The organism is Thauera butanivorans (assembly GCF_048398245.1).
GTDB lineage: Bacteria > Pseudomonadota > Gammaproteobacteria > Burkholderiales > Rhodocyclaceae > Thauera > Thauera butanivorans.
Window position 1 is genome coordinate 4,529,242 of record NZ_CP183038.1, and the last position, 170,566, is coordinate 4,699,807.

General features: G+C 64.7%; 142 protein-coding genes and 4 pseudogenes (1 of these 146 cut by a window edge). 46 read left to right on the forward strand and 100 right to left on the reverse strand.

Features of this window, described 5'->3' with window-relative positions:
- The 20 genes from ACNQFN_RS21875 to ACNQFN_RS21970 all read right to left on the reverse strand — a co-directional run.
- Positions 1–402 carry the 5' end (the start) of a heme lyase CcmF/NrfE family subunit gene (locus ACNQFN_RS21875; protein WP_418647549.1) on the reverse strand. Its footprint begins 1,572 nt before the window's first position, so the window shows 402 of its 1,974 coding nt (coding positions 1–402); its start codon is at positions 400–402; its stop codon lies beyond the left edge, outside the window.
- Position 403: 1 nt separating this feature from the next.
- Positions 404–850 carry a cytochrome c maturation protein CcmE gene (gene ccmE, locus ACNQFN_RS21880; protein ID WP_068638577.1) on the reverse strand — a complete coding sequence of 149 codons (447 nt, stop codon included), beginning with the start codon at positions 848–850 and terminating at the stop codon, positions 404–406.
- Positions 847–1,083 carry a heme exporter protein CcmD gene (ccmD, locus tag ACNQFN_RS21885; protein ID WP_068638579.1) on the reverse strand — a complete coding sequence of 79 codons (237 nt, stop codon included), beginning with the start codon at positions 1,081–1,083 and terminating at the stop codon, positions 847–849. The genes ccmE and ccmD overlap by 4 nt, the downstream gene beginning before the upstream one ends.
- Entirely contained in the window at positions 1,083–1,853 is a 771-nt protein-coding gene (ccmC, locus tag ACNQFN_RS21890) for a heme ABC transporter permease CcmC (RefSeq protein ID WP_068638581.1), read from the reverse strand. Before ccmC ends, ccmD begins: the two co-directional genes overlap by 1 nt.
- Positions 1,854–1,914: 61 nt before the next feature.
- On the reverse strand, positions 1,915–2,583 hold the full coding sequence (ccmB, locus tag ACNQFN_RS21895) for a heme exporter protein CcmB (protein WP_068638583.1): 669 nt from the start codon (positions 2,581–2,583) through the stop codon (positions 1,915–1,917).
- Positions 2,577–3,203: a cytochrome c biogenesis heme-transporting ATPase CcmA gene (gene ccmA, locus ACNQFN_RS21900; RefSeq protein ID WP_068638585.1), complete on the reverse strand. Its 627-nt coding sequence runs from the start codon at positions 3,201–3,203 to the stop codon at positions 2,577–2,579. Before ccmA ends, ccmB begins: the two co-directional genes overlap by 7 nt.
- A gap of 84 nt (positions 3,204–3,287) precedes the next feature.
- A complete protein-coding gene (locus tag ACNQFN_RS21905; protein ID WP_245650972.1) occupies positions 3,288–3,971 on the reverse strand; it encodes a c-type cytochrome in 684 nt (227 codons plus the stop codon).
- Positions 3,972–3,988: 17 nt separating this feature from the next.
- Positions 3,989–4,615, reverse strand: a complete 627-nt coding sequence (locus ACNQFN_RS21910; RefSeq protein WP_068638589.1) for a c-type cytochrome — start codon at positions 4,613–4,615, stop codon at positions 3,989–3,991.
- A 64-nt stretch (positions 4,616–4,679) separates the two neighbouring features.
- Positions 4,680–7,388 (reverse strand): MtrB/PioB family outer membrane beta-barrel protein, encoded by a 2,709-nt coding sequence (locus ACNQFN_RS21915; protein ID WP_418647550.1) that lies wholly within the window; start codon positions 7,386–7,388, stop codon positions 4,680–4,682.
- Between the two features lie 15 nt (positions 7,389–7,403).
- A complete protein-coding gene (locus tag ACNQFN_RS21920) occupies positions 7,404–8,411 on the reverse strand; it encodes a DmsE family decaheme c-type cytochrome (RefSeq protein ID WP_068638593.1) in 1,008 nt (335 codons plus the stop codon).
- Positions 8,412–8,621: 210 nt separating this feature from the next.
- Positions 8,622–9,674 (reverse strand): AraC family transcriptional regulator, encoded by a 1,053-nt coding sequence (locus ACNQFN_RS21925; RefSeq protein ID WP_418647551.1) that lies wholly within the window; start codon positions 9,672–9,674, stop codon positions 8,622–8,624.
- Positions 9,675–10,092: 418 nt separating this feature from the next.
- Positions 10,093–10,722 carry a NapC/NirT family cytochrome c gene (locus tag ACNQFN_RS21930; protein ID WP_068638597.1) on the reverse strand — a complete coding sequence of 210 codons (630 nt, stop codon included), beginning with the start codon at positions 10,720–10,722 and terminating at the stop codon, positions 10,093–10,095.
- Positions 10,723–10,745: 23 nt separating this feature from the next.
- Positions 10,746–11,198: a nitrate reductase cytochrome c-type subunit gene (locus ACNQFN_RS21935; RefSeq protein WP_068638599.1), complete on the reverse strand. Its 453-nt coding sequence runs from the start codon at positions 11,196–11,198 to the stop codon at positions 10,746–10,748.
- A complete protein-coding gene (gene napH / locus ACNQFN_RS21940) occupies positions 11,195–12,142 on the reverse strand; it encodes a quinol dehydrogenase ferredoxin subunit NapH (RefSeq protein ID WP_068638601.1) in 948 nt (315 codons plus the stop codon). Before napH ends, ACNQFN_RS21935 begins: the two co-directional genes overlap by 4 nt.
- Positions 12,139–13,026 (reverse strand): ferredoxin-type protein NapG, encoded by an 888-nt coding sequence (gene napG, locus ACNQFN_RS21945; RefSeq protein WP_068638603.1) that lies wholly within the window; start codon positions 13,024–13,026, stop codon positions 12,139–12,141. Before napG ends, napH begins: the two co-directional genes overlap by 4 nt.
- 70 nt (positions 13,027–13,096) lie before the next feature.
- The gene (gene napA / locus ACNQFN_RS21950) at positions 13,097–15,643 is read right to left on the reverse strand and encodes a nitrate reductase catalytic subunit NapA (protein ID WP_068638604.1); all 2,547 of its coding nucleotides are present in this window, start codon (positions 15,641–15,643) and stop codon (positions 13,097–13,099) included.
- A 1-nt stretch (position 15,644) separates the two neighbouring features.
- Positions 15,645–15,899: a chaperone NapD gene (locus ACNQFN_RS21955; RefSeq protein WP_068638605.1), complete on the reverse strand. Its 255-nt coding sequence runs from the start codon at positions 15,897–15,899 to the stop codon at positions 15,645–15,647.
- On the reverse strand, positions 15,896–16,432 hold the full coding sequence (gene napF / locus ACNQFN_RS21960) for a ferredoxin-type protein NapF (protein ID WP_083953699.1): 537 nt from the start codon (positions 16,430–16,432) through the stop codon (positions 15,896–15,898). The genes ACNQFN_RS21955 and napF overlap by 4 nt, the downstream gene beginning before the upstream one ends.
- A gap of 121 nt (positions 16,433–16,553) precedes the next feature.
- Positions 16,554–17,204: a two-component system response regulator NarL gene (gene narL, locus ACNQFN_RS21965; RefSeq protein ID WP_068638607.1), complete on the reverse strand. Its 651-nt coding sequence runs from the start codon at positions 17,202–17,204 to the stop codon at positions 16,554–16,556.
- Complete coding sequence (locus ACNQFN_RS21970; protein ID WP_068638608.1) at positions 17,201–19,159, reverse strand: histidine kinase; 1,959 nt, start codon at positions 19,157–19,159, stop codon at positions 17,201–17,203. The genes narL and ACNQFN_RS21970 overlap by 4 nt, the downstream gene beginning before the upstream one ends.
- A 297-nt stretch (positions 19,160–19,456) precedes the next feature.
- Between ACNQFN_RS21970 and ACNQFN_RS21975 the strand changes: the two genes are divergently transcribed.
- Positions 19,457–20,152, forward strand: coding sequence for a Crp/Fnr family transcriptional regulator (locus ACNQFN_RS21975; protein WP_245650973.1), 696 nt, complete (start codon positions 19,457–19,459; stop codon positions 20,150–20,152).
- Positions 20,153–20,279: 127 nt separating this feature from the next.
- Here the strand turns inward: ACNQFN_RS21975 and ACNQFN_RS21980 are convergent, their stop codons facing one another.
- From ACNQFN_RS21980 to gmk, 5 genes are all read right to left on the reverse strand, one after another.
- Positions 20,280–21,707, reverse strand: coding sequence for a 3'-5' exonuclease family protein (locus ACNQFN_RS21980; RefSeq protein WP_068638610.1), 1,428 nt, complete (start codon positions 21,705–21,707; stop codon positions 20,280–20,282).
- 37 nt (positions 21,708–21,744) lie between these two features.
- A complete protein-coding gene (locus tag ACNQFN_RS21985) occupies positions 21,745–21,933 on the reverse strand; it encodes a DUF3460 family protein (RefSeq protein ID WP_068638611.1) in 189 nt (62 codons plus the stop codon).
- An 89-nt stretch (positions 21,934–22,022) separates the two neighbouring features.
- On the reverse strand, positions 22,023–24,227 hold the full coding sequence (locus tag ACNQFN_RS21990; RefSeq protein ID WP_418647552.1) for a RelA/SpoT family protein: 2,205 nt from the start codon (positions 24,225–24,227) through the stop codon (positions 22,023–22,025).
- 22 nt (positions 24,228–24,249) lie between these two features.
- Complete coding sequence (rpoZ, locus tag ACNQFN_RS21995) at positions 24,250–24,465, reverse strand: DNA-directed RNA polymerase subunit omega (protein ID WP_004337176.1); 216 nt, start codon at positions 24,463–24,465, stop codon at positions 24,250–24,252.
- 2 nt (positions 24,466–24,467) lie between these two features.
- Positions 24,468–25,082 carry a guanylate kinase gene (gene gmk / locus ACNQFN_RS22000; protein ID WP_068638613.1) on the reverse strand — a complete coding sequence of 205 codons (615 nt, stop codon included), beginning with the start codon at positions 25,080–25,082 and terminating at the stop codon, positions 24,468–24,470.
- 237 nt (positions 25,083–25,319) lie between these two features.
- On the opposite strand from gmk, the pseudogene ACNQFN_RS22005 reads away from it, so the two are divergent.
- Positions 25,320–25,985 (forward strand): annotated as a pseudogene (locus tag ACNQFN_RS22005) (aldo/keto reductase); the annotation flags it as partial.
- Here the strand turns inward: ACNQFN_RS22005 and ACNQFN_RS22010 are convergent.
- Both ACNQFN_RS22010 and ACNQFN_RS22015 read right to left on the reverse strand, forming a co-directional pair.
- Positions 25,934–28,285: a TOTE conflict system archaeo-eukaryotic primase domain-containing protein gene (locus ACNQFN_RS22010; protein ID WP_418647553.1), complete on the reverse strand. Its 2,352-nt coding sequence runs from the start codon at positions 28,283–28,285 to the stop codon at positions 25,934–25,936. The pseudogene ACNQFN_RS22005 and the gene ACNQFN_RS22010 sit on opposite strands and share 52 nt — an antisense overlap.
- Positions 28,286–28,314: 29 nt before the next feature.
- A complete protein-coding gene (locus ACNQFN_RS22015) occupies positions 28,315–29,466 on the reverse strand; it encodes a hypothetical protein (RefSeq protein WP_418647554.1) in 1,152 nt (383 codons plus the stop codon).
- Positions 29,467–29,697: 231 nt separating this feature from the next.
- On the opposite strand from ACNQFN_RS22015, the gene ACNQFN_RS22020 reads away from it, so the two are divergent.
- Positions 29,698–29,943, forward strand: a complete 246-nt coding sequence (locus ACNQFN_RS22020) for a type II toxin-antitoxin system Phd/YefM family antitoxin (RefSeq protein WP_418647555.1) — start codon at positions 29,698–29,700, stop codon at positions 29,941–29,943.
- On the forward strand, positions 29,940–30,365 hold the full coding sequence (locus tag ACNQFN_RS22025; RefSeq protein WP_418647556.1) for a type II toxin-antitoxin system VapC family toxin: 426 nt from the start codon (positions 29,940–29,942) through the stop codon (positions 30,363–30,365). The genes ACNQFN_RS22020 and ACNQFN_RS22025 overlap by 4 nt, the downstream gene beginning before the upstream one ends.
- 16 nt (positions 30,366–30,381) lie before the next feature.
- On the opposite strand, the gene ACNQFN_RS22030 is transcribed toward ACNQFN_RS22025, so the two are convergent.
- Positions 30,382–31,350 (reverse strand): Wadjet anti-phage system protein JetD domain-containing protein, encoded by a 969-nt coding sequence (locus ACNQFN_RS22030; RefSeq protein WP_418647557.1) that lies wholly within the window; start codon positions 31,348–31,350, stop codon positions 30,382–30,384.
- Between the two features lie 2 nt (positions 31,351–31,352).
- Here ACNQFN_RS22030 and ACNQFN_RS22035 point away from each other — a divergent pair, with 2 nt between their 5' ends.
- From ACNQFN_RS22035 to ACNQFN_RS22055, 5 genes are all read left to right on the forward strand, one after another.
- Complete coding sequence (locus tag ACNQFN_RS22035) at positions 31,353–33,782, forward strand: TerB N-terminal domain-containing protein (protein WP_418647558.1); 2,430 nt, start codon at positions 31,353–31,355, stop codon at positions 33,780–33,782.
- Complete coding sequence (locus tag ACNQFN_RS22040; RefSeq protein ID WP_418647559.1) at positions 33,779–35,074, forward strand: ATP-binding protein; 1,296 nt, start codon at positions 33,779–33,781, stop codon at positions 35,072–35,074. Before ACNQFN_RS22035 ends, ACNQFN_RS22040 begins: the two co-directional genes overlap by 4 nt.
- Complete coding sequence (locus ACNQFN_RS22045) at positions 35,043–37,295, forward strand: DEAD/DEAH box helicase (protein ID WP_418647560.1); 2,253 nt, start codon at positions 35,043–35,045, stop codon at positions 37,293–37,295. Before ACNQFN_RS22040 ends, ACNQFN_RS22045 begins: the two co-directional genes overlap by 32 nt.
- Before the next feature lie 460 nt (positions 37,296–37,755).
- Positions 37,756–39,525, forward strand: coding sequence for an AAA domain-containing protein (locus ACNQFN_RS22050; RefSeq protein WP_418647561.1), 1,770 nt, complete (start codon positions 37,756–37,758; stop codon positions 39,523–39,525).
- A gap of 2 nt (positions 39,526–39,527) precedes the next feature.
- Positions 39,528–41,564: a hypothetical protein gene (locus ACNQFN_RS22055; protein ID WP_418647562.1), complete on the forward strand. Its 2,037-nt coding sequence runs from the start codon at positions 39,528–39,530 to the stop codon at positions 41,562–41,564.
- Positions 41,565–41,637: 73 nt separating this feature from the next.
- Here the strand turns inward: ACNQFN_RS22055 and ACNQFN_RS22060 are convergent, their stop codons facing one another.
- Positions 41,638–41,793 (reverse strand): hypothetical protein, encoded by a 156-nt coding sequence (locus ACNQFN_RS22060; protein WP_418647563.1) that lies wholly within the window; start codon positions 41,791–41,793, stop codon positions 41,638–41,640.
- Between the two features lie 210 nt (positions 41,794–42,003).
- Here ACNQFN_RS22060 and ACNQFN_RS22065 point away from each other — a divergent pair, with 210 nt between their 5' ends.
- The 5 genes from ACNQFN_RS22065 to ACNQFN_RS22085 all read left to right on the forward strand — a co-directional run bounded on the left by ACNQFN_RS22065 (position 42,004) and on the right by ACNQFN_RS22085 (position 46,543).
- A complete protein-coding gene (locus ACNQFN_RS22065) occupies positions 42,004–42,678 on the forward strand; it encodes a hypothetical protein (RefSeq protein WP_418647564.1) in 675 nt (224 codons plus the stop codon).
- Positions 42,679–42,905: 227 nt separating this feature from the next.
- Positions 42,906–44,132 carry an ISL3 family transposase gene (locus ACNQFN_RS22070; RefSeq protein WP_418647565.1) on the forward strand — a complete coding sequence of 409 codons (1,227 nt, stop codon included), beginning with the start codon at positions 42,906–42,908 and terminating at the stop codon, positions 44,130–44,132.
- A gap of 114 nt (positions 44,133–44,246) precedes the next feature.
- On the forward strand, positions 44,247–44,750 hold the full coding sequence (locus tag ACNQFN_RS22075; protein WP_418647566.1) for a hypothetical protein: 504 nt from the start codon (positions 44,247–44,249) through the stop codon (positions 44,748–44,750).
- Positions 44,747–45,607 carry a DNA adenine methylase gene (locus tag ACNQFN_RS22080; protein WP_418647567.1) on the forward strand — a complete coding sequence of 287 codons (861 nt, stop codon included), beginning with the start codon at positions 44,747–44,749 and terminating at the stop codon, positions 45,605–45,607. Before ACNQFN_RS22075 ends, ACNQFN_RS22080 begins: the two co-directional genes overlap by 4 nt.
- A gap of 102 nt (positions 45,608–45,709) precedes the next feature.
- Positions 45,710–46,543 carry a restriction endonuclease gene (locus tag ACNQFN_RS22085; RefSeq protein ID WP_418647568.1) on the forward strand — a complete coding sequence of 278 codons (834 nt, stop codon included), beginning with the start codon at positions 45,710–45,712 and terminating at the stop codon, positions 46,541–46,543.
- A gap of 622 nt (positions 46,544–47,165) precedes the next feature.
- Here ACNQFN_RS22085 and ACNQFN_RS22090 read toward each other — a convergent pair.
- A complete protein-coding gene (locus tag ACNQFN_RS22090; RefSeq protein ID WP_418647569.1) occupies positions 47,166–48,188 on the reverse strand; it encodes an alpha/beta fold hydrolase in 1,023 nt (340 codons plus the stop codon).
- A gap of 238 nt (positions 48,189–48,426) precedes the next feature.
- On the opposite strand from ACNQFN_RS22090, the gene ACNQFN_RS22095 reads away from it, so the two are divergent.
- The gene (locus tag ACNQFN_RS22095; protein WP_418647570.1) at positions 48,427–49,074 is read left to right on the forward strand and encodes a LysE family translocator; all 648 of its coding nucleotides are present in this window, start codon (positions 48,427–48,429) and stop codon (positions 49,072–49,074) included.
- 40 nt (positions 49,075–49,114) lie between these two features.
- A complete protein-coding gene (locus tag ACNQFN_RS22100) occupies positions 49,115–49,252 on the forward strand; it encodes a hypothetical protein (RefSeq protein WP_418647571.1) in 138 nt (45 codons plus the stop codon).
- 44 nt (positions 49,253–49,296) lie between these two features.
- Here ACNQFN_RS22100 and ACNQFN_RS22105 read toward each other — a convergent pair whose 3' ends face one another.
- The gene (locus tag ACNQFN_RS22105) at positions 49,297–49,812 is read right to left on the reverse strand and encodes a hypothetical protein (protein ID WP_418647572.1); all 516 of its coding nucleotides are present in this window, start codon (positions 49,810–49,812) and stop codon (positions 49,297–49,299) included.
- Between the two features lie 811 nt (positions 49,813–50,623).
- On the opposite strand from ACNQFN_RS22105, the gene ACNQFN_RS22110 reads away from it, so the two are divergent.
- On the forward strand, positions 50,624–51,676 hold the full coding sequence (locus tag ACNQFN_RS22110) for an integrase domain-containing protein (RefSeq protein WP_418647573.1): 1,053 nt from the start codon (positions 50,624–50,626) through the stop codon (positions 51,674–51,676).
- Here the strand turns inward: ACNQFN_RS22110 and ACNQFN_RS22115 are convergent.
- Positions 51,617–52,192 (reverse strand): PIN domain-containing protein, encoded by a 576-nt coding sequence (locus ACNQFN_RS22115; RefSeq protein WP_418647574.1) that lies wholly within the window; start codon positions 52,190–52,192, stop codon positions 51,617–51,619. The two genes, ACNQFN_RS22110 and ACNQFN_RS22115, sit on opposite strands and share 60 nt — an antisense overlap.
- The gene (locus ACNQFN_RS22120) at positions 52,189–52,656 is read right to left on the reverse strand and encodes a helix-turn-helix domain-containing protein (protein ID WP_418647575.1); all 468 of its coding nucleotides are present in this window, start codon (positions 52,654–52,656) and stop codon (positions 52,189–52,191) included. The genes ACNQFN_RS22115 and ACNQFN_RS22120 overlap by 4 nt, the downstream gene beginning before the upstream one ends.
- A 305-nt stretch (positions 52,657–52,961) precedes the next feature.
- On the opposite strand from ACNQFN_RS22120, the gene ACNQFN_RS22125 reads away from it, so the two are divergent.
- The gene (locus tag ACNQFN_RS22125; protein WP_418648948.1) at positions 52,962–53,393 is read left to right on the forward strand and encodes a PhzF family phenazine biosynthesis protein; all 432 of its coding nucleotides are present in this window, start codon (positions 52,962–52,964) and stop codon (positions 53,391–53,393) included.
- Between the two features lie 28 nt (positions 53,394–53,421).
- On the opposite strand, the gene ACNQFN_RS22130 is transcribed toward ACNQFN_RS22125, so the two are convergent.
- Positions 53,422–53,874 (reverse strand): Lrp/AsnC family transcriptional regulator, encoded by a 453-nt coding sequence (locus ACNQFN_RS22130; RefSeq protein WP_418647576.1) that lies wholly within the window; start codon positions 53,872–53,874, stop codon positions 53,422–53,424.
- Positions 53,875–54,022: 148 nt separating this feature from the next.
- Here ACNQFN_RS22130 and ACNQFN_RS22135 point away from each other — a divergent pair, with 148 nt between their 5' ends.
- Together ACNQFN_RS22135 and panB are read left to right on the forward strand one after the other, a co-directional pair.
- Entirely contained in the window at positions 54,023–54,649 is a 627-nt protein-coding gene (locus ACNQFN_RS22135) for a LysE family translocator (protein WP_418647577.1), read from the forward strand.
- A 59-nt stretch (positions 54,650–54,708) separates the two neighbouring features.
- Positions 54,709–55,539: a 3-methyl-2-oxobutanoate hydroxymethyltransferase gene (gene panB / locus ACNQFN_RS22140; RefSeq protein ID WP_418647578.1), complete on the forward strand. Its 831-nt coding sequence runs from the start codon at positions 54,709–54,711 to the stop codon at positions 55,537–55,539.
- Here panB and ACNQFN_RS22145 read toward each other — a convergent pair.
- The 4 genes from ACNQFN_RS22145 to ACNQFN_RS22160 are packed head-to-tail and all read right to left on the reverse strand — an operon-like array spanning position 55,536 to position 57,996.
- Positions 55,536–56,213, reverse strand: a complete 678-nt coding sequence (locus ACNQFN_RS22145; protein WP_418647579.1) for a 2-hydroxychromene-2-carboxylate isomerase — start codon at positions 56,211–56,213, stop codon at positions 55,536–55,538. The two genes, panB and ACNQFN_RS22145, sit on opposite strands and share 4 nt — an antisense overlap.
- 31 nt (positions 56,214–56,244) lie before the next feature.
- Positions 56,245–56,853 carry a DsbA family protein gene (locus ACNQFN_RS22150; protein WP_418647580.1) on the reverse strand — a complete coding sequence of 203 codons (609 nt, stop codon included), beginning with the start codon at positions 56,851–56,853 and terminating at the stop codon, positions 56,245–56,247.
- Positions 56,854–56,859: 6 nt separating this feature from the next.
- The gene (locus ACNQFN_RS22155; RefSeq protein WP_418647581.1) at positions 56,860–57,540 is read right to left on the reverse strand and encodes a glutathione S-transferase N-terminal domain-containing protein; all 681 of its coding nucleotides are present in this window, start codon (positions 57,538–57,540) and stop codon (positions 56,860–56,862) included.
- A gap of 12 nt (positions 57,541–57,552) precedes the next feature.
- A complete protein-coding gene (locus tag ACNQFN_RS22160) occupies positions 57,553–57,996 on the reverse strand; it encodes a PaaI family thioesterase (RefSeq protein ID WP_418647582.1) in 444 nt (147 codons plus the stop codon).
- Between the two features lie 94 nt (positions 57,997–58,090).
- Here ACNQFN_RS22160 and ACNQFN_RS22165 point away from each other — a divergent pair, with 94 nt between their 5' ends.
- Complete coding sequence (locus tag ACNQFN_RS22165) at positions 58,091–59,020, forward strand: LysR substrate-binding domain-containing protein (RefSeq protein WP_418647583.1); 930 nt, start codon at positions 58,091–58,093, stop codon at positions 59,018–59,020.
- A gap of 93 nt (positions 59,021–59,113) precedes the next feature.
- On the opposite strand, the gene ACNQFN_RS22170 is transcribed toward ACNQFN_RS22165, so the two are convergent.
- Both ACNQFN_RS22170 and ACNQFN_RS22175 read right to left on the reverse strand, forming a co-directional pair.
- Positions 59,114–59,530, reverse strand: coding sequence for a type II toxin-antitoxin system VapC family toxin (locus ACNQFN_RS22170; protein WP_418647584.1), 417 nt, complete (start codon positions 59,528–59,530; stop codon positions 59,114–59,116).
- An 88-nt stretch (positions 59,531–59,618) separates the two neighbouring features.
- A complete protein-coding gene (locus tag ACNQFN_RS22175; RefSeq protein ID WP_418647585.1) occupies positions 59,619–59,915 on the reverse strand; it encodes a type II toxin-antitoxin system Phd/YefM family antitoxin in 297 nt (98 codons plus the stop codon).
- A gap of 354 nt (positions 59,916–60,269) precedes the next feature.
- Between ACNQFN_RS22175 and ACNQFN_RS22180 the strand changes: the two genes are divergently transcribed.
- The 3 genes from ACNQFN_RS22180 (at position 60,270) to ACNQFN_RS22190 (ending at position 62,151) form a co-directional block, all read left to right on the forward strand.
- Positions 60,270–60,716 (forward strand): hypothetical protein, encoded by a 447-nt coding sequence (locus ACNQFN_RS22180; protein WP_418647586.1) that lies wholly within the window; start codon positions 60,270–60,272, stop codon positions 60,714–60,716.
- Positions 60,717–60,894: 178 nt separating this feature from the next.
- A complete protein-coding gene (locus tag ACNQFN_RS22185; RefSeq protein ID WP_418647587.1) occupies positions 60,895–61,338 on the forward strand; it encodes a MarR family winged helix-turn-helix transcriptional regulator in 444 nt (147 codons plus the stop codon).
- Between the two features lie 219 nt (positions 61,339–61,557).
- Positions 61,558–62,151, forward strand: coding sequence for an NAD(P)H-dependent oxidoreductase (locus ACNQFN_RS22190; protein WP_418647588.1), 594 nt, complete (start codon positions 61,558–61,560; stop codon positions 62,149–62,151).
- Between the two features lie 251 nt (positions 62,152–62,402).
- On the opposite strand, the gene ACNQFN_RS22195 is transcribed toward ACNQFN_RS22190, so the two are convergent.
- The 3 genes from ACNQFN_RS22195 to ACNQFN_RS22205 all read right to left on the reverse strand — a co-directional run bounded on the left by ACNQFN_RS22195 (position 62,403) and on the right by ACNQFN_RS22205 (position 64,928).
- The gene (locus tag ACNQFN_RS22195; RefSeq protein WP_269769082.1) at positions 62,403–62,525 is read right to left on the reverse strand and encodes a hypothetical protein; all 123 of its coding nucleotides are present in this window, start codon (positions 62,523–62,525) and stop codon (positions 62,403–62,405) included.
- The gene (locus ACNQFN_RS22200; RefSeq protein ID WP_418647589.1) at positions 62,522–63,850 is read right to left on the reverse strand and encodes a tyrosine-type recombinase/integrase; all 1,329 of its coding nucleotides are present in this window, start codon (positions 63,848–63,850) and stop codon (positions 62,522–62,524) included. Before ACNQFN_RS22200 ends, ACNQFN_RS22195 begins: the two co-directional genes overlap by 4 nt.
- A 211-nt stretch (positions 63,851–64,061) precedes the next feature.
- Positions 64,062–64,928 carry a YicC/YloC family endoribonuclease gene (locus ACNQFN_RS22205; RefSeq protein ID WP_068635716.1) on the reverse strand — a complete coding sequence of 289 codons (867 nt, stop codon included), beginning with the start codon at positions 64,926–64,928 and terminating at the stop codon, positions 64,062–64,064.
- A gap of 92 nt (positions 64,929–65,020) precedes the next feature.
- On the opposite strand from ACNQFN_RS22205, the gene ACNQFN_RS22210 reads away from it, so the two are divergent.
- The 5 genes from ACNQFN_RS22210 to hemW all read left to right on the forward strand — a co-directional run bounded on the left by ACNQFN_RS22210 (position 65,021) and on the right by hemW (position 69,554).
- Entirely contained in the window at positions 65,021–65,977 is a 957-nt protein-coding gene (locus ACNQFN_RS22210; RefSeq protein ID WP_068635715.1) for a serine/threonine protein kinase, read from the forward strand.
- 11 nt (positions 65,978–65,988) lie between these two features.
- Complete coding sequence (locus ACNQFN_RS22215; RefSeq protein WP_068635714.1) at positions 65,989–66,903, forward strand: PP2C family protein-serine/threonine phosphatase; 915 nt, start codon at positions 65,989–65,991, stop codon at positions 66,901–66,903.
- Between the two features lie 15 nt (positions 66,904–66,918).
- The gene (rph, locus tag ACNQFN_RS22220) at positions 66,919–67,671 is read left to right on the forward strand and encodes a ribonuclease PH (protein ID WP_418647590.1); all 753 of its coding nucleotides are present in this window, start codon (positions 66,919–66,921) and stop codon (positions 67,669–67,671) included.
- Entirely contained in the window at positions 67,668–68,273 is a 606-nt protein-coding gene (rdgB, locus tag ACNQFN_RS22225; RefSeq protein WP_418647591.1) for an RdgB/HAM1 family non-canonical purine NTP pyrophosphatase, read from the forward strand. The genes rph and rdgB overlap by 4 nt, the downstream gene beginning before the upstream one ends.
- A 63-nt stretch (positions 68,274–68,336) precedes the next feature.
- Positions 68,337–69,554, forward strand: a complete 1,218-nt coding sequence (gene hemW, locus ACNQFN_RS22230) for a radical SAM family heme chaperone HemW (protein WP_418647592.1) — start codon at positions 68,337–68,339, stop codon at positions 69,552–69,554.
- 63 nt (positions 69,555–69,617) lie between these two features.
- Here the strand turns inward: hemW and ACNQFN_RS22235 are convergent, their stop codons facing one another.
- From ACNQFN_RS22235 to thiS, 5 genes are all read right to left on the reverse strand, one after another.
- Positions 69,618–70,244 (reverse strand): YbhB/YbcL family Raf kinase inhibitor-like protein, encoded by a 627-nt coding sequence (locus tag ACNQFN_RS22235; protein WP_068635710.1) that lies wholly within the window; start codon positions 70,242–70,244, stop codon positions 69,618–69,620.
- A 48-nt stretch (positions 70,245–70,292) separates the two neighbouring features.
- Positions 70,293–72,128: a signal peptide peptidase SppA gene (gene sppA, locus ACNQFN_RS22240; protein WP_068635709.1), complete on the reverse strand. Its 1,836-nt coding sequence runs from the start codon at positions 72,126–72,128 to the stop codon at positions 70,293–70,295.
- 13 nt (positions 72,129–72,141) lie between these two features.
- The gene (gene trmB / locus ACNQFN_RS22245; protein WP_418648949.1) at positions 72,142–72,873 is read right to left on the reverse strand and encodes a tRNA (guanosine(46)-N7)-methyltransferase TrmB; all 732 of its coding nucleotides are present in this window, start codon (positions 72,871–72,873) and stop codon (positions 72,142–72,144) included.
- Between the two features lie 26 nt (positions 72,874–72,899).
- Positions 72,900–73,697: a thiazole synthase gene (locus ACNQFN_RS22250; RefSeq protein ID WP_418647593.1), complete on the reverse strand. Its 798-nt coding sequence runs from the start codon at positions 73,695–73,697 to the stop codon at positions 72,900–72,902.
- 86 nt (positions 73,698–73,783) lie between these two features.
- Positions 73,784–73,987, reverse strand: a complete 204-nt coding sequence (gene thiS / locus ACNQFN_RS22255; protein ID WP_418647594.1) for a sulfur carrier protein ThiS — start codon at positions 73,985–73,987, stop codon at positions 73,784–73,786.
- Positions 73,988–74,184: 197 nt separating this feature from the next.
- On the opposite strand from thiS, the gene metX reads away from it, so the two are divergent.
- The gene (gene metX / locus ACNQFN_RS22260; RefSeq protein ID WP_418647595.1) at positions 74,185–75,312 is read left to right on the forward strand and encodes a homoserine O-succinyltransferase MetX; all 1,128 of its coding nucleotides are present in this window, start codon (positions 74,185–74,187) and stop codon (positions 75,310–75,312) included.
- A 1-nt stretch (position 75,313) separates the two neighbouring features.
- On the forward strand, positions 75,314–75,904 hold the full coding sequence (gene metW, locus ACNQFN_RS22265; RefSeq protein ID WP_068635705.1) for a methionine biosynthesis protein MetW: 591 nt from the start codon (positions 75,314–75,316) through the stop codon (positions 75,902–75,904).
- Positions 75,905–76,081: 177 nt separating this feature from the next.
- Here the strand turns inward: metW and ACNQFN_RS22270 are convergent, their stop codons facing one another.
- Positions 76,082–76,399: a hypothetical protein gene (locus ACNQFN_RS22270; RefSeq protein ID WP_068635704.1), complete on the reverse strand. Its 318-nt coding sequence runs from the start codon at positions 76,397–76,399 to the stop codon at positions 76,082–76,084.
- Between the two features lie 193 nt (positions 76,400–76,592).
- Here ACNQFN_RS22270 and ACNQFN_RS22275 point away from each other — a divergent pair, with 193 nt between their 5' ends.
- The 4 genes from ACNQFN_RS22275 (at position 76,593) to ACNQFN_RS22290 (ending at position 80,048) form a co-directional block, all read left to right on the forward strand.
- Positions 76,593–78,122: an AmpG family muropeptide MFS transporter gene (locus tag ACNQFN_RS22275; RefSeq protein WP_068635703.1), complete on the forward strand. Its 1,530-nt coding sequence runs from the start codon at positions 76,593–76,595 to the stop codon at positions 78,120–78,122.
- Complete coding sequence (locus ACNQFN_RS22280) at positions 78,122–78,868, forward strand: AzlC family ABC transporter permease (protein ID WP_418647596.1); 747 nt, start codon at positions 78,122–78,124, stop codon at positions 78,866–78,868. Before ACNQFN_RS22275 ends, ACNQFN_RS22280 begins: the two co-directional genes overlap by 1 nt.
- Complete coding sequence (locus ACNQFN_RS22285; protein WP_068635701.1) at positions 78,865–79,191, forward strand: AzlD domain-containing protein; 327 nt, start codon at positions 78,865–78,867, stop codon at positions 79,189–79,191. Before ACNQFN_RS22280 ends, ACNQFN_RS22285 begins: the two co-directional genes overlap by 4 nt.
- A 92-nt stretch (positions 79,192–79,283) precedes the next feature.
- Positions 79,284–80,048, forward strand: a complete 765-nt coding sequence (locus ACNQFN_RS22290) for a uracil-DNA glycosylase family protein (RefSeq protein ID WP_418647597.1) — start codon at positions 79,284–79,286, stop codon at positions 80,046–80,048.
- Positions 80,049–80,110: 62 nt separating this feature from the next.
- Here ACNQFN_RS22290 and ACNQFN_RS22295 read toward each other — a convergent pair whose 3' ends face one another.
- From ACNQFN_RS22295 to ACNQFN_RS22345, 11 genes are all read right to left on the reverse strand, one after another.
- Positions 80,111–80,635: a GNAT family N-acetyltransferase gene (locus ACNQFN_RS22295; protein WP_418647598.1), complete on the reverse strand. Its 525-nt coding sequence runs from the start codon at positions 80,633–80,635 to the stop codon at positions 80,111–80,113.
- Complete coding sequence (locus ACNQFN_RS22300) at positions 80,623–80,922, reverse strand: DUF1778 domain-containing protein (protein WP_068635698.1); 300 nt, start codon at positions 80,920–80,922, stop codon at positions 80,623–80,625. The genes ACNQFN_RS22295 and ACNQFN_RS22300 overlap by 13 nt, the downstream gene beginning before the upstream one ends.
- Before the next feature lie 257 nt (positions 80,923–81,179).
- Complete coding sequence (locus ACNQFN_RS22305) at positions 81,180–82,382, reverse strand: glycosyltransferase family 4 protein (RefSeq protein WP_418647599.1); 1,203 nt, start codon at positions 82,380–82,382, stop codon at positions 81,180–81,182.
- 60 nt (positions 82,383–82,442) lie between these two features.
- Positions 82,443–83,888 (reverse strand): HlyD family type I secretion periplasmic adaptor subunit, encoded by a 1,446-nt coding sequence (locus tag ACNQFN_RS22310; protein ID WP_418647600.1) that lies wholly within the window; start codon positions 83,886–83,888, stop codon positions 82,443–82,445.
- Positions 83,889–83,892: 4 nt separating this feature from the next.
- Positions 83,893–86,073 (reverse strand): type I secretion system permease/ATPase, encoded by a 2,181-nt coding sequence (locus ACNQFN_RS22315; RefSeq protein ID WP_418647601.1) that lies wholly within the window; start codon positions 86,071–86,073, stop codon positions 83,893–83,895.
- 26 nt (positions 86,074–86,099) lie between these two features.
- On the reverse strand, positions 86,100–94,607 hold the full coding sequence (locus ACNQFN_RS22320; protein WP_418647602.1) for a calcium-binding protein: 8,508 nt from the start codon (positions 94,605–94,607) through the stop codon (positions 86,100–86,102).
- A gap of 2 nt (positions 94,608–94,609) precedes the next feature.
- Positions 94,610–95,149, reverse strand: coding sequence for a hypothetical protein (locus ACNQFN_RS22325; protein WP_418647603.1), 540 nt, complete (start codon positions 95,147–95,149; stop codon positions 94,610–94,612).
- Entirely contained in the window at positions 95,131–95,817 is a 687-nt protein-coding gene (locus ACNQFN_RS22330) for a hypothetical protein (protein ID WP_418647604.1), read from the reverse strand. The genes ACNQFN_RS22325 and ACNQFN_RS22330 overlap by 19 nt, the downstream gene beginning before the upstream one ends.
- A gap of 3 nt (positions 95,818–95,820) precedes the next feature.
- Entirely contained in the window at positions 95,821–96,339 is a 519-nt protein-coding gene (locus ACNQFN_RS22335) for a hypothetical protein (RefSeq protein WP_418647605.1), read from the reverse strand.
- Positions 96,336–96,947, reverse strand: coding sequence for a hypothetical protein (locus ACNQFN_RS22340; protein WP_418647606.1), 612 nt, complete (start codon positions 96,945–96,947; stop codon positions 96,336–96,338). Before ACNQFN_RS22340 ends, ACNQFN_RS22335 begins: the two co-directional genes overlap by 4 nt.
- Positions 96,948–96,971: 24 nt before the next feature.
- Complete coding sequence (locus ACNQFN_RS22345) at positions 96,972–98,042, reverse strand: hypothetical protein (protein WP_418647607.1); 1,071 nt, start codon at positions 98,040–98,042, stop codon at positions 96,972–96,974.
- A 262-nt stretch (positions 98,043–98,304) separates the two neighbouring features.
- On the opposite strand from ACNQFN_RS22345, the gene ACNQFN_RS22350 reads away from it, so the two are divergent.
- The gene (locus ACNQFN_RS22350) at positions 98,305–99,531 is read left to right on the forward strand and encodes an ISL3 family transposase (protein WP_418647565.1); all 1,227 of its coding nucleotides are present in this window, start codon (positions 98,305–98,307) and stop codon (positions 99,529–99,531) included.
- Positions 99,532–99,543: 12 nt separating this feature from the next.
- Here ACNQFN_RS22350 and ACNQFN_RS22355 read toward each other — a convergent pair whose 3' ends face one another.
- The 11 genes and pseudogenes from ACNQFN_RS22355 to ACNQFN_RS22405 form a co-directional block, all read right to left on the reverse strand.
- On the reverse strand, positions 99,544–100,062 hold the full coding sequence (locus ACNQFN_RS22355; protein WP_418647608.1) for a hypothetical protein: 519 nt from the start codon (positions 100,060–100,062) through the stop codon (positions 99,544–99,546).
- Positions 100,063–100,294: 232 nt separating this feature from the next.
- Positions 100,295–101,989 carry a hypothetical protein gene (locus ACNQFN_RS22360; RefSeq protein ID WP_418647609.1) on the reverse strand — a complete coding sequence of 565 codons (1,695 nt, stop codon included), beginning with the start codon at positions 101,987–101,989 and terminating at the stop codon, positions 100,295–100,297.
- Positions 101,986–102,510 (reverse strand): hypothetical protein, encoded by a 525-nt coding sequence (locus ACNQFN_RS22365; protein ID WP_418647610.1) that lies wholly within the window; start codon positions 102,508–102,510, stop codon positions 101,986–101,988. Before ACNQFN_RS22365 ends, ACNQFN_RS22360 begins: the two co-directional genes overlap by 4 nt.
- Positions 102,511–103,073: 563 nt before the next feature.
- A pseudogene (locus ACNQFN_RS22370) lies at positions 103,074–104,921 on the reverse strand (hypothetical protein); the annotation flags it as partial.
- Positions 104,918–105,544: a hypothetical protein gene (locus tag ACNQFN_RS22375; protein WP_418647611.1), complete on the reverse strand. Its 627-nt coding sequence runs from the start codon at positions 105,542–105,544 to the stop codon at positions 104,918–104,920. The gene ACNQFN_RS22375 and the pseudogene ACNQFN_RS22370, both read right to left, overlap by 4 nt.
- Entirely contained in the window at positions 105,545–107,332 is a 1,788-nt protein-coding gene (locus tag ACNQFN_RS22380) for a hypothetical protein (RefSeq protein ID WP_418647612.1), read from the reverse strand.
- The gene (locus tag ACNQFN_RS22385) at positions 107,329–107,847 is read right to left on the reverse strand and encodes a hypothetical protein (RefSeq protein WP_418647613.1); all 519 of its coding nucleotides are present in this window, start codon (positions 107,845–107,847) and stop codon (positions 107,329–107,331) included. The genes ACNQFN_RS22380 and ACNQFN_RS22385 overlap by 4 nt, the downstream gene beginning before the upstream one ends.
- Complete coding sequence (locus tag ACNQFN_RS22390; protein WP_418647614.1) at positions 107,844–108,512, reverse strand: lipase family protein; 669 nt, start codon at positions 108,510–108,512, stop codon at positions 107,844–107,846. The genes ACNQFN_RS22385 and ACNQFN_RS22390 overlap by 4 nt, the downstream gene beginning before the upstream one ends.
- Positions 108,509–109,033 (reverse strand): hypothetical protein, encoded by a 525-nt coding sequence (locus ACNQFN_RS22395; protein ID WP_418647610.1) that lies wholly within the window; start codon positions 109,031–109,033, stop codon positions 108,509–108,511. The genes ACNQFN_RS22390 and ACNQFN_RS22395 overlap by 4 nt, the downstream gene beginning before the upstream one ends.
- On the reverse strand, positions 109,030–109,854 hold the full coding sequence (locus ACNQFN_RS22400) for a hypothetical protein (RefSeq protein ID WP_418647615.1): 825 nt from the start codon (positions 109,852–109,854) through the stop codon (positions 109,030–109,032). The genes ACNQFN_RS22395 and ACNQFN_RS22400 overlap by 4 nt, the downstream gene beginning before the upstream one ends.
- A 74-nt stretch (positions 109,855–109,928) precedes the next feature.
- The gene (locus ACNQFN_RS22405; protein ID WP_418647616.1) at positions 109,929–110,261 is read right to left on the reverse strand and encodes a hypothetical protein; all 333 of its coding nucleotides are present in this window, start codon (positions 110,259–110,261) and stop codon (positions 109,929–109,931) included.
- Positions 110,262–110,670: 409 nt separating this feature from the next.
- On the opposite strand from ACNQFN_RS22405, the gene can reads away from it, so the two are divergent.
- The 6 genes from can to ACNQFN_RS22435 all read left to right on the forward strand — a co-directional run bounded on the left by can (position 110,671) and on the right by ACNQFN_RS22435 (position 121,627).
- On the forward strand, positions 110,671–111,318 hold the full coding sequence (gene can, locus ACNQFN_RS22410; RefSeq protein ID WP_418647617.1) for a carbonate dehydratase: 648 nt from the start codon (positions 110,671–110,673) through the stop codon (positions 111,316–111,318).
- A 12-nt stretch (positions 111,319–111,330) separates the two neighbouring features.
- Positions 111,331–112,224: an ROK family protein gene (locus ACNQFN_RS22415; protein WP_068635696.1), complete on the forward strand. Its 894-nt coding sequence runs from the start codon at positions 111,331–111,333 to the stop codon at positions 112,222–112,224.
- A 379-nt stretch (positions 112,225–112,603) separates the two neighbouring features.
- Positions 112,604–113,881, forward strand: coding sequence for an MdtA/MuxA family multidrug efflux RND transporter periplasmic adaptor subunit (locus tag ACNQFN_RS22420; RefSeq protein WP_418647618.1), 1,278 nt, complete (start codon positions 112,604–112,606; stop codon positions 113,879–113,881).
- A 14-nt stretch (positions 113,882–113,895) separates the two neighbouring features.
- Positions 113,896–117,021, forward strand: a complete 3,126-nt coding sequence (locus ACNQFN_RS22425; protein ID WP_418647619.1) for an efflux RND transporter permease subunit — start codon at positions 113,896–113,898, stop codon at positions 117,019–117,021.
- Positions 117,018–120,107 carry an efflux RND transporter permease subunit gene (locus tag ACNQFN_RS22430; RefSeq protein ID WP_418647620.1) on the forward strand — a complete coding sequence of 1,030 codons (3,090 nt, stop codon included), beginning with the start codon at positions 117,018–117,020 and terminating at the stop codon, positions 120,105–120,107. Before ACNQFN_RS22425 ends, ACNQFN_RS22430 begins: the two co-directional genes overlap by 4 nt.
- A 137-nt stretch (positions 120,108–120,244) precedes the next feature.
- On the forward strand, positions 120,245–121,627 hold the full coding sequence (locus ACNQFN_RS22435) for an efflux transporter outer membrane subunit (RefSeq protein ID WP_068635694.1): 1,383 nt from the start codon (positions 120,245–120,247) through the stop codon (positions 121,625–121,627).
- An 83-nt stretch (positions 121,628–121,710) separates the two neighbouring features.
- Here the strand turns inward: ACNQFN_RS22435 and ACNQFN_RS22440 are convergent, their stop codons facing one another.
- The 10 genes from ACNQFN_RS22440 to ACNQFN_RS22485 form a co-directional block, all read right to left on the reverse strand.
- A complete protein-coding gene (locus ACNQFN_RS22440; RefSeq protein ID WP_418647621.1) occupies positions 121,711–123,888 on the reverse strand; it encodes a primosomal protein N' in 2,178 nt (725 codons plus the stop codon).
- Between the two features lie 483 nt (positions 123,889–124,371).
- Entirely contained in the window at positions 124,372–125,442 is a 1,071-nt protein-coding gene (gene hemE / locus ACNQFN_RS22445; RefSeq protein WP_418647622.1) for a uroporphyrinogen decarboxylase, read from the reverse strand.
- Positions 125,443–125,541: 99 nt separating this feature from the next.
- Positions 125,542–126,999, reverse strand: a complete 1,458-nt coding sequence (locus ACNQFN_RS22450) for a TrkH family potassium uptake protein (RefSeq protein WP_068635691.1) — start codon at positions 126,997–126,999, stop codon at positions 125,542–125,544.
- 15 nt (positions 127,000–127,014) lie between these two features.
- Positions 127,015–128,418, reverse strand: a complete 1,404-nt coding sequence (gene trkA, locus ACNQFN_RS22455; RefSeq protein ID WP_068635690.1) for a Trk system potassium transporter TrkA — start codon at positions 128,416–128,418, stop codon at positions 127,015–127,017.
- A 92-nt stretch (positions 128,419–128,510) separates the two neighbouring features.
- On the reverse strand, positions 128,511–129,758 hold the full coding sequence (locus ACNQFN_RS22460) for a sigma-54-dependent transcriptional regulator (RefSeq protein WP_068635689.1): 1,248 nt from the start codon (positions 129,756–129,758) through the stop codon (positions 128,511–128,513).
- A 5-nt stretch (positions 129,759–129,763) separates the two neighbouring features.
- Complete coding sequence (locus tag ACNQFN_RS22465) at positions 129,764–131,884, reverse strand: sensor histidine kinase (protein ID WP_068635688.1); 2,121 nt, start codon at positions 131,882–131,884, stop codon at positions 129,764–129,766.
- Positions 131,881–132,495: a DUF4390 domain-containing protein gene (locus ACNQFN_RS22470; RefSeq protein WP_068635731.1), complete on the reverse strand. Its 615-nt coding sequence runs from the start codon at positions 132,493–132,495 to the stop codon at positions 131,881–131,883. The genes ACNQFN_RS22465 and ACNQFN_RS22470 overlap by 4 nt, the downstream gene beginning before the upstream one ends.
- Positions 132,446–133,696, reverse strand: coding sequence for a 16S rRNA (cytosine(967)-C(5))-methyltransferase RsmB (rsmB, locus tag ACNQFN_RS22475; protein WP_418648950.1), 1,251 nt, complete (start codon positions 133,694–133,696; stop codon positions 132,446–132,448). The genes ACNQFN_RS22470 and rsmB overlap by 50 nt, the downstream gene beginning before the upstream one ends.
- 186 nt (positions 133,697–133,882) lie before the next feature.
- Entirely contained in the window at positions 133,883–134,767 is an 885-nt protein-coding gene (speE, locus tag ACNQFN_RS22480) for a polyamine aminopropyltransferase (protein WP_068635687.1), read from the reverse strand.
- A gap of 122 nt (positions 134,768–134,889) precedes the next feature.
- Entirely contained in the window at positions 134,890–135,660 is a 771-nt protein-coding gene (locus tag ACNQFN_RS22485) for a TSUP family transporter (RefSeq protein WP_068635686.1), read from the reverse strand.
- Between the two features lie 620 nt (positions 135,661–136,280).
- On the opposite strand from ACNQFN_RS22485, the gene ACNQFN_RS22490 reads away from it, so the two are divergent.
- Positions 136,281–137,378, forward strand: a complete 1,098-nt coding sequence (locus ACNQFN_RS22490) for a carboxynorspermidine decarboxylase (protein WP_418647623.1) — start codon at positions 136,281–136,283, stop codon at positions 137,376–137,378.
- 36 nt (positions 137,379–137,414) lie between these two features.
- A complete protein-coding gene (locus tag ACNQFN_RS22495; RefSeq protein ID WP_068635685.1) occupies positions 137,415–138,674 on the forward strand; it encodes a saccharopine dehydrogenase family protein in 1,260 nt (419 codons plus the stop codon).
- A gap of 24 nt (positions 138,675–138,698) precedes the next feature.
- Here the strand turns inward: ACNQFN_RS22495 and ACNQFN_RS22500 are convergent, their stop codons facing one another.
- From ACNQFN_RS22500 to ACNQFN_RS22515, 4 genes and pseudogenes are all read right to left on the reverse strand, one after another.
- Positions 138,699–141,011 carry a 2OG-Fe(II) oxygenase gene (locus ACNQFN_RS22500; protein WP_418647624.1) on the reverse strand — a complete coding sequence of 771 codons (2,313 nt, stop codon included), beginning with the start codon at positions 141,009–141,011 and terminating at the stop codon, positions 138,699–138,701.
- A 20-nt stretch (positions 141,012–141,031) separates the two neighbouring features.
- A complete protein-coding gene (locus ACNQFN_RS22505; protein WP_418647625.1) occupies positions 141,032–141,691 on the reverse strand; it encodes an ATP-binding protein in 660 nt (219 codons plus the stop codon).
- 87 nt (positions 141,692–141,778) lie between these two features.
- On the reverse strand, positions 141,779–141,964 hold the full coding sequence (locus tag ACNQFN_RS22510; RefSeq protein ID WP_418648958.1) for a hypothetical protein: 186 nt from the start codon (positions 141,962–141,964) through the stop codon (positions 141,779–141,781).
- A 133-nt stretch (positions 141,965–142,097) separates the two neighbouring features.
- Positions 142,098–142,199, reverse strand: a pseudogene (locus tag ACNQFN_RS22515) (hypothetical protein); the annotation flags it as partial.
- Between the two features lie 502 nt (positions 142,200–142,701).
- Between ACNQFN_RS22515 and ACNQFN_RS22520 the strand changes: the two are divergent.
- Both ACNQFN_RS22520 and ACNQFN_RS22525 read left to right on the forward strand, forming a co-directional pair.
- Positions 142,702–143,871 carry an STY4528 family pathogenicity island replication protein gene (locus tag ACNQFN_RS22520; protein WP_418647626.1) on the forward strand — a complete coding sequence of 390 codons (1,170 nt, stop codon included), beginning with the start codon at positions 142,702–142,704 and terminating at the stop codon, positions 143,869–143,871.
- A 583-nt stretch (positions 143,872–144,454) separates the two neighbouring features.
- Positions 144,455–145,318 (forward strand): phage integrase N-terminal domain-containing protein, encoded by an 864-nt coding sequence (locus ACNQFN_RS22525; protein ID WP_074856694.1) that lies wholly within the window; start codon positions 144,455–144,457, stop codon positions 145,316–145,318.
- Between the two features lie 48 nt (positions 145,319–145,366).
- On the opposite strand, the pseudogene ACNQFN_RS22530 reads toward ACNQFN_RS22525, so the two are convergent.
- The 15 genes and pseudogenes from ACNQFN_RS22530 to rpmH all read right to left on the reverse strand — a co-directional run.
- Positions 145,367–146,938, reverse strand: a pseudogene (locus ACNQFN_RS22530) (GmrSD restriction endonuclease domain-containing protein); the annotation flags it as partial.
- Positions 146,939–146,950: 12 nt separating this feature from the next.
- A complete protein-coding gene (locus ACNQFN_RS22535; protein WP_418647627.1) occupies positions 146,951–147,082 on the reverse strand; it encodes a DUF262 domain-containing protein in 132 nt (43 codons plus the stop codon).
- Positions 147,083–147,095: 13 nt separating this feature from the next.
- Positions 147,096–147,875 (reverse strand): HNH endonuclease, encoded by a 780-nt coding sequence (locus ACNQFN_RS22540; RefSeq protein WP_418647628.1) that lies wholly within the window; start codon positions 147,873–147,875, stop codon positions 147,096–147,098.
- Positions 147,872–149,815 (reverse strand): hypothetical protein, encoded by a 1,944-nt coding sequence (locus tag ACNQFN_RS22545; protein ID WP_418647629.1) that lies wholly within the window; start codon positions 149,813–149,815, stop codon positions 147,872–147,874. Before ACNQFN_RS22545 ends, ACNQFN_RS22540 begins: the two co-directional genes overlap by 4 nt.
- Before the next feature lie 6 nt (positions 149,816–149,821).
- Positions 149,822–154,318 carry an Eco57I restriction-modification methylase domain-containing protein gene (locus ACNQFN_RS22550; RefSeq protein WP_418647630.1) on the reverse strand — a complete coding sequence of 1,499 codons (4,497 nt, stop codon included), beginning with the start codon at positions 154,316–154,318 and terminating at the stop codon, positions 149,822–149,824.
- Positions 154,315–155,724, reverse strand: a complete 1,410-nt coding sequence (locus ACNQFN_RS22555; RefSeq protein WP_418647631.1) for an ATP-binding protein — start codon at positions 155,722–155,724, stop codon at positions 154,315–154,317. Before ACNQFN_RS22555 ends, ACNQFN_RS22550 begins: the two co-directional genes overlap by 4 nt.
- 17 nt (positions 155,725–155,741) lie before the next feature.
- Positions 155,742–158,531: a helicase-related protein gene (locus ACNQFN_RS22560; RefSeq protein ID WP_418647632.1), complete on the reverse strand. Its 2,790-nt coding sequence runs from the start codon at positions 158,529–158,531 to the stop codon at positions 155,742–155,744.
- Between the two features lie 6 nt (positions 158,532–158,537).
- The gene (locus ACNQFN_RS22565) at positions 158,538–163,811 is read right to left on the reverse strand and encodes a DEAD/DEAH box helicase (RefSeq protein WP_418647633.1); all 5,274 of its coding nucleotides are present in this window, start codon (positions 163,809–163,811) and stop codon (positions 158,538–158,540) included.
- Between the two features lie 9 nt (positions 163,812–163,820).
- Complete coding sequence (locus tag ACNQFN_RS22570) at positions 163,821–164,921, reverse strand: Fic family protein (protein ID WP_074856712.1); 1,101 nt, start codon at positions 164,919–164,921, stop codon at positions 163,821–163,823.
- 275 nt (positions 164,922–165,196) lie between these two features.
- Positions 165,197–166,402, reverse strand: coding sequence for a tyrosine-type recombinase/integrase (locus ACNQFN_RS22575; RefSeq protein ID WP_418647634.1), 1,206 nt, complete (start codon positions 166,400–166,402; stop codon positions 165,197–165,199).
- Between the two features lie 183 nt (positions 166,403–166,585).
- Positions 166,586–167,965, reverse strand: a complete 1,380-nt coding sequence (gene mnmE / locus ACNQFN_RS22580) for a tRNA uridine-5-carboxymethylaminomethyl(34) synthesis GTPase MnmE (RefSeq protein WP_418647635.1) — start codon at positions 167,963–167,965, stop codon at positions 166,586–166,588.
- Complete coding sequence (yidC, locus tag ACNQFN_RS22585) at positions 167,937–169,589, reverse strand: membrane protein insertase YidC (protein ID WP_418647636.1); 1,653 nt, start codon at positions 169,587–169,589, stop codon at positions 167,937–167,939. The genes mnmE and yidC overlap by 29 nt, the downstream gene beginning before the upstream one ends.
- Positions 169,590–169,609: 20 nt before the next feature.
- Entirely contained in the window at positions 169,610–169,819 is a 210-nt protein-coding gene (yidD, locus tag ACNQFN_RS22590) for a membrane protein insertion efficiency factor YidD (RefSeq protein WP_068635680.1), read from the reverse strand.
- The gene (gene rnpA / locus ACNQFN_RS22595) at positions 169,816–170,241 is read right to left on the reverse strand and encodes a ribonuclease P protein component (RefSeq protein ID WP_418647637.1); all 426 of its coding nucleotides are present in this window, start codon (positions 170,239–170,241) and stop codon (positions 169,816–169,818) included. Before rnpA ends, yidD begins: the two co-directional genes overlap by 4 nt.
- Positions 170,180–170,314, reverse strand: a complete 135-nt coding sequence (gene rpmH / locus ACNQFN_RS22600) for a 50S ribosomal protein L34 (RefSeq protein WP_002926183.1) — start codon at positions 170,312–170,314, stop codon at positions 170,180–170,182. The genes rnpA and rpmH overlap by 62 nt, the downstream gene beginning before the upstream one ends.
- Between the last annotated feature and the right edge of the window lie 252 nt (positions 170,315–170,566).

A 170,566-nucleotide genomic window follows, 5' to 3' on the forward strand; every position in this document is an offset into this window, starting at 1 on the left:
GGTGCTGACCCAGCCCAGCACGCCCAGCACGCGGGCGACGAAGGCATCGGGCAGGTTGCGCGAGAACACCGTGACGGCGACCGTCCACAGCGACAGCGACATCGCCCACAGCAGCAGCGAACCTTCGTGGTTGCCCCACACGCCGGTGATCTTGTACATCAGCGGCGTGGCGCTGTGCGAATTCGCCGCCGCCAGCTGCACCGAGAAATCGCTCTGAATGAAGGCCCAGGTCAAACAGGTGTAGCTGAACAGGATGAAGAAGAACTGCCCCTGCGCCGCCGGCCGGCCGACGGCCATCAATGCCAGGCGGTTGCGGCTGGCGCCGATCATCGGCACGATGGCCTGCACCAGGGCGAGAACGAGCGCGAGAACGAGCGCGAAGTGTCCGAGTTCGGGGATCATGTCACTGGCTCACCGTTTCCGCGGCCTTGGCGGCCTGCTCCACTGCATGCGCCGCTTCCGGCGGCATGTAGTTCTCGTCGTGCTTGGCCAGCACTTCGGTGGCGCGGAAGGTGCCATCGGCTTCCAGCTTGCCCTGCACCACCGCGCCCTTGCCTTCCTTGAAAAGGTCGGGCAGCGTGCCGCGGTAGCTCACCGGAATCACCCTGGCGGTGTCGGTGATGGCGAAACTGACGGTCAGGCCGTCGGCCTCGCGCCGGATCGAGCCTTCCTCGACCATGCCGCCGACGCGGAAGGTCTTGCCGGTCGGCGCCTTGCCCTCGGCCACTTCGCTGGGCGTATGGAAGAACACCAGATTCTGCTGGAAGGCGCTCAGCACCAGGGCGACGGCGGCGACCAGCAGGGCCACCCCACCACCGACCAGCATCAGACGTTTGCTACGGGCTTTCATGTTTCCGACTCCATGGCGGGCACCGGCGTGCCGCCCTCTTTTGCTGAACCTCTTGCTGAATCCTTGCCGACGGCGCGCCGCCAGCGCAGCAACCGTGTGATGGTGTCCTTCCGACGCCGCAGCACCAGCACGAGTTCCAGCGCCATCAATGCGAACGTGACACCGTAGCTGCCCCAGACGAAATACGCCGCGCCACCCATGTTCCAGAACGCGGACCAGCTCTCCCACTGCATCAGGCACGCCCCCCTTGCGCTTCGCGCTCGAGCACCGCGCCCACCCACTCGGTGTGGCGTTCGCGTTCGAGAATCATCGACCGTGCCCGCCACAGCACCACCGCGATGGTGTACATCCAGGCGGCGATCGCCATCACCAGCATGCCGAGCAGCATGGTCGTCGCCATCGACGGCGCCTTGTTCAGGCTGACCGAGGCACCCTGGTGCAGGGTGTTCCACCACTGCACCGAGAAATAGATGATCGGCACATTCACCGCACCGACCAGGGCAATGATGGCGCCGGCACGATCGGCGCGGCGCGGGTCCTCGATCGCCCGCGTCAGCGCGATGAAGCCGAAGTACAGGAACAGCAGCAGCAGCTGCGAAGTCAGGCGCGCATCCCACACCCAGTAGGCGCCCCAGGTCGGCTTGCCCCACAGCGCGCCGGTCCACAGCGCGACGAAACAGAACATCGCCCCGGTCGGCGCCAGCGCCTGGCTCATGATGAAGGACAGGCGGGTGTTCATGACCAGGCCGACGGCGGACCAGAAGGCCATCACCAGATAGACGAACATCGACATCCAGGCGGCCGGCACGTGGATGAAGATCACGCGGTAGACCTCGCCCTGGGTGGCGTCGGTGGGCGCGACGAAGAAGCCGAGCCACAACCCGGCCACGGTCAGCACCAGCGCGGCCGTGGCGAACCAGGGCGCGAGGCGGCCTGCCAGCGGATAGAAGTTGTGCGGCGCCGCGAAACGGAAAAGGCTGCGGCTGCGCTCTGGAGAATTCATGCGTCGCACTCGTTGTTGGTACGTTCCACCGGCCGCGCTGCCGCCGGTGCGGGGTTCATCGTCAATCCGTCGAAATCCTCAGTGCCGCCGCGCAGGCCCACGGCGCCAGCGCCAGCGCACCCGCCAGGCCACCGCCCAGCAGCAGCAGATGGGCCGCGGCGCCGGTGCCCGAGGCCTCCGCCTCGACCGCGCCGGCACCGAAGATCAGCACCGGCACGAACAGCGGCAGCACCAGCAGCGCCAGCAGCATGCCGCCGCCACGCAGGCCCAGCGTCAGCGCGGCACCGACGGCGCCGAGCAGACCCAGGATCGGCGTCCCCAGGGCCAAACTTAAGACCAGCACCGGCAAGGCGCCTTGCTCAAGGTCAAGCAACAGCGCCAGACCGGGCGCCACCGCCACCACCGGCAGGCCGGTGCTGAGCCAGAAGGCCAGCACCTTGGCCGCCACCCACAGTGCGGCAGGCTCACTAGACAGGAGAAGCTGCTCGAGGGTTCCGTCGGCATGGTCCTGCGCGAACAATCGGTGCAGCGACAGCAGGCAGGCGAGCAGCGCGGCGACCCACAGCACGCCGGGCGCGATCGCCCTCAACTGGTTCGGCTCGGCGCCGACGCCGAAGGGAAACAGGCAGACGACGATGACGAAGAAAGCGAGCGTGACCAGCACGTCGGCGCGGCCGCGCCAGGCCAGCAGCAGGTCGCGCCGCAGCACGGCGAGAAAGGTGCTCAGCATGCGTAGGCTCCGACGTCGAGCACGCGCGGCGCCACCGCGAACGGCGCATCCTGGTGCGTGGTCAGCATCACCATGCCACCGCCGGCACAATGGTCCGACAAGGCCTGCGCCAGATCGGCCACCGCCTTGACGTCGAGCGCGGTGAAAGGCTCGTCGAGCACCCACAGCGCGCGACGCGCCGACAGGAACAAGCGCGCCAGGCCCACTCGGCGGCGCTGGCCCTGCGACAGCACGCGGGCCGGCAGGTCGAGCTGGTTCGCCAGGCCGATGCGCACCAAGGCCTGGGTACAAGCTTCCTCGTCGCTGCCGTCGCCCGCGGCGGCACAGGCGAAGCGCAGATTCTCGAGCGGGCTCAGCAAGTCGTTGATCGAAGGCGCGTGGCCGAGATAGAGCAGTTCGCGATGGAAAGCTTCGCGATCGCGGCGGATCGGACAGCCCTGCCAGCGCACCTCGCCAGCCTCGGCCAGCGCCAGTCCGGTGACCAGCCGCAGCAGGCTGGTCTTGCCAACGCCGTTGGGGCCGGCGACGCGCAGCAGTTCGCCCGCCTGCAGGCGAAAAGCGAGGCCGCGGAACAACAGGCGATCGCCTTTCAGGCAGGCGAGATCATCTACTTCGAGCATGGTGCAGGATTGAACCACAACAAGCGGCGCCACGGAACGCGCGGCGCCGCCTGAAGCGCAAATCCTTTCGCGATGGTTCCGGAACTAGCGTCCAGCCGCCGCCGGCAGCGCCAGCCTCGACATGTAGTCGCTGACCGCCTTCAGGTCCTCGTTGCTGTAGTCGCGGATGACGACGACCATCTTCGGGTTGGCGTTGCGCCGCTCGCCGTCGCGGATCATCACCGCCTCCTTGTACAGGTAGGCATAGTGCTGATGCGCCACCAGCGGATAGAACTCCGCCGCCCTGCCCTCGCCGTTGTCGCCGTGGCAGCTTGCGCAGTCGTTGTCGTAGAGTTCGCGGCCGCGCGCCAGGCGGTTGCCGCTGCCCTTGCCGTTGTCGAGCGAGATCGGCAACTGGCTGAGATAGGCGGCGATGTTCGCCACGTCCTCGACCGACACCACCCATTCGCCGACGAAGGGGTGCATCTTCGGGTTGTCGCGGCGGCCCGCGCGCACGTCCATCATCTGCTTGATCAGCACCGAGGCATGCTGGCCGGCCAGGCTGGGATAGATGGCATCGGCGCGCCCGGCGCCATCGGGCTGGTGGCAGCCCTGGCAGACTTCGTAGGCAATCTTGCCCTTTTCGATGTCGGGACGATGCGCGAGCGCGGCGTCCTTGTCGGGATCGGGCTGGTTCCACACGTAGCCGCTGGATTCGATCCCCGGCGCGCGCGGCGCGCTGCCGGTCTGCGCGACGGTCGAGCCACAGGCCACGAGCAGCAGGCTCATGGCGGACAATGCGTATCTCATTTGCTGCCCTCCAGGCTGGCGATGTACTCGGCGACGGCACGGGTCTCGGTCTCGCCGAGGCGGCTGGCGATGGTCTGCATCAAGCGCTTGTCGTTGCTGCGGCGGCCGTCGGCGAACTGCGCCATCTGGTCGAGCACGTAGGCCGGATACTGGCCGGCGAGCCGCGGGTAGCGCGCATTGCCGATGCCGTTCGCGCCGTGGCAGCCGGCACAGGCCGGCACGCCCTGGTCCGGGTTGCCCTCGTTGAAGACGCGGCGCCCGGCATCGAGCATCGACGGATCGTCCACCTGGCCCGGCAAAGGCTGCTGCGCGGCGAAGAACACCGCCACGTCGGCCATGTCGCGGGTGCTCAGACCTTCGACGATCGGCTTCATGATGTCGCTCTGCCGCCGCCCGCTGGCGAACTCCTGCAACTGCTTCAGCGCGTAGTCGGCGTGCTGGCCGGCGAGCTTCGGGAACATCGGCACCGGGCTGTTGCCGTCCGCGCCGTGACAGGCGACGCAGATCTCGCCCGCCAGCGCCTTGCCGCGCTCGATGTCGCCGATCACCTCGGCGGATGCGGTGGCGGCGGTGAGCAGCAGGCCTGCGCAGGCCGCCGCCAGGATCATTCTCGAAGGTTTCATTCTCACTTTGCCTCCTGTACCGCGCTATGGTGGCGATCTCGATCGGCTGGAAAGATGTTCCGGCTCACAGCCTGACCTGCAGCAGCAGGCCGATCAGGCTGGCACGGTAGTTCTGCGGCCCGGCGTCCAGGATGACCGCGGTCGGCGCCCCGGTACCGGGCGCGTTGACCGCCACCGGATCGGACTGCAGGCCACTGTAGTGCCAGTCGCGGTACTTGCCGTATTCGTGGCGCAGCAGCAGGCGGGCGGTGACGGTCTTGTTCACCGGCATCAGCAGGTTGGCCTCGAAGATGTTCTGGCTGGTGCTCAGGTCCGGGAAGCCGCTACCGGCCGCCGCCGCTGCCGCCGGCGCCAGGTTCGCCGGCAGCGAGTACTTCATCTCGGTCCTGCCCTTGGCGTAGGTGTAGCTGAAGTCGACCTTGAATCTGCCGAAGTCGTGGCGCAGGCCCAGGCCCAGCGTGTCGCTGCGGTCCTTGTGGTCCAGTTCCCAGAAATTGGCGGCGACGAACACCGCGCCGGAATTCGGGTTCTGGCAGATGTCCTCCGCGTTCTCCGGCGTGATCACGCCCATGCTGGTGTTCGCGCCGATGATGCAGCCCGAGCCGCCGCCGCTCGGCACGCCGGTCTGGCCCAGCGTGCCGCGCTGGAAGGAATAGAAGGCGTAGAAATTGCTGACCGGGCTGTACTGCCAGTCGACATCGACGTTGAACCAGTTCTGCCGGTGCTTGCCGTCGCGGCCGTAGTCCGAACTCGGGTAGCGGATTTCCTTCAACTGGGCCGACAGGCCGATGTCCAGGTCCTCGCGCGGCATGTAGTTGAGGCGGGCATTGAGCGTGTTCTGGGTACGGTCGGCGAGGTCGTACTTGCGCATGCCATTGTTCATGTGCAGCACCCAGGACTGCACGTTGCCGGTTTCCGGCATCGGCGCGAGCGCTCCGCTGAGGAAGTTCGCATACGGATGGTGCGTGTGGTAGCTGCTGCCGCGGCGGCGGTCGTGGGCGAAGGACAGCCGGATCGTGGTGTCCTCGATGCTGCGATTGACGTAGCCGAGCTTGTACTTGTCTTCCCAGGTCTTGTCGCGTTCGCGGTGGTCGCGCGAGTAGGTTTCACGCTCGTAGGCGGCGTTGATGCTGGCCTTGTCCAGGCGCCAGTCGGCGGACAGGCCGGTGTTCAGCTTGCGGTAGTCGTAGGGCACGCTGCGGATCACGACGTTGCCGCTCGGCGCGGCCGGGTTGTACATGGACGACGCGCTGCCGTCGTTGATCAGCCGCCCCCACACGCCGGTGCAGCCGAAGGCGCTGACGCCGCCCGGCGTGCCGTCGCCCCTGTCGTCGTATTCGGCATTGGGGTTGCACGCCAGATAATCGGTATGGTTGCGGGTTTCGTAATAGCGCGCCTTGGCCTTGAGATTCAGCCGATTGGTCGGGTTCAGCGACAGCCCGAGGTCGATCAGCCGGGTGTCGATGCGGGCGTCCGCCGACTGGCGGCTGAGCGCATCCCGGCTGTCCCAGTTGGCCGACGACGAAATGTTCGGGCTCAGGCCGGAATAGCTCGTGTAGGGCATCAGCTTGTCGTCCTGGCGCGACGAGCCCATCGACACCACCGCGGTGAAGCGGCCGTTCATCAGCTCCGGCAGCTTGCGCGCGTACTCGCCCTTGATGTTGTAGGCCTCGTTGTCCGGATAGAGGTCGAAGCGCCCGCTGGTGAACATGCCGGGCGTCGCACCTGCGACGGTGTTGGCCGCATTCACCCGGAACGGCGTCTCGAAGTTCAGCGTGCCGGCGTTGTTGCGGAACAGCGAAGCCGAAGCCTGCAGGTTGAAGCTGTTCAAGGTGTCGTTGTAGTACAGGCCGCCGACGAAATCGTGCGTCTCGTAGTCGATCGGCTCGATCAGCTCCATCGGCATCTGGCCGCCGCCGCCCGCCCACACCGAGCCGAAAGGCCGCGATCCTTCGCGCTTTTCCAGCGAATAGCCGGCAAACAGCTTCAGCTTGTCGGTGAGGGTCATGTCGAGGCGCAGGCCGCCCTTCTTGCGCACCAGCCCGAGCTCGGTGTTCATGTTGGCCTGGGCAGCCGCGGTGATGGCCTGGTTGTCCGCCGCCTGGTCGCCGCTGCCGCCGGGCGTCAGGCCCGAATCGGGCTTCAGCGTCAGGTTCTTGCCGCCGGCGCCGTCCCACAGCGAGCGGAACGAAGTCGTGAACACGTGCGGGGTTTCGTTGTAGAAGGCCTTGACGCGCCAGTCGTTGTAGCGGCCGAAAGTGGCGCCGTAGAACTGGTCGTCGCGGCCGGCGCCGCCGCCGACCACTTCGAGATAATGGGCCGAACCCGCCTTCTCGGCGGACACGCCGAAAGCACTCAGGTAGCCGCCATTGCCGACGTCCTTGTAGCGCTTGAAGCCCTGCTCGCGGTGATCGCCGGAGACGTGGGTGAGGCCGAACTCGACGAAGCCGAGGTATTGCCAGCCGCCATCGGTGGCATGGATGCGGTCGGTCGGCACCCTGGGCCGGTCGTACAGCTGGCCGGTCGGCGTGCGCGCCGCATGGGGGTCGCCATTCATGCCGTCGAAGTCATGGCCGCCGGTATGCGTCACCGGGTTGATCGGCGCGAGGTTGAGCGCGTTGCCCAGCGTGGTGTCACCACCGACTGCCGAATCCGCCCACACCCGCTCGGCTGCCATCAGCGCCAGCGCGCCACCCACCAGCACACTCAGCATCCGCACCCGCGGCGGCATGGAGGAACGGACGGCCGCGCGATTCGCATTGACGTTGTTCATGTCGTATCCCTCCGATCAGCGCTGGAAGCGGGCACCCGCCGGGTGGTTGCTGCCGTGGACCTGCGTATGGCAGTTCTGGCACGAGCGGCCCATGACGCGGGAATTGAGTCCGGTTTCGTTGCCGGCCAGTTGTCCGGCGTTGTAGAACACGGACGGATGGTTGGTGTTGGCATGGCACTGCTGGCACAGCGCGGGACGGGCGACCTGCAGCAGCTTGTCGTGGTTGCTGCCGTGCGGCGTATGGCAGTTGGTGCAGGCCTCGCGCACCGGCGCATGCTCCCAGATGAAGGGGCCGCGCTTTTCGGCGTGGCAGCTGTAGCAGAGGTCATTGACCGAATCGGCCTTGAGCAGCGGCGCGGTGACCGTGCCGTGCGGGTTGTGGCAGTCGGCGCAGCTCATCTTGCCTTCGGGCACCGGCATGTGCGAACGCTTGCGGAACTCGGCGCGCTGCTGCGAATGGCAGCTTTCGCAGACCTGGGTGATGCTCTGCTTCTTCAGCAGGCTGGTGCCCGAGAAACGCGCCATCGGGTTGTGGCAGTCGCTGCAGGCGAGCTTGTTCAGATCGTGGGCGGAGCCCGGCCAGTGCATGCGCTGGCCGCCTTCATGGCAGCTCAGGCACTGCCCGTTCATCTTGTCGAGCGGCGTGCCCCAGGACTTGGTGAAGCCGACGATCAGCGACTTGTCGACGATCTTGTCCCAGGCCTCCTCGCCCTGCGCCACCGGATCGGCCGATTCGACGGCCATGTTCTCGGCGTGCAGCGAGCCGGGGCCATGACAGGCTTCGCAGACCTGGCGCTCGACATCGTTCCTGGGGTTCTGGCGGAAGATCTTGGCATGCAGGGTATGGCCGAAGTGGGATTCCTCGACCTGGTGACAGGACACGCAGACCTGTTCGCCGACATAGGTGGCGTGGCGAGCGGGCTGTTCGTCCGCGGCGTTGGCCGCGTTCGCCACACTCGCCGCAAGCAGCGAAACTGCCGCCAGCATCGCCCGCAGGGCAGGAAATACACCGGGAACTTTCATGTCTTCGTCTCCTCGCCTGCAATGCCGGCGCATCACGGCAGCCGCCCGCGAAACGGCGGCACCCATCGGGTGAAAACAGAGGGAGAACACCACCCCGAGCGGACGTGGCGCTGCCTTGGCGGCGAGCACGCGCGGGACACCCTCCTTCGGCTTCTGCCTCGGGTCGGGCGCCTGGCTGTCCGCGGCCGACTCCGGGCTGTAACTGGATCGTTACAAATTTGGCACGAGTCTAATTCCCTTACGCGCACGTGCCTTGCCGGAAAGTGAACCGATGTTTGCGCAATCAGTGGCCATACCCTGGGTGCACGGCGCGGCGCCGCTGCAGCAGGGTGCCAGCCCGCTCCTGACGTCGCTCGGGCTGACGCCGAAGCGGGCGCGGAAGGCGCGGCTGAAGTGGGCCTGGTTGGCGAAGCCCCATTCCTGCGCAATCAGGTAGACCGGCCGCTTGAGCTTGCCCGGTGCGGACAGCTCGCGATGGCAGGCATCGAGCCGCTCGGCGGTGATCCACTGCATCAGCGTCATCGTGCAGCGAGCGAAGAGGCGGTGGATGTAGCTCGCCGACAGGCCGACCTCGGCGGCGATCAGCTTGACGTCCAGTTCGGCATCGGCCAGATGGGCGCGCGCGAAAGCCTTGACCCGCTCGAGATGCCAGGCCTCGACCGACGAGGTTTCGTCGCCGACCTGGCGGGCGAAGCTGGCCAGCATGCCGCCCAGCAGGCCGAGCAAGGCGTCCGCGCAGGTCTTGAAGTCGGAGGGCGCCAGGGTTTTGCGCTGGCCGAAGATACCGCGCAGGGTGCCGGCGAACACTGCCGCCGAACCGCAACAGGACGCCATACAGGACACCGTCAGCGGCCGCCAGTCGCGCATCACTCCTTCCAGCGCGGGGCGCGGCACGCGCAGCACCAGATGGCAGAACTCCTCGGGCAGCTGGAGCGTGAACGCAGCGGCGTCGTCGAGCAGGTGCAGCGACCCGGGCTGCAGACGCGCCTCGCGCGGCCCCTGCCTCAACGAGCCGCTGCCGGCCACGTTCAGCAGCACAGCGGCGCCATCATTGACGCCCTGCACCTGCATCACGTGCGCGGAGCCGCACACTTCGAAAATTTCCAGCATGCCGAGCCGGAAATGCTTCAGATGCATGTCGAACGGCACCGACGCATCCGCCTCGATGCGATGACCCGACTGCAGCAAGGCATCCATCTCGGTACGGCAATGGGCGATGCGTTCGTGTTCGAACCTCGCCTCGGCAGCGATTATCTCGGTCATCACGAGCCTCCTCCGGGCCTGTACGTGCAGGCTTATTGTTTTGTAACGGCCTGTGTCGGCCTTTCGTGGCTTTTACTACGAAACCGGGAGCCTTTGGCCGTGATGGCGCCGTCCGAACATGTTCTTGATGCCGGAAATGTCGTTTATAAGCAACATTTTTGCGGAACATAGGGCAAATTATGCAAAACGCAACTTGACGCCATGTCACCCCGATGGCAATGGAATCCATCCCCGCGGCATTCCGGGCCGCACCCCGGCAGTCCCCGCACGCGCCTCCAAGTTGGTGCGCCCTGCCGGGCGCACCAAAGAAAAAACGCAGCGCCATGGCGCTGCGTTCCTTCGAGCCGGAAGCGGCTGTCGGTGCCCTTCCCTGCCGAATCCAGAGCGGCCGGGTACCGGCCGCCCTCGCCGGGTCCCCTTATTCAGGCGTCCCCTGCCGGACCGGCGGGTGCAGCACTTCGGGTGCCACGCCTTCGTGCGGGAGGCCGATGTGCTGATCGACCGGCGGCAGCGAGTGGGCAATGCCCTTGTGGCAATCGATGCAGGTCTGGCCCGCGGCGAAGCCGGTCTGGTGCATCTGGTTGGAGCGGCGGCCTTGCACCGAGTAGTCGAAATACTCGTAGTTGTGGCAGTTGCGGCATTCCTGCGAGTTGTTCGCCTTCATCCGCCCCCATTCGTTCTGCGCCAGGCGCAGGCGTTCGGCGGCGAACTTCTCGGGCGTATCGATGGTGCCCATGATCTTGCCGTAGACTTCGCGCGAGGCCTTGATCTTGCGGATCATCTTCGGCCCCCATTCCTTCGGCACGTGGCAGTCCGGGCAGGTCGCGCGCACGCCGGTGCGGTTCTGGTAATGGATGGTGTTGCGGTACTCCTTGAAGACGTTTTCCTCCATCTCGTGGCAGGAAATGCAGAACTTCTCCGTGTTGGTCATTTCCAGGGCCCAGTTGAAGCCGCCCCAGAAGATCACGCCAGCGGCGAAGAGCAGCGCGATGGCAGCCCAGCCGGCGCCGCGAATGCGCTGCATCAGGCTCTTGTTGTTGTCGGTCATGGCGATCCCCGTTGGTCGATGCGTCAGCGCAGCCCTTCCGCGCGCTGGAAACTGTTGCCGACCAGCGGCTTGGCGTCGGTCTGCGGCACGTGGCACTGCATGCAGAAGTAGCGGCGCGGCGAGATGTTCGACAGTTCGCCGCCGTCACGGTCCTTGAAATGGGTCAGGCTGACCTTGGTCGCGTTCGTTTCCTTGTAGCGGCTCCAGGCGTGGCAATCCATGCACTTGTTGAAATTCATCGTGACTTCGTAGCCTTCGACCTTGTGCGGGATCAGCGGCGGCTGCTGTACGTATTCGCGGTCGATCGGCGCCTGGTCGGGCAATTGGCGGAAGTGGCCGACTTGCGGCTCGGGCTCCGCGACGTCGGCTCCGCGGATGCTCTTGACCGTCTGGGCAGTGGCCACTGACGGCATCACCGTGCCGAAGCCGACGGCCGCGACGAGCGCGAGTACCAGATTGCGTGTGATTTTCTTCATGACTCGCTCCTGTTGAATCGGGTCGTAATACGGAAAACGTCTTTGCCGCACACATCCACGCAGCGTCCGCAGGTGGTGCACTCGGCATCCAGAATCAGGGGATGGTCCTGGCCGACGCCTTTCAGCGCCGGACGGATGACCTGGGGTTCGGGGCAGACCGCGAAGCAGTCCATGCAGTCGTTGCAGTCGCGGCGCTTGTCCGCCGACACCTTGACGAGGGAAACCCTCCCCAGCAGGGCATAGAATGCGCCTTGCGGGCACAGGTGGCCGCACCAGCCGCGCGGCGCGATCAGCAGGTCGTACAGGAAGATGCCGCCGACGATGCCCCAGGCCAGGCCGAAGCCGAAGATCAGCCCGCGATGCAGCATCGACACCGGATTCACCCACTCCCAGGCCAGCGAACCGGTCACCGCGGCGATCACCAGCACGAAGCCGAACAGCCAATGGCGGGTGCTGCCCGCCGGCGCCTTGCCGCCTTTCAGGCCGAGGCGGCGGCGCAGCCAGGCGGCGGCATCGGTGACGAGATTCACCGGGCACACCCAGGAGCAGAACAGCCGGCCGCCGAGCAGCAGATAGAAGGCGAGCACGATGCCGCCCCCCAGCAGCGCCTCGCGGTAGGGCCACTGGCCCGCGGCGAGCTGCTGCGCGATCAGGAAGGGGTCGGTCAGCGGCAGCACGCCGAGCGTCAGGCTCGACGACAGGTTGCCCTTGACGATCCACCAGCCGAACCAGGGTCCGGCCAGGAACAGCGCCAGGATGCCCAGTTGCGAGGCGCGCCGCAGCAGCAGCCACTTGTGCGCACGCAGCCAGCCCTTGGCTTCGATCGCCTCGTGCCCGGGCCGCGCCACCACACCGCGCATCGCCGCGCCGCGCACGCTGGTGGGCGGAACCTTGCGTTCCGGCCGAGCACTGGCCGTCTGGCCGGTCGTCGTCTGCGCGTTCATGGCTTCCACCCCGAATCGAGGCCGCCGCCCGGCGGACGGGCAGGCGCATAGTCGGGCACCGCTGGCGCCTGCGGGCCTTCGCCCGGCCGCACGCGGGTGTCGCCGTAGGCCTTGTCTTCCAGGCCGCGCACCGGCAGTTCGAGCTGCTCGCCGATCAGCGATTCACCGGCGGCGTCCTTCTCTTCCCAGCCGCGCAGGTAGTGCTCGGCCCTTGAGCCCTGCGCGAGCTTGATCGGCAGCACCTTGATCGCCGACTCGCCCGGCAGCACACAGGATTTCTCGCACTTGCCGCAGCCGGTGCAGTGCTCGGAATGCACCGTCGGCAGCAGCATCGCGTGGCGGTCCGAGCGCGGGTTGTGCATGCGCTCGAGCGTGATCGCCTTGTCGATGACCGGGCACACGCGGTAGCACACGTCGCAGCGCAGGCCGAGGAAGTTGAGACAGTTCTCCTGGTCGATCAGCACCGCCAGCCCCATCCTCGCCTCGCCGATGTCGGTGAGTGCGCGGTCGAGCGCACCGCTCGGACAGGCGACGACACAGGGGATGTCCTCGCACATCTCGCACGGGATGTCCCGCGCCAGGAAATACGGTGTGCCGGTCGCCACGCCGTCGCCGAGTTCGGCGAGCTTCAGCGTGTCGTAGGGACAATCGCGCACGCACAGGCCGCAGCGCACGCAAGCGGCGAGGAAATCGGCTTCGGCGAGCGCGCCGGGGGGGCGGATCGCGGTCGCCGGCAAGGCCGACGCCTGCTTCGCGTAGATGCCCGCGCCGAGCGCGAGCAGGCCCGCGCCGCCGGCAACGCCCGCCGCATCCTTGAGGAAGCGGCGGCGTGGCGACGGCGCGCCTGCTGCGGCACGCGTGGTCGATTTTACAGTGTCGTTCATGGTCGTTGCGAGCCCGCGCCCGGCACCACCCCCCGGCCGGCCGGGCTACGGCGCTCGCACCTCCTGTGGATCAGGCCTTCATCACCTTGACTGCGCACTTCTTGAAGTCGGTTTCCTTCGACAGCGGGCAGGTGGCGTCGAGCGTGAGCTTGTTGACCAGCCTGGCCTCGTCGAAGAAGGGCACGAAGATCAGCCCGACCGGCGGCTTGTTGCGGCCGCGGGTTTCGAGGCGGGCCGTCATTTCGCCGCGGCGCGATGCGACCTTGACCACCATGCCGCGCTGCAGGCCGCGCTTGTGGGCGTCGTCCGGGTGCATGAAGACCTGGGCTTCGGGCACCGAGCGGTGCAGCTCGGGCACGCGGCGGGTCATCGAGCCGGTGTGCCAGTGTTCCAGCACGCGGCCGGTGCACAGCCACATGTCGTACTCGGCATCCGGCATCTCGGGCGGATCCTGGTAGGGCAGCGCGAAGACGACGGCCTTGTTGTCCTTGTGGCCGTAGAACTTCACGCCTTCGCCGGCCTTGACGTAGGGGTCGTAGCCTTCACGGAAGCGCCACAGGGTTTCCTTGTTGTCCACCACCGGCCAGCGCAGGCCGCGCGTCTTGTGATAGACGTCGAAGTCGGCGAGGTCGTGGGCATGGCCGCGGCCGAAGGCGGCGTATTCCTCGAACAGCCCCTTCTGCAGGTAGAAGCCGAGCTCCTTCGATTCGTCGTTCATGTAGCCCGGGATCGCGTGGGCGTTGGCCTTCTCGACGTCGGACAGCGGGAACTTGTTGACCTGGCCGTTGGCGTAGAGCACGTCGTACAGGGTCTTGCCCTTGTATTCCGGCTTCTTGTCGATCAGTTCGGCCGGCCACACTTCCTCGATCTTGAAGCGTTTGGCGAACTGGATGTACTGCCACAGGTCGGACTTGGCCTCGCCCGGCGCCGACACCTGCTGGCGCCAGAACTGGGTGCGGCGCTCGGCGTTGCCGAAAGCGCCTTCCTTCTCGGCCCACATCGCGCAGGGCAGGATCAGGTCCGCCGACAGCGCGGAGACGGTCGGATAGACGTCCGACACCACGACGAAGGCTTCCGGATTGCGCCAGCCCGGGTAGATCTCGTCATTGATGTTCGGACCGGCCTGCATGTTGTTGGTGGTCGTGGTCCAGTAGCACTTGATCTTGCCGTCCTTCAGCGCCCGGCTCTGGGCCACGGCGTGATAGCCGACCTTGGACGGAATCGTGCCTTCCGGCAGTTGCCACAGCTCTTCGGTGTGCGCGCGATGCGCCGGATTGGTGACGACCATGTCGGCCGGCAGGCGGTGGGCGAAAGTACCGACTTCGCGCGCGGTGCCGCAGGCCGAGGGCTGGCCGGTGAGCGAGAACGGGCTGTTGCCGGGCTCGGAGATCTTGCCCACCAGCAGGTGGACGTTGTAGATCATGTTGTTCACCCAGGTGCCGCGGGTGTGCTGGTTGAAACCCATGGTCCAGAACGAGACCACCTTGCGGTTCGGGTCGGCGTACTGCTCGGCGAGCTTGAGCAGGCGGTCTTCCGGCACGCCGGACAGCTTCGACACCTTTTCCAGCGTGTATTCGGCGACGAAGGCGGCGAAGTCCTCGAAGCTGCAGTCGCGCGCCGCGCCGGTGTCGCCCTTGGGCTTGCCGTCGGCGCCCGGATAGCCGTTGCTGGTGGCCTTGGCCTCGAGCGGATGGTTGGGGCGCAGGCCGTAGCCGATGTCGCCTTCGCCGATCTTGAACTTGACGTTGCGATTGACGAACTCGGTGTTGACCCGATTGGTCTGGATGATGTGGTTGCAGATGTAGTTCAGGATCGCCAGGTCGGTCTGCGGCACGAAGATCATCGGGTTGTCGGCCAGCTCGTAGGAGCGGTGCTCGAAGGTCGACAGCACATGGACTTCGCAGCCTTCCCTGGACAGGCGGCGGTCAGTGATGCGGCTCCACAGGATGGGATGCATCTCGGCCATGTTCGAGCCCCACAGCACGAAGCTGTCGGTGTTCTCGATGTCGTCGTAGCAGCCCATCGGCTCGTCGATGCCGAAGGTGCGCATGAAGCCGACCACCGCCGAGGCCATGCAGTGGCGCGCATTGGGGTCGAGGTTGTTGCTGCGGAAGCCCGCCTTCATCAGCTTGGAGGCGGCGTAGCCCTCCCAGATCGTCCATTGGCCCGAGCCGAACATCGCGATCGACTCCGGGCCGTGCTCCTTCAGCGCGGCCTTCCACTTCTGTTCCATGACGTCGAAGGCCTGGTCCCACGACACCGGCGTGAACTCGCCGTTCTTGTCGTACTTGCCGTTCTTCATCCGCAGCAGCGGCTGGGTCAGGCGGTCCTCGCCGTACATGATCTTGGACAGGAAGTAGCCCTTGATGCAGTTCAGGCCACGGTTGACCGGCGAGTCCGGGTCGCCCTGGGTGGCGACGATGCGGCCGTTCTGCACGCCGACCAGCACCGAACAGCCGGTGCCGCAGAAGCGGCAGGCGGCCTTGTCCCAACGCACCTTGGTGCCGGCGCTGGCCGCACCCTGTGCCTGGGTGACCACCGGAATGCCGATGCCGGCGGTCGCTGCGGCCGCGGCGACCGCATTGCTCTTGATGAAATCACGCCGATTCATGCTCATTTCATTCCTCCGTCAATTCCAGACCGTCATCGGTATATTCGTAAGCCAGCGTCACCGCCTGCACCTTGGGCGCGAGGTTCACCGCGAGGATCGAATCGGTGACCGACCAGCCCTCACCATCCTCGACCGTGACCACGATGCGGCCGACCTCCTCGGAAGAGCCGTGGATCTCGACCCCCGGGATCCGTGCCAGCGCCGCCTTGATTTCCGGAAAATCCGCGGGCAGCGCCCGCAGCACCAGACTTGCAATCTTCATCGTTCGCTCTCTGTCGGAAATTCGTTCGCCACCCTGTCCACCGTCATCGCGATCGCCCGCGTCGGACAGGGCGCGAAGCAGGCACCGCAGCCGGTACAGGCATCGGCGTCCAGTTGCGGCAAGGCCACGCCGCCGAGGCGCGGACGGAAGCGGATGGCCCCCACCGGGCAGCTTTCGCCGCAGACGCGGCATTCGACACCCGACTCGGCGAGGCAGCCGCGGCCGACGCCCGCCTTCAGCGCCCAGGGCGCGCCGCCTTCCGCGCTGCGTACCAGCGCCTGCGGCTCGCAGTGCGCCACGCATTCGCCGCAGAACGTGCATTCGCCGGCACCGGCGGAAAAGTCGACACCGGGAAAGCCGCCATCCGCCCGCAGCAGGATGGCTGTCGGGCAAGCGTCGATACAGGCGTCGCAACGGGTGCAGGCGGCGAGGAAGGCCGCCTCTGCCCGCGCCCACGGGGGACGGACGGCGGGGGCCACCGCGCGCATGCCGCCACGCAGAAAACTCCGACGGGAAAGTGAAGCCGTTTGCACGAAACCTCCGGGCACCCTATGTACTGCGTGCCATATGTATGCCGCCGATTCAAACCCATAGCCGGAGTGCGGTCATTGACCGCCGTCAAGAACGGCGCGAATGCAGGAGGCAGCCCGGCCGTCAGGTGCGCAGGTGCGCCACCGCCCACACCGCGGCTTCGACGCGCGAGCGCAGGTCGAGCTTGCGCAGGATGTGCTTGACGTGAACCTTGACCGTGCCTTCGGCGATGTCGAGCTCGCGCCCGATCATCTTGTTCGACAGGCCGGCAGCGATCTTCTCCAGGATGCGCGTTTCCTGCTCGGTCAGTCCGGCTGCGTCGGGCGACTGCGGCCGGGCCTCGCTGCGCAGCGCCGCGGCCAGCAGGTGGTTGAGCTGCGGCGGAATGACGACGCGGCCGGCGGCGACGTCGGCGAGCGCCTCCAGCATCGCCTCGGGCTCCATGTCCTTCAGCAGGTAGCCGTCGGCGCCGCCGCGCAGCGCGGCGACGACGTCCTCGCCCTGGTCGGACACGGTGATCATCACCACTCGCGGCTCCGGCCGCAGCTGGCGCAGCTGGCGCAGTACTTCCAGGCCGTTCATGTCGCGCATGTTGAGATCGAGCAGCACCAGGTCCGGCTGCCGCGCGCGCGCCATCGCGATGCCGTCCTCGCCGCCGGCCGCCTCGCCCACCAGACGGAAGCCCGGCACCGTCTGCAGCAGCTGGGCGAGCCCCTTGCGGAACAGGGGATGGTCATCGACGATCAGGACGGTTTCGGCGGGCAGTTCGTTCATTGGCGGTTTCCTTGCTGGAACAATGCGGTGGCCGCGAACGCGGGCGAAATGGCAGGCGCCGGCATGGCAACGGACGGCGTGGAAGCCGGCGCGACGGCGGCAGCCTGGAAGCGGACACCGACGCGGGTGCCGCCTTCGCTGCGGCGGCCGATCTCGATGTTGCCGCCGAGGCTGCGCGCACGTTCGCGCATGATCGACAGGCCATGGTGGTCGCGGCCGTCGATCGGTCCGTCGTCGATGCCGACGCCGTCGTCCTCGATCGAGACCGTGACGCAGCCCGCGCCGTCGCACTCCAGGCCCACGCGCGCATGCCGCGCCAGCGCGTGGCGCAGCATGTTCGACAGCGCTTCGCGCACGATCTGCAGCACGTGCACTTCCTGGTTGGGCGTCAGGCTGCAGTCGGCCAGGCGGATGTCGAGCACGATGTCGATGCCCGAGCGTTCGCCGTACTCGGCCACTGCCGCACGCAGCAGGCTGCTCAGGTCTGCGGACAGCTCGAGGCGGAAGGACACCAGCAGCTCACGCAACTGGCGGTAGGCGTCGTTCACCCCGCTGCGCAGGTCGGCCAGGATGGTGTCCGCGTCGGCCAGGCGCGCCGGGTCGGCCAGCGCGCGCTGCAGCAGGCTCATCTGGATCTTCATGTAGGACAGCGCCTGCGCGAGCGAATCATGCAGTTCGCGGGCGATCACCGAACGCTCTTCCTGCAGCGCCAGCAGGCGCTCCTGCTCGCTGCGGCGGGCCGCGCCGAGCGCCATGCCGATGTGGCGCGACAGCGCCTCCACCAACTGGCGCTGCCAGTCTTCCAGTCCGCCGTCGGCCGGCAGGGCCAGGCGCAGCATGCCGTAGTGGTGCTCGCGGTCGCGCAGCGGAAAGCGCAGCAGCTTGCGTTCGCCTTCGACCGCCTCGCCAGCGGTCGAAGGCGCGCGGCAGGCGTTGCAGGCCTCGTCTCCGCGCGCGCTGCGGTCGGCACAGGGGCCGATGGTCGAGGCGATCACCGTTGCCGCCCCGCCCTGGCGGGGCTCGATACAGGCGAAGCTGCCGTTCAGGCCGGCGACGTGGTCGATGTCGCGCAGCGTGGCCTCATACACCGCCGGCTCGGTCGGTGCCTGGTAGAGGCGGGCAATGGCATGGTAGAGCAGCTCCAGCGCGCGGTTGCTGCGCTGCAGTTCCAGCGTCTTCTCGGCCACGCGCTGTTCCAGGGTCTGGTACTGGCGGGAGATTTCGCCCGCCATCAGGTTGAAGGTCGCGCCCACGCGGCCGAGCTCGTCGTGGCCGACGTGCTCCACGCGTGCCGAATAGTCGCCGCGCGCGACCGCCCGCGTCGCCGCCAGCAGGCCGCCCAGCGGCTTCAGCAACGAAGCGCGCAGCACCACCAGCGCCGCGGCGATGACCACCAGCGTGGCGATGATGGCGCCGGCCAGGATCTCGCTCAGGTCGCCGATGCGGGCCTCGGTATCCTGCTCCAGCACGAACACCAGCGTATTGAGCTGGTCGACGAAACGGTCGACGTCGCCGAGCAGGGCCTCGATCTGTCCGGCCGATGCCGCCGGCCCCAGTTGCGCCACGCCCTTCAGGCTGGATCTGACGCTGAGCCGCCACGCCGATTCGACACCGCGATAGGTGGCGGCGAACAGGCCGCCGGGCTCGCGCTGCACGATGCGCTGCAGTTCGGGGTGTTCCAGCACGCGCTCGAAGTCGGCAATGGCGGCCTCCACCCGCGGCAGCGACAAGGTCCCGCTCGGCACTCCCGCGATCACCAGGCTCGCCGCCCGATGGGTCAGCCGCCGCAGCGCGCCGGCGTGGTTGATCGCACTGGCACTGCCCTGCACGCTCTCGGCGACCATTGCCGACGCGCTCATGCCGGCCAGGCTGATCAGCGCGAGCGCGAGCATGGCCAGCGCCACCAGCAGCAGGATCGAATGCCTGACGATCAGGCGCGGCATCGCGAATTTCATGCAGTCCCTCCGGCGTCCCCTCTGCCGACGCCCGCTGTGCTTTTCCTGCGGTCCCGGCCGCGTTCCGGCTCTCCATCCGTGCCGGGTCCGGTCCCGGGCCCGGATTTCCGGCCTACCCCTTTATACCCGCAAGTATCGGGTATCGGCTGGGCCACGAATTTTTCATCCAATGTTTACAGACACTTGCATGCCACCCAGATACCTCTTTGGAGGTATGCCGCGCGCCTGCACCACCGCCACCGAGCCTTGGAGGCATCTACCTCCCTGACTAGACTTGGCTGCAGTCAGCAGGAGCCGATGATGACACGAGCCAAGCCCCCCGCCAGCATCCCCAGCCTGCGCGAGATCGCGCCCTTCGATCTGCTCGGCGGCGCGCGCCTGCACCAGTTGGTCTCCGCCTCGCGCCTGGTGCGCGCGGAACGGGGCGAAATCGTCCTCCAGGCGCAGGATGTTCCCTCCTGTATGCACGTGGTCCTCGATGGCGAAGTGAAATGCCTGCTGCTCGCGCCTTCGGGCAGCGAGAAGCTCATCCGCATCGTCGGTGCGGGCGACATCTTCGCCGAGGAAGCCGCCTTGCTGGGACGCCCGGCCATGGCGATGGCCCAGGCCGGACGCAATACCCGGCTGCTGCAGGTGCCGGTGGCGCTGGTGCGTGAAGCGATGGCCGCCGAACCCGCGTTCGCCGAGGCCATGACCACCCGCCTCGCCGCCGCCAGCTACGAGATGATGATGCACATGCAGCTCTGCATCCAGCTCAGCAGCACCCAGCGCGTGGCGCAGTATCTGGCCCAGTTGGCGCCGCAGGGCGCCGAGCACGCGGAAATCCATCTCGCCGCCGACAAGCAGACCATCGCCGCCCAGCTCAACCTGACCCCCGAGACCTTCTCGCGCGTGCTGTCGCGCTTCGTCCGCGACGGCCTGGTGCGCCCGCAGGGGCGCCGCGGCCTGGTGCTGGACAAGGTCAGCCAGTTGCGGCACGCCGCGGCGCATTGAGCACGCTCTGCTTTTTGACCAGCCACCCACAGGAAACACCGCACCCTGTAGGAGCGGCTTCAGCCGCGAAAGGCGGTTGTTCGCGGCTGAAGCCGCTCCTACGCAAAAAAGCAGCCTGCACTCCAGGCTAACAGGCCGGCAGCGGCTCGACCGCCGCCACATGCGCGGGCACGGCGAACCAGCGCCCGAGCAGGCGCCAGGTGTCGATGTCGAAGCGGCGCGCCCTCCCTATCGTCGGCAATTCCTCGCGCCGCGCCACGCTGCCGAGGTGGCACCACTGGTCGAGGACGTGCCAGGCCTCGCGCCCCGAATGGGCGTCGCGCTCACCGACCACCACCGCACCCGGCCATGGCCAGGGCTTGACGCCGAGCGAGGCCAGGCCCCCCAGCAGCCTGGCGTCGTGTTCCGCCGCCGTTTCCCGGCGGGCGCAGACGCCGGCGCAGCGGCGCGCCTGAAACGCCGAGCAGGCTCCGGCCGTACCCGGCTCCAGACCGAGCCGACGCGGGCACAGACGGTAGAGCAAGGCCAGCTCGCGCAAGCGGTTGTCCGCCTCGCGCCTGTTGCGGAACAGGCCATGCAGGCCCGCCCAGGCGGCGGGGTCAGTGCCGGCGACCGGCACCCGTTCGTAGATCGGCGGGCGCCGGCGATTGTCGATCAGACGTAGCGCAAACGCTTCACCACCGTCTTCGGGCAGGCGGTTCGACGGTGGCCGCAGGCGCTTGACGAGCTCGGCTTCGAGCAGCAACGAGCCGAGTTCGCCGGCCGTCGCTATCCACTCGACACGGCGGGTCCGCTCGCGCAGCTCGGCGTCCTTGCCCTTGCGCGTGCTGCCGGCGAAATGCTCCTTGACCCTTGCCCGCAGGCTGGCGGCACGGCCGATGAACAACGGGCGGTCGATGCGTCCGGGCGGTGGCGCTTCTGCTTCGGCATGCAGGAAATAGAGACCGGGTTCGTCCGGCAAGGCTTCGAGCAAGCCTTCCGGCAGGCCGGGCGGGGAGGCCGGCGCCTTCATCGCGCGCTCGACCGCGTGCTGCAGCACCTCGGGCTCGAAGCGCGCCTGCGCCAACTGCACGAACTGCCACAGCGCCTCGGTGTCGCCCATCGCCCGGTGGCGGGCGCCGCAGTGCAGGCCGTGGCGCTCGATCAGCGCATCCAGCCCATGGCGGTGATGCTCGGGAAACAGCGCCCGCGACAGCTTGACGGTACACAGCACCGGCGCATCGAAATCGCGCCCGATGCGGGCGAAGGCATTCTTGATGAAACCGAAATCGAAACGGGCATTGTGAGCGACGAACACGTGGCCGGCCAGCAAGGCCTGCACCTGGTCGGCGAGTTCGTCGAAGCACGGCGCGCCGGCGACCATTTCGTCGCTGATGCCGGTGATCTGCCGGATCAGCGGCGGGATGGGCGTCTGCGGGTCGACCAGGCTTTCCCAGCGGTCGACGAGCACGCCATCCTCGACGCGGAGGATGGCGATCTCGGTGATGCGGTCGCGTACCGGATGGGCGCCGGTGCTTTCGACGTCGATGAAGGCAAGGCGGCGCGGCAGGCTCATGCGTTCGGCGCCCGGCCCGGCATCGAGGGGAGACGGCTCAGTGATTGGCGTCGTAGTAGTAGGGCTTCACCGGCACGCGCGCTTCCTGCAGGCGCTGCTGCTCCTCGACCGATTGCGGCTTGTCCCACCACAGGGCACGGCCTTTCTTCTGCTCGGCCTGCTCTTCGGGATGCTTGGCCATCCATTCGCGCATGAACTTGGTGTGATCGGATTCGTACATCGCCATCGTCAGCCCCCTTTTCTGAAGTGGCCGCAATTCTAGCAGCCGGCGGCAAAACGCGCCGCTGCGGCGATGCACCGCCCCATGCGCAGAACTCAGACCGCCCGGCCGTCGCCCTTGACGCGGCCGATGCGCACCACTTCCTGCACCCTTCGCACCGCGCGCATGACGCGCGCCAGATGCATGCGGTCACGCACCTGCAAGGTGAAGTTGAGCGCGGTGTAGGCACCCTGCTCGTTGTCCATGTGCACGCTCTGGATGTTGCAGTCTTCCTCGGCGATGGCGCTGGCCACCCGCGCCAGCACGCCGCGCGCGTTGCGCGTCAGCACGCGGATGCCGACGTCGAACAGGCGGTCGTCGCCGGCCTCCCATTCCACATCCACCCAGCGCCCGCGGTCGCCGCGCAGCTTGGCCACGCTCGGGCAGTCGTGGGTATGCACTTCCAGCCCCTGGCCCTTGCGCAGCGTGCCGATGATCGGATCGCCCGGGATCGGATGACAGCAGCGCGCCAGCTGCACCGCGATGCCTTCGGAGCCGCGGATCGTGATCGCGCCCGCCGGCTTCGGCTTGACCACGTCGGGCCGGCCCGACTCCATGTCCTGCGCCTGCGCCAGGCGGCGCGCGATGATCGCCGGCAGGCGCTTGCCCAGGCCGAGGTCGGAGAAGATTTCCTTCTTGTGGCGCACGCCGCGGTCGCGCAGGAAGCGCTCCCAGGCAAAAGTCGAGATCTGGCCCAGGGTCAGGCCATGCGGCCGCAACGCCTGATTGAGCAGGCGCTCGCCCAGCGCGACGGACTCGTCCTGCTGGGCGTTCTTCATGAAATGGCGGATCTGCGCCCGCGCCTTGCCGGTGCGCGCATACGACAGCCAGGCCGGGTTGGGGTTGGCGTGGGCGGCGGTGATGATCTCGACCTGGTCGCCATTGTTCAGCTCGCTGCGCAGCGGCATCAGGTCGCCGTTGATGCGGCAGGCCACGCAGCGGTTGCCGATGTCGGTATGCACCGCGTAGGCGAAATCGACCGGCGTCGAGCCCTTGGGCATCGAGAAGATCGTGCCCTTGGGCGAGAACACATAGACCTCGCCCGGGAACAGGTCGATCTTGACGTGCTCCAGGAACTCGGTGGCCTCACCCGAGGCGGATTGCAGCTCGAGCAGGGACTGCAGCCAGGAATGCGTCTTCTGCTGCAGCTCCGTCAGCGTCTTCTCGTCTTCCTTGTACAGCCAGTGCGAGGCCACGCCGGCCTCGGCGATGTGGTGCATCTCGCGCGTGCGGATCTGCACTTCGACCGGCGTGCCGAAGGGGCCGATCAGCGTCGTGTGCAGGCTCTGGTAGCCGTTGGCCTTGGGGATCGCGATGTAGTCCTTGAACTTGCCCGGCACCGGCTTGTACATCGAGTGCAGCGCGCCCAGCGCGAGGTAACAGCTCGACACCTCGCCGACGATGACGCGAAAGCCGTAGATGTCCAGCACCTGTGAAAACGACAGGTGCTTTTCGACCATCTTGCGGTAGATGCCGTAGAGGTGCTTCTCGCGGCCGCTGACCTCGGCCGAGATGCCCCATTGCGGCAGCCGCTCCTGGATCGCCGTGCTGACCTTGCCGACCACTTCGCGGCGATTGCCGCGCGCCGCGCGGATGGCCTTGGCCAGCACCTGGTAGCGCAGCGGGTACTTGTTGCTGAACGACAGTTCCTGCAGTTCGCGGTACAGGTCGTTGAGGCCGAGCCGGTTGGCGATCGGCGCGTAGATCTCGAGCGTCTCGTTGGCGATGCGGCGGCGCTTGGCCGGGCGCATGTGGCCGAGCGTGCGCATGTTGTGCAGGCGGTCGGCGAGCTTGATCAGGATGACGCGCAGGTCGCTCGCCATCGCCAGCAGCATCTTGCGGAAGTTCTCGGCCTGCGCTTCCTCGTGCGAACGGAACTCGATCTTGTCGAGCTTGGACAGGCCGTCGACCAGCTCGGCCGACACCTTGCCGAAGCGTTCGGCGATCTCCGCCTTGGGGATGTGGGTGTCCTCCATCACGTCGTGGAGGAGCGCGGCGATCAGCGCCTGCGGATCGAGGTGCCAGTCGGCCACCAACGAGGCCACCGCGACCGGATGGCTGACGTAGGGCTCGCCGCTGACGCGGAACTGCCCGGCATGGGCATCGGCGGCGAAGTGATAGGCTGCTTCCACGCGACCCACGTCCTCGGCACGCAGGTAGGTCAGCAGCTTGGTCTTCAGTCCCTGGAAGTCGAGCGACAGCACGCACGACGGCGGCGGGCGGAAAGGTTCCTGAGGGGCGCCCCGCTCGCTCTCGTCCATGTCTAGCCCCTCACGACCCGGCTCAGGCCTGGCCGCGGTTCAGCATCTCCAGCCCGACCTTGCCGGCGGCGACTTCGCGCAGCGCGATCACGGTGGGCTTGTCCTTGTCGGACGGGTCGAGCTCGATCTGCGGCGTGCTGCCGATGGTCAGCTGGCGCGCACGGTAAGTGGCCGCCAGCGTGAGCTGGAAGCGGTTGGGGATCCTCTTGAGGCAATCTTCGACGGTGATGCGGGCCATGTTCAATCCTGTTCCAAAAAGTCGAAATATTCGGGATGGCGCTTGCGCTGGTTGGAATGGCGCAGCCTCGAGGCGCGTACCACGGCAACCAAGTCGTCCAACGCCTGATCGATTTCGTCGTTGATTATAACGTAGTCGAATTCCGCCACATGCCGCATTTCCCCACGCGCGCCCAGCAGGCGCCGGCTGATGACCTCGTCGCTGTCGGTGCCGCGCCCGCGCAGGCGGGATTCGAGTTCCTCCATCGACGGCGGCAGGATGAACACCCCCACCGCTTCCGGGAAGACCTTGCGCACCTGCTGGGCACCCTGCCAGTCGATCTCCAGCAAGGTATCGCGCCCGGCGGCGATCTGCTCGCGCAGCCAGACCTTGGAGGTGGCGTAGTAGTTGCCATGCACCTCGGCCCACTCGAGGAACTCGCCGCGGTCGCGCAAGGCGCGGAAAGCCGGCACATCGACGAAATGGTACTCCCGCCCGTCCTGCTCGCCGGCGCGCGGCGCGCGCGTGGTGTACGAGATCGACAGCTGCACGCGCGCATCGCGCTGCAGCAGGCCGTGCACCAGCGTGGTCTTGCCGGCGCCGGACGGCGCGGTGACGATGAAAAGGGTTCCGGACATGGGGACGCTCGCAAACTCGCAAAAAACACCGCCCGGTGGGCGGTCGAAGGCTGCGATTGTAACGCGGGCGGAACGGAGGGTCGTGGGCAGCGCCCGCACCGCCTGTCGGCCGCCCTCTGCGGGCTCGACTGATCTACGATGCGACGACAAGCCGACAATCATGGGATGAATGACATGAAGACCATTGCACTACCCTCCGGAGAGCACGTCCCCGCGCTGGGCATGGGAACCTGGATGATGGGCGAAGACCCGGCGCGCAGGGCCAACGAGATCGCCTCGCTGCAGCACGGGATCGGCCTCGGCATGACGCTGATCGACACCGCCGAGATGTACGGCGAAGGCGCCGCCGAGACCCTGATCGGCGAAGCCATTCGCGGCCGCCGTGACCAGGTCTTTCTCGTCAGCAAAGTCTATCCGCACAACGCCGGCCGGCGCTCGATGCCCATCGCCTGCGAACGCAGCCTGCAGCGGCTCCGCGTGGATTGCCTGGATCTGTACCTGCTGCACTGGAGCGGCTCGATCCCGCTCGATGAAACAGTGGAAGCCTTCGAACGCCTGCGGGCAGCCGGCAAGATCCGCCACTGGGGCGTCAGCAACCTGGACGTGCGGGACATGAAAGCCCTGTTCGCCGAGCCGGAAGGTGAACGCTGCGCCGTCGATCAGGTGCTCTACAACCTGTCCCGCCGCGGCATCGAATGGGATCTGCTGCCCTGGTGCCAGACCCACGACATGCCGGTGATGGCCTACTCGCCGCTGGAGCAGGCGCGGCTGCTGCGCAATCGGGAACTTGCATCGCTTGCCGCATCGCGGGGAGCCACCGCCGCCCAACTGGCGCTGGCCTGGCTGCTCCATCAGGAAGGCGTCATCGCCATCCCCAAGGCGACGGGCCGCAGTCGGGTGGAGGAGAACTTCGGCGCGCTGGAGCTCGTCATCGATGCCGAGCTTCGGGCAGCGCTGGATCGGATCTTTCCGCCGCCTGCCGGTCCTGGTCCATTGGAGATGATCTGATACTGCTGCAGCGTGCCCTTCCACGAGATCGGCATGGCCAGCACCAGGGTGTCGAGTGGCGGGTGGTCGAATCCTTCCCCGACCAGTCTGCCGGTGGCCAGCAGCACGCGGGGCACGGCGGCGCCCATGGCGTCCAGTTCCGCGGTCAGCGCGGCACGTTGCTTCTCAGACATGCGGCCATGCAGCGCATACAGCGTCTGGATGCGTCCCGCCAGGGCGGCATGGAGGGCATTCAGGTGTTCGGTGCGCTCGGTCAGCACCAGTATCTTGCGCCCCTGGGCAAAAGCCTCGGCGATCGCATCCGCGATGGCTTTCGTGCGATCGCCATCATTGGCGATTTCCTTGAAGACGTCCTGGATGCCGGTATCGGCGGCCAGACTGATTGGGGCCGACAGGTAACGGGGCGACACTTCCAGTATCTGTGGGGCGCCTGCAGGCCTTGACGCCGTGTGTCGGATCGGGCCGCACTGCATGAAGATGATCGGCTGCCGTCCGTCACGCCGGATCGGGGTGGCGGTCAGGCCCAGCACGTACCTGGCGCGGACACGCTTGAGGATGGTCTCGAAGGAAAATGCCGACAGGTGATGGCATTCGTCGACGATGACGTGCCCGTAGTCCTCCACCGCCACACCTTCCTGCCTGGACAAGGACTGCATGACCGCGATGCCGACCATGTCACACCCGTCTGCCAGAAAGACCTGCAACCGCGCCTGCCACTGCCTGAGCAGTTCGGTGCGATGCACCAGCACCAGCGCATTGACGCCCCGGTGGGCGATCAGCGCCGCGGCCGTGACGGTCTTGCCGAAGGCGGTCGGCGCACAGAGGATGCCGGTATCGTGGCGCAGCATCGCGGCAACAGCCTCCTCCTGATCAGATCGCAGCGTGCCGGCGAATACGACTGCCCCCACGCTTGCGGCTGGCGCCCCTTCGCTGCCCCCCGAGGGGGCGACTCCCGGCTTGGGGCGGCCCGGCGCCGGGAGACCGACCTCCAGCACCTGTCCGCCGTTTCGCTCGTCCCGCACGTCACAGCGGATGCCGTTCTCGCGCAACAACGCCCTGGCAGCATCGAGGCAACCACGCGGCAGGGCGATGTGCCGGGGGAAATTCTCGGCGCAGCCGATCACCCGGGGCTTGTCCCAGACCGGCAGGCGCATCGCCTGCGCCCTGTAGAATTCGGGGTTCTGGAAGGCCGCCAGCCGGATCAAGCGGTTGGCGAGCGCCTGGGGAAGCTGGGCCTTGTCGAAGTAGAGCAGATTGGCCAGGGTCACCGTCAGCGCGGCCGGCATCGGACCCGGCAAGCGCGGACTGGCCGGTGCCGGACCTTTCCATGGCTCCAGCAGATCGTCCTCGGTAATGAAGGTCACATCCAACGGGTGAGAGCCTCCGGTCGCCCACAGGATCACCGGCTCGATGTCATGCGGCACCATGGGCGCCACCGACGCCAGAAAGGCCCACTGGTCGGCATATGGCCGCAGCGCGTCATCGACGAACAGGCTGCCACCGTGTGCGCGTGACGCTTTTTGCAGCGGCAAGGCGATCAGGTTGCCGAAGCCGCCTTTGGGCAGGCTGTCCTGATTCGGGAACAGCCGGTCGTAGGACGTGAGCTGCAACTGCCGGGTACGCGCGCAGGTGTGGCTAATGAGGGCGGTGCCGAGCCGCCGCGCATCCCTTGCGGGGACGTTCGACGAGAAGAATATCCACGCATGGGCACCATTACCCGAGCGCGAAATTTCCAGTGCAACGGGCACGTCCAGATCCTGGCAGGTGCGGACGAAGGCCTGCGCGTCGTTGCGCCACTCGGCCGCGTCGAAATCCACCGCGAGAAAGTGGCAACTATCGTCGGCCAGCAGCGGATACACGCCGATGACATGGCGGCCGGCGAGGTGGTCATAGACCGTCCGATCCGTCAGCGGGACGAACAACCGCTGACCGCAATCCGCGCATTTGACGCGTGGCTTGCCACACACCCCCGCACGCCATTCGTTGGCACAGGCCGGCGCGTAGCCGCTTTTGCCCGCCTTGTTTTCCCAACGCACGGGATAGACGTCGCTGCGGCCCCGGAACAAGCGGCGAAACAGCACGACCTTTTCATCCGTGGACAATGGAGCGCCGGCAAGCTGCTCGGCCTCGGGCTGGCGCCAGGCGATGCCATGGGCTTCGAGCAATTCGACCAGCCGCGCGTTTTCGACGCGCAAGCGGGCAAGCTCATCGTCCCCGCCCGCCGTCATCCCGACCACAAACCCGCTGCCGTCAAGCGGCGCAGCAGGGCACCCCGCTTCGCGTGGGGCACCAGGAAGCGGCGCAGGGCGCGCTCGAATTCCTTCGGGGTGGACGTCAGTGTGTAGGCTTCCGCCAGATCCGTGAGCGCCCGCACCGCATACTCGTAGCCCAAGGCCGTGCCGCGCCGGGCCTGGGCATCGATGGCCTCCCAACGCTGATCGGCTTCGGCCATCAGGCACCGCAATTCCTCTTCACGCTCGCGGCGACGCTTGGCCTCCTCCTTCGCACGCTCTTGCGCCTCATGCTCCTGCCTTATGAGGGCAAGCGATTCAGCCAGTTCGTTCAACTCGGCCACGCGGCGCCTGCGCGCGCCGGGTTCGGCGGGCAACCGCTGCGCCTTCAGCCAAGCGGCGTGGCGGCCCCTGACGTGGCGCTCCGCCTCCTGCCCCCGGCCCTGGGCGAGCAGCTTCAGCACGTCCAGCATCGCCTCGCGGGGCCATGTTTCCAACCAGACGTCGAGACGCCCGTCGTCCCCCTCGGTTGCCTGCGGCATCGGCGCGCTGCCGGCCGCCGCCGCGGCCAGCCTGTCCGGATCGATCTCCAGAAATTCGGCCAGCGCCTGCTGCGCCGGGGACAAGGTCGACAAGCCCGCCGGCACCTCGGGTTCCGCTTCATCGCCGGACAGTTCCCCAGCGCCGGCCAGCCAGCCCAAGTAGAGCGGCCTCAGATCGCCGCGCAGCAACTCGTCGCGCAGCGGCAGCAGGCGCTGCATCCAGCCGCTACCGTCGTCCATGCCGAAGCGGTCGTAGTTCTCGCTCTCGTACAGCGACCAATGGACGATCCAATGCTCGTCGGTCGCGTCGAAGGCAAGCGCGTACTGAATGGCGAACGCCTCCAGCTCCGCCCGGCGAAACACGTCCAGCGGTACGCGCAGAGCCAAGCGACAACTGCACCAGCAGGCGGTGTAGACGAAGGCATCGAAATGGCGCCGCATCCAGTCAGCCGGATCGGCCTTCAGGTCGCCCCACTCGTAGCGGTTGACGAAGCCTGATGGAGATATCTGCGCCCGGCTGGAGACGGCGCGCAGTTCCGCCATTTCGGCACGGCCGAGCGGCCGGTCGATGGCGGCGAATTCGTAGTATTGGTATTCGCTCATGGGTTATCGGGGGCTATGGATCCATCCCGTCTTCAACCGTCGCTCAGGTTGCCGGACGGCTCGGAAGGCAGAATCATCGCTCACGTGGAGTACAGATGGCCATGCAATTCGCCGTCGACGATTCCCTGGCGACCTACAAGCAGGCGAAGGCCGATGCCATGCGGGAAAAACGCCGTCCTTGACCCCTTTCAGACCAGTCTATAAACTGGTCTATATCAACCGGAGAATGCCATGAACCTTGAAATCGGCTCGTATGAGGCCAAGACCAAGCTGCCGGAGTTACTCCGCGGCGTGCAAGCGGGCAAGCGCTACACGATCACCCTGCGTGGCGAGCCGGTTGCCGATCTGGTACCGGCCGAAGGCACCACGCAAGCAGATGCCGTGGCGGCCGTCGAGGCGATGCGCCAGTTCATGCGCACGGCGCCGCCCGTCAAGGGTGTAGATCTCAAGGCGCTGATCAACGAGGGGCGGGCATGAGCTTCGTGCTCGACAACTCGGTGGCGATGTGCTGGCTGCTGGCCGATGGCAAGCCTGCCGATGTAGCTTACGCCGAGACCGTGCTGGATGCACTGCGGGAACGGCAGGCGCTGGTTCCGTCGCTATGGGCGCTGGAGGCTTGCAATGTCATCGCCAGGGGCGAGGCCAGAGGGCTACTCACAGAAGCCCGTTCCCAGGCCTTCGCCGCCCTCCTGGAGCGGCTGAACATCGCGACGGATACGGCCACGGCAGCACACGCCTTGGGTGACACGCTGCACTTGGCCCGACGCTACAATCTGTCGGCCTACGACGCGGCGTATCTGGAGCTGGCCCTGCGAACCGGCTTGCCGCTCGCGACACTGGACGCAGACCTCAAGAAGGCGGCGCAGGCTGCGGGTGTGCAAGCGTTCACCCCGGATTGACCAGCGGAGAGGTGGTCTAAAGGTCGTGCTCTGGCGTCCAACGGAAAAGCACGTAGGCAACAGTCTCCATAGGCAGGAACTCCTGCTCGATCCTGCCTTTCTGCAACCCGAGCAAATAGCGGTAGAAGGCTTGCTCGTGGCTTGTCAGTTCAGCAGGCGGCACCGGACCGGCGGTGACCGGCTCCTGCACCGCACGCTCGGCAGCATGGCGGTCGAACAGCGCACGCTCCATGAGTAATGGTTTCAGATGGGGTTGCAGCCTGCGGGCGCAGCCCAGCATGTGCAAACCCCAGGTGTCCATATCCCCCCAGTAGCCCAGGCTGCGCTGACTCAGCCAGTCCGCGCGCAGCCAGGCCAGGTCCAGGCCGGAGCCGAGTACGGCGATGGTGTCGGGGAGTGGTGGCAGGTGATGCAGGCAACGGTCGTTCTCGATCAGCAAGATGCGCCCGGCAGGCAGCGGCGTGTTCATCAATTCTCGGGCCCGCACCCGTTGCTGGGTGAAAGGCAACAATCCTGGCGACAGGGGTGCGACCAGCAGCCAGTGATCGCCTTCATCGGCGGCATCCAGGAAGCTGGTGAGGCCGAGTTTCGACACTTGCCCGTCGAAGCGGATGTCGAGCAATACGGTCAGCAGTCCCCGGTTGCGCTCGATGAACTTGCTGTCGATGCCGAGCAGGGCGAGGCTGCGTAGCGGCGCACCGGCAGCGATTCCGGGTTCTAGCTCAAGGGCCAGCGCGGCGGCCAGCGCTACTTCCTCGTTCTTCCGATCACGCCACAGTCCGCGTTGTCGGACCGCCCCCATCGCCGAACAGCGCTCAGGCCGGCATTGGGCCATCAGTACACATGCAGCATTATATCGGACTGTACTCTGTGACTTTTGCGATTGCTCCTGCTGCCACAGAAGAAATAGCATAGGACGCATGGCTATCAGAAGCCTCCGTTGCTGGCTCCGGGGAGCGACCAGCCTCAACTCAAGATCCCACATTCATGGCCAAGAAGAACGCAGGCACAAGTACGCTCCTGATCGGCGCCGCCATCGTCGTCGGCATCATTGCCTCGATTCCCAAGGAGGTCTGGGGCGTCATCCTGGCCGTCGGCGCGGTGGCTCTGGTTTTCTGGATCGGCGGGAAGGTGATGGGGGCGGAGAAAAAGCCACCGCCCAGGCCCAACGTCCAGCGGCCACCGCCCACGACCCCACGATCCGCGCCGACAGCAGGCGTGGTGTCGCCACCCCCTTCAGGCAGGGACCGCGCCATTGCCCGTCCGCAACCGAACGCGGCACACGCACAGAGCGAGGGGTTTGCGTCGTTCGTACTGCCCGGTGAATCCCGGACCACGGAGCACCGGATACCGGCCGCGCCGCAAGGTGTCGGTGACAAGTGGCAATGGGTTCCAGCCGGAGAGCTGGTGTCCGTGGCGGGGTTCGACCTCCCCGACGGCATGCTCTACGTGGGCGCCGGCCTCCGGGGGCGCTACGGGGAAGCCGAACCCGCGCTGATCGATCCGGGGCTGAAGGTCGCCGCAACGGCGGCAGACACGTCGCTTCCCCTGACCGATTACTGGCCCAGCTACGCGAACATCTCACCGCAGGCCCGGCGCGCGTATCTCCAGTGGCTGGCCGGAGGCCGCCAGGATCCGGCTGCGAACATCGGCTATGTGTTCCTCTTCTTCTATGGGTTGGAGCGCCGGGCCCTGGTCGACGCGCGCACTGACCGGGCCGCCCAGGCCGAGGTGCCGGCCATCCAGGCGGAGGTCCACCGGCTACTGGGCATTTATGGCGACCGCAGCCATTCCTTCCGGCAGTACGCGACGCATTTCCTCGGCTACCTAGACGCCGAACACCTTGTCCCCAAGACCTACCTCGACGCGCCGCCCACCCTCACCGAGCGAAGCTATGAGCTGCCCCTGAGCCTCAAGCTCGGTCTCGGCCAGCTTGCCAGGGACCAGCAGCCGGTTCCCGCAGACTGGGCCCTGGCGTGGGCGCTCGCGGATCCCAACATTGCGCGCCGTACCCCGGTGACACGGTGCGCAACCGAGTTCGCACAACTGTTCCGCCAGCAGTACGCGAAGACCTATGGCGATGGTCTCCTGCTCCGTCAGAACAAGACGAAGCTCAAGGTGGCCTACTACCCGGCATCGGGCAGTCTGCGCGGGGAATCGTTTCAGCGCAGTGTCGGCGATCTGCCGGATGTATCGGCGGTGAAGGCGCCCGTGCAGAGGCTCCAGGCCCTGGTGGACGCCTGCACCGAAGCGCTCGATCCGTACAGCCGCTTCATCGGCCGCAATCCGGACAAGGCCCATGCCCTGGAAGGCTTGCTGCAGTTGCCTGTCGAACTGTGGCCCGCACCCGTCAAGGCTGAACTCGAAGACATTAAGACACGGGTCGGCGACGGCATGATCGTCATGTCCTTCGGCGAGCTGTCCGGCCGGCTCAAGAGCGCCGGCCCGCTCTCGCGTGACAAGGTGCTTGGCCTGGCGCGCGCCTTGCAGGCACTGCACCTTGGCATGGAGCCCGATGTGCTGGCAGGCACCCGGACGCCGAAGGCCGAGAACAAGATCGCCCTGTTCGCGGTGCCGCCGGAAGACGGCGATGCGCGCACAGTGCCGGCGTACCAGGCCGCCGCGGTCACGCTCGACCTGGCCTGCATGGTGGCGCTTGCGGACGGCCAGGCATCGGCACAGGAACTCGTGGCGCTCACCCGGCACATCGATAGCTGGAGCCACCTCAGCGCGGCCCACCGCAAACGGCTCAAGGCGCACTTGCGGCTCGGTATCGACCAGCCGGCGACGCTGGCGGGGCTGAAGAAGAAGCTCGAACCGCTGGCCGCCGATGCGCGGCGCACCATCGTCCGCTTTCTGGCCCATCTCACCCAGGCCGACGGCGTCGTGAGCCCCGCCGAGGTGAAACTGCTCGAACGCACCTACAAAGCCCTGGGCCTGGACGGCAAGCTGGTTTACGCCGATCTGCACGCGAACGAAGCGCCGGCTCCGTCGGCGGCCGTCCCCGACGCGACGCCGCAGAAATCCCGAGGCTTTACCCTGGATGCGGCCCGTATCGCCCAGCTCCAGCAGGAGACGGCGGAGGTCTCCGCGCTCCTGGCCAATGTCTTCGTCGAAGAGCCGCCTGCGGAGGAAATGGAGGCCGCCCCCGTACCGACCGGGGATGCGCCGGAGCCCGCGACGACCGGCATTCTCGGGCTGGATGCTGACCATTCCGCCTTCGTGCGCCTGCTGGTGACCCGCAGTTCGTGGCTGCGGGACGAACTGGCCGATGCCGCCTCGGACATGGAGCTGATGCTCGATGGGGCGCTTGAGCATATCAACGAGGCGGTGCTGGACGCTTTCGACGCTCCGCTGACCGAAGGCGAAGATCCCATCGAAATCAACCACGAAGTTCTGGAGGCCCTTCCCGTATGAGTACGATTCGCGCAAAGGATCGCGACGCAGTCATCCAATCCCTGCGCGCCGGTGTCGTCCCGCGCGTCGGCCAGCACCTGATCCAGGTCGGGCGGGTCAAGGAACTCGAAGCGCTGATGAAGGACGTCGAGCGCATCGCTGATTCAGGCTCCGGCTTCCGGGTCGTCATCGGCGAATACGGCTCGGGAAAAACCTTCTTCCTGAACCTGGTCCGGGCCATCGCCATGGAGAAGAAGCTAGTTACCATGCACGCGGACCTGAACCCCGATCGGCGACTCCACGCCACCGGCGGCCAGGCCCGCTCGCTGTACGCCGAACTGGCGAAGAACCTGTCGACCCGGACCAAGCCGGATGGCGGCGCGCTGCCGGGCGTGGTCGAGAAATTCATCTCCCAGGCGAAATCCGAGGCCAAGGCGAGCGGCAAACCCAGCGAGGCCATCGTCCGGGAGCGCCTCGACCATCTGGCCGAGATGGTCAATGGTTACGACTTCGCAGAAGTCATCGCCGCCTACTGCCGCGGTTTTGACGAAGGCAACGAGCAACTCAAGGCCGATGCCATCCGCTGGCTGCGGGGCGAGTTCACGACGAGAACCGACGCCCGCGCGGCGCTCGGCGTACGCACCATCATCGACGACGCGTCCATCTACGACCAATTGAAGCTGCTCGCCCGCTTCATCCGGCTGGCGGGTTACAGTGGGCTGATGGTCTGCCTCGACGAGTTGGTGAACCTGTACAAGCTCTCGAACACCCAGGCGCGCAACGCCAACTACGAGCAAATCCTGCGCATTCTCAACAATTCGCTCCAAGGCTCGGCCGAAGGTCTGGGCATCGTCCTGGGCGGCACGCCCGAATTCCTGATGGATACGCGCCGCGGTCTCTACAGCTATGCGGCGCTGCAATCCCGCCTCGCCGAGAACACCTTCGCCAAGGCCGGCATGGTCGATTACTCGGGGCCGGTGTTGCGGCTGGCAAGCCTCACGCCGGAGGATTTCTACGTGCTGCTGCACAAGCTGCGGCACGTTTACGCATCGGGCGATGCGGCCAAGTACCTACTGCCCGAAGAAGCCATCCCCGCATTCATGGAGCATTGCGCCAAACGTCTCGGCGACACTTATTTCCGCACGCCCCGAACGACCATCACGGCCTTCATCAACCTGCTGGCCGTCCTGGAGCAGAACCCCTCTGCGGCTTGGAAGGACTTGCTGGGGTACGTCGAAGTGGAACAGGACCACGGCGGGGCGGCGGACAGGGCGGCCGACGATGACGACGAGCTCGCCAGCTTCAAGCTCTGATTCGCACGCCTTCGGTCTGCTCGACGAGCGCATCCGGCGCTGGATCTGGCGCGAGGGGTGGACCGCGCTGCGTGACGCGCAGGAAAGGGCGATTCCCGCGCTCATCGAAGCCGACCGCGATGTCATCGTTGCCGCGGCGACCGCTGCGGGCAAGACGGAAGCAGCCTTCTTCCCCATCCTCACCCACCTGCTCCGCCAAGAACCGGACATCGGTTCGGTGCTGTACATCAGCCCGCTGAAGGCGCTCATCAACGACCAATGGGCACGCCTCACCGGACTGTGCGAATCCCTCGACATCCCGGTCGTCGCATGGCACGGCGATGTTGCCGCCAGCCGCAAGCACAGGTTCATCAAGGACGCGAAAGGCGTGCTGCTCATCACGCCGGAGTCCCTTGAAGCACTGTTCGTGCGGCGAGGGACGGCGATGCCCGGGCTGATGTCGAAACTGCGCTATGTCGTGGTCGACGAACTGCATGCCTTCATCGGTGCCGAGCGCGGGAAGCAACTCCAGTCGCTCCTTCACCGGCTGGAGTGTGCCACCGGCCGTCGGCTGCCTCGGGTGGGGCTTTCCGCGACACTCGGCGACATGGGCCTTGCCGCGCAGTTCCTGCGTCCACGAGACGGCAAATCCGTCGAGATCATCCACGCGGCGAGTGGTGGCCACGAACTGAAAGTGCTGATCAAGGGCTACGTCGAAAAGCCCTCCCGGGTCGAGATCGAGCCCGGTCTTGAACATCCCCAGGCGGAAGACCTGGTACCGGGCAGCACCCTGGACGTTGCCGCCCATCTCTACAAGGCGCTGCGGGGGACGAACAACCTCGTCTTTCCGAACAGTCGGCGACAGGTCGAAGTCTATGCTGACCTGCTGCGCCGCTATTGCGAACGCAACGATGCGCCCAACGAGTTCTGGGCGCATCACGGCAGCCTCTCAAGGGAGTTCCGCGAGGATGCGGAGCAGGCGTTGAAGGAGGGCACACGGCCAGCCACCGCCATCTGTACCACCACCCTGGAACTCGGCATCGACATCGGCGCAGTCAAGAGCATCGCGCAGATCGGGCCGCCGCCGTCCGTGGCCAGCCTGCGGCAGCGGCTGGGGCGTTCCGGCCGCCGCCAGGGCGAACCCGCGATCCTGCGGGGCTACTGCATCGAACCCGAGCTGGGCCCGAAATCCGGGCTGTCCGACTGCCTCCGCGAGGGGCTGGTGCAGTCGATTGCGATGGTACGGCTCCTCATCCGCGGCTGGTTCGAACCTTCGCGGGTCGGTGGGCTGCACGGTTCAACCCTCATACAGCAGATTCTCTCCATCATCGCCGAGCGCGGCGGCGCCACTGCCGGGGAACTGTGGGCGATGCTGGTAAAGGATGGGCCATTCGAGGGGCTCGGTCGCGATGATTTCGTCCTGTTGCTGAGACACATGGGCGAAAAGCAACTCCTGACGCAGGATGGCTCGGGCCTGCTGCTGCACGGCGAACTGGGCGAGAAGTTGGTCAACCACTACGCGTTCTACGCTGCGTTCGCTTCCGATGAGGAATTCCGCCTCCTCTGCGAAGGGCGGACGCTAGGTTCCCTGCCTGTGTCGCACCCACTGCTGCCCGATCAACACATCATTTTCGCCGGGCGGCGCTGGCGCGTGATGGACGTGGACAGTGAGAAGAAGGTCATCGTCGTCACGCCCGACAAAGGAGGCGCCCCCCCGACCTTCGATGGCGGGGGCGCCATAGTGCACGACGTGGTCCGACAAGAAATGCGCGCGGTGCTGCGTGAGATGGACGCGGTGCCGTTTGTTGACCAAGGGGCGGCTGCGCTGTTGGCCGAGGCCAGGGATTTCTATCGCCGGGCGAACCTGGATACCGTTCAGTTGTTTCAGCGTGGCAACGAGGCCGTACTGCTCACCTGGAGGGGGGACTGGGTGAATGACGGGTTGGCCGTGCTGCTGGCGAGCATCGGGCTGACAGCGACCAATGAAGGCATTTGCCTGACGGTGCCCGGCGCAACCACCGACCGGCTGCTGGATGCGCTCGCGGAAATCGCCGGGATGACCGACCTCGACCCCGTGGTGATTCTGGTCGATGCGAAGAACATCGTGCGGGAGAAGTGGGATTGGGCGATGCCGGAGGAGATGCTCAGAAAGTCGTTTGCATCCTTGCATCTCGATCTGGCAGAGGCCCATCGTATGGCTGATGCATTGAGCACGATTACATTTTCGCCATGCTCATCGTAAACCTTGCACCGTCTCGTCATCGAGTTTGTCTGATTCGATGGGCGATAGAAGCTGATTCCAACGAAACAAAGATTTCTATTGTGAGTCACTCCGCCTGAAGGCGGGAGCTTCCTCGCCACGAAATGGGGGCGCCGGCGGCGTCAGGGTTGGCTTGCCTCGCTTGACCTCGCCCTGAAAAACGAGGCTTGCGTTTTGGCCCGTGGCCATACTCCAAGGAAATGTATCGGACAAATGTCCGCAATGACAATTACCAGATTGGCATGAGACGGTCAGGATGCCGATCCGCGCCTGGACCTGCGGCGTCGGGGGTCAACGACGACTACGAACCCATGACTGGGGAACGGCCACCAGCGCCCTTCGTGACACCTTTGCTTTCTTGAACGGGCGGGGCTCATTACTATGAGACCCGCGTCCAATCCTGATCCTGGAACCAGGGCATCGGCAACACGATGTGCCCCCAATGGCAGACGAAGGCATGACGAAAACAACAAACGAAGGCACACTCGGTACCACCCTGCTGCTCTCCGACCTGTACCAGCTCGTCCATGACGAACAGCAGGCGGCCCATCACCAGCTCATGACCGCCTGGGAACGCCCCCTGTCGGAAAAACTCCAAAAAGGCATCACGCAGGGTTTCCTCCGCCTGGAGCGCGGCCCCGAACCGACAACGCTGTGGGCCTATCCCGACGATACTGAATCGCGCTTTCGCGAAGGCGATCTTGTCTGCCTGCATCAGGGCAACGCATTGGAACCGCTGTGCCGGGGGCTCTCGTTCGAGCTTGAGGAAGACGATCGCTGGCTGTTGCGGGGCAACCGCGCCATGGCGGCCTTCGACGACTACACGGGCGGCGCCTGCTACGTCGATCCCGACACGATGGACCTGACCGGCTACTACAAACAGGCCCTGGAGGACATCACCACTTCTGCCGCCGGCCGGGACACCCTGCTGCCGCTGCTGTCCGGACAGTTGGAGATCGCCTTCGACGAGGACGACATGGCGGAGGCCATCGACATCGCCCTGGCCGAAGGGTGCAACGACCGGCAGGCCGAGGCCGTCGGCTGGGCGCATGGCGCGCGGCAGGTGGCCTGCATCCAGGGGCCGCCCGGCACGGGCAAGACCCGCGTGCTCGCGCTCATCGCCCGGCTGGCCGTGGCGCGCGGCGAGCGGATTCTGATGACCTCGCATACCCATATGGCGATCAACAACGCCCTCAACAAGGTTCACGCGCAAGGCGTGTCGGTGGTCAAGGTCGGCCGCGCCACGCAGCGCAGGGGGCTCGACGACGCCATCCCGAACTTCGACGGGCTCGACGCCTGGGAGGATCGCCCCACCGACGGCTATGTGGTGGGCGCCACGCCGTTCGCCACCTGCACGTCCCGCCTCGAGAACTACGCTTTCGACACCATTCTGTTCGACGAGGCGAGCCAGATCACCGCACCGCTGGCGCTGATGGCCATGCGCAAGGGCAGCCGCTTCATCTTCATCGGCGACCAGCGCCAGTTGCCGCCCGTGCTGCTGTCCCGTTCCGTGCTCGACAAGGAGACGCATTCGGTTTTCTCGCGCCTGACCGCGCGCGAGGCCGAGCATCTGGTCATGCTGGACGAAACCTACCGCATGAACCGCTGGCTGACCGACTGGCCGAGCCGGGCCTTCTATGGCGGTGCCTTGCGCGCGGCGGGAGAGAACCGGGAGCGGCGCCTGCGCCTGCGCGGCGTCCCGGCGCGTTTTGCCGCCGTGCTCGACGGCGGCAGCCCGGCCGTGTTCATTCCGACCCCGGACATTTCGGCGCGCACGAAGAACTGGAGAGAAGCCGAGCTGGTGGCGGACCTGTGCGAAGCCATCGTCGCCGGCGGCCTGCCTCTGGCCGAAATCGGCATCGTCTCGCCCTACCGCGCCCAGGGGCGGGTCATCCGTACGCTGCTAGCGGCGCGGTTCGGCCGCGAGGCGGCGCGGCAGGTGGTGGCCGACACGGTGGAACGCATGCAGGGGCAGGAACGAGAGCTCATCATCCTTTCGCTGGCCACCGGCGACGAGGCGTTCCTGGGCGCAATCGCCGAATTCTTCTTCCAGCCCGAGCGGCTCAACGTCTCCATCACCCGGGCGATGACCAAGCTGATCGTCATCGGCCCGGAAAGCGGGCACCTCCCGGACAGCGGCGACGCGACGATCCGGCAGTGGATCGCCTCGTACCGGGACATGATCGGCCACTGCCGGCGGGTGGCGCTGTAGGCATGGCGACCTTCATCCCGGAACGAGTCGGCGCAGTGAGCGCGCGCGGCATCCATATCAAGCGCACCCTCAACGCCCTGGACGACGATCACGTGGTGCGCACGCCGCTGCGGCCCGGCGGCTGGCTGCCCGATTTCTTCGTGCAGCATCCGAACAACGGCTGGCTGGCGATCGCGCTGGCCGACACGCCGTTCTCCGCGCTGGCCGGCGACCAGTTGTTCGAGAACGCGGAACGCACCGCCTTCGACAGACTGCTCGCCGACTTCCAGGCCTTCCCTGCCCTTGCCGACCTTCCTGGTGACGGCCTGGCGTCTCCCGGCAAGCTGATGCTGATGTGGGCATGCAGCCAGGACGAAGTGCGCGCCATCGCCGCGCCGTATCTTTCCCGCCTCGGCATCCGCCTGCTCTCCAAGGCCCAGTTTCTCGCGCTTGGCGCCAAGCTGGTGCCGCGCCTGCTCCAACCCATCGGCGCCGACGCGGAACAGGCCATGCTGAGCCGCTATTTCCCGGAGGCGGAGATCCACCCTGCCTGCACCACCCGCCGCCATTTCATCCGCGACAACTCGGCGAAGCTGCAGCGCTTCTTTCTGGATTTCCAGCAGGAATGGGCGGCGAAGCTCGACCTGGAGCCGCCCCAGGAGCAGGCCGAGGCGGCCGGGGATCTCGCCATTCGCCTGGTGAACGGCGTCGCCGGCAGCGGCAAGACCCTCATCGCCCTCTCCCGCGCCCGGCTGCTGGCCGGGCTGTACCCTGATCAACGCATCCTGGTCCTGATTCACAACACCCCCATCGTCGCCGACATCAAGGCAAAACTGGCCCGCACGCAGGGCCCGCTGCCCGCCAATCTGGAGATCAATACCTATTTCGCCTGGGTGAACCGCCAGTGGCGCAACCTCCATCGGCACTGGCCGAATCTGCCTGACACCGCGCGCGAGGTGGAAGACCTGATCGCCCACTACCGCCCCCGCTGGCCGGAACTGGGGCAGTCGGCGGCGCGCCTGCGCGAAGAACTCGATTTCATCAACGAATTCCTGATCGCCGATGCGCAGCACTACCTCGACGCCAATCGCACCGGCCGCGGCTTCGCGTTGCGGCCGAAGGAACGGGCCGCGGTCTGGGCACTGTACGAGGCCGTGACCACGGCCCTCGGCAAGAGCGGCCAGCGGCTGTGGAGCGCGGTGCCGCGCGAAATCTGCCTGGCGACGGATCACGCGGCGCTGGAAAAATACGACCACGTGCTGATCGACGAAGCACAGTTCTTCGCACCCTCCTGGTTTCAGGCAGTTCGCCTGTCCATGGGGGAGCACAGCAGCCTGTTTCTGTGCGCTGACCCCAACCAGGGCTTCATGAAACACCGGCTCAGTTGGAAGCGCATCGGGCTCGACGTGGCGGGCCGCACCAAGAAACTGCGTCGTTCGTATCGCACGACCCAGGCGATCCTCGCCGCGGCCAATCGCATTCTCACGCAGTATGCCCACGGGGATGCGGACGATTTTCTGGAGCCCGACCTGTCCGGTATGGAAGCGGGCGTCAAACCGGTGCTGATCCATACCGACTCGCCCCAGGACGCGGTGGACAGGCTCATGAACGAACTCTCCGCCAGCCTCCAGGAGCACGCCCTCGCACTGGGCGATCTGCTGGTCATCTACGGCGAGAACGTGCAGAAAGCCCTGCTTTACAACCGGCTGTGCAAGCAATTCGGCGTGGACAATATCTGGTGGCTCAACAAGAAGGAGCAGCGCAAGGCGCCACCGAAAGGGTGCGAGCGGGAGTATCTGCGCCTGGCGAACCTCGAAACCGCCACCGGCCTGGAGGCCGGCGCGGTGTTTCTGATCGGCATGGAAAACCTGCTCGCCGACGGCGAAATGCCGGGCCTCGACCAGGAGGAACAGGCTGCCGTGGCGGAAGAACATGCCAGAAAGCTCTACATGGCGATGACACGCGCCGGGCAGCGCCTGGTCCTGCTGTCTTCGCAGCGGCTGCCGGCGTTCGTTGAGGACAGTTTCACGCAGCAGGATTCTGCCGGGGGCGGTCGGTGAACATTCCCGAGGGCACCGGCCCGCTCTGCCTCGGGCCTTGCCACTCGACCGCAAGGAAAGTGGTCGTTCAGACCTAAAGCGTGATGAACGGTAGCAATGAAGAAGGTTGCAGCCGTTCTCTCTCAGGAAACCAAACGGCGACTTCGGCCGCATCCAGCCAGTTGAGCTGTGTGGCAAATACGCGGCCATTGCAGCCAGTGACGTTGCTCAGATGGGTGATCGGTGTCATGTCGGTTACAGTTGTTAGGGTGACACGCCGTCAGGATAGCTGCTTGTGTTAGCTACATAGGACGACTCTCAGCATAGGCATTGTGCGGCTTGACGACTGACAAGCCATGCCCGATTATCCGCGCTGGCCATGGGTGCTTCGCCTTGTATCGATCTGCTCAGCATTATCTAAATAATTGTAGTAAAGGCTTGCCGTAACGGAGGGGAGGATATGAGTCAGGAGGTAATAACGCTCAAACTCAAGGAGTTGGTGCTCTGGACCGAAAATCCGCGCGATCCCGTTGACGAAACCGCCACGGACCAAGACATAGTGGATAGGGCGCTTACCGACAAGCTCTCCAAGTGGAACCTTCGCCGGCTAGCAAAGGAAATGGGGCAGCGTTACGACTTCAGCGAACTTCCCACGGTCGTTTTCCACGGCAATAAACCAGTGGTATACGATGGGAACAGAAGGGTGGTCCTCGGGAAAATCAAGCATGGACTGGTGTCGGTCGATGGTTTCCATGCGGACATTCTTCCGCTGTTTCCCGACGAAATTCCCTGCAACGTTTGTTCTGAAGCTATCGCACTCGAGAACGTCTGGAGGAAACACGCAGAAACCGGTTCATGGTTGCCGCTCGATCGCGACATGTTCCTTCATAAGCACATGAAGGACAAGAAATCAGCGTTCCTGTTGATGGAAGAGAATACCGGTATCATCACCGCGAACCCTAAGCTCAACCAGCGGTTCGTCAAGGACGAGATCTTCCGGGAGGACATCCTAGGGAAGCTCGGAATTTCGTTTGTGGATGAAAAGCTCCATAGTAAGCACAGCCGCGAAGAAACCCTCGCACTTCTGGACGACATTTCTCGAAAGGTCAGGGATAAGGTAATTAGCCTCTTTTGAATTTTGAGTGGGTGATGCACGATTCGGGTTGCCGGGCCGTTGGGGTCAAGGGCGGGCGCAGCCCGGCGTAGCGAACCCTTGACGCCAAGGGGCCGGCGGTACGCTGGTCCATGGCTGGATGCAGCGCAGTTGGGCATCCAGCCATGGAGACAAGTGCGGCGGGGTGTGCTTCGGACGCAGTGCAGTACCGTCGCCGGTTTTTTGACTCTCTGTAGATCTGACACGTTATGCATGCAAAGTTGTTCGAGGCCGCACTGGGCATCACCGATCCATGGCGCGTGGCCGGGGTCGATTTCGACGCCGCCAAGAAGGTACTGACGATCTCGGTGGACTTCGTTGCGGGCAGCCGCTTCGAGGTGTCGGGCGTGGCCGGAGCGCATCCGGCGCATGACACGGTCGCCAAGCGCTACCGGCACCTGAACTTCTTCCAGCATGAGTGCTATCTTGAGGTACGCGTGCCGCGTGTGCGTCTTCCAGACGGCGGCATCCGTCAGGTCGAACCCGACTGGGCCGGCAAGCTCGCCGGCTTCACGCTGCTGTTCGAGGCGCTGATCCTGACGCTCGCACGTGAGATGCCCTTCGCGGCGGTCGCGCGTGTCGTGGGCTTGTCCTGGCACCGCGTGGCCGCGATCTGCAAGCGCTACGTGGCTCTGGCACTGGCTCAGGCCGACTTCTCCGAGGTCAAGCGCCTGGCCGCGGATGAGACCTCGCGCGCCCGCGGCCATGACTACATCACTCTGGTGGCCGATGCCGACGCTCGACGCGTGCTCTTCGTCACCGAGGGGCGCGATGCGGCCACGATCGCAGCGTTCGCTGAGGATCTGAAGGACCATGGCGGTAACGCGCTGGCGATCGAATCGATCTCGATCGACATGTCGCCGGCCTTCATCAAAGGCGTGACCGCCAACCTGCCCAACGCCACCATCACCTTCGACAAGTTTCACGTTATCGCCCACGCCAGCGCCGCCGTCGACAAGATGCGCCGCATCGAGCAACGTACCGACCCCTCGCTCAAGGGGCTGCGCTGGAAGCTGCTGAGGGACCGCGATGCACTCGCGCCCGCTGCAAAAGCTGACCTTGATGCGTTGGTTGCCCAAGTGGCCACCAAGCGCACCGCGCGGGCCTGGCTCTACAAGGAGCAACTGCGCGAGATCCTCAACCGCAAGCAGGTCAATGTCGTGCGCGACATGCTCTGGCAATGGACTGTCAACGTCATGCGCTCCAAGGTCGAGCCAATGAAGGCGGTGGCCAAGATGATCCGCAAACACCTTGAGGGCATCGTCGCCTGGACTCGCACCCGCCAGACCAACGGCTTCCTTGAGGCCATCAACGGCCTGTTCCAAGCGGCCAAGCGCAAGGCGCGTGGCTACGCCAGCTTCTCTACCATTCGCACAATGGTGTTCCTGCTCGCCGGCAAGCTGGACTTCGGAAAACTCAATCAGCATGCAACCTGACCCACTCGGTTTTCAAAAGAGCCGGTAATTACGACTCGGCGAAATCGCGGCAAGGTCATAGAGGTTTTGGATCCAGATTCGCAGCGGATTATCGAAGAACACAAGAGGCATAAGATGAAGCTCGTCATGTTCGACGCAGCCGAAAACGGCGACGCGAAGGACAAGGCCAGTCTTCGGCGAAGCCGGCGTGTGAGAACGAAGGCAGCGCAGATTTTTGGTGGCCCCCTTTATCTACGCAATGGGGATGTCAGCAACTTGTATCGCGACATTGTTGACCTGCACGAGTTCTACCACGAGAAGAAAACTTCGCTCTCCGACGTTTTTCCCTCCCTTATACGCATGGCACTCCGTCTTTTGTGTGAAGCGGCCGCGAAAGAGTATCAACAGGATATTGCTGCGTACGTAAACTCCAGATTCAAAAACGCAAAGGCCACTCTGGACCAGGACACAAAGACAACTCTGTCTAACCAAAACGTCACTGAGAAAAGCCTCGTTCAGCTCTTGCATACCGGAGCCCACAATTATGCGGCGGCGGCCAACATCGAACAGACCTTAGCCGTCTCCATAATCCTCGGAGCTCTCCTTACGGACTCCCACGGTAAGGTGCAGTCAAATTGAGCCACTTTTGTTCGCCGCTCCGCTATCCCGGCGGCAAGAACTGCATATTCCCATTCGTCTCTAAGCTATTCTACGAGAATAAACTACTCGGGGCGACGTATGCCGAACCCTACGCGGGCGGCGCGGGACTCGCGTTAAGACTTCTTTTCGAAGAGTACGTAGAGCAGATTTACATCAACGATCTGGACCGATCAATCTATGCGTTCTGGTCCTCCATCCTTGGCAATGCCGATGCCTTCTGCAGCTGGATAGAGGACGTCGATGTGTCCATGGAAAGCTGGTGCCGGTACAAGGAAGTCCAAAACCGGGCGGAATCGGCCGACTTATTCGAACTGGCAAAATCCACATTCTTCCTCAACCGGACCAACGTCTCTGGGGTGATCAAAGGTGGAGTAATCGGTGGATACAACCAGAAAGGCCGTTACAAGATCGATGCACGGTTCAAAAAGCCGGACCTGATAGCACGAATACAGAGGATCGAGCAGTTCAGAAAGAGAATATCGGTCTCGAACCTCGACGGGTTGGCATTCGTAAAGAAGATGGACGCTCGGGCTGAGGAAATTTTTATCTATCTCGATCCACCCTACTTCCAGAAAGGGGCGGACCTGTACATGAACTTCTATTCGAAGTCGGACCACGAAAAACTCTCGAAGCACGTGCACAAAATGAAGAAAAAGTGGATGGTATCCTACGACAACCATGACTTCATTCTCAACCTGTACGCCTCCGAGAAGAAGGTGCGTTACAAGCTCTCCCAGAGCGCGTCGAACCGTGTCGGGGACGAGGTACTCATCTTCTCGGAAAACATAGCGTTCGCCGGCTCTTTGGAGTCCCTCACGTCACCAGTTTGCCTTTGATTTTGGCCGATGGCAGACGAAGTGCATGCGCAGCACGGACAACGGGAATGAGAAGCCTGACCGCCGATTCCGTTTTCTGGATTGCTATGGGAGAAGTACACGATGACAGTCCCAAAATACGACGAACTTTTTAATCCGCTGCTGGAGGCGCTCAGAAGACTCGGCGGATCGGCTTCTATCCAGGAACAAGAAGACGAGGTTGCGTCGATGCTGGAACTGTCCGAAAAGGATCTCGCGGAGATCCACAGCGGTAACCGAACTAAGTTCAATTACCGATTGGCTTGGGCGCGCAACTACCTCAAGAACTACGGACTACTGGAAAATTCGGCACGCGGGGTCTGGTCCCTGACCGCCGATGGACAGAAAGCTACCAAGCTCGATAAGGAGGCCGTCAAGCGTTTCGTCGTCGCGCAGGATAGAAAGAAAAAAGCTAAAAATATGCCTGAAGCGAAGCCGACAACAGAGGAACTCGGTTGGGAGGACCAACTGCTCGGATATGTACGCGAAATGACACCGGACGGGTTCGAACGGCTCTGCCAACGTTTACTCCGCGAGTCGGGATTTATCCAGGTGGAAGTGACTGGCCGATCCGGAGATGGCGGCATTGATGGGAAAGGCGTAGTCCGCGTCGGAGGGTTTCTCTCATTTCATGTGGTCTTCCAATGCAAACGACTCAAGACAGCTGTGAGATCCTCGGATATTCGAGATTTTCGCGGAGCGATGATCGGGAGGGCAGACAAAGGACTATTCATTACGACTGGCGCCTTCACGAAAGATGCGCGGCTAGAAGCGCATCGGGACGGCGCACCCCCTATCGACCTTATCGATGGAGAGACATTGGTCCAGAAACTCAAAGAACTGGAGTTGGGCGTTATTATCCAGCAACGGATCGTCGAAGAGGTCACAGTAACTCCCGGTTTTTTCGAGAAGCTGTAGCAAGCATGCAGACATGCCGTTAAGGAATACCGGCTCATCATTTTACCAACTAAGTCATTTGGCATTTTGAATGCTCATCGTCGATTTTTCCTGCGCAAAGGACAAGAAGCCATCGCCGTATTGCGCAGTCGGGTGCCGTCCTGCGTGGCTAACGAAAGGAGCCATTCTAACTGTGCGTACCACCTCAGTGGCAGCAAACAACATGGCACCAGCCACCCATCTGAGCCAATGCCGCCGGCTACTCCGCCCGAAAACCCGGCAGGGTCAGTCGGAACAATATGGCGGCATTTCTACGCGAGAGTAGCTGCGTTTACATAATTCAAAGACCGCGACGCGCGCATTGCCGAGCCAGTGCATCAAATCGATTCGGCTTGCATCAGGCTCACTTGATGATGATTCGTGACGGCTTGACTGCTTCCGCTGCATCCACACACTGGTGGGTCACGACAGCCGTCCCGTCCCGACTCAACCACTCGTTCAAACGACTGTAAGGACGCAGCCCCGGAGAAGAGACTCAATACATGAGTACAGCATTTTCTCGCTGTTTTCGCCCACGCAGTTGCAAACAGTTGAGACTGGCTCACCTCAAGTCGGTATGGTGCAGGCTCCTACCGCCAAGCGCTCAAGGCGAGGGGCTCCCACCCTGCACCGAATCCCGCCAGGCCACAACACTGCCATCCGTGGATTGCAACAGACGACTCAGTTCCGCGAAGAAATCGCGGCGATGAGAGACGCCGCTACCGCTCAGGCGGTGATCCGCGCCCGGGTAAACGATCAAAGTGAGATTGCTTTTCCCCGCCTCCTTGAACTTCGACTCTAGGAAACACGCGGACTCGACGGGTACGCTCTGATCCTGCTCGCCGATGCCGACAAGGATGGGAATGTTCAACTTGAGAAAATCGGGAAGCAGGTCGAGATCCATGATGTCCGACCACCAGCGATAGGGATTGCCATACCAGTTCCGCTCGATGCTGCGTGGGTCGGTGGATATCGCCTGCCAGCCCGATTCGACATCGAACGCAATGGCCCCTTTCTGCTTCAGCGTGGAAAGCGACCTGCGCATGGTGTAGGCGCCGCTGCCGATGATCGCAAGGTGAGTGACTTCAGGGAGCAGTCCGGCGACCTTGACCGCGGGCCATGCGCCTTCCGACACGCCCACCAGAACCACGTTTCTTGGTCTGGGTACGGTGGCATGCAGTTGTGCGGTGAGGAATTCCGCATAGTCGGCCAGCCAGCGCTCTGGATTGTTCGCAAGGTGGAAGTCCCGGCCGCAGCCGAACAAGCCCATGGAACGATCGGCGACGAATCGTTTGTTGAGGACGAAAACACGGGCAGGGACAGTCAGGCCGCTGACGTAGCCGGGCATGACGGATTTCCAGCTGGGGCAGCCTGTTGCCCCGTAGAAAAAGACCGCGGTATCCGGCTGCGGCGAATCGCCGACCGTGAACGCGTAGTAGACGCTGGAGCCGCCGTCCTTGTACTGGAACGCATGGGGAACCGGCGCTTCGCTGCCATACATGTACGCCATGCGCTCAAGTGTGGTGCAGCCGGACAGGGCCAGGGCGAGCAGCAAGATAACGAAGCGGAGGCGGCACATGGGTCCAGTGATCGAGCGATACATGACGAATGATGAATTGTCAGGCATTTGAGATCATGCCGGAAAGCTCCGGCACGCCGACAAGATACCGGCTGCGCGGGACCGGGCGCAAAGCCCCAATGAAGATCGTCCGGACCAACGGTCGTCACGCCAGTCCTTCCTGGCGTCGAACCGATAGGCCAAGTTCTGCGGGCGGCTGCCTGCCTCCATTGGTATCGCGCCGCTACCCGCCGGGAGGCGCTGACATGGGCCTGCGAACGTGCACGTCCCATGCCAGTGGTGTATCGTGAAAAAATTGCAGGAGGATCCAGATGATCGACAATCTGGCCCTGTTTTTCTCGTGAGCCTGGTGGCAACCGCCACGCCGGGGCCTTCCATCGTTTATGTCACGACCCAGGGGGTTGCGCATGGTTTGCGCCCGGCCGCGGCGGCCGGGTCGGGCGTGCTTGCCGCGGATGCCCTGTACATCCTGCTGTCGATCACCGGGCTCACCGCGATTCTTGTCGCCTCCCATGAGGTCTTTACGTTGATCAAATGGGCCGGGGCCGCCTATCTGGTGTATCTCGGCCTGCGTCTGCTCGCCGCCGGCTTCTCCGCCCAACCCGATCCGGCGGCCGCGCCGCGGGCCGACGCCTCTCCGCGGCGGTCGTTTCTTGGCGGATTCTCGCTTCACGAGGCCAATCCGAAGGCGCTGCTGTATTTCGGTTCTCTGGTGCCGCAGTTCATCGATCCGTCCCGCCCGATCGCGGCGCAGCTCGTTTTTCTGGCCGCGATTCATCTCGCCACGGCCGGCTGCGTGCTGGGCGCGTATGGCGTATTTGCCGGGCGCCTCCACGGATCGAGCATCGATGCGCGTGTTCGGCGTGCATTCCATATCGCGACGGGGGGCTTCTTCATCGGCGCCGGTATCTCCTTGTCGCTGATGCGGCGGTGACGCCGCATCCCCTCTGGCCCACCAGTTGAGCGGGGCGGCCATGTGCGCCGAGGCCCACGACACCAGCCTCAACCGCGAGGAGCCCGGCCAGAAGGCCGCCACATTGCTCGATCAGAGCCTGGACGAAGGCCATCCCTTCAACCAGGGCAGCGTGACGAAGGATTTTCCGTGCCGGTGAGCCCATGATAGTCAACAGCATATCGGGGACGAAACAAGCCGTCCTCAATGCAGCGTTCCCCTCCATGGCCCGGCGATCCGCCCGGCCTCCCGGTCGATCGCCACATCCACCTGCGCGGCCCGCCGGATCCGGGCGCCCGCCCGCAGGACCCCGACCACCAGCAGATAGGCGAGCACCACCGGCACGGACAACACGACACCGGCCGCACCCCACGTGACCACCAGAGGCGTGCCCAGTACCAGCACGGCCAGCGCATCCCGCGGCCGCAGCAGCGCAGGCGGATCGGTGCGGACGTAGTTGGCGCCGTCGAGGGCTGTCCAGTTGGCCAACCCCAGGACCCGAGGTGTCTTGCCGGGCGTGACGACCAGGCTCACCTCGTGCCCGCGCCGGGCTGGCATGGTACGGGTGTGGAGAGTGAATTTCCGTTCGCTGCCGTCCTGGCACCGGATCCACAACTCGTAGCGGTCGCTCGGCACGAACGGACGCAGGTGGTAGAGATGGACGTTGACGTGGCGGCGCAGGTCAACGATGCGCCCATGGATTGTTTGCAGGTCGGACATGGTCATGCTCCAGGGAGTGGAAGACCTGTCCAGCGTCGCGCGGAAGGCGCCTGTTTCAAGCCCGGCGACGGCACGCCGCGGTGGAGGCCTGCATGTTGTCGACCTGTGGTCGCACCGTATCCGGACTGTCGTTCGAATAGGCCGGCAAGAAGAGAGGGCCGTCGTCCAAGCTCTTGCACCCTCGTGTGACTGGCGTCGCGTGGCAGTCCGGGCCCGGCTCCTGGACGGGCCGGGCCACCGCATCAGTTCGGAACCAGAGGTAGAACGATGTCCAGTCAAGGCCCGGCAAAACGCGGTCGATTGCGGCTAGCGGCTGCCTAATCGGCACTTTTTGCGCTTGCAAGGGCACGTATCCCGCCCCACACTGAAAACGTTACGTCCCGGTCCAGCTGGCATTCCGGTGCGTGCATCGAGCACGCGAACATGCCAGCCTTTCGAGTCGCGGTGATCGTCATCGCAGTGCGCTTCGTGCGCCGTTGATCCGGATGCCCGGCATCCTGAGTGTTCTTCCCGAGCGTGGCGCCATGGCCTGACCATGGCGTCCAACCGTCCGGCGTACCAGATGCGCCGGTGCGGTCATGCGCCCCGGAGGTCGTCTGCCCTGAGCAGCGATCTCCCCGGATGGCGGCCCGACCGCCAGTGCCTGGAGCACGTCCGTCCCCCGGTTGTCCCCGACGCAATCCAGGGATGTCCTTCCCTCGTGTTTCTTCAAGCCACGAATGACGCCTGCCCTGCGGGGCCGGCGTTCGAGTTCTTCCTCCCCGCACTCACGCACTGACCTTGGTCAGCCGTGCCTCGCCGCTGCCGTCTGGTGCTGCACCTCATCCTGCGACGGCACAATTGGCAGCACAGCAGCAAGCACAAGGGGGTAAGCCACAAGACGATGGCGGAGCGGGCGCGCTTCTGCTTCTGGCTGTTCGACTTCCTGCGCGACCATCCCCGGCGCTTCAAGCTCGATCCGCGCTCCTTCAGCGGGCGCCACGTGGAAGCCGTCACCCGGCATTGGCAAGAAGAAGCCCGCGCCGGCCGGATGAGCCCGGCGACGATCCGGACCTACTTCAGCTTCATGAAGACCTTCGCGGGGTGGATTGGCAAGCCGCAGTTGCTCAAGCCCATCGCGAGCTACTTCGACGACCCGCGGCTCTACCGGCGATCGCTGGCGAGCGGCATCGATAAGTCCTGGCGGGCCCGGGGCGTGGAGGTGGAGGCGGTGATCCGCGAGGTCGAGGCCTACGACGTGCATGCCGCCGCATCGCTCAGGCTGATGCAGGCCTTCCACCTGCGCTTCAAGGAAAGCACGATGCTCCGGCCGCACGTCGATGTGCTCACCGCCGCGCAGGCCGGCCAGCCTGAGGACGGCGCGGCGTTCCACCTGGATACGCATCGCGGCACGAAGGGCGGGCGCGAACGGCTGATCCCCATCGACAACGCCCTGCGCGCGGCGGCCATCGACTACGCGCGCAGGGTCGCCGTGGGCGCTGACGACAGCGTCAGCGATCCGCGCCTGGACCTGAAGCAGGCGCTGCGCCGGCTGCGCTACGTGATGGAGCGCCACGGCATCACCCGCGCCGCGCTCGGCGTGACGCCGCACGGCCTGCGGCATCAGGGGGCGGCCGACGACTACGAGGCGATGACCGGGGAGCGGCCACCGGTGGCCGGCGGTACACCTGTCGATCGCGCCCTCGACCACCAGGCCCGGCAACACATCGCGGCACACCTGGGTCATGGGCGGGTGCAGATCACGAACGCCTATTGCGGTTCGCGCAGGCCCGCCGCGGCGCGCCCACCGGCGCAACCGATGCCGTCAGAGGATGGCCCGATAGGTCGAGAGCGCCTTGACAGTCTGGACCAGCCCCTGGCGTAGAAGCACGTCGAGGTAGTGGTCCACGTCGAGCGGCGGGTGCTTCAACTGCGCCCGCTGTTTCTGTGCTGCCGCGACAACCGCCGCCGGGTCGAGGTCGAACAGGTTGTCGATAAACAGGTCGGGGTGCTGCGTCTCGATGCCATAGGGCGCAAGAGCGGCTTGCGGGAAATCCTTCTCGTTGAAGGTCACGATGACGCTGGCGCTGCAGCGGATCGCTGCGGCAAGCACGTGACGGTCGCCGGGATCCAGCAGGGTCAACCCGGCGATGAGGTCTTCGTGGTCCGTGACCAAGCCATCCGGGATCGCCTGATCCATCAGGGCCGATGTGCGGTCGATCTGTTCGCGGCTCAGGTCAGGCCGCTTGGCCAGCAGGTTGCGCTTCCATTCTTCGTGGATCTGCGGACTCCACCGCGCCCGGAAGCGGCCTGACAGGCCTAGCCACATGAGGAAATCCCGCAATGGCGCCGGATATAGCACGCATGCGTCGTAGACGGCTGTGAACGGCGACTGCCTCATTCGTAGCCCATGCCCAACTCCTGGGCCTGCTTCGCTAGCGCCGCCATCGCGTCTTCGCTGGTCTGCTCACGCTGGGCCTTAAACCGCATCAGATCGGCAAAGCGGACACGGCGGTGCTTGCCGACCTTGTGGAAAGGCAATGCGCCTTCTTCGAGCAGCTTGACCAGGTGCGGCCGGGAGACATTGAGCATGTCGGCGGCCTCTTGCGTCGTGAGTTCGGCATGGACCGGCACTACCTTGACGGCATTGCCCTCGGCGAGTTCGGCCAGGATGTCCACCAGCAGGCGTAGCGCGGACGTGGGCAGTTCCACCCGGTGGGCCTGGTTCTTGTCATCGAAGATCTGGATCTGCTGCGTTTCGAGGCGTGTGGCCAGGAAGGCGGCCAAGGCACGCTGGCCTTCCACGGCAGCCTGAACCTCGCGCTCGACCGGCAGCGACACGTTGGACAGGGCGACGGTAGACATGTGGCTTTCCTGCGTTTGGTGAACGATGGTGACACCATATTCGAAACAAACGAAAATCGCAATAAACGACAATACGGGTTCCGGTGAGCAAGCCAGTCTCAGTTTTGCGCACGCCAGCGATGGCGGGCGCGAAAGCAGTGAATCCGGGGCTGGCCGGGGGCATCTTTCACCCCATGTCGCGCCGTCAAGGCGCCGGATTGATCTGGAAGCGGCTCCGGTACGCCCCGGGACTCATACCGATGCGCTGGCGAAAGAGCCGTGCGAACGAACTGGTGTCGTGGTAGCCCATCCTCGGCGCCCCGCTGCTGCGCACCCACCCGCCGAAATTCATCAACGTGGGCCCCACCTGGACCACCGTCCAGTTGGCGGACGCTGCCGCCATCCTGTCACTGACGCCCGACATGGCACGGCTGGCGGCCTTCGACCTGGGCACGCGGTCGACCGGCGTCGTCGTCTTCGGCGCCCATGCACAGGGCGCCGGCGCCGCAATGGAGGTCCGCGCCTTCGCACCGAGCCAGGGCGTCAACGAGGACCCCGTGTGCGGCAGCGGCAACGGCGCGGTGGCCGCATTCGTCCGGGAGGCCGGGCTGGTGGCGGCGTTCGGCGCCCACTACGTCAGTTCGCAGGGCGCGGTCGTCGGCCGCAGCGGCAAGCTGTCCATCGACATCGACGCCGGCGGCGCCATTCGGGTGGGCGGGCAGTCGGTTACCTGCATCGACGGCAGCATTGCGTGCTAGCGGGCATGAAGGCCCACCCGCACCCGGGCTAAAGCGGCAAGCACCGATCCTGAATGACCCGCTTCATCACCAGCGTGGACGTCAGGCGCTGGACATTGGGCAACGTAGACAGGTGTTCGTCATAGAGCCGCTGGAATGCCGGCAGGTCATGGGCGACGACGTGGAGCAGATAGTCGGGCTCGCCGAACAGGCGTTGGGCTTCGACGATCTGCGGGATGTCCGCCACGGCGGACTCGAACGCCGCCACCGCCCGGCGGTCGCCCTCGCGCAACGTCACGAAGACCATGGCGGAAAAATTCAAGCCCAGCGCGCCAGGGTTCAACTGCGCGCGGTAGCCCTGTATCACCCCGGCATCCTCCAGCGCGCGGACCCTGCGATGGCACGGGGAGAGGCTGAGGCCGACGCGCTCGGCGAGTTCGGTCACCGACAAACGGCCATCGGCTTGCAGCTCCGCAAGAATCTTTTTGTCGATCCTGTCCATGAGGAAGAACCTTCCAAATCATTACGCAATGGCAGGAATTACAGCAAATATTCCCAGCATGAACCAGATATTCTTCTTCTGAATGGCCGGTGGGCGGCAAGGGACGGCCACCGCAGTCTCGGGATCTCTGTCGGCGGTGCTGGAAACCATGACCTTCGGTGTTTTCGCGGCCTTCTGGGCCGTGTCGTTTCTGTTCGTGATCACCCCCGGGGTGGACTGGGCCTATGCGATTTCGGCCGGCGTGCGTGGCCGCATCGTCGTGCCGGCGGTGGCGGGTCTTCTGGCAGGCCATCTGCTGGCGACCGTCGTCGTGGCGGCCGGCGTCGGCGGTCTGGTGGCAGGCAATCCCGCAGCGCTTGCCGTGCTGACCGTCGCCGGCGCCGGCTATCTCCTGTGGCTGGGCATCGGCATGCTGCGCCACCCTTCGACGCCGCACACAGACCCGTCCTTCGCCGCCCGCGAACCGGCTTCATGGATGCACTGGTCGATCAAGGGCATTTGCGTGAGCGGGCTGAATCCGAAGGTTTTTCTGCTCTTCCTGGCGCTGCTGCCCCAATTCACGGACCCGGCGGCGGCCTGGCCCGTGCCCGTCCAGATCGTCGCCCTTGGTTTGGTCCACGCCTTCAGTTGCGGCGTGGTCTACCTGCTCGTCGGCTTCGGCGCACAGGCCGTCCTGCAGGCACGCCCCGCCGCCGCGGACATCGTCAGCCGGCTCTCGGGGGCGGCGATGATCGTCATCGCCGTGCTGCTCTTCGCGGAGCAGGCATCCGGCTGAAATCGACGCCCTTCACGAGGGCACCACATGGGGAAGCAGAGGAAAACGGGAGAACACCGATGACGGGATACCTGCAAACGGATGAAGGCGGCCAGCGCACCAGGGCCGTGACCGCGCTGTCGCTCCTGGGCATGCGGGAAGCCGGCGAGAGGATCTCCGTCCTCACCGCCTACGACGCCAGTTTCGCCGCGCTGATGGACCGCTGCGGCGTCGATGTGCTGTTGGTGGGGGACTCGCTCGGCAACGTGGTCCAGGGGCATGGCACCACCCTGCCGGTCACGCTCGACGACGTCGCCTACCACACGGCGTGCGTGGCACGCGGCAACAGGCATGCGTTTCTTGCCGCCGACATGCCGTTCGGCACCTACAGTACGCCGCAGGCCGCCTTCGACAATGCGGTGAAACTGATGCGGGCGGGCGCGCAGATGGTCAAGCTCGAAGGGCGCGCGTGGCTGGCCGACACCGTGCGTTTCCTCACCGAACGCGGTGTGCCGGTGTTCGCCCATCTCGGGCTGACGCCGCAGTACGTGCATCAGCTCGGCGGCTTCCGGGTGCAGGGCAAGACCGTGGAGAGCGCCGAGCGGCTCAAGGCCGACGCCCTGGCGCTGCAGGAGGCCGGAGCGTCCCTGATGCTGCTCGAAGCCATCCCCGCGGCCTTGGGCAAGGAGGTGACCGGGTTGCTGGCCATCCCGACCATCGGCATCGGCGCGGGGCCGGACTGTTCCGGCCAGGTGCTGGTGATGCACGACATGCTGGGCGTCTTCCCGGGCAGAAAGGCGCGTTTCGTGCGCGACTTCATGCAGGGACAAACGAGCGTCGAGGGCGCGATCCGTGCCTACATCCAGGCCGTCCGGGAAGGCAGCTTCCCGGGGCCGGAGCACGGCTTCTAGGACTCGGCGGCGGGTTTTCCCGCCGGCTGGATGCGGCTGGCGCCGACATGGACCTTCGCCGCGGCCCGCATCGCGGGGGATTCCAGGCGGGGATCGCCGAGCAGGCAGGCCCGCAGCATCGGCAGGGCGTCCAGCCCCCAGAACAGGCGCTCGCCGACGGTGATGGTCGGCACGCCGAACACGCCGTCGGCCGCCGCCCGGGCCGTGTCGTCCTTGAGGCGCGCCTTGACTTCGGGGGCGTCCAGGGCAAGCGCTCCCTCGGCCACATCCAGACGTTCGAGCAAGGATCGCCACGCCTCCGGGCCATCGGGATCGCAACCGGTGGTGTAGAGCTGCTCGAACACGGCCGACACCACGGCCGGTGTGCTGCCCAGCGCGATGATGAGACGCAGGTAGCGCAGCGGGTTGAACGGATGGACCGCCGGCATGACGAAGGGGAGGCCCTGCTCCTGGGCGGTCCAGGTGCACAGTTCGTAGGTGAAGCGCCGCTTGCGCTCGATCTCCGCCGGCCCCTTGTGGCCGAATGCGTTCAGCAGTCCGGCGAACAGCACCGGGCGCCGTTCGAGCGGCACGGGCAAGGAGTTCCGGCGCAGCGCGTGGTCCATGAGGCAGGCCCAGGGAGAAACGACGTCGAAGTAGAAAATGCCCTGGGGCGCGGGGTCGATGGTGCTCAATGGGGGCTCCTTGTCTGGAAGGCGGGCGAATTCAGGCCTGCGCCGCCTTCAGGGTTTCCGCCAGCAGGTCCAGCCGGTCGCCGCCCCAGAACAGTTCGTCCCGGTAGACGAAGGTCGGGGCGCCGAAGACGCCGAGGCTTTCCGCCCGTGCCTGCGCCGCGGCCAGATCCGTCCCGGCCTGGGTTTCCAGATAGGCGTGCCAGTCCTGCACGTCCAGGCCGGCCGACTGCAGGGCGGAGGCGATGTCCGCCTGCGACTCCAGGTCGAACTCCCGGCGCCAGAACGCCGCCAGCACGGGGTCGATGAACGCCCACAGGCGGTTGCGGACCTTGGCGAAGAGCATAGCCCGGCAACCCAGGGTGGGGTCCCAGAGCTTGGTCGTGGCGCGGATGGTCAGTCCTTGCTTGCGGGCGAGACGGCGGCAATCCATGTACAGGTACTTCACCTTGGCGATGTCCCGGCCCGAGCGTGCTTCCACCTCGCCTCCATAGGCGGAGCGAAAGTCCGTGATGAACGGCCACCAATCGAAGGCCACCCCGCTGCGTCCGGCCAACCGGCGGGCGGGGCCGAGAGCGAGGTAGGAGTACGGACTGCGCAGGTCGATGAAGGCGTCCACTACCGCGGGGGCGTGCTCATGCATGGCCGGTCATTCCACCTTGAAGAGATTCCGCCTGGCTTCGGGCGAAGCCGAAACGTCGACCCAGCGGTCGCGCAGAAGATCCAGCCCCCGTCCCACCGCGGGCCGGCCGCGCACGCGGCCGTACCAGGCCTGCACGTTGGCGAAGTCGTCGAGGGCCACGCCGGTGAGCTTGTGGATGCGGACCCACGGAAAGCAGGCCATGTCGGCGATGGAGTAGTCGTCGCAGAGGTATTCCCGCCCTGCCAGGCGCAGGTCGAGCACCTTCAGCAGCCGCTTCGTCTCGTTCTGGTAGCGGTCGAGGGCGTAGGGCACCGGGTCCGGCGCATAGCGGAAGAAGTGCTGCGCCTGCCCCATCATCGGCCCCAGCCCGCCGACCTGCCAGAACAGCCATTGCATGACCTCGTTGCGCTGCCGCCATGCCGCAGGCAGAAAGCGGCCTTCCTTCTCCGCCAGGTAGAGCATGAGCGCGCCGCTCTCGAAAACCGTGACGGGCTCGCCGCCATCCATGGGCTCATCGTCGATGATCGCGGGAATCTTCGCGTTGGGGTTGATGGCCCGGTAACCGGGCTCGCGCTGCATGCCCCGGGTGATGTCGATGGGGATGAGCCTGTAGGGAATCCCCAGTTCCTCGACCAGGATCTGCGCCTTGTGCCCATTGGGCGCGGGCCAGCTGTACAGATAGATCACGGCCGCCTCCTGTTATTTTTCCACCTTGCCGTGCATCACCATGATGGTTTGCTGCATCAGTGCGCAGAGCGATTCCTTGCCATCCTTGACCGCGAAGACCTCGGCCTTGGTCACGATCAGCGTGCGGCCCGGACGCACGACCTGGCCGCGGGCGATCAGCTTTTCGCCATCGGCCGGCGCCACCAGATTCATCTTGTATTCCACGGTCAGCACCGAGGCGTCGGCCGGCACCAGGGTCATCGCCGCATAGCCGGCGGACGAATCGGCGATCATGCCGACCACGCCGCCATGCACGAAGCCGTGCTGCTGCTCCACGCCCTGCCAGTGGGGCAGGTGAATTTCCGTCAGGCCCTGTTCCACCACGGGCAAGGTGGCCTGGATGAGATGCATCGCGCTCTGGCGATCGAAGCTCGCGCGGATGCGCTGCGCGAAATGAGGGTCGGGCGTGCGAGCCATGCTGCGGGTCTCCGGTGGAATCGGTGAACGCATTAGAATTCATGCATGACGTCGGTACAATTGAGTTTTTCGACACTTCGCATGAGTCTGGAGAATGTCAATTTCGCTTGCCAGAGTACCGTCGCCCGACCTTCTGCGCAGTTTCGTCGCGGTCGGGCGGCGCATGAGCATCACCCTTGCCGCCCAGGACCTGTTCCTGACCCAGTCGGCGGTCAGCCGGCAGATTCACGGGCTGGAGACCGCCCTGGGGATGAAGCTGTTCGAGCGCACGCACCGTGCCATCCGCTTCACGCCCGAGGGGGAACGGCTGTTTCTGGCCGCCGACACTGCGATGCAGCAGTTGCAGGACACGATCGGTGCTCTCCAGGCCAGTCTGGCCGCCCATCAACCGGTTACGGTGACGGCGAGCATTGCCTTCGTGGGGCTCTGGCTATTGCCGCGCCTGCCGGATTTCCAGCACCGGCATCCGAAGGTGGAGGTGCGCCTGTCGGCCAACAACAACATCGTCGACCTGCGCCAGGAGGGGCTGGACATCGCAATACGCTACTGCGCCCAGGAGCAGATGCCCGCCGGCGCCCGCCGGCTTTTCGGCGAGACGGTGTTCCCGGTGGCGCATCCGAGCCTCGGGATCGCGAAGCTGGACGATCCGGACATCATCGCCCGCTCGATTCTGCTCGAATTCGAAGGCGATCCCTCTCCATGCTGGCGGTGGGAAGCCTGGCTCGACATGCAGGGCTGGCCCGGGATCAAACCGAAAGGGGTGATCCGCTTCAACCTGTTCGACCAGATGATCCACGCCACCATCGCGGGCCAAGGTATCGCGCTCGGACGCAGCCAGTTCATCCGCCCGATGCTGGACGACGGGAGACTGGCGGCATTGGCCACGCCGCAGCCCGGCCCGAGGTCGAACAAGGTCTACTGCCTGCTCCAGCGCGACGCCAAGCCTTCGAGGGATGTGCAGGCATTGATCGACTGGATCATCGCCGAAGCCGGGCGGACCGATGCGGTCGAGGCAGCGGAGTAGCCGCCGCCGGCAGCAACGTCTGGTTCTGGTCCGGGCCAAGCACAAGCAGTCACGGCCTGGGTCCGAGCAGGGGCGTGGACGGTTTTCCGCTGGTCAATTCGGGGCGAACGCTTGCACGCCCGCGATCTTCGCCGCCTTCTTGAGGTCCGCGTCCAGCGTTGCGAGCGGCAAGCCGGTTCGCAGGGCCAGTTCCAGATACGCCGCGTCGTAGGCCGACAGCTTGTAGCGCCGGGCCAGGTGCAGGGTATCACCCAGGGCGTGCGCCGCCGTGGCTGTATCCGTCACGATGTTCAGCCGTCCCAGGAGGACGACGAACGCCTGGGAACGGGCCTCGGTGAGCAGCCCCCTGGCCTCGCCCCTGGCGATGACATTGCCAGCCTCCAGCGCCCACAGTGACGGGACCAGCGCCTGCCGTTCCCGCAGAGTATCCAGCACGGCCTCGGCGTAAGCCACATCGGCAGGCTTGCCATCGGCCAGCAGCCAGCACATCGCCACCGAGTTGTCGAGCACGAAGCTCAGGGGACTACCCTCCGGTCGCCGGCGCGACCACCTCCCCGCGGGAGGAGAGCGCCGCCTTCGGGCGGCCGGGCGACGGCGCTCACGCCCGCCCCTCGTCGATCAGCGCCTTGAGATCGACCCCTTTGACGGGCGGCGCCGCGCGCATGAACTGGCGCATCGCCTCGACGGCCGCCACGACATCCGCTTGCTTGCCGCCTTCGGCCGGTACCAGATCGGCAACCGGCTCGCCGCGCAGGGTGATCGTGTAGCGCTTGCCCGCACGCACGCCGCGGAGCAACTCCGGCAGCTTGGTCTTGGCCTCATACGAGCCGATTTCAGGGTTCATGGCGTTCTCCAGTTCGGTATAGACCAGTTTATAGACCAGTCCGAAACACATCAAGGACGGCGTTCCACCCGTATCGCACCAGCCTCCGGCCGTTCGCCAACGGCGAACCCGGCGGTGCAACGGCCACGGCAGCCGGCGTGCGGGGGGAACAGGTACTCGCTGCAACCAGCGCCGCACCCGGTGTAACACCCCACGGCCTGCGGCTGCGGGCCACACAAGCCTAGCGCCACCCGGGGCGCGATCGAGACCCATCGGTATTGACAACCAGTTTCCATATATAGGAAACTGGTTGTCAATATCAGGCGCTACTCGATATCTCCCCGTGCCCCCAATGCTCTCCCGCACCCTGCGGCGGCAGGTTCGACCCGGCAAGGTGCGCGAAACCGGATCAAGGAGCCCACTGCCATGAAGAAGATCATCCACCTCGTCGCCGGAGGGCTTGCGATGCTGTGCATCGCCACGTTCTGGCTGGCTACCGCACTCAGCGAATCATTCGGCACCGATGAAACCATCACGGCGGTCAAGACGGCGATTCCGTGGGGGCTGCTGGTGCTGATTCCGGCCCTGATGGCTGCTGGTGGCAGCGGATTCGCGCTGGCGCAGGGGCGCCGCGGCGGGCTGCTTGGCACCAAGATCAAGCGCATGCCGTGGATCGCGGCCAATGGCGTCCTGATCCTCATTCCCGCCGCCCTGTTCCTGGCCTCCAAGGCCCGGGCGGGCGAGTTCGACGGTGTCTTCTATGCCGTGCAGGCGCTCGAACTCGCTGCGGGCGCGGCAAACATCGCCCTGCTGGGGCTCAACATGGGTGGCGGGCTCAGGATGACGGGCAGGCTGCGCCGCCCCGCGCGGTGACGAAGGCCGGCGAGACGCCGTCGTTTTTCTCAAGGGCTGACCGCCACTCCCCCGGCATGCACCGGCCTGCGCGCCTCGGTGCAAGGCCGCCCGCTCCCGCCATCCCCTTGCCACACGGCCACCCGGCCCTCTGCCCATGCTGTAAACTGGTTGTCAATCACAGCGGTACGGAGAGGTCATGGATCAGGCCAAGGCCGACAAACTGACGGCTGTCACGCTGGCCGTTTTCCGTCTGAACGGCCAACTCATCGAATGGGGCGACCGCTTCTGCGCGCCGCACGGACTGACCAGCGCACGCTGGCAGGTGCTGGGCGCCATCTCGATGGCCCCTCGGAGCCCTACTGTCCCCCAGATCGCCGCCGCGATGGGCTTGACGCGGCAGGGCGTGCAGAAACAGGTCAATCTGCTGGTCGAGGAGGGGCTGGTCGCACCCTGCCCCAATCCCGCGCACAAGCGTTCCCCACTGTATGTCCTCACCCCGCAGGGACAGGCGGCCTATCAGGCGGTACTGCAGAGCTGGCAGCGGCACGTGCATGACATCTCCGCAGCGTTCGGCGCCGCGGATCTGGATGCGGCAGGCCGTGTGCTGGCGGCGATGTCGAGCATGCATGCCACGGATTGAAGTGAAACGCCGCTCACACTCGCTGTGTTTGCTGCCTCCGCGTGGGCATCGGTACGCTTGAGTCGGCTCGGTGCATACTGAATCGATATCTGTCATCTACGTAGAAAAACGGGTGAACTCTGTGACTCATACGCGCTGCCGGATTCGCTGTTCAATTATGTCCGCCGTGCCCCATCCTGTTCCCTGCCCGTCCGCCAAACTCTGACGTAAGCCAGCACCATGAAGTGCCTCGTCGTCATAGCCCACCCAATCACCGACAGCCTGTGCTACACAATGGCCCAGTCTGTCATTGCCGCTTTGACGGCAAGCGGTCACGAGGTGATGGTCGAAGACCTCTATCTGTCTGCTTTTTCGCCTGCTCTCACGGCCAGCGAACGTCAAAGCTACTACAGCCCAACGTTCGACTCTGTCGCCGTTCAAGACCAAATCGACCGACTGCTTTCCGCCGAAGCTCTGGCTCTTGTCTTCCCCACTTGGTGGTTCAGCTTTCCGGCCATGCTGAAAGGGTGGTTCGATCGCGTCTGGGCTCCCGGCATCGCCTACGACCACGCCACCGACCTCGGCCCAATCAGGCCACGGCTCCATAAGCTCCGAAGAACGCTGGCCGTTACCTCTCTTGGTTCGCCGTGGTGGGTTGACCGCCTGGTGCTCCGGCAGCCGGTTAAACGCGTACTGAAAACGGCCCTGTTGGGTACTTGCGCCCCAAACTGCCGATTCGAGATGTTGTCGCTCTACAAGGCGGAATCTCTCACGCAATCTCAAGTTCAACCATTCTGTTCGCGTATCGAACGCACGATTTCCAAATGGTACTGATCGCTTTCCGTCTGCTGGTCAGCCCTTCGCTCCGGAGAGATGCTCCGCCGGAAAGTCGTCGCCAACCGACAGACAACTCGAACGGCCATATCGGCTTGAAAGCTTCCAACTGCGACTACCCGGTTGATGGCGGCTTGGAAACGAAGGGCTGGGTCCGATCAGGCCCGGGGCTCCGCTCTCATGCCGGATCGGCGCCATGGACGATTTCTGACTACGAAGACCGCACAAAGCGCCAACGGGAGGTGACCCCGTCAGTCACCCGAAATGATGGCCCGGGTGATCTTGTCGAACAGTTCAGGGCGTTCTTCGGCAATGAGATCGAGCCAGTCGCGCACGGCCTCCGCAAACGCGTCCGCCGTGCGCACGTGGCTCACGCCGATGCCGAGCGCGCGGAACTCGTCGACCTCGTGCCGGGCGAAGCGCAGCCTTCCTTGAGTAGTTCGGAGCATGATGGTTCTCCTCGGGGTTCAGGGTGCGCGATCGATTCGAGCAGACTGGCCCAACGCGCCAGGGCGTCCTTGCGTTCCTCCAAGTAGTCGTACTGGTTGTACACGCCCTCTACATCGCGCAGTTTGTGGTTCAGCGCCCGCTCGGCGACGAAGCGGTCCACGCCAAGCGCCGCCATGTGGGTGCGCGCAGTGCGCCGCATGTCGTGCACGGTGAAGTGCGCCATGCCGTCCAGAGGCAGGCGGCGCAGTGCGACGTTCAGCGTATCCGGGCTGATGTGGCCGAAGCGGTTTCGCCTCGCCACGCCGCCCTTCATGTGGATCCGCCGACGGGCGGGGAACAGGTACTCGCTGTTGCACGCGAACACCTTCACCTCCTCCAGCCACCTCAGCACCTGGGGCACCAGCGGGATGTCGATGGGCTGGCTCGTCTTGGTGCGGGAAGGATGCAGTGACCACACCCCGCGCGCCAGGTCGAACTCCGCCCACCTGGCCGACAGCAGTTCCATCTTGCGCACGTACAGCGCGAGCAACAGCCACACCGCCAGCTCGTTTTCCCGGCCGAAGTTCGGGGTGTCGCGCATGGCCTTGGCCAGTGCCGCGAGTTCGTCACGGTTCAGCCAGCGCTGCCGGGCAGGCTCGGTGCCGCCCGCGTCGGAGATCTCGAAGCCGGCGGCGGGATTGGCCTCGATCCACCGGCGCTTCACAGCAAAGTGGAACATGCGGAAGAGGTAGCGCAGCGCGTCGTTGGCCACCGTAGGCGCGCCGGCATCGAGGATGCGGGTGAGCACCCTGTCGATGTGCAGCGGCCGCACCTCCGTCACAGCCAGTTTGCCGATCACCGGATTGATGTGCCGGCGGATGATGCGCAGCACGACCTCGGGATGCTTGTAGGTCTTGGCGATGTGGCGGTCGTACCAGGCTTGCGCCAAGTCCGCCACGTCGGTCCGCTCCCGGGCCTTGAGCCGTTCGGCGCGCTTCTCGGCGGCGACATCCACCCCCTGCTGGATGCGCGCCCGGTCCTGGCGAGCCAGTTCGCGGGCGTCCTTGAGCGACAGGTCGGGATAGCGGCCGAGCACCTTCTCCCGGCTCATCCCGCCGAAGCGGTAGCGCAGGATCCAGGATGCATACCCCTTCGGAGCGCCGACGGAAGTGGCAACAAAAGTCAGTCCGCCACCGATGCCGCGGTCCGCCGGACCCTTGCCCAGCCAGGCACGCAGCGTCTTGTCGGTGATGTGTTCAATCTCAGTCATGGCGCGGTCTCCACAGCGATTCACGAAGAAACTGTGGGGTAAAAATTCGGGCCGGAGCCCGCAAATCGCGGGGCATAAGATTTCCCCCACAATTTACCCCACAGAAATCGTGCGCTACGCTGAGACCGCCTGCTACGTCATGACCCGAAAAACCACCCTAATCAACTGATTTTCAAGGGGTCTTTGGGATGGAGTGAACCACCCTGAAACCTCACTCTATGTTTTGCACCTGCTCCCGCATCTGCTCGATCAGCACCTTCATCTCCATCGCGATGCCGGTGATGTCCGTCGCAGGCGATTTCGACGCCAGCGTGTTCGCCTCCCGATTCAGCTCCTGCATCAGGAAATCCAGCCGCTTGCCCGCAGCACCGGGGGACTTAAGAATGCGTTCGACTTCGTCCAGGTGGGTGCTCAAGCGGGTCAGTTCCTCGGCGACGTCGATGCGCTGGGCGTAGAGGGCGACTTCCTGGCGGATGCGGTCTTCGTCCAGGCTGGCGACGGCGTCGCGCAGCTTGGCGGTGAGGCGGTCCTGGTATTCGGCGACGATGGCGGGCATGCGCGGCGAGGCGGTGGCGACCAGTTCGCGCATGCGGGCGACGCGCTCGCGGATGGCGTCGGCCAGCTTTTCGCCTTCGCGCTGGCGGGTGGCGACGAGTTCGTCCAATGCAGCGTCGGCCAGCGCGCGGATGTGCGGCAGCAGTTCGTCGAAGCCGAGGCTGTCGTCGGCGAGCATGCCGGGCCAGCGCAGCAGTTCATTCACCGACAGCGGCGCGGCGTCCGGGAAGCGGGCGCGCAGCGTGGCCTGGGCTTCGGCGAGCTGGTCGGCGAGCGTGCCGTTCAGCGCCAGGCTGCGCGGCGCGGCGTGGCCAGCCTGGAGGTTCAGGCGGCATTCGACCTTGCCGCGCCCGAGCCGGGCACTGATGCGCTCGCGGATGGCCGGTTCGGCCTGGCGCAGGTCGTCGACGATGCGGAAGCCGAGGTCGAGATAGCGTGAATTCACGCTGCGCAGTTCGAGGTGCAGGCTGACGCTGCCCAGGTCACGGGTCTGGACCGCGAAGCCGGTCATGCTTTGGATCATCGGGGGTCTCCGGGAACCCGGCGCGATGGATTACACTGCGGGTCCCACTCAGGAAAGAGGCTGGGAAAGTCCGGATTCTAGCGCCCACGAAGATGCCGCCTCAAGCCAACTGCGCGCTGCCCGCAGGCTTCCTGCTCGATCAGTACCGCATCGACCGCCAGTTGTCGCTGGGCGGGTTCTCGATCGTGTATCTGGCGCACGACGAAATCGGCACGCCGGTGGCGATCAAGGAATACCTGCCCAACTCGCTCGCGCTGCGCAAGGACGGCGAGATCGAGCCGCAGGTGTCGGACGAGCATCTGCCCGCCTTCCGCTACGGCATGAAGTGCTTTTTCGAGGAAGGGCGCTCGCTGGCCAAGCTGATGCACCCAAACGTGGTCCGCGTGCTCAACTTCTTTCGCGCCAACGGCACGGTATACATGGTGATGCAGTTCGAGCGCGGCCGCACGCTGCACGACATCATCCAGAAGCATCGCGGCGAACTGAAGGAGTCCTTCATCCGCACGGTGTTCGTGCGCATGCTCAACGGCCTGCGCGAGGTGCATGCGCACAAGCTGCTGCACCTGGACATCAAGCCTTCCAACATCTACCTGCGCGCCGACGGCACGCCGGTGCTGCTCGACTTCGGCGCCTCGCGCCAGACGCTGGCGAGCAAGCAGCCGGTGCTCAAGCCGATGTACACCCCCGGCTTCGCCGCCCCCGAACAGTACGACCGCCGCGACCAGCTCGGCCCCTGGAGCGACGTCTACAGCGTCGGCGCGGCGCTGCACGCCTGTATCGTCGGCAAGGCGCCGCCGCGCGCGGACGAACGCGTCAAGAACGACACGCTGCAGCCGCTCGTCAGGACGCACGCGGAGAAATACAGCGCGCAGTTGCTGGGGCTGGTGGATTGGTGCCTGCTGCTCGATCCGCTGGCCCGGCCGCAGAGCGTCTATGCGCTGCAGAAGGCCTTGGTGCAGAAAGCCACGGCAACGGCCGAAGCCACACCGCACACGCGCTGGTTCACCGATCTCGGCAGCCGGCTCAAGGCCTTCGTCGGCCGCAGTTGAAGGAGCGCAGCATGCGATTCACCATCTACCAGGAAAGCCGCACCGGCCGCCGCTCCGCCAACCAGGACCGCATCGCCTACTGCTATTCGCGCGATGCGCTGCTGATGCTCGTCGCCGACGGCATGGGCGGCCACCAGCACGGCGAACTGGCGGCCCACATCGCCGCGCAGTACATCACCCATGCCTTCCAGCGCGACGCCCACCCCGCGCTGCCCGACCCGCTGCATTTCCTGTCGCGCGCGCTGAGCGGCGCGCACCATGCCATCCTCGACGACAGCTTCGACCGCAACCTGGCCGAAGCGCCGCGCACCACGATCGTCGCCTGCGTGGTCCAGAACGGTACGGCCTGGTGGGCGCACGCGGGCGATTCCCGCCTCTACCTGCTGCGCCGCGGCCGCATCCTGCAGCAGACGCGCGACCATTCGCGCGTGCAGTTGCTGCTCGAACAAGGCATCATCGGCCCCGCCGAAGCCGCCGCCCATCCCGGGCGCAACCGCATCTACTCCTGCCTGGGCGGCACGCATGCGCCGCAGATCGACTATTCGGAGCCCTGCGCGCTGAAGGACGGCGACCTCATCGCGCTGTGCAGCGACGGCGTATGGGGACCGCTCGACGACGACGACATCGTGCTCGGCCTGGATGGCATCCCGCCCGCCGAGGCCGTCCCGCAGCTGCTCGACCGCGCGGAACTCCACGGCGGCGACAAGGCCGACAACCTGTCGCTGGTGGCGATGTGCTGGCACGACGACATCGGCGCGGCGCAGCCCGACGCCATTTCGACCCGGACCATGGCGCTCGACGATTTCGCCACCGAGATGGAGCTTTCCAGCCGCGGCAGCGGCCGCCTCGTCGACCTCGACGAGGACGAGATCGAACGCGCGATCCGCGAGATCAACGCCGCCATCCACAAATTCGACAAACGATAGCCACAGGACATCCCCATGCGACCCAGCCAGCGCAAACCCGACGAACTCCGCAGCGTCCGCCTCACCCGCGGCTTCACCTGCCACGCCGAAGGCTCGGTGCTGGTCGAATTCGGCGCCACCCGCGTACTGTGCACCGCCAGCGTCGAAGACAGCGTGCCGGGCTTCCTGCGCGGCAAGGGCCAGGGCTGGCTGACCGCCGAATACGGCATGCTGCCGCGCGCCACCCACACCCGCGGCGCGCGCGAGGCGGCCAAGGGCAAGCAGAGCGGCCGCACGCAGGAGATCCAGCGCCTGATCGGCCGCAGCCTGCGCGCGGTGGTCGACCTCGCCGCGCTGGGCGAGCGCCAGATCATCATCGACTGCGACGTGCTGCAGGCCGACGGCGGCACCCGCACCGCCGCGATCACCGGTGCCTGCGTCGCGGTACACGATGCCCTCGCCGGCCTGGTCGCCGCCGGCAAGCTGGCGCGCAGCCCGATGCGCGAATTCGTCGCCGCGGTGTCGGTCGGCATGCACCAGGGCACGCCGGTGCTCGATCTGGACTACGCTGAAGATTCGGACTGCGACACCGACATGAACGTGGTCATGACCGAAGGCGGCGGCCTCATCGAAGTGCAGGGCACGGCCGAAGGCGCGGCCTTCTCGCGCGCCGAGCTGAACGCCCTGCTCGACCTCGCCGAAGGCGGCATCCACCGCCTGGTCGGACTGCAGCGCGCCGCCGTGAGCGACGCCGCAACCAATGGTGCCGACACGAGGAACCCGACATGAGCAAACGACTGGTACTGGCCAGCAACAACGCCAAGAAGGCGGCCGAAATGCAGGCTCTGCTCGCACCGCTGGGCATCGAGATCATCCCGCAGAGCGCGCTGGGCGTCGGCGAAGCCGAAGAACCCCACCTCACCTTCGTCGAGAACGCGCTCGCCAAGGCCCGCCACGCCGCCGCGGCCACCGGCCTGCCGGCGGTGGCCGACGATTCCGGCCTGTGCGTCGCGGCGTTGGCCGGCGCACCCGGCGTACAGTCGGCCCGCTTCGCCGGCGAGCCGAAGTCCGACGCGCGCAACAACGCCCTGCTGCTGGAAAAGCTGGCCGCCTTCCCCGACCCCGAGCAGCGCAGCGCCTATTTCTGCTCGGTGGTGGTACTGGTGCGCCACGCCGACGATCCGCAGCCGCTGATCGCCGACGGCGAATGGCACGGCCAGATCCTCAGCGCCGAGCGCGGCGCAGGCGGCTTCGGCTACGACCCGCTGTTCTGGCTGCCCGAACTCGAACAGACCGCCGCCGAACTCGACGCCGCGTTGAAGAACACCCTCAGCCACCGCGGCGCGGCCATGCGCCACCTGCTCGCCCGCCTCGAATCACACCCGCTATGAGCCGCCGGGCGGGTCAGGCGCGCAGTCCGGCGCCGCCCGCTTCGCCCGGCCCTGGACCCTGCCGTGACCCGTCGCATCATCCCGCTCACCCCCGCCCCGGCGGCGCGCACTGTGCCGCTGCCGCAGCGCCCGCAACTCGAAGCCCCGCCGCCGCTGGCGCTGTACGTGCATTTCCCCTGGTGCGTGCGCAAGTGCCCCTACTGCGATTTCAACTCGCACGCGCCGCGCGACGGCGGCATTCCGGAACAGGCCTGGCTCGACGCCGTGCTCGCCGACCTGCAGCACGCGCTGCCGCAGGTCTGGGGCCGGCGGGTGCACAGCATCTTCATCGGCGGCGGCACGCCCAGCCTGATGTCGGCGCACACGCTCGACACCCTGCTCACCAGCATCCGCATGCTGCTGCAACTCGACCCGCTGGCCGAGATCACCCTCGAAGCCAATCCCGGCACTGTCGAGGCCGGGCGCTTCCGCGATTACCGCGCCGCCGGCGTCAATCGCATCTCGCTCGGCATCCAGAGCTTCGACGGCGCCATGCTGGCGAAGATCGGCCGCATCCACGGCGGCGATGAGGCAAAACGCGCCATCGACGCCGCCACCACACATTTCGAGCGCGTGAATCTCGACCTGATGTACGCTCTGCCCGGCCAGGCTCTGGAGCAGGCGTTGGCCGACCTCGACACCGCGCTCGGCTTCGGCACCGAGCACCTGTCCTGTTACCACCTGACGCTGGAACCGAACACGCCCTTCGCCCACGACCCGCCGCCGCTGCCCGACGACGACAGCGCCGCCGACATGCAGGAAGCGATCGAGGCCCGCCTCGCCGCGGCCGGCTTCGCGCACTACGAAACCTCCGCCTTCGCCCGTCCGCACGCTCAGAGCCGGCACAACCTCAACTACTGGACTTTCGGCGACTACCTCGGCATCGGCCCCGGCGCCCACGGCAAGCTGTCCAGCCACGAAGGCATCCGCCGCGAGATGCGCCACAAGCACCCCGCGCGCTACCTCGAAGGCGCGGTGCGCGGCGATTTCGTCCAGGAAGCGCGCGAAGTCGCGGTGGCGGAACTGCCCTTCGAATTCATGATGAATGCGCTGCGCCTGACCGAGGGCGTGCCAGCCAAGCTGTTCGCCGCGCGCACCGGCATTCCGCTGGAAGCCATCGGCGAAAAGCTGCGCGCGGCGCAGGAACAGGGCTTGCTGGACACGAGTGGCGAACGCATCAGGCCCAGCGCGCGCGGGCAGCGCTTCTTGAACGACCTGTTGCAGGTGTTTCTGGAAAGCTGAAACCCCACCCGACCCCAGCTCGAGAGGCGGGCCGGAACGGGTGGGGTCGGGAAGGACACAATATCAGAGCAGCGACGGATTCAGCGTATACGTCCCCGTGATGCGCGCCTCCGCCAGCACGTGGCCGTCGATCGCCGCGCGCACGTCCTGGCCGCTGAAGCGGCCTTCGACCGGGCAGTTCGCCACGTCCAGCGCATACAGCGTGAATACGTAGTGGTGCATCAGCTCGTCGTTCCACGGCGGGCAGGGGCCGTCGTAGCCGTAGTAGTCGCCCTTCATCGACTCGTCACCGGCGAACCAGGCGGTGTAGTCGTTGACGCCCTGCCGGGCGCCGAGCGAAGTGTCGGGCCCCTGCTTGCCGCCGGGCGTCACCTCGTTGGAGAACTGGCCGGCATCGATGGAACGCAGATCGGGCGGTAGATCGACCAGCACCCAATGGAAGAAATCCACCCGCGGCAGATCCACCGGCACCGTGCGCCCTTCCTGGTTCACATCGTCGCCCCTGCTCGGCACGTCAGGGTCGTGGCAGGTCAGCACGAAGGACTGCGTGCCTTCGGGCACCTCGCACCATTCCAGCTGCGGATTGTGGTTGCCGCCCAGGCAGACGTAGCCCTCGTCGGCCGGAATGCAGAAGGCAAACTCGCCCGGAATGGGATTGTCGTCGGCAAAGCTCTGGCTGCTGAGTCTCATGCGGTCTCCTTGTTCATGCTCGGGATGGATGACACATGCGCGCGCCCCTCAGGGCGCCTCGCACAGGCAATGCAGGTACTGATGCTGCGGATCGTTCCATTGCAGCAGGGCCGCCGCGGGCGCCTGCGCTTCGGCCAGCAGGCGAAGCAGCGGCGACGGCGCGGCCTGCGGCAGTTCGATGCCGAACTGCCCGGCGAAACCCGCCAGCCGGCGCAGCAGGCGTTCCTGCAGCGACTGGCCCGCTTCCGGCCACACCACGTCGTAGTTCTCCAGGCCGGCGCGCGCCGCGGCGGCGGCAACTGCCGCCTCCAGGCCGCCGGTCTGATCCACCAGGCCCAGCTCGCTCGCCGCCGCGCCGAGCCACACCCGGCCGCGGGCGACGGTCTCGACTTCGCCCTGTTTCATGTCCCGTGCCTTGGCGACGACGTCGATGAAGCGGCGATAGCCGTGCTCGATGCCGAGTTGCATCGCCTCGGCCGCGGCCGGGCTGAGCGGCCGGCGCGGATCGAGCGCACCGGCCAGCGGCGCAGTGGCGACGCCGTCGATGTTGATGCCGAGGCGCTGCAAGGGTTCGGAGAACTCCGGGAACATCGCGAAGATGCCGATCGAGCCGGTCAGGGTCGCCGGCGCCGCCCAGATCTCGTCGGCACCGGCGGCGATCCAGTAGCCGCCGGATGCCGCCACCGAACTCATCGAGGCGATGACCGGCTTGCCGGCCTTGCGCGTCAGTTCGAGTTCGCGGCGGATGACTTCGGACGCCCAGGCGCTGCCGCCCGGGCTGTCGATGCGCAGCACCAGGGCCTTGACCTGGCCATCGTTGCGGACGGCGCGGATCAGTTCGGCAAAGGTGTCGCCGCCGACCACGCCGGCCGGCTCACGGCCATCGACGATCGCCCCCTGCGCCACCAGCACCGCCACCTGCTCGCCATGCTGCGGCTGCTTGCTCCGCGCCACGGCGAGGTAACGATCGACATCGACCATGCGCGGATCACCGTTGTGCGACTTCGTGCCGACACGCTCGATCAGGCGTGCGCGCCATTCGTCGCGCGTGCTGAAGCGGTCGACCAAGCCGGCGTTGCGTGCCGCCAGCGCGCCGTCGCCGCCGGCTGCCGCCAGCGCATCGCGGTAGTCGTTCACATGGGCGTCGATCGCTTCCGGCGCCAGCTTGCGCGCCGCGGCGACGTCGTCGCGCAGCATCGCCCACACGCCGTCGAGCAGGTCGCGCGAAGCGGCGCGATCCTCGTCCGACATGTCGTTGCGGGTGAAGGGCTCGGAGAAGGACTTGTACTCGCCGACCCGGAAGACGTGCATCTTCACGCCCAGCTTGTCGAGCGCATCCTTGAAATAGGCGCCGTAGCGCGACAGGCCGTGCAGCAGCACGAAGCCGTCGGGCGACAGGTGCACTTCGTCGGCGGCCGTCGCCAGGTAGTACTGCCCCTGGGTGAAGCGCTCGCCGCGCGCCAGCACCGGCTTGCCCGAGGCCTTGAAGTCGAGGATGGCCGCACGCAGTTCGCCCAGCTTGGAGAAGCCGCCGGCCAGCAACTGGTCGGTCTCGATCACCAGCGCGCTGATGCGCGCATCGTCCCTGGCCAGGCGGACCGCTTCGAGCAGGTCGGCGAGCACGTTCTGCCCGGCGGGCGTGCCGCCGGAGCCGAGGAGGTCGAGCGGCCCGTCGAACACCGCCTGTTCGACAATGGCGCCGCCCGGACGCAGCAGCAGCGCGGAGCCGGCCGGAATATCGGGTTCGGGGCGGAAGAAGAAAGCCACGATCATGCCGACGCCGAACACCAGCATGGCGTAGAACAGCCCGCGCACGACGAAGTCCAGCGTGCGCACGAACAGCCGCAGCGTGGCGAAGATGAAACGGAACAGGCCCCGGATCACAGGACGCCCCTCCTCAGTCGGTGCGGCGGCGGAACACCAGGTCCCAGACGCCGTGGCCCAGCTTCAGGCCGCGGTTCTCGAACTTGGTCAGCGGCCGGTAGTCGGGCCGCGGCGCGAAGCCGTCGGCAGTATTGTGCAGCAGGGGCTCGGCGGCAATCACCTCGAGCATCCAGTGCGCATAGTCTTCCCAGTCGGTGGCGCAGTGCAGGTAGCCGCCCGGCGCCAGCTTGCGCGCGATCAGCGCGACGAAATCCGGCTGGATGATGCGGCGCTTGAAGTGGCGCTTCTTGCGCCAGGGGTCGGGAAAGAACACATGCACGCCGGCCAGCGCGCCGTCGGCGATCATGTCGCGCATCACCTCGACGGCGTCGTGTTGCATGATGCGCAAGTTGCTCAGCTTGCCTTCGGCGATCAGCTTGCACAGCGCGCCGACACCCGGCGTATGCACTTCGATGCCGAGGAAGTCATGATCGGGCATCGCCGCGGCGATCTTCGCCGTGGTCTCGCCCATGCCGAAGCCGATCTCGAGGATCTTCGGCGCCTGGCGGCCGAACGCGGCATCCAGGTCGAGCGGCGCCGCGCGGTAGTCGATGCCGACCCTCGGCAGCATCTCGTCCAGGTAGCGCTGCTGCGCCTCGGACATGCGGCCCTGGCGCAGCACGAAGCTGCGGATGCTGCGGCTGGAAAAGCGGTGCTCGGGACTGTCGCGGCCGATGATCTCGACACCGGCCACGGCTTGCTGCATGTCGTGCTGCACTTCACCTGCCTCGCTCATGAACCGATCAGCCCCTGGGTCGGCGAGCTGGGGTCGGCCGAATAGAACTTGCGCGGCATGCGGCCGGCCAGGAAGGCCTCGCGGCCAGCCTCGACCGCCTTCTTCATCGCGCTCGCCATCAGCACCGGCTGGCCGGCGCCGGCGATAGCGGTGTTCATCAGCACGCCGTCGCAGCCCAGCTCCATCGCGATGGCGGCGTCCGACGCCGTGCCGACGCCGGCATCGACCAGCACCGGCACCTTGGCGTTGTCGATGATCAGGCGCAGGTTCCACGGGTTCAGGATGCCCATGCCGGAGCCGATCAGCGAGGCGAGCGGCATCACCGCGGCGCAGCCGATGTCTTCCAGCATCCGGGCCTGGATGGGGTCGTCGGCACAGTAGACCATGACGTCGAAGCCGTCCTTGACCAGGATCTCGGCCGCCTTCAGCGTCTCCGGCATGTTGGGGAACAGGTTGCTCGGGTCGCCCAGCACTTCGAGCTTGCACAGATCATGCCGTCGAGCCTCGGTTGACAACAACTCGCGCGCCAGGCGCAGCGTGCGCACCGCGTCGTCGGCGGTGTAGCAGCCGGCGGTGTTGGGCAGGATGGTGAAGCGGTCCGGCGGCAGCACGTCGAGCAGGTTGGGCTCGTCCGGGTTCTGGCCGATGTTGCTGCGGCGGATGGCGACGGTGACGATCTCGGCGCCGCTGGCGTCGATGGCCGCGCGGGTTTCAGCGAAATCCTTGTACTTGCCGGTGCCGACCAGCAGGCGCGAGCCATAGGACTTGCCGGCAATGACCAGGGGGTCGTTCATGGTGTGAAAGCCTGTGTTGTTCTCGATGATGGGGTGGAGCTTGCGCCGATGCATGCGCTGCGCGAAGGCGGATTCAGCGGCCGGCCTCAGCCGCCGCCGACGGCAACGACGATCTCGACCCGGTCGCCCTCGGCGAGCTGCACTTCGGCATGGCGCGCCTTGGGCACGATGTCGCCGTTGCGCTCGACCGCCAGGCGCTTGCCGACGAGGCCGCGCGCTTCGAGCAGGCCGAGGACGGTGAAGCCGGGTGCCAGCACTTCGGGCTGGCCATTGACGATGACCTGGATCATGACGGTACCGATGGATGATGCGGAGGAAAATCTTATCATGCCGCGGGGTTTGACTTTTCCCGCGGCGGGCGCTAAGTTCGCCCGACCTAGCGCCGATTTGATCAACAGCTTGCGGGCGCTCAACAAATACGGCTAAAGCGAGGGCACCCAGTCCGCTGCTTCAGCCGGCTGGGTTTTTTGTTTTTCACGGCACGAACATGATCCAAGCTCAATCCGTCGGGGTCGTCGCACCGCAGCGGGCGGACTTCGCCGAGCCGCTCAAGCTGCGCAGCGGCGGGCAGCTCGACAACTACCATCTGGTCTACGAGACCTACGGCACGCTCAATGCCGAGCGCAGCAACGCGGTGCTGGTCTGCCACGCGCTGTCGGGCTCGCACCACCTTGCCGGCCACTATGCGGACGATCCGCACAACGTCGGCTGGTGGGACAACCTGATCGGCCCCGGAAAGCCGCTGGACACGCGCAAGTTCTTCGTCATCGGGGTGAACAACCTCGGCGGCTGCTATGGCTCGTCCGGCCCCAACCAATTGAATCCGGCCACCGGCAGGCTGTGGGGCGCCGACTTCCCCTTCGTCACCGTCGAGGACTGGGTCGAATCGCAGGCGCGGCTGGCCGACCGGCTCGGCATAGCACGCTTCGCCGCGGTCGTCGGCGGCAGCCTGGGCGGCATGCAGGCGCTGTCGTGGTCGCTGCAGTTTCCCGAGCGCGTCGGCCACGTCGCGGTGATCGCCGCCGCGCCCAAGCTCACGGCGCAGAACATCGCCTTCAACGAAGTGGCGCGCCAGGCCATCCTGACCGACCCCGAGTTCCACGGCGGCCACTACTACGAGCACGGCGTAGTGCCGGCGCGCGGCCTCAAGCTGGCGCGCATGGTGGGCCACATCACCTACCTGTCCGACGATTCGATGGCGGAGAAATTCGGCCGCAGCCTGCGCCACGGCCGCAACACCTACAGCTACGACGTCGAGTTCGAGATCGAGTCCTACCTGCGCTACCAGGGCGACAAGTTCGCCGGCTACTTCGACGCCAACACCTACCTGCTGACGACCAAGGCGCTGGACTACTTCGACCCCGCCTTCGACTACGGCGGCAGCCTGCCGGCCGCGCTGGCGCGTGCCAACGCCGATTTCCTGGTGATCTCCTTCACCACCGACTGGCGCTTCTCGCCCGAGCGCTCGCGCGAGATCGTCTATGCGCTGCTGCACAACAAGCGCAACGTCAGCTACGCGGACATCGACTGCCCCGCCGGCCACGACTCATTCCTGCTCGACGAAACGCGCTACCACGCGCTGCTGTCGGCCTGGTTCGACCGCATCGAGGTATGACATGACCGCCTACCGTTACGACCATGAAGTGATCGCGCAATGGATCGAGCCCGGCGAAAAGGTGCTCGACCTCGGCTGCGGCGACGGCACGCTGCTCAGGCATCTGATGGAGGTGCGCCAGGTGCAGGGCTACGGCGTCGAGAACGATCCCGACAAGCTGCAGGCCAGCGTCAGGAACGGCATCAACGTGATCCAGATGGACCTGGAGAAAGGCCTCGTCGGCCTGGAGGACGGCTTCTTCGACCACGTCATCATGAGCCTGTCGCTGCAGGCCATGCACAACACCCAGGGCATCCTGCACGAGATGCTGCGCGTCGGCCGCGAAGCGGTGGTGAGCTTTCCGAACTTCGGCTACTGGCGCCACCGCCAGAGTATCCTCAACGGCCGCATGCCGGTGTCCGAGAGCCTGCCGCACCAGTGGTTCAACACCCCCAACGTGCGCTTCTTCACCATCGCCGACTTCGACGTGCTGTGCGAGATGAACGGCATCGCGGTACGCGAGCGGCTGGCTTTCGACGAAGGCAAGCTGGTGCTGGAAGAACCCAACTTCCTTGCCAGCGTGGCGGTATACCGCCTCGGCCGCGCCGGGTAGCCGGGTAGGATGGGTAGAGCCGACGGCGAAACCCATCAACCCCGGCCCCAGCCAAGCAGGATGGGGCCGGCCGCACAGGTAGCGCCGCAACCCATTGACCCCAACCCCGGAGCCCCCCTGAAACGGTGGATGTCACCTGCGGCTCCACCCACCCTACCCCGCTACGAGGTTCGGAAATCAGCCGACGGTAAACGCCGCCACGTCGACGCGGACAGCCGGGCGATCGAGCGCGGCCGCCGTCACCAGCGCGAACTTCTTCGCCCACTCGCTCGCCTGCTCGAAGCGGCTCTCGCCGCCATACTTTGCGACGTTGAGGATCATGTCCAGCACCAGCACCTTGCCCATCGGGTTGGACGGGGTGCATTCGAGTTCCTCGAATTCCTGCGCCAGCCAGCTGCGCGCCTGTTCCTTGGTCGTGCCCGCCACAGCGGATTCATGCAGCGCAAATTCGTACTCGCGGTTGCCGCCGAATACCACGGTCACTGTGTACGACATGAAGGACTCCCTCCTCGAAGCTGGAAATTCTGCAGCCGAACTCGGCTGAATGGCGGCATTGTTGAGGCATCCGCCCGCGGACGCAAGCAACGTATCGAATTGTGTAGACTCGCCATACCGCTCCGTATCTGCCGGCGGGGCCTGGCCGATCTGCGATAATGCGCCGTTCCGCCACGCCGCCCGCCCACGCCTCTTGCCCGCCTCTCATCCCCTCGCTTTCGCCCGTACCTGGCGCCTGTCCGCCATCCTGGTGCTCGGCTTTGCTTCCGGCCTGCCGCTGGCGCTGACCGGCCAGGCAATGCAGGCCTGGCTGACGGTCGACGGCGTCGATCTCGCCACCATCGGCTTCTTCGGCCTGGTCGGCGTGCCCTACACCTTCAAGTTCCTGTGGGCGCCGCTGATGGACCGCTTCGAGCCGCCCTGGCTCGGCCGCCGCCGCGGCTGGCTGGCGCTGACCCAGTTCGCGCTCGCGGCGCTGCTGTGGTGGATGGCGAGCCTGTCGCCGACCACCACGCCCGGCCTGTTCGCCGCCGCCGCGGTGCTGGTCGCGTTCCTGTCGGCCTCGCAGGACGTGGTCGTCGACGCCTACCGCACCGACCTGCTGCCCGAGGACGAACGCGGCCTGGGCGCCTCGGTGCACGTCTTCGCCTACCGCCTGGCGATGATCCTGTCCGGCGGCATCGCGCTGATCTGGGCCGGCCAGTGGGCCTCGTGGCCACGGGTGTACCAGACCATGGCGCTGCTGATGCTGGGCTGCGGCATCGTCTCGCTGCTGGCGCTGCCGCGGGTGTCGGCGGCGCTGAAACCGCTCGATTCCGACCCCAGGCGCGAACTGATCGGCTTCGCCGCGATGCTGTGCGGCGTCGCCGCCGGCTACTGGATCGCCCGCCAGGCGCTGATCCTGCTCGGGCTCGACCCCGACGACGCCAACCGCTGGATCCAGCTGCTGTTCGTCCTCGCCGAGATCGCGCTGGCTCTGCCACTGGCCTGGTGGGCCGCACGCCGTGCCGGCTTCGAAACCCTGAACCGCTCGCTGTCGAGCTACTTCGCCCAACAGGGCGCGGCCGCCTTCCTGGCGCTGATCATCCTCTACAAGCTCGGCGACGCCTTCGCCGGCAGCCTGACCACGCCCTTCCTGATCAAGGGCATGGGCTTCTCGCAGGAAGAAGTCGGCATCGCCAACAAGGTCATCGGCATCTGGCTCACCATCCTCGGCGCCTTCATCGGCGGGCTGATCATGACGCGGCTGGCGCTGTACCGCTCGCTGCTGCTGTTCGGCGTGCTGCAACTGGTGTCGAACTTCGGCTTCTACCTGCTTGCGCAGCTCGGCAAAGGCGCCTGGGGCGCGGTGATGGTGCCGGCCTTCGACTGGGGCATCGTCTCGCTGGACGCCCCCGCGGCGCTCGACTTGCTGCTGCTGGCGGTGATCGCCGGCGAGAACATCAGCGGCGGCATGGGCACGGTCGCTTTCGTCGCGCTGCTGATGGGCCTGTGCAACCAGCACTTCAGCGCCACCCACTACGCCATGCTGTCGGCCTTCGCCGCGGTCGGCCGCATCTACGTCAGCCCGCTGTCCGGCGTGCTGTCGCAAAGCATCGGCTGGCCGGCCTTCTTCATCTTCTCCATCATCGTCGCCGTGCCCGGCGTGGCGATGGTATGGTGGCTGCGCGACGCGCTCCAGCGCCTGGGGCGGCCGAAGGTCGATCCGGCGATGGACGACTGATGGCAGGGAAGGCCACAAGCGCGAGCGGCGAATTCCTCGCCGGCTGCCGCGACGAAGCACCGCTGCTGCTGGGCGTCATCCCCTTCGGCATGATCTACGGCATCGCCGCGCTCGCCGCCGGCGTACCGGCCTGGGTCGCGCAGTTGGCGTCGGCCATGGTCTTCGCCGGTGCGGCCCAGCTCGTCATCGTGCAGATGCTGGCGGCCGGTGCCGGTGCGCTGCCGATCGCACTTACTTCCGGCCTGCTCAACCTGCGCCACGTGCTGTACAGCGCCTCGATGGCCGAATACGTCCGCCACCTGCCCCGCCGCTGGCGCCTGCTGCTCGCCTATTTGCTGACCGACGAAGCCTACGCCGTGGCCGTGCTGCGCTACCAGCGGCACGCGGCCGACACCGCCCAGCGTGATGACGGCGCCGATCTGCGCCACTGGTACTTCTTCGGCGCCGGCTTCACGCTGTGGGCCGGCTGGCAGCTCTCCACCGCTGCCGGGCTGCTGTTCGGCGCCACCATCCCTGCCGAGTGGGAGCTGGACTTCGCCGTGCCGCTGACCTTCATCGCCCTGCTCACCCTGCTGTTGCGCGAACGCGCCGGCCGCGCCGCGGCACTGGTCGCCGGCCTGGGTGCGCTAGCCTTCGCCGGCCTGCCCTACAAGCTCGGCCTGGTTGCAGCGATCCTGCTCGGCCTGCTCGCCGGCGTATGGACGGTGCGCCGGCTGGAGCGCGTGAAGCAGGAGTCCGCCGCATGAGCACACCCATACTGCTCGCCCTGCTGGTCGTCGTCGGCATCCTGACCTTCCTGTACCGCTACGCGATGATCGGCTTCTTCGCCAAACACGCGTTGCCGGGCTGGCTGCATGCGCTGTGCCGACACATCGCCCCGGCCAGCTTCGCTGCGCTGACCGCCAGCGCGCTGTTCGTGCACGGCGGCGACGTCCAGTTCGCCTTCGACACGCCCCGCCCCTGGGCCGCGCTCGCCGCCGTCATCGTCGCCTGGCGCACCCGCAACGTGCTGGCGACCATCGCCGCCGGCATGGCGACGCTGTATCTGCTGAAGTTCCTGCTCCCCTGAATCGACCACCGTCCTCATCGCTGGCCCATGGCACGCAGCGATGGGCAGTCCGCTAAACTCGACCCTTCTGCCGGCCTCCCGTTCCGATCTTCATGACTGCAAGCACCCACACCGCCCCCATCCTCATCGACGCCGCCCGCAAACTGTCGGCCGAAGTCGACGCGATGCGCTTCTCGGCGCCCGTCACCCACGTCTACAACCCGCTCGACTACGCCTGGGAAGTGCATCGCCGCTACCTGGAGCGCTACGGCGAAGGGCGCAAGCGCGTGGTCTTCGTCGGCATGAACCCGGGGCCCTTCGGCATGGCGCAGATCGGCGTGCCTTTCGGCGAGATCGCCAGCGCGCGCGACTGGCTGGAGCTGGAAGGCCCGGTCGGCCAGCCGCGCGAGACCAACCCCAAGCGCCCGGTCGAAGGCTTCGCCTGCACCCGCTCCGAAGTCAGCGGCCAACGCCTGTGGGGCCTGTTCCGCGAACGCTTCGGCACGCCGGAAGCCTTCTTCGCCGAACACTTCGTCGCCAACTACTGCCCGCTGATGTTCTTCGAAGGCGGACGCAATCTCACGCCGGACAAGCTGCTTGCGGCCGAGCAGCGTCCGCTGCTGGCCGCCTGCGACATCCACCTGCGCACGCTGATCGATGCCTTGCAGCCGGAATGGGTGATCGGCATCGGCAACTGGGCCGAGAAGCGTGCCATGGAGGCGTTGAGCGGTGCGGCGGGTATCAAGTTTGGGCGTGTGCTGCACCCGAGTCCGGCCAGCCCGGCGGCGAATCGCGGCTGGGCCGAGGCGGCGACGAAACAGCTCGTCGAACTAGGGGTGTGGCCGGATCAAGCTCCAGACGGAGCCCAATGGATGTGACGCCGGCCAGGCCTTACGGCTCCAGCGCCACACGGGACAACCCACGGTTTTCCAGCCCCGGCTCACGACAATATGCCCCGTACCGTTTCGATGGGCATCAAGAGGACATGTTCGCCCAGCGGCGAGAGGATGAAACCGTGCGCCAGATAGAACGCAGCGGCAGTGGTGTCGATCGCATGCACGATGACACCACGCACCCCGGCGATTTCGGATGCAGCAAGGCAGCGGCGCAACGCATCCGCGAGCAGCGCCGACCCCACCCCCTGGCCTTGCCATTCGGTATCGACGGCCAGCCGGGCGATGAGCAGGAGCGGCACGCGCTCCGGCATGTTCTGGCGCAATTTGGCGGAAGGTAGCGCGTTGCGCTGCTCCAGCGCGGTGGCGATGGAGAAATAGCCGACCACGCGGTCTGGTTCGGCCAGCGGGCAGACGACGTAGCTTCGGGCCGACAAACCTTCGCTGCGCCGCGCCTGATCGTGCAGCCAGTGGTCAAGCGAGGGATGACGGCCGTTGCCGAAGCGCGAAACGTCGTGATGCAGAGCAAGCGGCTCCGGCCTGCCGAGCACAGGCGCGTTTACGCTTCCCACGGTGCCTTGCGTTGCAGCCGTCGTGCCGCGTCGGCGGAAAGGGCGGGCGGAGCGTCGAGCAAGTCCAGAAAACGCGCATGGGCAGCTTCGTCGAGAAAGAAGGTGCGCTGGTCGAGCAAGGTTGCCTCGGCCTGGCGGTAGGCGCAGTCGAGCATGAATTCGGAAAGCTTCTGCCCGCGCAGGGCCGCCGCCTGGCCGAACAGCGCCTTGGCCTGCCTGGGGGCGCGAATCTGGATGACTTCGTCCTTTGTCGCGGCCTTATGCACCGCGGAGCGGGGGAGCGGCATGGCGAACCTCGTAGCCTGGAAAGGAGGTCAGTCTAGTATTTGTAGCGATATTGTCAATACACCCCTCACTCTTCGCAGGCAAACGTCCTCCCTGCCTCAGCGCGGTGCGTAGCCCAGCGCCGCGTCGTACTCGAACGCGATCTCGCGTGCCAGCGCCTGCAAGGCAGCATTGCTGGCCGGTGGGCAGGTTGGTCAAGTGCATGTAGATTCTTCCGGCATTGTGCCCGCTCGGTGGGGCCAGTGCACCGCTTTCCACTTCATTGGTTTCCGACAAGCTGGTCGTAGGCTTCGATGGCGCGCTGCACGGTGTAGCGTTGTAGTACATCGACGCGCGCCTGTTCCCTTAGCGGGTCGAAGCAGTGTGGGGTTTCCAGGGCATCAAGTATTCGGTCGGCAATGGCCTTGTCGTCGAAGAAGTCGACCAGCAGACCGTTTTTTCCGTCGCCGATGACTTCTTCGACGGGGGCCGTGCGCGAACCGATCACCAGGCAGCCGCTAGCCATGGCTTCGAGCATGGACCAGGACAGCACGAAGGGGTAGCTCAGGTAGACGTGCGCGGCGGAAATTTGCAGCACCTTGCGGTAGGCCGGCACGGGCAGTTTGCCGGTAAAATGGATGCGATCGGGATCGAGCTCGCATTCTGCCTGCATTTTTTCTCGCCAGTTTTTTGCGCCGCGAGGGCGACGGCCATAGCTGACGTCGTCTCCGCCAAGGATCACGGCATGGCAGTGGGGGTGGCAGCGCTGGACGATTTCCAGCGCGCGCATGAAGTGGTGAAAGCCGCGATAGGGTTCGAGGTTGCGAGCGACGTAGGTGATGACCGGATCGCCAGCCTTGAGGGTAACGCCCGTGGGGGTGGTGAAGCTGGCCTGGGGGTCGGGTGCCAGCCCCTCGGTATCGACGCCTTCATGGATGACGGTGATCTTGTCGCCGAAGATGGCGGGGTGGCGCGAACGCTGCCACTGCGTGGGGCTTACGCCGGCATCGCAATGCACGAGGTTGAGCGTGTGCAGCGTGTTCCAGGTGCGCACGCGCGCTTGGTCGTCGATGTTCCCGGGGAATTCGGGGTCGAAGCCGAGGTCGGAATTCGCCGTTGCGTAGAACCATTCGCATAGGTGGATGAGCCGCGTGTCGGGGAAGACGTCGCGCAGGTAGAGCGTTTCTCCCCAGCCGGGATGGGCAATGACGATATCGGGAACGAAGCCGTTGCGCTTGAGTTGCAGCAGCATGCGCACAACCGCCTGGCCGTGCAGTACCGCGTTTTCCAGCTGGCGCAGATAGGCGTGCGTGCCTTCGGCGGGGGCGCGGTGCAGGCTATAGCGGTACCAGCGCGTACCAGACATGCCGGGCGCCGTGTCGCGCCCCAGGCCGACGACCTGCCACCCGGGCCGCTGCGACCAGGCTTGGATGAGGTGGCGGAACTGGCCGGGGAAGTTCTGGTGGATGAAGAGGATGCGCATGGGGGATGTCGGCACGGATGTTGTTTATCTTGGCTGGGTAATCAATCAATTTGCTGCCCGTTACCGTTCCCTCAGACTCTCGGAAGTGTGCTGCATGAGAGGCGAGAGGAAATATTCAATCACGCGCCGCTGATCGGTCTTGATCTCCACGGCTACCGCCATACCCGGTCCGAGCGCGACTTCGTTGCCGCCCACGTTGATCGTCGAGCGCGACATCTTCACCCGCACCGAATAGATCAGGCCGCGCTTCTCGTCGTTGATCGCGTCGTGCGACACCGACACGACCTTGGCCGGAATCGTGCCGTACTTGGTGTACTGGAAGGTTTCGATCTTCACTTCGGCATCCTGATCCGCGTGCACGAAACCGATGTCCTTGTTCTCGATGAAGGCTTCCACCTCCAGTGGATTGTCGCGCGGCACGATCACCATCACCGGCTGCGCCTCCGTGACCACACCACCGACGGTATGCACCGCCAGTTGCTGTACCGTGCCGTCGACCGGGGAAGTGAGCCGCATCAACCGACTGCGCGAATCGGCCTTCAACAACTCCTGCTCCAGCGCGGCGGCCTTTTGCTGGCCGTCGGTAATGCTGTCCTGAGCGATGCGCCGCGTCTCCGCCGTCAGTTCGGCACGCTGCCCGCGCGCCTCGCGCAACGCGGCCTCGATTTCCCGCACCCGACCGCGCTGATTCGCCAGATCGGCCTCCTGTTCGATGCGCGCCTGCTCGCGTTCCAGATAACCATGCTGGGAGACGAAATTGCGATCGGCCAGATCCTTGAAATCGCGCGCGCGCTGCTGCGCAATCGGCACCGTTTGCTCAAGCTTGCGCACCAGTTCCCGCGTCGAACGCTGCTCGGCCTCGCGGCGTGCGATCTCGGCATTTATGCGATCGCGTCGCGCACCATATTCGTCCAATTGTCCGGCCAACAAGCGCAGCGATTCGGCGAAAGCCGCATCCCCCGCACCTTCGGGACGTACAAGCGGTGCTGCATGCCCATCGAGCGCACTCAACAGCGCTCGGCCCCGTGCCATCTGCAGCCGGACAGCGGCCAGATCGCTGCGTATCCGCTCCTGATCCGCCTGCGCCATCGTCGCGTCCAGCTCGATCAACACATCGCCGGCCTTGACAAACTGCCCATCGGTAACATGAATGGCCTGCACGGTGGACGTATCGAATGGCTGGATAGTTTTCGTACGGTCGTTCGGCACCACCTTGCCCTGCGCGGTGGCCACGACGTCCATGCGCCCAAAGATCGCCCACAGCAGTGCAAGCACAGCAAAGGTGATGATCAACCACATTGCCACGCGCGGCGCAGGCGACAACGGCGTTTCCTGCAAGGCGAGCGCAGCGGGCAGAAACTGCGCCTCGTGCGGTAGCCTCGGCGGCGGAGTCATTTGCTTGCGTTGCCGCCAGGCATGACGAAAGACCGCGCCGTAGCGGCGCAGCAAATCACCTGTGGCTTGCAGGCGCAGTTTGGGTGGATGCGAGTGTGAGGGCGCGTTCATCGGCTCACCCCTGCTGCAGCCGGTACAACCGCGAGTAATGCCCCGCCTCATCGCGTAGCAGTTCAGCATGACTGCCGGTTTCGACGATCTGCCCGCGATCGAGCACGACGATGCGATGGGCGTTGCGCACCGCCGACAGCCGGTGGGCGATGATGATGACAGTACGGTTCTGGCAGATGGCCTGCATATTGTTCTGGATGATGCGTTCGCTTTCGTAATCGAGCGCGCTGGTCGCCTCATCGAGAATCAGAATGCGCGGATTGGTCATCAGCGCGCGGGCAATGGCGATGCGCTGGCGCTGCCCGCCCGAGAGCGTCGAACCATGCTCCCCCACCATGGTGTCATAACCTTCTGGCAGTTCGAGGATGAACTCATGGGCACCGGCGAGCCTGGCCGCGCGTATCACCGATTCAAGCGGCGCACCAGGATCTGCCAGTGCGATGTTGTCGCGTACCGAACGGTTGAACAGTACGTTTTCCTGCAACACCACGCCAATTTGGCGACGCAATGAATTCGCATCGGCCAGCGCCAGATCCATGCCGTCGACGAGTACGCGACCGCGTTCTGGCACGTACAAGCGCTGCACGAGCTTGGTCAACGTGCTCTTGCCAGAGCCGGAACGCCCTACCAAGCCAATGATTTCGCCGGATGCGACGTCGAGCGAAACGTTCTTGAGGATTTCCGGGCCATCCGGGCGATATCGGAAACTCACCCCATCCAGCGCCACCCGCCCCGCAAGCGGTGGCAGCGCGCTCTTGGCGCCGGCAATCTCGGTGCGGGTATTGAGAATGTCGCCCAGGCGCTGGATCGAAATACCGGTCTGCTGGAAATCAGTCCACAACTGTGCCAGGCGCATGACCGGCTGGGCGACCTGTCCCGCAAGCATGTTGAAGGCGATGAGTTGCCCGACGCTGAGACGCCCGTCGATGACGAGCCGCGCGCCCACGTACATGGTTGCCACCGTAACGAGCTTGGAGATGAGCGTGACGCCGCCGTTGGCCAGCGTGCCGATGGTGGCGGTGCGAAAACCGGCCGACACATAGGCGGCGAGCTGATTATCCCACTTGCGCGTCCAGTGCGGCTCCACGGCCATCGACTTGACCGTATCGATACCGCTGATCGTCTCCACCAGAAAAGCCTGGTTTTCCGCGCCACGGTTGAATTTTTCATGCAAACGCGCGCGCAGCATCGGTGTGAAAGCAGCCGACAGCAACGCGTAGCAAGGCAGCGAAACCACCACGATCAGCGTCAGCCACCCGCTGTAGAAAAACATCACCGCGATGAACACCACTGAAAAGAACAGATCCAGCACCAGCGTAACCGCGTTGCCGGTCAGAAAAGAGCGGATGTTCTCCAGTTCGCGTACCCGCGCCACCGAATCGCCCACGCGCCGGGCCTGGAAATACGCCAGCGGCAACGCGAGCAGGTGGCGGAACAGCCGTGCGCCCAGTTCGACGTCGATACGGCTCGTGGTGTGCGCAAAAACATAGGTACGCAACGCGCCGAGCACAACCTCGAACAAGACGACCACGGTCAGCCCGATGGCGATCACATCCAGCGTCGTAAAACCGCGATGCACCAGCACTTTGTCCATCACCACCTGGAAGAACAACGGCGTAATCAGCGCAAAGAACTGCAACGCGAAAGACACCAGCAGAACCTCGCCAAGCAGCTTGCGGTATTTGACGATGGCCGGAATGAACCACGTGAAGTCGAAACGGGCCATTTCACCGGCCAGAGACGCACGCGACGTGAAAAGGATCAGCTCTCCCGTCCAGCGCTCGCACAGCGCGGCAAGCGGCAGCGCTTCAGGCCGCCCGGTGGCGGGCGACTGGATCAGGACTTGCTCGCCGTCTGCACGGGCGAGCAGAAAGAACTCCACCTCGCCGTTCGTGCCGTGCTCAACCGCAATGGCCGGTAACGGCGTCTTGTTCAACCGTCCAGGCTCAGTCTTGACCACCTTGGCCTGCAACTGCAGCGTTCGCGAGGCGAGCAGAATATCCTGGGTGGAAAAAGGTTTGCCGGCCACGGCAAACTCATGCGCAAGCTGGTCCGGATCGGCCGCGACGCCATGCAGCCGGGCCATCAATACGAGACAGGCAAGCCCGCTGTCGAGCGGGGGAACGGGGTTCTCCAAGGTGCCGGGGTCGGAGCCGGTGGCGATTGGTTCGGAAACGCTGTTCATCAGTGTCGGCACGGATAGGTTTCTTCCTACTTCCAATTGGCCACGATCACTGCGTTCAACGCACTGTGGTAATCCGGTGGCAACGTGGTCTGTCCAGCCGCCGGTGGCGAAAACGCCGCCATCGCCTGCACCAGGCTATCCACCTTGCTGTCGAGCAGCGTCTTGCCGTCTCCGCTCTTGAATTGCTCGACGTGGTGCCGTTGGCCTGCGTACCAGTCCTGGATCGTCACGCTGTCGCCGGTGCCGATCAGACTCAGCTCCAAGTCCATGCCGACCTGGCGCAGCCAGATCTGATTGGCGGCGATGTCGGCCCCGAACCTGAGCAGATCGGTCACCCCCGCGGTAGCGTCGTCCTCGATGATCGTATCCATTCCGCCATTGCGTCCGAACAGATACGTGTCCTTGCCCAGGCCGCCCATGAGCGTGTCATTGCCCTCCCCACCGTCGAGCGTGTTGGCCGCATTGTTGCCCGTGATGCGGTTGGCCAGTTCGTTACCGGTGCCGTGGATGGCGCTGGAGCCGGCGAGAATGAGGTGTTCGACGTGCTCGTCGAGGATGTGGGTGACTCTGGCGTGGACGGTGTCGATGCCTTCCCCGGCCAATTCGATGACGCGGTCGTTGGCGTTGTCGATGTAGTAGGTGTCGTCGCCCGCGCCGCCGATCAGGATGTCCGCCCCCGCTTTGCCGTCGAGGATGTTGTCGAGTGCGTTGCCCGTGAGCGTGTTGGCACTGCCGTTGCCCGTGCCGGTGATGGCCTCGCCCACGAGGACGAGGTTTTCCACGTTGCTGGTCAGGGTGTAGGCGGCAAGGCCGGAATAGACCGTGTCGGTGCCCTGCCCGGCGCTTTCGCTGACGACGTCGCCCACACCGACGATGTAGATGTCGTCGCCGGCCAGCCCCTTGAGGGTGTTGGCGGCTCCGTTCTGGCTACCGTCCAGGACGTTGTCCAGCGCGTTGCCGGTGCCGGCGATTTTGGCGGTACCGAGCAGAATGAGGTTTTCGACGTTGTCCTTCAGGGTGTGGGCGACGCTGCTCTTGACGGTGTCGTTGCCCTCGCCAGCATTTTCGATGACCTGGTCGGAGCCGCTGTTGATAAGGTAAATGTCGTCGCCAGTGCCCCCAATCAGCGTATCGTTGCCCACACCGCCATCCAGAATGTCGTCGCCCGCGCCGCCTTCGAGGGTATCGTTGCCGGCGCCGCCGTCGAGTACGTTGTTGCCGGCATTGCCGGTGATGAGGTTGGCCTTGGCGTTGCCGGTGCCGGTGGTCACGCCGTCGGCGAGGATGAGGTTTTCCACGCCGGCGTGCAGCGTGTAGTCGTCGAGGTGGGTGATGACGGTGTCGGTGTCGCCGTAACCATCCTCCTCGACGATGAAATCGTCGGCGCTGTCGATGACGTAGGTGTCGGACCCACCCCAGCCGATCAGGGTATCCGCGCCACCGCCGCCGTCGAGGAAGTTGTCGCCCCAGTTGCCGGTGAGCTGATTGTCCTGGATGTTGCCGACGACGCCCCAGTGCTCGTAACCACCGCTGTAGCCTGTGCTATCGCCGATGGTGGCGTTTTCGACATGCTCGCCAAGCCGGTAGATTTCGGTGGTACCAGGGGTGAGGAATATTTCAACGATGTCCAAGCCACCGTCAACAGCTTCAATGATGGTGTCGCCCGCACCGACTCGGTAGATATCATTGCCTGCACCACCGATGAGCGTATCGGCCACCATGTTGCGGGAACCATCGAGCACGTTGGCTCCGGCAGTACCGGTACCGGTGGCACCCACGCTGCCCAGGAGGGCGAGGTTTTCGATATTGGCGTAGCGCGCCGTGTTGAGGTCGATGTCGCCGGGACCTTCGACGGTGTCGATGCCCTCATCGGCCAGTTCGACGACGATATCCCCCTCATCCACCACATAAGTATCGTCGCCCAGGCCACCCACCAACGTATCGGTCACCGCATTCTGGCTGGCATCTAGACGGTTGTTCAGAGCATTGCCACGCCCTTCGACGCCCTCGGTACCGATCAGCGTCAGGTTTTCAAGATTGGCGCCAAGAGTGTATGCGATCGTGCTGATGACGGTGTCGGTGTCGGGAGCATAGAGGCCTTTGCCGTTCTCCTGGATAACGTCGCCAGGGTCGTCCACATAGTAGATGTCGTCGCCGTTGCCGCCGATCAGGGTGTCCGCGCCCGCGCGCCCGTCGAGAATGTTGGCACCGTCGTTGCCTCTAATGACGTTGTTCAAGGCGTTGCCGATGCCGATCCGGGCGTGGCGGCGGACGTTTGTGCTCGAATCGGAAGCGTATTTATATGAGTCCAGCGTGAGGTTTTCCAGGTTGGCGCCGAGCGTATAGTCGAAGGTGGAAATGACGGTATCGGTGCCTTCGCCGGCCAGCTCGATGATGCTGTCTTCGATGACGGCATCAGCTTCCTGGATGATGTAAGGGGGTGCCGACGAGTATGAGATGGAATAGTGTCCGCTATTGACGTAGTAGGTGTCGTCCCCACGCCCGCCGATGTAGCGGTCCGCGCCAAGATAACCATTGAAGGTGTCGTTGCCGTCGAGCCCGACGAGAACGTTGTCGTTCTGGTTGCCCTTGAGTTCATTGTCGCGCGCGTTGCCGGTGGCGTTGACGGCAGCGGAGCCGGCTTTCAGCTCGAGATGATCGAGCGTGTCGCCCAGAGTCCAGTCGAGCGTGGCGATGACCCAGGAGGTGCCAATGGGGATGCCCATGGCGGTGACCCCGTTCACGATGCGGTCGCCGGGATTGTCGACGTGGAAGATGCCGCCTTGCTGGCTGATCATCGTGTCCGCGCCCGCGCCGCCATCGTAGATGCTGCGAGGATAGGCGTTGGGAGAGGCGGTGATGATGTTGTCCAGTTCGTTGCCGGTGATGGTGTAGAGGTAGTCGTAGCTGATGGGCGGGGTGTCGCCGCTCATCGTGACGTTTTCGACGTTGGGGGCCAGGATGTAGTTGTGCCAGCCCTGCTTGAGAGAGGTGTGGACAGTGTCGATCCCTTCGCCGGCTTGTTCTTCGATGACGTCCCAGACCTCGGCGAAATAGGTGTCGTTGCCGGCACCGCCAATGAGGGTGTCGATACCCCCCATGCCATCGAGAACGTTGTCGGCGACATTGCCGCGAATCACGTTGTCCAGTCCGTTGCCCGTGCCTCGGGAGGGGAAGTGACCGGTGAGGGTGAGGTTTTCGACGTTGTCGTCGAGCCTGCGGGAGAGGAAGGTTTCGATCGTATCGATACCGCCGCCAGGCGCCTCGATGACGACATCCCCGGTCGAATCGACGACGAACAGATCGTCCCCCGCGGTGCCGACCAGCGTATCGGCATCACCGTTGAACAGCCGGGCCTCGATGTCGTCGGCGTTCCATTCCGTGCCGGCGAACACAATGCGTTCGATCCGATTGGCACTTTCCGTGAAGTACCCGGGAACGGTGATCTGGAGCGATGGCACGTCAACCATGCCGATGACCAGATTGTCATTCGAGCGGTAGAGGATGACCTGCTCGGGAGTGATCCCCGTGGCAAAGCGCAGGGTATCGTTGCCGCCGGTATCGTAGATGTGATCCACGCCCGATGCAGCATCGAAGAGGTAAATGTCGTCGCCCATGCCGCCGCGCAGAATATCGTTGCCCGCGCCACCGGAAAGCGTATCGTCGCCCAATCCACCTTCGAGGGTGTCGTCGCCTCCGCCGCCATCTAGGCTGTCGTCGCCGTCTTCGCCGTATAGCGCATCGGCACCGTCTCCACCGTCGAGCCGGTCGTTGCCCTTGCTGCCGTACAGGCGGTCGTCGCCGTCGCCGCCGGCAAGGATGTCGTCGCCGCCGTAGCCGTAGAGGGTATCGTTGCCACCCTGTCCGTCAACGGTGTCGTTACCGCTGTAGCCGTAGAAAGTGTCATTGCCCGCGCCGGGCAGCGGCAGCAGCGCCCTGATGTCGTCGAAGGTCCAGGTCGGGCCGCCGGTGAAGGCGATTTGCTCGATGGTGGCCTTGGAATAGGAACTGAATTCACCGGGAAAGTAGTTGATGACGCGCACGCTGTCGTTTTCCGAAGTCGTGAGCAGCAAGTCATTGTTAACTCGCCCGACGCTCACCACGGCTGCGTCGATGCCGGGGCCGAATTCGATGCGGTCGATCTTGCCGGGCTGCGTATCCGCGTTGTTGTCGATGATGTCCCTGCCATGGCCAGGATCGAAGCGGTAGATATCGCTGCCCTTGCCGCCACTCAAGGTGTCGTTGCCGGCACCCCCGATGAGGGTATCGTCGCCGTCATCACCCCAAAGACGGTCGTTGCCTTCGAGCCCTTCGAGCAGATCGCCGCCAGCGTAACCCGTGATGCTGTCGTCGCCGGCCGTTGGAATGAGCACGCTGCGCTTGACGTCGTCGATGTGCCAGGTCGGGCCGCCCTCGAAGACGATTTGTTCGACGGCCCGCCCGCCTGTCTGATCGGCGGCGAAGTAGCCCAAAACCCGCACGCTGTCGGTGGCGGAGGTGACGATCAGCAGGTCGCTGCCCTCGCGTTTCAGCGTAGTGGCCTGCGCATCGATGCCGGGGCCGAATTCGATGCGGTCGGTCTTGGCGCCGGGGGCATTGCCATTGTTGTCGATGACGTCATTGCCATGGCCGGGAGCAAAGCGGTAGATATCGTCGCCCCTGCCGCCGAAAAGGGTGTCGTTGCCCGTGCCGCCTTCGAGCGTGTCGTCGCCATCTCCGCCGTACAGTTTGTCATTGCCTTCGCCCCCGGCGAGCATGTCGTTGCCGGCATAACCGTAGATGCTGTCGTTGCCGGCGCGCGCATCGATGACGTCGTGCGCAAGACTGCCGTAAACGCTGTCGTTACCGTCGCTGATGGTGCTGGCGGCGATACGTTCGAGGATATGCGTCTGCGTGAGCGTGGTGCCGTCGGTAAAGCGGATCTGTTCGATGGTGCCGTTGTGCAGTTCACCGCCGCTGCCAAAGAACCTATCGATGAGGATCGAGCCGGCGGGGTCGCCCGCGGCGTCGCGGACGTCGATACGCGCCCAAGTGTCGCCGCGGCTGAAGGAAAGGCTGGCTTCGGTGATGCCGGCGCCGAACAGGATCTGATCGTAGCCACCGGAATCCGAGATGATGTCGTTGCCATCACCGAGGGCGAAGCGATAGCTGTCGTCACCGCTTTTGCCGTTGAGGCGATCGTCGCCGCCACCGCCATGGAAAAGGTTGCCGCCGGCTACGCCGTTGAGCGTGTCGTTGCCGGCACTGCCAACGCGCACGGACAGATCCAGGTAGGGCAGCAGCGTTGCATCGGCCGCACCGATGGCGGCGAAGGCGGCGGTTCTTTCCGCGCGGTAGGCGGGGTCGTAGATGCCCAGGTCGTTGAGCACGGCGATAAGCTCGACCATGCGCCCGAACTCGTTGGCGCCATGCAACGCTTGGAGCCTATCTTGCAGCGACGTCCAGTCCATGGCGATGAACGGAGGGTCCGAACTCAGGTGCGATAGCAAGATACCGTCGAAATCGTCGGCATGTTTCGTCTGCGCGAGGATCTGCGCGGCGGTGTAGCGTTTGAATTCGAGGTATTCGTTGCGCAGGATGGCCGAGGCGTTGATGTAGGGGTTGGGGCCGCGCACGCCGAGGTAGGGCCGCCCGGCAAGCGCTTCGAGCGCGCCGAGCTGCCGGGCGTCGATCAAATGATGGGTGCCACCGAAGTCGCGCGCGCGCGGATCGATGTTTTCGACACCGCTCCAGCGGTAGATCAGTTCGTCCAGGCGCGCCCCGCGTTCGGCTTCCGTGGCGGCGGGGTCGATGACCGCCTGCGTGTAGCGGGCAAGGTAGTCCTTGAGCGAGGGGTCCAGCACCATCGCCTGGTGCAGATCGTGGACCTTGCCGAAGCCTTCGGCATTGGGCAGAAAAACGATGTCCGGGCCGAGTTCGATGGTGCCGGTGTTCTGGCGCCGCGCGGCGTCGATCTTGAACCAGACATCCACGGCCGCGCCCAAAGTGCCGTCGGTGCGCTCGAAGGTACCGATCTGGCGGTGCTGGTGGCCGTGGGCATCCGTGTAGGCGCTGGTGTCGTAGGCCGTGGCGATGGAAGCGACGCCGGCGGCGGCCAGCGTTTGCAGTTCGCCCGCATCGCTCACGCCGTTCTGGTTCAGATCGCGCCATACGCGCAGTTCGCCGTAGGCGACGTCGTTGGCGTCGATCCTGCCGTCGCCCACGGTGCCGTCCGGGTTGAGGTTGTCGTCCAGTTCGGCCAGCGCTTCGAAGCCGTTGGCCGCGCGCTCGCCGTTCTTGAGCAGGGTGTGGTTGCCGAACAGTTCCTGCCCGCTGCCGATCCTGCCGTCGTTGTCCAGATCGCGGGCGAGCAGTCCGTCGTCGGCGCGCACCCAGCCGGTGCGCTCGGCCAGGCCGTCGCCGTCGAGGTCATAGTATTGGCCGGCAAGCGGGTTGGTTTCGATGCCGTCGCCATCGAGGTCGAGGATGATGGGCGAGGCGTTGCGCTCGGCGGGTTCGAGGTCGGGGGTTTCTTTTTCGGGTGGCGGATCATCGCTGGTGCGCAGGTTGATCCGCAGATCACCGTTGGTGAACTGTTCGATGACGAGGCCGCCGTCGATGGTGAGCGTGCCGCCGTTGAGCACGTAGGTGTGGCCCCCGCCGCTGTAGGTATCCTCGGGGTCGTCGCTGGAACGGGTGCCGCCCAGCAGTGCGGTGTTGCCCAGCAGAACCATGCCCTTGCCATCGCTGTCCAGGATGCGGTCCTGGCTGTCGGCCTTGTAGGTATCGTAGCCGGCGCCGCCTTCGAGGCGGTCGGCGCCTTCGCCGCCGATGAGATAGTCCTTGCCCTCGTCGCCCAGGAGAGTGTCGTTGCCGGCGCCGCCGTAAAGGCTGTCGTCGCCTTTGCCGCCTTGCAGGGCATCGTTGCCCTTGCCGCCTTCGAGACGATCCCTGCCGTCCTTGCCGTTGAGCGTGTCGTCGCCCGCCCCGCCATAGAGGCGGTCGTCCAGGTCGCCGCCCTTGAGGTCGGGGTCGCTGCCTTCACCCCCGAAAACGATGCGCTGCGGGTCGAGCGTGGTCTGGCCGACTTTCACCGACAGGCCGGCATCGACATCGGTGTAGCGCACACTGTCGTTACCCGTCGGATCGACATGGAAAACCCCTCCCGTGGCAACAAGGTCTGTTGTCCTCGCCTGGTTGAGCGCAACGAGCAGCGCAGCCCGGTCGGCAAGCCATTCGTCGGTGAGCTGCCCGCTACCGGTCGCCGGGTCGTAGAGGTCGAGTTCACCCGCCGGGTTGTGCTGGCTGTAGTCCGCGTCCAGCAGAGCAAACGGGTTCAGCTCCTTCAACGCGTAGCGGTAGGCCAGGGCGTCGGGACCGGTGGCTGCGGCGGCAAGACCTGTCGTGGCCATGCCGGCGAGGGGAATGATTTTCAGCATGCCAGCCAGATTGCGTTGCTCGATCGTCGTGTTGATCGCAGCAATGGCTTGGTGGAGCGCATCCCGGTTGCCGTTGCCGACGGGTAGAGGCGTGTCGCCGAGACCGAGCACCCGTTCGACGGCATCGACGATCCGTTCCAAGCCGGCGGCGGTGCCGCTCACTGCGGCGTTGAGGATGCTCTTGTAGGCATCGGCGGAGAGCGCAGGATCGAGATCGGCCAACAACGCATACACGGCGAGACTGTCGGTCAGGGTCTGCTGGCTGTGGTTGAAGGCAGCCGGGGGAGCGGATTCGTCGGAGTTGAATTGCGCTTCGATGGCGACATCGACTGGCGTTCCCGGTCGGCTGTGCAGGCCGGCAATGGCGCTCCACGGCGGGCTGCCGATGGCTGCTTCGTCGGCGATGACGTTGGTGATGTCGCCACCGGTGGGTACCGTGCCGCCCAGGGCGGCGAAGAAGTCCTGATTCGCAGAAGACGAGGTGAAGCCGGGGGCGTTGAAAACGGTGACCAGGCCAGCATGGCCCGGAAACAAGGTGCTGAAGGCCATGGCCAGATGGCCGCCCAGGCTGTGGCCGGTGACGGCGAGCTTGTGGTCGGGATCATCGGCCAAGGCGCTCACCAGTTCTCCAGTGCCGGCAACCGGCGCTTCGATCTTCAGCCACAGGATGCCGAACTGGAATCCGTCGTGAGGGTCGAGAGGCCCGGGGACGATCTTGTATTGAATTGCAGTTTGGTTCGTCGGCGTCGTGGCTCGCTGCCACCAGTTCACCATCGCAACGATCTGATCGTAGCCCGCCCCGTTCACTGCAATATCGCCATCGGTGCTCAGATCGTTCGGCGTGCCGGTCAGCTCCGCCGTGCCGCGGATCGCCAGGGTTAAATTGCCGCCAGCATCCTTGAATACCGTCGCGCTGAAACTCGTCCCCAATCCACCTTCGGCGAGTGTGTCGGTGTATTGGGTGACAACGGTGTAGTTACTGGCAAACAGTTCGGCTTGCTTGTTGGATAGCCCTGCCTCTTTGAGATGCTCCGTATTCGGGCTGCCTTGGGAGAGTGAAGCATATGCCGCGAGGGCCAATTCAGCAGAACTGAGGCATTGTGCAATATTCGTCATGTTCATTTCCTATCAGGTTTCTGTTTAAAAATCCGCATTAGGAGAGGAATGTCACCGCGCTCTTCAGGGCAGCCAAAAGATGAATCATGTACGGGTCCTGGTAAGTCTCCACCTCGGCGAGAGTAGCTAGTCGATTCACCGAGGGTTTTTTCGTCGATCCGGCGAATAACCTGTATGTGTGCCCTCCACATTTCAGGGTTACCCCGCCGGTAGTACGCAGCTTGCTTCTTGAATACGTAATCCACCCCGAGCGCGTCTTCCCCCTGATCTGGCCGGAAGAAATTCGGCTGCCCCCATTCGTTAAATTTCTCGGGTGGCAACCTCACGGTTTCATAAACCTTGATGCCGCCATCTTTCGCACACATTTCTCTGACCTTCGCATCCCAATATGCCTTGCGTCCTTCATAGAAGCCCAGTGTCAATAGCGGAGCGAGAGCAAGGAGCAGAACAACCAGCATCCATGGTTTGATCGCGCCAGATTGGGCGGCGCGGCGAAATTGGTGCCGCAATCGCATTACCTTTGTCATGCTGACGCCATCCATGCACCATTTGCAGCCGTCCGTGCCTCCCTGCTATCCAGGACAAAACCCTGGTAGTCAACCGAGCCAGCGTGGCCCGGAAACAAGGTGCTGAAGGCCATGGCCAGATGGCCGCCCAGGCTGTGGCCGGTGACATCGAGCTTGTGGTCGGGATCATCGGCCAAGGCGCTCACCAGTTCTCCAGTGCCGGCAACCGGCGCTTCGATCTTCAGCCACAGGATGCCGAACTGGAATCCGTCGTGAGGGTCGAGAGGTCCTGGGACGATCTTGTATTGAATTGCAGTTTGGTTCGTCGGCGTCGTGGCTCGCTGCCACCAGTTCACCATCGCAACGATCTGATCGTAGCCCGCCCCATTCAATGCAATATCGCCATCGGTGCTCAGATCGTTCGGCGTGCCGGTCAGCTCCGCCGTGCCGCGGATCGCCAGGGTTAAATTGCCGCCAGCATCCTTGAATACCGTCGCGCTGAAACTCGTCCCCAATCCACCTTCGGCGAGTGTGTCGGTGTATTGGGTGACAACGGTGTAGGTATCGGAGAATGCTTCGGCTTGCTCCTGCGATAGGCCGAAACCTCGGTCAGTCAGATTCGCGACATTGGGTTTGCCAGGAGACAGAATAGAGTACGATGCCAACGCAAGCTCTGCTTGACGAAAAATCTCATGCGTATCCATTTTTCACTCCTTAGTCAAAATAAAAACTCTGGTTTCAAGTGCTGTGATATCGGCATCATCTGGGCAACTGAACGACGAACCATGTGCTGGGCTCGGAAGATCACCTCCGCCGCGCCCATAAGAAATCGACTCTCCAAGCAATTTGGAGTCCTGGCTGCGGAACAATTTGAAGTGGTAGCGAGAAAGCTCCGGGTTACCCTTCCGGTAGTAGCTGATATCCCACTCGTAGTAATACCCATCGCTCGATCTGAGGTTTTTCTTTGGCGGAATCCGAAACGCGGGCTGCCCCCATTCGTTGAATTTCTCAGGGGGCAACTTCACGGTTTCGTAAACTTTGACACCCCCATCCTTCGCACACATTTCCATGACTTTTGCATCCAAGTATGCTTTGCGTCCTTCATAGAAACCCAGCGTCAATAGCGGAGCGAGAGCAAGGAGCAGAACAATCAGCATCCATGGTTTGATCGCACCAGATTGGGCGGCGCGGCAAAATCGGTACCGCAGTCGCATTGTTTTTGTCATGCCGACAGCCTCCATGCCCTGTTTAGGTCGGTGCGGGTGTCGTAGGCTGTGGCGATGGAAGTGATGCCGGCGGCGGCCAGCGTTTGCAACAGTTCCTGCCCGCTGCCGATCCTGCCGTCGTTGTCCAGATCGCGGGCGAGCAGTCCGTCGATGGTGAGCGTGCCGCCGTTGTGGTCGGTGCCTTCGAGGATGTCAGCCCCGTCGCCCCCGAAAAGATAGCGTGGACTGCCGTCGTAGCTGCCGCCGGCGGCATTGTAGTGGCGCAGGATGAGGCCGCTGGCCTTGTCCTCGAAGTAGGGCGCGGGAAAGACCGTGGTGCTGCCTTCGAGGGTCTTGCCTTCGCCGCTGTCGGCGGTCTGAGCCGCGAGCACGCCGGCCAGCATCGCGGCGCGGTCCCTGATCCATTGTTCGGAGAGTTCCCCCTCGCCCGTTTCGGGATCGTAGAGGTCGAGTGCGCCATCCTGGTTGTGCAAGTTGCCGTAGTCGACGCCCACGATGGCGAAGGGGATGAGTTCTTTCAGCGCGTAGCGGGTGGCGATGCCTTCGGGGCTGTCGGTGCCGGCCAGCAGGGCCAATGCGGCGGGGTTTTGGCCAACAAGGGAATGCACTGTTGTTCCGCTTTGGGCAAGCGCCTAGAAGGCAGTGCTATCCACCCAAAAGAGGAGGTTCTGGTGGTAGGCAACACGGCTGGCTGCGCTGTCGCTGGCATCGCCCACAGGCGTGGGCGATGGGGAATCGCCCGTGGTCAACCGGCGCAAGGCGTCAAGCAGGCTTTCGAGCGAAGCGGCGGGGGTTGCGCTGGCCGCTTCGAGAATCTCGTTGAAGGTCTCCAAGCTCAGCTCCGGCGCGATCTGGCTCAGGGCATTGCCCAGGGCCAGCGTATCGGTGAGCTTGTACATGGAGTGGTTTTCGTGGGTGGCGAGGGGGCCGCTCTGTTCGTTGAAGATGTCCTGGCGCTGGCCGATCTGATTGAAGTAGAAGCTGTTGGTGGTGACGTTGATGCCGTTTCGGGCGAAGTAGTTGGTTTGTGCGGCACTGCGATATTGAGTGGGGCCGGTACCCAACGCTTGTGCCAGGGAGCCGAAGACGGCTTCGCTGTTGGCGATGAAGCCGGCGCTGTTGAAAGTGCTGACGCCGTCGATGACAAGTGTATTGCCGAAAATGCGGGCAAAGGCGCTGGCCAGATGACCACCGAGCGAATGGCCATTGACTTGCACCTGCGTGACTCCGGCCACTTCGCCGGTGCCCGCCACGGGCGGAGCCGCGACAAAGGCGGCACCAATGCCTACGCGGCTGACCTGCGGGGCCATCTGCCCTACTGGCGTGCTGATCCGCAGCCACCAGTTGATCATGTCTTCATACTGGGCACTGGCTGCGGTGTTGACGGCCAAGTCGATGTCGGCAAGGAAGTCGTTTATTCCTTCCGTTCCCCGCATGGAGACATAAATCTTTTCAGCATAATCTGTACCGTCGTTACCGCGCCAGACAACAGCATCAAAACCCGAACCTTCGCCAAAATCATCAGGAGTGTTGATAGTGGAAACAACGCTGAAATGGTCGGCAATAAATTGGGCCTGGGTAGGAGTCATGCGTTGCTGCTGAATTGTCTTCAGACCTGCTGGACTCATTCCATCAATAAAACCGGTAATATATACTGAATCAGCAAAGAGGGCGTTAATGTAGGCATCTTTGATCGCAGTCATTTTATTATCCAGTATTAATTAACTGCCTCTTTTGAATTTTGAGTGGGTGATGCACGATTCGGGTTGCCGGGCCGTTGGGGTCAAGGGCGGGCGCAGCCCGGCGTAGCGAACCCTTGACGCCAAGGGGCCGGCGGTACGCTGGTCCATGGCTGGATGCAGCGCAGTTGGGCATCCAGCCATGGAGACAAGTGCGGCGGGGTGTGCTTCGGACGCAGTGCAGTACCGTCGCCGGTTTTTTGACTCTCTGTAGATCTGACACGTTATGCATGCAAAGTTGTTCGAGGCCGCACTGGGCATCACCGATCCATGGCGCGTGGCCGGGGTCGATTTCGACGCCGCCAAGAAGGTACTGACGATCTCGGTGGACTTCGTTGCGGGCAGCCGCTTCGAGGTGTCGGGCGTGGCCGGAGCGCATCCGGCGCATGACACGGTCGCCAAGCGCTACCGGCACCTGAACTTCTTCCAGCATGAGTGCTATCTTGAGGTACGCGTGCCGCGTGTGCGTCTTCCAGACGGCGGCATCCGTCAGGTCGAACCCGACTGGGCCGGCAAGCTCGCCGGCTTCACGCTGCTGTTCGAGGCGCTGATCCTGACGCTCGCACGTGAGATGCCCTTCGCGGCGGTCGCGCGTGTCGTGGGCTTGTCCTGGCACCGCGTGGCCGCGATCTGCAAGCGCTACGTGGCTCTGGCACTGGCTCAGGCCGACTTCTCCGAGGTCAAGCGCCTGGCCGCGGATGAGACCTCGCGCGCCCGCGGCCATGACTACATCACTCTGGTGGCCGATGCCGACGCTCGACGCGTGCTCTTCGTCACCGAGGGGCGCGATGCGGCCACGATCGCAGCGTTCGCTGAGGATCTGAAGGACCATGGCGGTAACGCGCTGGCGATCGAATCGATCTCGATCGACATGTCGCCGGCCTTCATCAAAGGCGTGACCGCCAACCTGCCCAACGCCACCATCACCTTCGACAAGTTTCACGTTATCGCCCACGCCAGCGCCGCCGTCGACAAGATGCGCCGCATCGAGCAACGTACCGACCCCTCGCTCAAGGGGCTGCGCTGGAAGCTGCTGAGGGACCGCGATGCACTCGCGCCCGCTGCAAAAGCTGACCTTGATGCGTTGGTTGCCCAAGTGGCCACCAAGCGCACCGCGCGGGCCTGGCTCTACAAGGAGCAACTGCGCGAGATCCTCAACCGCAAGCAGGTCAATGTCGTGCGCGACATGCTCTGGCAATGGACTGTCAACGTCATGCGCTCCAAGGTCGAGCCAATGAAGGCGGTGGCCAAGATGATCCGCAAACACCTTGAGGGCATCGTCGCCTGGACTCGCACCCGCCAGACCAACGGCTTCCTTGAGGCCATCAACGGCCTGTTCCAAGCGGCCAAGCGCAAGGCGCGTGGCTACGCCAGCTTCTCTACCATTCGCACAATGGTGTTCCTGCTCGCCGGCAAGCTGGACTTCGGAAAACTCAATCAGCATGCAACCTGACCCACTCGGTTTTCAAAAGAGCCAATTAACTTGATTGAATTGATATTGCTTGTGTAGAAGCACAGCTTGTCCACAATACGCAGGATCGTCTATTATTAGTGGCGAATTTTTATTTGATATTCCCAGTGCCCTTATAAATACCCCACCCTTTGCTGTATAAGTTTCGTATTGTGCATACTCTTCATCCGTATAAACATCACGATAACTATAATGGTAATGAAATATTGGAATGGCGGTATGTGGAATCAATTCCGGACTATCCTTCGGCGTAACTACCAATTTAACGTCCTTCCCCAAAATTCTCTTCTCATCAATCTTCAGTTTCGCTCCTTCCTCGCACAGTGCCCGAAACTGAAATCCGCCAATGATTTCATCGACTACCGGTAGCGGAAGAATCAGCATGAACAAACCGATACTTGCGTACCGTCGCCATGGCCTTTGCGACAGAAAACGCCGCGACATCCAGCGCGCCAGTACAACAGCCGCCCACACCCACAGGCCAACGACCATCAGGAACAAAAGACCTGCCATCAGTGAAAATTCCTTGCTTCATGACTCAAGACGCTTTGGGCACCAGCGGCACCATAGCCGTATGGGGCACGACCGCCGGCCCCGTCTTCGAAACAAGACGCGGGAAAGACCGTGGAAGCGCCTTCAAGCGTTTCGCCTTCGCCGATACAGCGCCTCACCTGCCGTCCTCCCCGGGATCATTCGATGCCATACTCATGGCATCCAGGCATTCTGTATGCAATTGTAGTCAGAGTCAATGCACCCACATTGAATGGATGTCCGCAGGCGCTGCGCGGGCGAAAATCCATTCGATGCGGGCGCTCATACGGTCGTTGCCCATGCCACTGTCGAGACGATCCCTGCCGTCCTTGCCGTCGAGCGTGTCGTCGCCCGCCCCTCCATAGAGGCGGTCGTCCAGGTCGCCGCCCTTGAGGTCGGGGTCGCTGCCTTCACCCCCGAAAACGATGCGCTGCGGGTCGAGCGTGGTCTGGCCGACTTTCACGACAAGATCGGTATCAACATCGGTGTAGCGCACACTGTCGTTACCCGCAGGATCGACATGGAAAACCCCGCCCGTGGCAACAAGGTCTGTTGTCCTCGCCTGGTTGAGCGCAACGAGCAGCGCGGCCCGGTCGGCAAGCCATTCGTCGGTGAGCTGCCCGCTACCGGTCGCCGGGTCGTAGAGGTCGAGTTCACCCGCCGGGTTGTGCTGGCTGTAGTCCGCGTCCAGCAGAGCAAACGGGTTCAGTTCCTTCAAGGCGTAGCGGTAGGCCAGGGCGTCGGGACCGGTGGCTGCGGCGGCAAGACTTGTCGTGGCCATGCCGGCGAGGGGAATGATTTTCAGCGTGCCAGCCAGATTGCGTTGCTCGATCGTCGTGTTGATCGCAGCAATGGCTTGGTGGAGCGCATCCCGGTTGCCGTTGCCGACGGGCAGAAGCGTGTCGCCGAAACCGAGCACCCGTTCGACGGCATCGACGATCCGTTCCAAGCCGGCGGCGGTGCCGCTCACTGCGGCGTTGAGGATGCTCTTGTAGGCATCGGCGGAGAGCGCAGGATCGAGATCGGCCAACAACGCATACACGGCGAGACTGTCGGTCAGGGTCTGCTGGCTGTGGTTGAAGGCAGCCGGGGGAGCGGATTCGTCGGAGTTGAATTGCGCTTCGATGGCGACATCGACTGGCGTTCCCGGTCGGCTGTGCAGGCCGGCAATGGCGCTCCACGGCGGGCTGCCGATGGCTGCTTCGTCGGCGATGACGTTGGTGATGTCGCCACCGGTGGGTACCGTGCCGCCCAGGGCGGCGAAGAAGTCCTGATTCGCAGAAGACGAGGTGAAGCCGGGGGCGTTGAAAACGGTGACCAGGCCAGCATGGCCCGGAAACAAGGTGCTGAAGGCCATGGCCAGATGGCCGCCCAGGCTGTGGCCGGTGACGGCGAGCTTGTGGTCGGGATCATCGGCCAAGGCGCTCACCAGTTCTCCAGTGCCGGCAACCGGCGCTTCGATCTTCAGCCACAGGATGCCGAACTGGAATCCGTCGTGAGGGTCGAGAGGCCCTGGGACGATCTTGTATTGAATTGCAGTTTGGTTCGTCGGCGTCGTGGCTCGCCGCCACCAGTTCACCATCGCAACGATCTGATCGTAGCCCGCCCCATTCACTGCAATATCGCCATCGGTGCTCAGATCGTTCGGCGTGCCGGTCAGCTCTGCCGTGCCGCGGATCGCCAGAGTCAAATTACCCGAAGCGTCTTTGAATACCGTTGCGCTGAAACTCGTGTCGCTATCGCTGTATTGGGTAACGACAGCATAGGTTTGGGCAAACTGGGTGGCTTGGGAATCAGAAAGCCCCGCATCCTTAAGATTTACTTTCTGAGAATTCAGTGCGCTACTATTCAAATCCGCATAAGCTGCCAATGCGAATCCAGATTGACTAAAAACTGTCTGAATGTTCACTTGGCTTTCCCCTTTATATTGATTACTGATGCAAAGAAATTATTTGGTGTATTCGGGCATGAAAAATGGCTAGGATGTAGAGCAAACAGATCACCTCCAACACGCGAATAAGTGGTGCTCGTAGCCAATATTGAACCATTGGATGTTCTGGAAACAATGAGATCAGATCTACGGACTTCTGGGGCGCCACGTCGGATATAAGTATCCTTATATGAATAGACTGCAACTGAGTCTTTACTTTCTGGCGTTCCCTTCTTCGGAAAATCAACTTGCCCAAATTTGTTCTTTATGGATTCATAAGAATTTTCATCCACATCGATAACTTCATTTATCTTTACCCCGCCATCTATTTCACACATTTCCCTGACCTTCGCATCCCAATACGCCTTGCGTCCTTCATAGAAACCCAGTGTCAATAGCGGAGCGAGAGCAAGGAGCAGAACAATCAGCATCCATGGTTTGATCGCACCAGATTGGGCGGTGCGGCGAAATCGGCGCTGCGGTCGCATTGTTTTTGTCATGCCGACAGCCTCCATGCCCTGTTTAGGTCGGTGCGGGTGTCATAGGCTGTGGCGATGGAAGTGATGCCGGCGGCGGCCAGCGTTTGCAAAAATTTCTGCCCGCTGCCGATCCTGCCGTCGTTGTCCAGATCGCGGGCGAGCAGTCCGTCGTCGGCGCGTACCCAGCCGGTGCGCTCGGCCAGGCCGTCGCCGTCGAGGTCATAGTATTGGCCGGCAAGCGGGTTGGTTTCGATGCCGTCGCCATCGAGGTCGAGGATGATGGGCGAGGCGTTGCGCTCGGCGGGCTCGAGGTCGGGGGTTTCTTTTTCGGGTGGCGGATCATCGCTGGTGCGCAGGTTGATCCGCAGATCACCGTTGGTGAACTGTTCGATGACGAGCCCGCCGTCGATGGTGAGCGTGCCGCCGTTGAGCACGTAGGTGTGGCTGCCGCCGCTGTAGGTACCGGCAGGGTCGTCGCTGGAACGGGTGCCGCCCAGCAGTGCGGTGTTGCCCAGCAGAACCATGCCCTTGCCATCGCTGTCCAGGATGCGGTCCTGGCTGTCGGCCTTGTAGGTATCGTAGCCGGCGCCGCCTTCGAGGCGGTCGGCGCCTTCGCCGCCGATGAGATAGTCCTTGCCCTCGTCGCCCAGGAGAGTGTCGTTGCCGGCGCCGCCGTAAAGGCTGTCGTCGCCTTTGCCGCCTTGCAGGGCATCGTTGCCCTTGCCGCCTTCGAGACGATCCCTGCCGTCCTTGCCGTTGAGCGTGTCGTCGCCCGCCCCGCCATAGAGGCGGTCGTCCAGGTCGCCGCCCTTGAGGTCGGGGTCGCTGCCTTCACCCCCGAAAACGATGCGCTGCGGGTCGAGCGTGGTCTGGCCGACTTTCACCGACAGGCCGGCATCGACATCGGTGTAGCGCACACTGTCGTTACCCGTCGGATCGACATGGAAAACCCCTCCCGTGGCAACAAGGTCTGTTGTCCTCGCCTGGTTGAGCGCAACGAGCAGCGCAGCCCGGTCGGCAAGCCATTCGTCGGTGAGCTGCCCGTTACCGGTCGCCGGGTCGTAGAGGTCGAGTTCACCCGCCGGGTTGTGCTGGCTGTAATCCGCGTCCAGCAGAGCAAACGGGTTCAGCTCCTTCAACGCGTAGCGGTAGGCCAGGGCGTCGGGGCCGCTTTGGGCGAGCGAGGACATCACCGAAGCGCCAGAACCGGCCAAGGATTCGAGCCGGACTTGACCAGCAAGCGCCTCGAAAGCATTTGCGTTTTGCAGACCATAGAGATTTACGTAAAAGGCATCTCTGGTGGTTTGTGAATCCGCGGAATTCATGGCCTTGGTTGGGGCAATGCCTGGGCCAAGAATTATCTTTCTGACAATGTCGAGCGTCTGTTCAAGACTATCGGTTGCCGTTGCCGTGCTGGCTTTCAGCATCGAGTCCATCGCCGACGACGCCAGCGCGGGGTCGAGTTTTTGCAACAGGTCATAAACAGCGAGCGAATCGGAAAGTTTGACAATGGAGTGATTCTCCATGGCGATATTGCCCGTGACGACGCCACTGTCTTCGATGAACAGCGGCACCCGCGTGCCGATGACCTGACCAAGCCCGGCGGTGACGTTGAGACCAGCCTCGCCGTAGAAGGCCAGGTGCTTGCCGCCAATCTGGCCGGAATGGGCGCTGGCGTCCTGTCCAAGCCAGTTCTGCCATTCGTACAGGAGGGCATTTTCTCCGGGCGCGTTGTAGGTCATGACATCGCCCAAGGGGTGATTTCCCCCGGAAGTCAGGCTGACCAGATCGGCAAGCAGATAGGCAACGTGCCCGCCGAGACTGTGACCCGCAAAGTTGATGGTGGCGCCGTCAGGAATCAGTTTGCCCAAGCCTTCGTCGCCAGCGGTGAGCGCAGTGAAGGCGCTTATGGCGGCAGCGAGATTCTCCAATCCACCTACCAGGGGCGTCCCGCTCAAGAGCACGGCGCTCAATGCGTTGACTTCGGTCTGACTGTAGCTCACCGGCTGACCGGCTTCCGTGGTCAGTTGCTTGTAGTAGCGGAAGGCTTCGATCAACTGGACTTTGGCCTTGCCGGCAGCGACGACACCGATAATGTCTTGCAGAAGATCGGCACCCCACTGTTCGCCGGGTTCTGTGCCGCGCACCGCAAAGGTGTAGCTGCCGTCCGCGTTGCTCTTGAAAACCGTGGCGGAGGTGCCGTTGGCGGTATTCGCCAATTGATTGATGAAACTGTAGCCGGTGGCGGGGTCGGTGAAGGTAGTGGCTTGCTTATCGACAAAAAACTTATCCTTGTTGTAAACACTTCCATTACTTCCAGTAAGTGCAGCCAGGAAGTTACCCAACTGACCTTCGCCAAGCGAACTCATGTCCAAATAAGATGCCTGTGACATCCATGAGTAGTTCATGGCCTTGGTTGTGTCGATGCTCATTGTGTTTGCTCCTGCTTAATAGGCTTGAGTGTTTTGGTAATCAGTTCAGATGGATAGACGGTTGGCCCGCAACTTCCTGCATTTCCGGTAGCTGCGTAGAGTCCGTTGACGAAACGTTCGAACCAGCCGCCGGAGTACCCGATGTTGACGTACCGAGCAAGAATCTCACTCGACCCTTTTTCAACCACGCGAGACTCGATGCGCAGGAAAGTGTCTCGAACATCGCCCTTGTCCACTTCGTAGGCATATTTGGCGATCGGTATGACCCCCACCTCTCGAACGATCTTGCCGTCGGGCTGTAGCCTGATCCGAGAACGTTTGCCGCCAAGCGCCTCACCTTCGATAAAGTGGTATCCGTATTTTTTTATCCATTCATCAATTGGCGTCATGCTTGGATAGTCAAACCCCTCCACCCCTTCGACCACCCGATAGATATGCAGCCCACCCTCGGCCTCGCACATCTGCTTGAGCTTGATCCGCCCATAAACGGCATCCGCCGTCGGAATCAGGATTGCCGCAATCACCACCAGCGCCTTCGCCCAATACGGGCCAACTCTCTTGAAGAGTTTCGCAGCACCCCAGACATAGCCGGCAATCAGCGCCAGCACCAGTAATCCACCCATTTATGCAGCCTCCCGAAATTGTTCAGTTGCGGGAGAAGCATCAAGGCGTCGACCTGTCCCTTGTCGCCTTGATGCCCGATTCAGCGCCGTGACGTTGAGACCAGCCTCACCGTGGAAAACCTTGTCGAGCGGGACTGCCGTCCCCGCGTCGCCATACAGCAGGTCGTTACCGCTCCCGCCGTACAGCACGTCATCATTCCCCTGACCCATCAGGGTGTCGTTGCCGCCGCCACACAGATGGTCGCCCTGGCTGCCGCCCGTAATGGCATCGTCGCTGTCGCCCCCGAAAACGATGCGCTGCGGGTCGAGCGTGGTCTGGCCGACTTTCACCGACAGGCCGGCATCGACATCGGTGTAGCGCACACTGTCGTTACCCGTCGGATCGACATGGAAAACCCCTCCCGTGGCAACAAGGTCTGTTGTCCTCGCCTGGTTGAGCGCAACGAGCAGCGCAGCCCGGTCGGCAAGCCATTCGTCGGTGAGCTGCCCGTTACCGGTCGCCGGGTCGTAGAGGTCGAGTTCACCCGCCGGGTTGTGCTGGCTGTAATCCGCGTCCAGCAGAGCAAACGGGTTCAGCTCCTTCAACGCGTAGCGGTAGGCCAGGGCGTCGGGACCGGTGGCTGCGGCGGCAAGACTTGTCGTGGCCATGCCGGCGAGGGGAATGATTTTCAGCGTGCCAGCCAGATTGCGTTGCTCGATCGTCGTGTTGATCGCAGCAATGGCTTGGTGGAGCGCATCCCGGTTGCCGTTGCCGACGGGCAGAAGCGTGTCGCCGAAACCGAGCACCCGTTCGACGGCATCGACGATCCGTTCCAAGCCGGCGGCGGTGCCGCTCACTGCGGCGTTGAGGATGCTCTTGTAGGCATCGGCGGAGAGCGCAGGATCGAGATCGGCCAACAACGCATACACGGCGAGACTGTCGGTCAGGGTCTGCTGGCTGTGGTTGAAGGCAGCCGGGGGAGCGGATTCGTCGGAGTTGAATTGCGCTTCGATGGCGACATCGACTGGCGTTCCCGGTCGGCTGTGCAGGCCGGCAATGGCGCTCCACGGCGGGCTGCCGATGGCTGCTTCGTCGGCGATGACGTTGGTGATGTCGCCACCGGTGGGTACCGTGCCGCCCAGGGCGGCGAAGAAGTCCTGATTCGCAGAAGACGAGGTGAAGCCGGGGGCGTTGAAAACGGTGACCAGGCCAGCATGGCCCGGAAACAAGGTGCTGAAGGCCATGGCCAGATGGCCGCCCAGGCTGTGGCCGGTGACGGCGAGCTTGTGGTCGGGATCATCGGCCAAGGCGCTCACCAGTTCTCCAGTGCCGGCAACCGGCGCTTCGATCTTCAGCCACAGGATGCCGAACTGGAATCCGTCGTGAGGGTCGAGAGGCCCTGGGACGATCTTGTATTGAATTGCAGTTTGGTTCGTCGGCGTCGTGGCTCGCCGCCACCAGTTCACCATCGCAACGATCTGATCGTAGCCCGCCCCATTCACTGCAATATCGCTATCGGTGCTCAGATCGTTCGGCGTGCCGGTCAGCTCCGCCGTGCCGCGGATCGCCAGGGTTAAATTGCCGCCAGCATCCCTGAATACCGTCGCGCTGAAACTCGTGCCGCTATCGTTGTATTGGGTAAAAATGGTATAGGTTTCGGCGAACTGGATGGCTTGGGTGGAGGACATGCCTTTGCCTTCTTGTTGCAAGGCTACCTCGTAAGCATCACGCGTCATACCAGGGAACAGGTTAGAGTAGGCGGCGAGAGTAAGCTCGGCTTGCTCAAAGTGCTTGGCGATATTGCTCATCTTCCAATTCCTTTCTGAAATATTGACGACTCAAGCTTGTCTGTAGCTGGTGATATTTCCGGACAACTAAACGACGATGGATGCCAAGGCCCTGGTAGATCACCACCGCCTCGCCCATATCGAATTGATTCGCCTAATATCTTGTTGTCGCTTCGCCGGAAGATTCGTCCTACATGGCGAACAAGCGATGGATCGCCGGAACGAAGATATTCAGTCTCTAATTCGTAGAAATAATCATCTGTCGGCCGTGCGTAGCGTCGGTTCGGTATGCCGACGTTGCCGTATTGGTCAAATCTATCCGCCGGCAATTTCACGGTTTCATAAACCTTGACGCCCCCATCCTTCGCACACATTTCCCTGACCTTCGCATCCCAATACGCTTTGCGTCCTTCATAGAAACCCAGTGTCAATAGCGGAGCGAGAGCAAGGAGCAGAACAATCAGCATCCATGGTTTGATCGCACCAGATTGGGCGGTGCGGCGAAATCGGCGCTGCGGTCGCATTGTTTTTGTCATGCCGACAGCCTCCATGCACCATTTGCAGCCGTCCGAACTTTCCTGCTGTCCAGGACAAAATCATGGTAGCCAACCAGGCCAGCATGGCCCGGAAACAAGGTGCTGAAGGCCATGGCCAGATGGCCGCCCAGGCTGTGGCCGGTGACGGCGAGCTTGTGATCGGGGTCATCGGCCAAGGCGCTCACCAGTTCTCCAGTGCCGGCAACCGGCGCTTCGATCTTCAGCCACAGGATGCCGAACTGGAATCCGTCGTGAGGGTCGAGAGGCCCTGGGACGATCTTGTATTGAATTGCAGTTTGGTTCGTCGGCGTCGTGGCTCGCCGCCACCAGTTCACCATCGCAACGATCTGATCGTAGCCCGCCCCATTCACTGCAATATCGCCATCGGTGCTCAGATCGTTCGGCGTGCCGGTCAGCTCTGCCGTGCCGCGGATCGCCAGAGTCAAATTACCCGAAGCGTCTTTGAATACCGTTGCGCTGAAACTCGTGTCGCTATCGCTGTATTGGGTAACGACAGCATAGGTTTGGGCAAACTGGGTGGCTTGGGAATCAGAAAGCCCCGCATCCTTAAGATTTACTTTCTGAGAATTCAGTGCGCTACTATTCAAATCCGCATAAGCTGCCAATGCGAATCCAGATTGACTAAAAACTGTCTGAATGTTCACTTGGCTTTCCCCTTTATATTGATTACTGATGCAAAGAAATTATTTGGTGTATTCGGGCATGAAAAATGGCTAGGATGTAGAGCAAACAGATCACCTCCAACACGCGAATAAGTGGTGCTCGTAGCCAATATTGAACCATTGGATGTTCTGGAAACAATGAGATCAGATCTACGGACTTCTGGGGCGCCACGTCGGATATAAGTATCCTTATATGAATAGACTGCAACTGAGTCTTTACTTTCTGGCGTTCCCTTCTTCGGAAAATCAACTTGCCCAAATTTGTTCTTTATGGATTCATAAGAATTTTCATCCACATCGATAACTTCATTTATCTTTACCCCGCCATCTATTTCACACATTTCCCTGACCTTCGCATCCCAATACGCCTTGCGTCCTTCATAGAAACCCAGTGTCAATAGCGGAGCGAGAGCAAGGAGCAGAACAATCAGCATCCATGGTTTGATCGCACCAGATTGGGCGGTGCGGCGAAATCGGCGCTGCGGTCGCATTGTTTTTGTCATGCCGACAGCCTCCATGCCCTGTTTAGGTCGGTGCGGGTGTCATAGGCTGTGGCGATGGAAGTGATGCCGGCGGCGGCCAGCGTTTGCAAAAATTTCTGCCCGCTGCCGATCCTGCCGTCGTTGTCCAGATCGCGGGCGAGCAGTCCGTCGTCGGCGCGCACCCAGCCGGTGCGCTCGGCCAGGCCGTCGCCGTCGAGGTCATAGTATTGGCCGGCAAGCGGGTTGGTTTCGATGCCGTCGCCATCGAGGTCGAGGATGATGGGCGAGGCGTTGCGCTCGGCGGGTTCGAGGTCGGGGGTTTCTTTTTCGGGTGGCGGATCATCGCTGGTGCGCAGGTTGATCCGCAGATCACCGTTGGTGAACTGTTCGATGACGAGGCCGCCGTCGATGGTGAGCGTGCCGCCGTTGAGCACGTAGGTGTGGCCCCCGCCGCTGTAGGTATCCTCGGGGTCGTCGCTGGAACGGGTGCCGCCCAGCAGTGCGGTGTTGCCCAGCAGAACCATGCCCTTGCCATCGCTGTCCAGGATGCGGTCCTGGCTGTCGGCCTTGTAGGTATCGTAGCCGGCGCCGCCTTCGAGATGGTCCCTGCCGGCTCCACCATAGAGGTGGTCGCCATCGTGCATACCGTCGTTGTGGTCGGTGCCTTCGAGCGTGTCGGCCCCGTCGCCCCCGAAAAGATAGCGGGGGCTGCCGTCGTAGCTGCCACCTGCGGCGTTGTAATGGCGCAGGATGAGGCCGCTGGCCTTGTCCTCGAAGTAGGGCGCGGGAAAGACCGTGGTGCTGCCTTCGTGCGTTTCGCCTTTGCCGATGCAGCGCTTCACCTGTCGTCCTCCCCGGGATCACTCGATGCCATATTCATGGAGCCAAGGCATTCTGTATGCAAATGATGTCGGAGTCAATGCACCCACATTGAATGGATGTCCGCAGGCGCTGCGCGGGCGGAAATCCATTCGATGCGGGCGCTCATACGGTCGTTGCCCATGCCACTGTCGAGACGATCCCTGCCGTCCTTGCCGTCGAGCATGTCGTCGCCCGCCCCGCCATAGAGGCGATCGTCCAGGTCGCCGCCCTTGAGGCCGGGGTCGCTGCCTTCGCCCCCGAAAACGATGCGCTGCGGGTTGTGCTGGCTGTAGTCCGCGTCCAGCAGAGCAAACGGGTTCAGCTCCTTCAACGCGTAGCGGTAGGCCAGGGCGTCGGGACCGGTGCCAAGGCTCCCGCAACCACCCACCTGCCGTTGTCCGCCCAACACCGGCTGCGACCCACGAGAGTACGAGCACCGGGCACGGAAGAACCGAAGTGCGTCGCTGCCAAGCGACTGCAGGCCGCGACATCCGATGAGTTTCGCGCAGCGTTGCTGGGCTTTGAAGCACTCCCTGACGACGAAGACGATGGATGAGGAATGCGTAGCTGCGGTCGCCCTGCCGGTAAGGGTAAGAAAGATTCTTCACGGAGGCCATGATGAAAACCGGCCTGACCCGAGTAATTTATCGCAATGATTTTCACATAATCAAAATGGTTTCGCAAACCACCCCGTATCGGATCACACCGGGCCGACAGCACCTCCCGGCTGTTGTTCCAACCCCCGGATATCCTTCACAATCGCACCCATTGCGCGGATACGCGATTCAAGGATTTCCATGTCTCACTCCATCGAACACCTCTTCGCCAACAACAAAGCCTGGTCCGAGCGCATGCATGCGGAGGACCCGGAGTTCTTCTCCCGCCTCGTCGCCCAGCAGTCGCCCGAATACCTGTGGATCGGCTGTTCCGACAGCCGCGTGCCGGCGAACCAGATCATCGGCCTGGCGCCGGGCGAGGTCTTCGTCCATCGCAACGTCGCCAACGTCGTCGTCCATACTGATCTCAACGCCCTGTCGGTGATCCACTACGCGGTCGAGATGCTGCGCGTGAAGCACATCCTGGTGGTCGGCCACTACGGCTGCGGCGGGGTCAAGGCGGCGCTCAACGACAACCGCACCGGCCTTACCGACAACTGGCTGCGCCACGTACAGGACGTGCGCGACCGCCACACCGAGCGCCTGGCGCAGATCGACGACGCCGACGTCCGGCTCGACCGGCTGTGCGAACTCAATGCCATCCACCAGGTGGTCAATGTGTGCCAGACCTCGGTGCTGCGCGAAGCCTGGCAGCGCGGCCAGAACGTGACCGTGCATGCGTGGTGCTACAGCCTGGACAACGGCCTGGTGAACAACCTCGGCCTTAGCGCCGGCAGCCGCGACGAAGCGCTGGAGCTGTATCGCAGCGCGGTCGAACGGCTGATCTGAGCGCTGCGCGCCATGCGCGTCGGCATCGATCTGGGCGGCACCAAGATCGAGCTCGTCGCCCTCGACGAGCGCGGCTGCGAACGCTTTCGCCGCCGCGTGCCGACGCCGCAGGGCGACTATCCCGCCACGCTGCAGGCCATCACCGATCTGGTCAGTGAAGCCGAAGCGCACGTCGGCATGAGCGCCACGGTGGGCATCGGCACGCCGGGTTCGGCCTCACCGCGCAGCGGCCGCATGCGCAACGCCAATTCCACCTGCCTGAACGGCCAGCCGCTGCAGCAGGACCTCGAAGCCCTGCTCGGCCGCCCGATACGCATGGCCAACGACGCCAACTGCCTGGCGATGTCCGAGGCCGCCGATGGCGCCGGCGCGGGTGCGGAGGTGGTGTTCGCGGTGATCCTGGGCACCGGCGTGGGCGGCGGCATCGTCGTCCGCGGCGGGCTGCTGAATGGCGTGAACGGCGTCGCCGGCGAATGGGGGCACAACCCGCTGCCGCTGCCCACCGCCGACGAACTGCCGCTACCCGCCTGCTATTGCGGCCGCAGCGGCTGCATCGAAACCTGGCTGTCCGGCCCCGGCATGGCGGCCGACCACGCCCGGCGCCACGGCGATACGCTCGGCGCCGCCGCGATCGTCGCCGCGGCGAACCACGACCCCGACTGCGACGCCACCCTGCGGCGCTACGAACAGCGCCTGGCGCGTGCGCTGGCCGGGGTAATCAACCTGCTCGATCCGGATGTGATCGTGCTCGGCGGCGGGCTGTCGCGCATCGAGCGCCTGTATACGAACGTCCCCGCGCTGTGGGCGCCCTTCGTCTTTTCCGACTGCATCGCCACGCGGCTGGTGCCGGCCCGGCATGGCGACGCCTCGGGCGTGCGCGGCGCGGCGTGGCTGTGGCCGGCATGAAGCCATGAGATGGGTTTCGCGTTGCTCTACCCATCCTACCAACCCACGAATCGGTGACGGCAGAACGCGTTGGGTCGCGCAGGTGGAACGTGGCGAAACCCGTCAACCGCCTGACGCAGTAAGAACGGTCTGATTGAAGACCGGCTCAATAGAAAATCCCGGCTGCAAGGGAATCCGGTCACAGAAATCGCGTCAAACCCCCCGTTCAGCTTGAGAGGACGCGCCGCCCCTTTTATACTTGAGAACGAATCTCACTTGAAATCCCAATCAATTCCTTTTCAGGCAATTCCGGCGCTCCGTTCCGGGAACGCCGCCGCGCAGCACGCGCTTTCCCGAACCCATGCCTTCCACTTCGTCACCCAAGGGGCGATCGCGCCTCTTGCTGCTGGCCGCAGTCGTCGCGGCGGCCACGGCCACCTGGTACTTCCTGCGCCCCGCGGCGCAAACCTCCGCCCCTTCGGGGCCGCCACGGCCGATGATGGGCTGGGGCGGTCCGGTGCCGGTCAAGACCGTACCCGCCGAACGCGGTGAACTGGACGTGCGCCTGCGCGCGATCGGCACGGTCACGCCGCTGGCCAGCGTCACGGTGCGCAGCCGCGTCGATGGCGAGCTGATCAGGCTGGCCTTCAACGAAGGCGACCGGGTGCGCAAGGGGGCGCTGCTGGCCGAGATCGACCCCGCGCCCTACCGCGTCGGCCTCGCCCAGGCCGAAGGCCAGTTGCAGCAGAACCAGGCTCAGCTCAAGAACGCCGAAACCGAGCTCGCCCGCTACCGCCTGCTGTTCGAGCAGGATTCGATCGCCCGCCAGCAGGTCGAAGCCCAGGAAGCGCTGGTCAATCAGCTGCGCGGCACGCTGAAGTCGAACCAGGCCCAGGTCGACGATGCCCGCCTGAAGCTCGGCTGGACCCGCATCGAGGCGCCGATCGAAGGCCGCGTCGGCCTGCGCCGGGTCGATGCCGGCAACCTGATTTCCAGCGGCGACAGCGAGGGTATCGTCAGCATCGTCCAGACCCGCCCGATCGCGGTGATGTTCACCGTGCCCGAGCGCGACCTGGCGACGGTGCGCGAGGAAATGGCGCGCGGCCGCAGCCTGGAAGTGGAAGCCTGGGACCGCGACGACCGCAAGCCGATCGCCAGCGGCGTGCTGCGCACCTTCGACAACCAGATCGACACCGCCACCGGCACGGTGCGGCTGAAAGCCGAATTCGCCAATGCCGACGACGCCCTGTTCCCGAACCAGTTCGTCAATGTCCGCCTCGCGGTGCGCAGCATCCAGGATGCGGTGACGATCCCCGCCGATTCGGTGCAGTTCGGCTCCAGGGGCAGCTACGTCTACGTCATCAACGGGGGCAAGGCCAACATCCGCCCGGTGGCGCTGGGCGCCTCGGACGGCGTCAAGGTGGTGGTGGAAGACGGCCTCGAAGGCGGCGAGCAGGTCGTGCTCGAGGGGCTGGACCGCCTGCGCGAAGGCAGCAACGTGATCCTGGCCGACAGTGACGGCAGCATGGAAGGCGGCATACGGGCACCCGGCGCACCGGGAGCCGGCGGGCCGGCTGCGGGCACGAGACCATCGGGCGCACCCTCTGCTGGTGCTGGAGCCCCCGGAACGCCGGCCGCCAGCTCTGGCGCCCCCGGCGGCCCGCGCCCGGGCGGCTGAACGACTCTCCAGCGATGAACATCTCCCGCCCCTTCATCGAGCGGCCGGTGGCGACCACGCTGCTGATGCTCGCGCTCGTCATCTCCGGCCTGCTGGCGTGGCGGCTGCTGCCGGTGGCGGCGCTGCCCCAGGTCGATTACCCGATCATCCAGGTGTTCACCTTCCACCCGGGCGCCAGTCCCGAGGTGACGGCCCGCACCATCACCGCGCCGCTGGAGCGCCGCCTGGGGCAGATCCCGGGGCTCAAGCAGATGAGCTCGACCAGCTCCGGCGGCGCCTCGGCGATCACCCTGCAGTTCGGCCTCAGCGTCGATCTGGGCGTGGCCGAGCAGGAAGTGCAGGCGGCGATCAACACCGCCGCCAACCTGCTGCCGAGCGACCTGCCGACGCCGCCGATCTACCGCAAGGTCAATCCCGCCGACGCGCCGATCGTGACGCTGGCGGTGTCCTCGGCGGCGCTGCCGCTGCCCGAGGTGTACGACATGGTCGACACCCGCATGGCGCAGAAGCTGGCGCAGTTGCCCGGCGTCGGCATGGTCAGCCTGGCCGGCGGCCAGCGCCCGGCGCTGCGGGTGCAGGTCAATCCGCAGGCGCTCGCCGCCCACGGCCTGAGCATGGAGGACATCCGCAGCACGCTGGTGGCGGCCAACTCCACCCAACCCAAGGGCAGCCTGGACGGCCCGCACCGCTTCGTCATGGTCGAAGCCAACGACCAGATCAAGTCGGTCGAGGAATATCGCAATCTGATCGTCACCTGGTCGAACGGCGCGCCACTGCGCCTGGGCGACATCGCCACCATCGAACAGGGCGCGGAAGACCGCTTCCTCGCCGCCTGGGCCGGATACTGCCTGGCCAGCGATGCAGACGGCGCCTGCGCCGAACCGGTCGATGCACCGGCGGTGCTGGTCAACATCCAGCGCCAGCCGGGCGCCAACGTCATCGAAGTTGCCGACCGCGTGCGCGAGCTGCTGCCGCAGCTCACCGCGACGCTGCCGGCGGCGGTCGATGTGGCGATGCTGACCGACCGGACGCTGTCCATCCGCGCCTCGGTGCGCGACGTGCAGAAGGAGCTGGTGTTCGCCGTCGGCCTGGTGGTGCTGGTGACCTTCCTGTTCCTGCGCCGCGCGAGCGCGACGCTGATCCCGAGCGTGGCGGTGCCGCTGTCGCTGGTGGGCACTTTCGGCGTCATGTATCTCGCCGGCTTCTCGGTGAACAACCTCAGCCTGATGGCGCTGACCATCGCCACCGGCTTCGTCGTCGACGACGCCATCGTGATGCTGGAGAATATCGCCCGCCACCGCGAGGCCGGCGCCTCGCCGATGCAGGCCGCGCTGAAGGGCGCTGCCGAGATCGGCTTCACGCTGGTGTCGCTGACCATCTCGCTGATCGCGGTGCTGATCCCGCTGCTGTTCATGGGCGACGTGGTCGGCCGGCTGTTCCACGAGTTCGCCGTGACGCTGGCGGTGGCGATCATGATCTCGCTGGTGGTATCGCTGACGCTGACGCCGATGATGAGCGCGCGCATGCTCGGCGACACGGCAGGACATGAGGAAAGCGGCAATGGCTTCCTCGACCGCGTCATCGACCGCTATGCGGTATGGCTCGACTGGGTGCTGCGCCACCAGACCGCCACCTTGCTGGTCACGCTCGGCACGCTGGCGCTGACCGCACTGCTCTACGTCACCGTGCCCAAGGGCTTCTTCCCGGTGCAGGACAGCGGCGTGATCCAGGTCGTCACCGAGGCGCCGCAGACCGTGTCCTTCAGCGCCATGGCCGAACGCCAGCAGGCGCTGGCGCGGGTGGCGATGGCCGATCCGCAGGTGCAGAGCCTGTCGTCCTTCATCGGCGTCGACGGCAGCAACACCACGCTCAACAGCGGGCGCATGCTGATCAACCTGCACCCGCACGGCGAGCGCGACGGCGTGGCGGAGATCATGCAGCGGCTGGCGGAGCGCTTCACCGCAGTCGAAGGCATCGAAGCCTGGATGCAGCCGGTGCAGGAACTGTCGATCGAGGACCGCATCAGCCGCACCCAGTACCAGTTCACGCTGTCCACGCCGGACGAGGACGAACTGGCGGCCTGGGTCGACGCCATGGTGACGGCACTGCGCCAGCGCCCGGAGCTGGCTGACGTCGCTTCCGACCTGCAGCGCGGCGGCGTGCAGGCCCGGGTCGAGATCGACCGCGACGCCGCGACCCGCCTGGGCGTCAGCGCCGCGCAGGTGATCGGTGCGCTGCACACCGCCTACGGCCAGCGCCAGATCGCCACGCTGTTCACCCACGCCAACCAGTACCGCATCGTGCTCGAGGTCGATCCGCGCCACGCGGTCGGCCCCGAGGCGCTGGAGCGCACCTACATCCCGGCCGCCGGCGGGCCGGTGCCGCTGTCGACGGTGGCGCGCATCTCGCTGCGCCCGGCGGTGCTGGCGATCTCGCATCAGGGCCAGTTCCCGGCGGCGACGCTGTCCTTCAACCTGGCGCCGGGCGCCTCGCTCGGCGAAGCGGTGGCGGCGATCGAGACGGTGCGCGGCGAAATCGACCTGCCGATGGCGGTGGAAATGCGCTTCCAGGGCGCGGCCGAAGCCTTCCGCGCCTCGCTCGGCAACACCTTGTGGCTGATCCTGGCGGCGGTGGTGACGATGTACATCGTGCTCGGCGTGCTGTACGAAAGCACCATCCACCCGATCACCATCCTGTCCACGCTGCCCTCGGCCACCGTCGGCGCGCTCGCCGCGCTGCACCTGTCGGGCCGGCCGCTCGACCTGGTGGCGGTGATCGGCATCGTGCTGCTGATCGGCCTGGTCAAGAAGAACGGCATCATGATGGTCGACTTCGCCCTCGATGCGCAGCGCAAGCTCGGCATGGCGCCGCACGACGCCATCCGCCGCGCCGCGCTGCTGCGCTTCCGCCCCATCCTTATGACCACGCTGGCGGCGCTGGTCGGCGCGCTGCCGCTGATGCTGGCCGGCGGCTCGGGCGCCGAACTGCGCCAGCCGCTCGGCGTCGTCATGGTCGGCGGGCTGCTGGTCAGCCAGGTGCTGACGCTGTTCACCACGCCGGTGGTCTATCTGTTCTTCGACCGCCTGACCGGCGGACGCGCGGCACGGCAGGACGCGGCGGCCGTGGACGCACGCGCATGAACCTGGCACGCGCCTTCATCCGCCGGCCGGTGGCGAGCTGCCTGCTCGCGCTCGCGCTGGTGCTGTGCGGCCTGCTCGCCTACCGGCTGCTGCCGGTGGCGCCGCTGCCGGAAGTGGAATTCCCGTCGATCGAGGTCACCGCCAACCTGCCCGGCGCCAGCCCGGAAAGCATGGCGGCGAACGTGGCGACACCGCTCGAACGCGCGCTCGGCAGCATCGCCGGCGTGACCGAGCTCACCTCGTCCAGCAGCCAGGGCGCCAGCCGGGTGAGGCTGCGCTTCGATCTCGACCGCGACATCAACGCCGCCGCGCGCGACGTCCAGGCGGCGATCAACGCAGTGCGCGGCCAACTGCCGGCCGGCATGCCCGGCAACCCCAGCTACCGCAAGGTCAACTCGACCCGCTCGCCGGTGATGGTGATCGCGCTGTCCTCGCCCAGCCTGTCGCCCGGCCGGCTGTACGACCTGGCGGCGACCATCCTGGCGCAGAAGATCGCCCAGATCGAAGGCGTGGGCGAAGTGAACGTCGGCGGTTCGGCGCTGCCGGCGGTGCGGGTGCAGCTCAATCCGGGCATGCTCGCCCATCACGGCATCGCGCTCGACGACATCCGCACGGCGATCGCCGACGCCAACGCGCTGCAGCCGCTCGGCGTGCTCGAAGAAGGCGATCTGCGCTGGCGCGTCGGCAGCAGCGACAGCCTGCGCACCGCGGACGACTACCGCGCGCTGATCGTGCGCTACCGCGACGGCGCGGTGGTGCGGCTGGGCGATGTCGCCACCGTCAGCGACAGCACCGAGAACCGCTACAGCAGCGGCTTCCACAACCACGACCCGGCGGTGCTGCTGCAGGTCTATCGCCAGCCCGACGCCAACATCGTCGCCACGGTGGACACCATCCGCGCGCAGATGCCGATGCTGCAGGCGCTGCTGCCGGCCGACACCACGATGCGGGTGGTGGTCGATCGCAGCCCCGGCATCCGCGCCACGCTGGCCGAAGCGCAGTTCACGCTGCTGATCGCCGCCGGGCTGGTGATCGCGGTGGTGTGGGCCTTTCTCGGCGACGGCCGTGCCGCACTGATCCCGAGCCTGGCGGTGCCGGTGTCGCTGATCGGCGCCTTCGTGGCGATGTACTTCTACGGCTTCTCGCTCAACAACCTGTCGCTGATGGCGCTGATCGTCGCCGCCGGCCTGGTAGTGGACGACGCCATCGTGGTGCTGGAGAACATCGAGCGCCACATCGCCGACGGCATGCGCCCCTACCGCGCGGCGCTGAAGGGCGCGGGCGAAGTCGGCTTCACGCTGCTGGCGATGAACGTGTCGCTGGTGGTGGTGTTCCTGTCGGTGCTGTTCATGGGCGGCGTGCTCGAACGCCTGTTCCGCGAGTTCGTGATCACGCTCGCCGCCGCCATCCTGGTGTCGCTGGCGGTGTCGCTGACGCTGACGCCCAGCCTGTGCGCCCATTTGTTGCGGCCGCGCGAAGCACGTGGCGGCGGGTGTCTGGCGGCCTTCGGCAGCCGCCTGTCCGCCGCCCTGCAGCGCGGCTATGCGGCGAGCCTGAGCTGGGCGCTGCGCCACGGCACGATCGTGCTGCTGCTGCTGGCCGCGGTGATCGCCTGCAACGTCTATCTGTACATCGCCATTCCCAAGGGCACGCTGCCGGAACAGGACACCGGCCAGTTGCGCGGCATGGTGCGCGGCGACGACGGCTTCTCCTTCCAGTTGATGCAGCCCAAGATCGACGTCTACAGACAGCACATCCTGTCCGACCCGGCGGTCGAGGACGTCGTCGGCACCAGCGGCGGCACCGGCGGCATCAGCAATTCCTGGCTGATGGTCAAGCTCAAGCCGCGCGCCGAACGCGACGCCAGCGCCCGCCAGGTCATCGACCGCCTGCGCGCCAGCGCGCCCAAGGTGCCGGGCGGCATGCTGTTCATGCACGTCGATCAGGACATCCAGCTCAATCCGCCCTTCAATACCAGCGACTACACGGTGCTGCTGATGTCGCCCGAAACCGACGCGCTGAAGCAGTGGGCGGTTCGCCTGACCCGGGCGATGGAGGATCTGCCCGAGCTCGTCGACGTCAACGGCTACCGCGACGAAGGCACGCAGCAGTTGAGCATCGACGTCGACCGCGAAGCCGCCCAGCGCCTGGGCGTGGACATGCGCATGGTCGGCTCGGTGCTCAACAATTCCTTCTCGCAGCGCCAGGTCGCGACGTTGTACGACAGCCTCAACCAGTACCGCGTGGTGATGGAGCTCGACCCGCGCTATACCGAACACGCCGGCGTGCTCGACGAACTGCAGGTGGTCACCGCCAGCGGCCAGCGCGTGCCGCTGTCGGCCTTCACCCGCTATCGCCACAGCCTCAGCAACGACCGCGTGTCGCACAAGGAGCAGTACGCCGTCGAAGGGGTCGACTATGCGCTGGCGCCCGGCGTCGGACCGGAACAGGCGATGCAGGCGATCGACGGTGCAGTGGCGGGGCTGATGATGCCTTCCTCGCTGTTCGTCCGCCACGGCGGCTCGGCCCAGACCCTGGGCCAGACCAGCCAGTCGCAGCCGCTGCTGATCCTGGCGGTGCTGGTGACGGTGTATTTCGTCCTCGGCATCCTGTACGAAAGCACGCTGCATCCGCTGACGATCCTGTCCACGCTGCCCTCGGCCGGCATCGGCGCGTTGCTGGCGCTGATGCTGTCGGGCACCGAGTTCAGCCTGATCGCGCTGCTCGGCCTGTTCCTGCTGATCGGCGTGGTGATGAAGAACGCCATCCTGATGATCGATTTCGCCATCGACGGCGAGCGCCGGCTCGGCCTGTCGCCGCGCGCCTCGATCGAGCGCGCCGCGCTGCTGCGCCTGCGCCCCATCCTGATGACCAACCTCGCCGCCCTGCTCGGCGCCCTGCCGCTGCTGCTCGGCGTCGGCGAAGGCTCGGAGCTGCGCCAGCCGCTCGGCATCGCCATCGTCGGCGGCCTGGCGGTCAGCCAGTTGCTGACGCTGTACACCACGCCGGTGGTCTACCTCGGCCTCGACCGCCTGCGGCTGCGCGTGCTGCGCAAGCGCGCTGCGGTCGGGACGGTAACGCCATGAAGAACAGCAGCCTTTCCCGCTCCAGCCGCCTCCGCTCCCTTTGGCCGGGCGCCCGACAAGGGACGCCCGGCCAAAGGGAGCGGGCGTTTCGCCGTCGCTGCCTCGGACCGCTCATCCCTTCCTCCGCCTTTCCCGCCATGCGCCTGACCACGCTCTGCTCCCTCTCCGCCGCCTTCGTCCTGACCGGCTGCGCAGTCGGGCCCGACTACCGCGCGCCGGAACTGCCCGCGATGCCGCAGACCTTCAAGCACGACGCCGGCTGGCAGACGGTGCGGACTCCGCTGCTCGAAGACGGCAACTGGTGGAAAGCCTACGGCGACGACACGCTGGACGCCCTGATCGCCGAGCTGGAAGCCGCCAATCCGGGAATGGCGCAGGCCGCCGCGCGTCTGCGCCAGGCCGAAGCCGCCTTGCGCGGCGCCCGCGCCGGCTTTTCACCGACGGTGGGCGCCGAGCTCTCGGCCCGGCGCAGCGGCACGGCCGACGGCGTGGCCAACAGCTACGACGGCGGCCTGTCGGTGAGCTGGATCCCCGACCTGTGGGGACGGGTGCGGCGCGCGGTCGAAGCCGGCGAAGCCGAACTGGCCGGCTCGGCCGCCGACCTGGCCGCGCTGCGGTTGTCGCTGCAGGCCAGCCTGGCTCAGTCCTACATCCGCCTGCGGGTGCTCGACCTGCAGCGCGAGCTGCTGCTGCAGACCGAGGCGGCCTACACCCGCTCGCTGCAGCTCACGCAGAACCAGTACGAGGCCGGCATGATCGCGCGCGCCGACGTGGTGCAGGCCGAAAACCAGCTCGAAGGCGTGCGCGCCCAGTTGCTCGAACTCGTCGACCAGCGCGCGATGGCCGAGAACGCCATCGCGGTGCTCGCCGGCCAGCCGCCCTCCAGCTTCGGCATCGAAGCCGACGGCAGCCTGCTGGCGCTACCCGCCGTGCCGTCGGCACTGCCGGGCGAACTGCTCGCCCGCCGCCCCGACCTGGTGGTGGCCGAGCGCCGCGTCGCCGCGGCCAACGCCCGCATCGGCGTCGCCCAGGCGGCCTGGCTGCCCGACCTGACCCTGGGCCTGTCCGGCGGCTACCGCTCCGGCTCCTTCGCCGACTGGTTCGAGGCGCCCAACCGGGTCTGGGCGCTCGGCCCAACGCTGGCGGCGACGCTGTTCGACGGCGGCGCCCGCGCGGCGACGCTGGACGACGCCCGCGCCGCGCACGACGCCGCCGCCGAAGCCTGGCGCGAAGCGGTGCTGGCCGCGCTGCAGGAAACCGAGGACGCCTTCGCCAGCCTGCGCGCCCTCGAGGCCCGCGCCGCCCAGCAGGCCCGCGTGGTGGCGCTGGCCGAGGAAAACGAACGCCTGGTGACCAACCGCTACCGCGCCGGCCAGGTGTCCTTCCTCGAGGTGGTGGTGGCGCAGAACGGCACCCTCGCCGCCCGCCGCAACGCGCTGGACATCACCCGCGACAGGCTGCAGGCCAGCGTGCAACTGGTTGCTGCGCTCGGCGGCGGGTGGTCGGTGCCGGCGGAGTAGCCGGCCGAACACTGGCAGATCGGATGCAGCACCCGATTTACGGGTGGTTTATGGGTGCTCCATCCACCCGTTCCGGATTGGCGTCACACTTCCAGCGGATCCACATCCAGTTGCCAGCGCAGCTCGCGCGCAGTGCGCTGGCGGTAGAGCAGTGCCATCCAGTCGGTGAGGAAAGCCTGCAGCAGGCTGCGCTGGTCGGCTTCGAGCAGTAGCTGGGCGCGTTCGCGCCGGGCCAGCCGGGTCATGCGCATCGGCACCGGGTCGTAGATGCGCAGGCCGTCCGGGGCATGCTCGGCGGCGAGGCGGCGGGCGTGGCGCAGGAACTCGACGGCGTCGTCCAGCGCCGGCGCATCGGCGCGCAGCATGGCCTGGTGGCTGAAGGGCGGAAAGCCGGCGCTGCGCCGCGCCTGCAGCTCCATGCGGGCGAAGGCGTCGAAGTCGTGGCGGGCGAGGTGCCGGTAGAGCGGATGCTCCGGGTATTCGGTCTGGATCAGTACTTCGCCGGGCAGCGCGCCCCGCCCGGCGCGGCCGCCGACCTGCATCAATTGCTGGAACAGGCGCTCGGGGGCGCGGAAGTCGGCGGCGTGCAGCGAGGCGTCGGCGCCGACGACGCCGACCAGGGTCAGGTTCGGGAAGTCGTGCCCCTTGGCCATCATCTGGGTGCCGACCAGGATGTCGGCGCCGCCTGCGGCGATGGTGTCGAGCAGCGCCTCCCATTGCCTGCGCGTGCGCGCGGCATCGCGATCGACCCGCAGCACCCGCGCCTGCGGATACAGCTCGGCCAGGCGCGCTTCGATGCGCTGCGTGCCGCGGCCGAAGGGCTTGATGTCCTGGTCGCCGCAGCTCGGGCAGGCGTGCGGGATGCCGCCCTCGCAGCCGCAGTGGTGGCAGCGCAGGCGACGGTCGGCGAGGTGGACGACGAGGTTGGCCGAACAGTGCGGGCAGCGACTGACCCAGCCGCAGGACGGGCAGGACAGTACCGGCGCGTAGCCGCGGCGGTTGAGGAACACCAGGCTCTGCTCGCCGCGTTCCAGCCGTTGTGCGATCGCCGCCTGCAGGCCGGGGCTGAGCCCTTCGTCCAGCTTCAGGCGGCGCACGTCGATACAGCGCACCGCCGGCATCGTGGCCGCCACCGCGCGCTGTTTCAGCACCTGCAGCGCGTAGCGTTCGCTGCGGGCGTGGTACCAGGTTTCCAGCGACGGCGTGGCCGAACCCAGCACCACCGGCACGCCGCGCTGGCGGGCGCGCCACACGGCGACGTCGCGTGCCGAGTAGCGCACACCTTCCTGCTGCTTGTAGGAAGCGTCGTGTTCCTCATCGACCAGGATCAGGCCCAGCCGCGGCAGCGGCGCGAACACCGCGAGCCGGGTGCCGAGCACGATGTCGGCACGGCCGCTCAGGGCCTGGACGAAGCCGCGCGAACGCGCGCCATCGGCCAGACCGGAATGCAGGCTGACGATGCGGGCCGCGGCGAAACGCTGGGCGACGCGCTGTTCGAGCTGCGGCGTCAGCGCGATCTCGGGCACCAGCATCAGCACCTGCCTGCCCCGTGCCAGCATGCGGGCGGCCAGGCGCAGATAGACCTCGGTCTTGCCGCTGCCGGTGACGCCGTGCAGCAGCCAGCTGCGGAAACCCTCGCCGGCGTCCAGGATGGCCTTCACCGTGCCGTCCTGCTCCGTGGTCAGTTCCGGCAGGACGCCGGACGCGGCGCGGCCCGGAGTATCGAGCGCGGCCTCGACCAGCCAGCCGCGGCGCAGCAGGTCGCCGACCGCTTCGCCGCCCTCTCGCGCGCGCACCGCGTTTCGCCGCCACGGCGGCGTGTCCTGCGCCAGTGCCTGCAGCAGGGCAAGCGCCTTGCTCGGGCGTCGGCCGGCCTGCAAGGCTTCGGTGCCGGCCGGGCCGATGTCGAGCAGGGGATCGTCTTCGTCGCCGCTGACGCCGTCGGCGCGGCGCAGCCCCGGCGGCAGCGCGAGCGCGACGACTTCGCCGATCGGCGCGTGGTAGTAGCGGGCGACGAAAGCGGCCAGTTCCAGCCAGTCCGGCGGCAGCGGCGGCACGTCGCGCTGGATGTGATGCACGGCCTTGAGCCGCGCCGGGTCGACGTCGGCCTCGGCAGCCAGGGCGACGATCAGGCCGTTGCGCTCGCCACGCCCGAACGGCACCTTGACGCAGCGCCCGACGTCGGCTTCGGAGGCATCCGGGGCAAGATAATCAAACACTTGCGGCAGCGGAACCGGCAGGGCGACACGGACGATGGGCATGCGACAGCAGTGAGGATCCGAAAAATCGTTGTGCTTCAGTAGCTTGAGTATGGTTCGTGAGAATGAACCACGAAAATGCCGGGCAAACCATTGGCGGGAAAACCAGCCTTGCGCTTGTCCACAAAACCTGTGGATAAGTTTGTGGGAAAGATGGGTGAATCGGCCTCAAACCGGCGCCAGATCAGGCTTTCCGTCACATTGCCTTAACATTGTGCTTTTTGAATTTTCTTTGTTTTCAATTACTTATGAAAACAGCGAAATAAAACCGAAATCTGATGCTCATCCGCCCGGCGGAACGAGGCGATGTGTATAAGTCAAGCCTCCGAATGCTGATTTAATGCTTGACAGCACGCGGCGGCGGCCATCCTCTTGGCCCCACTGCTGTCCATTTCCCTCTTGGCGTAGGAGCGGCTTCAGCCGCGAAGTGCTTTTCGCGGCTGAAGCCGCTCCTACGTGCTCAAACGAACGGTATTGCCCTTACCCTTAGCCCTGCGCGCGCAGCTTGCGGCTGTGCTCGTGCACGGTATCGACCAGCACCGTGACGTTGTCGGGCGGGGTGAACTGCGAGATGCCGTGGCCGAGGTTGAAGATGTGGCCCGGATGATTGCCGAAGGAATCCAGCACGCGACGGGTTTCGGCGGCCACGGTCTCGGGCGGGGCGAACAGCACGTTGGGGTCGAGATTGCCCTGCAGCGCGGCCTTGTCGCCCACGAGCTGGCGGGCGCGGCCGATGTCCATGGTCCAGTCCAGGCCGACCGCGTCGCAGCCGATGGCGGCGATGGATTCCAGCCACAAGCCGCCGCCCTTGGTGAACACGATGCTGGGCACGCGCTGGCCGTCGCGCTCGCGGATCAGGCCGGCCACCACCTGCTCCAGGTAGCGCAGCGAGAACTCGCGGTAGGCCGCTTCGGACAGCACGCCACCCCAGGAGTCGAACACCATCACCGCCTGGGCGCCGGCTTCGATCTGGGCGTTGAGGTACTTCACCACCGCCTGCGCGGTGACGTCGAGGATGTGGTGCATCAGGTCGGGGCGGCTGTAGGCCAGGCTCTTGACCTTGCGGTAGTCGCTCGACGAACCGCCTTCGACCATGTAGCAGGCCAGCGTCCATGGGCTGCCGGAGAAGCCGATCAGCGGCACGCTGCCGTCGAGCGCGCGGCGGATCTCGCTGACGGCGTCCATGACGTACTGCAACTCGGCGTGCGGATCGGGCGCGCTGAGATTGCGGATCTCCCATTCGTCCTTCAGCGGGCGCTCGAAGCGCGGCCCCTCGCCTTCGGCGAAGTACAGGCCGAGGCCCATCGCGTCCGGCACGGTGAGGATGTCGGAGAACAGGATCGCGGCGTCGAGCTCGTAGCGCGCCAGCGGCTGCAGCGTGACTTCGCAGGCCATCGCCGGGCTCTTGCACAGCTGCAGGAAGCTGCCGGCGCGCTTGCGCGTCTCGCAGTATTCCGGCAGGTAGCGGCCGGCCTGGCGCATCAGCCAGACGGGGGTGTATTCGGTGGGCTGGCGCAGCAGAGCGCGCAGGAAGGTGTCGTTCTTGAGACGGCTCACATCGAGTCCTCATGGCGGTCGTTCGGGCACAAGCCGCGATTATCGCCCGTCGACCGCCCGGATGGGCTTGTTGCGTGTCAAACAGGCAGGGGAATCGCCTCAGCGCCGCCAGAAAGCCGGTGTCAGCACCACCAGCACGGTGAAGATCTCGAGCCGGCCGAGGATCATCGTGAACGCCAGCACCCATTTGTGGAACATCGACAGGGCCTGGTAGTTGCCGCCCGGCCCGACCGCTTCCAGGCCGGGGCCGGTGTTGTTGAGGCAGGCGATCACGGCCGAGAAGGCGGTGAGCAGTTCCAGCCCGGTGGCGGAGAGGATCAGCGTCAGGCAGGCGATCGACACCATGTAGGTGAAGCTGAAGCCGAGAATGGCGTGCAGGATGTTGTCGGGCACGGACTGCTTGCCGATGCGCACCGGCTGCACCGCGTTGGGATGCAGCGAGCGCACGATCTCGCGCAGCACCTGCTTGTACAGGATGATCGCCCGCATCATCTTGATGCCGCCGCCGGTGGAGCCGGAACAGGCGATGAAGCTGCCGAGGAACAGCATCCAGACCTGGGCGAACATCGGCCAGGCGGAATAGTCCTCGATCACCAGGCCGAGCGAAGTCGAGATCGACACCACGTGGAAGGCCACGCTGCGCAGGGTGTGGAGCGGATCGTCGTGGCTCTGCCAGTACAGCAGGTAGATCGTCAGCATCGCGATGCTGAACGCCAGCGCGCCGAAGTAGAACGGAATCTCCGGATCGCGCGAGTAGGGCCGCAGCGAACCGCGCACCAGGGCAAGATAGTGGGTGGCGTAGTTGAGGCCGGCCAGCAGCGCGAACAGCATCGCCACGAGCTCGACGTTCAGGTTGGCGAAATGGCCGAGCGAGGCGTCCTTGCTCGAGAAGCCGCCCAGGCCGGTGATCGAGAAGGCATGGATCAGCGCATCCCAGCCGTCCATCCCTGCCCCCCACAGGCTGAAGCCGCAGGCGACGGTCAGCAGCATGTAGGTCAGCCACAGCCCCTTGGCGGTCTCGGTGATGCGCGGCGTGAGGCTGGAGTCCTTCATCGGCGTCGGCACTTCGGCCTTGTAGACCTGCCGGCCGCCGATGCCCAGCAGCGGCAGGATCGCCACCACCAGCACGATGATGCCCATGCCGCCGATCCAGTGCATCTGGGTGCGCCAGACGTTGATCGATATCGGCAGGTCGTCGACGCCGGACAGCACCGTCGCGCCGGTGGCGGTGAGCCCGGACACCGCCTCGAAGTAGGCATCGGTGAAACCCAGCGCCGGCATGTAGCCCATCAGCGGCAGCGCGCCGAACAGCGGCAGGATCACCCAGGTGGCGACGACGAGGAAGAAGCCGTCATGCACCCGCAGGTCGCGGCGCACGCCGCGCGTGGCCAGCCACAGTGCCAGCCCGGCGGCGACGGTGACCAGGATCGCCTTGTCGTAGGCCAGCGCCGCGCCGTCGTCGAGCCACAGCGAGACGCCGAGCGGGAAGCCCATCAACAGGCCGAAGATCATGATGATCAGGCCGAGCGCGTTCAGCGCGGGACGGTAGGCGCGCATGCCGGATCACCCTTGTCAGAGGAAGTGGAAGCCCACCTGGAAGACCTTCTCGACCTTGCGCACCAGGTTCTTGTGGGTACAGAACACGATGACGTGGTCGTTCTCCTCGATCACGGTGTCGTGGTGCGGCATGATCACCTCGCGCCGCAGCAGGCGGCCGTCGTCGCGCCTGACGTCGCGCACGATGGCGCCGATGGTCGCGCCCTTGGGGAAGGGAATCTCTTCGATCGGCCGCCCCACCACCTTGGAGTCCTTGCGGCTGCCGTGGGCGATGATCTCCAGCGCTTCGGCGGCGCCGCGCCGCAGGCTGTGCACCGCCACCACGTCGCCGCGGCGCACGTGCGCGAGCAGGGTGCCGATCGAGGTGTGGGCAGGCGAGATGGCGATGTCGATCGGCCCGCCCTGTACCAGGTCGACGTAGCTCCGGCGGTTGATCAGCGCCAGCGTGCGGCGCGCGCCCATGCGCTTGGCGAGCGAGGCCGACATGATGTTGTCTTCCTCGTCGTTGGTCAGGGCGACGAACAGGTCGGTCTCGTCGATACCTTCGTTCTCGAGCAGCTTCTCGTCGGTCGAATCACCGCGCAGCACCAGCGCGCGCGAAAGCTGGCCGGCCAGCAGTTCGGCACGCTCCTGCCGCGTCTCGATGATCTTGACGTGGTAGTTTTCCTCGATCGACTGCGCCAGGCGGAAGCCGATGTTGCCGCCGCCGGCGATGATGATCCGGCGCATCGGCTTGTCCGAACGGCGCAGCTCACGCATCACCTGGCGCACATGCACGGTGGCGGCGAGGCAGAAGACTTCGTCGTCCGGCACGATGATGGTATCGCCCTGCGGAATGATCGGCACGCCGTTGCGATAGATCGCGGCGATGCGGACTTCGACGTTGGGCAGGTGGAACTTGAGCGCCTTCAGCGGATGCCCCACCAGCGGTCCACCTTCGAAGGCGCGCACGCAGATCAGGCTGAGCACGCCGTCGGCGAATTCCAGCACCTGCAATGCCTCGGGGAAGGCGATCAGGCGCTCGATGTAGTCGGTGACGACCTGCTCGGGGCAGATCGAGAAATCGACGGCGAAATTGTCCTCGTCGAGCAGTTCGGGGTGATCGACGTAATCGGTCGAGCGCAGCCGCGCGATGCGCGTCGGCAGGTTGAACAGCGCCTTGGCGATGCGACAGGCGCACAGGTTGGTCTGGTCGGACTGGGTGACGGCGATCAGCAGGTCGGCATCGTCGGCGCCGGCTTCGCGCAGCACCCTGGGTGATGCTGCATTGCCGCACACGGTACGCACCTCGAGCCGGTCGCGCAGCACCCCGAGGCTATCGGGGCTGGTGTCGACGAGGGTGATGTCGTTGGCTTCGGAAGCCAGGTTTTCCGCCACCGAGGCGCCAACCTGGCCGGCACCGAGAATGATGATCTTCACCGCACGCTTCCGCAGGACGTATCGGCGGGGATTCTACGCTGCTCTGCACAATCGCGGAACAGGATTGTTGCAGCGCAGCATCCGCTGGCGGCTCAGTTCTCCTCGTGCCGTCGCCCCGCCTGCAGGCCGAGTTGCTTGAGCTTGCGGTAGAGGTGGGTGCGTTCCAGCCCGGTCTTCTCAGCCAGGCGCGTCATGTTGCCGGCCTCCAGCCGCAGGTGGTGCTCGAAATACAGGCGCTCGAATGCTTCGCGCGCCTCGCGCAGCGGCTGGTCGAACGATACCCCGATCGAACTGGCCGCGGCATCGGGCGGCAGCAGGCGGCGCACGTCGCCGGCACCGATCTCCTCTTCCAGCGTGCCGAGCGCGAGCGACTTCACCGCGGCGCGCAGCTCGGCATAACCGCCCGGCCACTGCAGGTTGCGCATCTGGTTGAGCGCGGCGGTGGAGAAGTTGCGCAGCGGCACTTCGCCGCCTTCGACCAGGTGCAGCAGGATCTGGCTGGCGAGTTCGGGCAGGTCATCGCGTACGTCGGCAATCGACGGCGGCGCCAGGCTGACTTCGAACAGCCGCGACACCAGCGCTTCTTCCCAGCCTTCGGCGAGCAGCGCTTCGGCACTGCGGTCGGTGGCGGCCACTAGGCGCAGATCGTAGCGGTCGAGCCGATCGACGGCGAAAGCCAGATTCTTCTGCTGTGCGCGCGACAGGCGTGCCAGTTCGCCGACGAACAGCACGCCGCCCTGGGTCGCCTGCAGTTGGCTGATGTCGAGCGGCGCCGAGATCGCGGCGAGGTCGAGCCAGGCGGCCCGGCCGTTGTTGACGCTGCGCGCGACCAGTTCGGCGAGGCTGCCCGCGCCCACCCGCAGCAGCAGCAGGCGCGAGCTGCTGGCGATCTGTTCCACGCGGCGGCGCAGTTCGCGCAGCGGCACCGAGCGGGTGAAGGCGGCCAGCGTCAGCGGCGCCGGCGCGCCGGGCGCGAGCGGACGCTGCAGCCCGCGCTTGACCGCAGCCAGCAGCTTCTGCAGCGCAATCGGCTTTTCCAGGTAGTCGATCGCGCCGATGCGCGTCGCTTCGACCGCGGTGTCGATGGTACCGTGGCCCGACATCATCACCACCGGCATGTTGAGCTGGCCGTTCGCCGCCCATTCCTTCAGCAGCGTGATGCCATCGGTATCAGGCATCCAGATGTCGAGCAGCACGATGTCGGGCCGTCCGGCATTGCGCATCGCCCGCGCCACCGTGGCATTCTCGGCGAGCAGGATGTCGTAGCCCTCGTCGCGCAGGATCTCCGACAGGAGTTCGCGGATGCCGATTTCGTCGTCAACGATGAGTATCTTTGCCATTGTGTTCAGTCTTCGTCATTCGTTTCGGCCGGGCGCAGCCGGATGCGGATCTCCGCCCCGCCGCCGTCGAGATTGGCCAGGCGGACATCGCCGCCGTGTTCATCCACGATCTTCTTGACCATCGCCAGGCCCAGCCCGGTGCCGCGCGACTTGGTGGTGAAATAGGGCTCGAAGGCATGCGCCAGCACTTCGGCCGGGAAGCCCGGGCCATTGTCGCGGAACATCAGCACCACGCGCTCGCCCTCGCGCCGGGTGATCACCCTCACCTTGCCGCCATCGACGCCGGCCAGCGCATCCTGCGCATTCTGCAGCAAGTTGTGGATGACCTGCCGGAGCTGGCTGGCATCGCCGCGCACGCGCGGCAGGTCGGCAGCCAGCTGCGGCCGGATCAGCGACGCGGCGCTCTCGTACAGGTGCAGCACCTCGCGGATCAGCGCATTGAGGTCGATCATCGCCAGCTGCGGCGCCGGCAGGCGCGCATAGTCGCGGAAGGCGTTGACCAGGTTCTTCATCGCCTCGACCTGGTTGACGATCGTCGTCGTGCCGCGCTCCAGCATCTCGCGGCCGCTGTCGTCGAGCTTGTCGGCGAGCTTGAAGGCCAGCCGCTCGGCCGAGAGCTGGATCGGCGTCAGCGGGTTCTTGATCTCGTGCGCCAGGCGCCGCGCCACTTCGCCCCAGGCCGCGGTGCGCTGCGCGGCGATCAGGTGCGAGATGTCGTCGAACACCACCACCAGCCCGCCGCCACTGCCCTCGGGCAGGCGCGAGCCATGGATCAGCAGCGTCAGCGGCGTGCTGTCCTTCACCGGCAATTCGATCTGTGCCTGCCAGTCGCTCTCGTGGGCGGCAAAACCATCGAGCAAGGCATCGCGGAAGCGTTCCAGGCGCGGCCATTCGGCCAGCGTGATGTCCTCGAAGCCGGCCAGGGCGTCGTCCAGGATCTGCTCCGCGCCATGGTTGGCCGCCCGCAGCCTGCCGTCGGGAGAAAAGGCGAGCACGCCGGTCGACAGGTTGGCGAGCACGCTTTCCAGGTAGGCACGTGCCGACTCCACCGCGGCGCGGTTGCGTTCGGCCGCCTCCCGGGCTTCTTCGAGCTGGCGCGTCATGCGGTTGAAGGACTGGGTCAGCACCCCGAGCTCGTCGCGCGCCGGCAGCGCCTGGCGCGGGCTGAAGTCACCCTGCGCCACCGCCTGCGTGCCTTCGGCCAGGATCAGCAGCGGCGCCGCCAGGCGGCGGGCAATGATGAAGGCGGCAGCCACCGCCGTCAGCAGTGCCAGCAGCAGCGTCATCGTCAGGGTCAGGGTGTAGATGCGGTTCAGGCCCTCGCGGCCGAGCGTGAGCTGCTGGTATTCGCGGTAAGCGTCCTGCACCGCCTCGGCGTGACGGCCGAAAGTCTCGGGCACGGCCTGAGTCAGTTGCAGCAGCTTTGGTTCCCCCGCCAGCGTGCGCAGCGGAATCTGCGTGATCACGCGAATCACCAGGCGGCCGTCGGGCTGGCTCTCGACGGCATGGAACACGCGCACTCCGCGCGCCTGGCGCAACTGGTTGGCGCTGGGCAGGTCGGGGATCAACCCGGCCGAGGCATCGGCCGCCATCGCCAGGATCTGGCCGTTGGCCGTCAGCACGGTGGCACCACCGACCACCGCCCGTTCGCGCAGGCGGTTCAGCAGCGCCGGCGAAACCCGCTCCACGCCTTCCAGTTCCAGCACCATGTCGGACGCCTTGTCGCTGACCTGGCCGACGAGATAGTCGAGCGCGTTCTGGCCGAGCGCGATGCCGCCTTCCAGCGCGGACTCCACCCGCACGTCGAACCAGCTCTGGATGCTGCGCACGACGAACTGCAGCGATACCGCATACACGACCACGCCGGGCACCACGCCCATCAGCGCGAACATCAGCACCAGGCGGTACTTGAGCCGTGAGCCGAACTGGCGCGTGCGGTACTCGCGCCACAGCTGGCGCAACTGCACGCCGACCAGGCCGGCCAGGGAGACGACCAGCACGCCGTTGAGCGCGAACAGATAGGGATAGCTGCTGACGAAGAGTTCGGTGTTCGAACTGGCCGAGGTCAGCAGGAAGAGCGAGATCGCAGCCAGTGCTGCCGCAACGATGAGCAGGAAGCGCTTCATCGCTGGCCCGCCACCCCGGGCAGGAAGGTCCAGGTGGCCCAATCCGTGCCCAGGTTCCAGTCGCGGCCGCCGATCACCGTCACCTGGAAAGGCTTGGGCAACTGGCTGGTATCGAGCCGGAAGCGCAGTGCCACCTCGTGCGACTGGCCGGCAGCAAGCTGCGAGGTGTCGGCGATCTGCCAGTTGCGCACGCGCTGCATGGTGCGCACGGCGGCGTCGAGGTCGTCGAAGCTCTGGTGGAAGCTGCCGATCGACAGCCGGTAGCTGCGGGTGATCGCATGATAGGACAGGCGGTAGTGCAGGCTGCGATCGACGACGACTTCGTTCAGCCAGTACCAGCGTGGCCGCTCGATGCGCAGCTCGGTGACGAAGTACAGCGACACGCCGCGCGCCACCGCATCGGCGAGGCGGGAGTTGAGCTCGATGTCGATGTCGGCATTGAGCACGTAGCCGCCGTCGCCTCGCACGATCTCCGCACTGCGGATGCGGGCGTCGTCGGCATGCACGGCGGGCACGAAGGCGAGCAGCACCAGCAGCGTGCAGCAGGCACGCAGCAGGCGCTCAAGCCTTCTTGCGCAGGCGGGCGAAATAGAAGCCGTCATGATCGGCATCGGGCAGCAACTGGCAATCGGGAAAACCGTCGATGGGATCGGATTCGGCATCGGCGTGGTGGCGGAGGAAAGCGGCAAGCTGCGCAGCATTCTCCTGCCCGAACACCGAGCACGTGACGTAGAGCATTGTGCCACCCGGAGCCAGGGTATGCCAAAGCGCATCGACGATGCGGGCCTGCTGGGCGGCGAAGCCGGCGATGTCCTCGTCGCGGCGCAGCCACTTGATGTCGGGATGGCGGCGCACCACGCCCGACGCCGAGCACGGCACGTCGGCCAGGATGCGGTCGAACGGACGCCCGTCCCACCAGGTCTCCAGCCTGGCGCAGTCGGCCACCTGGATGCGCGCCTCCAGGCCGAGGCGGTCGAGGTTGGCGCGGATGCGCTGGGCACGCAGCGGGTCGAGCTCGAGCGCCGACAGCTCAATGTCGGCCAGTTCCAGCAGATGGGCCGTCTTGCCGCCGGGCGCGGCGCAGGCGTCGAGCACCCGCTCGCCGGCCTGCGGCGCCAGCAGCAAGGCAGCGCGCTGGGCACCGGCATCCTGCACCGACACCCTGCCCTCGGCGAAGCCCGGCAGGCGCGCGACCGGCAGCGGCTGGGCCAGCAGCACGGTCTGACCGCTGACCGCCCGCAGCGCGATGCCTGCTGCTTCCAGCTCGGCGACGACCGCGTCCACCTCCGCCCGCCGCCGATTCACCCGCAGCGCCATCGGCGGACGCTGCCTGCCTGCTTCCAGGATGGAACGCCAATGCTCGGGATGATCCGCCCTCACCCGCGTGATCCACCAGCGCGGATGCGTGTGGCGCGCCTCCTCGTCCGCTTCGACCCAGGATGTCCATAGCTGTCGCTGGCGCAGGGCGTTGCGCAGCACGCCGTTGACCATGCCCTTCAGCCCCGGCATCGCCACCGCCGCGGCCTGCACCGTCTGGTCCACGACAGTGTGCGCCTGTTCGGGCCGCTGTTCGAGCCGCGTCAGCGCGACCAGCAGCAAACCATGGATGAGCACGGCCGGCGGACTGTGCAGGAACTGCTGCAGGACGGCATCGCCCGTCCCGTAGTCCCTCAGCGTCGACCAGGCCAGATCGCGCACCGCACCGCGGGTGGCATCCGGCCACGCGGCGTGATCTGCAGCCATACGTTCGAAAGCATCGGTCAGATTGCCGCCTTCCATCACGCCGGCAACGAGTTCGGCCGCGCGCAGCATGGCGTAGCCGAGGCTGTCTTCGGGCAGCACCGGGCGTGGAGCGGGTGCGCTACTGCGCCCCGACGAAGAAGGATGGGCATTGGCCGTGCTGCGGGGGCGGGAATGCGGGGGCGCCGCACGCGGGCGCCTGGACGGGGGAGAACTCACTGGATGTCGAAGCCTTGCGGCGCGCGGCGCCGGCCTTCGTCAGGCCAGCAATGCGCGCAGATGATTGGGGAGCGCGAACTGCGCGTGATGTACCGCGCCATTGTAATGTTGAAGCCCGCCGATTCGCCGCTTCACGATGCGGCGATCGATCTCATCGGCATTCACTGAAAGCGGATCGAGCCGATCGGAAGCGGTCGCCAATCCCCACAGACTGCCATACAAGGGAATGTGGACGAAATAAGGCCGCACGCAGGCAAATACCTGTCTCAGGCGCCGTACCAGGCTGCCGACCCGTTCGGACTGGAAGAAAGCTGCGCCCAGATGCAGGCTGAGCGCGCCATCTTCTGCGAGCAAGGCACGGCAAGCACGGAAGAAGTCCTCGCCATACAGCGCTTCGGCCAGGCCTTCCGGATCGGTCAGGTCGAGCACGATCAGATCGTAGCGACCGGCGATCGCAGAAGCGTCGATGGTGACGTAGCGCAGACCATCACCAATGCAGAGTTCGACGCGCGGATCGTCGAGAGCGCCGTGATGCACGTCCTGCAGGTAGCGGCGCGAGATGTCGACGACCTTTTCGTCCAGTTCGACGATCTTCACATGCTCGATCGTCGGGTGCTTCAGCAACTCCTCGGCCGAGCCACCGTCGCCGCCACCGATGACCAGCGCCCGGCGCAAGCCATCGTGTGCCATGCCCGGCACGTGTATCAGGTTTTCGTGGTAAAGGAACTCGTCGCGCTCCGAACTCATGAAACAGCCGTCGAGCCGGAACAAACGACCGAGGCGCGGAGTTTCCCAGACTTCGTAGTGCTGGAAACGAGATTCGCCCGCCTCCAGCAGGCGTCCAGCCTTGAGGAAATATCCGGCGTCCTCGCTCAACCACTCGGACAACAGCCCTGCCGGCAGCAGAGGTTTCGTATCAGTCATGCTGCTGATCTCCCCGGCGCTCGGCCAATCACACGAGCGCCCGATGTCATCGATCCGAAGGCAGCCAATCCGAGCATTCTCGGGTAGCTGCCATCACTTGTTCCACGTGAAACAAAGTGCTGTCAGCGAAGGAAGGTATCGTAGGCAAGCCGCGCGATCAGCACCGTCACCACCGCCAGGAACATCCTGCGCACGAAGCCGGAGCCACGCTTCAGTGCCATGCGCGAACCGATCAAGGCACCGCAAAGATTGCACAGCGCCATCACCAAGCCCAGCTTCCACATCAATTCGACCGTGCTGGCAAAGTAGGCGATCGCCGCGAGATTGGTCGATACATTCAGGACTTTCGCCGATACCGAAGCCCGCAGGAAGTCCATGCCCAGCAGGCGGATGAACAGGAAGATCAGGAAACTGCCCGTCCCCGGCCCGAAGAAGCCGTCGTAGAAACCGATCACCGCGCCGATGCCCAGCGCCAGCGCAATCGAGCGCCGGCCATGCGCCGGTTCGGTGGAAACCGTACCCAGATCCTTGCGCACGAAGGTATAGAGCGCAACGAGGATCAGCAACACCAGTATCAGCGGCCGCAGCACAGCCGGATCGAGAAACACCACCGCCTTGGCGCCGTACCAGGAACCCAGCAGCGCTGCGGCTGCTCCCGGTCCGACCACCCGCCAGGGTATCTCCACTCGCCGGCTGTACTGGACTGCCGCACTCGTGGTGCCGACGATGCTGGCGATCTTGTTGGTGCCGAACAGGTTTGCCGGTGCGCTGGCGGGGAAAGCCGCGAGCAAGGCAGGTATCTGGATCAGCCCGCCACCGCCGACGACTGCATCCACGAAGCCGGCAAACATGGCGGCAAGGCCCAGCGCTACGAAAAGAAGTTCGGTATCCATCATTTGTTTCACGTGGAACACATCGGAGTGTCGGCAATGCGAGGATGCCGGCACGCAACGCAAGCGCCCGTTTCTCCTTCGGCAGTTGCGCTACCAGGGCGCTTGAACATGCGTCGCGCGCAGCGATCTTACCCGGAACGGCAGCTTCCGCACGCCGTGCGTGCACACCCTCGGGGCCATCTGTGGATATCACACAGAGAGCCAATGGAAACAATGGCTTGAGACTCCGGGGCAGTTGACTTAGAATGGCGCGTCCGGCACCCCGCCGGGCCATCTGCTGGTTGGAGAGGACGCCATGTCAATAGACGCCCTGTTCCAATTGGGGATCGTATCAGTTCGTCTGAACACCTCCCAAACGGAAAACAGCCCAAGACCGCGATCATCGCAAGGGTCTGGGCAGCGCCTGCCCGTCGTGCGCATCAGTTGTCATCGCACGCCGCTCGATCTCAGGCCATTCAGTCGCAGACCTTGCCAGGCTCTGCACCACCGCCGAATACCCCATTGAATCTGGCCTTTTCGGCCAGTGCCTCTACGACACACCCGCGGCATGGCACAGCACGCCGCGGCCCGATTCATTTGCACCCGGCTTTGGATAGGTGCAGTTTGGCCATTGCGACATCGTGATTCAGACACCCTACTACCTGATCGACAAATCCCGCCTGCTACAGAATCTGCAGCGCATCGACCTCGTCCGCAAGCAGTCCGGCGCCAAGGTCCTGCTCGCGCTCAAGTGCTTCGCGACCTGGTCGGTCTTCGACCTGATGCGTGAATACATGGACGGCACCACCTCGTCCTCGCTGTACGAAGTGCGGCTCGGGCACGAGAAGTTTGGCGGTGAAACCCACGCCTACAGCGTGGCCTACGCCGACCATGAAATTAACGAAGTCGTCTCCCATGCCGACAAGATCATCTTCAACAGCCTGAGCCAGTTCGAACGCCACGCCGGTCGCGCCGCCGGCAAGCCAATCGGCCTGCGCCTGAATCCGGGCGTCAGCAGCTCCGGCTACGATCTCGCCGATCCGGCCCGGCCCTTCAGCCGCCTGGGCGAAGTCGATCCTGCGCGCGTCGCGCCCTTCATCGGCCAGATCAGCGGCTTCATGATCCACAACAACTGCGAGAACCGCGACTTTGCCCGTTTCGACGCCCTGCTCGGCGAAATCGAAACGCGCTTCGGCGCCCTGCTCCCGCAGGTCGAATGGGTGAGCCTGGGCGGCGGCATCCACTTCACCGCCGACGACTACCCGCTGGACGCCTTCTGCGCCCGCCTGCGCAGCTTCTCGGAACGCTACGGCGTGCAGGTCTACCTGGAGCCGGGCGAGGCCGCGATCAGCGACAGCGCCAGCCTGGAAGTCAGCGTGCTCGATACCTTGTACAACGGCAAGCAACTGGCCGTGGTGGACGCCTCGATCGAGGCCCACATGCTGGACCTCCTGATCTACCGGCTGCAGGCCCGCGTCGAACCCAATGCGGGCCCGCACCGCTACCTGATCTACGGAAAGTCCTGCCTGGCCGGCGACATCTTCGGCGAATTCGATTTCCCACAAGCACTCGAAATCGGCCAGCGGCTGTCGATCCGCGATGCCGCCGGCTACACGATGGTCAAGAAGAACTGGTTCAACGGTCTGACCATGCCCTCCATCGCCGTGCGCGAGCTCGACGGCACGGAACGGGTGGTACGCCAGTTCGGCTACCACGACTACGCAGACAGCCTGTCCTGAGCGCAAGCCAGGCATTCCATCGCAAGGAGCTGACAGATGAAACCCAATGTCCTCATCATCGGTGCCGGCGGCGTGGCCCATGTGGTCGCGCACAAATGCGCACAGAGCAACAAGCAGTTCGGCGACATCCACCTCGCCTCCCGCACGCTCGGCAAATGCCAGGCGATCATCGATTCGGTACACGCCAAGGGGAGCCTGCAACGCCCCGGTGCGCTGCACGCCCATGCGCTCGATGCGCTGGATGTGGCCGCCACCGAGGCACTGATCCGCGACACCGATGCCCGCATCGTCATCAACGTCGGTTCGGCCTTCCTGAACATGTCGGTGCTGCAAGCCTGCCTGCAGACCGGCGCGGCCTACATCGACACCGCCATCCACGAGGAGCCGGACAAGATCTGCGAAGCGCCCCCGTGGTACGGCAACTACGAATGGAAACGGCGTGAGGCCTGCGAAGCGGCCGGCGTGACGGCGATCCTGGGCGCCGGCTTCGACCCCGGCGTGGTCAACGCCTACGCCCGCCTGGCCTGCGACGAATACTTCGACCGCGTCGACGCCATCGACATCATCGACATCAACGCCGGCCGCCACGACCGCTACTTCGCCACCAACTTCGACCCCGAAGTGAATTTCCGCGAATTCACCGGCACCGTCTGGTCCTGGCAGGACAAGCAATGGACGCCCTCGAAGATGTTCGAGTACCGCAAGGACTGGAACCTGCCCGTGGTCGGCAAGCAGACCGCCTACCTCACCGGCCACGACGAGCTGCACTCGCTGTCGCAGAACCTCGACGTGCCCAACATCCGCTTCTGGATGGGCTTCAGCGAGCATTACATCAACGTGTTCACCGTACTCAAGAACATCGGCATGCTGTCTGAAAAGCCGGTGCGCACCGCCGAAGGCCAGGAAGTCATCCCCCTCAAGGTGCTCAAGGCCGTCCTCCCCGACCCCGCCTCACTCGCCCCCGCCTACACCGGCAAGACCTGCATCGGCAACATGATGCGCGGTGAAAAGGACGGCAGGGAACGCACGGTATTCATCTACAACATCTGCGATCATGCAGAGAACTACCGCGAAATTGGCAGCCAGGCGATCTCCTACACCGCCGGCGTCCCCGCCGTCGCCGCCGCGCTGCTGATCGCCGACGGCACCTGGGACGTGCGCCGCATGGTCAACGTCGAAGAACTGCCGCCCCGCCCCTTCCTCGCGCTGATGGCGAAGATGGGCTTGACGACCTGGGTGCGGGAAGGAGAACGCGACGTGCTGCTGGAGGAGCAGGCGGAGACGGTGGGGGTGTAGGGTCGAGCCCGGACATGGACAGCTTCACTGGACGAAGCTGTCCTCCACCTGCCGCAGCCAGGCCAGATCCTTTGCCCATTGTTTTCGCGCTGCAGCTTCGCGCTCGAACAAGGCCTTGGTCTTTTCCAGCACCAGGGTGTAAGGCCGGCCGATACGCCGGGTTTCGTACCTGACCGGCAACTCGTGGCGGCCGATGAATTGCTCGACGAGCTGGCGCTTCTCCTGGGCCAGCGGCCACTCCAGGCTTTGCTGCGACGAGGATTCCAGGAAGCTCGCCAGGTTCTTGCCCAAGTCGCCCGCAAAAATCGCGGGCATCAGGATGGCCCAATCGCCCCTCGCACGCTCGGGCAGCGCCAGGCTTGCGGCCAGCAGTTGCAGGCAGCGCGCATGCACCGGCCCCAAGCCGAGACCGGGCACGTCCGCCAGCCCGGCAGCAGCCGCGCGCAGTACCCCAAGCGACACCGCCACGGGCAAGTCGGCGGACAGCAAGGTATCGATGATCGGCTGCCGCAGATCCGGGCGGCAGCCATCGTGGCTGCCCCGGATCAATGCCAGCAAGGCCGGGCCGGTTTTTTCCAGCGCCCGCATCCTGGCGCTGCCGGTACTGTGCGCCAGCACTTGTCCGATATGCTTCTGCAGCCAGTTCCAGCGCTCCTCCACCAAAGCAGCGGCCAGCGCCGGACCATTCATGTTCGCCGCCGCACCGAAGGCCACGGTCAATCCCGGCAGCGTATGCGCCAGCCAGGCGAGCTGGCAGTCGGGATCCTGATACGGCGCGGCCCACTGGCGCAGGCGCCCGGCACACCAGGCCAGGCCATGCCGTTTCATCAGCCACAACAGGCACGGCGCCATTTGTCGCGTCAGCTCCCGCAAGGAGAATGGCGCCAGCAACATGTCGGCAATGTCCGCGTCCTCGATCAGCGCCGCCACCGGCAAAGTGGCGTCGAGCAAGGCAACATCGGCCCTGTGTGCCGCCCGCTTCCAGAAAGGCTGCAGGCGCCGCGCCCACACCAATGCCTGTGCTGCATCGCCGGCTTCCAGCCTGTCGGCGATCTGCTCGATGGCCCAGTGCGGCGACTGCCGGGCACGGATGACAAACGCGTTCTCGCGCGACCACATCACCACGGCAGCACGGTGGTACCAGCGATCGAGCGTGTTGCCGTAGTTGCCCATGTAGCCCTGATACTCGGACTCGAACGGCGTGCAGTCGGACGATGGACGGGTGAAACATAGCTCATGGCGGGCAACGAAGCTGGCCTCGGAGTCCAGTTCGCTGCCATCGAGGGCAAGCCAGTGGCGCAGTTCGATGTCGCTGTCGATCAGTTCCCCCAGAACCGGCTCGGCAGCGACATCGTCGTCGTCGGCCATTTCTTCTTCATCGTCCGCGTAGTCCCAATGCCCGTATTCCCCGGGGTCGTCCTCGGCCGACCAGATTTCGTGCACATCGGCCAAAGCCAGAAAGATCTCCGCATCCAGTCGTTCCGCCACCTTGCGCAGAGCGGCCACACGCACCGCATCCGCCCCCTTCAGCCGTGTCCAGGACAGGCCGCTCTGCGTGTATTCGTGGTCGAGCAGATAGACCAGCCGGTCCGGCGGCTCGCTCTCGTCATCATCCCCCCGGCCTGGCTGCGGCGGCTGCCAGAAGGCGTTCACAGCATCGGCCAGCGCGGCGAGCGTCTGCGCCGACACCTCGGCCGGCTTCGCGCCGCCTCGCGCGATCAGGTTCCAGGTCAGCACGACACGGTAGCCCTGCTTCACTGGACGGACTTCATGGTGGCAATCGGCGTAGAAGGCGACCATGCTCAGCCGACTGGCCGAGCCGCGTGCACGCAGCGTCCGGCCCTGGTGGGAGACCACGAAATCACCCCCGGTGAAACGCGACGGCAGCGTCACGACCAGCGTACCCAGCATTCCATCCGTCTTTTCCGAATCCTGATGCACGGCGAAGAACTGGCCCGGCGCATACACCAGCAGGTTGTGCAGCTCGGCGTCGAGCTGAACGTCGGACGGCAGCCCCAGCTCGCGGGCAATGCGCGCCAGCGCGCGGCCGAGCACGGATGGCCATTGCCACGAATCGAAACGGATGGCGCTGGCGGGAATCTCCCAGGTGTCGCGCACGCGCGGATCGAGCCGCGTCTGATCCTTGTAGCCGTGATGCGCCGGTCGCGCCACCGCGCACAGGCGATGCGCGCTGTGGATCGTCACCGGCAAGGGCACATCGCCCACGCCTTCGACATGCAACTGCGGATCGGCTTCGACGGTGAAGCGCGTGGCGAAATCGCCGCTGCTGCCAAGCTCGGCCAGCAATAGCGAGAGTGTCTCGGCGGTAGTGCGCATCCGGAATATCCCTTCATTCATCAGGCATCGCCCGCCCCCACCCAATGCACTACCGGCTGCACCACGAAATCCACTTCATGCTTGCGTTCGCGCCAGTAATGCAGGGAGCAATCATCCGCCATCGCGGCATTGGCCAAGTCTACTGCATCCCACTCCATCAGCTTGAGGTCGTGAAACAGTCGGGCAAGATGCTCGTTACGGCGTACGGTCGTGTGCAGGACGTTCTGCGGTGTGACACCCAAGGGAAGCAAGCCGGGATTGACGACTTCAAGCCGGTCGGGGTGCAGGTTCAAGAAGATGTCGCCCCGCTGAGTGTGGGGGCGATGCGCAAGGGCATTGACCAGCAGTTCACGCACCACGATCTCATCGAATGCGGGCAGGTTCTGGCGATACAGGCCATCGGGCAATCCGTAACGCTCACGAAAATCGGGCACGTCCTGCCAAACGGCTTCGATCAGTTCCATCGGGTTCAAGGTATGGTCGTCCCAGACCAGCTTGTTGACCTTCTGGGCATGCTCGTCGTATTTGATGAACTGGATGACCGGAGCGGTCGCCAGTTGCGCCCGGCGCTGCTGCTTGCCGATGCAGAGGAGACCAAGATGGGTCAGGTACTGGCCCTGGGCAAGCTGGTAGTGATCAAGCAGTTCCTCGTCATCCTTTTCCTTGACGGACGCCTTCACACGGTCGGATGCGCGCAGGGCGTCCAGCAGGCGGTGGAGCTTGCCGGAGTCACGCTCCGTGCGTGAGATATGCAGGGTTGTCTGGGTCTACCAGGGCAGCGCACTGCGCTCGGTAGCCAGACGCATCACCTCGTCACCAGTGACCGGTTTGCTCTGGTCTGCGACGCGCAGAAAGTAGCGGCCATCGGTGATCGAAGCGACAGCCGTGGCACGCGGAATGCTCAGGTCGATGTATTGGCCGCCATTGGCGGCCGTCAGAATGTTGGGCAACACCACCCACATTGACCGTACGCTCGGCAAGCTTGCGCCGCAATGTGTCCGGCAGGTCGACAGGAATCTGCTGATCCGCAGGCGGAATGCTGTGATCATCTTCGATACCGATCAGAAGATGGCCGCCCGTCGCGTTCGCGAAGGCCACACAATCCTTGACCAGTTCTCCCCAATCGGCTGTCTTGCCCAACACGGCACGCAGCGATTTCCTGTCGAGCAGTTGTCCCTCCTGGCTCATCGGCAGGATCTCCTCATATCTGTGGCCATCAACAAACCGAAGTCGCACCAACCGCAAAATTACCTGACGACACAGGTTGTGATCGACTCACTTCCCGATGCAGAAGTGGCGTTTTCGCCGCATGCTGTTGATTTGCAAAGGAGTTTTTGAGCCACATCGACGCGCTTGGATCTATTCTTGGATCAAAAAATCAAGCGTGTCTCTCGGTAGCGGCGGATGGCCCTCCCTGGACACTTCCTGCACTCCCATTACCGATGCGATGCGTCAGCAGACGACCTGATCAGTGGCAGCGAAAACGGCCATCAACGTTCGCCAACGTCCAATGCGCTGCAACGGGCTCATTTTCCCACCTCCTGATCCGGAACACCAAGGATGTTGCGCCCCGCTTCAGCCCGAAAAAGCGGAAGAAGCGCAGTTCGGATTGATGGCTGCGGCAGCGGTGATGCCGGGGTGAGATGACGGCTCCTTTGGCCAGTTGGCCGATACCGATGGGAGCCTCACCATGTCACATCAAGCCTCAGACATCATCACCCCGAAAGCCCTGTTGCTCGATGAGCGGCTGACACCACTGGAGCGCAACGCCTGGCTGACTTTCCGCTCGCTGGCCAGCAGCGACGGCACCGTGATCCTCAGCTACGACGCGTTGCGCAAATACCTGCCCAGCGCACCGGGCAGCAAGCGGGCGGCCCTTGAAACCGTGTCCAGGGCCGTGCTGTGCCTGCGGCTGTCCACGTGGATTGCCCTGGTCGAGTACCGCCGCAACCCGATGACCGGCTTCTCGATGGCCAGCCGCTACGCGGTACGGAATCAGCCCCTCGCGTTCGACGAGGCCTGCCTGGAGGACGAGGATTACCTGCCCCTGCTGGAACGGGCGCTCGGCCATGCCAGTGCGACGATTCGCCAGTTGGCGCAGTCCATTCTCGATGAGGCCATGCGCCATCCGGACAGGTTGGAAAAGCTGCCTGCAACGATGCAAGAGCGGATCAGGCGCCTGCAGCAGCATGACGATGACCATGATCCGGGCAATCCTGGTGGCTCAACTGCGCGCGATGCCCTCGTTCCCGAAGCCAGCAGCGGCATTCCGAAACCCGTTCCGGCATCTGCAGCAACAGTACGTACTGTAGAAAAAGAAGTATTAAAAGAAGTACGTACGTACCGCTCACCACCCGAAGTGCAGGGATCTGGGCCGTATGTGCCGGCCCGCTTCCGGCAACTGCCACAGGATCAGCAACGGGTTCTCACCGCGCGTCTCAGGGGCTTGCCTCCGGAGCAACGCCTGGCGGTACTGGCCGAGTGGGACGTGCGCTGCGAATCAGGTGGTGTGCACAACGCCATCGCCTACCTCTACGGGTTGATCAAGAAGGCCGTGGAAGGCGTCTTCAAGCTCTGGGCGGCGCGCAAATCCGCCCCGCAGCAGACACCCGTGCAGGCCGTCAGCAACAGCCAGCATGGCTCGCCGCCTGCCCCTTCTCCATCGTCCAGCAACCAAGCTGCAAAACCTGCGTCGCGCGAGGTGGCGCAACGGCATCTGGATCAGATCCGGCGCATGCTGAAGACGCCATCGCTGCCCATCGGGCAGATCATCGGGTGCATGGCTGGCAGCGAAATGCTGCCAACAGCCCTGGGAAACACGCCTGCTGCTGCACGGCTGGGGTCCCTGGGCTCGGCATGAGACAGATAGGGCCGTCACTGCCCGCCGCAGTGACGGCCCGGCGAACTGCAGCAACAATGCGGGTTGGCGCGGCATCGCATTGATGGCGGCGCACATGACGATGCCCCGGGACACTGGCCCAGCAACAACCTGCCGGTGGGTATGAACACCGGAACCCTGGCGCAGGTTCCTGCAAGCGCCGACCCGGCTCGCCGGACGGAACCATCCCTGGCACACCCCGGCTCGCTCTGTGTGCCGCCCTACCGATGGGCAGAGCCTTCCTCATCCTCGGCGTGGTTCGTCCCGCCATCGTCGCAATACACATCCGGCGCTCCAGCCACTCGTCGCGGGTCGCCCGACCTCGCGCGGTCTGTCAGCTCGTTTCCACCACTCCACAGGAGGTACCTATCCCAGCACATCGCGTTGTCGTCCCTTGCAACTCTTCCGCCCGGCCTTCCCACAGGAAGCAAGGCGGACGCCTCATTCGAGGCCACAGGTGAACTGAGCACCTGGCCCTTGCCCTTCGGGGATCTCGCCTTGGCGAGTTGGCAAAAACACTGACCGTTCGCTTCTCAGCCCCGACAACCGACGAAACAACATCGCAATGGACGACCTGACCTACACCCTGCGCCAGCTTTGCCAGCGCAACCGCGACGGCAGCCACGCCACCCAGGCCGACCGGCAGCGCTCACTGAGCCTGGCCGCACGCCAACTGCGCGAAGCAGGCTTCCGCCAGATGCGGGCGACCTCGCTCAAGGGCAAGCACGTCGAAGCCCTGTTGCAGCGCTGGCAAGCCGAAGGCCTGTCGGCCGGCACACTGAAGAACCGCATGGCTCACCTGCGCTGGTGGGCCGAGAAGGTCGGCAAGGCAGGCATCCTGCCAGCGGACAACACCAAGCTGGGCATTCCCGAGCGGCGCTATGTGACCGGCGAAAGCAAGGCCAAGGAACTGGGCGACGGACTGGACAGGATCACCGATCCACACGTTCGCATGAGCCTGCGTCTGCAAGCGGCCTTCGGTCTGCGGCGAGAGGAATCCATCAAGTTCCAGCCCCGCTATGCCGACCGTGGCGATCACATCGCCATCAAAGGCTCATGGGCCAAGGGCGGGCGCGACCGGACGGTACCGATCACGACACCGGAGCAGCGGACGGTGCTGGACGAAGCACACCGGCTGACAGGGTTGGGCTCGCTGATCCCTGCGAACAAGACCTACATCCAGCAGCGGCACGTCTACGACGGGCAATGCAAGGCGGCAGGGTTGAGCAACATGCACGGACTGCGGCATCGGTACGCGCAGATGCGGTATGAGGTGCTGACGGGATGGAAGGCACCGGCGGCGGGTGGGCCTTCAGTCAGGGCATTAAGCCCAACACAACGTATGGAAGACAGCCGTGCTCGCCAAACCATCAGCCGTGAGGTGGGACACGAGCGCGTTCAAATCACTGCCATCTACCTCGGTAGCTAGGTCAGGCAGTATGAGCCCCCTGGCCTATATACACAGCCGTCCACCGGCTCAATCTGCAGGCCCAACAAACGTATTCAGCGCCGTTGCAATCCTCTTGCGTCGCTCAAGCAAGAAAGCCTTGTAGCTTTCCACTTCCAGCAGCGATGCCTCGACCGGGATGCACTGTGCTGCGAACGCTGGCTCGCCAAGCTGGTCCACCAGCGGGGGCAGGTAAACCGCCGGGGCCTTGTCGCTGATCGCGCGATTCGTCTTGCCGCCGATGAAGGCCAGATTGGCGATGTCATCCGCCTCGCGGGCAGTGAAGCTGGTCTTCAATACGGCTTTGGGAAAGATGTGATGGAACTGCAAGCGATGCTGGGCGCCCGAATGATCCAGAGCAATGGCCAGATGGCTGCGCCAATCTTTCGCACCGGCAGCGCGGAAAGCCAGGAACATGGTCTTGAACAGCGCGCTGCGCTGGTTGCGGCCTTCCAGTTCCTCCGCGATAATGTCCAGGCGGCCGAACTGCAGGCGCAGCCGGTCAATCAGCTCGCTCACCGCTCCGCCCTGACGAATACTTGCCAAATCCTGATCCAGAATGGTTTCGCTGGAGCCTCGGGAGAAGCGGCCTTTGGCATTGGCCATCAGCGCCCAATAGCGCAGTTGGCGGGCCTCATTGTTGCTCAGCGCATAGTTGCGGTTGTGTCCGAAATACGCCAGCACCACCAGCAGGAAGGGCGACGACAGCAGCGCCGGGCTATCGATGCCCAGATTGCTACGCAGGAAGTTGAGCGCGAATTCCATGCCCTCGCAGGCTTCTTTCCACGCCTTCTGCAGCTTCTCCACACTCAGGCTACCCACGATCTGGAAACGCGATTGACCGGTGGCAAACGCCATCAGGTTCTTCAGGTGCAAACCGAGATCGAGGTCAAAGCCCGTCTTGGCACAGGCCTTCTGAAAATCCTGGAACGTCTGCAGCGAGTGCCGCCACTTGGCGGTGATCTGCGCCAGAGCCAAGTCGGAACTGCGCAGCTTGGCTCCCAGTGAATTGACCCGGACGAAGATTTCCGTGACCTCATCGTAGGAAAGCGTCCGTTCCAGTACATCCATCCGATAAACGTACTTGCGGATGCCACGTAGCCGGGCCAGGCGCTGGCTGTACTTCTCATAACGAGGATCGTCAAAACCACTGATGCCCGCACGTTTGAGGAACGGCGCATCGTTGTCGTTCTTGAACACTTCCGACACTTTCACCCAATGCGGCAACTGCTCCAGCTTCCTCGTGGCCACCACGAAAGTCATCTTGTTGAAGCGCTTGAGCAGTTCGTCCTCGGTCGAGTCCGTCTCATCGCCAATCAGTTCGCTATCGTCGTCAACATCGTCCTCGTCGTCGCCGTTCTCTTCCACTTCGGTCACGACCGCCAACTGGTCGGGATGCTCCAAGTTGAACAGCAAGTCGATAGGCCGACGACGGCCGCGCACCGATACTGGCTCGCCGCGAATAACGGCAGAGAGCGATGTCAGACGCTGCTGACCATCCAGCAGAAGCCGCGTGCTCTGGTAAGGACTCGTGCTCTGGCTGACCGCGAAATCCTGCAGCGGCACAGCTTCATCCGTTTCCCAAAGCAGGATTGCGCCCGATGGGTAGCCGCGCTACAGCGAATCCAGCAGATCGCGCACTCGCGTGGAGCGCCACACATACTGGCGCTGCATCTCTGGCAAGCGCAGTTCGCCCCGCTCGATCATGGATACCAGCTCTTCGACGCTTGCTTCGGCCTTGGCCATGTTTTTCCTTCGATCAGGCACCGAGCAGGAAGCGCTCGCGGTGCCACTGTAAATAATGCCGGTGCTCGCTGGTCAGCCAGCGCAACGTCATTCCCGAATGAATGCCAAGCCCAGGCAGATCGCTTTGGGACAGGCGGGCGCTGGTCAGCAAATGTCCGGTATCGTCGAAGCTGATCAGAAAGCGGTCGAACAGCGCATCGAGATTGGCCACCAGCAGAAAGCCGTTGAAGGCATCCAGCCGCTCGGCGTCGTCGGCGCATTCGGCCCAGGGTTTGGCATGGCTAGCGCGCAGTGCCTCGGTCACGGTGACGCCGGTCACCGCGCAGGCACCACCCCAGTAGGTCAGCAAGGCATCGCGGTAACGCGCCTGCCCCACGCGCTGGCGCACCAGGCGTTCGACTTCCGTGCCCCGGGCTTCGGCAGGCATCGTTTCGACAGCTTGCGCCACTGCCGCGTGGTAGTCACGCACTGCCTGATTCGGCAAGGCCTGCGACAGGCTGGCCGTGCGGCGCAGCAGGGCTGCCAGATCGGCCAGGGTGGGCACACAAAACACGCCATCTGCTCCGGCCCAAGATTGGAAGCTGCGCAGCAACTCCGGCAGCAGCGCGGGCGTTGCCGGTTGAAAGCGCACCTCGAAACCTTCGGCCCCTGCGGTCACTGCCGCCTGGCAGCGATGGCGAGCCGAAGCCAGCCCCACCGCATCGCCCACCGGCGACAGCACATGCTCGAAGCCGTTGTCGTGGCCGGCTTTCTCGACCAGCGCCCGCTGTAGTGGATTCACCGCGGTACTCATGTCAAAGACGCCTGTTCTGCACCCACCCGCTGACGAAGCAGAAGACCATCCTCGCTGTCGGATGAAAGCCTGAGCCGCTCAAAGGACTTGAAAGCATCTGGGGGCTCAGTCGATGTGGTGACGATGTACTGGAAAGAATCACCTCCACTCGATGCGACATGCCCAAGCAGTGACCACAATATGGCCTCACTCATTTCTGCCTCGCGAGGTGAGTCGTGCAGCAGGAATCCCGGATGAAAGCTATCCGGGGAGGTGCTGTCGAGCAAGCAGGCGATATCCCCGGCCAGAATTTCCAGAACCTTGAAGGTTGTCGAGTGCATTGGCCCCATCTGAAATGGATGGTTGCGGTGCCTATCCTCATCGTTGAAAACGCCCCATTGGAAAGAGGGCAACGACTTGGCAACAGCCTGCATAGACTCACTAATCGCCCGGCGACGCCCCTTTACGGCCTCACGCTCCTTCTCGTGCTGTATTAGAAGTTGCTCGTGACGGTGCCGAGTCGACTCCAACTTTCGCTCTACTGTCACGATATCGCTTGATTGTGATCTTCCAGATGCAATGCTCTCGTAGTGCTCATAGTCCTCGATGGCATCACTGAGAAGCTGGTCGGCTGACAGGGATTGTGCGTGCCTCGTCATAAGCTCGGCTTCCCGTTGATCGATGGCTGCAACTTGTGCATTCATGGGCGCTGTCTCGGCCTCCAGCTCATCCCGTCGGCGACGCAGGGGCGCCAGTTCGCTTTCAAGCTCTCCTTTGGAGCGCTGATGCAGAGTGATCCGCTGCTTCCGATCGATCTGCGTCTGCTCGATCCGCTCCATCACATGGCTGCAATCCCTGAGCAATCGGTTTCCTGCGTCGCAGCGAGTGGGTAGCTGTTGTTGCAAAGACGATGCTTCTTCCTGCAACTCGGCTACCCGCTGCATGTCACCGGCCAGCATGGCTTCGTTCTGCTTGATCTCATTGGTCAGAAGGTCAATGCCAGCTTTCAGCGGCGCACGCTTTTCCACCCACGCCTGACGCTGTGCCGCGAGTTCTCGCCGCTCGGCATCGATGGCCGACAGTTCCTGCTGATAGGCCTCATGACGCTGCTTGGCGATGTCGATCAGGTTTGGGTGCTCAAGCAAGCCGTCCTGCCGGAACGGAGTAGCGGCAGAGACATCGAGGCGGCGAGTCAATTGGCGGCGCACATGTTTCAGCAAGCGCGCGGGCTCCTCGCGCAGTGCTTGCAACTTCGATTTCTGATCCTCCATCTCCCTGGCGGTGCTGTCCAGGTCGCGCAGTGTTGTCGCGTCATGCAACAGACCTAGCACGATTTGCATGAGTGCCGCTGGCGACCTTGCTGGCAGGCTGAATCCAACACCATCGGCGCGCCACTGGTAGTAGTTGTGGTAGCGCGCATTCTGGTCGCGGGAACACCAGGCCAGAATTTGGTGCCACTCGATGGATTGCTTCGACGTTGGCAGCTCCTGAACGGGCAGGATTTCGACCAGATGCTGGCGCAGCGCAGCCTGGTAGGCACTGAACTCGTTTTCGGCTTCATTGGCCGCCAGTTGACGCCAATCAGCAGATCGCGATGCTCGATAGTGTTTCTGATGCAGCCACGGCTTCAGGACCGTCCACACCTCGCCACCCACATGCACACGGGCGGCGACTGCGCCTTCTTTCAGCTCGCGACTGCTCAGCAGTTCGTCGCGTAAGGTCGAACCACCGGACCAAAGCGGATCATCCAGCACGAAGCGCAACAACTGGCAGAAGGCTGTTTTTCCGACGCCGTGACCGGAGCTACCCGCTCCAGGTGGCGACACGATCAGATTGAGCCCGCGCCGCAAGGGGATCTCGCGCAAGAGTCGCTGGGATGTCAGCGAATCCAGCAACCACAGTGTTTCGACCCAGAGGCGTGGCCTGGCATGGCCTGTCGTCGAAAGGGCGGCACCATTCATAAGCACTTATCCCCGTTTGCGCAGTTCGTCGGTCTGCGCATCCGATGCCGAATCTGCCATCACTTCTGCCAGAGCGGCCTCATGGTGGCGACGAGCCTCGATCAAGTCACGAGCCAGCGATTCGGTGCGATGATCGCCAATGATGTCGGCCAGCGCTTCCGGGTTGCGGATGGACAGCGGTGCCGTTGCGGCGACGCCCAACAGGTCACGAAGCCAACCACAAATGTGCGTCCAACGCTCCGTGTTCACCGCCCCCAGCCAATCATGCAGTCTCTCGGCATGTGGCGTGTCTTCCGGCAATCGTGCCCCAAGAATGCGCCGCAGGCGATTGTCGTCACACGGCCCGGCTTGCAGGAGTACGTCGCAGACCAACCCTGCCAGCCAATCCTCGGCTTCGGAAGCAGGCGTGCCGCCTTCGGCATAGACGGGAAGCGGCACGGTACGTCGCGACGGTTTGACGGTGGGCACAGTGATCGGCTGCTGCTGTTGCAACACATCCCACGCCTCCAGCACCAGCCGTTGCGTGCGGTATTCGCCGAACTCCTTCAGTTCCTTGTCCTTGAGCACGCGGAAGGTTTCGCTGGGGTAGTCCTCGCCCATGAGGTCGGCGGGGTCGAGGATGTAGCGCAGTTCTTCGCGGGTGAGGCCGTAGAGTTTGGCGTAGTAGGCATCGAGTTCGGCGCGCAGGATGGCGCGGCGGTCGGGGTCGAAGGGGAAGGGGTCGCCGTCGTAGCCCAAGTCTTGTGCCCAGCCGGAGAGGTCGTGGGCGGTGTAGGTCAACTCCAGTACGCGCGGGACGATGAAGGCGAGGTCGGACTCGGTGTAGCGGTTTGAGGGTAGGAAGGGTAGTTGCTTCACCAAGAAGAAATTCAGGTTTACGCCGCCGACCTTGTTTTTTGCTACATAGTCGAATACCAAGCAGTTTTGATTAGCGTAGAAGGCTGCGAGATTATTTGGCTCCTGATTGGATATGAATCCAATTAGGGAATTGGAGAGCGCCGAATACGGAACAAGCGACGATATGAATGTTCTTTCATTGGACGGGCTGGTCACGCTTTTGAAGGCAATCATCCACTCATGGCTCCACTGGTCGTAGAGTATTTGATCGACGACAGCTTTGGAAACCCAGTACTGTGGCTTGACCTTGTAATCAGAGTTTTGGTGCTCAGATAACGTTGTTTCTTTCGGCTGGCCTGGCCGCACCCTATTCTGAAGATTCACCTCTACACTTGCCGCACGATGGTCATAGGCTTGTACCATCTTGCCTTCGTACAGCGGCAGGTGGTCGGCGGCTGGCGCGTCCTTGAACAGGTGGCTGTCGTTGGACATGTCCAGCATGCGCATGAACGAAATGCCCCACGGGTTTTGCTCAGGCTCCACCACTTTGGCTTGTTTGCCCTCGCCTGCGGTGACGGCATCGCGCATCAGCACCGGGGCGGCACGGTAGAGCTTCTTGGTCAGTTCCGCGTCGCGCTCGCTGCGGAAAACCGGGCAGGTGAGCGTGTTGGGGTTGATGAGGCGGAATTCGTCGGGCGTGAGGGTGAAGCGACGGCGCGGGTCGGCCAGTTGGCCGACCTGGGTGGCGAAGCAGACGAATTCGGCCTGTTCCGCCGCGCCCAGGGTGAGCAGGCAGAACTTCATGCGGCTATCGACGGCGGGGAACAGCTTGTCGCGGTTCTCGATGTCGTACAGGCTGACCAACCGCCGGTTCTGGGTGATGTGGCCGAAATACGCCTTGGTACTGTCGTCGGTGGCGATGCCAGTGGGCACGATGAAGCCGGCGCGGCCACTGTCGGCATGGATTTGCAGGATGGTTTCGGCAAACAGCGCGTAGGTGTTCACGTCGCCCACGCCGGTCAGCGGATAGCGGCCGCCATCGGTGCCTTTCACATGGGCAAACACGCTGGCCGCTTCTGCCGTGCGGCGGGCGGTGACGAATTCGCGGTAGAGGCGTTTTTCGGTCTCGTCCTCGTGCACCTGGTGGGCCGGCTCGGGGTACAGGTGGCGCGCCAGCATGCCTTCGCTGAGCCACTGGATGCGCTGGGCGCGTTCGGCCTTGTTGCGGGCCTCCGCCACGTCGCGATGGCGGGTGGCGAAGAACTCTTCCTCTTGCAGCTTGATGCGCTCCCAAGGCGGATTGCCCAGCACGCAGTCGAAGCCGCCTTGCGCGAACACCTGCGGGAAGGCCAGCGGCCAGTGGAACACGCGCGCCTGCTCGCAGGCGTCGCGGGCCGCGGCGATGGGGGCGGCGTGCTCGGTCTGGGCACGTTCCGGCGCGGTCAGCAGCGCATGCAGGGTGATGCTGGTGGGTACGGTTTCTGCCGTGTCCTCCGTCTTGGGCAGCAGGTAGGCGCCCACCAGCGCATCGGCGGCGTGGGCCAGCGGGCTGTGGGCGGAGTCCGCCAGAAAGTGGCGCCAGGCCTGTTCCTTGGCGGTCACCTGTTCGGGCGTGTCGGCGGGCAGGGTTTCGATGGCACGCAGGGCTTCCAGGCCGCTGCGGTTGTCCACGCCCAGCAGCATCTGCTTGCCTTGCAGATCTTTGGCGATCTGCTTGAGGCCGGCGGCGTTGGCCTTGGCCAATTCCTTGCAGACGTCCTTGTCGTCGCCGCTCAAGGGCTTGAAGGCATCCTTGGCGACGCCCTGTTCCAGCGCGTTCAGGTCGGTCAGGCCCAACAGGGCGTCGCCGACTTGCAGGTGGTGGTCGAGGAAGCCCAACGGGCGGCCTTCCTCGTAGCCTTCCAGCCACAGGGCCATGCGGGCCAGTTCAATGGCCATGGGGTTGCGGTCCACACCGTAGATGCAGCGGGCCACCACTTCGCGCAGGGCGTGGCGGTAGTCCTGCGGCTGGATGGCGCCTTCCTGCCCGCCTTCGAGGCTGCGCAACTGGGCCAGCTTTTCCGCCAGACGGCGGGCGGCGGCGAGCAGAAAGTGGCCGCTGCCGCAGGCCGGGTCGATGACGCGAATGGCCAGCAGTGCCTCGGTGGGGTTGGCTGGATGGGCCGCCAGGCGCTGTTCGATGACGGGATCGAGCGCGCTTTTGATCAGTTCCTGCACCAGGCTGTCGGGGGTGTAGTAGCTGCCGGTGAGCTTGCGGGCGTTGCCGGCGGTGCTGCCCTCTTCGGTGCGGCCAACGAAGCCGAAGGTGCGCGCTGGCAGATCGATGGCGGGCACCAGTTCCAACAGGCTTTCATAGACGCTGCCGAGTTCTTCTGGCCCCATGTTGCGGTAGTCCACCGGCACCATGCTTTGCGCGCCGGTCGGCTTGGCCCAGCGCAGATGTTGCAGGGCGGCCAGCAGGTGGGCGTTGTCCAGGCTGGCGGCATCCAGATCTGGGCATTGCGCGGGAGCGAACAGGCCGCCCAGGGCGGGCAAGGCCAGGCGCGGCTCGCCCTGGGCCAGGCCGCGGAAGACGATGCGGATGGCTTGCCATTGGTCGTCGTGCCGGGTGCGGGCGCGGCGCTTGAGGCACAGCTCGCGCAGGCGGGCCAGGGCGTAGCCTTCGGCATAGGCGCGGCGGGCGGCCAAGGCTTCCGGGCTGTCGTCCTGCGGGTGTGCATGTGGATGAAGAACGCCGCGCTCTTCCACGGTGAAGATGAAGATGAGTCGGTAGATCAGGCGCAGCAGTTGTTGGAAATATTCATCCTTGCTGAGCGTGCCGTCATGAAGGGCGGCGCGCAGGGCGTGGTTGGCGGGGTGTTGCAGGAAGCCTTGACCGAGTGTCAGCAGAGCTTGTTCGACACCATTGCGCAGGCCGTCGCGCACGCGAGTGCCTTCCTGTTGGCCTTCGCTGCGCCATTGTTCCCAGATGCACGCTGTAGCGCCTTGTCCGGGGCGTGGCGCGCGGCTGGCGTGCAGCAGGCGCCAGACGTTGGCGAATTCGGCATAACGCTGGCCACCAAGCAGGTCGGCCAGATCGACTTCGAGAAAGCTGGGGCGGGTAAGGCTGGCAGCGTCGCGCAGCAGGCGCAGTTGCTTGCCATTGCTGACGATGCCCCATTGCAGCGGTTCGCTGGCGTTGAGCAATTCCTGCATGGCCAGAAAAGGCGCTTTCTTGCGGCTGCCGCCGCCCTGCACGGCAAACTGTGCATCGGCCTCGTCCAGGCCCAGAGTGTGTGGAGCCACCAGCACGGGCAGGCTGCCGGCCATGAGGCTGACCGGGTAGCGCAGTTCACCCACTTGCTGTGCCGACGCGGCTTGCAAGGCGGCGTAGCCAAAGGCGTCGCGCAGCAGTTCGTGGATGAAGGCCGTGGTGAGCTGGGCGGCGTCGATGTCGGCGCGTTCCGTCTGCGCGGCGAAGTGCTGCCATTGGGCGCAGGCGATCTGGAAAGCGCGGCTGTATTCGTCCTTGAGCTTGACGCCCTTGGGGGTGCCGTAGTCGGCCTCGCTCTGGGCGCCGGCGCGGCCCTGGGCGGCTTTTTCCAGTTGGTCGGGCAGGAACAGGCCGCCTTCGAGCTTGAGGGTGGGAAGGTTCAGCGTGGCCTGGGGCTTGCGGATGCGTTTCATGATTTGGTCTCCCCCAGAATTTCCCAATGGCCAGCCTTGGTCGGGCCAACGTGGCGCAGCCTGCCCTGTTTCTTCAGTTGCTCCAGGTGATAGCGAACGCCCTTTTCCGTGATGCCGATTTTTTGGGCAAGGTCTTTGGCGGTGCTGGCCGGTGTCAATTGCAGGTGGTGCAGGATTTTTTGCGCTGTTGAAAGCCCTGCCAGTGCATCGGAAGGGGCAGTTTCTGTACTGGTTTCTCTACCAGTCTTGGCGTTTTCTCTGCTAGTTTTCAGAGTTTCTGTACTGGTTTCTCTACTAGTATCAACGGTTTCTGTACTGGTTTCTGCACCAACCTCCAGCGCCGATGGCCGCTTGAAGCGGGTAATGAACAGCCCGCCGATTTCGATGAAGCTGGCATCCGGGGCGTTTTCCAGAATCAGTGGCACCCCCCGGCCCCAGGCTTCCACCAGATGAATGCGGCGCAGCAGTTCGGCGATTCTCGGGTTGCGGCGGCGGGAGACGTTGCCCTGGCGTATCTCGTCAAAAGTCAGGTTGCCGTAGAGGCTGCCGGGGCTGCGGATTTCCAGGCGATCCTTGAACACGGCAACCTGCACAAAGTCGGGGTCGCGCCAGTCGCGGTGGCAAAAGGCGTTGACCAGCGCTTCGCGGATGGCCTTGAGGGGGATTTCTGGCACGTCCACGCGGCGCAAGCCTTCCAGCCGCATGCCGATGTGGATGTTTTTGAGGGCGTATTTTTCGGCTTCTTCGATCAGTTCGAGGATATCGCCGTCGAAATCATGACGGTCGATGATGGTGGAGCTGGTGGTGGTGGCAAATACCGCGCAGCGCAACTGGATGGGCTGGTGGGCAAAAAACAGTTTGGCGGCGTTGATGGGCGCACCCTGGCGCAACAGGTCGAGCTTTTCCAGGGCGTTGGCGACGCTGTCTGGCGGCAGGCCGGCGCGTGCAAGGAAGCGGCTGATTTTTTCGGGGTTCAATTGTTCCAGTGCCAGGCCGCTGGGTTCGTTTTCCCAGCGCAGCGCATCCTGGTTGCTTTGCAGGATGAGGTTTTTCAGTTCGCTGGCACTGAGTTTTTTATCTTCATCGGCCACCCGCATGTAGGCACGGCCATAGGCCAGATAAGGCTGCTGCCAGCCCTCGGCCTTGATTTGCAGGCAATGCTTACCCTCAATGAGCTGCTGGGTGATTTGTGGATAGATGGCCGGTTCGATATGCGCGGCAATGGCCTGGGAGACATCACGCAGGGTTTTTTCGTTGATCTCCAGCCCCACGGCTTTACCGTTTGGCGCAATGCCGAACCACAGTTCGCCCTGGCCGTGCTTGTTGAGCATGGCGGTCAGCGAAACCAGCCCCTGTTTCAGTTCGGCCAGAGACTTTTTGAGCTCGGTGGTTTCGGTCTCTGTCATGGGCGGCTCGTGCATCATCAGAGAGCGTCCGGCAGCAATACGTACACACCCATCACATCCACGGGCAGGCAGGGGCTGACGCTGTACTGGCCAATGTCCCGGGCGGCTTCGCGCACGCGCTGATGGTCGGCCAGCAGCGCTGTGGCGCGTTGCTCGGCCAGTGCCTGCAGCTGCTGTGGGTGAGCGGCCAGATAATCCAGCGCGGCGCGCACTTCACGCTGCACGGCCTCGGGCGGCAAGTTGCCGCTGGGGGTGCATTCGAGCAGGCGGCTGGCACTGTCATCGGCCAGCCATTGCGGCGTGTTGCGGCCTTGCACGGCCAGGGCCACGGTTTCCTCGGCCATCATCTGGAACGGCTCGCGGCGGCGCACGTAGCTGAGCTGGTGGCGCAGGCGCAGCAGGTAGAGGGTGGTGACGACTTCCACGTCATTGGTCAGCGTGGCGGCGCAACGGGCGGCCAGTGGACGTTCGCCGCCGAGTGCGTCTTCCAGCAGGTGCTGGGCCAGCAGGCCGACCAGCGGATGGCTGCGATGCAGTTCGGCCAAGTCGATGGGTTGGGGTTTGTCGATGCCTTCGTCGGCCAGGCGTTGGCGCAGGGCTTCGGGCAGGTGTTGCGGCAAGAAACGGGCGGTCTGTTTGCGGCCGATTTCCAGTGGCGACCCCAAACGCACGCAGGCGCTTTGCAGGAAACGCTGCACATCGGCCTGGGTGCCCAGGGCCTGCTGCTGTTTGTGCCATTCGGGCAGCACTTCGTCGGGCTTGATGCGGCGCTGGGCAAAGACGGTGCGGTTGGCCTTGGCTTTTTCCAGGGCATCTCGCCACTGGGCCTGCAATGGCGCCAGTTGCTGTTCGGATTCTGCAAAGTCGAAGCTGGCCTGCGGCGAGGCCACGCCACTTTCGCTGCGCCGCATCAGGGCCGCCTTGACCAGAGCCTGATTGATGCGGGCTTCGTCCTCGGGCAGGGGCACCAGCACGCCCAGTTCCTTCTGGATGGCCTCGCCCTTGCGCAGGATGACGTTGAGCACGAAACCATCGACCGGGTTGTCTTGCCCGTAGAGCATGGTGCAGCGGACTTCGTCGGCCTGCTGGCCGAAACGATCGACGCGGCCTTCGCGCTGTTCATGGCGGGTGGGGTTCCAGGCCAGGTCGTAGTGGACGACAGCGGTGAACAGGTGCTGCAGGTTGATGCCTTCGGAGAGGCAGTCGGTGGCGACCAGGATGCGTTGCTCGGCATCCGCCATGTCGTCCACGCGCTCGCGGCGTTCTTCGGGGGTGAGTTCGCCGGTGACGGCATCGACGGTGGCCTTCGGAAAAGCGGCCTTGATGTGTTCGGCCACGTAATGGGCGGTGGCGATGTAGCGGCAGAACACCACCGGGTGGTAGCCATCCTTCACAAGAAGGTCAATATGCCGGATGAGCGCGGCCAGCTTGGGATCACCGGCCTTGCCGGAAAGACGTTGCGCGTCGGCGATCAGGGCTTGCAGGCGCGGCGCGGCATCCTGCACCTGGGCGGGCGGCTCCAGATCACTGCCGGAAAGATCATCGGCCTCGCCATCGTGCAAGCGTTCATCACTGAGGAGGGCGTCGTCAGGCAGGGTTCCTTCCAGCCTCGTGGTCAGGGCCTTGACGGCGGCCGCGGGCGACGATGCCACGCAGCGCAACAATGCCAGGGTGGCGTACCAGATGAGGCGCGCGCCGCCTTGCTGTTCTTGCTGCTCAATGGTTTCAGCCAGTTCGCGGCAGTAATCCTGCACGGCGTCGAAGAACGCGCCCCATTCGCCGCTGAGCTGGTAGGTCAGCTCGGTTTTCATGCGGCGGGGAAAACCTCGTCCGTCATGGGTCTCGGCCTGCCATTCAACGATGTCCTTGCGACGGCGCTGGACGAAGTGGCGCGCCAGTTCCTGACGCAGCGGGTCGGAGGCTGTCATGCGGCCTTGCAAGGCGGCAAAGCGTGGATCGAGCAGCGACAGCAAGTTGTAGAAGGCGGTTTCGTCACCGGAGTGAGGGGTGGCGGTCAGCAGAATCAGGTGTCGCTGCGCGTCACGGGCAAGGCGTTGCAGCAACTCGAAGCGCAATTGCTTGCCCGCGCCGCTGCTGGCGCAGGTGTGGGCCTCGTCAACGATGATGCACTCGGGGGCGGTGGCGAGAAACTGTTCGCGGTGGCGTTCGCTCTTGATGTAGTCCAGGCTGACGACCACCACGGGATGATGGTCGAACAGGCGCGCACCATGCGGAAGGTCGCGTTCGATGCGCGATGCGGATGCCGAGGTCAACGCGATGGCATGCAGGTTGAAACGGGCCTCCAGCTCACGTTGCCATTGTTCGACCAGGTGTGGCGGGCAGAGGATGGCCAGGCGGGCGATTTCGCCACGGTCCATCAGTTCGCGGGCGATCAGACCGGCTTCGATGGTCTTGCCGATGCCCACGTCATCGGCGATCAGCAGGCGCACCGTGGACAGGCGCAAGGCCATCAGCAGCGGCACAAGCTGGTAGCCGCGCGGCTCGACAGCGATGTTGCCGAAGGAGCGGAACGGCCCAGCGCCGGCGCGCAGGGTGAGGCGCAAGGCATCGCGTAGCAACAGCGCGGCGGCGTGGTTGCCGGCGCGTGCGGGATCGGGCCAGTCGAAGGTGGCAGGTTCGACGGGATGCAGTTCCAACTCGGGGATCAGGGCGATGCTTTCGTCATCGGCGCCGCTCAATGGACGCAGGCGCAACCAGTCGCGGCGGGAGTCGCTCTGCACCACCCATTCGCGGCCTCGGGCGCGCACCAGGTTGCCGGGTAGAAAGTCGTGTTCGAGGATCGTCATGCGCCTTTATTCCTTGGAACCGAACACATCGGCGTGCGCGGCGAATTGTTGTGGCCAGCGTGAAGCGTCCGAGAAATCGAGCACCTGCCAGCCTTTGTCCTGCAATACGCTGGCGGTCTGCTCATCCACCGCGGACAGAAACACCAGAGCACGGGATGCCTTGTACTGGGCTGCGGCGATGGCCGCGCCATTGTTGACGGGTACATTGACCGCATCAGGTTGTCTAGCCCCGGCCTGGCGGAGTTCGGACAGCCAGATGTCGAGCAGCTCGTCTTCTGAAGTCGTTGCGGCAACGGTGGCCGGGCTGTTCGTTACGGGCTGCACCTGAGCATTGGCCAGCGCGACCAACAGTTTCAGCGCATCCGCATTGCGGCGGTTGATGTGTTCGTGATCCGGCTGGTTGAAGTAGGAGAGCAGGCATTGGTAACAGCCGGCCTCGCATTGATGATTGCCCAGTTCATCGGTCTGCTCCAGCGACGGCAGATCGTCCAGCGTCCAAATGCCACTCTGCGGTTTGCGATGGTGAATCAGTTGCAGGGCATTGCTGGCGACGAGTGCAAGGTCGTCGCGATGGTTTGCCAGGCGTGTGAGCACACCCGCACCGCCTTCCGCCGCTTCGTAGAACAGCAAGGCGCGGCGCTCGTCAGACTTCGGCAGTGGCTCGACCACCAGTTCGGATTCCTCGATCTGGAAGGTCATTTCGATACCGCGCTTGAGCGCGGCCTGCAAAGTGGCCATGGCCTCCAGAGGCAAGGCATGTACGGGAGCGAAGATCAGCAGATTGCGATGATCTTCCACAAAGGGAACGATGCGTTGGTTGGGCACCTTTTCCAGCAAGGCATCGTCGCCGCCCTGGTCGTCTTCCGCATCCGGTGCATCCTGCTTGCTCCAGGTGCCCGTGATGGGGTTGATGTAGAAGCCCAGTTGCTCCTTGTCCTTGCGCCTGCGCCAGCCGCGGTTGATGCGCCAGATTTGCGCAGCGGGCGCGTAGGTGAGCTCGCCCAGCACGTCCTCGCCTTGTTGGATCGTGGCCTTCTGCTGCTGGATACGGCCATCGGGGCCGGGCAGGAAGCGGTAAGTGGTTTGCAGCTCGAAGCCCTGACGCTGGCGCTCCTCGTCGTTGATGGAGATGCGCTCGGTGGCCACGGTCTCCACGGTTTCGATGCGGTAGAGCTCGCGCACCCAATCGTGCTCGGTGAGCAAGGCGTCGCAGTTCTCGCAGCGATTGACCAGCGGCTGTTCGCCGCCCGGCTCGCCGAGATGGCCGTAGCCGCACTGGCTGCACACCAACGAGGCAATGGTGGCCAACTGGCTGTTGCCGGAAATGTGGTCTGTATTGCCTACATTGAGTTTGGCTCGCACCACGCGGTACATGCGGCCCTGGTGATAAATGAGGCTGCGGGGGCCGAATTCGGACAGGGCCAGGAAGCGCGGCCGGCTGACCATGCTGCCTTCGTCATCCTTGCCGTTGACCGTCTGACCTCCACGGGCAGGAATCCAGGCCATCAGCGGCAGGCGCGGGAAGTTGTAGCCGGGCAGGAAGCCCTGGCTGGCCAAGTAGCGATAGGTGTAGAAGTCGTTGTTCTGGCCGTTGCCGGACTTGAGCAACACGGCGTACTGGCGCGCGGCGTCGCCGTAACGGCGCTGGGCATTCTGGCGTTCAGTGTGCGAGGCGGTATGGCTCTTGACGATGCGATCAGCCATATCCATCTGTTGGCGGGTGGCATCGAACAGCACGCGCCAGCGCTCCAGCGCCCCAGAGAACGCTTGCGCCGCGTTGTCGATGACCTGGCGCACATAGTCAGGCGTGAACCAGGCGCTGCCTTCAAGCTCGCCCTCAAGCTGGTTGATGACCCGGTCGGCACTGGCCAAGGCCCGCTGCTGGACAGCCTGCGCCCGCAATGCTTCGTGCAAGGGCTGTTTCAGTGGTTTTCCAGGTTGGTCGAGATCCAGCATGGGCGCAATGCTGTCGTCCAGCGGCACCTGGGTGCTGGCCAGCCAGACCGCTTGCAGATGGCTGTCGATGAGATCGCGGTTGCTCAGGTCGAGGGTTGGCGCGCGCACGACGCCATGCACCATTTGCTCGGCATTGTGGAAGAACCACTGGTCATGCGGACTGAGCGCCGCGCAATAGGTGATGACCAGCGCCTGCTGACCCGAGCGACCCGCGCGGCCGCTGCGCTGGGCGTAGTTGGCGGGGGTCGGCGGCACATTGCGCAGGTACACGGTGTTGAGCGCGGAGATATCCACGCCAAGCTCCATCGTGGGGGAGCAGAACATCACCGGCAGACGTTCCAACGGCGCTTCGTGGGCCGGGTTCTGCGCCCAGTCCTGCCTGTCTTTTTCGGTGTAGCGAAAACGCTGCTCCAGCAGTTGCCGGCGTGGCGCATCCACCTGGGCGGTGTGTTCCTGGGCCTCGAAGTCGAACAGCGGATGCGAAGGCCGACGCAGCAGGTCGGCAATGCCGAGATACAAGGTGCGGAAATACTGGTTGATCCGATTGCTATCAGTTTGCGGCTGATCGGCAATCAGGCACCAGTCCAGGGCAGCCGCGTTCAGGCGCCAGCCTGCGAACTGCGAATCAATGGCATGTTTTTGCACATAACCATAGTTGCCGGCTGCCTTGAGCATGTATTCGATCAGCTCGACCCACTCAGCATCTTTCCACTGAATGACCTCGCTGGCGCAAGCGCTGTCTCGCCAAAGTTTGTCTGTCTTGATTTGCCGCAGCAGTCGGGAACGTGGACCACCTGTCACCAGGTCGGTGCGCGGCTTGCCCTTGTGTTCCAGGCGCTTGCCGAGGATGAGATGGCGGCCGGTATCGAGTTTCTCGTCGGGCGCGAAGGCCCAACGTTCATTCAGGTAGGTGTGGGCGCTGGTGCGTGCCTTGTCCTGCTCGACCGGGTCGAGGTAACGACTTTCCAGGCACAGATGGCGGCGCAAGGTGTCGAACAGTAATTCGAACAGAACTGTCCGTTGCACTGCCGTCAATTTGGTCAAGGTGCTGTTTGCAGCAAAGATGCTGGCGTCGGCGCAAAAGGCATCCAGGTCTCGATAGCGAATCCGCAACAGGCCGAGTTGATCCAGATTCGGATTATTGAAGCGCCAGCCACGCCGCAGATCACGCAGTAGCCGGTAGGCGATGATGAAGCGCAATGTGCGTTGCGCTTCTTGTCGGGCCAGTCCCATGAGTTTGGGGGTGCGCAGATATTCCACCAAGGTGGCTTCATCGACCCCTTGAAAGCCGAGCGCCTTGAATACGCTTTCGGCCAGGTGTTCTTCATCGAGTTGGCCGCCGCTGCCTTGCAGTGCGCCGATCAAGCCGGCACGCAGCGTCAGCAGGAAAATGAAGTCGTTGAAATGCCCCGCCTGCAGGGCGGCATCCTGGCGGTTGTCGGTAAACCCAAGCAACTTGCGTGGGTCAGGCTGCCCTGGCGCAGGTTCGGAAAGTGCAAACAATTGCTGCAAGGCCGCCAGGGCAATCATGGTCGTGGCCGAAGAGCGGCCTTCGCCGGACAGGCTGGAGAGGCGGTTGGCATCCTTGCCGTGGGCTTCGTGTGTCGTGCCGCAGTTCAGGCAGAAGCGGAACTTTCCCGGAATGAACCAGAACTCCGTCCCCGAGCCCGATTGCCCTTTGGCATCGACCGTGACCATATAGGGAACGGCATTCTTGTAGGCTGACTTGACTTTGGGCTCGCTACGGCTGAGGTCGATCCAGGTTTCCGGCAGGTCTTCGAGCAGGCCGCCGTATTGCTGGCCGGGCACCAAAGGGCACAGAAAGCCATAGCTGGCGTCGTCTTCTGCCGCGATGTCGTCGATTTCACGCGGGCTGAAGCTGACCGGTTGCTGCGTGTGCCAGACAGGCAGGTACTCCTGGCCGCAATCGCGGCAGAAGTGCGTGGGGTAAAGCAGCACATTCTCTTGTTGCCGCCCAGGTGCGAAACGCTGGGCATCGAGCGTGACATGGCGCTTACCCCGCTCTTCCAACGTGGTGAGCACCTTGCCCGGTCCACTGATGAACTGGTGCAGCTTGAACGCGAAAGGCGGCCTGCCCTGGGGCGTGCGCACATCATGGGCAGCCACCAGAAAGCGCTGCAGGGCGGTGCGAGCGGCTTCAGGCTGGCAGCCCGCGTCTTCGGCGAGACGGCGGCTTGCCTCTTCCAGCGTCATGGGTCTCGCGCGCCTTGGCGGCTCGTCGGCAGGCAGTTCGATACCCAGGTTCAATTCCACCCAGATGGATAACGGATCATTGCGAAAGGCATCGAAGTCAGCCCAGATATCCTGCTTTCGCGTAACGGCCGCCAGTAGTTCTGTGCGGATGGCGTTGACGTCCTTGAGCGGGTTGGTGACGCGCTCCAAGGTCTCGCCGATGACGTCATGCTCGCTGATCTGGGTGCCAAAAAGTTTGCTGGCCACATCGGCCACCACGCGGTTGCGGTCGGCTTGGCTACCTGTGCTGGACATGGTGGCCGACGTGCCGATGCAGACCAGTTGCTCGGCTTTCAAGCGCTCTCGCAGGCGCCGCACCAGCAAGGCAACGTCCGCCCCTTGACGGCCACGATAGGTATGCAACTCATCCAGCACCAGGAACTCAAGTCCCTCGCAGTGTTCCACCACACGCCGATCCACTTCGTCGAAGCGGGTCAGGATGTACTCCAGCATCATGAAGTTGGTGAGCAGGATATCGGGCGGGTCATCCGCGATGGCGCTGCGTTCCGCCTTGCTTTCCTGGCCGGTGTAGCGCTTGACGGTGAAGGGACGACGCTCTGGCGCATAGCCATGCAGAAACTTGTCGAGTTCTTCCAGCTGACTGTTGGCCAGGGCATTCATCGGGTAGATGACAATGGCCCTGGTACGTGCTTTGCCATCGGATTGCTTGGCCTTGAGAATGCGGTCGATGATCGGGATGAAAAAGGACAGGGACTTCCCCGACCCCGTTCCGGTCGTGACCACATAGCTTTGGCGTTCCTGGCCTTTGGCCAAGGCTTCCATCTGGTGCTTGTAAAGATGCAGGGGTTCTGGCGAACCTTCAGACTTCCCGACCTGGAAGATCTCTGCGCAGGCAGCATGCAAGACCCCCTGTGCCGCCAGGTTCTGCACCGTGCCCTTGCGTTGGTAATTCGGGTTGATCTGTACCAGCGGCTCAGGCCAGTAGCGGCCTTGCGCATATTGATGCTCGACCTCGGCCTGGATATCAGGCGCAGCGATGCGAACAAAACTGCGGGAAAAGCTGCCGTATCGTTCGATGAGCTGATCGCGGAACTGGAAAACGTTATTCATGGAGAGTCCTCACTGATCCATCTTGTGGCCAATCGCCAGAACCGCTGTACTACCGGAGGTGCCTGCTGTGATGCGCTTCCATTTCGCCCCCCGCCCCTTGCCGGTCGATTCGATCAACCCCTCTGATTTCATCGCTCGCAGCACCAGCCGCACCATGTCCCGGCTCACACCCGGGCAGGCTTCTTCAATCTCGGAAATCGAAAACGGCAGGGTGCGCCCCAGAACTTCCGTCCTCACCCGGTCGCCTTTGCTGCCGCGGCCACGCTCGATGGTGCCGACACGCTCCTCGAACTCACGGTAGGCCCGTAGCAAGGCACCCCAGAAGTAGTCGAGCCAGGGTTTGACGTCATGCTGCCCTTGGTGCCAGCCCTGAGAGCTGGCTTCCAGCGTCTCGTAATAACCTTCCTTGGTGTCCTCGAAGATGCGTTCGAGACTGATATAGCGCCCCACGGCATAGTCGAAGTGGTAGAGCAGCAGCAAGGTCAGCAAGCGGGACATGCGGCCGTTGCCGTCAGGGAAGGGATGGATGCACAGGAAGTCGAGCATCGCCAGCGGCACCAGTACCAGAGGGTCGGCCAGGTGCTGGTCCAGGGCGGTGGCGTAGCGGCCAGTCAGATCGGCCATGGCCATGGGTGTCAGGTGCGCAGCCACTGGTGGGAAGCGCAGACACGACGTGCCGTCAGGGTGGCGTTCGATGATGTCGTTATTGGTAGCCTTCCAGCGCCCGCCCGCCTGCGGCATATAGCGGTACAGCAGGGTGTGCAGTTGCAGCACTACGCCCTCGCTGAAGGGCATGTGCGCGGCCGATTCGTGGATCAGCGCCAGGGCATCACGGTAGCCGGCGATCTCCTGCTCCGACCGGTTCTTTGGTGTTGCGTTGCGGATGACCAGGGACTTCAACCGCGAGGGTGCGACGACAACGCCTTCCAGCCGGTTGGACGATTCGTTGGACTCCACCACCGCGATCTGGCGTAGCCCTTTGAGGGCTTCGGGCGACTGCGCTACGTAGAGCTGCTGCTTGCCCTGGTACTCGCCCAGTGTGCGCAACGTGGCGGCCTGGGTGCCATCGAAGCGAAGCGCGTCAAGGTACTCGGGTGTGAGCGAGTGCATGGAAAGGCAAGTCCAGGCTGTGTAAATGGGGTAATTGTACCCTTTAAATAGGGCATTGAATATGGAAAATACCCTATTCTATCGTTTGATTACCTCCATTTTCTGAGCGCAAAACAGGCCATGAGAGTCTTGCGCAGCAAGCATGGCTAACCGGAGCTCCCAAGGCAGTTGTCAACCAATGGTTGATAACTGCCCCGACAGCAAGGATCAGAACGCAAAGGGAAGGCAAGGGAATGGCGCCCAAGGGACAACGGCCCTACCCGGAAAAGGCCCCCTTAAGCCGAAGCGGCACCGATCACCAAATTCCCCGACGGCGCCAGCCCGTCGATGTAGTCCGACCACGCCTGCAACATCTCTCGCCTTTGCTCGGCGTACTCCGCCCGATTGTAGACGCCGCGCACGCCGCCGATGGTGTGGTTCAGCGCCTTTTCCACCACATCCGAAGGCCAGCCCTGCTCATGCAACAAGGTCGAAGCAGTGCGCCGAAGGTCATGGATGGTGAAGGCGGGAATCTCCTGCCCCTGCAATGACACCTTCAGTGCCTGGTTCAGCGCGTTGCTGGCGAAGGGCTTGGCCAGGGTGCCACGCCCCGGCAACACCCAGTCGCTGCTGCTGGCCAGTGGCTTGAGTTCCTTGAATAGGGTCTGTGCCTGCGTGGACAGGTAGACGATGTGCGGCTTGCCGGTCTTGGAGTTTTCGACCGGGATGTGCCATTCGCCTTCGTCCAGATGCACGTCCTTCCACTGCGCCAGCATCAGCTCGGATTTGCGCACCAGGGTCATCAGGATCAACTGGAAGGCGATCTTGAACTGACGGCGGATGTTGGAGGTCTGCATGGCGCGCAGGAACTGCCGGATTTCATCCGGCGTCAGCGCCCGGTCGCGGGCGGCGGCGCGGTAGACGTGCCGCATCGGCAGGGCCATGACCGGGTTGGCCTGGATCAGGCCGCAGGTCAGCGCGTAGTCGAACATGCGCTTGAGCAGGCCGCGCACCTGGCCGGCGGCGGCATCGAAGCCTTGCTCCTTCTTGCGCCAGATGACGCCGCGCACGTCCTCGGCGGTAATGTCCCGGACCGGCTTGCTGCCGATGTGCGGCAGGATGTCCTTTTCCAGGTAGCGGCGAGGCATGGTTACGTCCTTGCGGTCGCGTGACTGGATGTCCTTGAAGAAGCGTTCGGAGAACTCGGCCACGGTGGCGTCTTCTGCGCCGGCCACCTTGGCTTGCTGCTTCTTCCTTGCCGGTGATTCGCCCATTGCCACTTGGTGAGCCGCCTCATCCCGCTTCAGCCGAGCGTTCTTCAGCGTCAGCGCAGGGTACTTGCCCAGCGTCAGCTTCTCGTACTTGCCGTTCAGCCGGTAGCGGTAACGCCAGACGATGCCCCCGGTCGGGAACACTTCCACATGAAGCCCCCGGTCGTCGGTGACCGTGTAGGTCTTGTCTCTGGGCTTGAGCGCCTTGAGTGCGTTGTCGGTCAGTGCCATCTCATCCTCCGTATGTCCAAGTAGACGGAGGAAAGCAATCAACCAGCTACTTGGAACTAAACTTGGACATAAAAGTGAGTGGCTTTGACTGTATCACCGAATCACTCAGTAAACAAAATTCCCTTTATTTATGCGGATTACAGCCACATCAGCAGACTTCAGTGGACATCCATGGAACCCACCTCACTTCCCGATGCAAAACCTCGAAAAGATCACCCCCAGTAGATCGTCCGCCGTGAACTCCCCGGTGATCTCCCCCAGGCTTTCCTGCGCCAGGCGCAGTTCCTCGGCGAAGAGTTCGAGCGCAGCCGATTGAGCGGCGGCGGATTCGATGTGGGCGAGGGCGGCGCGCAGGGCGTGGAGGTGGCGTTCGCGGGCGAGGATGACGTCTTCGCCGTGGGCGTGCCAGCCGGCGATGCGCAGCAGTTCGGCGCGGACGAGGTCGATGCCGGTGCCGCGCTTGGCCGAGACTTGCAGGCGGATGCGGCCGCCTGGTTCCCCGGGCTCCTCGATCCGCCCGGCCGCCAGGCCCGCGAGGTCGATCTTGTTGACGACGGTGATGCGTTCCACCCCCCGCGGCAGGCGGGCGTCGATGGATTCGCTGGCTTCGGGCGTGGTGTCCGTCGCGGCGGCGCTGGCGTCGACGAGGCGCAGGATGACGTCGGCGCGTTCGATTTCGCGCCAGGTGCGTTCGATGCCGATGCGTTCGACGGTGTCGGCGGTTTCACGCAGGCCGGCGGTGTCGATGATGTGCAGCGGAATGCCTTCGATCTGGATCGTCTCGCGCAGTGCGTCGCGGGTGGTGCCGGCGATGTCGGTGACGATGGCGCGGTCTTCACCGGCGAGCTGGTTGAGCAGGCTGGATTTGCCGACATTGGGTTCGCCGACCAGCACGACGTTGAGGCCGCTGCGCAACAGCGCACCCTGGCGGGCGCGGTCGAGCACGCTTTCGAGCTTGTCGCGGATTTCTTCCAGACGCGGCATCGCGCGCGCGCGTTCGAGGAATTCGATTTCCTCTTCGGGGAAGTCCAGCGTCGCTTCCACCAGCATGCGCAGATCGATCAGCGCATCGACGATGCGGTGGATTTCTTCCGAGAAGCGGCCGGACAGCGAACGCACGGCGGAGCGGGCGGCGGCGGCGGTCGAGGCTTCGATGAGGTCGGCGACGCTTTCGGCCTGGGCGAGGTCGAGCTTGCCGTTGAGGAAGGCACGGCGGGTGAACTCGCCCGGTTCGGCGAGCCGCGCGCCGAGTTCGAGGCAGCGCGCCAGCAGCATCTGCATGACCACCGGGCCGCCATGGCCTTGCAGTTCGAGCACGTCCTCGCCGGTGAAGGAGGCGGGCGCGGGGAAATGGAGCAGGATGCCTTCGTCGATGGCTTCGCCGGCGGCATCGACGAAGGCGGAGAACATCGCCCGGCGCGGCTGCGGCACGCGGCCGCAGAGTGCGGCGGCGAATTCGCTCAGGCTGGCGCCCGAGACGCGAACGACACCGATGCCTCCCCGGCCCGGTGCCGTCGCGATGGCGGCAATGACGTCAGGCGTCCTTGCTGCCGGGTTTTGCACTTTCGATCATCCGCGTGATCTGCCATTGCTGGGCGATCGACAGGATGTTGTTGACCACCCAGTACAGCACCAGGCCGGACGGGAACCACAGGAACATGAAGGTGAACACAATCGGCATCGCCATCATGACCTTGGCCTGGATCGGGTCGGGCGGCGTCGGGTTCAGCTTCATCTGGATCAGCATGGATGCGCCCATGATGATCGGCAGGATGAAGTAGGGATCCTTCGCCGACAGATCCTGGATCCAGCCCAGCCACGGCGCGTGGCGCATCTCGACGCTGCCCAGCAGCACCCAGTACAGCGCGATGAACACCGGGATCTGCACCAGGATGGGCAGGCAGCCGCCGAGCGGGTTGATCTTCTCGGTGCGGTAGAGATTCATCATCTCCTGCTGCATCTTGGCCTTGTCGTTGCCGTACAGCTCCTTCATGCGCTGCAGGCGCGGGCCGAGCACGCGCATCTTGGCCATCGACTTGTAGCTGGCCGCCGACAGCGGGAAGAAAATGATCTTGAGCAGCACGGTGACGAGGATGATGGCCCAGCCCCAGTTGCCGGTCAGCTTGTGCAGCCACGACAGCACCCAGAACAGCGGCGCGGCGATCACCGTTAGCCAGCCGTAGTCGACCACCAGGTCGAGCCCCGGGGCGATGCCTTCGAGCTTGTCCTGCTCCTGCGGGCCGGCGTAGAGGCGGCTGCCCACCGTGGCTTGCGCGCCCGGTTCGATCGAGGCCACCGGCATGATCAGGCCGGCCGAGAACAGGTTGTTGCCCAGCGGGCGGGCGAAGTATTCACGCTGCGCGCCCTGCTCCGGCAGCCAGGCGCTGACGAAGTAGTGCTGCACCATCGCCACCCAGCCGTCGCTGGCGTTCTTGACGAACTTGGCCTTGCCTTCGGTGATGTCGTCGAAATGCACCTTCTGGAACTTCTCGGCGTCGGTGAAGAAGGCCGGGCCGGTGAAGGTGTTCACGCCGAAGGCTTCGACCTGCTCGGCGGGGTTGCCGTCGCGGGTGAGCTGGAAGTAGGCGTGCGGAGCGATGGCCTGGCCGCTGCCGTTGTTGATTTCGTAGCTGACGTCGATCAGGTAGCTGCCGCGCTGGAAGCGCATCACCTTGGTGGCCTGCAGGCCGTTCTGCTCGGGCGCCTGCAGGCGCAGCTCGACCTGATCCTCGCCGTCCTTCAGCGCCAGCTCGGAAGCCGGCAGCGCGAACAGCGTCTTGTGCGTCGGCAGGCCTTCGCCGATCAGGCCGGACTGGGCGAAATACTGGTGGCGGACCGAGCCGTCGTCCAGCAGCACGAAGTTGGCGTCGCTCTCGCCGCTGGCCTGGTGCTGCTTGAGTTCGAGGCGGACGATGTCGCCGCCCTCGGCGGACACTTCGGCACGCAGCAGGTCGGTCTCGACCACCACGCGCGGCGCCGTGGCGGTGGCGGCCTGCCCGCCGGGCACGGCGCTCTGGCTCGCAGCCAGACCGACCGACGGCGTCGGCACCGAACCGTCGGCCGCTGCGCCGGCAGCCGTCGTCGCCTGGACCGCCGGAGCGGGGTTGTTATGCTTGATCCAGCCTTCCCACAGCATCACCAGCGAGAAGGAGAAAACCAGGAAGAGGATGAGGCGGCGTTGATCCATCGGATTCGTTCTGTCTCAGGTCAGGGAACGGGATCATACCCGCCCGGATTGAAAGGGTGACAACGCCCCACCCGTCTTGCCGCGAGCCAGCCGCCGCGCAGGGCGCCGTGGCGCTGGATGGCTTCGATCGCGTACTCGGAGCAGGTCGGATGAAAACGGCAGTTGCGCCCCAGCATGGGGCTGATCGCATAGCGGTAGAAGCGCAGCAGGGCGATCAACAAGGTTTTCATGGCCGGGGCAGCTTTTGCAGCAAGGCGAGCAGGTCCTGGTTCATCTCGGCCCGTGTCGCCTTGGCGACCGGTGCATGCAGGCGGACGACCATGTCGACCGCGGGCAAGGATTCACGATTGCGGCGAAAGATCTCGCGCGCAATGCGCTTCACCAGGTTGCGGGTGTTGGCGCGCTTGGCGAGCTTCTTGGCCACCACCACGCCCAGCCGGGCCGTGTCGAGGCCATTGGGGCGATAGTGCAGCATGTAGAAGCGCCCGCGCAGTGCCCGCCGAAAAGCAAAAACGGATGAATACTCATCCGTTTTGTGCAATCTGTGAGCGCTGCGGAAACCCTGGTCAGCGCCCGGGGGCAACGTCACCTCAGACGGCGAGGCGATGACGGCCCTTGGCACGACGTGCGCGGATGACCGCACGGCCGCCACGGGTCTTCATCCGGACCAGGAAACCATGGGTGCGCTTGCGACGGACGACGGAGGGCTGGTAGGTGCGTTTCATAATCGACTGCCAATGTTAGGTCAAACGCGGGAGTTAAATGGATAATCCCATGTTTGTCAATAAAAATTTTTATCCGGCCCTGTGGATAAGTCCTGCCCGCAAGGTTAGAATAGCCGGTCCATGAGCTTCGCCGACGGGGCAGGCGCCGACGTCGAACGCCCGGCCGCCAAGAAGCCGCCCATGCAGTGCTCCCCTGCCCGTGCCCGCCAGTGCGCCACTTGGCCGCGCATGCCGCACAGTTGTACACCACCC

Bases quoted from the DNA above. Each gene is read 5' to 3' on its own strand.
- ccmE (WP_068638577.1), bottom strand. From the start codon at position 850: ATGAAAGCCCGTAGCAAACGTCTGATGCTGGTCGGTGGTGGGGTGGCC.
- ccmD (WP_068638579.1), bottom strand. From the start codon at position 1,083: ATGCAGTGGGAGAGCTGGTCCGCGTTCTGGAACATGGGTGGCGCGGCG.
- ccmC (WP_068638581.1), bottom strand. From the start codon at position 1,853: ATGAATTCTCCAGAGCGCAGCCGCAGCCTTTTCCGTTTCGCGGCGCCG.
- ccmB (WP_068638583.1), bottom strand. From the start codon at position 2,583: ATGCTGAGCACCTTTCTCGCCGTGCTGCGGCGCGACCTGCTGCTGGCC.
- ccmA (WP_068638585.1), bottom strand. From the start codon at position 3,203: ATGCTCGAAGTAGATGATCTCGCCTGCCTGAAAGGCGATCGCCTGTTG.
- ACNQFN_RS21905 (WP_245650972.1), bottom strand. From the start codon at position 3,971: ATGAGCCTGCTGCTCGTGGCCTGTGGCTCGACCGTCGCGCAGACCGGC.
- ACNQFN_RS21910 (WP_068638589.1), bottom strand. From the start codon at position 4,615: ATGAAACCTTCGAGAATGATCCTGGCGGCGGCCTGCGCAGGCCTGCTG.
- ACNQFN_RS21915 (WP_418647550.1), bottom strand. From the start codon at position 7,388: ATGAACAACGTCAATGCGAATCGCGCGGCCGTCCGTTCCTCCATGCCG.
- ACNQFN_RS21920 (WP_068638593.1), bottom strand. From the start codon at position 8,411: ATGAAAGTTCCCGGTGTATTTCCTGCCCTGCGGGCGATGCTGGCGGCA.
- ACNQFN_RS21925 (WP_418647551.1), bottom strand. From the start codon at position 9,674: ATGACCGAGATAATCGCTGCCGAGGCGAGGTTCGAACACGAACGCATC.
- ACNQFN_RS21930 (WP_068638597.1), bottom strand. From the start codon at position 10,722: ATGACCGACAACAACAAGAGCCTGATGCAGCGCATTCGCGGCGCCGGC.
- ACNQFN_RS21935 (WP_068638599.1), bottom strand. From the start codon at position 11,198: ATGAAGAAAATCACACGCAATCTGGTACTCGCGCTCGTCGCGGCCGTC.
- napH (WP_068638601.1), bottom strand. From the start codon at position 12,142: ATGAACGCGCAGACGACGACCGGCCAGACGGCCAGTGCTCGGCCGGAA.
- napG (WP_068638603.1), bottom strand. From the start codon at position 13,026: ATGAACGACACTGTAAAATCGACCACGCGTGCCGCAGCAGGCGCGCCG.
- napA (WP_068638604.1), bottom strand. From the start codon at position 15,643: ATGAGCATGAATCGGCGTGATTTCATCAAGAGCAATGCGGTCGCCGCG.
- ACNQFN_RS21955 (WP_068638605.1), bottom strand. From the start codon at position 15,899: ATGAAGATTGCAAGTCTGGTGCTGCGGGCGCTGCCCGCGGATTTTCCG.
- narL (WP_068638607.1), bottom strand. From the start codon at position 17,204: ATGAACGAACTGCCCGCCGAAACCGTCCTGATCGTCGATGACCATCCC.
- ACNQFN_RS21970 (WP_068638608.1), bottom strand. From the start codon at position 19,159: ATGAAATTCGCGATGCCGCGCCTGATCGTCAGGCATTCGATCCTGCTG.
- ACNQFN_RS21975 (WP_245650973.1), top strand. From the start codon at position 19,457: ATGATGACACGAGCCAAGCCCCCCGCCAGCATCCCCAGCCTGCGCGAG.
- ACNQFN_RS21980 (WP_068638610.1), bottom strand. From the start codon at position 21,707: ATGAGCCTGCCGCGCCGCCTTGCCTTCATCGACGTCGAAAGCACCGGC.
- ACNQFN_RS21985 (WP_068638611.1), bottom strand. From the start codon at position 21,933: ATGGCGATGTACGAATCCGATCACACCAAGTTCATGCGCGAATGGATG.
- ACNQFN_RS21990 (WP_418647552.1), bottom strand. From the start codon at position 24,227: ATGGACGAGAGCGAGCGGGGCGCCCCTCAGGAACCTTTCCGCCCGCCG.
- rpoZ (WP_004337176.1), bottom strand. From the start codon at position 24,465: ATGGCCCGCATCACCGTCGAAGATTGCCTCAAGAGGATCCCCAACCGC.
- gmk (WP_068638613.1), bottom strand. From the start codon at position 25,082: ATGTCCGGAACCCTTTTCATCGTCACCGCGCCGTCCGGCGCCGGCAAG.
- ACNQFN_RS22015 (WP_418647554.1), bottom strand. From the start codon at position 29,466: ATGAGCGAATACCAATACTACGAATTCGCCGCCATCGACCGGCCGCTC.
- ACNQFN_RS22020 (WP_418647555.1), top strand. From the start codon at position 29,698: ATGAACCTTGAAATCGGCTCGTATGAGGCCAAGACCAAGCTGCCGGAG.
- ACNQFN_RS22025 (WP_418647556.1), top strand. From the start codon at position 29,940: ATGAGCTTCGTGCTCGACAACTCGGTGGCGATGTGCTGGCTGCTGGCC.
- ACNQFN_RS22030 (WP_418647557.1), bottom strand. From the start codon at position 31,350: ATGTGGGATCTTGAGTTGAGGCTGGTCGCTCCCCGGAGCCAGCAACGG.
- ACNQFN_RS22035 (WP_418647558.1), top strand. From the start codon at position 31,353: ATGGCCAAGAAGAACGCAGGCACAAGTACGCTCCTGATCGGCGCCGCC.
- ACNQFN_RS22040 (WP_418647559.1), top strand. From the start codon at position 33,779: ATGAGTACGATTCGCGCAAAGGATCGCGACGCAGTCATCCAATCCCTG.
- ACNQFN_RS22045 (WP_418647560.1), top strand. From the start codon at position 35,043: ATGACGACGAGCTCGCCAGCTTCAAGCTCTGATTCGCACGCCTTCGGT.
- ACNQFN_RS22050 (WP_418647561.1), top strand. From the start codon at position 37,756: ATGGCAGACGAAGGCATGACGAAAACAACAAACGAAGGCACACTCGGT.
- ACNQFN_RS22055 (WP_418647562.1), top strand. From the start codon at position 39,528: ATGGCGACCTTCATCCCGGAACGAGTCGGCGCAGTGAGCGCGCGCGGC.
- ACNQFN_RS22060 (WP_418647563.1), bottom strand. From the start codon at position 41,793: ATGACACCGATCACCCATCTGAGCAACGTCACTGGCTGCAATGGCCGC.
- ACNQFN_RS22065 (WP_418647564.1), top strand. From the start codon at position 42,004: ATGAGTCAGGAGGTAATAACGCTCAAACTCAAGGAGTTGGTGCTCTGG.
- ACNQFN_RS22070 (WP_418647565.1), top strand. From the start codon at position 42,906: ATGCATGCAAAGTTGTTCGAGGCCGCACTGGGCATCACCGATCCATGG.
- ACNQFN_RS22075 (WP_418647566.1), top strand. From the start codon at position 44,247: ATGAAGCTCGTCATGTTCGACGCAGCCGAAAACGGCGACGCGAAGGAC.
- ACNQFN_RS22085 (WP_418647568.1), top strand. From the start codon at position 45,710: ATGACAGTCCCAAAATACGACGAACTTTTTAATCCGCTGCTGGAGGCG.
- ACNQFN_RS22090 (WP_418647569.1), bottom strand. From the start codon at position 48,188: ATGCCTGACAATTCATCATTCGTCATGTATCGCTCGATCACTGGACCC.
- ACNQFN_RS22100 (WP_418647571.1), top strand. From the start codon at position 49,115: ATGTGCGCCGAGGCCCACGACACCAGCCTCAACCGCGAGGAGCCCGGC.
- ACNQFN_RS22105 (WP_418647572.1), bottom strand. From the start codon at position 49,812: ATGTCCGACCTGCAAACAATCCATGGGCGCATCGTTGACCTGCGCCGC.
- ACNQFN_RS22115 (WP_418647574.1), bottom strand. From the start codon at position 52,192: ATGAGGCAGTCGCCGTTCACAGCCGTCTACGACGCATGCGTGCTATAT.
- ACNQFN_RS22120 (WP_418647575.1), bottom strand. From the start codon at position 52,656: ATGTCTACCGTCGCCCTGTCCAACGTGTCGCTGCCGGTCGAGCGCGAG.
- ACNQFN_RS22130 (WP_418647576.1), bottom strand. From the start codon at position 53,874: ATGGACAGGATCGACAAAAAGATTCTTGCGGAGCTGCAAGCCGATGGC.
- ACNQFN_RS22135 (WP_418647577.1), top strand. From the start codon at position 54,023: ATGACCTTCGGTGTTTTCGCGGCCTTCTGGGCCGTGTCGTTTCTGTTC.
- panB (WP_418647578.1), top strand. From the start codon at position 54,709: ATGACGGGATACCTGCAAACGGATGAAGGCGGCCAGCGCACCAGGGCC.
- ACNQFN_RS22150 (WP_418647580.1), bottom strand. From the start codon at position 56,853: ATGCATGAGCACGCCCCCGCGGTAGTGGACGCCTTCATCGACCTGCGC.
- ACNQFN_RS22160 (WP_418647582.1), bottom strand. From the start codon at position 57,996: ATGGCTCGCACGCCCGACCCTCATTTCGCGCAGCGCATCCGCGCGAGC.
- ACNQFN_RS22165 (WP_418647583.1), top strand. From the start codon at position 58,091: ATGTCAATTTCGCTTGCCAGAGTACCGTCGCCCGACCTTCTGCGCAGT.
- ACNQFN_RS22175 (WP_418647585.1), bottom strand. From the start codon at position 59,915: ATGTGTTTCGGACTGGTCTATAAACTGGTCTATACCGAACTGGAGAAC.
- ACNQFN_RS22180 (WP_418647586.1), top strand. From the start codon at position 60,270: ATGAAGAAGATCATCCACCTCGTCGCCGGAGGGCTTGCGATGCTGTGC.
- ACNQFN_RS22185 (WP_418647587.1), top strand. From the start codon at position 60,895: ATGGATCAGGCCAAGGCCGACAAACTGACGGCTGTCACGCTGGCCGTT.
- ACNQFN_RS22190 (WP_418647588.1), top strand. From the start codon at position 61,558: ATGAAGTGCCTCGTCGTCATAGCCCACCCAATCACCGACAGCCTGTGC.
- ACNQFN_RS22200 (WP_418647589.1), bottom strand. From the start codon at position 63,850: ATGACTGAGATTGAACACATCACCGACAAGACGCTGCGTGCCTGGCTG.
- ACNQFN_RS22205 (WP_068635716.1), bottom strand. From the start codon at position 64,928: ATGATCCAAAGCATGACCGGCTTCGCGGTCCAGACCCGTGACCTGGGC.
- ACNQFN_RS22210 (WP_068635715.1), top strand. From the start codon at position 65,021: ATGCCGCCTCAAGCCAACTGCGCGCTGCCCGCAGGCTTCCTGCTCGAT.
- ACNQFN_RS22215 (WP_068635714.1), top strand. From the start codon at position 65,989: ATGCGATTCACCATCTACCAGGAAAGCCGCACCGGCCGCCGCTCCGCC.
- rph (WP_418647590.1), top strand. From the start codon at position 66,919: ATGCGACCCAGCCAGCGCAAACCCGACGAACTCCGCAGCGTCCGCCTC.
- rdgB (WP_418647591.1), top strand. From the start codon at position 67,668: ATGAGCAAACGACTGGTACTGGCCAGCAACAACGCCAAGAAGGCGGCC.
- ACNQFN_RS22235 (WP_068635710.1), bottom strand. From the start codon at position 70,244: ATGAGACTCAGCAGCCAGAGCTTTGCCGACGACAATCCCATTCCGGGC.
- trmB (WP_418648949.1), bottom strand. From the start codon at position 72,873: ATGCAGCAAGCCGTGGCCGGTGTCGAGATCATCGGCCGCGACAGTCCC.
- ACNQFN_RS22250 (WP_418647593.1), bottom strand. From the start codon at position 73,697: ATGAACGACCCCCTGGTCATTGCCGGCAAGTCCTATGGCTCGCGCCTG.
- thiS (WP_418647594.1), bottom strand. From the start codon at position 73,987: ATGATCCAGGTCATCGTCAATGGCCAGCCCGAAGTGCTGGCACCCGGC.
- metX (WP_418647595.1), top strand. From the start codon at position 74,185: ATGATCCAAGCTCAATCCGTCGGGGTCGTCGCACCGCAGCGGGCGGAC.
- metW (WP_068635705.1), top strand. From the start codon at position 75,314: ATGACCGCCTACCGTTACGACCATGAAGTGATCGCGCAATGGATCGAG.
- ACNQFN_RS22270 (WP_068635704.1), bottom strand. From the start codon at position 76,399: ATGTCGTACACAGTGACCGTGGTATTCGGCGGCAACCGCGAGTACGAA.
- ACNQFN_RS22280 (WP_418647596.1), top strand. From the start codon at position 78,122: ATGGCAGGGAAGGCCACAAGCGCGAGCGGCGAATTCCTCGCCGGCTGC.
- ACNQFN_RS22285 (WP_068635701.1), top strand. From the start codon at position 78,865: ATGAGCACACCCATACTGCTCGCCCTGCTGGTCGTCGTCGGCATCCTG.
- ACNQFN_RS22290 (WP_418647597.1), top strand. From the start codon at position 79,284: ATGACTGCAAGCACCCACACCGCCCCCATCCTCATCGACGCCGCCCGC.
- ACNQFN_RS22300 (WP_068635698.1), bottom strand. From the start codon at position 80,922: ATGCCGCTCCCCCGCTCCGCGGTGCATAAGGCCGCGACAAAGGACGAA.
- ACNQFN_RS22305 (WP_418647599.1), bottom strand. From the start codon at position 82,382: ATGCGCATCCTCTTCATCCACCAGAACTTCCCCGGCCAGTTCCGCCAC.
- ACNQFN_RS22310 (WP_418647600.1), bottom strand. From the start codon at position 83,888: ATGAACGCGCCCTCACACTCGCATCCACCCAAACTGCGCCTGCAAGCC.
- ACNQFN_RS22315 (WP_418647601.1), bottom strand. From the start codon at position 86,073: ATGAACAGCGTTTCCGAACCAATCGCCACCGGCTCCGACCCCGGCACC.
- ACNQFN_RS22320 (WP_418647602.1), bottom strand. From the start codon at position 94,607: ATGACGAATATTGCACAATGCCTCAGTTCTGCTGAATTGGCCCTCGCG.
- ACNQFN_RS22325 (WP_418647603.1), bottom strand. From the start codon at position 95,149: ATGGATGGCGTCAGCATGACAAAGGTAATGCGATTGCGGCACCAATTT.
- ACNQFN_RS22330 (WP_418647604.1), bottom strand. From the start codon at position 95,817: ATGGATACGCATGAGATTTTTCGTCAAGCAGAGCTTGCGTTGGCATCG.
- ACNQFN_RS22335 (WP_418647605.1), bottom strand. From the start codon at position 96,339: ATGACAAAAACAATGCGACTGCGGTACCGATTTTGCCGCGCCGCCCAA.
- ACNQFN_RS22345 (WP_418647607.1), bottom strand. From the start codon at position 98,042: ATGACTGCGATCAAAGATGCCTACATTAACGCCCTCTTTGCTGATTCA.
- ACNQFN_RS22350 (WP_418647565.1), top strand. From the start codon at position 98,305: ATGCATGCAAAGTTGTTCGAGGCCGCACTGGGCATCACCGATCCATGG.
- ACNQFN_RS22355 (WP_418647608.1), bottom strand. From the start codon at position 100,062: ATGGCAGGTCTTTTGTTCCTGATGGTCGTTGGCCTGTGGGTGTGGGCG.
- ACNQFN_RS22365 (WP_418647610.1), bottom strand. From the start codon at position 102,510: ATGACAAAAACAATGCGACCGCAGCGCCGATTTCGCCGCACCGCCCAA.
- ACNQFN_RS22375 (WP_418647611.1), bottom strand. From the start codon at position 105,544: ATGGGTGGATTACTGGTGCTGGCGCTGATTGCCGGCTATGTCTGGGGT.
- ACNQFN_RS22380 (WP_418647612.1), bottom strand. From the start codon at position 107,332: ATGAGCAATATCGCCAAGCACTTTGAGCAAGCCGAGCTTACTCTCGCC.
- ACNQFN_RS22385 (WP_418647613.1), bottom strand. From the start codon at position 107,847: ATGACAAAAACAATGCGACCGCAGCGCCGATTTCGCCGCACCGCCCAA.
- ACNQFN_RS22395 (WP_418647610.1), bottom strand. From the start codon at position 109,033: ATGACAAAAACAATGCGACCGCAGCGCCGATTTCGCCGCACCGCCCAA.
- can (WP_418647617.1), top strand. From the start codon at position 110,671: ATGTCTCACTCCATCGAACACCTCTTCGCCAACAACAAAGCCTGGTCC.
- ACNQFN_RS22415 (WP_068635696.1), top strand. From the start codon at position 111,331: ATGCGCGTCGGCATCGATCTGGGCGGCACCAAGATCGAGCTCGTCGCC.
- ACNQFN_RS22425 (WP_418647619.1), top strand. From the start codon at position 113,896: ATGAACATCTCCCGCCCCTTCATCGAGCGGCCGGTGGCGACCACGCTG.
- ACNQFN_RS22430 (WP_418647620.1), top strand. From the start codon at position 117,018: ATGAACCTGGCACGCGCCTTCATCCGCCGGCCGGTGGCGAGCTGCCTG.
- ACNQFN_RS22435 (WP_068635694.1), top strand. From the start codon at position 120,245: ATGCGCCTGACCACGCTCTGCTCCCTCTCCGCCGCCTTCGTCCTGACC.
- ACNQFN_RS22440 (WP_418647621.1), bottom strand. From the start codon at position 123,888: ATGCCCATCGTCCGTGTCGCCCTGCCGGTTCCGCTGCCGCAAGTGTTT.
- ACNQFN_RS22450 (WP_068635691.1), bottom strand. From the start codon at position 126,999: ATGCGCGCCTACCGTCCCGCGCTGAACGCGCTCGGCCTGATCATCATG.
- ACNQFN_RS22460 (WP_068635689.1), bottom strand. From the start codon at position 129,758: ATGGCAAAGATACTCATCGTTGACGACGAAATCGGCATCCGCGAACTC.
- ACNQFN_RS22465 (WP_068635688.1), bottom strand. From the start codon at position 131,884: ATGAAGCGCTTCCTGCTCATCGTTGCGGCAGCACTGGCTGCGATCTCG.
- ACNQFN_RS22470 (WP_068635731.1), bottom strand. From the start codon at position 132,495: ATGCCGATCATGACGGCTTCTATTTCGCCCGCCTGCGCAAGAAGGCTT.
- rsmB (WP_418648950.1), bottom strand. From the start codon at position 133,696: ATGCTGCGCGCGGCCGAACTCGTTGCCGGCGTGATGGAAGGCGGCAAT.
- speE (WP_068635687.1), bottom strand. From the start codon at position 134,767: ATGACTGATACGAAACCTCTGCTGCCGGCAGGGCTGTTGTCCGAGTGG.
- ACNQFN_RS22485 (WP_068635686.1), bottom strand. From the start codon at position 135,660: ATGGATACCGAACTTCTTTTCGTAGCGCTGGGCCTTGCCGCCATGTTT.
- ACNQFN_RS22495 (WP_068635685.1), top strand. From the start codon at position 137,415: ATGAAACCCAATGTCCTCATCATCGGTGCCGGCGGCGTGGCCCATGTG.
- ACNQFN_RS22500 (WP_418647624.1), bottom strand. From the start codon at position 141,011: ATGCGCACTACCGCCGAGACACTCTCGCTATTGCTGGCCGAGCTTGGC.
- ACNQFN_RS22520 (WP_418647626.1), top strand. From the start codon at position 142,702: ATGTCACATCAAGCCTCAGACATCATCACCCCGAAAGCCCTGTTGCTC.
- ACNQFN_RS22525 (WP_074856694.1), top strand. From the start codon at position 144,455: ATGGACGACCTGACCTACACCCTGCGCCAGCTTTGCCAGCGCAACCGC.
- ACNQFN_RS22535 (WP_418647627.1), bottom strand. From the start codon at position 147,082: ATGGCCAAGGCCGAAGCAAGCGTCGAAGAGCTGGTATCCATGATCGAG.
- ACNQFN_RS22540 (WP_418647628.1), bottom strand. From the start codon at position 147,875: ATGAGTACCGCGGTGAATCCACTACAGCGGGCGCTGGTCGAGAAAGCC.
- ACNQFN_RS22545 (WP_418647629.1), bottom strand. From the start codon at position 149,815: ATGAATGGTGCCGCCCTTTCGACGACAGGCCATGCCAGGCCACGCCTC.
- ACNQFN_RS22550 (WP_418647630.1), bottom strand. From the start codon at position 154,318: ATGAAACGCATCCGCAAGCCCCAGGCCACGCTGAACCTTCCCACCCTC.
- ACNQFN_RS22555 (WP_418647631.1), bottom strand. From the start codon at position 155,724: ATGACAGAGACCGAAACCACCGAGCTCAAAAAGTCTCTGGCCGAACTG.
- ACNQFN_RS22560 (WP_418647632.1), bottom strand. From the start codon at position 158,531: ATGACGATCCTCGAACACGACTTTCTACCCGGCAACCTGGTGCGCGCC.
- ACNQFN_RS22565 (WP_418647633.1), bottom strand. From the start codon at position 163,811: ATGAATAACGTTTTCCAGTTCCGCGATCAGCTCATCGAACGATACGGC.
- ACNQFN_RS22570 (WP_074856712.1), bottom strand. From the start codon at position 164,921: ATGCACTCGCTCACACCCGAGTACCTTGACGCGCTTCGCTTCGATGGC.
- ACNQFN_RS22575 (WP_418647634.1), bottom strand. From the start codon at position 166,402: ATGGCACTGACCGACAACGCACTCAAGGCGCTCAAGCCCAGAGACAAG.
- yidC (WP_418647636.1), bottom strand. From the start codon at position 169,589: ATGGATCAACGCCGCCTCATCCTCTTCCTGGTTTTCTCCTTCTCGCTG.
- yidD (WP_068635680.1), bottom strand. From the start codon at position 169,819: ATGAAAACCTTGTTGATCGCCCTGCTGCGCTTCTACCGCTATGCGATC.
- rpmH (WP_002926183.1), bottom strand. From the start codon at position 170,314: ATGAAACGCACCTACCAGCCCTCCGTCGTCCGTCGCAAGCGCACCCAT.